The organism is Streptomyces sp. NPDC042371 (genome assembly GCF_056437465.1).
This window is the reverse complement of the sequence record NZ_JBWKAP010000003.1, coordinates 460319-691004: the sequence shown is the minus strand read 5'-3', so window position 1 is coordinate 691004 and position 230686 is coordinate 460319. Positions and strand designations below refer to the sequence as shown.

Here is a 230686-nt window from a genome sequence, read left to right as displayed (position 1 = left end):
CGGAGCTGCGTCACTGTCGCCCGACGCCGCGCTCGGCTCGGATTCACCGCCCAAACCGACCAGTTGGAGGGCGAGTGCGGTGAGCACGGCACCGACAACGGGAAGACCGACCCCGATCCAGAGGCCTCTCCCGTGCCGCTTCCACCACGGCTCCGCGGACTCCGGCCGAGCCGTCCTCGCAGTGCGCGCCGTCCGCGTACGCAGGGTGGTCCGGTTTCTCATCTCTCCCCCTGAGTGATGAACCCATTCTGCCCACCGGACCCATGGGGCACACCGCGCGCCGGACCTGCCGAGATCCCACACCTAGGGCAGACCTTCGCCCTGGCCGCCGGACACCCGGCCCCCGGCGACACGCCGACCGACACCGCCGATCTGAACGCCTTCCGCCAGGTTGTGGAACGTGCGCCGCGGTAGTCGTCCGGGTGCCGGGAGCGTGCGGCCGGTCAGTCCTCCGCGTCGCGGACCAGGAGTGCGATCTGCACCCGGTTCTCGACCGCCAGCTTGGCGAACAGGTTGCCTGTGTGTGCCTTGACGGTCGCGATGCCGATGTGGAGCCGCTCGGCGATCTCGGGGTTGCCGAGTCCGTCCGCGATGGCCCGGGCGGTGTCGAGTTCCCGTCCGGTCAGCGCGGACAGCTGTTTCCGCGCGGCCAGGCGGGACGAGCGGCGGGTCTCGGAGGACTGCGGCCCGGTGGCCGCGGCGATCACTCGTGCCGTGGCCGCCGGGGACAGCACGGGGTTCCCGTCCGCGACCGTCCGCACCGCGTCGAGGATCCGGGCCGGAGGCGTGTCCTTCAGGACGAACCCGAGGGCTCCGGCGCGCAGCGCGCCGAGGACCAGGTCGTCGGAGTCGAACGTGGTCAGCATGAGTACCCGGGGCGGCGTCGGCCGGGCGAGGAGTTCCCTGGTCGCGTCGAGACCGTCACGGCCGGGCATCCGGATGTCCATCAGCACGACGTCCGGCCGCCGCTCTTCCACCACTGAGAGCGCGGCGTCCCCGTCGGCCGCCTCCGCGACGACGGTCAGGTCCGGTTCGCCGTCGATGACGAGACGTAGCGCCAGCCGCACCAGTTGTTCGTCGTCGACGATGACGACACGCACCGGCTCCCGCTCGCTCTCCACTCAGCTTCTCTTCTCGTGATCGTGGTCGTGGTTCGGCCAGGGTAGTTGCGCGGTGAGGACGTATCCGCCGTCGGGTGTGGGGTGGTGGTTGAGTTTCCCGTCGGCGAGGGTGATGCGTTCGGCCAGGCCGAGCAGGCCGAACCCTGAGGCCGGGGGTTGGGTACTCGTCGCCTTGGCGGTCGTCGTCTTGGTGGTCGTCGTCTCGGTGGCAGCGGAGTTGTGGACCCTTGCGTGCAGTTCGTTGCCGGGTGTTCCTTCGACGGTGATGTGTACGCGGGTGCCTGGGGCGTGTTTGGCGGCGTTGGTCAGTCCCTCCTGGATGACCCGGTAGCAGGTTCGTCCCACGACATCGGATGGCTTTCCCGTCACCGTGGTGGTGAGCATGACGTCAAGGCCGGAAGCGCGGGCGTCGGCCACCAGCTCCGGGATGCGGTCCAGGGAGGGCTGCGGCGGTTCCGGGTGGTCCGGGGTCGCGCGGAGCACGCCGAGGACGTCTCGTAGTTCTTCCAGCGCCTGGTGGGAGCCGTCGGCGATGCCACGGATCAACGTGCGGTTCTCCTCGGCGGTGAGGTTCCCGCGGTGGTCAAGCACTCCGGCCTGCATGGCGACCAGGGAGATCCGGTGCGCGAGCACGTCGTGCATCTCTCTGGCGATACGGTTCCGTTCCTGGGCCCGTGCTTGTGCCGCACGTGCGGCTTGTTCCCGTTCCGTGCTCTCTGCCCGCTCCCGCAAGGACTGCAGCTCGACGCGGCGCGCGCCGATGGCCACGCCGATGGCCACCGCGATGCCCGCGCTCAGCGCCGTCAGTGCGAGTTGGAGCCAGATCGTGCCGGGCGGGATCTCGATCGGGTAGAGCACGAGGGTGAGTTGTGCCGCGGCCACGTAGCCGAGCGCGACAACTCCGATCTGTGCCGGACGGCGACGAGTGGAGAGGGAGCACAGAGCCAGCAGCGCGGCACCGATAGCGAGTACCGAAGCACCCGCGGCAACGGCGAGCGCCATGGCGACGGCGAACGGGAACCTGCGGCGCCACAGGAGCACCGTCAGACAGCCGAGTGCCACCAGCGGATCACCGGTGACGAACCAGGAACACGTGTCGGCCGCGCACCCCCGCGGCAGCGCCGTAGCGGTGGAGATCCAGAAGGCGATGCCCAGGGCCGCAGCCGCCACCAGCCGCCATGCCTGCTGCCACACCCCGAGCCGCGGTGCTACGTCCGTGTCCATCCGATCATTGTCGCGAAGCCGTGCGGCCGGTGCAGCAGCCCCAGGGACAGTCCCGGCCCCACCCAGAGTCGGATCACCACTTCGACTTTGGTCGAAGGTCACTCGACCCGTTGGGCCGATGTGCCGGTGATCCCGGATGAACAGACTCGTATCCACCACCCGGACCGTTCCGGCGCGCGACCTCGCGCGTCACCCCAGTCGCCCCAGGAGGACACCAGATGCGCAAGACCTTGTCCCTCGCTCTCGCCGCCACCGCAGTCGCCGCGGCCGCGATGTCGGGAGCCTCGGCCGCGGCAACTCCGGACGCAGTGACGGCCACGCCGGACTCCCTGAAGTGGGGCCCGTGTCCGAAGAAGGCAGGTCCGCAGAAGGGAGGGGCGCCGAGCGCCGACACGCACCGTCTCGAGTGCGCGACCCTCGACGTCCCGCTGGACTACCGCGCCCCCGAAGGCCGCCAGATCGAGATCGCCGTCTCCCGGCTGGCGAGCAAGGACCCTTCGAAGCGCCGCGGTGTGCTGCTGACCAACCCGGGCGGCCCCGGCGGCTCCGGGCTCGACTACCCGGCCGTTCTCGCAGGCGCCGGGCTGCCGAAGGACGTCCTCGACTCCTACGACGTGATCGGCTTCGACCCGCGCGGTGTCGGCCGCAGCACGCCGGTCACCTGCGACCTGACACCGCAGCAGCAGGCGCGCGGCAACTTCCCGCCGTACGCGCACACCGCGGCCGACGTCGCCAAGGAGGCGCCGCGCGCGCGGGCCATCGCCAAACGGTGCGCCACGTCCCGGACGGCGTGGATGCTGCCGCACACCACCACCGCGAACACCGCGCGCGACATGGACCGGATCCGGGCGGCGCTCGGCGAGCCGAAGGCCTCCTACCTCGGTGCCTCCTACGGCAGCTACCTCGGCGCGGTGTACACGACGCTGTTCCCCGGGCGCAGCGACCGGATCGTGCTCGACAGCAACATGGGCCCCGGCGGCTACGACCGGGCGAACTTCCGTCTGCTCGGCCGCGGCATGGCGGACCGGTTCCCGGACTTCGCGGCGCACGTGGCCGCGCACCCCGAGTACGGTCTGGGCACCACGCCGAAGCAGGTGACCGCCAAGTTCTTCGAACTCGCGAAGCGGCTGGATGCCGAACCGGTCGGCGGCATCGACGGGACGCTGTTCCGCGGGGTGACGTTCGATCGTCTCTACGTCGACGGACTCTTGCCCCAACTGGCCAAGGATTGGCAGGCGTTGGACAAGGGCAGGCCGCTGCCGCCTCCGCCGCCGCTCCAGGAGAACCTCTTGGCCAGTCATTTCTACGTGACCTGCGGTGACTCGCGTTGGTCCGGCAAGGTCCGTGACTACCAGCGCAGCGCCGCGACCGACCGGCTGAAGTACCCGATGCTGGGCGGGAGCACCGGAAGCATCAAGCCCTGCGCGTACTGGCCGGACAGCCGGGTCGAGCCGCCGGTGCGGATCGGTGACCGCGGCCCGTCGAACGTACTGATGGTGCAGAACGAACGCGACCCCGGAACCCCCCTGGTCGGCGCCGTGAAGCTGCGGCGGGCCTTCGGTGACCGGGCCACGATGGTGACCGCCGACCAGGGCGGGCACGGTGTCTACCCGTTCGGTCGCAACATGTGCGCGAACAACTCGGTGACGGCCTTCCTGGCCGACGGACAGCGCCCGGCCAGGGACCTTGCCTGCGCGGCGGAGCCGAAGAAGTGACGGGAGATGTCACTCCTTCAGGCTGTAGAAGTGGATGGGTGTGTTCGGCTTGAATCCGATACGCGGGTAAACCGGGGCCCCGGCGACCGTCGCGTGCAAGGTGGCGCGGGTCAGGCCGGTGGCCCGGGCGCCCTCGTGCAGTGCCTTGCGTGTGACCGCCTCGCCGTATCCCTTGCGCTGCCAGTCCGGGTCGGTGGCGACGAAGGCGACGAAGAGGCGGCCAGCCGCTTCGACCGTCGTGGCGCACGCCACCGGGACGTCGCCGCGCATGGCCAGGTAGGCGTACATCTCGCTCTTCCAGCGCGCGGATCCGACCAGGCCGTCGCGGCTCTCCTCCACGGGGAACCCGTAGGCGCGTGACTGGAGGTCCGCGTAGGCCTGCAGGTGCTCGTCGGTGCGTACGCGTACGAACGTCAGGTCGGGGTGGGCCGGGTCGGGGACGGGCAGCAGGTCTCCGGCCATGCCCGTGCCGGGGAAGGCGTACTCCAGACCGGCCCGCTCGGCCGCCGGGGCCAGCGCGGTGCGGGCCTCGTCGTCGAGGAGGTCCTCGAAGAGCCACAGGAAGCCCGGGTGCTTCTTCGCGCGCATGATGTCCGCCGCCTGAGTCAGGCGCTTCGCGACGAGATCGGCTCCCGCTCCCGGTTCGGTCAGAGTGATGCAGTTGTAGAACGAGAAGCTGCAGTCGGCCCAGCGGACGGCGATGCCGGGGAGGTCGCGCACGTCCGCGTCCGCATCGCGGTCGAGCACCATGGCGCGCCAGGCCACGGTGAGTTGCTGTGCCGATTCGATGGACTCCGTGGGGCCGGTCACCGTACTCCCGTGGGGCGTTGAGGTCGTGGAGGGGGCGACACGCGGTGTCGCCGACATCAGATGATGCCCTCGTACTGCTTGTCCTCGGTGGAGGAACTGGAGCGGGGCACATGGTACGAGTCGCGTCCGAAGCGGCGCCACAGGGCGGCGATGAGGAAGGCCACCACTACGGCCACGGGGGTGTAGTTGAAGGTGGTGGCGGTGACCGGGCTGCTCTGCGGCAGCAGGAACAGCACCGTCACCGCGGCCGCCCACACCACCGCGGTCCAGCCGATCGGACGGCTCCAGCGGCCCAGGTTCCAGGGCCCCGGGGTGAACCGGTCGCGGTGGATGAGTCGCAGCAGCACCGGGATGGCGTAGGCCGAGGTGAATCCCACGACGGAGATGGCGGTCACCGCCGCGAACGCCGTTGAGGAGTACAGCGACGGCAGCGCGAGCACGAAGGCCACGGCGACCGCGAGCCAGACCGCGTTGGCGGGGATGGCGGTGCGGCGGCTGAGCTTCTTCCAGCGCGTCGATCCGGGCAGGGCGCCGTCGCGGGCGAAGGCGTAGATCATCCGGCTGGCGCTGGCGGTCACGGTGTAGCCGCACAGGAACTGGGCCACGATGATCACGAGCAGCAGAGCCTTGGCCGCCGCCATGCCCAGTGCGTCCAGGAGGATCTGCGCCACGGGTACGCCGGTCGGTCCTGCCAGGGTCGCGGTGTAGTCCTGGATGGCGAACAGCAGCGTGGTCAGCAGGATGCCGCCGGCGATCCAGGACACCGCCACCGAACGGAAGACCCCGCGAGCCGCGGCGACGGAGGCGTGGTTGGTCTCCTCGCTCAGGTGGGCCGAGGTGTCGTACCCCGCCAGGGCGAAGACCGGCAGCAGCATGCCGAGGAGGATCACGTACGCCGGGGCGCCCCAGCCGGTGTTGTTGGTGAACTCGGAGAACACGAAACCGGCCGACTGGTGGTGGGAGGGCACGAGCGCCAGGGAGCCGATGATGACGACGGCTCCTGCCAGGTGCCACCACGCGCTGATGGACGTCAGGATGTTCATCAGCCGGGTGCCGAAGAGGTTCAGGACCGCGTGCAGCGCGAGGATGACCGCGTAGATGGCCAGCAGGGAGCCCGAGCTCGCCGTGTAGTCGAACTGCAGGTTCAGCCACGCTGCGGTGAACGTCGCGATGCCGAAGTCCTGCGCGGCTATTCCGCCGAGCAGGCCCAGGAGGTTGAGCCAGCCTGTGTACCAGCTCCAGCGCTCGCCTCCGAGCTGGCGGGCCATGTAGTACAGGCCGCCGCTCGTGGGGTAGCGGGAGGTGATCTCCGCCAGGGCCGCGGCTAGGCACAGCACCAGGGGCCCGACGGCGAGCCACCCCCATGTGATCACCGCGGGGCCTCCCGAGTTCAGGCCGTAGCCGAACAGGAGCAAGGTCCCCGACATGATCGAGATGACCGACAGGGAGGCCGAGAAGTTGCCGAAGGCCCCCATCCGGCGGTGCAGTTGCTGGGTGTAGCCCAGCGACTGGAGGAGGCGCGCGTCCTCACCGTCGTCGTCGACCGGGTTCGGCTGCTGGCGCGGTGCTCTTACCGAGGTCATTGGTTCTCCGCACAGGAAAGCTGAAATGGGGGGATGCAGGTGAGGTGGCTGCCGGGCCACCGGCGGGCCGTGGTGGCGCCCGCCCGTGGGACCGGGTCGGCGGTCACGGGTGTCTTCCCGTGTTCCGCGGGTGGGATCTCCGACAGGCGACGCGGTCCTCCTCGAATGCCCTCCGCCACTGACCCTCGGGGTGCCGGGAGTCGAACTGCCACGGGGCAGGAGTGGCGAAGTCGCCGATGGCATCGAACACTTCGGACGCCCACTGGGCGAAGCCGCCCCTCGCCAGGGCGTAGGCGAGGTAGTTCAGATCCAGCTGGGAGCTGGTGGCCGGATCGCACTTCTGGAACCAGCCCTCGAATGCCTGCGTGATGGCACGGGTGGTGTCCTCCCTCGTCCACAGGAGGTTCAGCATGACCTCGGCGCCGCTGTCCTGTCGCTCCCGGTGCTCCTGCACACGGGCATAGAGGGGCAGCAGGAGCAGGGGCGAGTCGGGCGGCGAGAAAGAGACCGTCCAGCGGGCGAAGTCCGTCGCGACCGCCTGGTGGCCCGCCGGGCCCGGGCGGGCCTGGAGCGCCTGGGACATGCGGTGCCAGGCCTCGCGGTTGAACGGATCCCGTCGGTGCACTTCCCCGAGCAGGCCCCACGGCCCGCCGGGCAGCAGATACTCATGGGGCGGCGGAGCCACGTGGTGCTCCGGGTAGCGTCCTGTCGTGTCCGCTTCGGCCAGGGCGAGGCGGCAGATCCAGGGCACCGAGTCGTCGGGGTTCCCCTCGCCCGCCTTGTGGCACGCGTCGCGGGCCCGGGCCACCAGTTTCTCCAGGTCACCTGCCCGCCGGTAGTCACGCGCCCAGTTCTTCCGGTGGGCCTGCAGCACGCGTTCGGTGGCGACCCTGGCGTACATCACCCGGGCAGCGAGGCTCTCCGGTTCCTCTTTCAGCCACAGCTCGACAACGTTGGCCTGAGCCGCGACGACCCCGAGGACCTGGGTGCGGGACGTCCACTGCGGCCAGGTGCCCGTCCGGGCAAGGACCTGCCGCATCTGCATCCAGTAGCCCGCCTGGATGTCCTGCACCGCCGCATAGAGGTCTGCGTCTCGGCCGACCGGGTTCGCCCGGCCCGCCGGGTTCGAACTCTCCATCAGCGTCCCTCTCGGCCCGGCCGCGCGGGGCGTGCTCTGCGGCGGGTCGCCTGCCGTCCGCTGCCGTGAGCACTGCGGCTCGCCGGGTGATGTGAGCACGACACCGAATGGTGTGCACGGGCGGCCATAGGCGGAAGGACCCTCGGGGCAGTTGGGACGGGGTGGCACGGTCGTGCGGTGGACAGGACAGCGGGGTGGGCCGACGAACGGTACGGAGGCGACCGCTGGCGCAAAACGGGGACGCCAGCTTTCGCTCTTGGCCGATAGCGAGTGCCTCAGAGGTACTTAAGTGCCTGGAGAGGCGCATGACCAGAGAATCCCAAGATTGTTGGGTAACTCAGCTGCAGTTTTCAGCCACGCGGCAAGCGGGCGTCGCCATCCGTGACCGGACCCGCCGACCGCGGCACTCGGAGGGTCCACCACCGAGGAGCGAAGGCGGACGGAAGAGGACGGAAGCGGGCGGACCGCTGGCGTGCGGGCGGATGACTGCACACGATCCGGGCCAGCTGTGCGGTCCTACGACGGAACACTCGGCCGCTCGGCGCGGGCGCGCCCGGTTCTTCGTGGACGCCGATGCCGCCCGTCGCGCCGGGCCACCGCCATCCACCGCAGGCGGGCCATCAACTTGCTTGTAGAACAGGCATGTTGAGGCGGGTTGATGGCGCACCTGTGCCCTCAGGGGCAGTGTGTGCGGGCGTACGCGGGTGTCCCGGTGGCGTTCTTCAAGGCTCTGGATCATTCGGCTAGTTCGATTCGGTGGTCACTGACTGTGATCAGATGCCTTCATGGGCGAAATGGGCGACCGTTCCCGGGTGGTGCTCCTCCGGAGCACGACGTACCGAGCGGGCCAGTCCGTCACGCCCGTCCGTCGTCCGAAGTCGGCGATCCGGTGGTCGAGCACCGTGAACCACGGCGACACCGCGTCGAGGAAGGCCTCCTCCGTGGTCCAGGACGGTCCGCGCGACTGGTCAAGGGCGTCCTCCTCGTTGAGCGCGGCCGCCCCGACATGTACCCACAGCCCGCCCGTCCGGCACAACCGGGACATCGACTCCGCGAACCTCCGACGCTCATGGTGCGTGGGGCAGGTGTGCAGCACACCGCGGTCGAGGACCACCGGGAACGGGTCCAGGGGTACGTGGCCGGTGACGTCCAGGACCTCGTACCGCACCGCCGAACCGGCCGGAGCGCGGCGCCGGGCCTCTTTGATCGCCTGGGCCGAGAAGTCGCAGCCCGTCACGGTGTACGAGCGGTCGGCGAGCCAGCGGGCGGTGGTGCCGAGGCCGCAGCCGACGTCCAGCACGTGGGCCGGGGGCGGGGCGTGCTCGGCCAGGAGTTCGCCGAGTGCCGGATGCGGTTCCTCGTCCCATCCGGCGTTCGTGGAGTCGTAAGTGTGGTCCCATTCGGCCGCGTTGAGGGAGCGCAGCGGCAGGGCAGCTTCTTCGTCAGGCATGTTCCGTCACCCCACGACCGGCCAGCGGGTGATGCGGGAGGGCAACCACCACAGGAGGGAGCCGACTTGGTGGACCAGGCCTGACTTCGTGAACGCTTCAACCTCCCGCTGGCGGAAGTCCGAGACAGGGGCGCCGTCCAGGAGCGATGCCAGCTTCGCTTTGTTGATCTTCCGCATGATGACGCGCCGTTGCTTTCCCAGGCGCAGGTCGGTGACCTCGATGAAGCCCGTGCCCCGCCGGTAGCCGCACTTGTTCATGTGGAACGTGGTGCGCCACTGGTCGAGGACGGCGTCACCGTCGGGGCCCGCCAGCGAACGCGGCGGGTACAGGTGGCTGAACAGCCGCCACCGTTCGGTCTCGGCGCCTAGGTCCAGGTCCCACTCGACGGAGAGACCGTGTCCCGTCAACTCCCTTACGTGGCTGAGCCCGCGGACCGCCTGCCGGTCCTTTTCGAGGTCGTCCTGGCCGAGGATCAGGGGCTCTGGGAGGGCGACATGCCGGGCGCCTCGCGCGACCAGGTCCGAGACGGTTTGGACGGGCGTGTTCTCGTACCGCTCCTCCCCTATGTATATGCCGTCCCTGGTGCGCGTCTCTTCGTCGCGTTCCCGCCAGGACCGGAGTGCCGTCGCCGCGGTCGCTTTCGGAGCGCGGTCCGCCGATCCGTGGCCGTCCAGCAGTGCGGGCACCAGTGCCGGACTGCCGTCGCGCGTCACCCAGCGCATCAGGTCCTGGTTGGCGGCATGCGGGACGACGTGCACGGCCTGGCCACCGTCCTCGAAGAGCAGTCCCAGCGTGCGCCAGCGGGCGAGCAAGGCCGACAGGTCGTCCGCCGACCGGTCCTCCGCGGCGACCTGACTGTCGTCCGCCCTGAGCTTCTTCAGCAGTACGTCGCTTGTGCAGGGCTGTTCCAGCAGGCGGAACGCGGCCATCTCCCAGGGGTCCTCGATGACCCGCGTCCGCCAGGTGAAGCCGGGGCGGGTGTTGGTGAGGACTATGGAGTCCGTCAGGTCGCACTGCGTCAGCCGGCCCCGGGGGAACTCATGGCGCCAGGTCTCGACGGCCTTCTCCAACCGCTCCGCGTGCGTGGTGGAAATGCCTTGGTGCGCCGCGTCGAAGACATAGGCCATGTCGCGGAGTTCGGATTCCGGGAGGTCGTAGATCACCGCGTAGTGCGCGGCGGGCCGCAGGTCGCCGAAGCCGAGTTCCGGGCGGTTGAAGTAGGGGCTGAAGCGTTCGATGGCTATGCGGGTGACCCCGTTGGGCGGGGCGAGGTGGTGGATCGCGGGGAACTGGTCGATGACCGCGTCGTAATCCTCTTCGGTCTCGTCCGGGAAGCCGAAGAGGTAGTTCCACACGACGCCGAGGCTCACCGACTCCGCGTCGCGCATCATGCGGACGTTCTGGCAGCCGGTCACGCCTTTGTCCATCAGCTTCAGCACACGGCCGTTGAGGCTTTCGATGCCGGGCTGCACGTAGTGGATTCCGGCGGCTACGAGGGAGGCGAGCTGTTCGCGGCGCATGTTGGACTTGATCTCGTAACTGATGCGCAGGTCGCAGTCGGCCTCCGCGAGCCTCGGGACCATCGACCGCAGGTAATTCATGTCGAGGATGTTGTCGGCCACGGCGACGTTGAGCACCTGGTAGCGCTCCGTCATCGCGAGCAGTTCCTCGACGAACCGGTCCGGGCTCTTGCTGCGGAACTCCATGAACGAACCGTTGAGCCCGCAGAAGGTGCAGTGGTGCTTCTGCCCCCACCAGCAGCCGCGTGAGCTCTCCACCACCAGATGAGGCTCGGCCATGGCTCCCGCGCGGGACGCCGCGTGCTGCTCGAAGTAGTCCGTGTAATCCGGTGTGACCAGTGCCGACGCAGGCAAAGGAGCCGCGCTCATGGCGTTGGCGTGCGACGTGCCGTCCGCGGCGCGCCAGCAGAGCCCGGGAATGTCCGCGGGGCTCGAATTGTCGCGAAGACTGGAGAGGAGCCGCGTGAACGACAGCTCTCCCTCGCCGCGATTGACGTAGTCGATGAACGGGAAACCGCGGTGGAGCGCGGCGCCCTGAGGCCCGTCACAATTCCCGCCGCCCAGCACCACACACACTTCGGGTGCCGTCTTCTTGATGAGTCTCGCCGCCGCGAGCACGGCGCTGTTCTGCGCGAACGTCGTCGAAAAGCCGACGACGTCGGGCCGGTCGGCGAGGATGCGGGTGACCAGGGATTCGATGTACTCGGGAGCGAGCGCGTGCAGTTCTCGCCCCTTGTTGAGCATGTCCCCCGGGACCGCTCCCGCCACGAGGTCCGCGAATTCGGTGTTGCGCCACTGCGGATCATCGTACAGAGCGGAGGAGAAGATCCACTCGCTGTAGCCGGTGAAGTAGGAGTCCCAGCAGAAGTTGTACTCCTCGCGCGTCAGCCCTGCCCGCTCGGTGATCCAGTCGAGGTAGTCCAGATTGGCGTTCACGACGTCGACGCGACTGTCCGGGAACTCGTCCGCGACGCGCTGCTTGAGAATTCCCAGGGCCAGGGAAGGAAAGTCGATCGAGGCCCAGGGCATGTTGACCAGCGTGATGTGCACCGTGTGACTCCTTCAGCGTGACGGACGCGTTGCCGTGAGCGGTTCGTCGCACAGGGCGTACAGGGCACCCACGTCCGCGGCGGCGAGTTTGCCGAGAAGGGACCGGCCCTGCGCGCTGGTCGCGATCAGGGGCCCACCGGGCGCGGCGCTTCGGGTCACATGATTCTTCGGCAATGAGTAGACCTGTTCCCGTACCGGATCGGCCAAGAGGGTGGAGCCGCCGCCCGGACCGCGCAGGTCGAACCTGGCCGGAGCGCTCCGGATCCAGGGGTGGGGGCGCAGGGCGATGCGCTTGGCTGGGGGCTGATCTGGGGTTTTGCTGACCTCCGTGGCTTTGGCGGCCCCGCCCCCAGCCGCCGAGATCCGGCGCATCCCGTACTTGAGCCGCTTGAGCATGTCGGGGCGTCCGGGGCCGCCGACGACGGTGTGCCGCCTGCCCACCCTGCCGCCCAGGTAATTGAGTTCGCGGTTGTCGGCGAAAGAGGCTGAGCTGTCGTCGAGGACCACTCCGAAGCGGTCCGGCTCGGCCACCAGGCGGGTTTCCGGCTCGGCCACCATGAGCTCGAAAGCGTCAATGGCGAACTTCTCCCGATTGCGCTCCAGGAAGCGGAGCGATTCCTCGGCCTCCTCCTCCGTCTCGTCCAGCAGGCCACCCATGACCGAGAGGTTGACCCGGATGTCCGCTGCCGCGAGGTTGTCGAGGATGGCTTGGAAGTCCGCGGCATCGACACCCTTGTCCAGCTTGTCGAGGAGTCGCTGTGTGACGCCCTCGTAGCCGACGGCCATTCCCTCGCAGCCGAGTTCGGCCAGCTCTTTACAGAAGGCCGCATCGAGCAGGATCGGTTCCAGCCGGTTGCGTGTATTGAAACGGACGTGAAGGCCGCTCTCGCGCACCAGCCGCATGGCCCTGGCGAGCAGTCGCAGATTGGTGTTCTCGTCGACGACGGTGACGAAGTCGATTCCGGTGCTCTCCACGATCCGGCGTATGGCGTCCGCGAGTTGCCTCGGGGAAGCCTGCTGGTAGGCCCCGCGTTCGAGGGACCGGTTGCCGTAGGAACAGAAGATGCAGCGTCCCCAGTAACAGCCCACGCAGGACACCATGGAGAGGACGACGGTGTCATTGAGGTAGGAGTGCACCTTCAGCCCGCCGTAGTCGGGGGCGCCCACGTCCTTGAAGTGGAGCGTGGGCATACGGGTGGGGGCCGTCGCGCCTTCTCCGGGGCTCAGCCACCTCATCCCCGGCACATCGGAGCGTGCGGTGTTTCCGGTGGTGAGATGGGCCAGCCAGCGCTCCAAGGGCTCTTCGCCCGCCGTGACGCAGAGCGCGTCCACCGCTGTACGTACCGAGGTCATCGCGGCCAACTCGTCGTGGCGCAGCATGACCTGCTGTCCACCGAGGCAGATGGGTAAGCCCGGGTGCCGGAGCCGTATCCACCGGGCGATCAACAGCGCCGGTGCCAGCTGGCTGAAGAAGGCGACGGATATGCCGACCGCCCTTGGCGCGGACTCGTCGAGCGCGTCCGTCAGCAATTTGTGCAGCTTCCGGGTCGCGAAGTCGAGAGAGCCGAGCTGCGTGTCCGAGAGGCTGAGCACCGCACGGTCGAGTGCGTCGAAGTCGTCCCACACCTGCGACAACGGCGATTCGCGCACCATCAGTTGGGCGGCCTGCCGGGCCAGTCGCACCGCGCGCACGGGGCCGAGGCCGGGCGCCGGGTCCTTCGTCAGGACGAAGTCGCGCAGCTCGCCGAGATGCTCCAGGGCGGCATCGGCCACCGCCGCCCGGTACCAGGTCGGCAGGTCCTGCGCCGTGTCCAGAGCGGCGGCCTCCCGCGTGAGCGCCGGGCCGTCCAGGAGCCGATGGACCAGTTCGATGCTCAGATCGACCTGATGTGCACTGAAACCGGACCGACGGACGTGACCGGTGAGATAGGGCAGACTCAGATACGGAAAGAGAGTTGCCTCGGTGAGCGGCGGAAAGAGCAGCAAGAGATCCATGCCATCCGTCCTGATCCGGACGGATGGAGCCGACCGGGTGCGCGAGGTGCTGGAAGTCCGAATCGGCCCGCAGAGAACCGAAGGAGCTCACAAGGCGCCCACTCCGGCAGCGCGCAGGGCGCAGGGCGCAGGGCGCCGGAGAATGCGGAAGATCTTGTGAGCTCCTCGCGAAGCCGTGCGGCCGGGCCGGTCAGCCCCCCGATATCTCCGAGGAACGGTCCGCGTTCTTGGCGATGTAGTTGTAGGCCGTGGACGAACCGCTGACTTGCAGTTCGTCCATCTCGAGTACTTCGAGTTCACCCAGGTCGCTGTCGACCTCGGTGCTCATCTGGATGTCCATGGAACCTCCATACGCGAGTGGAACACGAAACAGGAGTAGCCTTGTGGGCCTTCTGTCCTGGAACAGGCTCCCTGTGCGGTTTCATCACGGTCAAGAGCACTATTGAGCCATGGTCAGCCGGTCCGCCGCGAGCGCGTCGAAATCGGGGAACTTCAAAGCGATGTCGCTGCCGGTGAAGTTGCCGACCCACCCGTCCTCGTCGTGAAAGAAGCGAATGACGGTGTACGAGGGTGCAGCCCCCATGTCGAACCAGTGCTTGGTCCCGCGCGGCACCCCCAACAGGTCCCCCGCCTCGCACAGCACGGCATGCACTTCGCTGCCGACGTGCAGATAGAAGGCCCCGGCGCCCGCGACGAAGAACCGCACCTCATCGTCGTGGTCATGCGTGTGCTCGCTGAGGAACTTCCTCCGCTCGGCCTTGGCGGTCAGCCGCCACCCCAGGTCCTTGCGCGGGCGCAGCCCCACGACGTCGATGGTGGCAAAGCCCTCGGCGGCGGCCAGGCCGTCCACCTCGTCCCGATAGGCGCTCAACACCGTTGCGGGGTCCGGGTCTTCGGGCACGTCGGCGCGGAGTGCCCACTGCTCGTAGCGGACGCCCGCGGGGGCCAGCGCGGCGGCGATCTCACCGGGCTCGACGGTCCGGCGTACGACCGTGTCGGGGCCGGCATCCGACCACGTGATCAGCAGGGTCACGGCGCACTCCTCAAGGGCAGCGACAGGGCCAGGTAGTCGGGGTAGGTGTGCGGCAGGCCGGGGGCCATCTCCAGCACCCGCACGGGGTCCTCGACGGAGGTCTTCTTGAAGCCCGCAAGGCGGTAGACCGTGTACATCGCCTTGTTGACGTCCGTGGGCTTGAAGTCGGCTGTCAGACGCACCTGTTCGGCCTCGGCCGTCTGCGCCAGATAGCGCAGGATGGCGCCTCCGACGTTGCGGCCCATCACACGGCAGGACATCAGGAACAGACGGATCCGCCACTCCTCCGCCGTCTTGCCGACCAGGGTGAGGCCGATGGTGCCGTACGTGCCGAAGCGGTCCGAGAGCCGGGCGACCAGGAGTGTCTGGTCCGGCCGGTCCATCAGCTCGCGCAGCTCCGCCTTGGAGAAGGTCAGGCCGGTGGTGTTGAGCTGGTGGGTGCGCTCGGTGAGTTCCGCGGCGCGTTCCAGGTCCTCGGGGGTGGCGACCTCGATCGCGAGGCGCATGTCCAGCGACCTGAGGAACTCGACCTGCGGGCCCGCGAACGACTTCTCGTAGGCGGTGCGCTCCTCCGCCTGCAGATACAGGGTGCGCCGGGCACGCCCGTCCTCGGTCACCGGCCGGGTCAGCTCCGGGCGGTCGAGCAGGTCCGCGGTCTCGACGGCATCCACACACCGCACCTGCGGGTGTACGAACTCGACCTCGGCCCGCTCGAAGGCTGAGTCGTCCACGAACATCAGCGTGTCCAGGCCGATGTTGAGCCGCTCCGCGATGCTCTGGATCAGCCCCGACTTGGGCTGCCACGAGACGTGCGGGACGAGGAAGTAGTCGCGGATGCCTAGGCGTTCGAGTTCGTCGAGGGCGGCCTTCTCGTCGTTCTTGCTGGCGATCGACTGCAGGATGCCGCGCTCGTCGAGCGTCTCGATCAGCTCACGGACGCCGGGGCGCAGCTTCACTCCGGGGCCTTCGGAGAGTATGCCCTCCCACACCGTGTCATCGAGGTCCCAGACGACACACTTGACCAGCTCACTCGGCACTGTCGGCTCCTGCTTCGAAAGGATATTGCGGGTGGCGCCTGCGCACCCGGAAGCGCTGCAGGCTCTCCTCGGCGAGAAGGTCCTGCAGCAGTTGCGTGCTGCCCTCGATGATCTGCATCACCCGTGCGTCGCGCACCCAGCGGTCCACCGGGCCGCCTTCCACCATGCCTGCCGCGCCGTGCAGTTGGGCTGCCGCGGCCGAGGCCCGGTCCGCCGCACGGGACGCCGCAAGCTTGGCGGTGAGCACGTGCTGGATCAGCCAGTCGTCCTGGGTGTCCATGGCCCGCGCCGCCTGCTCGCACAGGAGCCGCGCCGCCTCGGTGTCGAGCACGGCGTCGCTGACGAGTCCACGCACGAGCTGCAGATCGATCAGCCGCCCGCCGAACTGCTTGCGGCTGCTGGTGTGGCCGATGATCGCGTCGCAGCACGCCTCGGCGATCCCGAGGGAGCCGTACGCGACACAGAGCCGCCCCAACGACAGTGCGCTGCCCGCCACTTGGGACACGCCGAAGCCGGGGCGGCCCACCATGCGGTCGGCGGGGACGCGGCAGCCGTCCAGGTGCAGGTCGGCCAGCATGGCGCTGCGGAAGCCGCTGGTGGGCCGGCTGGGGACCACCGTGACGCCCGGGTCGTCCCGCTGGACGAGGAAGGCGACGCTGCGGTCACCGTGCTTGGCGAAGACCAGGAAGCAGTCGGCGAGCTGGCCGAAGGACAGCCAGCGCTTCGTGCCGTCCAGACGCCACACGGTTTCCGCCGCACCAGTGGCTGCCACACCAGCGTCCGTCACACCGGCGCCTGCCGCACCGGCATCTGTCGCACCGGATCCTGCCGGGACCTCCTCCGGCGTAGCCGTCGTCCCCACGGCCCCCGCGTCGCTGCCCGCGCCGTCCTCGGTGAGGCCGAACGCCCCGACGAGTTCACCCGCGGCGAGACGCGGCAGCAGCCGCTGCCGAACGGCCTCCGACCCCCAGCGGCTCAGGCTCGCGCACACCATTCCGTGCACGGTCAGCAGACTCTGCAGCGACGCCGAGGTGCGGGCCACCGCCCGGCTGAGCTCGCCGTACCGCTGGTGGCTCAGCGGCCGTCCCCCGTACTCCGCGGGCACCATCGCGGCCATCGCACCGGACCGGACGACCGCCGCGAGGGCGTGCTCGGGCACCGCCTTCGCCGCCTCGATCTCGTCGGCCAGCGGCAGCAGCAGCCGTCCCAGCGCGGCCGCGTCCGGCGGCGGCTGGCTCATGCCTGTTTCCCCTGCACGAACCGCACGATGCTGTCCAGCGTGTCGAAGTTCTCGATCTCCAGGTCGTCGTCGTCGATGTCGACGCCGAACTCCTTCTCGAGGTGGCTGACGAGCGCAACGGTCGCCAGCGAACTGAGCACCCCACCGGTGATCAGCTGTATGCCTTCCAACTCGGCGGGGTCGTCCACGTAGCGCGACAGGAAGTCGAGAACACGGGATCGGACGGCTGCGTCCTCGTAGACGGCGGTCACTGCAACATCACACTCCAACTCACATGGTCGAACAGGGCGGTGGCGACGACGCTCAGGGCGTCACCGCTTCCCGCGCCACTTCTTCTCAAGTCGGCTGATCTGGCTCTGGCTGAGGTTGACGAGGGAGAGGTCCGACGGCGTCCTGCCGACCGCGTCGGGCCCGTCGGCGTGCGCGGCCAGCGCCTTGAGGTGAGTGATCCAGCCCTCGCCGAGCCGCTCCACGTCCCCGCGCGTCAGAACGTCGCGCGGCCACGACCACGTCGCGGACAGCTCCGGTCCTGCCGGGCCCTCCGTCGTCGCCGCGTTCACCATCAGCGCGTGCGTCAGACCCATCCGGGGGTCGAGGCCACCCGTGGGCGTACCGCCGCTCACCTGCTGCCAGTCGCCCTCGGGGTGGGAGCGGCCGAGGCCGACCCGCCCGAAGTAGTTGAACGCCACCTGCGCGCCGGGCAGCGCTGCGAGACCGGGCGCGGTCTTCGGGTTGAGGTAGCGCAACAGGCTGTACGCGATCCGCCGCTCCGACGCGGCACGCAACTGCTCCTTGACCCGCTGCAGGACCCGCCCGGCGGCCGGACCGCCGCGCCGGACCTCGCCCCAGGACACCCTGCCGGTATCGAGCCGCACCGGGGCGACGGCCGTGAACCAGCCCACCGTCCGCGAGGTGTCGGCGCCCGCGAACAGGTCCTCCCGCCCGTGCCCTTCGACATCGACCAGGAGGGACGTCGCACCGGCGGCACCCGGCTCACCGCGCGCGAGCCGCCACTGGTTCACCGCGAGCAGGAACGCCGTCACGAGTGCGTCCTCGACTCCGGCGTGCAGCGTGCTGGGCACCCGCGTGAGCAGCGCCTCCGACAACTCCACCGGAACCGTCACGCTCAGCGAGTCGAGTCGCGCCGCGGTGTCCTCGCCCGGAGTCGGCCTGCGACGGCCGAGGGGAGGTTCGGGGTCGGACAGGGCATCGGTCCAGTGCTGCAGGGAGTCCGTGGTCTCCGGTTCGCCCGCGAGCGTCTGGAGCTGCTCCGCCCAGCGTTTGAAGGAGGTCGGAACCGGTGCCAGCTCCGGAGTGCGGCCGCCGAGCACGGCCGCTCCCGCGGCGGCGAGGTCGGGCAGCAGGATGCGCCAGGAGACGCCGTCGACGACCAGGTGGTGGATCGTCAGGAGCAGGCGGCCCGGCTCCTGAGAGCCGTGATCGAACCAGACGGCCTGCAGCATGACTCCGTCGCGCGGCGCCAGACGGCCCTGCGCCTGCGCGGCGTGCTCGGCGAGCAACTGCTCACGCTCGGCCGCCGTCGCGTCGGCGCAGTCGACCCGGGTCAGGGCCGCGTCGGCCGTGAGGGCCTGCGGGCTCCCCGCCGGACGGACGGACAGCGCCCAGTCGTCCTGGACACCGTCCCCCGTCAGTCGGGCCCGCAGGAGGTCGTGACGGTCGATGAGGGCCGTCAGGATGTCGACAAGTCGCTCGCGCCCGACACCTGCGGGGACCTGCACGAGTCGTGCCTGGAAGAACGCCTCGTACGTGTGCTCGGGCTCGACGAGCCACCGCATGATGGGCGTCAGCGGAACCGAACCGGTTCCGTCGTCCGCCTCCGACGCGCTCTGGCTGCCGCCGACCGTCAGCATTCCCGTTCTGTGGGCGAGCTGCTTAGCGGTGTGGTGCCGGAAGACGTCCCGCGGTGTCAGGTCGAGGCCGCGTTCGCGGGCCCGGCTGACCAGGACGATGGAGCTGATGCTGTCGCCGCCGAGGGCGAAGAAGCCGTCGTCGACGCCTACGCGGTCGGGGTCGAGCCCCAGGACGTCGGCGAAGAGGTCGGTGAGGGCCTTCTCCTGCGGGGTGCTCGGGGCGCGGGTGCGGGTGGCCGGCGCGTAGTCGGGTGCGGGCAGCGCCTTGCGGTCCAGCTTGCCGCTCGGCATCAGCGGCAGCGCGTCCAGGACCATGACGGCGGACGGGACCATGTAGTCGGGCAGTCGTTCGGCGACGGCCTTCTTCACCTGGTCGACGTCCACGACGTCATCGGCCACGACATAGCCGACGAGGCGCCGGTCGCCGGGCCGGTCCTCACGGATGACGGCAGTAGCACTCACGACGCCGGGGCACGCGGTCAACGCCGCCTCGACCTCGCCGAGCTCGATCCGGAAACCGCGCAGCTTGACCTGGTCGTCGGTGCGCCCGAGGTAGCGCAGGCTGCCGTCGTTGTTCCAGGCCGCGAGGTCACCGGTGCGGTACATGCGCGACCCGGCGGGCCCGTACGGATCGGCGACGAAGCGCTCCGACGTCAGCCCTGGGCGGTTCAGATAGCCCCGTGCGACACCGGCCCCGGCCACGTACAACTCACCCGGCACCCCGGGCGGCACCGGAGACAGCCCGGCATCCAGCACATACGTCCGTACGTTGGCGATGGGCCCGCCGATCGGCGGCACCACCGCGCCCGACAACGGCTCACTGACCGTCGCGCACACCGTGGCCTCCGACGGCCCGTACGCATTGAACATCCGTCGCCCTGCCGACCAGCGCCCCACCGTGTCCGGGTCGCTGGCCTCGCCCGCCACGATCAGCGTCATCGCGGACGGAACACTCGCCGCGTCCAGCACGCTCAGCGCGGACGGCGGGAGGGTGCAGTGGGTCACGCCCGCGTCCACCAGGACGGACGTCAGTGCTTCCCCGGGCATGAGCCGGTCCGAGTCGGCCACCACGAGCGCGCCACCCGTCAGCAGGGCGGTGAAGACCTCCGACGCGGCGGCGTCGAAGCTCGGCGACGCGAACTGCAGCACGCGGCTGCCCGCACCGATCCCCCACTGGCCGCTCTGCGCGAGTGCAAGGTTCACCAGGCCCGCGTGGTGGGCCACCACACCCTTGGGCGTGCCGGTCGAACCCGACGTATAGACGAGGTACGCGGGGTGGGCGGGGTCCAGTGGTGTCAGGCGGTCGGCGTCGGTCGGGTCGGTGCCCTCCCGTGCGGCCAACCGGGTCTGGAGGGCGGGGTCGTCGAGGTGGAGGGTGGGGGTGCCCTCGGGCCAGAGGTCGCTGGTGGTGGCGTCGGTCAGGACGAGGGCGGGGCGGGCGTCCGCCAGCATGAAGCGGATGCGGTCGACCGGGTAGGCGGTGTCGATGGGCAGGTAGGCGGCGCCTGCTTTCAACACCGCGAGGAGTGCGGTGATCAGGTCGGGGGACCTGGGCAGGGCGAGGGCGACGATGTGCTCGGGGCCGACGCCCTGCTGGATCAGGTGGTGTGCCAGTTGGTTGGCGCGGGTGTTGAGTTCGGCGTACGTGAGGTGGGTGCCGTCGGCGATCAGCGCGATGGCGTCCGGCGTGGCCGCGGTCTGTGCCTGGAACAGCTCGGGCGCCGTGGCGCGGGGAACCGGCGCGGCGGTGTCGTTGTGCTCCTCCAGGATGCGGTGCCGCTCGTCGCCCGACAGCAGCTCGATCGACCCCACGCGGCGCTCCGCGTCGGTGGCGACGCTCTTGAGCACGCGGATGAGCCGCTCGGCCATGGCGGTGACCGTGGCGTGGTCGAACAGGTCGGTGCGGTACGAGATCACACCGCTGATCCCGTCGGCGGTGCCGTCGGCGTCGCGCTGTTCGATGAGGTTGACGGACAGGTCCATCCGGGCGGCTTCGACCCGGACGGTGCTCGGCGTGGCCGTGACCCCGACGAAGTCCGGTGTGGTGCGCGGGATGTTGTTGAAGGCGAGCATCACCTGGAACAGGGGATGGTGGGCCAGGGACCGCGTCGGGTTGAGCGCCTCGACCAGGGTTTCGAAGGGGATGTCCTGATGGGAGTAGGCGGTCAGGTTCGTCGCGCATACCCGGTCGAGGAGTTCGGCGAAGGTGGGGTCGCCGGAGAGGTCGGTGCGCAGCACGAGGGTGTTGACGAAGAAGCCGACCAGGTCGTCGAGTTCCTCCTCGCCCCGGCCCGCCACCGGCGTGCCCAGGGGAATGTCCGTGCCCGCGCCGAGACGGTGGAGCAGCACGGCGAGGGCGGACTGCAGCACCATGAACACGGTGGTCTGCCGTGACCGCGCGAGTGCGACCAGGGCCCGGTGCGCCTCAGCGTCCACCGCCACCGGCACCGACGCGCCCTCGTATCCGGCCTGCTCCGGATAGGGGTGGTCGGTCGGCAGCTCCAGGCGCTCCGGCAGCCCGGCCAGAGCCTGCTTCCAGTAGTCGAGCTGGGTGGTCAGCACACTGTCGGGGTCGTTCTCGTCGCCCAGCACCTTGTGCTGCCACAGGGTGTAGTCGGCGTACTGGACCGGCAGCGGCGCCCACGACGGCGCGCGGCCCGCGCGTCGCGCGGCATAGGCGGCACCCAGATCACCGGCCAGGGGGCCCATCGACCAGCCGTCACCGGCGATGTGATGGATCACCAGCGCGAGGACGTGCTCGTCGTCGGCATTCTCGACGCTGAACAGAGCGGCGCGCAGCGGCAGTTCGGTCGCGAGGTCGAAGGGGTGGCGGACGGCGCGGTCCACCGCGCCGGTCAGCTCGGCTTCGGTGACCGTCTCCACGCTCACCTCGGGCTGCGCCTCCGCAGCCGGGCGGATGTCCTGGTACGGGCGGCCGTCGACGTCCGGGAAGACCGTGCGCAGGGCTTCGTGCCGCGCCACCACGTCGTTCAGCGCGGCGCGCAGGGCATCGACGTCCAGGGCACCGGACAGCCGCAGGACCACCGGCACGTTGTACGTCGCGTTGGGCCCCTCCAACCGATACAGGAACCACAACCGGCGCTGCGCGAACGACAACGGCATGCGGTCGGGGCGCGCGGCGGGCGCCAGCGCCGGACGGTCGGCCGGGTGCGTCGTCGCTTCCAGCGTGCGCGCCAGGGCGGCGATCGTCGGGGCCGCGAACAGGTCGCGGATGACCAGGTCCACTCCCATGACCGCGCGGATGCGGCCGATGAGGCGCATGGCCAGCAGGGAGTGCCCGCCCAGTTCGAAGAAGCTGTCGTCCACACCGGCCTGGTCGACGCCGAGGACGTCCGCGAAGAGGGCGGCAAGGATCTCCTCACGCGCGTCCCGGGGAGCCCGGGACGAGGCGGACGTACTGCTGTAGTCGGGTGCGGGCAGCGCCTTGCGGTCCACCTTCCCGTTCGGCGTGAGAGGCACTACGCCGATGGGGACGACGGCCGCGGGGACCATGTGGTCGGGCAGCCGTGCGGCGACCGTCTTCTTCACCTGGTCGATGTCGACGGCGTCGCCGTCGGCCACGACGTAGCCGACGAGGCGTCGGTCGCCGGGGCGGTCCTCGCGGATGACGGCAGCGGCAGCGCGGACACCGGGGCAGGCCGTCAACGCCGCCTCGACCTCGCCGAGCTCGATGCGGAAGCCGCGCAGCTTCACCTGGTCGTCGGCGCGGCCCAGGAAGCGCAGGGTCCCGTCGTCGTTCCAGGACGCCAGGTCACCCGTGCGGTACATGCGCGACCCGGCAGGGCCGAGGGGATCGGCGACGAAGCGCTGCGCGGACAGCCCGGGGCGGTTCAGATAGCCACGCGTGACACCGGCCCCGGCGACGTACAACTCCCCCGGCACCCCGGGCGGCACCGGAGACAGCCCGGCGTTCAGCACGTACGTCCGTATGTTGGCGAGCGGGCGGCCGATCGGCGGCACCACCGCCCCCGACAGCGGATCGCTCACCGTCGAGCACACGGTGGCCTCCGACGGCCCGTACGCGTTGAACATCCGCCGGCCCGCGGACCAGATCCCCACCGTGCCCGGGTCACAGGCCTCGCCCGCCACGATCAGCGTCATCGCCGCCGGAACGGTCGCCGTGTCCATCACGCTCAGCGCCGACGGCGGGAGGGTGCAGTGGGTGACGCCCGCGTTCACCAGGACACGCGTCAGCGCCTCGCCGGGCGTCAGGTCCACCGGATCCGCCACGACAAGTGCCCCGCCCGCCAGCAGGGTTCGGAAGATCTCCGAGGCCGCTGCGTCGAAGCTCGGCGACGCGAACTGCAGCACGCGGCTCCCTGCGCCGATCCCGTAGTGCTCGCGCAGCGCGAGGGCGAGATTCACCAGGCCCGGGTGGGGGACGACCACGCCCTTGGGGGTGCCGGTCGAGCCCGACGTGTAGATGACGTACGCCGGTTGCTCCGGCGCCGCCGCGCCGAGTCGGTCCGCGTCCGTCAGATCAGCGGGCGACAAGGCCGCCAGGCGGCTTTCGACCGCCGGGTCGGTCAGCGAGACCACGGCGCATTCGTCGGAGGCTCCCGCAGGCGTGGCGGCGGATTCCGAGTCCACCAGCATCACGCGCGGCCGGGAATCCTCAATCATGAAACGAATGCGCTCCGCCGGATACTCCACGTCCAGTGGCAGGTATGCGGCACCCGCTTTGAGAACGCCCAGCACGGCCACGATGAGTTCCGGCGACCGCGGCAGCGCGAGCGCCACCAACTGCTCGGGCCCTACGCCCTGTTCGACCAGCAGCCGCGCGACACGGTTCGCCCTGGCGTTCAACTCGGCGTACGAGTACGCGACGCTGCCGTCCGCCGTCACCAGCGCCGCGGCATCCGGAACCTGCGCGGCCTGCGCCTCGAACCGGGCCGACGCCGTGCCCTCCGGCACCCGCACCGCGCGACCGCTGCCCCACTCACCAAGGACACGCTCGCGCTCATCGGCGCCGAGCAGGCTGACCGAACCGACCGGCTGGTCCGGGAGTGCTTCCGCCATGCGCTCCAGGAAAAGCAGGAACCGCTCGGCGTGGGCGTCCATTTCCGCCCGGCTGTACATACGGTCGTTCGCATCGAAGTACACCTCGATGCAGCCTTCGTGTTCGCCCTCGTAGAAGACGAAGGAGAAGTCTTCCGTGTGGCGCTGCGAGAGGCTGCTCGTCTTTGCCGGGTGACCGTCGAAGCGAATGTCGTCATCGAATGGCATGACGTTGACGACGGGTCCGTGGGGAAGGTTATCCCCCGACATCCGAATGCGTTCGCGGCGCAGATCTTCCATGCGGAAACGGCTGTGCCGCGAAGCCCGGGTCGTCTGCGCCCAGACTTGTCGGGCCAGTTTCTTCAATGGCAGTTCCGGCCGCACCGTGATGAATAGCGGGACAACATTGACCGTCATTCCCGGTGTATTCCGCTCGACCTCGTCCAGACGGCCGGACAGCGGGAGTCCGACGGATATCCTGCTCTCTCCGGTGGCACCGCTGACGTATGCGGCGGTCGCCGTCACCGCCAACACCGAGAGGCTGACACCGAGTCCGGCGGCGGCGGAACGCAATTGATCCGAAAGGCCCGCACTGAGCGTGGTCCGCCTGCGGAGAATGTTCTGCGGCGTGCGGTGAGGGCGGCCGGAGAGCGTTACCGGATCGGGGGCGTCCCGCAGACGCTTGAGCCAATAGCGGCGGTCGTCCTCGTACTCTTCCGAATCCCGATAGGACGCCTCGCGCGCCACCAGATCACGGAACGGAGAGAGCGGGGTCCCGCTGTCCGGACGGTCCGCCATCGCGTCCGAGTAGAGCTGGGCGGTGCGCCGGGTGATCAGCGCGGAGCTCCAAGCGTCCATGATCACGTGGTGGTAGCGACTGTACAGAATGTGGCGGCTCACACCGACCGTGAGCAGGGCCGGAGCGTACAACGGACCCTGTCCGAGGTCGAACGCGGACTCCACGTCCGACGCCATCCATGCCTCGGCCGCCGCGCCCGGATCTTCCTGACCGGTGAAGTCCAGTCGCCGCACGGCCACCTGCTCGGCGCGGCCGGGAATCTGGAACGGCCCTTCCGGGCCCTCCGCAACGACGAGCCGAAGCGTTTCCGCTTCCGCGAGTGCCGCCCCGTATGCCTTCTCGAGAATCTCCGGATTGATCGGTCCGTGGATTTCGACCCGCTCGCCGACATTGTAGACCGACGACCCGCGCCCGAGCGAAGCGGAATACCACACTCCTGATTGGGCAGCCGTCAGGGGCCATAGCTCATCCATCGGACCAGTCATCCAAGTCCCCCGCAGTGACATGCATCCACCCCGACACTCGCCGGGCGTCCACATAATCACACATCGCGTCAACCGACCCCGGCTGCATTGTTTGCACCGCCATCCGACACATCCGCTCTGGAAGGTTCGGGCAGGACGCCCCGCTCTGCGGCTTTACGTCCTGGCGCATTATCCAAACCAAAGCCGCGACCTGCATCGGACACCGTTGTGACGGGCGTCACATGTACAGGTCCGCAGCGACGGTTGTAGTGTCCCTTCAACTCATGGCTCCGATACGGGGGGAGCACTGTGAACGGAGGAGGGGCCGTGGAGACATTCCTCAGGGGGACACCGCGGGCACATCTGGCTCAGCGACGGGTTATTCCCTGGCGACTCGGATGAACAAGTCGAGCTGACATTCTTTCCCAACTTCTTGGGCCACACTGACGACACGCGCCCTCTTCTTCTTTGTGCGCGACTGCCCAAGACATTCATAACCGGTGTGTGCGGCACACCGACGCCCAGTTTCCCGCTCCCTCGATCCGGCGCGGGAATCAGCGGGCGGACGGCCGCAACCCGGTTCCGGTGAAGTGGTCACGCGCACTGTCAATGGGCTTCCTCGGCACGTTGCAGCGCCTGGTACGGAGAGTGGATCAACCTTGTCGCATGACCTTGAGGACATCTGGCCGCTGTCTCCGCTGCAGGAGGGGCTGGTCTACCACGCCCTTGCCGACAACGAGGGGCCGGATGCCTATGTCGTGCAGCTGATCCTCGACTTCGACGGCGCCCTGGACGCCGGGGCCATGCGCGCGGCCGGTCAGGCCCTGCTCGACCGGCACGCGAACCTGCGCGCCGCGTTCTGGGTGGACGACCTCGACGTGCCGGTCCAAGTCGTGGCGCGCGAGGTCACGTTGCCGTGGACAGAGGTCGACCTCACCCATCTGTCGCCCGGCGAGACCGAAGCCGAACTGCGGGCGTTCGCCGACACCGAGCGGGCCCGCCGCTTCGACCTCGACAGTCCGCCGCTGCTGCGCATGGCGCTCATCACGCACTCCGAAGGCGACAACTCCCCCGCGGACGACCGCAGCAGAGTGGTCATCACCCAGCACCACGTGCTCGTCGACGGCTGGTCGTCGTCCCTGATGGTGCGCGAACTGCTCGCCCTGTACGACGCCAAGGGCGACGACAGCGTCCTCCCTCCTGTCACGCCCTACCGCGAATACCTGGTCTGGCTCTCCGAGCGGGACCGCGAGGGTGCACGCGAGGCCTGGACCCGCGCACTGACCGGCGCGGAAGCCACCCAACTCTCAACGGAGGCTGCTCCCGCCGGTACTGACGTCCTGGCAGCGGCCTTCCCGGAGCGCTTCGTCGCGCATCTCCCGCAGGAGACCACGGCCTCGCTGCAGGCCCAGGCCCGCCGCCTGGGCGTCACCCTGAACACGCTCGTCCAGTGCGCGTGGGGTGTGCTCCTCGGCCGGATGACCGGTCAGGACGACATCGTCTTCGGCGCCGTGGTGTCCGGGCGGTCGCCGGAGATTCCGGGCGTCGAGAGCATGATCGGCCTGTTCATCAACACCGTGCCGGTCCGGGTGCGACTGCGTGCCGAGGACACGTGGGCCGACCTGGCCGTGCGGGTGCAGGACGAGCAGGGGGCGCTGCTGCCGCACCAGCACCTCTCCCTGACGGACATTCAGCAGGCGGCGGGACTCGGTGACGCCTTCGACACGGTCATGGCCGTGGAGAACTTCCCCGCCGACCGCGACACCTCCGCCGACCGCCGGGCATCCCGCCTCACGGCCACGGCCACGCAGGGGCGCGACGCCACCCACTATCCGCTGAGCCTTGCCGTGTCACCCGGTGAAGTCCTCAAGCTGCGGCTGGACTTCCGCACCGACCGATTCGACCACCGCACGGTCGGCACCATCGCCGGGCGCCTGATGCGACTGCTGAGCTCCGTGGCCGAGGATGCGGGTCAGCGGGTCGGGTCGGTGGAGCTGCTCTCGGCCGATGAGCGCGGGCGGGTGGCAGACACGTGGGCCGCCGGTCCGGTGGTGGAGGTGCCGCAGGAGACGGCACCCGCCATGTTCGCGGCACGAGTTGCGCAGGCGCCGGATGCCGCGGCGCTGGTGGCGGCGGATGGCAGCACCGTCTACTCGTACGCCGAGTTGGATGCGCGGGCGAGTCGGCTCGCGCGGCTGCTCGTGGAGCGGGGCGTGGGGCCGGAGCAGGTGGTGGCGCTCGCGTTGCCGCGCTCGCCGGAGCTGGTCGTGGCCGTGCTGGCGGTGTGGAAGGCCGGAGCGGCGTACCTGCCGATCGACACCGGGTATCCGGTGGACCGGATCCGCTTCATGGTCGAGGACGCCCGGCCCGCGCTCGTGGTGACGGACGCGACGACCATGCAGCTGTGGGCACAGGGCACACCGGTCGTGCGGCTCGACGATGCGGCCGTTCAGGCGGAGTTGGCCACTCTGTGCCCTGCGGATCTGGCTCCGTGTACGCCTGCGCACCCTGCCTATGTCATCTACACCTCCGGGTCGACGGGCATACCCAAGGGCGTCGTGGTCACCCACGCGGGCCTGGTGAGTCTGGTGGCGGCATCGGGGCCACGTCTGGGTGTAGGACCCGGCAGTCGGGTGCTGCAGTTCGCCTCCCCCAGCTTCGACGCGGCCACCTGGGACTGGAGCCTGGCACTGCTGTCAGGCGCGGCACTCGTCGTGGCCGACACGCAGGAGCTCGCCCCCGGCGACGCCCTCGCACGCGTACTCACCGACGCGGGCGTCACGTACTGCATGGTGCCGCCCTCCGCGCTCGGCGTACTGGACGTGACACAGGTCCCCGAGACGATGACAGTCGTCGTGGGCGGCGAAGCCTGCGGACCCGACGTAGCCGAACGCTGGTCCGCGGGCCGACGCATGGTCAACGCCTACGGCCCCACGGAAACCACCGTCTGCGCAACCCTGAGCGAACCACTCTCGGGCGCGGCGGTACCGCCCATCGGCCGCCCCATCGGCAACGTACGGACGTATGTGCTGGATGCCGGGCTGTCTCCGGTGCCGCCCGGGGTGCCGGGTGAGTTGTACGTGGCCGGGGCCGGTGTCGCACGGGGCTATCTGAACCGCCCAGGGCTGACCGCGCAGCGCTTCATCGCCGACCTCTACGGGCCCACCGGATCACGGATGTACCGGACCGGGGACTTGGTGCGGTGGAACCAGGACGGCACCCTGCAGTTCCTGGGGCGCGCCGATGACCAGGTCAAGCTGCGCGGCTTCCGCATCGAACTCGGTGAGGTCGAGGCGGCATTGGCCGCAGGCCCTGGTGTCCGGGCCGCCGCTGCCATCCTCCGCGAGGACCGCCCCGGCGACCGCCGCCTCGTCGGCTACGTCGTGGCCGACGAGGTCGTCGACATCGACCAGGTCAGGAAGACCGTCGCCGCACGGCTCCCCGACCACATGGTCCCCGCGGCCGTCGTCACCGTCGACGAACTCCCCCTCATGCCGAACGGCAAGCTCGACCGCAAGGCGCTGCCCGCACCCGACTACAGCGGGACGTCCACCTCCTCCCGGGCCCCGCGCGACGCGCGTGAAGAGATCCTGGCCGGACTCTTCACCGAGGTCCTCGGCCTCGACCGGATCGGTGTCGACGACAGCTTCTTCGATCTGGGCGGGCACTCCCTGCTGGCCATGCGTCTCATCGGCCGCGTACGCGCGGTGATGGGGGTGGACCTGGCGATACGCGACCTCTTCGCGGCGCCGACGGTCGCCGCACTCGCGCGCACGGTGGAAGCGACGACGAACCCCGCCGACCGCCCGGCGCTGGCGCCCGCCGCGCGCCCCGACCGCATGCCGTTGTCGTTCGCGCAGCGCAGGCTGTGGTTCCTGTACCGCATGGAGGGGCCCAGCGCGACGTACAACGTGCCGGTGGTGCTTCGACTCTCCGGCGCCCTCGACACGCAGGCTCTGCTTGGCGGGCTGAACGACGTGGTGGCGCGGCACGAGGCCCTGCGCACGGTCTTCCCGGACACGGACGGCGAGCCGTACCAGGACATCCGCCCCGCCACCGAAGCTCAGCTCGAAGTGAGCGTCGAGACGGTCACCGAAGCGGAGCTGACCGGTGCGGTGGACCACGCCGTCCGGCACCCCTTCGACCTAGCGTCCGAACTGCCCCTCCGCGCCGCCCTGTTCACCGTCGAGGACGCCGTCGACGAGCACGTCCTCGCTCTGGTGATCCATCACATCGCGGGCGACGGCTGGTCCATGGGCCCCCTCGCACGCGACCTGGGCACCGCCTACGCGGCCCGTTGCACGGGTGGCGCTCCGGAGTGGGAGCCGCTGCCGGTCCAGTACGCCGACTACACCCTCTGGCAGCACGAACTCCTCGGCGCCGAGAACGACCCCGACAGCCTGCTGTCCGCCCAGCTCACCCACTGGAAGGACGCTCTGGCCGGGCTCCCCGACCGCATCGACCTGCCCACCGACCTCGCCGAGCGGGCGTCCGGCGACCGACGCGGGGAAGTGGCGGAGCTGTCGTTGACCGCGGATCTGCACGCGGAGCTCGTCCGGGTCGCCAAGGGGCAGCGCAGCACCGTGTTCATGGTGCTGCAGGCCGCCCTGAGCGTGCTCCTGCACCGCCTCGGCGCCGGGACCGACATTCCGATCGGCACGCCGACGGCAGGCCGGGCCCAGCAGGAGCTGGACACCCTCATCGGCAACTTCGTCAACACGCTGGTGCTCCGCACCGACCTGTCCGGCGACCCCACCTTCACCGAACTCCTCGACCGCGTCCGCGAAAGCGACCTCAACGCCTACGCCCACCAGGACGTGCCCTTCGAAAGCCTGGTGGAGGCGCTCAACCCGACCCGCACCACGGACCACCAGCCGCTGTACCAGGTGATGCTCACGCTGCAGAACCACGAGGCGCAGCAGCTCGACATCCCCGGGCTGAGCCTCACGGCCTCCTCCTGGAACACGCAGGCCGCGCGCCGGGACCTGACGCTGACCCTGCGGGAGCGGTTCGGCCCGGACGGTGCGCCGCTGGGGATCGACGGGGCCCTGCAGTTCGACGCGGGCCGGTTCTCGCGGGAGCGCGTCGAGGCCATCGGACGCTGGTTCCGGCAGGCCCTCGCGAGCCTCCTCGACGACCCCGAGCAGCACGTGGGGTCGGTGGACCTGCTGTCGTTCGCGGAGCGGCAGGAGATGCTCCGGACGTGGAACGACACCGCTGTGCCCGCCGGGCCCGGCACGGTTCCTGAGCTGTTCCAGGCGCAGGCCGCGGCCACGCCGGACGCCGTCGCCCTCATCTCCGACGGCACGCAGCTCACGTACGGCGAACTCAACACCCGCGCCAACCAGTTGGCGCGTCACTTGGTCCAGCAGGGCATCGGCCCCGAGCACATCGTCGCCCTCGCCCTGCCCCGCTCGCCGGAGATGATCACGGCTCTGCTCGCGGTGCTGAAGACAGGTGCCGCCTACCTGCCCATCGACACCACGTACCCCGCGGAGCGCATCCGCTACATGGTCCAGGACGCCCGCCCCACCCTCGTCCTGACCGACACCACCACCGCCCACCTCTGGGCCGAGGGCACTGCCACCGTCCTCCTGGACGACCCCGCCCTCCGGACCCGCACAGCGGCACTCGACCCCACCAACCCTGCCGCCACCCCTGACCCCGCCCACCCCGCCTACGTCGTCTACACCTCCGGCTCCACCGGCACCCCCAAGGGCGTCGTCGTGCCGCACGCGGCGGTGGCCGACTATCTGCGGGACACGAGCCGTCGTTACCCGGGGGCCCGGGGCGTGGCGCTGCTGCACACGTCCCTCTCCTTCGACCTCTCGATCACCGCGCTCTTCACACCGCTCGTCTCGGGCGGCCGGGTGGTGCTCGCCGAGCTGCGGGACGGGCTCGCGGACACCGCGGAGACGCGTGCGCTCGGCTGTGACTTCCTCAAGGCCACGCCCAGCCACCTGGCGCTGCTCGAAGGCCTCCCGGAGGAGGTCTCCCCGCGCAAGGAGCTGCTGCTCGGCGGTGAGGCGCTGCTCGGCGAGACGCTGCGCAAGTGGCGCGACCGGCACCCCGACGTGACCGTCATGAACGTGTACGGGCCGACCGAGGCCTCGGTGAACTGCACCGAGTTCAGGATCGAGCCCGGCGACGAGGTGCCGGACGGGCCGGTCCCGATCGGCCGCCCGATGGCCAACACCCAGGTGTACGTCCTGGACGCGGGCCTGCGTCCGGTGCCGCCCGGCGTGCCCGGCGAGCTGTACGTGGCGGGCGTCGGCCTGGCGCGGGGCTATCTGCGACGGCCCGGCCTCACCGGGCAGCGTTTCGTCGCCGACCCGTACGGGCCCGCGGGGTCCCGGATGTACCGCACCGGCGACCTCGCCCGCTGGAACGCCGACGGCACCCTCGTCTACCTGGGCCGCGCCGACGACCAGGTGAAGCTGCGCGGCTTCCGCATCGAACTCGGCGAGATCGAGGCCGAGTTGACGCGCTGCGCCGGGGTCGCGCGGGCGGCCGTGGTGGTGCGCGAGGAGCAGGAAGGGGACCGCCGCCTGGTCGGTTACGTCGTCCCGGAGGCCGACGGCGGCGTCGACCCCGCGGAGGTGCGGGACCGTCTCGCGGCGCGGCTCCCGGAGTACATGGTGCCTGCGGCGATCGTCGTCATCGACGCCCTGCCGCTCACCGCCCACGGGAAGCTGGACCGCAAGGCCCTGCCCGACCCCGACTACCTCGCCGACTCCGGTGGCGGCACCGGAAGGCGGCCGGACGGGGCGCGGCGCGGCCCGCACGAGGAGATCCTCACCGCCCTGTTCGCCGAGGTCCTCGGCATCGATCCCGAGCGGGTCGGCGTCGACGACAGCTTCTTCGACCTGGGCGGGCACTCACTGCTGGCCGCGCGTGTGATAGGCCGCATCCGCAGGGCCATGGGCGCACAGCTCGGCATCAAGGCGTTCTTCGACTCCCCGACGGTGGCGGGCCTGACCCGGCAGCTCGGCGGCAGCCCCGAGGCGCGCCCGCCGATCGTGCCCGTGGCGCGTCCGGAGCGGATGCCGCTGTCGTTCGCGCAGCGTCGGCTGTGGTTCCTGTACCGGTTCGAGGGGCCGAGCGCGACGTACAACGGCGCCGCGGTGCTCCGCATCTCCGGCGCGCTGGACGCGGAGGCGTTGCGGGCGGCGGTGGGTGATGTGGTGGCGCGCCACGAGGCCCTGCGCACGGTCTTCCCTGAGACGGACGGCCAGCCGTACCAGGACGTACGCCCGGTCGCCGAGGCGCGGCCGGTGGTGGACGTCGAGTCGGTCACCGAGGCGGAGCTGAGCGGTGCGGTGGAGCGTGCGGTGCGGTACGCGTTCGACCTCGCGACCGAACTGCCTTTCCGCGCCGCCCTGTTCACCGTCGAGGACGCGGTGGGCTCGGTGGACGCCGTGGACGCCGTGGACGCTTCGGGCGGCGAGCACGTGCTTGTCCTGGTGATCCATCACATCGCCGGTGACGGCTGGTCGGTGGGGCCGCTCTCCCGCGACCTGAGCGCGGCCTACGCTGCCCGGCGCGGAGGCCGTGCCCCGGCATGGACGCCGTTGCCGGTGCAGTACGCGGACTACACCCTGTGGCAGCGCGAGCTCCTCGGCGACGAGAACGACCCGGAGAGCCTCCTCGCCGCGCAGGTCGGCTACTGGCGCGACGCGCTGGCCGGGCTGCCGGAGCGCATCGCCCTGCCCACCGACCACCCGTATCCGGAGCAGGCGGGGTTCGAGGGCGGTGTCGTTCCGGTGCGGATCGAGGCCGGGCTGCATCAGGCTCTGGTCGACCTCGCGCGGTCGCGCCAGACGACCGTCTTCATGGTGTTGCAGGCCGCCCTGGGGGTGCTCCTGCACCGGCTCGGCGCGGGCACGGACATCCCGATCGGGACACCGGTCGCGGGACGGGGTGAGGAGGAGCTGGACGACCTGGTCGGCTTCTTCGTGAACACGCTCGTGCTGCGCACCGACCTGTCCGGCGACCCGACGTTCGCCGAACTCCTCGACCGCGTCCGCGAGAGCGACCTCAACGCCTACGCCCACCAGGACGTGCCCTTCGAGGGCCTCGTCGAGGCGCTGAACCCGACCCGGTCCCTGGCCCACCACCCGCTCTTCCAGGTCATGCTCGGCCTCAACAGCAACCCACGAGGCGAACTGGCCTTCGCCGGGGCGAAGGCGACCCCGCAGGAGGCCCGTATCCGGGCCGCGCGGATGGACCTGACGGTGCACCTGGCCGAGCGGCAGGGCGGGGGCGACGCGCCGGGCGGTATCGACGGGTCCGTCGCGTACCGCACGGATCTGTTCGAGCAGGCCACGGTGACCGCGCTGGTGGAGCGGCTGCTGCGGGTGCTGCGCGCCGTCGCGGACGACCCCGGTCAGCGCGTCGGCTCCGTCGACGTGCTGTCCGAGGGCGAGCGGCACCGGGTGCTCGAAGAGTGGAACGACACGGCCACCGCGGTACCCGCTGCCACGGTGCCCGAGCTGTTCCAGGCGCAGTCCGCGGCCACACCGGACGCCATCGCCGTAATCGCCGACGGCACCCACCTCACGTACGGCGAACTCAACACCCGCGCCAACCAGTTGGCCCATCACTTGGTCGAGCAGGGAGTGGGCCCCGAGCACATCGTGGCCCTCGCCATCCCCCGGTCCCCCGACCTGATCACCGCACTCCTCGCCGTGCTCAAGGCGGGCGCCGCCTACCTGCCCATCGACACCGGCTACCCGGCGGACCGCATCCGCCACATGGTCCAGGACGCCCGCCCCACCCTCGTCCTGACCCACACCGCCACCAGCGACCTCTGGGCCGAAGGCACCCCCACCGTCCTCCTGGACGACCCCGCCTTCCACACCCGGACAGCGGCACTCGACCCCACCAACCCCACCAACGCACCCGACCCCGCCCACCCCGCCTACGTCATCTACACCTCCGGCTCCACCGGCACCCCCAAGGGCGTCGCCGTCCCGCACTCCGGGGTCGTGAACCGGCTGAGCTGGATGCAGTCCGAGTACGGGCTCGGGGCCGACGACCGGGTGCTGCAGAAGACACCGGCCGGGTTCGACGTGTCCGTATGGGAGTTCTTCTGGCCGCTGCTGCAGGGCGCGTCCCTGGTCCTGGCAAAGCCAGGCGGGCAGAACGACGCCCGGTACCTGGCCGGTCTCGTGGCGAGCGAGGGCGTCACCACGGCGCACTTCGTGCCGTCGATGCTCGACGCGTTCCTGAACGAACCGTCGGCCGGGCGCTGTGTCTCCCTGCGGCGGGTGTTCAGCAGTGGCGAGGCGTTGCACGCCCATCTGGTGACGCGCTGCCACACCGTGCTGCCCGCCGCGGATCTCCACAACCTGTACGGGCCGACGGAGGCGACGGTCGACGTCACGTACCACCCGTGCGCCGTGGACAGCGACCCTCGTGTCGCTCCGCCGATCGGGCGTCCGATCGCGAACACGCGGGTGTACGTCCTGGACGCCGCGCTGCGACCGGTCCCGCCGGGTGTCGCAGGCGAGCTGTACCTCGCGGGGGCAGGGCTCGCGCGCGGCTACCTGAACCGGCCCGGGCTGACCGCGGAACGGTTCCTCGCCGACCCGTACGGGCCCGCCGGATCGCGCATGTACCGCACCGGTGACCTCGCGGCCTGGAACAACGACGGCAGCCTGCGCTACCTCGGACGCACCGACGACCAGGTCAAACTGCGCGGCTTCCGCATCGAACTCGGCGAGATCGAGGCCGTGTTGAGCACTGACCCCACCGTCGTGGCCGCCGCTGTAGTGGTCCGGGAGGACCGGCCCGCCGACCACCGCCTGGTGGGATACGTCGTACCCGAGAGCGGCAAGGCCTTCGACCAGCAGGAACTGCGAGGCCTTCAGGACCGGCTCAGGCGCGCACTGCCCGAGTACATGGTGCCCACCGCCCTCGTCGCCCTGGACGCCCTGCCCCTGACGCCCAACGGAAAGCTGGACCGCAAGGCCCTGCCCGCACCCGACTACACCGGCGCCACCGCCCCCACCCGGGCTCCGCGCAACGGCCGGGAAGAGGCGCTCGTCGGGCTCTTCGCCGAGGTCCTCGGCCTGGAGTCGGTCGGTGTCGACGACAACTTCTTCGCCCTCGGCGGGCACTCCCTGCTCGCCACGCGCCTCATCGGCCGCATCCGCACCGTCGTCGGCGCGGAGGTCGACCTGCGGACGGTCTTCACCAAGCCGACGGTGGCGGAGCTGGCCGAGCACCTGGAGAGCCAGGGCGGCGCCCGGGCCAGGCCCAGACCCAAGCTGCGGCCGCGGTCGCGCGGGACGACGTGAGCACGGCCCGGCCGGTGGCCGGAGCAGCACGAGTCGAAGCAGAACCAGCCGAAGCGGTACGAGCCGGAACGGGCGCGAGCCAGGACAGCGGGACGTCCGTGGCGCCGGAGCCGGAAGTCACAGGGAACAGAGGAGAAGCGACGTGAGCAAGTCGAGCGACTGGACACCCCATGTGGTGACGCCGGACACGGCGGGGGTGGCGGCGGACCACGCGGGCCTGCTGGCGGCGATCAGCGACACGGCGAAGACCGCCGAGCTGCTCCTCGCGAACAAGGCCCTGGTCTTCCGCGGCTTCGGCACGTCCCAGGAGCAGGTCGGCTCGGCGCTCGACCTGCTCCTGCCGAACCGGCTGGCCTACGTGCACGGCAACTCGCCCCGCACCAAGGTCGGCAGCAACGTCTACACGTCGACCGAGTACCCGGCCGAGTTCACCATCTCCATGCACAACGAGCTGTCCTACGCCCGCCGTTGGCCGTCCCGGCTCGCCTTCTACTGCGAGCGCAGCCCGGAGAGCGGGGGCGCGACGCCGGTGGTCGACGGCACGTTGTGGCTGAGCTCCCTGGACGAGGAGGTCAGGGCCGCCTTCAGCAAGGGCATCCGCTACACGCAGAACCTGCAGAGCGGGGCCGGGTTCGGCAAGAGCTGGCAGGACACGTTCGAGACCTCCGACAAGGACGAGGTGGCGGCGCACCTCGCGGACGCCGACGTCTCCTGGGAGTGGAAGGCGGACGACAGCCTGCGGATCACGCAGCTGCGCCCCGCCACCGTGCGGCATCCGGTCACCGGCGACGAGGTCTGGTTCAACCAGTTCGACCAGTGGCACCTCGCTGGGCTCGACGCCGACACCGCGACGATGCTCTCCGAGCTGATGACGGAGGACGAGCTGCCGCAGTCGGTGACGTTCGCCGACGGCACCCCGATTCCCGACGAGTACGTGGCGCACGTCCGTGACAACGGTCTGGCCGCTGCCGTGGACGTGGACTGGTACGAGGGCGACCTGCTCCTCATCGACAACGTGGCCGTGGCGCACGGCCGCCGCCCCTACACCGGGCCGCGCCGCGTCCTGGTCGCCATGTCCGGGTGACCTGAACCTGCCGGAACCGGGCCCGGGTCCGGGTCCACATCGCGCGGGACAGACCGGCGCTGAAGCTGCTGCTATGACACGAGGGGAACGCAAGAACACATGGTGCCGTTGTCGTATGCGCAGCGTCGGTTGTGGTTCCTGTACCGGTACGAGGGTCCCAGCGCGACCTACAACGTGCCGGTGGTGCTGCGCCTGTCCGGTGCCCTGGACGTCGATGCGCTGCACGCCGCGCTGAACGACGTGGTGGCGCGGCACGAGGCCCTGCGCACGGTCTTCCCGGACACGGATGGTCAGCCGTTCCAGGACATCCGCCCGGTCGCCGAGGCGCGGCCGGTGGTGGACGTCGAGACGGTCGCCGAGGCGGAGCTGAGCGGTGCGGTGGACCGTGCGGTGCGGTACGCCTTCGACCTGGCGACCGAACTTCCGCTCCGGGCGACGCTGTTCACCGTCGAGGACGCGGTGGGTGCGGTGGACGCCGTGGACGCCGTGGACGCTTCGGGTGGCGAGCACGTGCTCGTTCTGGTGATCCATCACATCGCCGGTGACGGCTGGTCGATGGGGCCGCTGATCCGTGACCTGAGCACCGCCTACGCCGCCCGTTGCGCGGACGCCACTCCCGCGTGGGAGCCGCTGCCGGTGCAGTACGCCGACTACACCCTGTGGCAGCACGAGCTCCTCGGTGAAGCCGACGACCCCGACAGTCTCCTGTCCGCCCAGCTCACCTACTGGAAGGGTGCGCTGGCCGGGCTGCCGGAGCTCATCGACCTGCCCACCGACCGCCCCTACCCGGAGCAGGCGGGGTCCGAGGGCAGTGCGGTCCCGGTGCGCATCGAGGCCGGACTGCACCGGGCTCTGACCGACCTCGCGCGGTCGCGCCAGACGACCGTCTTCATGGTGTTGCAGGCCGCCCTGGGCGTACTCCTGCACCGGCTCGGCGCCGGAACCGACATCCCCATCGGCACCCCGGTCGCGGGACGAGGTGAGGAGGAACTCGACGACCTGGTCGGCTTCTTCGTCAACACGCTCGTCCTGCGCGCCGACCTGTCCGGTGACCCGACGTTCACGGAGCTCCTCGACCGCGTCCGCGAGAGCGACCTCAACGCCTACGCCCACCAGGACGTCCCCTTCGAGAGCCTGGTGGAGGCGCTGAACCCGACGCGGTCCCTGGCCCACCACCCCCTCTTCCAGGTCATGCTCGCCTTCAACAATACCCCGCGCGCGGCCGTGGAGTTCGGCGGGCTCAAGGCGTCTCCCCAGGCCGTCCGCCTCCAGTCCGCCCGGATGGACCTGTCCGTCAGCTTCGCCGAACAGCACGACGCCGACGGCGCCGCCGACGGGATCAGCGGTGTGATCTCGTACCGCACCGACCTGTTCGACCACACCACGGTCACCGCCCTGGCCGAGCGGCTCATCCGCGTGCTGGAGAGCGGTGTCGCCGCCCCGGAGCGGCGCGTGTCGTCGTTCGACGTGCTGTCGGGCGACGAGCGGCGCCGGGTCCTGGAGGAGTGGAACGACACGTCCACGCCCGAACTCGCAGGTACCGCCGCCGAGTTGTTTCAGCAGCGTGCGCTGGCCCTGCCCGAGGTGAGCGCGCTCGTCGCCGACGGCGTCCCCGTCTCGTACGCGGACCTCAACGCCCGTGCGAACCGTCTGGCCCGGCTCCTGGTCGAGCGGGGTGTCGGCCCCGAGGACATCGTGGCGCTGGCCATCCCCCGGTCCGCCGACCTGATCACCGCGCTCCTCGCCGTACTCAAGGCGGGCGCCGCCTATCTGCCGCTCGACACCACCTACCCGGTCGACCGCATCCGCTTCATGCTGCGGGACGCCCGGCCGGGCCTCGTCCTGGCCCACTCCGGCGCCCGCGAGCTCCTGTCGGAGCAGGACGACACGGCCGTCGTCGTCCTCGACGAACCCGCGGTCCGTGAGCACCTCGCGGGCCTGGACGCGTCGGACCTCACCGACGCCGACCGGGTCGGCACCCTGGACGTCGCGCATCCGGCGTACGTCATCTACACCTCGGGATCGTCCGGCACGCCCAAGGGCGTCACCGTCCCGCACCGGGGCCTCGCCAACTTCGCGCTCGCGCAGAGCGAGCAGTGGGGCATCGGTGTCGGCTCCCGAGTGCTGCAGTTCCTGTCACCCAGCTTCGACGCCGCCGCGTCCGAGTTCTTCACGGCCCTGCTGACGGGCGGCACGCTGGTGCTCGCCGACGCGGACCGCCTCACGCCAGGGCCCGATCTCCTCGAACTCCTCCGCGCCGAGGAGATCACGCACTGCACGCTGGTGCCGTCGGTCCTGCGGGTGCTCTCCGAGAAGTCGCTGCCGGGCACGTTGACGCTGATCGTCGGCGGTGAGGCCTGCGGTCCGGAGATCGTGGAGCGCTGGTCCGCGGGGCGGAAGATGTTCAACGCGTACGGGCCGACGGAGATCACGGTGTGCGCGACGTTGAGCGAGGCGCTGTCGGGGGCGGTGGTGCCGCCGATCGGACGCCCGATCGCCAACGTACGGACGTACGTCCTGGACGAGGGCCTGTCCCCGGTGCCGCCCGGGGTGCCGGGTGAGTTGTACGTGGCCGGGGCCGGTGTCGCGCGTGGCTATCTGAACCGGCCCGGGCTGACCGCGGGACGTTTTGTCGCCGACCCGTACGGGCCCGCCGGGTCACGCATGTACCGCACCGGGGACTTGGTGCGGTGGAACCCAGACGGCACGCTGCAGTTCCTGGGCCGCGCCGACGACCAGGTCAAGTTGCGCGGCTTCCGCATCGAACTCGGCGAGATCGACGCCGCGTTGACCGCCTGTCCCGGCGTCCGGGCCGCCGCTGCCGTCATCCGCGAGGACCGGCCCGGTGACCGGCGCCTGGTCGGCTACGTGGTGGCCGATGACGTCGTCGGCATCGACACCGGTATCGACGTCGACCAGGTGAAGAAGAGCGTGGCCGCGCGGCTGCCGGAGTACATGGTGCCCACGGCCGTGGTGGTCCTGGACACGCTGCCCCTGAGCGCCCACGGAAAGCTGGACCACAGGGCGCTGCCCGTGCCCGACTACACCCGCGCCACCCCGACCCGGGCCCCCGGCACCCCACAGGAGCAGGTCGTCGCCGAGCTCTTCGCCGACGTCCTCGGGCTCGACGCCGATCAGGTCGGCGTCGACGACGGCTTCTTCGCCCTCGGCGGCGACAGCATCAGCTCCATCGTCCTGGTCACCCGCGCCCGCGAACGCGGCCTCGACCTCACGCCCCGCGACGTCTTCAAGGACCAGACGCCCGGAGCGCTGGCCCGCAGGGCGCGGCCGATCGGCGACGGGGACGGGCACTGCGGAGGCGGCACCGACGTCGACGTCGACCGCTCAGGAGTGGGCGCGGCACCGCTGACGCCCGTCATGCACTGGCTCCTCGAACCCGGCCACCCCGTCGACGGCTTCAACCAGTCCGTCTTCGTACAGGTGCCGGGCGGCATCGGCCGCGGGCAGCTCGGCGACGTACTGCAGGCGCTCGTCGATCACCACGACATGCTGCGGGCCCGACTCGTGCGGGACGGCAGCGACGCCGGTACCGACGCAGGTACGGGTGCGGGTACGGGGGCTGACTGGATGCTCGACGTCCCGGCCGCCGGTGCGGTGCCGGTCGAGCCGCTCCTCACCCAGGTGGTGACCGCCGGTCTCGACGACGAGCGGCGGCATGCACTCCTCGTGCGGCACGCGGAGCAGGCCCGCGCACGGCTCGCCCCGCACGACGGCGTCATGCTGCAGGCCGTCTGGTTCGACAACGGGCCCGAGGAGCCGGGCCGACTGCTCCTGACGATCCATCACCTGGTGGTCGACGGGGTTTCCTGGCGGATCCTGCTGCCGGATCTCGCCGTCGCGGGAGCAGCCGTACTCGCCGGACGGACACCCGAGTTGGCGCCGGTCGGCACGTCGTTCCGGCAGTGGGCCCGCAGGCTCACGGAGCTGGCCCGCGAACCCCGGACCACCGCGGCGCTGCCCCAGTGGACCGACATGCTGTCCCGGCCCGAGCCCCGCCTCGGACAGGACGCGGAGGACCGCTCCGCGCACGGCACCGCCGACACACTGGCCTCGCTGCGCGTGAACGTACCGGCCCGGCTCACCGAGGCGCTCCTCACCCGCGCGCCCGCCACGCTGCACTCCACCACCAACGAGATGCTCCTGACCGGGCTCGCGGTCGCCCTCGCCGACTGGCGCGACGACTCCCGGCACACCGGCACGCTCATCGACCTGGAGGGACACGGCCGCCAGGACGACCTCGCGAAGGCCGACACCTCCCGCACCGTCGGATGGTTCACCAGCACGGCGCCGGTCCGGCTCGATCCGGGCACCGTACCGGCCGCCGAGCTGCACACCGGCGGACCCGCGGTGGGCCGCGCGCTGCAACTGGTCAAGGAGCAGCTGCGCGCCGTCCCCGACAGCGGTTTCGCGTACGGACTGCTGCGCCACCTCAACCCGGAGACGGCCCCCGCCCTCGCCGGTCTCGCCGCCCCCCAGGTCTCCTTCAACTACCTCGGCAGGTTCGCGGTGCCTGCCCCCGGCGCCGACGCCACGGCCGCGGACTGGCAGCAGGTGCCCGGCAGCCCGTCGCTCGGCGGTCTGGACCCGCGGATGCAGGCCCCGCACCCGTTGATGATCAATGCGGTCACCGTGGACTCCGCCGACGGTTCCCGGCTGAGCGCGACCTTCAAGTGGCCCGAGGCCCTCTTCACCCACGACCGCGTCCAGGAGCTCGCCGACGCCTGGCTGGCCGCGCTCGCCGCACTCGGCACGCACGCGGAGGGCTCCGCGCCCGCGGGCCGGACCCCCAGCGACCTCGACCTCGTCGACCTCACCCACCACCAGGTCGCCCGCCTCGAGGAGCAGTACCCGGAGCTGGCCGACGTCTGGCCGCTGTCCCCGCTCCAGGAAGGGATGCTCTTCCACGCCCTCGCCGACGGCGCGGAACCCGACGCCCACGACGTCTACACCGTCCAGATGGCGCTCCGCCTCGACGGCGTCGTACACGGCGATGCCCTGCGGGCTGCGGCCCAGCGCATGCTGGAGCGCCACCCCAACCTGCGAGCGGCGTTCTGCCACGAGGGTCTGGACCGGCCGGTGCAGATCGTCGAGAACGGTACGCAACTGCCGTGGCAGGACGTGGACTTGCGCGCAGGCGTCGACTCCGCAGCCGACGCCGATGCCGACTTCGGCGTCGACTCCGGCGTCGAAGCGGCCCTGGACGCGTTCCTGAGCGAGGAGCGGGCGCGACGCTTCGACCTGGCGCGGCCGCCGCTCATGCGGTTCGCCCTGGTCCGCCTGGGCGAGGACCGTCACTGCCTGGTCATCACCCAGCATCACATCCTCACCGACGGCTGGTCCTCCAGCCTCCACATCAATGAACTCCTCGCCCTGTACCGGCTGTACGCGGACGGTGGCGACGATTCCGTCCTGCCCAGGACGACCCCCTACCGCGACTACCTGACATGGCTCGTGGAGCGCGACCGGACCGCGGCGCACGACGCCTGGGCCGAGGCGTTGGCGGGGGCCGAGCCGACGTACGCGGCGGCGGTCGCACCCTCGGCGACCCCGGGTACCGCGCCCCTGCCCGAGCGGCTGGTGTCCCACCTGGACGCGGACACCACGACGGCACTCGACGCCCAGGCACGCCGCGCCGGGGTGACCCTCAACACCCTGGTGCAGTGCGCGTGGGGTGCCCTCCTCGGCCGGACGACCGGTCAGGACGACGTGGTCTTCGGCGCCGTGGTGTCGGGGCGGTCGCCGGAGATCCCGGGCATCGAGAACATGATCGGCCTGTTCATCAACACGGTTCCGGTCCGGGTGCGGCTGCGTGCCGAGGACACGTGGGCCGATCTGGCGGGGCGGGTGCAGGACGAGCAGGGTGCGCTGCTGCCGCACCAGCACGTGTCTCTTACGGAGATCCAGCGGGCGGCCGGTGCGGGTGGTATCGGCGGCTCCGGTGGTACGGGTGGTCTTTTCGACACCGTCGTCGCCTTCGAGAACTACCTGTCGCCCCGTACCGCCCAGGCGGACACCGACGGAGGTCTGCGGGTCACCGGAGCCACGGGCCACGACGGCGCCCACTACCCGCTGAGCCTCGTCGTCGTCCCGGGCCCCGAGCTGCGGCTGCGCCTCGACCACCGCACGGACAGCTACGCCTCCCCGGACGCGGAAGCACTCCTCGACCGTCTCGTGCGGATCCTGACGGCGATGTCCGAGGATGCGGGGCAGCGGGTCGGGGCGGTGGAGCTGCTCTCGGTCGATGAACGTGAGCGGGTGGCAGACACGTGGGCCGCCGGTCCGGTGGTGGAGGTGCCGGAGAAGACGGCGCCCGCCATGTTCGCGGCGCGGGTCGCACAGGCGCCGGATGCCGCGGCGCTGGTGGCGGCGGATGGCAGCACCGTCTACTCGTACGCCGAGTTGGATGCGCGGGCGAGTCGGCTCGCGCGGCTGCTGGTGGAGCGGGGCGTGGGGCCGGAGCAGGTGGTGGCGCTCGCGTTGCCGCGCTCGCCGGAGCTGGTCGTGGCCGTGCTGGCGGTGTGGAAGGCCGGAGCGGCGTACCTGCCGATCGACACCGGGTATCCGGTCGACCGGATCCGCTTCATGGTCGAGGACGCCCGGCCCGCGCTCGTGGTGACGGACGCGACGACCACCTCTCTATGGGCTCAGGAAACGCCGGTCGTGCGGCTCGACGACGCCTTTATCCAGGCGGAGTTGGCGGCCTGCGACCCAACAGATCCTGTCGCATCCGTGACCGGGCCCGCCCATCCTGCCTATGTCATCTACACCTCCGGGTCGACGGGCATACCCAAGGGTGTCGTGGTGACCCACGCGGGCCTGGTGAGCCTCGTGGCATCTTCCGCACCCCGCCTGGGTGTGGGACCCGGCAGCCGGGTCCTGCAGTTCGCCTCCCCCAGCTTCGACGCGGCCACCTGGGACTGGAGCCTGGCACTGCTGTCAGGCGCGGCCTTGGTCGTGGCCGACGCACAGGAGCTCGCCCCCGGCGACGCCCTCGCACGCGTACTCACCCACGCGGGCGTCACGTACTGCATGGTGCCGCCCTCCGCGCTCGGCGTACTGGACGTGACACAGGCCCCCGAAACCATGACAGTCGTCGTGGGCGGCGAAGCCTGCGGACCCGATGTGGCCGAACGCTGGTCCGCGGGCCGACGCATGGTCAACGCCTACGGCCCCACGGAAACCACCGTCTGCGCAACCCTGAGCGAACCACTCTCGGGCGCGGCGGCACCGCCCATCGGCCGACCCATCGGCAACACACGGACGTACGTCCTGGACGCCGGACTGTCCCCCGTACCCCCCGGCGTGCCCGGTGAGTTGTACGTCGCCGGAACCGGCGTCGCCCGCGGCTATCTCAACCGGCCCGGACTCACCGCGCAACGCTTCATCCCCGACCCGTACGGCCCCACCGGATCGCGCATGTACCGCACGGGTGACCTCGCGGCCTGGAACAACGACGGCACCCTGCGCTACCTCGGCCGCGCCGACGACCAGGTCAAACTGCGCGGCTTCCGCATCGAACTCGGCGATATCGAAGCCGCGTTGACCGCCTGTCCCGGTGTCCGGGCCGCCGCTGCCGTCATCCGCGAGGACCGCCCCGGCGACCGCCGCCTGGTCGGCTACGTCGTGAGCGACGGCGGCAGTCACGCCGAACCGGCCGCCGTGCGCGCCCAGGTGGCCGACCGCCTGCCGGACTACATGGTCCCGTCCGCCGTCCTGGTCCTGAACGAACTCCCCCTCATGCCGAACGGCAAGCTCGACCGCAAGGCCCTGCCCGCACCCGACTACAGCGGCACGTCCACCTCCTCCCGGGCCCCGCGCGACGCCCGCGAGGAGATCCTCGCCGGACTCTTCACCGAAGTCCTCGGCCTCGATCAGGTCGGCGTGGACGACAGCTTCTTCGATCTGGGCGGGCACTCGCTGCTGGCCATGCGTCTCGTCGGCCGCGTACGCGCGGTGATGGGAGTGGACCTGGCGATACGCGACCTCTTCGCGGCGCCGACGGTCGCCGCCCTCGCACGGACGGTTGCGGTACCGACGAGCCTGGCCGCGCGCCCCGCGCTGAAGCCCGCCACGCGCCCGGAACAGACACCGCTGTCCTTTGCGCAGCGCCGGTTGTGGTTCCTGTACCGGCTGGACGGGCCCAACCCGACGTACAACGTGCCGGTGGTCCTGCGCCTGTCCGGTGCCCTGGACGTCGATGCGCTGCACGCCGCGCTCAACGACGTGGTCGCGCGGCACGAGGCCCTGCGCACGGTCTTCCCGGACCACGACGGCCAGCCGTTCCAGGACATCCGGCCCGCCGCCGAAGCCCGCCCCGAAGTGAGCGTCGGGACGATCACCGAAGCGGACCTGGCCGGTGCGGTGGACCACGCCGTCCGGCACCCCTTCGACCTCGCGACCGAACTGCCCCTCCGCGCCGCCCTGTTCACCATCAAGGACGCCGTGGACGAGCACGTCCTCGCCCTGGTCATCCACCACATCGCGGGCGACGGCTGGTCCATGGGCCCGCTGACCCGCGACCTCAGCACCGCCTACGCGGCCCGGTGCGCGGGCGGTACTCCCGCGTGGGAGCCGCTCCCCGTCCAGTACGCCGACTACACCCTCTGGCAGCACGAACTCCTCGGTGAAGCCGACGACCCCGACAGCCTCCTGTCCGCCCAGCTCACCCACTGGAAGGACGCCCTGGCCGGGCTCCCCGACCGCATCGACCTGCCCACCGACCACCCCTACCCGGAGCAGGCGGGGTCCGAGGGCGGTGTGGCCCCGGTGCACATCGAGGCCGACCTGCACCAGGCCCTGACCAACCTCACGCGGTCGCGCCAGACGACCATGTTCATGGTGCTGCAGGCCGCCCTGAGCGCACTTCTGCACCGGCTCGGCGCCGGAACCGACATCGCCATCGGCACCCCGGTCGCAGGCCGTGGCGAGGAAGAACTCGACGACCTCGTCGGCTTCTTCGTCAACACCCTCGTCCTGCGCACCGACCTCTCCGGCGACCCCACCTTCACCGAACTCCTCGACCGCGTCCGCGAGAGCGACCTCAACGCCTACGCCCACCAGGACGTCCCCTTCGAGGGCCTGGTGGAGGCGCTCAACCCGACACGGTCCCTCGCCCACCACCCGCTCTTCCAGGTCATGCTCGCCTTCAACAACACCCCGCGCGCAGAGCTGAAGTTCGGCGGTCTCGATGCCTCGGCGCGGCCCGCGGGCTACCACGCGGCGCGCACGGACCTGGCCCTGAGCCTGGCCGAACGGCACGGCGAGGACGGTTCCCCCGACGGGATCCTCGGCTCCCTCACCTACCGCACCGACCTGTTCGAGCAGCACACGATGAGCGCGCTGGTGGAGCGGCTGCTGCGGGTGCTGCGTACGGTCGTGGCCGATCCCGACCAGGGCATCGCCTCCGTCGACGTCCTGTCGGACGACGAGCGGCACCGGGTGCTCGAAGAGTGGAACGACACGGCCGCCGCGGTGCCCGCTGCCACCGTGCCCGAGCTGTTCCAGGCACAGGCCGCCGCCACGCCGGACGCCATCGCGCTGATCGCCGACGGCACCCACCTCACGTACGCCGAACTCAACACCCGCGCCAACCAACTGGCACACCACCTGATCCAGCAGGGCGTCGGCCCCGAGCACATCGTCGCTCTCGCCCTGCCCCGGTCCCCCGACCTGATCACCGCACTCCTCGCGGTGTTGAAAGCAGGCGCCGCCTACCTGCCCATCGACACCGCCTACCCGCTCGACCGCATCCACTTCATGCTGGCGGACGCCCGCCCCACCCGCGTCCTGACCGACACCACCACCAGCGACCTCTGGCCCGAGGGCACCCCCACCCTCCACCTCGACGACCCCGCCCACCACACCCGCACCGCAGCGCTCGACCCCACCGACCCCACCACCACGCCCGACCCCGACCACCCCGCGTACGTCATCTACACCTCCGGCTCCACCGGCACCCCCAAGGGCGTCACCGTCCCGCACCGAGGTCTCGCCAACTTCATGGATGACATGAGGGGCCGGATCGGTGTCCGGGAGGGGGACCGGTTCCTGTCCGTGACGACGATCGCGTTCGACATCGCCGGGCTGGAGATCTACCTGCCGCTCCTGTGCGGCGCCGGGGTCGTGCTGCCCGGTGCGACGGTGGAGAACGAGCCGCTCGCCATGGTCCGGCTGATCGCCGATGCCGAGGTCACCGTGGTGCAGGCGACGCCGTCGCTGTGGCGGGAGTTGGCGGCGACGCCCGGCGCGACGAGCCTCGGGCTGCGCCGTGTGCTGGTGGGCGGCGAGGCCGTCTCCTCGGCCCTGGCTGAGACGCTCTGCGAGGTCGGCCGGGCGGTGACGAATGTGTACGGGCCCACCGAGACGACGATCTGGTCGACGGCGGCCGAGCTGACCCGTGGCGATGTCGGAGCCACTCCGTCGATCGGGCGTCCGATCGCGAACACGCGGGCGTACGTCCTGGACGCCGCGCTGCGACCGGTCCCGCCGGGTGTCGCAGGCGAGCTGTACCTCGCCGGGGCCGGGCTCGCCCGCGGCTACCTGAACCGGCCCGGGCTGACCGCAGAACGCTTCGTCGCCGATCCGCACGGGCCCGCCGGATCGCGCATGTACCGCACCGGTGACCTCGCGGCCTGGAACAACGACGGCAGCCTGCGCTACCTCGGACGCACCGACGACCAGGTCAAACTGCGCGGCTTCCGCATCGAACTCGGCGAGATCGAGGCGGCGTTGACCGCGTGCCCCGGCGTCGTGAGTGCTACTGCCGTCATCCGTGAGGACCGGCCCGGCGACCGACGCCTCGTCGGCTATGTCGTGGCCGATGACGTCGTGGACGTCGACCAGGTGAAGAAGGCCGTCGCCGAACGACTGCCCGAGTACATGGTGCCCACCGCCCTCGTCGCCCTGGACGCCCTGCCCCTGACCCCCAACGGAAAACTGGACCGCAAGGCACTCCCCGCACCCGACTACACCAGCGCCACCGCCAGCACTCCCACCCGCGCCCCCAGCACCCCGCACGAGCGGATCATCGCGGGCCTCTTCGCCGAGGTGCTCGGCGTGGATGTCGCCCGGGTCGGCAGCGACGCGAGCTTCTTCGCGCTCGGCGGGCACTCCCTGCTCGCCATGCGCCTCATCGGACGGATCCGTGCCGCCCTCGGCGCGCAGTTGCGGCCCAGGGACTTCTTCGAGGCACCCACCGTGGCCGGGCTCGCCGGGCGGCTGCGCGGGGCGGCGAAGGCACAGGGCGATGTCCTGCTGCCGCTGCATCCGGAGGGGGATCGGGCGCCGGTCTTCTGCGTCCACCCCGCGGGCGGGCACAGCTGGGGGTACTACCACCTCAAGGACCATCTGCCGCCCGGCCACCCGCTCTACGGCCTCCAGGCCCGCACCCTCCTGCAGGGCGCGGAGCCCCCGGCGACGCTCTCGGCGATGGCCGCGGACTACGTGGAGCAGCTGCGCTCCGTGCAGCCCAGCGGGCCGTACCACCTCGTCGGTTGGTCGTTCGGCGGACTCGTCGCCTTCGAGATGGCCACGCAACTCCAGGAGCAGGGCGAGGAGATCGCGCTCCTGGCGCTCCTGGACGCCTTGCCCGCCGCGGCGAAGGACGGCGTCGAGCCGGTGCCCGCGGACGAGGACAGCATGCTGCGGATGATCGCCGCGAACGCCGGTTACGATCCGTCCGCCATCACCACCGTCGGCGCCGACGAGCCCCTGACTCCGGCCGCGTTGAGCGCGTTCTTCCAGCAGGTCGGCGCGGTGATGGCCAATCTGACGCCGGACGACCTGCGTACCTTCGCGCACACGCTGCGGCACAACGCGGGCATCGGCGCGGCGTTCTCGCCCGGCGTGTTCCGCGGCAACCTGCTCGTGCTGACCGCGGGCCTGGGGCGGGACGGGTCCCGGACCGCGCCCGACAAGGGACTGGACGCCTGGACGCCACACGTCGACGGACGGGTCGACGAGCACCAAGTCCCCTGCTCCCACGACGACATGTTGCTGCCGAACGTCCTGAAGCCCGTGGGCGAGGTCCTCTCCCGCACCCTTCAGAACCTTCCCCTGCAGAACTTTCCCCTGCAGAACCTCCCCTCCATCAAGCCCTCAAGGAGCTGACATGACGAACCCCTTCGAGAACCCGGACGGCACCTACCTGGTGCTCGTCAACGACGAGAACCAGCACTCGCTCTGGCCGGTCACCGTGGACGTGCCCGCGGGCTGGACCACCGCGCACCCGAGCGACACGCGCGAGGCCTGCCTGCGCTTCATCGAGGAGAACTGGACCGACATGCGCCCGCGCAGCCTCGCGCAGCGCATGGCCGACAAGTAAGGAGAGAGGGAAGAGCGTGGGCTCCCCGACCGCCCGTCCCGCTGCCGGCTACGACCGTGCGCGGCACGGCATCCACAATTTGCGCCGTGCCGAGGTCATCGCCGACCCCGGGCTCTACTGGAAGGCGATTTCCGAGCTTCCGCCCGTCTTCTACGACGAGGTGGGAGGCGTCTGGGTCTGTTCCGGGTACGCCGAGTCGGTCGAGATCCTCGCCAACCACCGGGCGTTCTCGTCCGCGCGCCACCACTCCCCCGACGACCTGGCGGCGCGCGGCATGAGCGGCATCGTGCCGACCGCCGAAATGCTGTCCGCCCAGTTCCTCTTCAACGATCCGCCGGACCACACCCGGATCAGGAACGCCCTGCGGGGCGAGTTCTCACCGGCCGGTCTGCAACGGCACGACGACGTCCTGCGGGCGATCGCCCACCGGGTCCTGGACACACTGCCCGACGCCGGAACCATCGACCTGGTGAAGGACTTCGCCGAGCGGCTGCCCGAGCACCTGATGACCCATCTGCTGGGCATGCCGGGCCGCGGCGCGGAACTCACCGAGTGGGCCGACGCGTACGAGCGCCTGCTCAGCAGCGTCTCCACCTTTCCCAGCCGGGCCGACCTGGAGACGGTCCCGCTGCTCGACAAGGCGCTCGCCGGGCTGCGCGAACTAGCCGCCGAACGCCTCGCCGCGCCCGGCGACGACCTCGTCTCCACCCTGGCGACGGCCCTGCGGGACGACTTCGCCGCGGATCCCGCGGAGGAACCGCCCGCCGAGCTGCTCCACCTCGTCGCCGCCAACGCGATGGTCCTGGTCGCGGGCGGCTACCAGACCCTGACGCACCTCGTCTCCAGCGGACTGCTGCTGCTCGCCGACCACCCGGAGCAGCTGCGGCAATTGCGGCAGGACCACTCGCTCGCGGATTCCGCCGTGGCCGAGGTGCTGCGGATCGACGGGTCGAGCCAGTACGTGGGGCGGCATGCCGCGCGCGACATCGAGATCGGCGGGGCGCGGATGGCGACCGGGGACGGAGTCCTCGTCCTGCTCGCCGCGGCCAACCTCGACCCCCGCAAGTTCACCGACCCCGCCGCCTTCGACATCGCGCGCAGCGAGGGCCGCCACCTCGGGTTCGGCTCCGGTCCGCACTACTGCCTGGGGGCGCCGTTCGCCGAACGTCTGGCGCGCTGGGCGATCCTCGGGTTCGTCGAGCGCTACGAGCGGTTCGGTCTGTCGCCGACCGAGGCGGACCCGGTGGAGTGGGGGCCGCACTGCAACACGCGCTCCCGGCACCGGGCCATGGTGCTCGTCGGCCGTACGGTCGAGACGGTCGAGAGCGAGTCGCCGGAAGGCCGCCTTCCCTCCGCGGTCCGCACCGTGGACGCCCGAGCGGTCGACGCCCGAGCGGTCGACGCCGTGCCCGCGGCCAAGGCGGTCACCGATCTCGAACGGCACCAGATCGTCGCCGAGTGGAACGACACCAAGGCCGACGACGACGGCGCCGCCCAGGTCTGCTGGCAGCTCCTCTTCGAGGAGCGGGCCCGGCTTGCGCCGGACAGCACGGCGGTCGAGGACGAGGGCGTCGTGTACTCGTACGCGGACATCGACGCACTGGCGAACGGGGCCGCGCACCGGCTGCGTGAGCTGGGCGTGGAGCCCGAGACGGTCGTCGCGATCAGCATGGAACGCTCCGTGCGGCTGGTGGTCGCCATCCTGGCCGTGGCCAAGGCCGGGGGCGCCTTCCTGCTCGCCGCCGCCGACTGCCCCGGCGAGCGACTGCGGACCATGCTGGAGCAGACGTCCGCGCGGCTCGTCATCGCCGACGACGCCACCGGGGACCGGATCGCGGCCCTGGACGTCCCGGCGGACGTCGTACGGCTCGATCCGGCCGTGCGCGCCGCCGCCCCGCCGATCACCGGCGTCGGACCGGGCAACACCGCCTACATCGTGTTCACCAGCGGCACCACCGGCCGTCCGAAGGCCATCGCCAACAGCCACGAGGCGCTGACGAACCTGCACATCGCGCAGCGCACGGTGTTCCGGATCCGGCCGCAGGACAGGGTGCTGCAGTTCCTGTCGCTGAACTTCGACGGCTGCATCTCCGAGGCCGTCCTGGCGCTGCTGTGCGGGGCGACGCTCGTCGTCGCGCGGGCCGCGCAGCTGACCCCCGGCCCCCCGCTGCTGCGGCTGCTGCGTGAGCGGCGGGTGAGCGTCGCCATCATGACGCCGTCGGTGTGGGCGGCGCTCGGCCGCGATCCGCTGCCCAACCTGCGCATCGCGGCCTTCGCGGGCGAGCGGCTGCCCGGCGCCCTGGTCCGCCGCTGGACGGCGCAGGGCCGCAGGCTCCTCAACCTCTACGGTCCCGCCGAGGCGGCGGTCTGGACGACCTGGCACGAGTGCTCCGGCGACGAGGACCCGCCGATCGGGCGTCCGGTCGCGGGCAAGCGCGTCTACGTCCTGGACGAGGAGCAGCGGCTGCTGCCTGCCGGAAGCCCGGGCGAGCTGTACATCGCGGGGATCGGGGTCGGCCGCTATCTCGGGCGCCCCGACCTCATGGCCGATTCGTTCGTGCCGGACCCCTTCGCGGGGCGGCCGGGACGGTTGATGTACCGGAGCGGTGACCTGTGCGTCTGGCGGGAGGACGGCTCTCTGGAGTACGTCGGCCGCCGCGACCGGCAGGTGAAGATCCGGGGTCAGCGGGTCGAACTGTACGAGGTGGAGCGGGTGTTGGAGAAAGCACCCGGGGTGTCCTCCTGCCACGCCGTCGAGCGCGACAACCGACTGCACGCCTACGTGGTGCCCGAGGGGCCGGGTTCCTGGGACGAGGCCGCGGTACGTCGCCATCTCGCCGAGCGGCTGCACGGCGGCATGATCCCGGCGGTGTTCACCGTCACGGAGCAACTGCCGATCACCTCGATCGGGAAGGTGGGGCAGCGGCACGAGACGGCTGCCGTGCCGGTGGCCGAGGTGTCTGCGATACCGGTGGTGCCCGTAGTGCCTGCGGTGCCTGCCGCGACCGCGCCGGACGCCGACGCGGGGTCCACCCACGTCACCTGGGAGCTGGCTCAGCTGTTCTCGTCGTGCCTGCGTGTGCCGCAGGTCCACGTGAAGCTGGACACCGACTTCTTCTCCGCGGGCGGCGACTCATTGGCCATGGCCGAGTTCATGGCGGCCGCCGAGGACCGCTTCGGCATGGTGATCGACATCCAGCGACTGCTCGACGAACCGACCCTGGCCGGACTTGTGCAGCTTGTGAGCGAGGGGCGAACGGTTCAGTGAACGACGGAACGACGCAGGCCGGAACAGCGCGGGCGCGGCCGGTGATCAGTACGTGGGGGGACGGGACGGACACGGCTGCCCGGCCCGTGGTGATCGTGCACGGCTCGGTGGACCGCAGCGACACGTTCCGCCGCGTGGTCGATCAGCTGCCGGGCCGTCCGGTCCTCGGCTACGACCGGCGCGGCTGGGGCGCGTCCCGCCCTCTCGGTGGCGCGGACGTCGACTTCCAGGTGCACGTGCACGACCTGCGCGCGGCTCTGGCGGAGCTGGACATGGCACCGGTCGTGCTCGGCCACAGTTACGGCGCGCTGGTGGCCATGGCCGCCGCGGCCGCCGACCCGTCGCGTGTCGCCGGGATCGTCGCCGTCGAACCCCCGGTGCGCTGGCTGCCCTGGTGGCCCGCCGACGACCCGTGGGAGCGGACCGTGCGCGACGCCGCCGCCCAGGGAGGTCCGGAGCAGGCGACGCGGGCCATGCTCGCCGAACTCCTGGGCCCCGCAAGCCGGTTGCACCTGGCCCGCGCCCGTCCTTCCGACCTCGCCGCGGACGGGGCGGCCCTCATCTCCGAGATGACGGACCCCACGGTCGACGCTCCCGCGTTCGACCCGCTGACGTTTCCGCTGCGCACCGTGGTGGCGGCCGGATCGCGGTCGGCCGCGCACCACAGGGAAGTGGCACGACGGCTCGCCGAGCTGCTGCCGCACGGCCGGTTCGCCGAGATCGCCGGTGCGGGTCACGCCGCGCACGTCAGCCATCCGCAGGAACTGGCCGAACTGGTACGAGAGATCGACATGATCGAGGAGCAACACGCATGATGCCCAGCGCACTTGAGAACGCCGTCTACGGACTGCTCTCCACTCCGGTGCTTCACACCGCCGTCGAGCACGGGGTGTTCACCTCCCTCATCGAGGACGGCCCGGGCACCGTCGCTGTCCTCGCCGAGCGCCTCGACATCGACGAGGACACCCTGGACCGCATGCTGCTCGTCCTGACGTCCCTCGGCGTCGTCACCCGCGCGACGGACGGCGCATACTCCCTGACGTCCGACGCGGCGCCGTTCCTCGACCCCCGCAACAGCCGGTACCTGGGCGGCTTCATCAAGCACCTCACGCTGGAGACCCAGGGCCGCCTCGGCCGTCTCGACACCTACCTCGCCAAGGGGAAGCCGACCTCGGAGGCGTCCCCGTTCGACGACGTGTACCGCGACGCCGAGTCGCTGCAGGACTTCATGCGCGCCATGTGGGACCTGAGCTTCGGCGCCTCGCAGGAGCTGGCCGTACTCGCCGGGATGGCGGGGACCAAGCACCTCGTGGACGTCGGCGGGGCCACAGGACCGTTCGCCGTGGCGGCGCTGCTCAGCGAGCCCGCGCTGCGCGCCACCGTCTTCGACATGCCCGCGGTGGGCCCGCTGGTCGGCGAGGACGCCGAAGCACGACCGGTCGCCGACCGGCTCGACTTCGTCGGCGGCGACTTCTTCGCGGACGAACTCCCGCAGGGCGACTGCCTCGCCTTCGGCTACATCCTCTCCGACTGGGACGACGACACCTGCGTCACGTTGCTGGAGAAGGCGTACCGCGCGTGCCAGGCACCTGGCCGGGTCCTCATCATGGACCGCCTCTTCGAGGACGACCGCAGCGGTCCGCTGGCCACCGCCGCGATGAACCTCGTGATGCACATCGAGATGGCCGGGAAGCACCGGACGGCCGCCGAGTTCGTCGCCCTGCTGGAGCGGGCTGGGTTCGGCGACTGCGAGGTGCGGCGGTCCGGCGGCGAGAAGCACGTGGTCATCGGCCACAAGAGGTAGCCACGGTGGGCGGCTGAGCCGAAATCCCGGATGGGCGAACAGTTATGCAGCGGAATGGAGCTTCCTCATGAATGGCGCACCGCAACACGGGCACAATCTCCTGTTTCTCTGGAGCCCTCCGCGGAGCCTTTCCACCGCCTTCTTGAGAATGATGATCCAGAGAGGTGACCACCTCGTCGTCCACGAGCCCTTCTCCAGCCTCGTGGTGCAGGGGTACGCCATCGTGGAGGGCGAGAAGATAACCGACCAGCGTGAACTCCTGGACACGCTCCAGGAGATTTCGACGCGCCGCCGGGTGTTCGTCAAGGAGACGACGGAGTACCGCTACGACATCGTCGACGCCCCGGACTTCCCCAAGATCGGCTGTCACACCTTCCTGATCAGGAACCCGGAAGCGGTGATCTCGTCGCACTACGCGATGAAGCCGGACATCACCTGCTCCGAGATCGGTTTCGAGTACCAATTCGAGATATTCCGCACCGTGCGCGACAGCATCGGGGCCTGCCCCGTGGTCTTCGCGGCGGAGCAGCTGGCCGCCGCGTCCGACGCGGTGGTCCGTGACTACTGCGACCGGGTCGGCATCGATTTCATGGAGTCCGCTCTCTCGTGGGAGCCCGAGAACCGGGACGAGTGGAGCCGCACCAGGGAATGGCACGCGGACGCGGCGCGGAGCAAGGGGTTCAACTACGTTCCTCGCGTCTATCAGGACAGAGTCGAGAACAATGCGACGCTGGCGTCGTACTACGAGTACCAGTTCCCCTTCTACGAGCGCATGCGGTCCTTCCTGGCAGACCGGTCAGGATGACATTCCCGCGGTCAGCGTGGTGCCGTCGCTCGGGTCGATGAGGATGAACGAGCCGGTGCGGCGCGAGTCGGCGTAGGAGTCGATGGGCAGCGGCTCGGCGGTGCGGATCCGCACCCGGCCGATGTCGTTGGCGACCAGCTGCCCCGGGTTGGGGTGCGGAGACAGGTCGTCGAGCGTGAGCCGGGACGCGATGTCCTTGACGATCGCCTTGACCGTGCGGGTGCCGTGCTTGAGCAGCACCCGGTGTCCGACGGTCAGCGGCTGGTCGGCCACGTGGCACACGGTCGCCGTCACGTCCTGGGTGAGTGCGGGCGCCTCCTTGGTCGGCACGATCAGGTCGCCGCGCGATACGTCGACGTCGTCCTGGAGCAGGATTGTCACCGACTGGGTCGTCCATGCCACGTCGACCGGTTCACCCAGCAGGTCGATGCCGGAGATCTTCGTGGTCCGGCCGGACGGCAGGATCGTGACCTCCTCGCCGACACGGAAGGTCCCGGCCGCGATCCGGCCCGCGTAGCCGCGGTAGTCGGAGTGCTCGGCGGTCCGCGGCCTGATCACGTACTGCACGGGCAGCCGGGCGGAGCCAGGCGCCAGATCGTCGCCGACGGGCACGGTCTCCAGGTGTTCCAGGACGGTCGGGCCGCCGTACCAGTCCATGTGCTCGGACGGCTCCACCACGTTGTCCCCGGCGAGCGCCGAGATCGGGATGGCGGTGATCTCCGGGACGCCCAACTCTCCTGCGTACGCGGTGAATTCCTCGGCGATCTCCGCGAAGGCGGTCTCCTCGTACGCGACGAGGTCCATCTTGTTCACGGCGAGGACGACGTGCGGGACGCGGAGCAGGGCGGCGATGGCGGTGTGGCGGCGGGTCTGCTCGACGACGCCGTTGCGGGCGTCGACCAGGATCACCGTCAGCTCGGCGGTGGAGGCACCCGTCACCATGTTCCGGGTGTACTGCACGTGGCCCGGCGTATCGGCCAGGATGAAGCGGCGGCGGGGCGTGGCGAAGTAGCGGTGGGCGACGTCGATGGTGATGCCCTGCTCGCGCTCGGCGCGCAGGCCGTCGGTGAGGAGTGCGAGGTCCGGGGCGTTCTGGCCGCGGCTCGCGGAGGCGCGCTCCACGGCCTCCAGCTGGTCGGTGAGGACCGACTTGGAGTCGTGCAGCAGCCGTCCGACGAGGGTGGACTTGCCGTCGTCGACGGAGCCCGCGGTGGCGAACCGGAGCAGGGTGGTGGCCGGGAGCACCTCGGACGCGGTGCTCTGCGCTGTCGTGGTCGTCCGCGCCGTCGTGGTCGTCTGCGCTGTCGTGGTCATGGTTAGAAGTACCCCTCGCGCTTGCGGTCTTCCATCGCGGCCTCGGAGAGCTTGTCGTCGGCCCGGGTCGCGCCCCGCTCCGTGATCCGGGACGCGGCGATCTCGGCGATCACGGCGTCCAGCGTGGTCGCGTCGGAGTCGACGGCGCCGGTGCAGGACATGTCGCCGACGGTCCGGTAGCGCACCCGGCGCCTCGCGACCGTCTCGCTCTCCTTGGGGCCGCCCCACTCGCCCGCGGTCAGCCACATCCCGGAACGCCGGAACACGTCACGCTCATGCGCGAAATAGACCCCGGGCAGTTCGATGTCCTCGCGGGCGATGTACTGCCACACGTCCAGCTCGGTCCAGTTGGAGAGCGGGAAGACGCGGACGTGCTCGCCGGGCGCGTGGCGGCCGTTGTACAGGTTCCACAGCTCGGGGCGCTGGCGGCGCGGGTCCCACTGGGAGAACTCGTCGCGCAGCGAGAACACCCGCTCCTTCGCCCGCGCCTTCTCCTCGTCACGGCGTCCGCCGCCGAACACCGCGTCGAACTTCTCGCTCTGGATCTTCTCCGTCAGCGGCAGCGTCTGCAGCGGGTTGCGGGTGCCGTCCGGACGCTCCTTGAGAACACCCCGGTCGATGTACTCCTGCACCGACGCGACATGCAGCCGCAGCCCGTGCTCGGCCACCACGCGGTCCCGATAGGCCAGCACCTCGGGGAAGTTGTGCCCCGTGTCCACGTGCAGCAGCGCGAAGGGGATCGGCGCCGGTGTGAACGCCTTCAGCGCCAGATGCAGCATGACGATCGAGTCCTTGCCCCCGGAGAACAGCATCACCGGGTTCTCGAACTCGCCCGCCACCTCACGGAAGATGTGCACCGCCTCCGACTCCAGCACGTCCAGGTGCGAGAGGAGGGGTGCGCCGCCGGTCGGCAGCTCGGCGGTGGTCGACGTAACTACGGTCATATCAGCCCCCGTTCGGTGAGCATGAGGTGGATGCCGTCCGCCGAGACCGAGACCGGCTCGCGGTGCGTGTGCAGCCGCAGATCCGGCCGCTCGGGCGCCTCGTACGGGTCGTCCACCCCGGTCAGTCCGCGGATCGCACCGGCGGCCTGCTTGGCGTACAGCCCCTTCACGTCCCGCACCGAGCAGACCTCGACGGGCGCCGCGACATGAATCTCCAGATACGGGATGCGCGCGAGGTCATGGCGCAGCCGGACGCTCTCCCGGTTGGCGCGGTAGGGCGCGATGACCGGCACCAGCACGATGACGCCGTTGCGGGCGAGCACCTCGGCGACCATGCCGACGCGCCGCACGTGCGTGTCGCGGTCCTCGCGGGAGAAGCCGAGCCCCGTCGAGAGGTTCGTGCGGAGCTCGTCCCCGTCGAGGACTTCCACCCTGTGGCCCTCCGCCCGCAGCCGGAGGGCCAGCTCCTGGGCGACGCTGCTCTTTCCCGCGCTGGGCAGTCCGGTGAGCCACACCGTGAAGCCCGAGGGGCGGCGGACCCGGGCCGAGGGCGGGGAGGAGACGACGAGCGGCGTCTGTTCGGGAGCTGACGGGCTGCTCCCGGCACGCCGTCCGGCGGAGGCCGGAACCGTATCGAGGATCGCTCGTGCGAGCCCCGCGGCCTGCTGCCGGATCTCCGGAACGGCGGTGGTCTCCCACAGTTCGCCGCGCCGGTGCGCGCCGAGCGTCCACAGCGAGCGGTATCCGTCACGGGAGCGCAGCTGCCCCTCGGGCGTACCGGCCAGCCCGATGCCCAGCGGCCCCGGCACGGCCAGCCCCGACGACAGCAGACAGGCGAGCAGGGGGTCGGAGGAGTCGGCCGGGCGCAGACCCGGCCCCGAACAGTCCACCACCCAGCCGACCCGCACGGGTTCCGAGCCCGTGGGCGTGACGGTCAGCGCGTCCGGATCCAGCCGGGTCTCGGCGGCCTCGCCCACGTGCAGGCGCAGGCGCCGGGCGGTCCTGAGCCGGGTGACCGCCTCCGCCGTCTGCGGTGCCATCCGGTGCCGGAGCACGTTCCACCGGGGCCGGTCGGTGCGCAGGAACTCCGCCCGCTGCTCCTCCCCCAGCGCGTCCCACAGGCGGGCGGTCAGCGGCCGCAGGCCGTCGACGGCCGGACGCCAGTCGCCGTGTGCGCGCGTCACCTGTCGGACGTGCCGCACGACCGCCGTCCGCAGCCGGGGCAGCGGCAGCCCCTCCAGGGGCTCCGCGGGCGCCACGGGCGGCAGCGGAGCGACGGCGTGGGCGTGGGGCAGCAGGCCGTGGCGGGACAGGACATGGATCGTACGACCGGGGCGGGCGAGGGTCAGAGCGACGTCCACGGCGGTGAGGCCGCTGCCGACGAGCAGCACGTCCGCCTCGTCCGCGAGCGGCCCCGCCAAGGCGTCGGGAGCCCAGGGGTCGCCCACGAACCGCTTGGAGGCGCGGAGTTCGGGCGACGCCCAGCGGGCCCGACCGGCCAGCGGGCCGGTCGCGAGCACCACGCTGTCGGCGTCGATGCGGGTGCTGTCGGCGAGGGCCACCTGGGCGAGGTCGCCGTGCCAGGCGCAGGCCGTCGCGCGTGTGTGCAGCCGCCGGAAGGTCACCAGGCCTGCCGCCCGTTCGACGGAGGCGGCCGAGGTGGCGGCCAGATAGTCGCCGTAGTGGCCCCGGGGGACGAAGGAGCGGGGGTTCGCGGTGGGGTCGCGGTGCCGGACGAGCCAGTCGACGAAGTGGTCGGGCCGGTCCGGGAGGCAACTCATGCCCCCCGCGGGGACGTTGAGGAGATGCCGCGGGTTGTCCGTGGCGAAGGCCACGCCCGCGCCGGTCAGCGGGCTCGGGTCGACCACCGTGATCTCCACCGGCTCGCGCCGCCGGACCGCCTCGTCTGCAGCATGGATGACGACCATGGTTCCGGCGGCTCCGGCGCCCAACACCACTAGTCTGTGCGGGACTTGTGCGCGCGTGCTGGGCATCTGCACCTCCGCAGAGATTGTCCACCAATTCGATAGGTTATATGTCAGGGGGTGGACCCAGCGCTCCCAACGGTTCGTCAAATGACAGAAAGCAACGGTAGGTTGACCTAAAGCGACCTGACGTGGCCCCGACCGACCTACGGAGGCTGGTTCGCATGCGGATCACGGCCCGGACGGACTATGCGATACGGGCGATGGCCGAACTCGCACGCAGTCCGCAGTCACCGCAGAAGGCCGAGCAGCTCTCCGACTCCCAGGGCATCCCGGTGCGTTTCCTGCTGTCGATCCTGCGCGAGCTGCGACAGCACCGCCTTGTGCACAGCACCCGCGGCCCCGACGGGGGCTACCGGCTCGCCAGGGCGCCGGAGGAGATCTCCATCGCCGACGTCATCCGTGCCATAGACGGTTCGCTGGCGAACTTCCGCGATCTCAAGCTCAGCGACCTCAGCTATCCGGGCCCGGCGGCCGCGCTGCCGGACGTGTGGCGTGCGGTGCGCGTGAGCCTGCGCCAGGTCCTGGAGCGCGTGACGCTCGCCGACCTGGCGGACGGCGAGCTGCCGCCCTCGGTCCAGCAGCAGGCACAGGAGTACCGCGAGGACGTGCGGTACCCGTCCCAGCCGGGCTGACCCGGCACGGGCTCAGGCCGCCCTGTCGTCGAGGTCGCCGCGGCGCCCCTCGCGGTGCTGTCCGCTCGACCCGGACTGCCGGGAGCGTCCGCCGTGGCCGGAGACCAGGCGCAGATGACGTCGATGGCGCCCGTGGGGTGGGGAAGAGTCCGAGTCGAGCATTCCCTCGACCCGGTCCATGCAGATCAGCAAGAGACCCATGACGGGCAACAGCAATAGAGCGACAACCAGCATCTGCGGCAACCTCCCCGCGACGTCCTCTACCGGGTGCCCCTCTTCCGCGCCTTAACCGGCCCTGAGATGTGAAGGTCCCGCAACGCCGCCCAGATGCCTCTCTTTACGGACGGCACCGGAATCACGTTTCATCGACGCCGCCGCGAGCATGTGGTCACCACGCGTTACCCAGACTCATGCTGAGACCGCTCACGGCGGAGAGGAACCGTGCGATGACCGACAGACTCCCGGCCTCCGGGACCCCGAAAAGCCACATCCCCGTCGCCCGTCTCCTGGACTGCGCGGTGGAGGGCAGCGACGGCTCGATCGGCACGGTGGACCCCGTCTCAGAGGAAGTGGCGCCCGACCACCTCGTCGTCGACACCGGCGGGACACTGCTGAGCAAGAAGGTGCTGCTGCCCCTCTGGGTCGTCTCGCACGTCGACGAAGCGACCCGTACCGTGCACGTGCCTCACACGAAAGAGCACGTCAGGGCCGCCCCTCGATTCGACAGGGACCTGCGGGTCACCGACCCCGGTTACCGGGCGCACATCGACGAGCACTATGCCGACCGCCCCGGAAGCTGACTCCCCCGTGAGCCGGGTCGGCCGAAAGAAACCTATAGTTTGCGGGTGTATTCGCGAATAGACCGCAGCTTGGAGCGCGCCCCGTGGCGTCGGCCACGGGTGCTCCTGTGGGCCGGGGCGGGTGTGGTGGCCCTGGTGATGCTCGTCGCGCTGGAGGTCGCCGCCCGTCACTACGGCGGCGTGCCGGGGCCGATCACCAATCAGGCGCGCGAGGTGCTGTTCCCGCCCAAACCGGGGCCGCTCTACGGCGGTCTCGCGCTGATGATGGTGGTGCTCACCTGGCGGCAACGGTTCATCGCGGCCGGTGCCGCGATCGGCGTCGACGCCGTCTTCGTGCTGGTGCGGTGGGCGGTCGACGCCGACGTGCCCGAAGGCCAGTTCTTCGGCAACGGTGCCCTCTGGGCCATGCTGGGCTGCGCGGTCTTCGCGATCACCCGCCGTACCGGCGCGGAACGCATCCTGCTCCTGAAGGGCGTCGGGCTCGGCCTGCTGCTCGTGGCGGGCCGCAAGACCGGTGACACCTGGCTGCTGATCACGGCGAAGACCCGCCCGACGGTCCTCGACCCGTACGTGGCCGTCGCCGATCACGCGCTGGGCAACCCGTCGTGGCTGGCGGGCCGCCTGCTCAAGGCCAGCGGTTCGATCCCCACCCACGTGACCGACCTGGTCTACGCGCAGCTCGCCGTGGCCGCGGTCGCCGTCGCCCTCTACCAGCTGCGCAACGTGGCGGCCGAAGGACGCTTCCCGCGCCACCACCTGGTGCGCACCTTCCTGGTCATCGGCCTCGTCGGACCCGCCGTCTACATGATCTTCCCGGTGGTCGGGCCGATCTTCGCCTACGGCCCCGGCACCTCGGGGACCGGCGGTGTGGAGTGGGCAGTGTCCAACCTGTGGCCGCACACGCCACCGCCGATCAGCGCCCCGCACCCGGTGCCGTACGACGGGATCACCCCCCGCAACTGCATGCCCAGCCTGCACACCGCATGGGCCGTCGCGATCTTCGTCCACTCCCGCAAGGGCTCCCGCCTGCTGCGGTACGCGGGCACCTTCTGGCTGGTCGCCACGCTCACCGCCACGCTGGGCTTCGGCTATCACTACGGCGTGGATCTGATCGCGGGCGTCGTCTTCTCGCTCACGGTCGAGGCGGCCCTGCGCACGTTCGACCGCGGCTGGGACCGGGCGGGCGTCCGGCTGGTCGCCTACGGCACCGCCGTCCTCACCGCGCTCCTGGTGTCGTACCGCTATCTGCCGATGGAGATGGCCGAACACCCGTGGGTGTCCGGACCACTCGTCGTACTGGCGATGGCCTCGGTGCTCTACGGCTATCTGCGGACCACCCGGGCGTGGGACGCGGAGCCCGCACCGGTGCCGCCGCCGCGGCAGGCAGGGCCCCAGGCGGAGTCACAGCCGGAGTCACAGACGCAGCCGCCTGCGCCCGAGCTCGTCTGAGTCACTTGGTCGGCGGCCTGTCGTGCCGCAGGTCGTCGAAGAGGCGGGCCGATTTCTCGGCGTCCCACTTCAGGACGTTGCCCTTGGACGTGGGGATGCCGATGCCGGACACGGGCACGTTCAGCCGCCTGCCGTGTCCGCCCGAGACGCTCTGCACGGCGCGGAACATCCTGCTCAGCTCGGGCAGGCTCATGTCCTCGTCGACGATGAGCGTGTCGAGCCCGGCCTGCGCGGCCGGACCGATCTCCCTGGGGTCGAAGAGGATGTCGGGGCGGGCGGCCTGGTGGGCGAGGGTCGACAGCAGCTTCTGCTGGTTCTTCGACCGGCCCAGGTCGCCCTCCCGCTCCTGGTGCCGCTGGCGGACGAAGGCCAGCGCCTGCTTGCCGTTCAGGGTCTGACAGCCCTTGCGCAGGTCGGCGCCCGACTTCTCGTCCTTGATGTCCCGGTCCAGGCACATCCGTACGCCGCCGATGGCGTCGACGATGTTCACGAACCCGGCGAAGCCGATCTCCGCGTAGTGGTCGATGCGCAGGCCGGTGGTCCGCTCGATGGTGTGCGCGAGGAGCTCGGGGCCGCCGTAGGAGAAGGCGGCGTTCAGCTTGTCCCCCTCCGGGCGCTTCGTCTTGCCCGTCGTGGTGTCGAGGCGGCCGGGCAGCGTGACCCAGGAGTCGCGCGGCAGGCTGACCATCGTGGCGCCGTTGGACCCGGTGTGCAGCAGCATCATCGAGTCGGTGCGCCGCCCTCCGCCGCCACCCGCGTGCAGGTCCTTCACGTCGGTCTCGGAGAGCCCGTCGCGACTGTCCGAGCCGACGATGAGGTAGTTGGTGCCCTCACCGGGCGGCGGACGGTCCCCGTACGCGCCCAGGTCGACGTCGCGCTGCAGCCTGGTCTCGGCCCAGCCGTACGTACCGCCCACCGCCACGACCACACCGGCGAGCAGGACGAGCACCACCCGCCGCAGCCTCCTGCGCTTCTTCGGCTGGCGGGCGTGGGCGCGGCGGGGCCCGTAGCGGGAGCTGGGCCGCTCGGCGAACCGCTCCCGCGTGACGGAGCCGTCCGCCCCCTGCCCCGCCTCCCCTTCGTCTCCTTCCGTCCCCGCGGTGAACTCCGCGGTCCCTTCCGTTCCTTCCCTCATGTGCGACTCCCTTGGAGGCTCCGGCGCTCGTCCTCGGGCGGCGAGGGGGGCGGCGCTTCGACCAGATACGGGTCGGCCGTGCCCGCCCGCTTCATGCTGTGCCACTTCAGGCGGGTGCCGAGCAGTGCCGTGATCACGGAGTGGATGACCACCAGGTACATCAGCTGCCGGTAGACGAGCTGCTGGAGCGGCAGCGCCCACAGCACGCGCAGTCGTTCGCGGTCGAGCCGCAGCGCGTACGCGGCGGTGACCAGCTGGACGGAGAGGAACCCGAACCAGACGAGGGCGGCCTCCACGGGGTCGCGGAACACCGCGCCGAAGAGGGCGAACATGTCGACGACCGGCGCGCACAGCGGCAGCACGATCTGGAACAGCGTGACGTAGAGCATCACGCGACGGCCGAAACGTCCGGCGGGCCCGAGCTCCGTGACCGCCCTGCGGTGCTTCCACATCGACTGGAGGGTGCCGTAGCACCAGCGGTAGCGCTGGCGCCAGAGCTGGCGCAACGTGGTGGGCACCTCGGTCCAGGCGACCGCCGACTCCGCGTACACGACGCGCCAGCCCGCCCGCCAGAGCGCCATCGTGAGGTCGGTGTCCTCGGCCAGGGTCTCGTCGCTGACGCCGCCGACGCCCATCAGCGCGTCCCTGCGGAAGGCGCCGATCGCGCCCGGCACGGTCGGCATGCACTCCAGGACCTCGAACATCCGGCGGTCGAGGTTGAAGCCGAGGACGTACTCCAGGTGCTGCCACTTGCCGAGCAGGCGGCGCCGGTTGCCGACCTTGGTGTTGCCGCTGACCGCGCCGACCGCCGGGTGGGCGAGCGGCTGGACCAGCCGGGCCAGCGCCTCGGGCTCGAAGATGGTGTCCGCGTCGACCATCACGACGATGTCGTGCCGGGCGTGCGCAAGGCCGGTGTTGAGGGCGCTGGGCTTGCCGCCGTTGGGCTGCCGGATCACCGTGACCCGGGGGTCCTCGATGTCCTCGGCGATGTCGGCGGTGGCGTCGGACGAGCCGTCGTCGATGACGATGATCTGGAAGTGCGGGTAGGTCGAGGCGAGCAGTGAGTACACGGTGGAGGCGATGCCCGCCTCCTCGTTGTACGCGGGCACCAGGACCGTCACCGGGTCCCGCACCTCCCGCAGCCGTGGCGCCCCGGGCCGGTACCGGTGCAGCCTGCGCACGTGGAGCCGGGCGAACACCGCGAACAGGAGCATGCGCAGGACGCCGAGTACGCCGGTGAGGGTCAGTGTCCACACCATCACGGTGAGGAAGGCGTGCCCGAGCTGCTGTGTCCAGATGAGGCCCTCGCCCTTGATCTCCTGGACGACCGGCACCTCGTCGGCGAAGGAGGGCCTGCCGAGGCCACCGCTGATGGTGGTGAACCGTTTGACGCGGTGGTCGTTCAGCAGGTCCTGGGCCTCGTGGAAGCCCAGGTCGGTCTGGCTGTGCTGGGTCACCACGCCCCGCCACGGCTTGCGGTCCTTGTGGTCGGACGCGGCCACCAGGTATCCCTGGTCGGCCGCCCGCTTCGCGGCGGGCCACTGGGGGCCGCAGAGCGTGTCGGCTGCCGTGGTGTGCGGCAGCCGCAGCAGGGTGGTGTTGATGCCGACCGTGCCCGCGAGGGCGCTCTGGGTGAGGGACAGTTCGAGGCGTGCGCGCAGCGGCGACGCGACGCCGAGGTCACCGCCGCTGTACGTGTACGAGCCGATCTCGTGGCCCTCGTACAGGATCCGTCGCATCAGCTCGGGGTGCTTGGCCGCGTCCTTCCCGTACACGAAGAAGGTCGCCTGCGCGTGGTGTTTGCGCAGCAGGTCGAGCAGGCGCGGCGTCCACACCGGGTCGGGTCCGCCGTCGAAGGTGAGCGCGACGGTTCCCGGCGGCATGCCCGCGGTGGTGACGCCCTTCGGGCCGAACCGCAGCAGCGGCTTGCCGTCGTCGGCACTGCGCGGGATCGGCCGGGTGCACAGCGGTTTGGTGCGCGCGGCGTCGACCTGGTGGGTCGTCCACCCCTCGAAGAGCAGCGCGACGGCAACCACCAGAAGGACCAGCAGAAGCACGAGCCAGTGTCCGCGCGGCGGCCGCCGGACATCGGCACGCCGGCTCACTGCGCCGCGCCTCCGGCCGGCGGCTGAACGGATCTCCCGGAGGGAGGCTTGCGGTGGTGGCCGTCGTTACCGGCGGGGGCGCCGGGCGCCGGTACGTTCCTCGTGTCCGTTCCTGTCGTGCTCGGGGGGTGTGTGCCGACGGGGGTTCCGAGGTCGCTGATCAGTGTGCCTGCGAACAGCAGGTAGCCGAGGCAGCCGCAGCCGACGAGCAGGGCCATGCCTTGGAGGGTGCGCCTGCGCCAGCCGGACTCGTCGATGAAGACGGGGAGTTGCGGCGCGGCGGCGGCCTCGGGGCGCTGCGTCATCGGCGCCGCGCGTGCCGCGACCGTCCGGTGCGGCATGCGCGGCGGCGCGTCGCCCGCCGTGTGCGGCGGGCAGGGCTGTGCGGACGACCATCGCCCGTCGTGCGGTGTGCTGGCTATGTGGGGGGTGCCTTGCACTGGTGCTCCTGATCTGCGGCCGCGCAGGCGCGACTCTTTGTGTGGGGGGTACGGGCCCGGGGGCCCGCCGTACTGCTGGTGTAGCGCACACGTGAGACGTCGGAAGCCGCATTCCGGTGCCGTGCCCCTTCCCGGGTGGGGCCGGGTGGGGCCGGGGAGGCCGGTGTGCGGCCCGTCGGCCGTCACGCAGCCCCCGACCCTACTCGGGCACCCTCCTGCCACGGCAACAGGCAGCCAGAGCAGGACAGTCGGGCGAATCGCCGCAGATCAGGCCAGATGGAGCCGTTATGTCAGGCGAAAACGGAGGCGGCAGATCGCCGCGTCTGTGTTCTTGCGCACGGCGCGGGCGACGACGGCGCCGCGCCGGTTCTGCAGGGTCCGCTGCCAGAGGCGGGCCGGTTCCGTCTCGGGGATGAGGACCGTGATCCGGATGCCGGGGCGGGTTGCATGGATATGTCGGACGTACGCCGCCACCGGGCCGCCGACCGAACGGTGCTCGGAGGGGAGTTCGACCAGGTCGACGCCCGGATTCCACAGCTCCCAGTCGCGGCGCAGCGCCGCCGCGGCCTCGCGGTCCTCGCGTTCGCCGTACGTCACCGTCACCGCGCGCACCTCGTCGCCGATCGAGACCGCCGTGTTCAGCGCCTCACAGGTGAGCTTCGACAGGCTGCCGACCGGCACGATCACCAACGAGCGGGCGCGGCACGGCGGTTCGGGCACGCGGCCGATGCCGAGCCGCTCACCGATCCTCGCGTACGCGCGGTGCACGGTCTCGAAGGAGAGCACGAGCAGCGGCAGCGCGACCACGATCAGCCAGGCCCCGTCGTGGAACTTCGTGGCGGTCACGACGACCGCGCTGACGCCCGTGAGCAGCGCGCCGAAGCCGTTGAGCAGTGCCTTGCCGCGCCAGTTCGCACCGCGCTCGCGCCGCCAGTGCAGCACCATGCCGGTCTGCGCGATGGTGAAGCCGACGAAGACGCCGATCGCGAAGAGCGGCACGAGCGTGTTCGTGTTGCCGCCGGAGAACAGCAGCAGCGCGGCGGAGACGGCGGCGAGCGCGAGCACACCGTGCCGGTGCACCTGGCGGTCGGCCTTCAGCGCGAAGACGTGCGGCAGGAAGTTGTCGCGAGCGAGCAGCTCGAGCAGGACGGGCAGGCCGCCGAACGAGGTGTTGGCGGACAGCGCGAGGAGCACCATGGTCGCGAACTGGATGACGTAGAAGGCCCAGTTGTGCCCGAGGGAGGCGTCCGCGAGCTGGGCGAGGACGGTGACGCCTTCGACCGGGTGCAGGCCGAAGCGGGAGATGAGCACCGCGAGGCCGATCAGCATCGCGCCGAGCAGGGCGCCGAGGACGATCTCCGCGTGCTGGGCACGCCTGGCCCGCGGTTCGCGGAACGAGGGCACGGCGTTCGCGATGGCCTCGACGCCGGTCAGCGCCGAGCAGCCGGAGGCGAAGGCCTTGAGCAGGAGCAGGGCGCCCACTGTGGTGGCGTTGTCCGTGAGGACGGCGGCGTGGCCTTCGGCTGCCGCGGTCGAGACGGGTCCGTCCCGGAACAGGCCGACGGCGATCAGGGCGAAGATCGCGACGACGAAGACGGCGGTGGGGGCGATGAAGATCTTCGCGGACTCGACGATGCCGCGCAGGTTCACGGCCGTGATCAGGGCGAGCACCACGAGGCAGATCAGCAGCCGGTCGCCGTACAGCTCGGGGAAGGCCGAGGTCAGCGCGGCGACACCGGCGGTGACGGCGACGGCGACGTTCAGTACGTAGTCCAGGACGAGGGAGGCCGCGGCGACGAGGCTCGTGCGGCGCCCGAGGTGCCGCTTGGCCACGGCGTAGGAGCCGCCGCCGTCCGGGAACGCGGCGATCACCTGGCGGTACGAGGCGACGAGGACGGCGAGCAGGCCCGCGATGGCGAGCGTCACGGGAAGGGTGAACCCTAGGCCGTGACCACCGGCCACGGCGAGCACGAGGACGATCGCCTCCGGCCCGTACGCCACCGACGCCAGCGCGTCGAGGGAGAGCGCGGCGAGCCCGGTCAGGGCGGTGAGCCGGTGCTTCTCGCCGGAGTCCGGCGCCGCCTCCGCGGTGGCCGCGGTACCGGACCCGGCTGTCAGGACGGACATCTGCGCGCACTCCTTCACGGAGCCCAAGGCCCCCACGAACCCCGACGGCCCCTCGCGGGCACGTCGTGGGCAGGTGCCCTCAGGTTCCGTCCGCCGGTGCCCCCGGGAGCCCGTCCCTTACGGGTCCTTCATGCCGCGGGGGCCGTTCCATACGGACCCCTGACGGGGCGGGCGAGGGGGACGGGGCGCGGCCGTCAGGAGTACTGGAAGTAGCAGTGGACGGTCGTGCCCAGGGCCGGGTCCGTGTGGACCCGGACGAGGTCGGCGAGCACGTGCACCAGGAGGAGGCCCCGCCCCCCGCGCTGATCCCTGGAAGGGGGGCGGCGGCCCGCGAGCGGATCGGCGAGGACACCGGCGTCCCGGACCTCGAAGACGACGTGGCCGTCCTCGGCCCAGATCCGCAGCGCGCCCGAGCCCCCGCCGTGCACCACGCTGTTGGTCGTCAGCTCGGCCACGACCAGCGCGAAGTCCTCCAGGCGGGACTCGGGCACGCCGAGCTCGGCGGCCCGGAGGATGGTGAGATGCCGCACCTCGGACAGCGAGTGCCGCGCGTACGACACCCGCGGAACGCCGCGGGGGGCCGCCAGGGGCTGGTTGTAGCGGGAGACCACCGCTTCGGGCGCGTAGGCCGCGCTCGTGTCGTGCTTGCCGGACCGGATGACCGTGGGGTGGGTGGCGTGGGCGTCGGCCAGGACCGCGTCCGGCAGGCTCGTCTCGTCGTACGGACAGAGAATCGTCGCCTCACGCCCCTGGAACGCCAGGTTGATGAGTGCTTCGTGCTGCACGCAGGCGGGGTACTCCGTCGGGGTGCGACCGGCCCAGATGGGCTCGCCTATGATGCGCACCCGTCCGTGGGGGTGGGCGTCGGCGAAGGCCCGCAGCACGCGCGGGATGATCCGCCCGGGGTTGCGCCCTGCCTGCGCCATGTCGAGCAGCCGCACCTGCGCGGCCCGCTCCCCCAGCGCGTCCCTGATGAGTCCGAGATTGCCCTCGGGGACCGCCACCGCCACCGCTTCACCCGCGTCGAGCCCCTCGCGGACGAACGGCACGGTGCCCGCCAGGTACTCCTCCCGGTCCCCGTAGAACAGCGCCGGGTGGACGAAGGGATCGGTCCGGGGCGTGGCACTCATGGGGCGGGACACCTCGATCGCTGATGGGACGGTGGCCCATTGTCTCCCACCTGGCTTGAAAGAACGGCGAGTTGAAGTAGAACGGCTGCCCGCCACAGCCCGGAGCAAGGTCAGGGCCTGATTCAGCACCATATTGAGAAAATTAACTCCGATGCGTTGTCAGCTTAAAAAACTCAAGGTACAAATGAATCGCAGACGCGACATCGAGAGCGAGGGAGCCCAGGGTGGAGTGGCAGGAGCTGACGGACCTGACGCAGGGACGGCCTTTCGTGGTCGAGCGGGCCCGGCTCGTCGACAGCGGCATCGCGATCGAGGGGCAGTTCGAGCCTCCGCAGCTGGCCCGGCTCAGCATCGAGGACCAGGTGTTCATCGCCGCGTTCGTGCGGTCGCACGGTTCCATCAAGGAGATGGAGCGGACCTTCGGGGTGAGCTACCCGACGGTCAAGTCCCGGCTGAACCGGATCTCCGAGCAGCTCGACTTCGTCGAGACCGACCCGGCACCCACCGGCACCACGGGCGCCGCCGACGTCGTCGAACGGCTGCGGCGGGGGGACATCAGCGCCCAGGAGGCACTGGCCGAGCTGGAGGGCTCCCCGTGATACCGCAGCTGGTGACGGTCCACTGGCGCCGCTCCTCCGACGGCCGCCGACGGAGGCTGTACGTCCCCGTCGTGCCGGTCGCACTGGTGCTTTCGCCGCTGCTGCTGCTCGCCGTGCTGGGCGGAGTGGTCGCGTGCGTCGTCACCGGGGTGCGCCCCGTGGGCGCACTGATCGGCGCGGGACGGCTGCTGTGGGCACTGCCCGGCACCCGGTTCGAGATCGAGGACGGCCCCATGGCCTTCCTGGTGAGCGTCAGATGAGGCAGAGCAGATGAACCGGAGGGGAAGAACAACGATGAACGAGCAACGCCGCCAGATCCTGGAGATGCTGGCCGAGGGCAAGATCACGGCGGACGAGGCGGAGCGGCTGATCGGCGCCCTCGAACGCGACAGGACCGAGCCGCCGACGGGAGCCGCGCCCCGCCCGAAGTCGCGCGCCAAGTACCTGCGTGTGGTGGTGGACGCCGCGGACGACCTCGGCGGCGACGGGCGCAGCCGGGTCAACATCCGGGTCCCGCTCCAACTGCTGCGCGCCGGGGTCAGGCTCACCAGCCTCCTCCCTCCGGCGGCGCTCACCAAGGTCAACTCGGAGCTGGCCAGGTCGGGCTTCCCGATCGACCTCGCCGAACTCAAGCCGCAACACCTGGAGGACCTCGTCGACCAGCTCGACGAGGTCACCATCGACGTCCAGGACGCCGACTCCACGGTGCAGGTCTTCTGCGAGTGAGCACGAAGCACGGTGGTACGGATCAGCCCCCGTGATGGGATAAGATCAATATCGCCTCCTCAAGCCGGACTTCCGGTCGGGGGACAGGCGTTGGTCGTCCAAGGAAAGACGCCCCGCTTCCTGCGGGGAAATGCAGGTGCAAGGCCTGCCCAGCGCTCCAGACAAGCCCTGGACTCCGTACGTGGGAGTCCGGGGCTTCTGTCATATCGCCCCTTGGCTCACCGCGGCCCCCTCAGGGCCTCCCCCGGGCGGCCGCCCGCCCTCGTACGGCGAAGCACGAAACAGCGCAGGCAGGGAAGCAGAACAAGGGAACGCAAAAGGGAACGCGAGGCGGCATCCGCGTCGCCGACGTGCAGGCAAGACAGGCAAGAAAGAGCAGCCCTTATGGACAGTTCACCGTCCGCCGCCCACGGAACGCCCGCCCTGGCACCGCGCGGCCGCAAGTCCGGCGCCGACGCCCCGTCGACGTGGGCCCTGCGGCGCACCGCTCTGCGCCGCACCCCCGTGTCGATGTGGGACGACGACGTGTCGGACTGGGCGGCGGCACTGACGTACTACGCGATCCTCGCCCTGCTCCCCGCGCTGCTCGTCACCGTCAGCCTCATCAGCCTGGTCAGCCCCTCCACCACCCAGGAGCTCATCGCCGAGGTCACGGACTGGGCCCCCGCCGAATCGGGCCGCTCCCTGCACCAGGCGCTCAGCGACATGGCGGACGCACGCTCCGCGGCGCTCACGGTGGTGATCGCCGGAGCGGTCAGCGCGCTGTGGTCCGCGTCCAGCTACGCGGCCGTGTTCCGTCGGGCACTGCACGCGATGCACGGGGTCGAGGACCGCCGTCCCGTCTGGCGCAAGGGGCACCGCGTACTGATGACCGCGGTCATGCTGCTCGCCCTGCTGGTCGCCAGCGCGCTGCTGCTCGTGCTCAGCGGTTCCGTCGCCGAGAGCGTAGGGCACGGCATCGGCCTCGGTGACGCCGGTCAGACCGCGTGGACCGTCCTGAAGTGGCCCGCGCTGGTGTGTCTGGTGGCGCTGCTCGTTCTCGTCCTCTTCCGCAACGCCCCGCCCGAGGCCCGCGGCTGGCATCACATCCTGCCCGGCGGGCTGTTGTCCGCCCTGCTCTGGCTGGTCTCCTCGGGCCTGTTCACGCTGTACGCGACCGTGTTCGGCACCTACGGCAAGCTGTACGGCTCCCTCGCGGGCATCGTCGTCTTCCTGGTGTGGCTGTGGGTGTCCAACCTGGCGCTGCTCGCCGGGGCGCAGTTCACGGTGGAGGTGGAGCGCGCCCGGGCGGCCGCTGCTGCATAGGAATCCCATGAGGCATCAGGTGGCCCTCTCCGGGTACGGGATCAGCGGTTGATGCCACGAGAGGGACTCGCATGGACACATCCTTGGAAGCGCTGCTCGACCGGGTGCAGGAGCGTGGAAGTTTCACCAGTCGCCAGCAGGCGGCGGGCGCCGTCGAGAACGTGCTGGTCGTCCTGGGCGCGCACCTGGTGGGCGACGACCGCACCGACCTGGCCCGGCTGCTGCCCGACCGGTGCGGGGACCTGCTGGGCGAGGCCGAGCCCGCCGATCAGCCGTTGTCCGCCGCGGAGTTCGTCGACGCGGTGGCCGCGCGGACCGGGGACGATACGGCCGGGGCGCGCCGCGCCGTCACCTCCGTGCTCGGCACGCTCGCGGACGTGGCGGACGACGCGCTGCTGCGCCGCATCCTCACCCAGCTCCCGCCCGGGCACGCGGGACTGTTCGGCCGCATCGAACCGGTCTGAGGCACGGCCCTTTCCTGGAACCCCCTGGAGGCGCTGATGGCACGAACAGGACGTTCCGAAAAGACCCGGCGCGCGGCTCCCCTGCCGCCGTCGGCCCGGGTCGCGATCATCTTGGCGGCCTTCGCCTGCATGGTCGGCTTCGCCGTGGTGCTCGCCCGGCTGACGCTTGAGCCGTCCGCGAGCTCGGAGGCGCTGACCCACAGCAACTTCACCCCGGGCGACTCCATCGACGCGTACCTCGCGCAGCCCGCCTTCCGCGACACCGTCAAGCAGCTTGGCGGGAACATCCTGCTGGGTGTGCCGTTCGGCGTGCTGCTGCCCGTGGTGCTCCCCCGCACGCGCGGACTCGTGCGCGTGGGGATCGCCACGGCGGCGACGATGGTGCTGGTCGAGCTGGCGCAGGGCGCGTTCGTGACGGGGCGCACCTTCGACATCGACGACGTCATCCTCAACACGGCGGGGGCGCTGCTCGGCTACCTCGTGCTGGGGCGTCGCCTGGGCCGGGCGCTGCATCCCCGGCGGCGGCACTGGTGGCACCGGTTCACCCGGCGGAACGCGGTCGACGCCTGACCGGCGGGCTACTCCGAGAGACGGCCCATGCCGAGGCAGTGCAGGGTGGCGGCGGACCGGGGGCAGGCGCCGCGTACGGCGAGGGAGCCCCCGACCTCCCTGAGGGCCCGCAGGGTGCCGAAGAAGACGCCCGCGCCCTCCCTGGCCAGGTAGGTGACCTCGGAAAGGTCCACGATCAGGTGGCGGCAGCCGTCCTGGACCAGGTCGCGCAGTTGCGCGGCGAGGGAGTCGGCCTGGCGGGAGGTGATCTCGCCGCGCAGGCTCACGCGGACCAGGCATCCGGTGACGAGGACCCTCGCGATGCCCGCGCGGCGCAGCCTGCGCGCCGTGCCCGGGCTGGGCAGCCACGGCGTCTTGTGCGTGTGCGCCCGCTCGGCGGCCGCGGCCGCGATCGCAGGATCGCCGTCCGCCGCGGCATCGCCCTCGGGCGCGGGGGCAGGAGCGCGCTCGGGAGTGGCAGCGGGAGCGTGTTCAGGAGCGGGAGCGTGATCTGAAGCTTGCACGGGAGCAGACCTTCCGGCGGGATGCCGCCTGTCGGCCGAGGCGGGCCGAAAGGTACTTCTTTCATACGTCTATACCACGCTGGCCAGGGGCGCCGCCATAGGGGCCTCGTACGGCCTCACCTGCCACTGCGGCCCCCACCTGCGAAGATGCCGCCCGCCGCGGTTCGCCGATCGGAGCCGTTCACAACATTGGTCTACACCACTAGCCACCGGCGGTGAGTTCACCGCTGAGCCTCTCGTGGATCTCGGCGCTCGGCCGGTTCAGGCCGATGATCTCGACGGTCTTGCCGCGCTGTTCGTACTTGGTGGTGATGGCGTCGAGCGCGGCGACCGTGGAGGCGTCCCAGATGTGCGCGGACGAGAGGTCGATGACGACCCGGTCCGGGTCCCCCGCGTAGTCGAACTGCGTGACGAGGTCGTTCGACGAGGCGAAGAACAGCTCGCCGGTCACCGTGTGGACCACGCTGCCTCCGTCGGGGGCGGTGGCAGAGGTGACGTTCGTGAAGTGGGCGACGCGCCTGGCGAAGATGACCATGGCGGTGATCGTGCCGACGACCACGCCGACGGCGAGGTTGTGGGTGGCGACCACGCAGACGACGGTGATGACCATGACGGCGAGCTCACCTGCGGGCATCCGCCTGAGCGTCTTCGGGGCGATGGAGTGCCAGTCGAAGGTCGCGAAGCACACCATCACCATCACGGCGACCAGCGCCGCCATCGGGATGTCGGAGACCACCGGCCCGAAGACGACGCACAGCACCAGCAGGAACGTGCCCGCAAGGAACGTGGAGAGACGGGTGCGGGCGCCGGAGACGCGTACGTTGATCATGGTCTGGCCGATCATGGCGCAGCCGCCCATGCCGCCGAAGAACCCCGTGACGATGTTGGCGATGCCCTGGCCGACGGACTCGCGGGTCTTGGAGGAGTGGGTGTCGGTGATCTCGTCAACCAGCTTGGCCGTCATCAGGGACTCCATCAGGCCGACCAGCGCCATGGCGAGCGCGTAGGGGGCGATGGTGGTCAGGGTGTCCAGCGTGAACGGCACGTCGGGCAGGCCGGGCACCGGCAGGGACGAGGGCAGCTCGCCCTTGTCGCCGACGGTCGGCACGGCGATGCCCGCGGCGACCGTGATGGTGGTCAGGACGACGATGGAGACGAGCGGCGCCGGAACCACCTTGGTGACTCTCGGGAAGAACACCATGAGCGCGAGACCGCCGGCGATCAGCGGATAGACGGGCCACGGCACGTCGTGCATCTCCGGCACCTGCGCCATGAAGACCAGGATGGCGAGGGCGTTGACGAAGCCGACCATCACGCTGCGCGGCACGAACCGCATCAGCCTGGCGACGCCGAGCGCGCCGAGGGCGATCTGGAAGACACCGGCCAGGATGACGGCGGCCACCAGGTAGCCGAAGCCGTGCTCGCGGTTGAGCGGGGCGATCACCAGGGCCACGGCCCCGGTCGCCGCGGAGATCATCGCGCGGCGGCCGCCGACGACGGAGATGGTGACGGCCATGGTGAACGACGCGAACAGGCCGATCGCGGGGTCGACCCCGGCGATGATCGAGAACGAGATCGCCTCGGGGATCAGGGCCAGGCCGACGACGAGACCCGCGAGGATCTCGGTGCGCCAGACCTTCGGGTCGGACAGCCAGTCGGGGCGCAGACCGCGCAGCCTGGCGGCAGGGGACGGCGCGGAGGGGGTGGGCGGCGCGGAAGGCGTGGGCGTGGGCAAGAAGGGCTACCTGTCGTGCTCGGGCGTCGGTCTCCGCCCGGGGGCGTCGTCGGCCCCGACACGGCTCGGAGTCGCGGGAGGAGAACATCCCGCGAGGGGGGCGGGGACAGCGCTGGGCCGTCCCCGAAGGTCTCCCACCCTATCGCGGGGACATCACCAGCCCCTGCGGCCACCGCCCTCCCTCAACGACGGCTGCGTACCAGCAGATAGAGGAAGTACGGCGTGCCGATCACCGCGGTCATCAGCCCCGCGCCGAGCTGCGCCGGTGCGATCACGGTCCGGCCCACCAGGTCGGCGGCGCACACGAGGAGGGCGCCGAGGAGCACGGCGACGGGTACGACGCGCACGTGCTGGCGGCCGACGAGCGCCCGGGCGGCGTGCGGCGCGACGAGCCCGACGAAGCCGATCGTGCCCGCGGCGGCCACGGCGGTGGCGCTCAGCAGGACGCTGAGGAGGAGGAAGCCGAGGCGGCCGCGGCTCAGCCGCAGGCCGAGCAGCCGTGGGGTGTCCTCGTCGAGCGACACGAGGTCGAGTTCGGTGCGCCGGACGACCGCGACGGTCAGGCCCACGGCCAGCACGATCGCGAGAGGCACCACGTCGGGCAGGGTCCGCCCGTAGGTGGAGCCCGCGAGCCAGGTGAGCGCCTTCGTCGCGTTGAACGGGTCGGTGAGGATGATGAGCATGCTGATGACGGCCGTCGCCCCGGTGCCGACGCCGAATCCGACGAGGACGAGCCGGTTCTGCTGGAACCCGCCCCGCGCCGCGAGGCCGAAGACGAGGAGCGCGCTGACCGCGGCGCCCGCGAACGCGCCGCCCGCGATGGTCCACGACCCGGCCGCGGGCACCGTCGTCACGAGCAGGACGGCGCCGAGGGCGGCGCCGTTCGTCACGCCGAGTACGCCCGGCTCGGCGAGCGGGTTGCGCGTCACGGCCTGGACGAGGGTGCCTGCGACGGCGAGCGCCGCTCCGGCGAGCAGGGCGGCGAGGACGCGCGGCACCCGGGTGTCGAGCACGAAGGAGACGGTCTGGCCCGCTCTGCCCTGCGCCCAGTTGATGACGTCGCCCATCAGCAGCTTGCTGTCTCCGACGAGGACGGAGGCGATGACCAGGCCGACGAGGGCGGCCACGAGGACGGCGGTCGTGCCGATGAAGACGCCCCGGCTCCGGATGCGCAGCCGTTCGGGCGGGGCGGCACCGGCCGAGTCCCGCACCCGCGCGGCCATGACGACCAGGAAGACGGCGCCGACCAGGCTGGTGACGACGCCCGTCGGCACGGCGACCGCCACGTCGGACGGCACGACGGCGCGCAGCAGCACGTCGGAGCCGAGCACGAGGGCCGCGCCGGTGAGCCCCGCGGCCGGGAGGCTCACGCGGGAGCGGGTGAACCCCCGGAGCTTGCGGGCGAGCGGGCGCACGAGGGCGGGGGCGCACAGGCCGACGAAGCCGATGGGGCCCGCGAGGGTGACGGCGGACGCGGAGAGCAGCGCGGCGAGCACGACGGCGGTGACGCGCGTGGCGCGGACCGGTACGCCGACGCCGCGCGCGGCGTCGTCACCGAGTGCCAGGGCGTCGACCTTGCGGGCGAGCAGCAGCAGACCGGCGAGGCCGACGGCGGCGACGGGTGCCATCTGCAGCACGCCGTCGAAGCCGTTCTGCGCGACGCTGCCCTGGTTCCACTTGTAGAGGCCCTCCGTCTCCTGCGGGTACAGCAGGAGCAGGCCCTCGGTGACGGCGGTGAGGCCGAGGGTGAGCGCGCTGCCCGCGAGGACGAGGCGGACCGTGCCCGCGCCGAGGCCGGAGAGGCCGAGGACGACGGCCGCCGCCGCGAGGCCGCCGACGAACGCGATGCCGGAGGAGGCGAGGAAGGGCAGGGAGATGCCGGTGGCGGCGGCGATGCCGAGCGCCGCGTACGAACCGGCGTTGACGGCGAGGGTGTCGGGCGCGGCGAGGACGTTGCGGCTGACGGCCTGCAGCGCGGCGCCCGCCATGCCGAGTACGGCGCCGACGAGGAGCCCTGCGGTCATGCGCGGCAGCCGGGAGGCGATGACGACGGAGCTGTCGGCCGGGTCGGCCCGCCCGGTGAGGGCCTTCCAGATCTCGGGCGCTCCGACGGCGGCCGTGCCCTGGGTGATGTCGACGACCGCGAGCGCGGTGACGAGGAGGAGCAGTGCGGCCGTCACCGCGACCGCGCCGGTCCGGGACGCGGCTGCCGACGGACGGGTGGCGGGGGTGGTTGCGGTGACGGCCATGGTGCTACTTCTTCAGCGCCTCGACGACGGAGTCGACGTACTGCTTCATCGACTCGGTGCCGCCGAACATCCAGATGCCGTCGGGCAGCCGGTGCACGTTGCCCTTCTTCACGAACGGCAGCGACGTCCACACCTTGTCCTTCTTCAGAACGCCGGAGAACGGGTTGCTGCCCTTGTCGTCGTCGTTGCCGATGTAGGCGAAGTGCACGTCGTCGTCGAGCTTGGTGAGGCCCTCGACGTCGGTGGCGCCGAGGCCGTACGCTTTGTCGCCCTTGACCGTCCAGTCGTTCTTCAGGCCGAGCTTCTTGTTGACGGCGCCGATGAGCGAGCCGTCGGTGTACGGCCGGATCGAGGTCTGGTTGCCGGTGACGTAGCCGTCGGCGAAGGCGTACTTCGCGCCGCGGCGGCCCGCGTCGGCGAGCGCCTTCTTGCCCTCGGCGAGCTTCGCCTCGAAGTCCTTCTTGAGCTGCGTGGCCCGCTCGGTGGTGCCGGTGGCCTTGGCGAGGAGGTCGAGGTTGGCGGTCATCTGCCCGATCGGGTCCGCGGCGTCGGCGGGCCGCAGGTTCAGGACCGGGGCGATCTTGCGCAGCTGCTTCACGGCGGCGGCGGGCAGATCGGTGGTCGCGATGATGAGGTCGGGCTTCAGGGACGCGATGGTGTCCATGCTCGGCTCGCCGCGCGTGCCGATGTCCTTGGGGTCGTTCTTCAGCGGGGCGGCGGTGTCCCAGGCCTTGTAGCCCTTGACGTCGGCGACGCCGGTCGGGGCGACGCCCAGCGATATCAGGCTCTCGACGGCGTTCCACTCGGTGCCGACGACCTTCTTGGCGGGGCCGTTCTCCAGCTTCACCTCGGCGCCGGTGCCGTCGGTGAGGGTGAGGGACCCGGCGTTCTTCTTCGCGTCGTCGGCGGCGGGCTCGGTGGTGCCGCAGGAGGTCAGGGCGAGGGCCGCGGCGGTGGCGGCCGCCGCGGTGATCAGGAGGCGTCTCATGAGGTGGTGCTGAGCCTTTCGCTTCGCGAGTGGTGGCGGCCCATGGCGCGGGTGCGCAGGCGGCCGGTGAGGGGGTCGGAGTCGACTTCGATGCGGATGCCGTACGTGTCGGTGAGCCGCTGCGGTGTCAGTACCTCTTCGGGGCCGCCGTCCGCGACGACCCGCCCCTCGTCGAGCAGGAGGATCCGGTCGGCGACGGCCGCGGCCTGATCGAGGTCGTGCAGGACGGCGCCGACGGCGATGCCGTGGTCGTCCGCCAGGTCCCGCATGAGGTCGAGGAGTTCGACCTGGTAGCGGAGGTCGAGGTGGTTCGTGGGCTCGTCGAGCAGGAGCACGCCCGTTTCCTGGGCGAGGCATCCCGCGAGCCAGACGCGCTGGAGCTGGCCGCCGGACAGGTGCTCGGCGCCGCGCTCGGCGAGGTCGGTGACGCCCGTCATGGCGAGCGCGCGGTCCACCGCGGCCCGGCCGCCCGGGTCGGCCTTGCCCCAGCGGCCGCGGTGCGGGTAGCGGCCGAACTCGACGACGTCCCGCACGGTCAGGCCGCTGGGTGTGGGGCGTCCTTGGGTGAGCAGGGCGACGTGGCGGGAGAACGCGCGGGGGCTCAGCGCCAGGCCGTCGGTGCCGCCGTCGATGACAAGCTCCGCGGTCCGTGCGCGCTGCAGCCGCGCGAGGGTGCGCAGCAGGGTCGACTTGCCGCTGCCGTTGGGCCCGACCAGGACGGTCACTTCGCCAGGGCGCAGCGTCATCGAGGCGTCGTGGACGACGTCGACGCCGTCGTACGCCACGGTGACGCCCGTGGCCGACAGTTCATGACCCGGGGGGCGCGGGGCCGCTGCGGTCTCTTCACCTACATGCACGCAGCAGAGGTTAGCCTAACCTAATCAAGGTGTGAAACAGGCCTCCGTTTACGGGACACAAGGGGGTATCCGGCCAGTTCGACCGCCCGGTAAATGCTTGGCATGCCGTCGCGGGCGGTCGGGATACTGCACCGATGACCCGCACCGCGCTGTCCCCACCGCTCCGGCCCCGCGCCCTGGTGCCCGGCGATCTCGTCGTCATCGCGTCACTGTCCGGACCTCTCCACAGCGGGTACGAGCCCGACCTGGAGCGGTCGGTGACCGTGCTGGAGCGGATGGGATTCCGCGTGCGCCGGGCGCCACTGCTCGAAGCGGGGCGCCGCCACTGGTGGCACGCGGCCCCGCCCGCGGAGATCGCCGCGGAGTTCAACGCACTCCTGCGCGACCCCGAGGTGCGTGCCGTCATCGCGCACGACGGCGGCGGGGCGGTGCTCGGCTACCTCGACCTGATCGACGTCGACGCGATCGCCGCCGACCCCAAGCCGATCCTCGGTTACAGCGACATCTCGCTGCTGCACCTGGTCCTCCACTCGCGCACGGGCCTGGTCGGCTTCCACGCCGACCTGGCCACGCCCGGCCTCGGCGGGGCATGGCAGACCGCACCCGAGGCGCGCAGAGCGGAACTTGAGAAGCTCTACTCGACGCTGCTGACCAGCACGGAGCCGATCGGCGCACTGCCTGCGAGCCCCACCCGGGAGTGCTGGCGCGCGGGTCGCGCCGAAGGCGTGCTCATCGGTGGGCTGCTCAATCGCATCGCGCTGACGCAGGCGACGCGCTACGCCCTGCCGCTCGAACGGTTCGACGGCGCGGTGCTCTTCTGGGAGGAGATGGGCAGTCAGGCGGCGCACGTGTGGAGCTATCTGCAGGTGCTGCGGCACAGCGGCATCCTCGACCGGATCTCCGGCATGGTCGTGGGCGTGCCGCGCGAGATCCACGGCCTCGGTGGGCCCGACGCGTCCCCGACCCTGCCCGAGCTGGTCCTCGACGTCCTCGGCGACCGCGACATCCCGGTCCTCGGCAACGTCGAGTTCGGCCACGCGGGCCCGAACCTGCCGATGCCGGTCGGCATCCGCGTCGCCCTCGACGCACGGCAGCGGAGCCTGTCGCTGCTCGAACCCGCGGTACGAACCGCTCAGGGTGAGGCCTCGACCCGGCCGTGAGGGCGGCCGGTCGGAGCCTGTGCCATCACCCCGGCCGGGTGGGGTGATGACACAGGCTCTCAGGCGAGGTACGCCAGCCGGTCGCGGCTCACGGGATGCGCGAAGCCGTCGCCCGCGGCCCAGCGGCGCACCTCGTCCACGGCGCTTTCGGCCAGGCGCCGCCACTCGTTGCCCAGGGAGCCCGCGAGGTGCGGGGTGAGCAGGGCGTTGTCCGCGGACCACAACGGGTGCTCCGGCGGCAGGACTTCGGGGTCCGTGACGTCGAGCACGGCACGGATGCGGCCCGCGGTGACGGCTTCGGTGAGCGCGTCCTGGTCGACGATCGGGCCGCGTGCCGTGTTGATGAGGACGGCGTCGGGGCGCATGGCGGCGAGGAGTTCGCGGGTGACGAGGCCACGGGTGGCGGGCAGGAGCGGCGCGTGCACGCTCACCGTGTCGCTGAACGTGAAGAGGTCATCGAGCGCCACGAGCTCCGCGCCGAGTGCGGCGGCCTCCTTCTCCGACACGTACGGGTCGTGCAGCAGCACCCGCAGGTCGTGGGGTCGCAGCAGTTCGATGACGCGGCGTCCGATGAAGGAGGCGGAGAGGATGCCCACCGTACGGCGGTAGTTGCCGGTGCTGCGCGATGTACGCACCCAGTCCACCCTCGTGCGTGCGGTACGGAAGTCGCGGGCGCTCTCCAGGACGCGCTTGTTGGTGAGCAGGATCATCGCGACGGTGTACTCGGCGACGGGCAGCGCGTTGGCCGCGGCGGCCGAGGACACCTCGATGCCGCGCTCCCAGCACGCTTCGGTGACGTGGCCGCGGATGGAGCCCGCCGTGTGGACCACGGCGCGCAGGTTCGGGGCGCCCGCGAGTACCTCGGCGGTGAGCGGCGGGCAGTCCCAGCCGGTGACGAGGAGTTCCGTCCCGGCGAGGACGGCCCTCGCGCGTTCGGTGCCGAAGTCGTCCAGCGGGGGAGGCGGTTCGAGGGTGGTCACCTGCCGCAGGGCGGCGAGGGCCGACGGCTCCAGGACGGCGTCGGCCGCCCTCCGCGACATGGCGAGGGCGGCTCTGGGCCGCTGGGACGGTGACATCTTTCTCCTTCTCGGTACGGGGAGAAGCTCGAAGCCCGGTGCGGGAGGAGTCGTCGTCCCCTCAACGAGGCGCCGGGGCCTGTGCCTGTGCCTGTGCCTGGGCGTGGGTCGGCCCCGGTACTTGCGCCTTCGCGTTCGCGTTCGCCTTCGCCGTACTCTCGCGCACCACCAGCCGCGTAGGCACCAGGTCCGTCCCGGGTGTCGCAGGCGTCCGCTCGCGGATCTGGCGCAGCGCCTCCACCGCGCTCCGCCGGCCCACCTCCGTGAAGTCCTGGTGCACCGTCGTCAGGGGCGGGATGAAGTGCGCAGAGTCCGGTACGTCGTCGAAGCCGACCACGCTGATGTCCTCGGGGACGGACCTGCCCCGCTCGTGGAAGGCGCGCAGGAGACCGAGCGCCATCTGATCGTTGGCGGCGAACACCGCTGTGCAGTCCGGGAGTTCGGCGAGTGCCAGGCCCGCCGCATAGCCCGAGTCGGCCGACCAGTCGCCCCGCACCGGCTCCGGGACCCGGCGTCCGGCCTCCTCCAACGTGGCGCGCCAGGCGCGGGCGCGCCGCTCGCTCGCGTAGGACTCCTCGGGCCCCGCCACGTGCCAGACGGTGTCGTGGCCGAGGTCGAGGAGGTGGCGGACGGCGAGGCGGGCGCCGCCCACCTGGTCGGTGTCGACCACGCGGTAGCGGTCGCCGGAGTCGGTGTCCACGACGACGACGTGCACGCCGGGCGGCAGCGTCACCGTGCCCGCGTCGAGCAGGTGCACCTCGATGAAGACGATGACGGCGTCGACCGCCAGCTCGCCCATCCGGGTGAAGGCGCCCAGCACGTTGTCCTGGGTCGGCACGTCGATGGGGATCATCGTGATGGCGTACCCCTCGGCGGCAGCGTGGGTCGAGATCGCCCCGACCGTCTGGCTGCGGCCGGTGGCGGAGAGGTTGAGGAGGATGACGCCGATGGTGTTGAACTGGCCGTAACGCAGGGCGCGGGCCGCGCTGTTGGGGCGGTAGCCGAGGTCGCGCATGGCCTCAAGGACCTGCTCGCGGGTGGCCGCGACGACGCCGGGGTGACCGTTGGACACCCGGGAGACCGTCTGGGAGGAGACGCCCGCCCGCTTCGCGACATCGGCCATGGACACGCGCTGCTTGCGCCGACCGCCGGGGATTCCCGAACCGCCGCGCTGTGCGCCGCCGTGAACGGGAAGCGGACTTCCCCGTTCGCTCAGCCCCATCGCCCCTCCTCCTCCGTCCCACGGACACCGCGTGGAACTTTACGTGTGAGAAACCTTGACCGGCCGCTGTGACGGGTGCCACCGTACGCGCTACCGAAGTTTACGTAAACATCGCGGTGTTGACCCCACCGCCACCCCCACACCCAGCTCACCCCGAAGCCTCCGCCGCCGCGCGGGCCAGGCCATGTTTACGTAACCACGCTCCCCCGCACCACGTACGAAAGGGAACACCATGGCCATAACCCGGCGTCAGGCCCTGCTGATGGGCACCGCCTTGTCGGTGTCGCTGACCGCGGGCGCCTGCGGCTCCTCCGACGAGGACGGCCCGGGTGCGGAGCCCCTGTCCGACGCCGACCTGCGGGCCGCGCTGAAGGCGGGCGGCAGCATCACGGTCTGGTCCTGGGACGAGCCGATGAAGCCGGTCGTCGCGGACTTCATGGCCAAGTACCCCAAGGTCGAAGTCGACTTGGTCAACGCGGGCACGAACACCGACGCGTACACCGCGCTGCAGAACGCCATCAAGGCGGGCAAGGGCGTGCCGGACATCGCCATGATCGAGTACTACGCCCTTCCGCAGTTCGCCCTCGCCAAGTCCCTCGTGAACCTGCGGGAGTTGGGCGCCGACAAGCTGAAGAGTGCCTTCACCCCTGGCCCCTGGAACGCGGTGCGCGCCGGGACCGACGGCGTGTACGGGCTGCCGATGGACTCGGGCCCGATGGCCCTCTTCTACAACAAGGAGGTCTTCGACAAGCACGGGATCAAGGTGCCGAAGACCTGGGAGGAGTACTTCGCCGCGGCCGGGAAACTGCACGCCGCCGACCCGAAGGCGTACATCACCAACGACACGGGCGACGCGGGGTTCACCACGAGCATGATCTGGCAGGCGGGCGGCAAGCCCTACTCCGTCGACGGCACCCGGGTCGGCGTGGACTTCGCGGACACGGGCAGCAAGAAGTTCGCCGAGTCCTGGCAGCGGCTCATCGACGACAAGCTCCTCGCGCCGGTCACGTCGTGGAGCGACGAGTGGTACAAGGGCCTCGGCGACGGCAGCGTCGCCACGCTGGTGATCGGCGCGTGGATGCCCGCCAGCCTCCAGTCCGGCGTCAAGGCCGCCGCGGGCAAGTGGCGCGTGGCGCCCATGCCGCAGTGGGAGAGCGGGGCGGGCAAGTCCGCCGAGAACGGGGGCAGTTCACTCGTCCTGACGCAGGCGGGCGCCAAAAAGACCCTCGCGTACGCGTTCCTCAAGTACGCCACCGTCGGGGCGGGCGTACAGACGCGCATCGACGAGGGGACGTTCCCCGCCACCACCGAGCACCTCGACTCCCCCGGCTTCCGGGACAAGAAGGTGGCGTACTTCGGCGGCCAGCGGATCAACCAGGTCCTCGCCGAGTCCGCGCGGCAGGTCGTCCCCGGCTGGTCCTACCTGCCCTACCAGGTCTACGCGAACAGCGTCTTCAACGACACCGTCGGCAAGGCGTACGTCGGCGGCACCAGCCTGCGGCAGGGCCTCAAGTCCTGGCAGGACGCATCGGTCAAGTACGGCAAGGAACAGGGCTTCACCATCCAGTAGCCCCACGTCCAGCCCAACAACCGAGGAAACACCATGGCAACTGTGCAATCCGCGGCCGCGGGCCCCCTTCCCGTGCGCACGTCGCGCCGCTCCTGGACCGGGTGGGGGTTCATCGGACCGTTCGCCCTCGTCTTCGCCCTCGTCTTCCTCGCCCCCATCGCGTACTCGGTCTATCTGAGCCTCTTCCAGGACCGGCTGATCGGCGGCACCACGTTCGTCGGGCTCGACAACTACCAACGGGCCTTGCAGGACCGCGAGTTCTGGGAGGGGGTCGGCCGGGTCGGGATGTTCCTCGCCGTGCAGGTGCCGATCATGCTGGGCATCGCGCTGGTGGTGGCGCTCGCGCTGGACAGCGGCCGACTGTACGGAAAGAGCTTCTTCCGGATCGCGATCTTCCTGCCGTACGCCGTGCCCGCGGTGGTCGCCGCGCTGATGTGGGGCTTCCTCTACGGGACCCGGTTCGGCCTGGTTGGGGACCTCAACGAGGCCCTGAACACCGCCCTGCCCGACCCGCTCTCGCCCGGCCTCGTCCTCGCCTCCATCGGCAACATCGTCACGTGGGAGTTCGCGGGCTACAACATGCTCATCTTCTACTCCGCGCTGCGGGTGATCCCCACTTCCCTCTACGAGGCGGCGGAGATCGACGGCGCCGGGCAGCTGCGCGTCATCACCGCCATCAAACTCCCCGCGATCCGGGGCGCGTTGGCCATCGCCACGATCTTCTCGATCATCGGCAGCTTCCAGCTCTTCAACGAGCCGAGCATCCTGCAGAACCTGGCGCCGAACGCCATCACCACCTCGTACACGCCGAACCTCTACACGTACTCGCTGTCGTTCAACGGGCAGCAGCAGAACTACGCCGCGACCGTCGCCATCGTCATGGGCCTGATCACCATGGTGGTCGCCTACGTCGTCCAACTGCGCGGCATGCGAAAGGCAGCGTGACCCATGGGCAGCCCCACCACCGTCACCTCCGAGGCCGGGCCCGTCCCCCCGCGGCGCGGCGCGCCCCCGGCCCCGCGGCTGCGCACCCGGCTGCGCGCCGACCCGCGTGCCCGGCGGGGGCACAGCGTCGCCCGGCCCCGCCGCAGTGTCCTGCTGACCGCGCTCACCGGCCTCGTGGTGGTGTACTCGCTGCTGCCGCTGGCGTGGCTCGTGATCGGTGCCACCAAGTCGCAGAAGGGCCTGGCCTCGTCGTTCGGGCTGTGGTTCGGCGGCGACTTCGCGCTGTGGGACAACATCGCCGAGACGTTCACCTACGACGACGGCGTCTTCACCCGCTGGCTCCTGAACACGCTGCTGTACGTGGTCCTCGGCGCGGGCGGCGCCACGGTCCTCGCGGTGCTCGGCGGGTACGCCCTCGCCAAGTTCGCCTTCCCCGGCAAACGCGCGGTGTTCGCCGTCGTCATCGGCGCGGTCGCGGTGCCGGGCACCGCCCTCGCGATCCCCACATTCCTGATGTTCAGCGAGATGGGTCTGACCAACACCCCGTGGGCGGTCATCATCCCGTCCCTGATCTCGCCGTTCGGCCTCTATCTGATGTGGGTCTTCGCCACCGAGGCCATCCCCACCGAGCTGATGGAGGCCGCCCGCATGGACGGCGCCGGTGAGCTGCGCATCTTCTTCAAGGTCTGCCTTCCGCAGCTGGCCCCCGGCACGGTGACGGTCCTGCTCTTCACCATGGTGCACACCTGGAACAACTACTTCCTGCCGCTGATCATGATCAAGGACCCGGACTGGTATCCGCTGCCCCTCGGTCTCAACTCCTGGAACGCGCAGGCCGCGACCGCCGGTGGCCAGCCCGTCTTCCATCTGGTGATCACCGGGTCGCTGATCACCATCCTGCCGCTCATCGCCGCGTTCCTGCTCCTCCAGAGGTACTGGCAGTCGGGTCTCGCGGCGGGCAGCGTCAAGGAGTAGCTCCTCCCCCTCCCCCCTCAGGCCCCCACGAACACCCCCGTAGCCGAAGGAAAGATTTCGCATGCCCGCACTGACCACGACCTCCGACGGCTTCCTCCTCGACGGCGAGCCGTTCCGGATCGTCTCCGGCGCGATGCACTACTTCCGCGTCCACCCCGCCCAGTGGACCGACCGGCTGCGCAAGGCCCGCCTGATGGGCCTCAACACCATTGAGACGTACGTCCCTTGGAACCTCCACCAGCCCGACCCGAACGGCCCGATCGTCCTCGACGGCCTCCTCGACCTGCCCCGCTATCTGCGGCTGGCCCACACCGAGGGCCTGCGCGTCCTGCTGCGCCCCGGGCCGTTCATCTGCGCCGAGTGGGACGGCGGCGGGCTGCCCTCGTGGCTCACCGCGGACCCTGACATCGGATTGCGCAGCAGCGACCCCCGCTTCACGGACGCGTTCGACCGCTACCTCGACCAGCTGCTGCCCGCGCTCCTGCCGCACATGGCCGCGTCCGGCGGTCCCGTGATCGCCGTACAGGTGGAGAACGAGTACGGGGCCTACGGCAACGACACCGCCTATCTGAAGCACCTGGAGCTCGCCCTGCGCTCGCGCGGGGTGGCGGAGCTGCTGTTCACCTGCGACCAGACCGACCCCGCGCACCTGGCGGCGGGCACCCTGCCGGGCACGCTCGTCACCGGCACCTTCGGCAGCCGCGTCGCGCCCTCGCTGGCCCGCCTCCGGGAGCACCAGCCGGAAGGGCCCCTGATGTGCGCGGAGTTCTGGATCGGCTGGTTCGACCACTGGGGCGAGCCCCACCACGTGCGGGACGCGGCCGACGCCGCCGCCGACCTCGACCTGCTGCTCTCCGCGGGCGCCTCGGTCAACATCTACATGTTCCACGGCGGCACCAACTTCGCTTTCACCAACGGCGCCAACCACGACCACGCCTACTCGCCCATCGTCACCTCCTACGACTACGACGCCCCGCTCACCGAGTCCGGCGACCCCGGCCCGAAGTACCACGCCTTCCGCGAGGTCATCGCCCGCCACGCACCGGTGCCGGACCGGCCGGTACCGGCCCCGAGCCCCAAACTCCCCTGCACCGAGGTCGAGTTCGGGCGCCGAGCGCCGCTCCTGCCGTACGCGCACGTCCTCGCCGAAGGCGTGCGGTCGGAGCTGCCCGTGACGATGGACGAGCTCGGCCTGCGCGCCGGATACGCGCTCTACCGCACCACCGCCCCCGAGGCGGGCGACGGACTGCTGTGCTTCCCCGGCGGTGTCGGCGACCGCGCCCAGGTCTTCCTGGACGGCGCCCCCGTCGGCGTACTCGAACGCGAGCGGCACGAGGAGACCCTGCCCGTCCGGGTGCCGCGCGCGGGCGCGGTCCTCGACGTGCTCGTGGAGAACATGGGCGGGGTCAACTACGGCCCGCGGATCGGCGCCCCCAAGGGCCTGCTCGGCCCGGTCGACCTGAACGGCACGGTCCTGCACGGCTGGGACTGCCATCCCCTGCCCCTCGACGACGTGTCGGCGGTGCCCTTCACCACCGACACGTCCACCACCGACTCGGTGCCCGCCTTCCACCACGGCACGTTCGACGTGACCGTCCCGGCCGACACCTTCCTCGCCCTGCCCGGCTGGACCAAGGGCCAGGCCTGGGTCAACGGCTTCCACCTGGGCCGCTACTGGAACCGCGGCCCGCAGCGCACCCTCTACGTCCCCTCCCCCGTCCTGCGCCCGGGCTCCAACGACGTCGTCCTCCTGGAGCTGCAGGCCACCACCGGCAGGCGGGCGCTGCTCACGGACACCCCGGACCTCGGCCCCGTGGCGCCCTGAGCCGCCCCCGCCCCCGCCCCGCCCCCGCCCCGCCCCTGAGTTTCCCCCCACCCGAGAGGAAGCCCGATGTTCCGACGTGCACTCAGGCCAGCACTGGCCGCATGCGCAAGCGTGCTCCTGCTGCTGACCGCCTCGACCAGCGCGGAAGCCGCACCGGTCACCGTCACCAACGCGACGCAGTTCCCCGACACCGGCGGCAACGGCGTCCACGCCCACGGCGGCGGCGTGCTCAAGGTCGGCTCGCACTACTACTGGTTCGGTGAGAACCGCAACGCCGACAACACCTTCAAGGCGGTCTCGGTCTACCGCTCGACCGACCTGAAGACCTGGGAGTTCAGGAAGAACGTCCTGACCCAGGCCAGCGACCCGGAGCTCGACGTCTCGTACATCGAGCGGCCGAAGGTGATCTACAACAAGGCCACCCACAAGTTCGTCATGTGGATGCACAAGGAGAACGGCAAGGACTACAACGAGGCCCGCGCCGCCGTCGCGGTCTCCGACACCGTCGACGGCGACTACACCTGGAAGGGCAGCTTCCGGCCGCCGAGCGGCACCACGTCCCGCGACCAGACGCTGTTCCAGGACGACGACGGGGCGGCGTACCAGATCACGGCCACGGAGAACAACGCCGACCTGCACATCTACCGGCTCGACGACGACTTCACCGGCTACGACAAGCAGGTGGCCAACCCCTGGCCCGGCCAGTGGCGGGAGGCTCCCGCCCTGTTCAAGCGGGACGGCGTCTACTTCATGCTGACCTCGGGGACCAGCGGCTGGAACCCCAACCAGCAGAAGTACGCCACCGCGGAGAGCCTCGCGGGCCCGTGGAGCGAGATGAAGGACGTCGGCAACGACACCGCCTACGGCTCGCAGACCGCCTTCGTCCTTCCGGTGCAGGGCTCATCGGCCACCTCGTACCTCTACATGGGCGACCGCTGGGGCAACTCCATGGGCGGCACGGTCAACGACTCGCAGTACGTCTGGCTGCCGCTGACCTTCCCGACCAGGACCACCATGGACCTGCCGTGGTACCCGCAGATCTCCCTCGACACGGCCACCGGATCCATCGACGGCGTGGGCGGCGACGCCCGCCACAGCCTCGCCGCCCGGCACAGCGGCAAGTGCGTCGACGTGTCGGGCGACTCGGCCGCCGACGGCGCGGAGGTCGTCCAGCAGGGCTGTGACCAGGGGCTCAACCAGCAGTGGCGGTTCGAGGACGCGGGCGGCGGGTACGTCCGCGTCCTCGCCCAGCACAGCGGCAAGTGCCTGGACGTGGCCGACGAGTCCACCGCCGACGGCGCCACCGTGCACCAGTACCGCTGCACCTCCGGCGCCAACCAGCAGTGGCGGTTCGAGGAGCGGGGCGACGCCGCCTACCGGCTGGTGGCGCGGCACAGCGACAAGTGCCTCGCCGTCGCCGACAAGTCCACGGCGGACGGCGCCCGCCTCGTGCAGGAGACCTGCGGGGACGGCGCCAGCCAGCAGTTCGAGCGCCGCCCGACGGCCTGACCTCCGAGCCGATCGACACCCCCCGAGAAGGGAACACGATGGCACACGGAACACGCCTCACACACCGCACACGCCACACACGTCGTACGCGGCTGCTCACGGCCCTCGGCTCCACGGCCCTGGCCACCACGACCGTCCTCGCGGCGGCCCCGCCCCAGGCAGCCGCTCCCCCCACTGTCACCGTCCAGCCCGATCCCTCCCGTGCCCAGGAGGAGTTCGAGGGCTGGGGCACCAGCCTCGTCTGGTTCGCCAACGCCACCGGCGACTATCCCCCGGAGGTGCGCGAGAAGCTCGCCGACCTCGTCTTCGGCGACAGCGGGCTCGGCCTCAACATCGCCCGCTACAACATCGGCGGCGGCAACGCCCCCGACGTGCGGGACTATCTGCGCCCCGGCGGGGCCGTCCAGGGCTGGTGGCGGGCGCCCGCCGGAACCACCCGTGAGGACACCGACTGGTGGGACCCCGACGACCCCGCACACTGGAACCCCGACGCCGACAGGACACAGCGGTGGTGGGTCGACCGCATCAAAGGCGACATCGACCACTGGGAGACGTTCAGCAACTCACCGCCCTGGTTCATGACGGAGAGCGGGTACGTGTCCGGGGGCTTCGACGCCACCGAGGACCAGCTCAAGGAGGAGTCCGTCGGTGATTTCGCCGCGTACCTCACGGGCGCGACCGAACGCCTGGAGAAGGCGCACGGCATCGAGGTCGACACGATCGCCCCGTTCAACGAGCCCAACACCGACTACTGGAGTACGTGGCTGGGGTCCGACTCGCAGCCCATCGGCGGACGCCAGGAGGGCGCCCACATCGGCCCCGAGCTCCAGCAGAAGGTGCTCCGCGCACTCGCCCCGAAGCTGGCGAAGTCCCGTACGGACGCGAAGATATCGGCGATGGACGAGACCAACCCCACGCTGTTCGCCCAGAACTGGAACTCCTACCCCGCCGAGGTCCGTGGCCTCGTCGACCGGCTCAACGTCCACACGTACGGCACCGAAGGCCGCACCGCCGTGCGGGACTTGGCGAAGGAGGCGGGGAAGCCGCTGTGGATGAGCGAGGTCGAGGGTGAGTGGGATCCGGACGGGCAGGACTTCACCGACATGAAGTCCGGGCTCGGCCTGGCCCAGCACATGGTCGACGACCTGCGTGAACTGGAGCCTTCCGCCTGGGTGTTCTGGCAGCCCGTCGAGGACTACAACAACATGAAGCCCGGCGGGGAGAGCGAGAAGGGCGGCAACTGGGGCAGCATCCAGCTGCCCTTCGACTGCACCGCCAAGGACACCCTGAAGACCTGTCCGATCAGGACCAACACCAAGTTCGACACCGCCCGCAACTTCACGCACACGATCCGGCCGGGCGACCGGCTGGTCACGGTCGACGACACGTCGAGCGCCGCGGCGGTCCGCACGGACGGGGGCGGCGCCACCGTGGTCCACGTCAACTCCGGCGGGGAGGAGCGGTCGGTGACGGTGGACCTCTCGAAGTTCTCCCGCGTGTCGCCGGACGCCACGATGACGCCGGTCGTCACCAGCGCGGGCGGGGCACTGGAGGAGCGGGACCCCGTCCCGGTGACGGACGGCCGGGCCACCTTCACCGTTCCGGCCGAGTCCGTCACCAGTTTCGTCGTGGACGGCGTTTCCTGACGACCGTCAGGGCTGCTCCATGACGCTCGCCCAGGACCAAGGGGCGGCAGGGCTGCCGTCGAGCTCCACGCCGTGCGGAAGGCAGGGCTCGACGGGCAGCATTCCGGCGCCGCGCGCCCACCGGGCGTACTCGTCCGCCTGCGGGGCGCCCGCTCTGCGGAGGGCGGCCACGAGCGCTTCGTGGCAGCTCTCCGTGGCCCAGCCCCGGTCGATCTGCCCGAGCGGGTCGCGGCGCAGGACCTCGTCGACGGCGTCTACGGCCCCGGCCGCGAGGAACTCCTCGATCAGACGGGCGACGCTGTTCATGTGCGTCAGTTCGGCTCCCGCGGCGGCCCGTCGGATCAGGACCGCGCGCGCCTGCGTGAAGCCGTGGGCGGTCAAAGTCTTCAGCAGGGTACTGATGGCGTAGACGTCGGTGAGGGCGACCGCGGCGGCCGCCCGGTCCGCGATCTTCCGGGCGGCCTCCCTCCTGCCCGCCGCGCACAGGGTGTCCACGAGGCCCGCGAGCGCTTCCCGGCCTTCGTAGTCGACCGCGTCGAGCCCGTCCAGGAGGCCGCGGTCGAAGAGGACCTGCACCGCCTCCGCCTGACCGACCTCCGTGAAGGCCCAGAGCACGAACTCCATGGCGTCCACGCTCGGCCTCTCGACGTGCTCGGCGATGTGCCGGGCCAGCCGGGCGGCGGCGTCCTCCGCACCGGCCAGGGACAACTCCCGGACCAGGAAGAACGTCTCGTCCGCAGGAGTGTGGGCGAGCGCCGCCGCCATCAGCGGGGCAAGGGCCCGTTCCCCGCCGAGCTCCCACAGCAGCACGACGACCACACCGACGGAGTCCGGTTCGGTGAGGGTCACATGGGAGACCACCTCCGACGCCAGCGCCTCGAACTCGGCCTCCGCGCCGACCGCGAGCAGCACGCACAGGAGCCCGCGCAATTCCTCCGGGTCCTCGCAGAAGAGCCCGGTCACCGGCTGCCGTGCCAGCACCCGGCGTACGAGCTCGGGCCTGCCGGTGTGGTGGAACAGGTCGAGCAGCGACGCCATCGCCTCCGCGTCCTCCAGGTCGGCCCCCTCCGCCACGCGCTCGGCCAGCACGGCGAACTCGTCCTCGGCCCCCAGCTCCCGGAGCGCCACGAGGAACCCGCAGAGGAAGGACGCGACGTCGAAGAGGTCCGGGTGGCCGACGACGTCGATGTGGCGGGCGGGCGAGCGGCCGAGCAGCGTGCGCACACCGTCCTCGTCCCCGGCCTTCCTGAGCACCTGGAGGAGCCGCGAGACGGTACCGACGTCGGTGAGCCCGGTCCGGGCGGCGGGGTCGAGAGCGAGCAGGTCGCGCACGGCCCGCTCCGCCCCGGCCTGCTGCAACGCGCCGATCAAATACGGGAGTTCGTCCGGATCGAGGTCCACCGCCCCGTCCACGATGCGAGCGGCCAGGACCGCCGCCGCCCGAGACTCACCGACGATGCCGAACACGTCCAGGAGCCGGGTGGTGTGCCACGTGTTCGTCAGGTCCGCGTGAGTGGCGGCGCGGTGCGCCAGCAGTCCGACGACGCGCCGTGCGGGCCGCCCCGCGGTCGCCTTCGCGAGGTGCGGCAGCACCCAGACGATTCCCTCCGTGGCGGTCCGGTCGACGTGGGCGGCCAGGGAGTCGACGAGGGCATCGACGACTTCGGCCGTGACGCCGACCTTCGTCAGGCGTTCGGCCAGCTCGCCGACGGCCTGCACGTCCGCCGGGTCGGCGGCCTCGACGAGGCGCCGCGCGAGCGTGTCCAAGGCCTCCTGGTCGCCTGATGCGTGCAGCGCCGCAAGGAGCTCGTTCACGGCCCGGTCGCCCGACGGACCCACGTGCGCGGCGGCCCAGACGGCGGCTCGCGCGGCGTCGGGGTGTCGCCGGGTGCGCTCGACGATACGTACGCACGCGTCGTCACTGCCCGCGAGCGCGGCCCGCCGGTCGAGCCCGAGGGCGTACCGGAACAGTCCGCGCCGCCAGGCCGCCGCCTGGAGCCTGTGCAGGTCCTCGGTGTCGTCCGTGTGCCGGACGAGCGCCTCCCACAGGGCCGCGGTGCCCGGCGGGGCCGCGTGGGGCGGCGCGGTGTGCTGGAGGAGGTAGTCGGCGGGTTCGTAGCGGGGCCTGGCCCCGGCGGACTCCCGCACTGCGCGCAGCGGGGTGAGGGTGCTGCGGATGTCGGCGCGCGAGCCGTCGCCGCGCACGCCGTCGGTCAGCGCCGCCAGGTCGGTTGCGGCCCAGTCGGCGCGGGAGGCCCGGTGGTGCGGGGCGAGGGCGGCGTCGGCCGCCGCCGCGAGGAGTTCGCCGCCGAGCGGCGTCTGGTGGCCGAGCCTGCGGGCGCCGAGGGCGGCGGTGACCAGGGCGTGCTCGCGCGGGGTGAAGTGCCCCTCGGGACCGCTCACATATGCGTCGAGAAGTTCGGGCCCGCCGCTGAGGTGCTGGACGACCTGTCCGTCGGCCGCACCGGCCCGCCCCGCGGAGTGGAGCCGGGCGTCCTCGCGGTCGCGGGCGAGTTGCCGCCACTGGTCGAGCTCTTCGGGGGTGAGGGTGCGCGGGACCGTGAAGTGCCGGGCGTGCGCTCCGGTGAGCAGGACCCGGGTGTGCCTGGACGGGTCGTCGTCCCGTCCCTGGGCGGTGAACTGACGCCAGTACGGGTCCTTCCAGAGGGCGGCGACGGCGACGATGCCGGGCTGCTCCTGGAGGACGGCGGTCAGCGCGACCGCGGCGTCGTCCCCTTCCCGGTCGAGCAGGATCCGCTGCACCTCGTTCAGCCACAGCACACACCCTTCGCCCACCTCACCGCGGGCGATCAGGTCGAGCAGGGCGCGGGCGGTGGGCGGCCGGAGCAGCCTGTGGTCCGGCGCCACGGCCAGGACCGCTTCGTACAGGGCCCGCGTCTTGCCGGTCGACGATTCGCCGGTCAGCACGCCCAGGGCGGAAGGGCCGCCGGACGCGGCGGACTTGAGGTGCTCGCGAAGGGCGCGGTCGTGGGTGCGGGGGAGGTAGGGGGTGAGGGTGGGTGGGGTGAGTGGTGTGGGGGACGTGGGCGGGGTGGGTGGTGCGGCGGGGCGGCCGGGCAGGGGCGCTTCGCGGACCTCGAGCAGCCAGGGGGTGAGGTCTCTGGCCGTGCGGTGGGTAGTGGGGGCTCCGGGGGTGGGAGGGGATCCGTGTCCGGCAGACGCATCGTGGCCCGAAGCCGCACCGCGTCCGGCAGACGCATCGTGGCCCGAAGCCGCACCGCGTCCGGCAGACGCATCGTGGCCCGAAGCCGCACCGTGTCCGGCGGACGCCCGCCCACACGCTTCGTTCGTGCGCTCGCGCTTCCACTCGTCGCAGGCCTCGTCCAGCAGGTTCCGCAGGGCGCGGCCGGGCGGCGGCTCTCCCGACCACTCGGCCCAGAGGCCCGCGAGCGCGACGACCCGGTCGTGGCTGCGTGGCTGGGGGATGCTCATGGCTTCCGGCTCTTCGGGCGTCCAGTCGTTGATCCGCTGGCCGGAGAAGCCGGGTGCGCCGCCGCGGCCCGAGGCCTTGAGTTCGCGCTCCACCGTGGCCTGGGAGTCGGAGAGCCCCTGGGCGCGCCGGGCAGCCTCCGCCCTCGCGCGCAGCCCGCGCAGGTGTGCCCACAGCCGCTGTCGAGCCGAACCCATCGCCCCGTCCCTCCCCCGTGCGTGCCGACGCCCGTTCCAGCCGGATCGGGTGTTCCGGGTGCCGGTCCGTGAAGGCGCTGGCCAGCAGGATAGTTCGCCGGGCGCGCCCGGTCCGCCCGCTTCGCCCGGGAGTACGGGGCGTGGGAGCCGGGCGGCCGCAGGGTGATGCCACCGGCCGCGCACGAGGTGCGGCCAGGGGCAACGCCCCCTTGAGGAGCGGAGGTTCGCATGCCGTACGAAGGTGATGGCGACGGGAGAACGGGAGAGGGCCGCCACGACCCCGTGGAGGAACGGAACCTGCCCCTCTGGTCGGCGGCCCGTCGCCACGCCGTCCTCAGCGTGGCCGACATGTCGGGGCCTCTTCTCCTCGTCATCGCCGACTGGTGGGTCCGTATCCACTGAGCCGGTGGATTGTCCGGTTCCGGCGGCTGGAGGGCGGGCGGCCGGGCCGGACAATGAGGGGCGGGGGTGGTGACGGTGCCACGGGGAGAGCGGCCGCTGGAGGACGACGGTGGCGAGCTCACCGGATTCGCCGCCGACCTGCGGCGGTTGAGGGAGAAGGCGGGCAGCCCCCCGTACCGTCGGCTGGCCCGCGACGCCCACTACTCCTCGACGACGCTGGCGGACGCGGCGGGCGGCCGCAGGCTCCCCAGCCTGCCGGTCACCCTCGCCTATGTGCGGGCGTGCGGCGGGGACGTGGCCGTATGGGAGGCGAGGTGGCGTGCGCTCGGCGCCCGGCTCGCGGCCACGGACGACCGTACCGGCGAGCTGCCCGGCTCCGATGATCCGGAGCAGCGCGGACCGTACGTGGGACTCGCCGCGTTCCAACCGGAGGACGCCGCCTGGTTCTTCGGGCGGGAACAGCTCACCGACGACCTGGTCGGGCGGGTGCGTTCCCGGCGCTTCCTCGCCGTGTTCGGCGCGTCCGGGTCGGGGAAGTCCTCGCTGCTGAGGGCGGGACTGCTGCCCCGTGTGCGGGACGGCGCGGGGGCCGGGAGCGGGACCCGCTGGACCACCGTGCTCTTCGCACCCGGCCCCCACCCCCTCGAAGAGTGCGCCGCACGCCTCGCCGCCGTCACCAACGGCTCCCCGACCACCCTGCACACGGACCTCGTGACGGATCCACGAGCCCTGCACCTGACCGTGCTCAAGGCGCTGGCCGACCAGCCCGACGACGCCGAACTCCTCCTGGTCGTCGACCAGTTCGAGGAGATGTTCACGCTCTGCTCCGACGACCGGGAACGCACGCGGTTCATCACCGCCCTGCTCACCGCCGCCCGGACGCCCAACAGCCGGACGCGCGTCGTACTGGGCGTGCGCGCCGACTTCTACGCCCGCTGCGCACAGCACCCGGAGCTCGTGGAAGCCTTGCGCGACGCCCAGTTGCTGGTGGGCCCGATGACCACCGACGAGCTGCGCCGGGCGATCAGCAGGCCCGCCGCGCGCGCCGACTGCACGGTCGAGGGGGCGCTGCTCGCCCGCGTGATCGCCGATGCCACCGGTCGCGCCACGGTGCTGCCGCTGGTCTCCCACGCGCTGCGCGAGACCTGGCGGCGCCGCCGCGGGAACACGCTCACGCTCGCCGGGTACGAGGCCGCGGGCGGCATCCGGCACGCCCTGGGCCAGACGGCGGAGGCGGTCCACGCCGGTTTCGACGACGGTCAGCGGCGGCTGGCCCGCACACTCCTGCTGCGCCTCGTCGCGGTCGGCGAGGGCACCGACGCCACGAGGCGGCGACCGGCCCGCGCGGACCTGGACTCCCTGGGCCTGGCAGGCTCAGGACCCGCGGACGTGCGGACGGTGCTCGACGCGCTGGCCAGGGCCCGCCTGATCACCCTGGACACGGAGACGGTCGAGCTCACGCACGAGGCCCTGCTGCAGGCCTGGCCACGGCTGCGGCACTGGATCGACGAGGACCGGGCGGGGCTGCTGCTGCGCCAGCGGCTGAGCGACGCGGCGACCGCGTGGGACCGCGAGCACCGCGACCCGGGCGCGCTGTACCGCGGCACGCGCCTCGACGCGGCGGAGGACTCCTTCGCCCCCACCACCTCCGCCGATGGCGCCTCCGGCAGCGCCCCCTCCAGGGACAGTCCCTACGTCGTCGGCACGCACCCCCACCCCGAACTCACCACCCTGGAGCACGACTTCCTCGCAGCCAGCACCGCGGCCCGGGAGCGGGAGCGGCTCGCCGAGGCGCGCACCACCCGGCGGCTGCGGCGCTTCACCCTCGCCCTCTCCGTCCTCCTGCTCCTCGCGCTGCTCTCGGGCCTGCTCGCCTGGGACCAGTACCGGACCAGCGAGGGCAACCGGCGCGAGGCCGTCGCCGAGCAGCGCAGCGCCCTGTCCCGGCAGCTCGCCGCGCAGTCGGCCGCCCTCCTCTCCGCCGACTCCGACCTCGCCTCGCTCCTCGCGGTGTACGCCTACCGGATCCGCCCCACCGCCGAGGCCACCGCCGGTCTCTTCGCCGCGGCCTCGCTCCCCTTGCAACAGCGCATGGAGGGGCACCGGGGCGAGGTGAAGGCGGTGGCCTTCAGTTCCGATGCCCGGACCGTGGCCAGCGGCGGCAAGGACGGGACCGTACGCCTGTGGAACAGCGTGACCGGCAGGCAGAGCAGAGTGCTGACAGGCCATCAAGGCGCCGTGACCAGCGTCGCGTTCAGCCCTGACGGACACACCGTGGCCGGTGGCGGCGCCGACGGAACCGTACGGCTGTGGAACACGGCCACCGGATCGTCACGCGCCCTCGCGACCGGCGGCCATCGGGGCGAGGTGAGAGCGGTGGCGTTCAGTCCGGACGGGCGCACGGTCGCCAGCGGGGGTGATGACGGCACCGTACGACTGTGGGTGGCGGCCTCCGGCGAAGAGCGGCGCATGCTGAAGGGGCATCAGGGGGCCCCGCAGACCGTGGCGTTCAGTCCGGACGGGCGCACGGTCGCCAGCGGGGGCGACGACGGGACCGTACGGCTGTGGGACACGGCGACCGGCAAAGGGCACGTCCTGCGGGCCGGGCGACGCAGTCCCGTCGCGACGGTCGCGTTCAGTCCCGACGGCCGTACGGTGACCGGCGGCGCCCGCGACGGCACCGTACAGGTGTGGACCGTGGCCACCGGCAAGGAGCGCGGCACGCTCGCCGAACGCCGCAGGGACGCCGAGTCGGTGGCCTTCAGCCCCGACCGCCGTACGGTGCTCAGTGGCCAGCACGACGGCACCGTGCGGCTGTGGGACGCGGCGACCGGGTCGCTGCGCGCGGTGCTGGCCGGGCACCGGGGCTCGGTGTCCGCCGCCGCGTTCAGCCCGGACGGGAGCACGGTGGCCAGCGGCGGACGCGACGGCACGGTGCGGGTGTGGGCGGTGGCGACCGGCAGGGAGCGCGTCACGGTGACCGGTCGGCAGGGTGCCGTGCGGTCGGTGGCCTTCAGTTCGGACGGGCGCACGGTGGCGGGTGGTGGCGCCCGCGACGGCACCGTACGGGTGTGGGACGCGGCCAATGGCAGGACGCGGCGGGTGCTGACGGGACATCAGGGGATCGTACGAACCGTGGCGTTCAGCCCGGACGGGCGCACTCTCGCCAGCGGCGGCGATGACGGAACCGTACGGCTGCGGGACGCGGCGACCGGTAGGACGCGGGAGGTGCTGACTGGGCATCAAGGCGCTGTGTATTCCGTGGCGTTCAGCCGCGATGGGCGCACCGTCGCCGCCGGTGGCAAGGGTCGCGGCGGTGGAGACGTACGGCTGTGGAACGCGGAGACCGGCGAGCCGCGCGGCGCCTCGTACGGGCAGCGGGAAACCGTTTGGTCCGTGGCGTTCGGAGCCGACGGACACACCGTCGCCGTCGGAGGCGACGGCGGAACCCTTCGGCTGTGGGACGCCGCCCGGGGCAGGACCCGCGTCCTGCGCACCGGCACCAAGTCCCCGGTACGGAGCGTGGCGTTCAGCCCGGACGGGCGCACCGTCGCCGGAGGCAGCGAGGACGGCACGGTGCGGCTCTGGGACACGGCCACGGGCACGGCCCGCGCCACACTGACCGGGAACCGCCGCGGCGCCCAGTCGGTGGCGTTCAGCCCCGACGGGCGGACGGTGGCCGGTGGGGACCGGGACGGCACCGTGCGGCTGTGGGACGCCGCGACCGGGCTCCAGAACTCCGTCCTGGCCGGGCACGAAGGCGCCGTGTGGTCCGTGGCGTTCAGCCCGGACGGACGGACCGTCGCCAGCGGCGGCGAGGACGGCACGCTGCGGCTCTGGGGTGTGCTCCGGGGCACGGGCGAGGCCGTCGACCGGATCTGCCGCTCGCTGCGCCGGGATCTCAGCCGGGGGGAACGCGCCCGCTACCTCAACGCCCCGGACGGCGAGTGGCCCCGGCGGGCCTGCGCGCACTGACACCGTCGGCTGCCGGAGGACCACGCCGCTTGGAGCTTGTTGGCCGGTGCCTGTTGTCCGGAGCTTGTTGTCCGGTACCTGCTGTCCGGTGCCTGTTGTCCGGAGCTTGTTGTCCGGAGCTGCGCGTCCGACCCCGGACAACCCCGTACCGGTAGAAGCAAGGGTCATGACCTCCCTGACCACCGCACCCCCTGCGCCCCGGCCCTCGCCGGACCGGCCGCCCCGGAGCCGACTGCGGTTCTGGCGCTCGCCCGTCGGCCAGCCCCGGTGGGCCAGGCCCGCGCTCCTCGGCATCGCCGGTCTCGCCGCCCTGCTCTACACGTGGAACATCACGAGCAGCGGCTTCGCCCCGTACTACTCGGTGGCCGCGCGCAGCATGTCGGTGAGCTGGGAGGCGTTCCTGTTCACCGGCCTCGATCCGTCCGCCACGCTCACCCTGGACAAGATCGGCGGCTTCCTGTGGCCGCAGGCGCTCTCGGCACGGGTCTTCGGCTTCCGCGCCTGGGCGCTGACACTGCCCCAGTGCGTCATGGGCGTGATCTCCGTACTGGTGATGTACCGGCTGGTGCGCCGCTGGCAGGGGCCCGCCGCCGGGCTGCTCGCCGCGGGGCTGCTCACGGTGACGCCCGTGGCGGCCTCCATGTTCGGCCGCGCGATGCTCGACGGCTCGGTCACGATGTGCCTCGTGCTCGCCGCCGACCAGTACCAGAGGGCGGTGCGCTCCGCTCGGCTGCGGTCGCTGCTGCTGAGCGCGCTGTGGATCGGGCTCGGCTTCCAGGCGAAGATGATGGAGGCCTGGATCATCGTGCCCGCGCTGTGCGTCGGCTATCTCGTGGCGGCGCCGGTCCCGTTGCGGCGCAGGATCGGCCAACTGGCCCTGGCGGGCGTGGTGATGTTCTCGGTGTCGCTGTCGTGGGTGGCGTTGATGACGTTCACGCCGGAGCGCGACCGCCCGTACGTCGACGGCTCGACGGACAACAGCGCGGCCGCGATGGTCTTCGGCTACAACGGCTTCAACCGGCTGCACGCGGGATTGATCGACGGGGCGGCCCCCACCCGCAGCAACGGGCTCTGGGGCAACGGCGGGGCCACCCGCACACCCCCGGCGACCGGCAACGGCACGGGGCGGAGTGGGACAGGCAACCGCACGGGACCGGACGGGACAGGCAGCCGCACGCGACCGGACGGCACGGGCACGCGACCGGACGGCACCGGCAGCCGCACGCGACCGGACGGCACCGGCAACCGCACGCGACCGGACGGCACGGGCAACCGCACAGGGCCGGACGGAGCGAGCCGGGAGAAGGGCGGCGTGGCACCGAAGCCGTCGGGCGGCCCCTCCGGGAAGCGATCGGCCGCCGCCACCGCCACCCCCGCCGGAAACCAGATCAACCCGAAGTCCCCCTCCAGGACGGCCCTGTGGCTCAAGCTCCTGCGCAGCCCCCGTCTGACACCCCAGATCGCCTGGCTGTACCCGCTCGCGCTCATCTCCCTCGCACTGGGGCTCGCCCGGCACCGCAAGGCCTCCCGCACCCACCCGGGCCGAGCCGGTCATCTGATGTGGGGCACGTGGCTCATCACCGCGGCCGCCGTGCTCAGCGCCCTCGGCAACCTTCCCCACACCGCGTACGTGGCCGTCCTCGCGCCCCCGCTCGTCGCGCTGTCCGCCGCCGGAACCGTCACTCTGTGGCGCTCCCACCGTGCCGCGGCGGCCCGGGGGACGGCACGCGTCTGGATCCTGCCCGCGGTCGTCGTGGTCGAGGCCGCCTGGACGGTCCATCTGGCCCGGGTACACACCGGCTTCACCCCCTGGCTGGTCCCGCTGGTCGTGGTGGCCGCACTCGTCGCCGTCATCGCCCTCGGCCGCTTCCCGAAGACCACGGGCAGGACCACCGGCAGGACCGCGCACAGGATCGCGCTCGGCGGCCTGCTCGCCGCAGCCGTCGCGATGTTCGCCGCACCGACGACCTGGTCGCTGTCCGTACTGAACGAACGGTATGGAGGAAGCGCGGTCGACGCCTACGCCGGGCCGGGCGCCGACACCCGAATCTCGACGGGCACGGGCACCGTACGCGCGGCCGACGTCAAGGTCCGCACCTCCCTGACGCCCGATCAGCGCAGGATCCTCGAATACATCGAGTACGCCGAGAAGCGCGGCGGCTCCGCCAAGTACACGCTGTCCACCGAGACTTGGGAGGTCTCGGCCCCCTACATCTACGCCGCGGGAACGCCGACCCTGCCGCTCACCGGACTGCACGCCCAACCCGTCACCCTCTCCGAGTACCGGCACCTCGTCGCCACCGGCGACCTCCGCTTCGCCCTGGTCACCGACGAGGGCACGAAGACGTCGAAGATCAGCGCCTGGGTCGCGTCGGCCTGCGCCGAGGTCGAGCCACGGACGTACGGAGCGACCAACAGCGGCAAGGCACCCCCGCAGACCCTGTACCGCTGCGAGCCCTCCGACGCCACAAGCCGCTGACCCCAGCGCCACCGACCGGGGGAGGAGCGGTGGCCGTCCCGGCGACATCCGCCGGCACGGTCACCGCACCCCGCGCTCACCGAGACCTCGCCGTCACCGCACCCGAAGCCGCCGCAGGCACACCCTTCCGCGCCATTCGAACATCCGGCCGCCCCATCGTTCGCGTGGCCGGATCGTCGTGACGGAGCGGGAAATATCCGCCCCGATCGGGGCGCCCCGCAGGGGCGGCAAGGCCTCCCCCCAGGCCAGGTCCGAGGTTGGCAGAAAAGGCCTTGCATCGCCGGACACCCGACTCCGGTACTGCCCTTTTGCCTATCTGCAGCGCACATGCCCAAGGCATGCTGTCCGAAAAGCGAGGAGCCCCCCTGGAGCCCCTGAAGCCTACGGATGCGGGTGTGACGACTGTTGAGTGACGAACCATCAGATGGTCCGCGCTCCCTTTCGGACAGAACTCAGACTTTCGATTTCTCGATTAATGGACGACGCCTACGGTGGTCGCTGTGGGGGCAGGCACTGACCATGCCGGGAGATGACAGCTGCGCAGAACTCTTCGAGGGGGGAATCCGTGCGGCTTGCGCCGAACGCGCGCCGCTGGGAAAGGAAGTGCCGTCCGGTTTGATCAGCCGGACGGCAAGCCTTTGCGGTGCCGCCGAAAAAATGCCTGCCTCGCCCGGTCGGCGCACACCGGAACAACCATGTCGGGTACACGGGGGATTTCCAAGGGGGGACCCTAGTGACGGAATCTCGCTCGAGTGATCCCGGATCGGAACGGAGTGGCTTACTGTCCGATCAGAGCGCACTCCTGCTGGACGCTTTCGATCCGCAGCAGTTCCGGGAGAACTCGGAAACAGCTCTCGCGAAGCTGGAGAAACACCTGTCGGACATCTCGATCAGAGGCCTCGAGCTGATCGAGCCGGCCAGGCTCTCGCAGGCCGCGAGGGCCCTCATGACAACCGAGCACGACAAGATCGCCGCCTTCGACGAGGAGAGGCTGGCGGGCATCATCGACCTGTACATCCGGACGGGGATCCAGGTCCACTCCCCCGGGTACATGGGGCGGCAGTTCTCCGGAGTCGTACCGCTCGCGGGCGTCATCGACTTCGTCAGCTCCGTGGTCAACCAGCCGTCCTCGTTCTACGAGGCGGGCCAGTTGCCCAACGCCGTGGAGCGGATCATGGCCGACGAGCTGAACCGCTTCATCGGCTGGGACCCGAAGCGCTTCACCATGATCACCACGTCGGGCGGCTCGCTCGCCAACCTGACGGCGCTGCTCGCGGCCAGGAACGAAAAGCTGCCCGGGTACTGGTCACAGGGCGGTTCAGCAGTGCGCGGCCAGCCCCGGCCCGCCATCGCCGTGGGCGCCGACGTGCACTACAGCGTGGCGCGGGCGGCCGGTGTGCTCGGCATCGGCGACGCACAGCTCGTGCGTCTGCCGCTCAACCGGCAGCAGCAGATCTGCCCCGCCGAGGTGCGCGCCACCCTCGAAGCGGCCGAGCGGCAGAACCTCAAGGTGTTCTGCATGGTCGCCTCCGCGGGCAGTACGTCGGTGGGCGCCTTCGACCCGATCGACGAACTCGCCGAGGTGGCCCGGGAGAAGGGCATCTGGCTGCACGTCGACGGCGCGCACGGCGCGAGCCTGCTGGTGTCGGACGCGCTCCGCGACAAGCTGCGGGGGATCGAGAAGGTGGACTCCCTGACCTGGGACGCGCACAAGATGATGTTCGTGCCATCACCCTGCACGATGCTCTTCTACCGAAACAAGGAGACCGCCCTCTCGGCATTCCGGCAGAAGGCCAGCTACGTCTTCGACGAGGAGCAGGACGTCTATACCGCCTTCGACAGCGGTGGAAAGAACTTCGAGTGCACGAAGCGTCCCATGATCATGACGCTGTGGGCACTGTGGGCCATTTACGGACGGGCCCTGTTCGCGGAGAAAATCGAGTATCTCTGCCAGTTGACGCAGGAGGCCCACGACGTCGTAAGGGCCGACCCCGACTTCGAGACCCTGCACCGGCCGGAAGCCAACATCCTGTGCTTCCGCTACCATCCGGCCAACCTCGAAGAGAAACTCGGCAGACGGCTCGACAAGAAGGACGTGCACCATCTGCAGATCGCCATCAGGAACCGCATCAAATTCGAGGGGAACTTCTTCATCTCGAAGGTGAACCTCGACGGGGTGGCGGCGCTGCGCGTGGTCATGATGAACCACCAGATCACCGGCGAGCATTTCAGAATGCTGCTTTCCGAAATCAAAAGGACGGCGCAGGACCTGCTCGACGGAGAAGAGGGTACAGAAAAAGCGTAGAGGGGACGGATGTTGAGTACATCTCACGCTTCACAAGCACCTCATGTTCCACTGCCCGCGCCTGCTCCCGGCGGCGCCCGCGAACTGGCCAACTGGCTCATCCCCGACTGGGAGCTGCAGCCGGAGTCCGTCGAAGCCGTCACCGTGCTCCCCTCGTTCGCGAGCAAGATGCGCGAGTGCGAGCGGGTCTGCCAGACGCTGTACAGCGAGATCCCGCACGAGATCCAGGACGCGGTCGTGCTGCGCCGCCTCCAGCAGATGGTGAACACCGTGCTGCTCAACCCGCTGTGGCGCGAGCGGCTGCGCGGCGCCGGTATCGGGCACGCTCCCGCGACGTACGAGGAGTGGCAGCGCATCCCGCTGTCGGACAAGGACGTCCAGCGCGACTTCTTCATGGACTCGCGGCCGGGCATGGTGGTGCCCCTGACCCGCGGCGAGTTCGAGATCGTCGCGAGCGGCGGCACCAGCGGCGGCAGACCGCTCGAAGTCGTCTACTCCCTGCGGGAGTTGAAGGACACCTATGAGATCGCGGGCCGCTTCATGGGGGCCTACCAACTCGCCCGGCATCTGGCGGGCAGCGATCCCAAGTGGCTCTTCACCACCCTGGCCGACTACCAGATGTGGAGCAGCGGCACCATGGTCGGCGGTGTGCTGCAGCACGTGCCGGGTGTCAACTACGTCGGCGCGGGCCCCGTCACGGCCCCGGTGCTTGATCACATGTTCTCCTACAAGGGCCCGAAGGCCCTGATGGGGATCTCGGCGGGCATCGCGATCCTCGCCGAGCTCGGCGCGGGCATGCGCCAGGAGTACCGCGACAGCTTCCGCGTCGCCCTGTACGGCAGCGGCGTGCTGCCGCAGCGCAAGCGGGTGGAGCTGCAGGCGCTGTACCCGAACCTGTCGATCCTCAGCTACTTCGCCGCCACCCAGGCGGAGACGATCGGCCTGCAGCTCGATGCCGCGTCACCCCATCTGTCCTCGGTGCCGGGCCTGCACTTCATCGAGATCGTCGACGAGGAGGGCCGCCAGGTCCCCGAGGGCGAGGAGGGCGAGCTCGTCGTCACGCGGCTGCACGCCCACGAGACGCCGCTGCTGCGGCTGAAGCTGGGCGACCGGATGATCCACCGGCCGCGCACGGACGGTCCCGGCCTCAAGACCCGGCAGTTCGAGTTCGCGGGCCGCACCGGGGACGTACTGCACCTCAACGACAGCCAGTACTCGGGAGCGCGGGCCTATGCGGCGCTGCGCGAGGAGCTGAAGGCCGCCGAGGTGGTGGACCTGGACGCGGTGGCGCACGACATCCAGTTCGTCAACCACCGCGAGGGCAGGACGATCACCCTGTACGCGGCGGTCGACGACGTCATGGGTCTGACCTACCGCGCCGACACCGTGCTCGGCCCCTACGGGCTCCAGCAGGTGTTCGTGAACGCGCTGCCGCGCGCCCTCTCGCTGTTCAACCACGGCGAGGCGAACGCCGCGTCGATCGAGAAGACCGGATACACCCTCCAGCTCAAGTTCGTGCCCAGGCTGTCCGCGGAGATCGAGCGGACCGCCGTCGGAAAGGTCCCGCTGGTCCGGGACCGCGGCTAGGCAGGGAATGGAATGAACAGGAGCGGTATGAAAACGCAGGTGAACATCATCGCCGTCGTGGACGTCATCGGAGCGCTGTCGGTCAAGTCACTGCTCGACGGCAACCTCTGCATGGTGGACGACGGAGCCTTCGACAGCACCCATCAGGGCACGGCGGACCTCGTGACCGTCGTCAAGCCCGGCCAGGTCGTGTCCTGGACCGCGCTCGCCCTGGACCTGCAGACGCCGGTCGAGATCAAGAACATCTCGTTCGCACCGGCGAACGGGCACAACGGCGCGGCCGCGTCGGGGCCCGCCATGACCCCGCCCGGGGCCGCGGGCGCCGGATCTCAGGGCCAGTCGGCTCAGGGCCAGGCGCCTCAAGGGCAGGCGGCTCAGGGCCAGTCGGCCCACGGACAGTCGGCGAACGGCCGGGAGGAGGACGGCGACAAGCTCGACCTCGACGTGTGGACCGGGGTGGTGCCGCACTGGATGACGCCGGGCGTGCCGTACCAGTACCGGCTCGAGCTCCAGATGTACGAGGGCTCCAACAGCGTCATGTCCATCGATTCACCCGCGTTGATGTGTCAGTAGCGGCCGGCACGACGACGGCAAAGCCGGGAACGACGACGAAGGCGGAATCATGCCCCAACAGTTGGCGATCATCGTGCTCGTGGACGTCGGCAACGCGCTGGCGTCCAGCACGCTCGAAGGCAACACCTACCTCTTCGACAACATGAAGCTGCACGGCTCCGACAACCAGGGGACCAGCGAGCTGGTGACCGCGATCAACGGCTCGTACTGGCGGGACGGTTCCCAGGCCAGCGAGCAGGTGCTCAACTGGCTGCCGTACAGCCTGGGTTCCATCCCGCCGACCGTGCCGCGCGGCTACGAGGTCGAGCGGGCCCGGCAGACCGACGAGGACGCCCTCGCCGAACTGCAGGAGCTGGCGGCCAAGTCGACGGTGCCGAGCGCCGACGCCGCGACCGAGCTCAACCGCATCCGGCGGAGCGTGGGCACCCGGGTCAAGACGACGCGGCGCACCCGGGGCCGGATGTCCGGGCAGAAGATCGTCGACGTCATGGGGCAGGTCGTCACCGAGGACGCGACGGCCGCGGCGAGCTACCCGGCGCCGGTGATCACCGACATCTACGGCGAGGCCGTGGACTCGAAGATCATGTATCCGGCGGAGTACGGCTCGCCGGACATGGTGACCGACGGCTGGTACTGGTCGGCGTCGGTCGACACGTCCCGCCCGGGGACGTACTCGTACATGATGCGCATCCAGCTGCACAAGCTGGTGCAGACGAACGGCGAACTCCGGTGGGACCCGGTGAACCTGACGTGCGCGTCGGCCCTGAAGATCACCTCGGAGCCGCGGCGCAACGCCTTCACCAAGGCGGGCATCGGCCAGCTGCCCATCCCCCCTGGCGCGCGCCCCGGCCGCGACGCCTGAGCCACCACCGGAAGAGGAGGAACGCATGACCACCAAACCGAGGCGGGAAGCGGCCGTGAAGCGGCCCATCTCCATCACCGCCGTCGTCGACGCCGTCGGCGCGCTCGCGGCAGGCAACCTCAACGGCCATCTGTACATGTACGACACGAACAAGTCCGGCGGGTCCACGGGGTTCGGCACCGAGGAACTGCAGACGAAGGCGCGGCGCGGGGACCAGATCCTGTGGAACTGTCTCGCGCTGGAGTGCGAGGCGTTCGTCGCCATCGACGACATCATCATCGACAGCGAGATCTGCGAGCCGGAGCGGAAGGTGTACCCCGGCACCGACGTCGCGTACTGGACCGGGACGGTGAAGAAGGACGCCGGTCCGATCACGTACCAGATCAAGTTCAAGCTCGGCACGAGGGACGAACCGATCACCACCACCCTGTCGTCGTCCCTCGTCGGCTAGGGACCGGGCAGTCATGACGGTGTACGCGAAGGAGGCACGGTGAGCACCACTACGCGCAGCGGCGTGGAGAAGCAGAACCCCGGTCAGCTGAACTCGGTCCAGCTCAACATCGTGACGCTCATCAACATGGAGCGGGCGGCGTCGACGGGTTCGCTGAGCGACTCGATCTACATGATGGACAACAGCATCGGCGGCAAGGGGCAGGGCACGTCGTCCCTGGAGACGGTGTGCAAGCAGGGCCAGGTCATCAACTGGATCGTGCGCCCGATCGACATGGAGAAGCGCCTCGACGGCACCTGGCCGCCCATGCCGAAGATCAACAACATCGTCTTCCTCGACACCGAGCTGGGCGACGAGGAGCACGTGGCGGAGCGGCGGATCTTCAACGAGCTGAAGATCTACGGGATGCCCGACCGGATGCGGGACAAGTACACGCCCGTCTACTACTACTGGGCGGGCACGGTGATGAGCACCGCCAAGCCCGGTCTGTACCGGTACCGGCTCGTGATGGAGCTGGAGCAGGAGAACAAGAAGGAGCGGCTGTACCTGAACACAGCCATCCACCCCTCGATCCGGGTGATTCCGGTCTGAACCCGTCCTGACCTGGGCTTCCCGGTAGCGGATGGCGCTATGAATCAGGTGTATACGCCCTGTGTATAGTGGGCGCATGCCCCCCATGAACACGCCATCTTCCTGCAAGACGACGCACTCGGCCAAGCGGTTGCGTCGCACCGCCCCCGTCCTCGCGGCGGGGGCGGCTCTCGCCCTCGCGCTGACCGGGTGCACCAAGCTCGACACCACCTCGCCGAGCACCGTGCGCAAGGACGGCGCGGCGGCGAAGGCCGCGGACCAGGGAAAGTTCGGCACCGTCGACTGCCGCAAGGCCAAGTGCGTGGCGCTGACCTTCGACGCGGGCCCCAGCGAGAACACGCCCAAGCTGCTGAAGATCCTCAAGGAGAAGCAGGTCCACGCCACCTTCTTCACGCTCGGCAAGAACCACATAGAGAAGTACCCCGAGCTCGTGAAGCAGATGGACGCCGAGGGGCACGAGGTCGCCAGCCACACCTGGTCGCACAAGATCCTCACGAAGATCGACGCGAAGGAGGCGCGCAGCGAGCTGGAGCGCCCCAACGACGCGATAGAGAAGCTCATAGGCAAGAAGCCGACGCTGATGCGCCCGCCGCAGGGCCGCACCAACGACGACATCAACAAGCTCTCCAAGGAGCTCGGCCTCTCCGAGATCCTGTGGTCCGTCACCGCGAAGGACTACACGACCAATGACTCCAAGCTGATCGAGAAGCGGGTCCTCGACCAGACCGAGCGGGACGGCATCATCCTGCTGCACGACATCTACAAGGGCACCGTGCCCGCGGTCCCCGGCGTCATAGACGGCTTGAAGAAGCGCGGCTACGTCTTCGTGACCGTTCCCCAGCTCCTCGCGCCGGGCAAGGCCGAGCCGGGCAAGGTCTACCGCTAGCGTCTGGCACGCTCAGAGGCGTGGCCATCTTCCAGATCACCCGAGACACCCCCCTGCCCGCCGACGAGGCGTGGCGACGGCTGACCACCTGGGAGCGGCACGGCGACGTCGCCCCGCTCACCCGCATCACCGTCCGCACTCCCCCGCCCACCCACGTGGGCACGGTCTTCGTCGCGCGCAGCGCGCTGGGGCCCGTCGGCTTCGACGACGTGATGGAGGTCGTCGAGTGGTCTCCGCCGGACGGCGCCGCGCCGGGACGGCTCCGCCTGGAGAAGCGCGGGACGTTCGTGACGGGCTGGGCGGAGATCGAGGTGTATCCCGCCGCGGGCCGGGGCTCCGCGGTGGTGTGGCGTGAGGACCTCCGCGTGCGGTGGCTGCCCGCGGTGTGCGACGGGGTGCTGTCGTCCGTGGCCCGGCGGATGTTCGGCCGGGCCGCGGACCGGCTCATCGCAGCAGGACCGGCACCGCGCTGAAGCCGTCCGCGATGAAGGACTCGACGGGCCGCGCCGCCCGCGCCTCGTCGAGCCGCAGCGCGGGGAACCGGTCGAACAGCGCGGGGAGCGCGATCGCCGCCTCCCTGCGGGCCAGCGGGGCGCCCACGCAGTAGTGCACGCCGTGCCCGAAGGCGAGGTGCTCCTTGTCGGCGCGGGTGATGTCGAAGCGGCCCGCGCTCTCGCCGTGCCGCAGCGGGTCGCGGCCCGCGGTGGATTTCACGCCCGGCAGGGTCGATGACGGTGAGCTGCTCTTCCATGCACCGATCGTGACGCGCGGAGGCAAAGGGCAGCTAGAAGGGACGTGGACACGTGTCGCGCAACCGCACCCTCAGGCGACCGACCCGATCCGCCCGGAGAGCTCGCGCGATCCGTCGTGGTGGATGGGGGTGTGCGCGCCGGTGAGGGAGACCCCGGTGCCGCCGCGGCGGTTCGCCACGATCTCCGCGGCGATCGACAGGGCGGTCTCCTCGGGCGTACGGGCTCCCAGGTCGAGGCCGATGGGCGAGCGCAGACGCGCCAGCTCGATCTCGGTGACGCCGATGTCGCGCAGGCGTACGTTGCGGTCCTCGTGGGTGCGGCGCGATCCCATCGCTCCGACGTAGGCGACGGGCAGCCGCAGTGCCAGTTGCAGCAGCGGCACGTCGAACTTGGCGTCGTGGGTGAGGACGCAGAGCACGGTGCGGCCGTCGACCTCCGTGCTCTCCAGGTAGCGGTGCGGCCAGTCGACGACGATCTCGTCGGCGTCGGGGAAGCGGGTGGGCGTCGCGAAGACGGGCCGGGCGTCGCAGACGGTCACGTGGTAGCCGAGGAACTTGCCCATGCGGACCAGTGCCGACGCGAAGTCGATCGCACCGAACACGATCATGCGGGGCGGCGGGACGCTGGACTCGACGAGGACCACGAGCGGCTGACCGCACCGCGAGCCGTCCGCGCCGATCTCCACCGTCGTGGTGCGTCCCGCGTCGAGCAGGGCGCGGGCCTCCCCCGCCACCGTGCGGTCCAGCTCTGGGTGTCCGCCGAGGCCGCCCTCGTACGCGCCTGCCGTGTCCGTCGTACGGACGAGGAGGGCACGGCCGAGGAGTTCGGCGGGCCCGGACGTGACCCGGGCGACGGCTGCCGCCTCCCCCGCGGATGCGGCGGCCAGGGCGGCGGCGAGCACCGGTCTGGCCGCGGAGTCCGCGCGGACCGGGGTCACGAGGATGTCGATGATGCCGCCGCAGGTCAGGCCCACGGCGAAGGCGTCGTCGTCGCTGTATCCGAAGCGGTCGAGGACGGTCCCGCCGTCCTCCAGGGACTGCAGGCACAGTTCGTAGACAGCGCCCTCCACACATCCGCCGGAGACCGAGCCGATCGCCGTGCCCTCGCTGTCGACGGCGAGCGCGGCGCCGGGTTGCCGGGGCGCGCTCCCGCCGACCGCCACCACGGTGGCGACGGCGAAGTCACGTCCCTGCTCGACCCACCGGTTCAGCTCGTCGGCGATGTCCAGCATCTCGGCCTCCTCAAGGCTCTACGGGTGTGCGGAGGGCTCAGCGCCTCAGTGGACGCCCAGCCATCCTTCGATGGGGTTGAGGGCGAAGTAGACGATGAAGATCACCGTCAGGCCCCACATGAAGGCGCCGATCTCGCGCGCCTTGCCCTGGGCGATCTTGATGGCGACCCAGGAGATGACGCCCGCCGCGACACCGGTGGTGATGGTGTACGTGAAGGGCATGAGCACCACGGTCAGGAAGACCGGGATGGCGGTGGCGCGGTCGGCCCAGTCGACGTGCCGGGCGTTCATCATCATCATCGCTCCGATGACGACGAGCGCGGCGGAGGCGACCTCCTGCGGCACGATCGCGGTGAGCGGCGTGAAGAAGAGGCAGCCCGCGAAGAACAGGCCGGTGACGACGGAGGCGAGCCCCGTGCGGGCACCCTCGCCGACTCCGGTCGCGGACTCGACGAAGACGGTCTGTCCTGAGCCGCCCGCCACGCCGCCGATGGCGCCGCCTGCGCCGTCGATGAACAGCGCCTTGGACAGGCCCGGCATGCGGCCCTTCTCGTCGGCGAGGTTGGCCTCGGTGCCGACGCCGATGATGGTGGCCATCGCGTCGAAGAACCCGGCGAGGACGAGGGTGAAGACGATCATGCCGACGGTCATCGCGCCGACTTCGCCCCAGCCGCCGAACTCGACGTCGCCGATGAGCGAGAAGTCGGGTGACGAGACCGCGCTGCCGTGCAGTTCGGGGGCGCCGTTCGCCCACTGCTTGGGGTCGATCACGTCGAGGGCGTTGAGGACGACGGCCACGACGGTGCCCGTGATGATGCCGATCAGGATCGCGCCGGGGGTGTTGCGCGCCTGCAGCATGAAGATCAGGAGCAGGGTGCAGGCGAAGATCAGGACGGGCCAGCCCTGGAGTTCGCCGGTGGGGCCGAGACTGAGCACGGTGGCCTTGCCGGGGTGCACGAAGCCGCCCTTGACCAGGCCGATGATCGCGATGAAGAGACCGATGCCCATGGTGATGCCGTGCTTGAGGGCGAGCGGGATCGCGTTCATGATCATCTCACGCAGCCCGGTGACCACCAGGAGCATGATCACCACGCCGTACATCACGCACATGCCCATGGCCTGCGGCCAGGTCATCTCGGGCGCTACCTGCGAGGAGATCACACCGGACACGGAGAGTCCGGCGGCCAGGGCCAGCGGCACCTTGCCGACGAAGCCCATCAGGAGCGTGGTGACCGCCGCGGCGAGCGCCGTCGCGGTGATCAGGGCCTTCTGGCCCATGGTGTCCCCCGCCGCGTCCTTGCCGGACAGGATCAGGGGGTTGAGCAGGACGATGTACGCCATCGCCATGAAGGTGGTGATACCGCCGCGCACCTCACGCGCGACCGTCGATCCCCGCCGGGATATGTGAAAGTACCGATCGAGCCAAGACCTGCCGGCCGGGACGCGCGAGCCGGGGCCCGCGTCCTCTGCGGTGGTCTTGGGCTCCACTGACGACTGGGTCATGGTGCCTACTCCCAAGGTTCACAGGGGCACCCGCGGAGTCGCGGGATTTGGGATGGTGCATTGGCTGCACGACCCGGGGGACGGCCCGAGACGAACGACATCTCCCTCGAAGGAGACGGGAGTTGAGCTCCGAGCGGTGCGGTCGGCGGAAGTGTGACGTTCCTGGCGGGCACACACCGCTCGGAGAACCGTGCGGATCCCCGAGCGGGGGGATCGGTCCCTCAGTGAGGGATCACGTACCGGTGAGGTGTTCGGGACGCACCGGCGTCTTGTTGAGCTCGAGGCCCGTCGCGTTCCTGATCGCCGCGAGGACGGCAGGGGTGGACGACAGGGTCGGGGCCTCGCCCATGCCGCGAAGGCCGTAGGGCGCGTTGGGGTCGGCCAGTTCGAGCACGTCGACCGGGATGGTCGGCGTGTCGAGGATGGTCGGGATGAGGTAGTCCGTGAAGGAGGGGTTGCGCACCTTCGCGGTCTTCGGATCGACGATGATCTCCTCCATCACCGCGACGCCCAGGCCCTGGGTGGTACCGCCCTGGATCTGGCCGACCACGGAGAGCGGGTTGAGCGCCTTGCCGACGTCCTGGGCGGTGGCCAGCTCGATGACCTTGACCAGGCCGAGCTCGGTGTCCACCTCGACGACCGCGCGGTGCGCGGCGAACGAGTACTGGACGTGGCCGTTGCCCTGACCGGTCTTCTTGTCGAAGGCCACGGTCGGGCGGTGGCGCCACTCGGCCTCGATCTCGACGGTCTCGCCCTCGAGCAGCTCGGCCAGGTCCGCGAGGGCCTCGCCGCCGTCGGTGACGACCTTGCCGCCCTCCAGGAGGAGTTCGGCGGTGGCCCACGCGGGGTGGTACGAGCCGAACTTGCGGCGGCCGATCTCCAGGACCTTCTCGCGGACGAGCTCGCAGGAGTTCTTGACCGCGCCGCCGGTGACGTACGTCTGACGGGACGCGGACGTCGAACCGGCGCTGCCCACCTGGGTGTCGGCGGGGTGGATGGTCACCTGCTGGACGCCGAGCTCGGTGCGGGCGATCTGCGCGTGGACGGTGATGCCGCCCTGGCCGACCTCCGCCATCGCGGTGTGCACGGTCGCCACCGCCTCGCCGTTGATGACCTCCATGCGCACCTTGGCGGTGGAGTAGTCGTCGAAGCCCTCGGAGAAGCCGACGTTCTTGATGCCGACCGCGTAGCCGACGCCGCGGACGACGCCTTCGCCGTGCGTGGTGTTGGAGAGTCCGCCGGGCAGGGCGCGGACGTCCGCGCCCTCGCTGGACTCCCACTGGCGCTCGGGCGGCAGCGGGCGGGCCTTGACGCGGCGCAGGATCTCGGCGACCGGGGCGGGCGAGTCGACCGGCTGTCCGGTCGGCAGGAGCGTGCCCTGCGACATGGCGTTGAGCTGGCGGAACTCGACCCGGTCCATGCCCACCTTGTCGGCGAGCTTGTCCATCTGGGCCTCGTAGGCGAAGCAGGCCTGGACGGCACCGAAGCCGCGCATCGCGCCGCACGGGGGGTTGTTCGAGTAGAGGGCGATCGCCTCGATGTCGACGTCCTCGATCACGTAAGGACCGACGGACAGGGACGAGGCGTTGCCCACGACCGCCGGGGAGGCCGACGCGTAGGCGCCGCCGTCCAGGACGATCTTGCACTTCATGTGCGTGAGCTTGCCGTCCTTGGTGGCGCCGTGCTCGTAGTAGAGCTTCGCCGGGTGGCGGTGCACATGACCGAAGAAGGACTCGAAGCGGTTGTAGACGATCTTGACCGGCTTGCCGGTGCGCAGCGCGAGGAGGCAGGCGTGGATCTGCATCGAGATGTCTTCACGGCCGCCGAACGCGCCGCCGACGCCGGAGAGCGTCATGCGCACCTTGTCCTCGGGCAGGCCGAGGACCGGGGCGATCTGTTCGAGGTCCGAGTGCAGCCACTGGGTGGCGACGTACAGGTCGACGCCGCCGTCCTCGGCCGGTACGGCGAGGCCGGACTCGGGGCCGAGGAAGGCCTGGTCCTGCATGCCGAAGGTGTACTCGCCCTTGACGATGAAGTCGGCCTTCTTGGCGGCCTCTTCGGCGTTGCCCCGGATGATCGGCTGGTTGTGCACGATGTTCGGGTGCGGGACGTGCTCGATGTACTCGTCGGTGCGGTCCTCGTGCACGAGGACGGCGTCCGGAGCGGTCGCCGATGCCTCGTCGGTGATGACGGGCAGTTCCTTGTACTCGACCACGATCTTCGCGGCGGCACGGCGGGCGGTCTCCGGGTGGTCGGCGGCCACGAGGGCGACCGGCTCACCGTGGTGGCGGACCTTGCCGTGGGCCAGGACCGGGGTGTCCTGGATCTCCAGGCCGTAGTTCTTCATCCCGGCCGGCAGGTCGTCGTACGTCAGGACGGCGTAGACGCCGGGCGTCTTGAGGGCCTCGACGGTGTCGATCGACACGATCTCGGCGTGCGCCACGGTGCTGCGGAGCGTCTGGCCCCAGAGCATGTCCTCGTGCCACATGTCCGAGGAGTAGGCGAACTCGCCGGTGACCTTCAGGGTGCCGTCGGGGCGGAGCGTGGACTCGCCGATGCCGCCCTTGTTGTGCTTCTGGGTGACGTCGGTGGGCGCGCCCGTGGTGGTCTTGGTTCCAGCCATGATCAGACCGTCTCTTCCTGACGGGCGGCCGCCAGGCGTACCGCGTCGAGGATCTTCTCGTAACCCGTGCAGCGGCAGAGGTTGCCGGAGAGCGCCTCGCGGATGTCGGCGTCCGACGGGGACGCGTTGCGCTCCAGGAGCTCGTCGGCCGCGACGAGCAGACCCGGGGTGCAGAAGCCGCACTGGACGGCACCGGCGTCGATGAACGCCTGCTGGATCGAGGAGAGTTCGCCGCCCTCGCCGGTCTGGCCGTCGGTGACCCTGTCAGCTGGACGAGCCTGCCACTGGCGGGCCTCCTGGAGGGTGGTGCCGCCGCAGACGGAACCGCAGGCGCCGCCCGGGTGGGACTCGTCACGGTGCTTGGCGTAGTCCGCCAGGCCCTCGACGGTGACGACCTCCCGGTCCTGGACCTGACCGGCGGCGACCAGACACGAACACACCGGTACGCCGTCGAGCCGGACGGTGCAGGAACCGCACTCGCCCTGCTCGCAGGCGTTCTTGGAGCCCGGGAGCCCCATGCGCTCGCGCAGCACGTACAGAAGGGACTCGCCCTCCCACACGTCGTCCGCTTCCTGCTGACGGCCGTTGACCGTGAAGTTCACGCGCATTATGCGACTCCCTCAGTGCTGCGGCCCTCGCCGCGGTACGACTCCCAGGTCCACCCGAGCGTGCGGCGGGCCATGATCCCGACGGCGTGCCGGCGGTAGTTCGCCGTGCCGCGTACGTCGTCGATCGGGTTGGCCGCTCCGGAGGCGAGCTCCGCGAACTGCTTGGCGATCGAGGGGGTGATGATCTTCCTGCTGTCCCAGAAGCCGCCCTCTTCGAGCGCCGCGTTCAGGAACTCCTCGGCCGCCTTCGCCCGAATGGGGGTCGGCGCCGCGGATCCGATACCGGTCCGCACGGTCCGGGTCTCGGGGTGCAGCGCGATGCCGAAGGCGCACACGGCGATGACCATCGCGTTGCGGGTGCCGACCTTCGAGTACTGCTGCGGGCCGTCCGCCTTCTTGATGTGGACGGACTTGATCAGCTCGTCCGCGGCGAGGGCGTTGCGCTTCACGCCGGTGTAGAACGCGTCGATCGGGATCAGGCGCGAGCCCCGCACGGACTCCACCTCGACCTCGCAGTCGGCGGCGAGCAGCGCCGGGTGGGCGTCGCCCGCCGGGGATGCCGTGCCCAGGTTGCCGCCGACGCCGCCGCGGTTGCGGATCTGCGGGGAGGCGACCGTGTGCGAGGCGAGCGCCAGACCGGGCAGCTCCGTGCGGAGCTCCTCCATGATCCGGGTGTACGGGACGGAGGCACCGAGCCGGACCGTCTCCTCGCCCACCTCCCACTCGCTCAGCTCGCCGATGCGGTTGAGGTCAAGCAGGTACTCGGGTCGACGGTGGTCGAAGTTGATCTCGACCATCACGTCGGTGCCACCCGCAATCGGCACAGCCGTGGGGTGCTCGGCCTTGGCGGCGAGCGCCTCCTCCCAGCTGGCGGGGCGAAGGAAGTCCATGAGGCTCTCTTCTTCTTCGTATCGAGGGTCTTTCGCTTCGAGGGACGGGAGCATTCCGTTCCGGCCACTCGGGCCGTTGGTCCCTCGACTGCTCGTTCATGTGCTGTTAACGCGGAGTGGGCCAAGTACACCGCTCGCTCGTCCGATGGGGTCAGTCACCGAAACCATGAAGGAGTTGGCTGGCCAAGGCGCGCGTCTTGTAGATTCGTATGAAGAACGGGCCCCAGTAACCTCGCGGGTTCCCCCCGGAAACCCCGAGCCCGCGGCGGCACGGAGCCCCGGCGCTACAGAGCGCACATGTTTGTACACACCATTCGAGACAGATCGGCGGCGACGACACCATGCGGCTGCGCGCACTCCTGGACACCGACGCGCTGGGCCTGCGGCTGCTCGGCGGCGAGGACGAGCTGGACCGCACCGTGCGCGGTGTGATGACCACGGACCTGCGGGACCCCAGCAGGTACCTGGCGGGCGGCGAGCTGGTCCTCACCGGCCTCGCCTGGCGCCGCGACACCTCGGACACGGAGCCCTTCGTACGGATCCTCGCGAGCGCGGGCGTCGCCGCCCTGGCCGCCGGTGAGGCCGAGCTGGGCGCCATTCCCGACGACATCGTGGATGCCTGCGCCCGGCACCGCCTGCCGCTCTTCGCGGTCAACGAGTCCGTGGCCTTCGCGACGATCACCGAGCACGTCGTGCGCCAGGTGTCCGGCGAGCGCGCCGGGGACCTGGCGGCCGTCGTCGACCGGCACCGCCGCCTGATGACCTCGGGCCCGGCGGGCGGCGGCCCCGACGTCGTCCTCGACCTGCTCGGCACCGACCTGGACCTGCGGGCCTGGGTGCTCTCGCCCGCGGGGCGCGTGATCGCCGGGTCGAGCGCGGCCGGGATCGCCCTGCCCGCGCCGCTGTGCGCGCGGCTCGCCGGGGAGCATCTGGCGGCCGTCAGGACGGGGCGGCGCGGCCCGCACCGGGTGACGGTGGACTCGGTCACGTACTCGCTGTTCCCCATTCGGACCAGTGGGCGGGGAGCGGCCGGCGCCTCGCGTGACGTGCGCGAGTCGGTGCTCTCCGACTGGGTGCTCGCGGTGGAGGCCGACGCGGGCGACTGGCCCGAGGAGCGGCTCGACCTGCTCCAGGGCGTCACCCAGCTGATCGCGGTGGAGCGCGACCGGCGCGACGCGGCCCGCACGGTGCGCCGCAGGCTGGCCCAGGAGGTCCTCGAACTGGTCCAGACGGGCGCTGCGCCCGCGGAGATCGCGGCCAGGCTGCGCGTCGCCGCCCCGGTGCTGCTGCCCGGTCTCGGCACGGCTCCGCACTGGCAGGTCGTGGTGGCCCGCGTGGAGTGGGAGGGCGGGGAGATCGACGGCGGTCCCGTCGCCCAGTCGCTCTTGGAGGAGATCCTCGTCGACCCGCAGGCGTCGGGCCCCGAGCCCTCCGACCGGATCGCGGTCGCCCACACCGGCGACGAGGCGATCGCCCTCGTACCGCTGCCCGCGGTCCCCGGCGAGCACGAGGGTCCCGAGACGGGCCTGCTCGCGGACTCGCTCCTCGCGTCCGTCCGCGACCCGCTGGCGGCGGGCCTGGACGGCGACGGCCGCCTCACGCTGGGCGTCAGCGCGTCCGTGCACTCGGCGGAGGGGCTGCGCGGCGCCTTGGAGGAGGCACGGCACGCCCGCCGGGTCGCCGCGGCACGCCCCGGCCGGGTCTGCGCGGCCGGGCACCAGGAGCTGGCCTCGCACGTCCTGCTGCTGCCCTTCGTGCCGGACGACGTGCGCCGGGCGTTCACGGCGCGGCTCCTGGACCCGCTGCGCGAGTACGACCAGCGCCACCGCGCGGAGCTCATCACGACCCTGGAGGCGTTCCTCGACTGCGACGGCTCGTGGACGCGCTGCGCGGCGCGGCTGCACCTCCACGTCAACACGCTGCGCTACCGGGTGGGCCGTATCGAGCAGTTGACGGGTCGTGATCTCTCGCGCCTCGAGGACAAGCTCGATTTCTTCCTCGCGCTGCGCATGAGCTGAGGTCATCCGGTACGGGCCCGGTCTGCGGCGACGAACCGCCGACCGGGCCCGACCCGTTTCCCGGCCCACCCTTTGTGAAATCTTTCACCCAGCCTCTTGGCCCGGCGCCGCGATCCATGCTGAGATTCGCCCACGACTCAACAGCTCAATGGTGTGCTCGGGGAGGGCAACGTGGCGCATACCGCCATGTCTGGTACCGGAACGACTGCAGAGCACGATCCACTCCAGACCGCGGTATGGCGGCTGCGCTCGCGCGGCTGCTGGACCGACGCTGCGGCGCTGCTGGCCTCGCGTGCCGGGGCCGCGGCGGCACTCCAGAGGACGGCGCTCCTCGTCGAGCGGTGCCTGTTCACCGGTGACGGCTGGGGCGAGGCGGAGGACGGCCTGCGGACCGCGGAGGCGCTCGCCGAGGACGACGACGACCGGGGCGCCGCGGCCTGCGAGCGGGGCCAACTGGCGTACGCCTCCACCGTCTTGAACGTACGCGACCGGGCCGACGAAGCGCGTACGGCGCTCGGCAGGGCGGCCGCGCTGCTCGCCCCGAACGCCCCGGGGCGGCCCCTGCTCGACTTCCGCCGCGGACTGATCGCGGAGCACATCGCGGACTCGCCGCAGTCCGCGAAGGCGGCGTACCGCAGGGCGCACGCTGGCGCCACCGCGCACTCCGACCCGCTACTGCTCTCCTTCACCTGGCGTCATCTGGCCGGACTCGCCCTGCGGGACGGGGAGTTGGCGGAGGCGCGGCACGGTTTCACGGAGTCCCTGCGCATCCGCGAGGAGCTCGGCTATCTGGTCGGCACGGCTCCCGCGCTGGCCGCCCTCGCGGAGGCGGAGCCGGAGCCGGAGGCCACCCGCCTGCGCGCCGAGGCCACCCGCCTCTTCCGTCTCCTGGGCGGCGTACCGTCCTGGCTGGCCCAGCACCTGCAGCCACCGGCCCCCGCGGTCTGACACCGCCCGCAGCACCGCACGGGCGCCCGGCTCTCAGCCCGAGGCGCCCGTGAAATGTTCCTGGACCAGGGAGGCCACCACGGGCAGGTCCTGGGCGGCCAGGGCGTCGAGCAGGGCCATGTGCTCGGCCGCGTCCGCCACCAGGTCGGCCCGGCGTCCCGCGACGGGGCCGCTCGCCAGGGGCCACTGCGACCGGCGGTGCAGGTCGTCCGCGACCTGCACCAGCTGCTGGTTGCCGGAGAGGGCGAGCACGGCGCCGTGGAAGGCGCGGTCCGACTCGGCGTAGCGCGCGAGGTCGCCGCCCGCCGCCGCCGTCGCGCTCGCCTCGGCCAGCGGCCGCAGCTCGGCCCAGCGGGCCGCGGGCACCGTGCGGGCGAGCCGCAGCATCACCGGCACCTCTATCAGCGCCCGCACCTCGGCCAGCTCGGCCAGCTCCCGCGTGCCGCGCTCCACGACCCGGAAGCCGCGGTTGGGGACGACCTCTATGGCGCCCTCTGTGGCCAGCTGCTGCATCGCCTCGCGGACGGGCGTCGCGGAGACGCCGAAGCGCTCGCCGAGTGCGGGCGCCGAATACACCTCGCCGGGCGCGAGCTCGCCGCCGACGAGGGCGGCCCGCAGCGCGGCCAGTATCTGGCCGCGCACGGAGCTGCGCCGGACCGCCTGCCGCGTCCCCGCCTGTGCGGGCACCCGGACGCGCGGCGTCCCCGCGGGGACAGCCCCCTCGCGTGCTCCGGTCTGCTCCACGACGTGCGCCCGCCCCGCTTCTGATCACTGTTGATCGCTATTGATTGCTGTGAAAGGTACGAGAGGCACCATAGGCGGACACGACCGGAGTTGAAACCTCGATCACGTCGGGTAAGGTAAGGCTAACCTGCTATCGATCGCGATTCGGTGGTCCCCCGCATGTCCGTCCCCACCTTGGCCGCACCCGCCCAGGGCGCCCCCAGTGCCGTAGCGGACTCCTACGCCCGCCTGGGCGAGGTGTACTCCGGACTGCGCATCACCGAACTCGGTCACGAGGAACAGGCCCCACAGGGCGGCGGCTGGGTCACCGCCGCCCGGCTCGCGGAGGGCGGGGCCGACCTCGACGCATTCCTGGCCTGGGACAACGCACAGGTCCTCAAGGACTACGGCGTCCAGCCCCGCCCGGACGTGGTGGCCAGCTTCGGTCTGCACCGCTACGCCTGGCCCGCCACCCTGCTCATCACGGTCCCCTGGTTCCTGCACCGCCGCGTCCCCCGCTTCCCGGTCGCCGACGTCTCCTTCCAGCGCACGCTCGGCCGGATGGCCGTACGCACCGCCGGTTTCTCCTGTCTGCCGGACGACCCGGCCGCGGCCCTGCCCGGCGCGCACGTCGTGCCGGACGAGGATGCGCTGCGCGCGGAGGTGCGGGCCGCGGTCGCCGAACACCTCGGCCCGCTCCTGGACGGCTTCGGCCCGCGGATGCGGCGCCGCTCGCGCGCCCTGTGGAGCGTCGCCACCGACGAGATCGTCGAGGGCCTCTGGTACGTCGCGCACCTCCTCGGCGAGGAACAGCGGGCGATGACGGAGCTGGAGCAGCTACTGCCCGGCGCCACCAAGCCGTACGTCGGCACGGCCGGGTTCCGGGAGCTGACGGGTCCCAACGGCGAGGCGCTGCCGACCCGCGACCGGGCGAGCTGCTGCATGTTCTACACGCTGCGCCCCGACGACACCTGTGTCACCTGCCCGCGCACCTGCGACGCGGAGCGCATCGCGCGAATGAGCGCGGACGCCGCGGCGACCGCTTCCGCCTGATTCACCCTGCCGTCCGGACCCCCCATTCGTCCGAACCACCCTTTCGCGCACGTTTAATCGAACTCAACACCCGGCGCTGCTCCGCGAGTTCGAGCAAAAGTACGCCGTGCGTGCTCCCTTGCACTCCCTTGGCGGCCTCTTGCCCCGAAACCCCTTGAGGGCCATCGGGGTTGAGTCAATATGGCGCCCGATACGCCCTACCGCGATGCAAGGGACCCCCAGATGAGACTGACCGACATATCGCTGGACTGGCTGCTTCCGGGTGGTGTCCTGCTCCTCGGCCTGCTGGTGGCGGTTGCGGTGGTCACACGCGGCAAGCGAGGCCACGCGAAAGCAGCCAAGGGAAGCGAGAGCGACGACTCGTGGGAGCGCAGCGAGGAACGCCGCAGACGCAAGGAAGCCATCTACGGATCCGCCTCCTACGTGCTGCTGTTCTGCTGCGCGGCCGTCGCCGCGGCGCTCTCCTTCCACGGCCTGGTCGGCTTCGGCCGACAGAACCTCAGCCTGACCGGCGGCTGGGAGTATCTGGTCCCGTTCGGCCTCGACGGCGCGGCGATGTTCTGTTCCGTCCTCGCCGTGCGGGAAGCCAGCCACGGTGACGCGGCGCTCGGCTCGCGCCTCCTCGTGTGGACGTTCGCGGGCGCGGCCGCCTGGTTCAACTGGGTCCACGCGCCACGGGGAATGGGCCACGCGGGCGCTCCGCAGTTCTTCTCGGGAATGTCGCTCTCGGCAGCGGTCCTCTTCGACCGTGCGCTGAAGCAGACCCGCCGGGCCGCGCTGCGCGAGCAGGGCCTGGTGCCGCGACCGCTGCCGCAGATCCGCATCGTGCGGTGGCTGCGCGCGCCCCGTGAGACCTTCGGCGCCTGGTCGCTGATGCTCCTCGAAGGCGTACGCACCCTGGACGAGGCCGTCGAGGAGGTCCGGGAGGACCGGCGCGAGAAGGAGCAGACCCGGCTGCGCAGGCGCGACCAGGAGAAGCTGGAGCGCGCGCAGCTCAAGGCCCTCAGCCGGGGCCACCGGAACTGGCAGGGCCGCGGCGGCGGCCGTCAGGTGGAGATGCAGGCCGTCGCACCGGCCGCCGGGTCCGCGCAGGTCGGCGCGGACCCTGCAATAGCGACGCAGGAAGAGCTGCCGGTACGCTCCCGCCCCTCCCTCCAGGCCGTCAAGAACGGCCCTGACGGCACGACGCCCGCCACCCCCGTCACCGTCGACCTGACGGCCGAGGACGACACGCAGGCCCTGCCCCGGCTCGACTCGCTGGAGCAGAAACTGAAGGACCTGGAGCAGCAGTTCGGCTGATCGCGCCAGGACCGGGCGGCGGCGGCAGGCTCAGGCCACGCCGCCGTCGTCCAGCTCGAACCACACCGCCTTCCCCACTCCGTGCGCCCGCACGCCCCACGAGTCGGCGAGGGACTGCACCAGGATCAGGCCCCTGCCGCTCGTACCGTCGTCGGCGTTCGGTACCCGCGGCTCGGGGCGGCGCCCCACGAAGTCGCGCACCTCTACGCGCAGACCGCGCGGGCCCACGGTCGCCGTGACGACCGCGTCGTGATCCGTATGCACCAGTGCATTCGTGACCAGCTCACTGGTGAGGAGTTCGGCCACGTCGGATCTTCCCGGTTTGCCCCAGTGCCGCAGAAGCTCCCTCAGAGCCTTCCTGACCTCGGACACCGCACGCAGATCCGATCTCCCCAGCCGCCGCGTGAGCTGACCCCGGTCGGGCTCGCCCCGCGCTTCACCGGTTCTCTCATTCCGTACCTTCGGCGAAGAGGCCCCGACGCTACCGGGACCGCCCCCTTGTGACTGCCTCGTCATGACCCCCGCCCACAAAGCGATGTCTCTGCCCCCCTGCTCGAACAGCTTCTCGGGATGCATGCCCCGGGCCGGTCGAGGCACGCTTGTCGAATCATCAACCACTGGTGGGGGGTGCATCCGGGAGTTGGGGGGAAGTGAAGCGGTGGACCCCACTGTCGAGCGTCCCGAGGAGCACGAGTGCACGACGACAGACTGCTGGTGGAGGGCCGCCTGGAGCGGGCCCTGCGCCAGTTCATCCGTCCCGCCCAGTACGCGCGGCGCACGCCGCTGACCCTCTCCGTCTGGCATGCGCCAGGCGAGCCGGTGCCCGTCGGGGCCGCGCTCGAAGCGGAGTACGAGCCCTTCGAGACCGGCACGGAGTGGGGAAATCCCTGGTCGACCAGTTGGTTCCGGATTCAAGGGCAGGTGCCCGACGCATGGCGGGGGCACCGGGTCGAGGCCGTGATCGATCCCGGGTTCACCGGGGACGGACCCGGCTTCCAGGCGGAGGGGCTCGTCCATGACGCGGCGGGCGTCCCGCTCAAAGGCATTCACCCGCGCAATCGGCATATTCCCGTGGCCTCCCCCGCTCAGGGCGGCGAAACGGTGCACCTACTTCTGGAGGCGGCGGCCAATCCCGCCGTTCTGCACGACTTCGTGCCGACACCCCTCGGCGACGTACTGACCGCAGGCAATACCCCGATCTACCGATTCGCGTCTGCCGACCTCGCCGTACTGGACGAGGACGTATGGCAGTTGATCATCGATATCGAGGTCCTCTCCGAGCTGATGCAGGAACTGGACGCCGACCGTCCGCGTCGGCACGAGATCCTGCGGGCCCTGGAGGACATGCTCGACGCGCTCGATCTGCACGATGTGTCGGGCACGGCCGCCGCGGCCCGCGCGGAGCTCGTCGACGTACTGGCGAGGCCCGCCCACGCGAGCGCCCACCGCGTATCGGCAGCCGGGCACGCGCATATCGACTCGGCGTGGCTGTGGCCCCTGCGGGAGACGGTACGCAAGGCTTCGCGCACCTTTGCCAATGTGACGGCACTGGCCGGCGAGTATCCGGAGCTGGTCTTCGCCTGTTCGCAGGCCCAGCAGTACGCCTGGGTCAAGGAGCACCAGCCGCACATCTGGGAGCGCATCAAGAAGGCGGTGGCGGACGGCAACTGGGCTCCGGTCGGCTCGATGTGGGTCGAGTCCGACGCCAACATGCCGGGCGGCGAGGCGCTCGCGCGGCAGATCACGCACGGCATGCGGTTCTTCCGCGAGGAGTTCGGCGTCGAGACGGAGGAGATCTGGCTGCCGGACTCCTTCGGATACACCGCCGCGTTCCCGCAGCTGGCGAAGCTCGCGGGCATCCGCTGGTTCCTCACGCAGAAGCTGAGCTGGAACCAGTCCAACAAGATGCCGCACCACACCTTCTGGTGGGAGGGCATCGACGGCACCCGCGTCTTCACCCACTTCCCGCCCGTGGACACCTACAACTCGCAGTTCCACGGCGCCGAACTGGCCCATGCCGAGCGGAACTTCGCCGACAAGGGGCGTGCCTCGCGCTCGCTGGTGCCGTTCGGCTGGGGCGACGGCGGGGGCGGGCCCACCCGCGAGATGATGGAGCGGGCGCGGCGGCTGCGCTCCCTGGAGGGCTCGCCGCGCGTCGAGATCGAGAAGCCCTCGGCGTTCTTCGCGGCGGCCGAGGAGGAGTACGGCGCGCAGGCCCCTGTCTGGTCCGGCGAGCTGTACCTGGAGCTGCACCGCGCCACGTACACCACGCAGGCCGCCACCAAGCGCGGCAACCGGCGCAGTGAACACGCGCTGCGCGAGGCCGAGTTGTGGTGCACGGCCGCCGCGGTGCGCGATCCCGCGTACGTCTATCCGTACGACACGCTCGACCGGCTGTGGAAGACCGTGCTGCTGCACCAGTTCCACGACATCCTGCCGGGCTCGTCGATCGCCTGGGTGCACCGCGAGGCGCGCGACACCTACGAGCGCGTCCTGGCCGAGCTGGACGAGATCACGGCGTCGGCCGTGCGTTCGCTGGGCGCGGGCGGCCCCGCGGCGCTGAACGCCTCGCCGTACGCCCGCAGCGAGGTCGTCGACCCGGGGGACGGCACGCTGGTGCGCGTGGACGTGCCCGCGCTCGGCACGCAGAGCCTGGACGCGGCCCGGGACCCCGGGGCCGGTGCGGTCGCGCACACGACCGGCGACACGATCATCCTCACCAACGAGCATCTGAGCGTCACCGTCGACGCCGCCGGGCTGCTCGCCTCCGTGCGGGACCTGGACGAGGGCCGCGAGGTGCTCGCCGCCCCCGGCAACCTCCTCCAGCTGCACCCCGACCACCCCACGCACTACGACGCCTGGGACCTCGACAAGCACTACCGGCGCAGGCACACCGACCTCACGGACGCCGAGTCCGTCGAGCTCGTCGAGGACGGGCCGCTGCGGGTCGCGGTGCGGGTGGTGCGGGCCTTCGGGGAGTCTCGGATCACGCAGGAGATCCGGCTCGCGGCGGGCAGCAGGCGCCTGGACGTCGTCACGGACGTCGACTGGCGGGAGTCGGAGAAGGTCCTCAAGGCCGCGTTCCCCCTGGACGTGCACGCCGAACGGTCGGCGGCCGAGATCCAGTTCGGTCATGTGCACCGCCCCACCCACGCCAACACGGGCTGGGACGCGGCGCGTTACGAGATCTGTGCGCACCGCTGGCTGCGGGTGGCCGAGGAGGGGTACGGCGTCGCGCTGCTCAACGACGCGACGTACGGCCACGACGTGACGCGCGCGGAGCACGGCGGCGCGCTCGGCACCACCGTGCGGCTGACGCTGCTGCGGGCCCCGCACAGCCCGGACCCCGAGACGGACCAGGGCACGCACCGGTTCACCTACGCGCTGCTGCCCGGCGCGGGCACGGGCGACGCGGTGGCGGAGGGGCTCGCGCTCAATCTGCCGCTGCGGGTGGCGGACTCCCCCGTCCTGCCCTCGCTGGTGGCCGTCGACCACCCGGCGGTCACCGTCGAGTCGGTGAAGCTCGCCGACGACCGCAGCGGTGACGTCGTCGTACGGCTCTACGAGTCGCGCGGCGGACGGGCCGCGGCCACGCTCCGCACGTCCTTCCCCGTGGCCCGGGCCGAGGTGACGGACCTGCTGGAACGTCCGCTGCACGAGGCGGAGGCGGGCGAGACCGGACTGGCCCTCGCGCTGCGGCCGTTCCAGATCGTCACGTTGCGGCTGCGGCCCGCCTGAGACCGCCCGGCGTGCCGGGGCCGAGGTGGAAAGGACTCACGGCCTCGGCACGTTCCGCAGGTTCGAGCGGGCCATCTGCAGCATCCGGCCCACCCCGCCGTCCAGCACGATCTTGCTGGCGGAGAGGGCGAAGCCGGTCACCATGTCCGAGCTGATCTTGGGCGGGATGGAGAGGGCGTTCGGGTCGGTCACGATGTCGACGAGGGCGGGGCCCTTGTGCGCGAAGGCGTCCTTGAGGGCGCTCGCGAGCTGCTTGGGCTTCTCCACCCGCACGCCGTAGGCCCCCGCGGCGCGGGCGACGGCGGCGAAGTCCGGGTTGTGGTTCGCCGTGCCGTAGGACGGCAGCCCGGCCACGAGCATCTCCAGCTCCACCATGCCCAGCGAGGAGTTGTTGAACAGGACGACCTTCACCGGCAGATCGTGCTGGACGAGGGTGAGGAAGTCGCCCATCAGCATCGAGAAGCCGCCGTCGCCCGACATCGAGACGACCTGCCGCTTCCGGTCGACGAACTGGGCGCCGATCGCCTGCGGCAGGGCGTTCGCCATCGAGCCGTGGCTGAAGGAGCCGATGATGCGCCGCTTGCCGTTCGGGGTGAGATAGCGGGCCGCCCAGACGTTGCACATGCCGGTGTCGACGGTGAACACCGCGTCGTCGGCGGCGAGGTCGTCGAGGACCGATGCGACGTACTCGGGGTGGATCGGGACGTGCTTCTCGACCTTGCGCGTGTACGCCTTCACCACGCCTTCGAGCGCGTCGGCGTGCTTCTTGAGCATCTTGTCGAGGAACTTGCGGTTCGACTTCGGCGAGATGCGCGGGGTCAGACAGCGCAGGGTCTCGCGCACATCGCCCCAGACGGCGAGGTCCAGCTTCGAGCGGCGGCCGAGGTTCTCCGGGCGTACGTCGACCTGGGCGATCTTCACGTCGTCCGGCAGGAAGGCGTTGTACGGGAAGTCGGTGCCGAGCAGGATCAGCAGGTCGCACTCGTGCGTGGCCTCGTAGGCGGCGCCGTACCCCAGCAGGCCGCTCATGCCCACGTCGTACGGGTTGTCGTACTGGATCCACTCCTTGCCGCGCAGGGCGTGGCCCACCGGAGACTTGATCTTCTCGGCGAACTCCATCACCTCGGCGTGCGCGCCCGCCGTGCCGCTGCCGCAGAACAGGGTGACCCTGTCCGCCTCGTCGATCATCGCGGCGAGCTGCTCGATCTCCGCGTCGCCGGGGCGCACGGTGGGGCGGGAGGTGACCAGCGCGGTCTCCGCGGCCTTCTCCGGAGCGGGCTCGGCCGCCACGTCGCCGGGCAGCGACACGACGCTGACGCCGCTCCGGCCGACGGCGTGCTGAATGGCGGTCTGCAGCAGCCGCGGCATCTGCTGCGGCGTCGAGATCATCTCGCTGTAGTGACTGCACTCGCGGAACAGCTGGTCCGGGTGGGTCTCCTGGAAGTACCCGAGCCCGATCTCGCTCGACGGGATCTGCGCGGCGAGCGCGAGCACCGGGGCCATGGAGCGGTGCGCGTCGTACAGGCCGTTGATCAGGTGGAGGTTGCCGGGGCCGCAGGAGCCCGCGCAGGCCGCGAGGTTCCCGGTGATCTGGGCCTCGGCACCGGCCGCGAAGGCGGCGGTCTCCTCGTGCCGCACCTGGATCCAGTCGATCTCCTTGGTGCGGCGGATGGCGTCCACGACCGGGTTGAGGCTGTCTCCGACGACTCCGTACAGGCGCTTGACGCCCGCGCGGACGAGGATGTCGACGAACTGCTCGGCGACGTTCTGCTTGGCCATGCTGTACGCACCTCTCGACGCTGGTGAACCGTGGTTCACCCCGGGTGACCCGTGGACCAGGACTTCACTCGTCCTTCTGCTCGGTCGTTCCTCTGGTCCATGAATTCACAGGTGCGGCGGTCATGCCTCCCAGACGGCGGCGGCCGTCCGGTCGTCGGCGTACCCCTTGACCCGCACCTGGACGTCGGCCAGGAAGGCGGCGAGGCCGGGCGGGCCGCCCTTCTCCCATCTGCGGGTGAGGTGTTCGGCGAGCTCGGGCTCGCCGCGCAGCGGTTCGGCGAGGCCGCCGCTGCACAGGACGAGCGTGTCACCCGGGCGGGCGACCGAGGCGCGGAACCGGAAGGGGTCGCGGGGCGGCTCGGGAGCCGGTTCGTAGGGGCTCGGGGGTGTGGTGATCCCCAGGTCCATGGTGAGCCGGTCGCTCTCCGGGGGCGGTGGGGGCGGCGAGCCGAAGCCGACCACGGCCTCGCCGGTGGCGTCGGCGACGCGCGGTTCGATGTCCTGCCACTCGCCGTCGCGCAGCCGGAAGAGGCCGCCCGCGCCGACACCGAAGAAGACGCGCGTACGACATCGGGGGTCGGCGGGCAGGAGGAGGCACCGCAGGGACGCCGTGTACTCGTCCGGCTCCAGGCCCAGGTCGGCGGCGTGCGCGCGGAGCTTGCCGAGGCTGCGGTCGGTCAGGCGGTGCAGGCCCGACTTCAGGTCACCGCGCCGGGCGGCCCTGATGTCCTCGGCGAGCCGCCGGTGGCTGCGGCCCACGGCCCTGCCGATCCAGTCGCAGGCCTCGGCGGCGGCGCGGTGCGCGCCCGGCGTCGCGCGGGCGCCGGTGGCCATGGCGACGAGCACCAGGGCGTCCTCGCCGGTGCCGAAGCGGGCGGTGAGCAGGGCGTCGCGGCGCGGCTCGCCCCGGTACCTCGCGGAGTCGCCGCGCACGGACGCGGCGCGCAGGGTGCCCGCCCCGTACCGCGCGCCGTCCAGCACGGTGTCGGCGACGAGGTCCCCGAGGTCGTCCGGGTCGGCGGCGGGCAGCACGGTGGGCTCGGGCTCGTAGGTCGGCGGACCGTCCCCCACGTATCCGATGCCCTCGGCGTCGCCGCGCGGCTCCGCGCCCTCGTCGCCGCGGAAACCGGGCCTACCCGCCGACAGCGCCGACAGCGCCGACAGCGCCATGGTCGCTCCGTCGGCATCGGGCCCGCGCGACGTGGGCTCGCCGCCGCGGGGCTCTTCCGTCGACGCCGCGGAGTACCCGCCCCCGTTCCCGCCCCTGCTCCCGCCCGCTCCGGCCGGGAAGGTCACCGGGCCACCGGGAGCGGTGGGCGGTGCCCAGGGGGCGGGGGCGGTGAAGGTGGGCGGGGTGTGCGGGACGCGGGGCGGCCCCGCGGGTGCCGGGGGCTCGGGGGCGCGCGGGGCGGGGAAGGGTCCCTGCACGGCGTCCGCCGCGGAGGCGAACCTGTCGTCGAGGGTGTCCGGTGCGGGGGCCGGACCCGTGTCCGGCGCGGCGTCGTCGTACAGCTGTCCCCACCAGTCGTCGTCGCGACCGCTGGGCCTGTCCCCCTGCTGGCTCATGCCCCTAATTTTCCACCGCGGAGGCCGTACGAAAACGGTGCATCCGGAAATTCCGGCCATCTCGGCGACAACGGGGACCGCCGGGCGGGCCCACCCCCCACGGGAGGACCGCCCGGCGGGGCCGGTGTGACTAGCGCACGTCGTAGGCGCGAGCCACTGTCTGTGAGACGGAGTTGCCATGGGCGTCCGTCAGTTCGGTTCTGAGCCAGACCTGCTTGCCGGAAGCGCCCGTGTGGTTCACGGTCGCGCTCCACTTTCCGCTGTGTTCGGCGGTGGTCGCCGCCGTCCACGTCCGGCCCTCGTCGTACGAGTACGACAGCTTCGCTTTCGTGAGCGCGCCGGGCTCGTACCCCGCGTGCCCCGTCACGCCGATTTCAATCCGCTGTCCGTCCTTCGCGGGCAGGGTCTTGAGTCCGTCCTCCGCGAGGGCGTACCGCGGGAAGAGCATCGGGATGCCCTGCGAGGCGGCGTTCTCGTCGAGGTGCGAGCGGAACGACCAGGTCGTCTCCGTCGACGTCGACCGGTGCCACACCCGCGAGCCGATCTTCGCGGTGGAGAGGGTGAGTTCGTACGCGGAGTCCTCGGCCGGGACGCTGAACACCCCGGAAGGCCAGCCGGACTCCCCCACGGCCTCGCCGTTCCGCTTGAGCCGCACGGAGCCGATGTCGCCGAAACTCCCCTGGATCCCGCCGTGTTCGGTGTCGGCCCAGAAGCCCGGGGCGACCCCGATCAGGTTCCCCTGGCGCTCACCGGCGAGCGCGGGCCTGCCCGCCGCGTCGCGCGGCGTGCCGGGCGTCAGGACGCCGTCGTACCAGGTCTCCGTGCGGCGCTCGCCCTTCTTGTACGTGCGCACCGGGTCGATCATGAACTCGCCGTACGGGAAGCTGCTGGACACCTGGTGGCCCCAGCCGGTCGTGCCCGCCGAGTAGTACTCGGTGCGCTTGCCGGGCGCCGGGACCGACGCGAGGTCGCCGAAGTAGATCTCGAGCCCGGTGGGCCGGACCGCGGAGGGCAGGTCCACGTAGTCCGTGGCCTCGCCCATCGCCCGGTACGTCGCCTCGTTCGTGGCGAGGTCCTTGTCCCGCACGCGGTAGGTGCGGTCGTCGCGGATCTGTCCCGTCTCGGGGAACGCGAGGTTGTAGACGTAGGGACTGCTGGCGGTCGCCCGCCACGTCAACTCGGCCTTGCCCGCGGACAGTCGGGACAGTACGTGCGCCGCTTCGTCCGGCTGGATGCCGAGCACCGGCAGCGGGGAGCCGGTGAATCCGGCGGACGGGTACCAGCGGCCGGGTGCCGCGCGGTGGGCGAGGACGGCGACCGCGCCTGCCTTCTTCGCGTCGTTGGCCACGGCGGCCACGTCACCGCCGTCGGGGGCCTTCACCAGGGCGATCTTCCCCTTGACGCCCGCGGCTTCGAGCTCCTGCGCCGTGCCCGACTTCGCGTCGACGACGGCTGCCCTGCCCGTGCCGTCGAGGTTGGCGGAGCCGGTGGACGCGGTCAGCGGGTGCAGCTTCTTGCCGCCCACGACGGCGAGTTCGGAGATCTGGGGCGCCGCGGCGCGCCAGTAGCTGCCGGACTCGAAGGTGCCGTCCGCGGGCTTCCCCTCGACGGACTGGTAGTAGGAGCGGATGGTGCGCGGTCCCGCCGCGGTGCCCGCGTGCAGCCAGTTGTCCTTGCCCCAGGTGCGGGCGAAGGCGAGGGTGGCGCCGCGCACTTCGGATACCTTGTCGGTGCGGACGGCGAGGCGGTGCGCCTTGCGGGCGTCGAGCGTGATCGTGGTGTCCTTCTTCACCTCCACCTGGGGGCGGGCGAGGTGGGCGAGGGAGTCGGTGAGCTTCTGGTTGCCGCCTTCGGCGTCCCGGGTCTCGATGAATCCGGTCAGGAAGTAGGAACCGGGTCGGACCTGGTACGTCTGGTCGTTCGCGCCCTCGTTGAAGCGCCGCTCGCCGGAGGCGGTGTCGGTGCCGATGAGATCCACGGATGACGAGCCGTCAGCGGGCTTGCCCTCGCGGTCGATCAGCTTCACACGGAGGCTGACCGTCTCCGGCTGGACGTAGAGGGAGAAGGGCGTGGAGACGCGGGCGCCGCCGTCTGCCGTGGCCAGGACGCGTCCCGTGACGTCGCCGTACTGGGCGCGCTTCAGGTCCGCGTCGGGGGTGATCTTCAGCGGCACCTTGACGGTGGCCCCCGCGGGGACGGCCACGGAGCGCTCGCCGAGCTTCGCGACCCCGGAGCGGACCGCGGAGCCGTCGTTGCCGGTGACGCCCTGGAGCGACAGCTTCAACTTCACCGCCTTGTCGGTGGTGTTGGTGTAGGGCACGTCGACCGTGGTGCGGTCCGAGGAGTCCTGCGGCCAGCCGAAGCTGCCGCCCTGCACGGCGGGCGAGCCGAGCACCTTCTGGTCGATGGCGGCCTTGGCGTCGAGGCGTCCGCCGCCGGTCTCGCGGGCGTCACCGGGGATGCGGCTGTCGGCGGACGACACGAGCGCCGCCTTGATCTGCTGGGCGCTCCAGTCGGGGTGGCGCTGCTTGACCAGGGCGGCGGCGCCCGCGACGTGCGGGGTCGCCATCGACGTACCGCTCATGGTCTGGTACGCGTGGAGGCCTCGGCCGCCCGCCGCCGCGGCGGAGATGCCGACGCCGGGCGCGGCGATCTCCGGCTTGAGCGTGTGCGAGCCGTACGCGGGCCCGCGGCTGGAGAAGGGGGCGGTGGTGTCGTCGCGGTCGACGGCGCCGACGGTCAGGACGCCGGGCGCGCAGCCCGGCGAGGAGACGGAGTTGAGGGAGGGGCCCGTGTTGCCCGCCGCGATGACGAAGAGGGTGTTCTTCGCGGACTGTGCGAGCTCCTCGGTCGCCGTGCTCATCGGGTCGGTGCAGTCGGTCTGCGCCGGGTTGCCGAGGCTCATCGAGACGACGTCGGCCTTCTGGTCGACGGCCCACTGCATGCCCTCGATGATCCACGAAGTGGCGCCGGAGCCGCTGTCGTTGAGGACCTTGCCGTGCAGCAGCTCGGTGCCGGGCGCGACACCCTTCTTCTTGCCGCCGCTCGCCGCGCCGGAGCCGCCGACGGTGGAGGTGGTGTGGGTGCCGTGGCCCTGGCGGTCCTCGGTGTCCGGGGAGTCGGTGAAGTTCTTCGTGGCGCCGATGCGGCCCTTGAGGTCGGGGTGTTCGGCGTCGGCCCCGGTGTCGAGGACGGCGACCTTGGTGCCCTTGCCGTCGTAACCGGCGGCCCAGGCCTCGGGGGCGTGCACCTGCTTGGTCGACCTGTCGAGGGTGGCCTCGACCTTGGCGTCGAGCCAGAGCTTCTTCAGATCGCCCGCGGCACGGGACTTGGAGTTCGTGATCTCCGCCCAGAAGGCGGCGGCCTTCTTCTTGTCGGCCTTCAGGGCGACGCCGTCGACGGGTTCGAGGACGGGGCCGCGCTCGGCGCCGCGCGGGGTGGCGGGCACCGCGCGGGCGACGTCGACGGACTTGTCGTACACGGCGATGAGCGGCAGCTTCTTGGCGTGCGCGTCGTCGTAGCCCTGGCGGACGAGCCCGGTGACGTTGAAGAGCTCCTCGTCGACCAGGCCGGCGGCGATGGCGTGGACCGCGCCTTCGGGGTAGACGTACAGGTCCTTGCCGGACTGCCGCGTCTGGATCAGCGGCGCCGTGCCGTCCTCGGCGGGCAGCGCGGTGGCCCCCGCCCCGTTCCTGCCGTCGGATCTCACCAGGATGCGGTCGCCCGTGACGAGGGTGACGACGGAGCTTCCCCCGTCCCGTGCGGCACCCTGTGGCGCGGTCCCCGTCAGCGGCGGTCGTTCCGGCACGGCCGCACGTGGCTCGGCCACGGACGGGGCGGCCGCGGTGACGGCGAGGGCGACGGCTGACGCCGCCCCCAGTGCCGTACGCGAGATCGGGCGCATCGCTCTCCCCAGGGTTGGTGGGCATGCAGGTGGTGGGCATGCAGGACCGCAGGCCAATAGGGCCCAAAGGCCGCATAAGCGGCCGCGGTTGGTGCTGCGGTGGCGTCACCTTGGCAGAGAGACGGGTGGTGCGGGGATGATGGGCCGGGGCGGGTTTACGCCGTGGCTGTTTCCCGCCACGACGCCGTCCGAACGGAGCCTCGGGGAGGGACGTCGCCGCATGCTGGCAGCGATCGGGCTGGACGAGACGCACGAGTCGGCGTACCGGGCGCTGGTGTCGGTGGGCGCCGCCGACGTGGCGGATCTCGCGCGCAGGCTCACCCTCGGCGAGCCGGAGACCGAGCGGACGCTGCGCCGCCTGGAGCGGCACGGCCTGGCCGCGCAGGCGTCCGGCAGGGCGGGCCGCTGGGTGGCGGCGCCGCCCGGCGTCGCGCTCGGCGCGCTCCTCACCCAGCAGCGGCACGAACTGGAGAAGGCCGAGCTCGCGGCGACCCTGCTCGCCGAGGAGTACCGCGCGCAGGCCACCGAGCCCACCGTCCACGACCTGGTCGAGGTGGTCACCGGGGCGGCCGCCGTCTCGCAGCGCTTCCTCCAGCTGCAGCTGGGCGCGAGCGCCGAGGTGTGCGCGCTGGTGACCGGCAGCCCCGTCGCCATCACCGGCACGGAGAACAGCGCCGAGGAGCAGGCCACGGACCGCGGCGTGCGCTACCGCGTCGTGGTCGAGCGCACGGTCCTCGACCTGCCGACGGGACTGGTGGAGCTCTCGACGGCGATCGGCCGCGACGAACAGGTGCGGGTGGTGGACCGCGTCCCGACCAAGCTGGTGATCGCCGACGGCACGCTCGCGATGGTCCCGCTGACCTCGCGCACGGCGGAACCCGCCGCGCTCGTCGTGCACGCGAGCGGCCTGCTGGAATCGCTGACGGGCCTCTTCGAGGCGGTGTGGCGGGACGCGCTGCCGCTGCGCATCGGCGAGGACGGCAGCACCCTCGCCGAGGACGCCCCCGAGGGCCCCGACGGCACGGACCTGGAGATCCTCTCCCTGCTCCTCGCCGGTCTCACGGACGCGAGCGTCGCCAAACAGCTCGACCTGGGGCTGCGCACGGTGCAGCGCAGGGTGAAGCGGCTGATGGAGCTCACCGGCGTGACGACGCGGCTCCAGCTGGGCTGGCACGCGTACGAAAGGGACTGGGTCGCGCGACGGCAGCAGCCGCTGCCGCTACCGGGTCACCCGGACCAGGACTAACCTGACCTGCGGTTTCGCCGGATCTGCGGCACCCTGGGCAGATGGGAGCATGGGAACTCCTGCTGGTCGGCGTGGTGATGCTGCTCGGCCTGTGCGGAGTGCTGGTGCCCGGCGTGCCCGGGGCGTGGCTGGTGTGGGCCGCGGTCCTCTGGTGGACGCTGCAGGACCCGAACGGCCTGGCCTGGGGCATCCTCGTCGGCGCGACGGTCGTGCTGCTCGCGGCACAGGCCGTGCGCTGGCAGCTGCCGCCCCGACGGCTGCGCGAGAGCGGCGCGACGAGCCGGATGGCGGTTTTCGCCGGGGCGGGCGCGCTGCTCGGCTTCTGCGTCCTGCCGGTGATCGGGGCGATCCCGGGGTTCATCGGCGGGATCTACGCCGGGGAACGGCTGCGGCTCGGCGGCCACGGCGAGGCGGTGGCGGCGACGCGGACGGCGATGCGGATGGGCGGGGGCAGCGTACTGACGGAGCTGTTCGCGTGCCTGCTGATCGTGGGGGCTTGGCTGGGGGCGCTGGTGTGGGGCTGAGCCCGGCCTTTCTCACCGGCCGTCGGGGTGGGCCTCTTATGAACCCGCTGAACCCGCTGAATCCGCTGAACCCGCTGAACCCGCTGAATCCGCTGAATCCGCGAGGACGAGGTGGTGCAGGGCGTAGGAGCGCCATGGGCGCCATGCGTCCAGGACCGGCTCCGGTCCGCCCGGCAGGGCCACGTCCGGGTCGCCGAGTGCCCGCATCCGGATGACCGCGGCCGTCCGCGCGTCCAGGCCGGGCAGGGCGCGGAGCGTCGCCTCCGCGTCGTCGCGGTCCGCGCCCGCGTCCAGGCGCAGGGAGCCATCCGCGAGCGCCGCGGCCAGCGCGCCGGGCGCGCCCGGTTCGGCGGTCAGCGCGGCCGGGGCGGGGAAGGTGTGGGTGAGACCGCCGCACAGGGCGTCCAGCACCTTGCCGTACCGCTCCACGAGGCGTTCGGCGCCCGCCCGCCCCACCAGCGCGCGCAGCGCGAACTCGTCGGGGTCGGCGGTGCCCGGCGACCGCAGCCCGGGCCTGGCGGCGACGAGCGGGGCGAGCCGGGGGTCGGCGGCGAGCCGCTCGTCCACGGCGTACGGGTCGGCGTCCAGGTCGAAGAGGCGGCGCAGGCGCTGTACGGCAGTGGTGAGGTCGCGCAGGTCCGTCAGGTGCAGCCGGGCGTCGAGCCAGCCGCCGCGGTGCACGGCCTCGCTGCCCGAGCCGGTGCCGGGGCCGGTCGTGGCGTCGTGGTGCGCCTCCTGGACGGCCACGATGCCCGTGCCGTACGGCAGCCGGAGCGTACGGCGGTAGGTGCGGGCGCCCCGGTCGCCAGTGACCTCCTCGATCCCGGTGACCGCCTCGTGGGCGAGCAGGTCGAAGACGGCGTCGGCGCGGTAGGGGCCCCGGTGGGCGAGGCGCAGCGGGATACCGGCGGCGGGGGTGGCGCGGGCCGTGCCGCGGCGGGGGGCGGCGGCACGCAGGGCGGTCGGCGTCAGCGCGTACACCGCCTTGATCGTGTCGTTGAACTGCCGGACGCTGGCGAACCCGGCGGCGAAGGCGATCTCCGTGACCGGCAGGTCCGTGGTCTGCAGCAGGACGCGGGCGGTGTGGGCGCGCTGGGCGCGCGCCAGGGCGACGGGGCCCGCGCCCAGCTCGGCGGTGAGCTGGCGCTGCACCTGCCGGGCGCTGTAGCCAAGGCGCACGGCGAGCCCCGGGACGCCCTCGCGGTCGACGACGCCGTCCCCGATCATGCGCATGGCGCGGCCCACGACGTCGGCGCGCACGTTCCAGTCGGCGGAGCCGGGGACGGCGTCCGGCCTGCAGCGGCGGCAGGCGCGGAAACCGGAGGTCTGGGCGGCGGCCGCGGTGGTGTAGTAGCGGACGTTCTTGCGCTTGGGGGTGACGGCGGGGCAGCTGGGGCGGCAGTAGATGCCGGTCGTCTCGACGGCGAAGAAGAACTCCCCGTCGAAGCGGGCGTCCCTGCTGCGCACGGCTTCGTACCTGGTCTCTTCATCGATCACGCCTCCATTGTGAAGCCGCGACGACGCCCGGGCTGGCGGATTTCAGACACGGAGTACCCCCACCGAGCACCCGCACACCCGCACACCCGGGCACCCGGGCACCCGGGCACCCCAGCCGCAGCCCCAGGGGCGCGGGGAACTGCGCGCCCAGCCACAACGCACCCGCAGCTCCCCACGCCCCCAGCCCCCCAGACCCCCAGACCCCCACGACCCGATCCGCCCAAGCTCAGCGCACGCGCCCCCGCTTGGCCTCCATCGCAGCCCGCCCCTCCGCCCCCCGCAACCGCCACTGGCGGCGCAGCTCCGCGCGGGCCCGGGCATCCGTCTTGGCGACGATGCGCTGGTTCTCGCGGATCAGCTTGCGGTAGCTGTCGAGGCGGCGTTCGGGAAGCGTGCCGTCCTCGACGGCGGCGAGCACCGCGCAGCCGGGCTCCGCGTCGTGGGCGCAGTCGTGGAACCGGCACCGGGCCGACAGTTCCTCGATCTCGGAGAACACCTGCCCGACGCCGCTCTCGGCGTCCCACAGGCCCACTCCGCGCAGCCCCGGCGTGTCGATGAGGACGCCGCCGCCGGGCAGCAGGACGAGGTTGCGCGTCGTCGTGGTGTGGCGGCCCTTGCCGTCGACGTCACGGATCGCCTGGACCTCCATGATGTCGGCCCCGGCGAGCGCGTTGGCGAGCGTCGACTTGCCCGCGCCGGACTGGCCGAGGAGCACCGACGTACCGCCGGAGACGACGGCGGCGAGCACGTCGACGCCGTCCCCGGACGTGGAGCTGACCGGCAGTACCTGCACGCCGGGCGCGGCGGTCTCCACGTCCTCGACGAGATGGCCGAGCGTGACGGCGTCCGGCACGAGGTCGGCCTTGGTGAGGACGACCACGGGCTGGCCGCCGGACTCCCAGCCGAGCGCGAGGAACCGCTCGATCCGTGCGAGGTCGAGCTCCGCGGCGAGCGACACGGCGATGATCGAGTGGTCGACGTTGGCCGCGAGGATCTGGCCCTCGGACCGCTTGGAGGAGGTGGAGCGTACGAAGGAGGTGCGTCGCGGCAGATACACCTGTACGTAGCGGGGGTCGGTGCCGTCCGCGTCCACGGCGACCCAGTCGCCGGTGCACACGACCTTCAGCGGGTCGCGCGGGGTGACGAACTCGGTGTCGGCGCGCACGGTCCCGTCGGCGGTGATGACGTCGCACTGCCCGCGGTCCACCCGGACGACGCGCCCGGGCACCAGACCTTGCGCCGCGTACGGCGCGAACTCGGCCTCCCAGTCCGCGTCCCAGCCGTACGGGACGAGGGGGTGCGAGGAGGTACGAGAGGAAAACGGAGAAAGAGAAGAGGAAGACAAGGGGGACCCTTCACAGGGGTGGCCCCGGCATCCGCGCACGCTGTTCGACGCGGAGAGAGATCAGGTCAGCCGGTGACCACGGAGGTGGACTTGATGAACTTCCGAATGCGGGCAGTGCCCATCGCAACGACAGCCATCGGTCAACACCTCCAGATCTGCTCGGCCGAACCGGGCGGCCGGACGACCGCCTGGGAACACCCAGAGCTTAGCGACACCCCCACCGGGACCACCACCGCTTTTTCCGCCGCCCCGATTCCCGCACCGGCGCACTGACTGACTCCCCCCATGCCAACGTCGCGGCGGCCCGGCACCGCACGAGCGGCCTGCCGAGCGGGCGGGCCACATCGACGGAACACGCGGCCGCCAATGGTTCACTTCCCTTTCAGAGGGCCCTTTCTTCGCAGCATTCACTCTGGTGAGCGTGATCTGCTCCCGGAAATAACCCCAGGGCGACGCACATTCGTCCGGCAATGAACTGTTGCCGCGGAAATGCCGTCGCTACGCTGCCTCCCACGTTCCCGGACGGGGGCACAACTGGGGAACAATGGGGGGCACATGGCGATACCCGAGACACCCGTGGGGTCATTGGGTAAGCAGGACCGAGCCGCGACGCGGCGCTTGTGCGCAGGCGTCTACATGGACGCCCAATACCGCACCGCCGTCATCCAAGAGGTCTACAACGCGCGCAAACGCCGCGTCGCACCCTCCTACGGCTACGATCTCGTGCCCGTCCTCGCGCACGCCTGGCGCGCCTGGTGGCTTTCGACCGTCACGGACGCCCTGATCCTCGCGATCTTCTGCACGGCGTACGTCGTTCAGCCCATCGCCGCGTTCTTCGCCACGACGGTGCTCGTCGACCTCGCGCTCCTCGCCCCGATCGCCACACGCCTGCCCGGCCGATACGGTGCGCGCGGCGCCGCCGATGATGATGACGACCGAGCGCATCCTCCTGAGTCTCTGTCACATGCCCATGAAAAAGGCCTGGTTGTCGCGGCACTGGCCACCGTCGTGGCTGGTGGTGTGCTGGTCGCGGACGACGGGGCGCGCGGGTTCACCGCCGCCGCCCTGATCGCCGCGGCCCCCTGCGTCGTACTGGCGGCGTCGGGGATCCTGCGCCAGCTCGCCCTGAACCGGCTGCGGGCACAGCTGGCCGCTGAGCAGCCCATGCGGACGAGCCGACGGCTCTCCGTCATCGACGGCCAGCAGCGGCACCCGATGGTCGTGTACAGGGCGAACACGCCGTTCATCGGCAGCGGCAGGCACCTGGGGACCTGGTCCTTCGCCCAGCGCCTCGTCGAGACCAAGGGGATCGGCGGCGAGAAGGACGTGGAGTTCGCGAAGAAGCCGTTCCCCACCTGGGACCTCGTGGAGGAACTACGCCGGGCCATCACCGCGTTGGGCACGGAGGACGACCCCGAGACCAGGCTGCCGGGGCTCATGGTGAACGACTCCCTTTTCGTGGAGGGCCGTTACGCGCAGAGCTACGCGAGTGAGCTGAAGGCCGCGCCGGACACAGCGCTGGTGCGGCGCATGCTCGACAGCCCCACGGAGACCGCCCGTCACTATCTGACCTGTCGGGTCGAGTCGTGGGGCGGCGACCTGGTGACGACCATTTTCGTCCATGTGTCGCTGCAAGGGCGCACGCTCTACATCGAGTTCACCACCCGCGGCCTCGCGCCGACCCGGCTGGAGTACCACGCGGTCGACGTCGTGGGCAGGACGGGGCGCATGGCAGTGGTCCGCGCCGCCTTCACCGGCGTCCTGCACCTTCCGTCGGCCGTCCGGGCCCCCTTCCGGCTGCTGAGCGCCGCCGCGCTGCTGCTCGGGTCCGTCGGCGCGGCACCCGACGCGACGGCGTCGAGCCTGAAGCGCGGCAACAACATCGGTGCCGAACTCAGCGCACGGGAAATGGCCTCCATCGAGGCGGACGAAAGCTATTTCCAGACCTTCGACGTCGCCAAGCACGCCAAGGTCATCGAACGGCGCTTGCTGGCCACGGTCGGGGAATTCCTCAGGGAACACGGCGTCGACACCACCGAGTTCATGCAGCGGGCCACCGCCATTCTCAACAACGGGATCATCAACTCGGGTTCCGGGAATGTCGAGTTGGGGGACACAGCGATGGGTGAGAACACCAGCGTCTCCAAGTGACGGATCGAATGGGGGGATTCCGGATGAGCAATTACGGGATCGAGAACAGCGGCTCCGGAAACGTGACCATCAAGGGGCCGGCCGTCATGGGTGTGGGCACGAGCGTGACCCAGCACGGCGTCGCGCCCGGGCCCGCCGAGGACCGAAGCGTGCGGGAACAGGTCTGGGACGCGGGCGTGGTCACCGTGCTCAGCGTGGAGACCCGCGCCGTGATCGACGCGCTCTCGAAGTGGGGCGCCCACGCCGTGACACGCACCCGGCAGGGCGTCGTCTTCCACGAGTTCACCCACGACACCGGCGAAGGCGACGAGCGAACCGTGCGTGTGACCGTCACCCAGTCGCTGCTCCCCGGGCAGCACTCCGCAGGGAGCGCGGTCGAGGAGCTGCGCAGGGCGTACGCCCCACGCCTGATCGTCCTGGTGGGCATCGCAGGCTCCATCCATCCGGACGCTCGCCTCGGCGATGTCGTCGTCGCGCAGGAGGTCATCCACTACGAGCCGCGCAGGGTGACATCGGACGGCGTCCTGCGCCGTGGCCGCGCCCACACCGTGACGGCAGGTGTCCAGCACGCCGTCAACAGCTTCTTCACGGCCCACGGCGAACCCTGGGCGCTGCCCGAGTCCCCCGGCCACCGGGCGGTGCGCGGCCCGATCGGGTCCGGCGAGGCCGTGCTCGCCGACGTGGGGGCCGATGAGCGCCGCTATCTGCGCGCGTACAACGACAAGATCCTCGCCGTGGAGACGGAGGGCGCCGGGCTCGCGACGGCAGTGCACGCGGCCCTGGGCGGGGCGGACGCCGCGCAGGCCTGGCTCGTGGTCCGTGGGATCTCCGACGCGGCGGACTCGCAGAAGGACGACAGCCACCACGAGATCGCCAGCAGGAACGCGGCGTTCGTGTTCGGTTCGCTGCTGCCCCATCTCACGTGAGGGAGCCGCAGCGAGCGTGAGGGAGAGGGATGGCGGAACCGGAAGAAGTGACGCGGGGGCGTGTGCTCCTCGTCGAGTACGAGCAGCTGAAGGCCGAGCAGAAGAGCCGCATCACCCTCCGGGACAACCTCATCTACGCCATGCTCGCCGCCACCGCCGCGGTGATCGCCGCGACGATCCCGTCCGCCAGCAGGACGGCACTGCTCCTGCTCCTGCCACCCCTCTCCGTGCTGCTCGGCTGGACCTACCTGGTGAACGACGAGAAGATCTCCGCCATCGGGCAGTACATCCGGACCGACCTGACCCGCCATCTGACCGACGCGGTCGGGGGTGACGGCGTGCTCGGCTGGGAGGCGGCGCACCGTCGGGACCAGCGGCGCGGGAGCCGCAAGAAGCTGCAGCTCGCCGTGGACCTGCTGGCCTTCTGCGTCAGTCCCGCGGCCGCCCTGACCGTCTTCTGGATCCACGGGCATCTCACCGGGCTGCTGGTCACGGTCTCCCTCGTCGAGAGCGCGGCCCTGGTGGGGCTGGGGATCCAGATAGCTCTCTACGCCGACCTCGGCCGAAGCTGAGCGACGGCACCCCGCCCCGCCTCCGCCCCCGGGCCCGCCCCCGGCCACCGCGCCACGAACACGAACTCCCGCCCCGGCCGGTCCGGGGCGTCGCGAACCTCGTCGACCATGTATCCCTGCGTGGTCAGTTCCGCCTCGATCTCCGCGCGCTCGCGGAAGCGCAGCGTGGAGTCCGATGTCAGTACCTCTCCGGCGCCGTTCCCTTCGTCGTCCCCGGCGAAGGCGTAGGTCCAGCGGTACGACACCAAGGGGCCTTCGACCGCGGTCGTCTCGACCCAGGTCTCGATCGAGCCGGTGCCCGGGATCTTTCGCATGCCGTGCGAGGCCTCGCGGTTCCAGTTCTGCCAGGCGCGTTGGGCGGGGACCCGGGTCTCGAACACCAGGTGTCCGCCCGGCCGCAGCGCGTCGCGGGCGGCCCGCAGGGTCTCCCGCCAGGCGTCCGGGTCGGTGATCTGCTGGGCGACGTTCGCCGTCATGGTGACCAGGTCGACCCGCAGCGGCGGGAGCGCCGTCGCGTCGCCGTGGATCCAGCGCACCCGGTTGGCGCCCGGCTTGGCGCGGGCCACGTCGAGGGAGGCGGCGGCCGGGTCGACGCCGACGACGTCGATGCCGCGCCCGGCCAGCCGCAGCGCCAGGACCCCGGTGCCGCAGCCGATGTCGAGGACGCGGCGCGCGCCGAACTCCGCCGCCATGTCGACGTACGCGTCGAGGTCGGAGCGGTCGGGGTCGAGGGCGTCGTTGAGCGCGGCGAGGCGCGGGTTCGCGTACTCGGCATCCGTCGTGTCCGTCGTGTCCGTGCCGCGAGGGGAAGCGGGCTGCCGTGCCGCGCGCCACTCGGGTGCGAGCACCGACCAGAGTTCGGTGTCCTGCCGTACGCCCCGATAGGGGTCGTCCTCGCGCTTGAGTCCTTCGCGGGTCATGCCGAGCCGCTTGGCGACGTTGACGCTGGGTGTGTTCTCGGGGGCCACCAGCCACTCCACCCGGTGCATGCCGCGCACTTCGACCGCCCAGTCGACGACGACGCGCACCGCGCGGGTGACCAGGCCGCGTCCGGCGGCGTCCGGTTCCAGCCAGCAGCCGACCTCGCAGGTGTCCGTCGCCGTGTCGAAGGCCCGGAGGAGGACGCCGCCGACGAGTCGCCCTTCGAGCCGGATGCCGTACAGGCGGCCGGTGTCGGCGGCGGCCTTGTCGGCGAACACCTGGAGCCAGGCGCGTGCGGAGGCCAGGTCGGCCGTGATCCCGGGGAGTCCGACGTAGCGGCCGATGTAGTCGCGGCCGCGGTCCATGTGCGCGAGGAACTCCTCGGCCTGCCAGGGTTCGAGCGGCCGCAGTTCGGCTCCGTCGCCCAGGGGTATCGCGAACATCATCGTCCTCCACAGTGGCCGCGCGGTCGCTCCGAATCTTCGCACGGCGGTGCGCGTACTCGGCCGGAATTGTTTCCTCCGGCAGGCCTCAACGGCGGCTGTGGGGCGGTGACACGGCCACGAAGCCGCCTTGTCGCGCCCGCGGAGTCATAGACGCAGAGAGGTTGAGCGGAGGGACCTGTTCCGGACAGATCCCGCGCGTCAGCGATCTGGCCGGTCTTGTCGTGGACGAATTAGTTGCCTCAGCCATCCAATGGGGACGGATCAGGGACGAACTGCGCTTGCGAGGTACTTCCATGACGGAGACAACGAACCCCATCGAATCCATCGCCTTCCCTCAGGACCGCACCTGCCCGTACCACCCGCCGACCGCGTACACCCCCCTGCGCGACGACCCACCGTTCTCCCGCGTGAGCCTCTACGACGGCCGCTCCGCGTGGCTGGTCACGGGGCGGGCGGCGGCCCGTGAGCTGCTCATCGACCCGAGGCTCTCCGCCGACCGCGAGAACGAGGCCTTCCCCGTCTCGACCGAACGCTTCGCCCGGCTCCGCGACCGCCGCATCGCCCTGCTCGGCGTCGACGACCCGGAGCACAACGTACAGCGCCGCATGCTGATCCCCAGCTTCTCCGTCAAGCGCATCGCCGCCATGCGCCCGCAGATCCAGGCGACGGTCGACCTGCTCCTGGACGCCATGGTCGAACAAGGCCCGTCCGCCGAGCTGGTGAGCGCCTTCGCGCTGCCCGTGCCCTCGATGGTGATCTGTGCCCTGCTGGGGGTGCCCTACGGCGACCACGAGTTCTTCGAGGAGCAGTCGAGACGGCTGCTGCGCGGCCCCACCGCCGAGGACACCCAGGCGGCACGGGACCAAATGGACATCTACTTCTACGAGTTGATCGACAAGAAGCGCAAGGAACCCGGCGACGGACTGCTCGACGAACTGATCCAGGAGCAGCTCGCGTCGGGCGCCGTGAATCCGGAGGAACTGGTCAGGCTGGCCACCATCCTGCTGATCGCCGGGCACGAGACCACCGCGAACATGATCTCGCTCGGTACGTTCGCGCTGCTCCAGCACCCCGACCGGCTGGCCGAACTGAAGGCCGGGCTGCGCGCCGATCCGCCGCTGATGCCGGGCGTGGTCGAGGAGCTGCTGCGCTTCCTGTCCATCGCGGACGGGCTGCTGCGGGTGGCCAAGGAGGAGATCGAGACCCCGGCAGGCACCATCCGCGTCAACGACGGCGTCGTCTTCGCGACGTCCCTCATCAACCGCGACGGCACGGTCTTCGAGGGCCCCGAGGACCTGGACTGGCACCGCCCTGACCGGCACCACCTGGCCTTCGGCTTCGGCATCCACCAGTGCCTCGGCCAGAACCTCGCCCGCGCCGAGCTGGAGATCGCACTGGGGACCCTCTTCGAACGCCTGCCGGGGCTGCGGCTCGCGGCGCCCCCGGAAGACATCCCGTTCAAGGCGGGCGACACGATCCAGGGGATGATCGAACTCCCCGTGACCTGGTAGGGGCAGGCCATGGAGGTGACGACGATTCACGTCGAGAAGGACCGGTGCGTGGGCGCGGGCATGTGCGCGCTCACAGCGCCGGGCATCTTCACCCAGGACGACGACGGCCTCAGCGAGGTGCTGCCCGGGCGTCAGGACGGCGGTGGCGATCCGCTGGTGCGGGAGGCCGCGCGGGCGTGCCCGGTGCAGGCCATCAGTGTGGACGGGACGGCCAACTGAGTCTCCGTCACACAAGTGTGTGGTGCGGGAGCTTCACTCCTGCAGCGTCACCGTGAAGCTCCTGCCGTACGCGTGATGGGAGTCGACCTCGATGCGGGTGCCACCGGGGGCCCTGCTCACCCGGATCTCCGGGTCCCCGGTGGCCTTCCGCAGAGGGCGGCCGCGGAGCAGGACCGTCACGGTGTCCCGGTCCATCGTCGGGTCGGACACCGCGACGCGCACGGCTCCGTCGCCACCGCGCTGGACGATCACCGACGCGGGGCCGTGCACGCGCAGGTCCGCGGTCTCGTGCCGTCCTTGAGTGAAGGTGTTGGCGGCCGTCAGGCGGAGCCCGGTGTGCGTGACGGCTTGCAGGTGACCGGAGTTGGCGAGGACCTTGAGCGGCCCATGGCGGTGGGCGCGCAGCAGGGCCTCTCCCGCGTTCGGCACCAGCGCGTAGGCGAGGCGGGCCGGTCGCGCACCGGCCGCCCCGTCGACGGTGACGCCGAGGACCGAACGGGTCACGGCCGTATCGGAGTTGGCGGCGCGCACCACCCGGCGGCTGCGGGTGACCTCGTCCAGGGCGACGCGCACCTTCGGCGTGTCGAGGAAGACGTATCCGACGGCGGTGCCCTCCGTGGTGTTGGCGTAGCGCAGCCAGCGCAGGTCGGCGGTGCCGGGCCCGGTCCAGGGGCGGCCGTCGCGGAGCGCCCCGGTGAGGGAGATCCGGTCACCGGCGGCCGCGGCGCGGGCGTCGACGGTCGTGGTGACGGCCCGCCCCGCGCCGTCACCGACGTCGGCGGCGAGCACCACGATCTCGTCGTCAAGCAGGAACCACGACTTCGTCGCCGTCGCGGCCCGGTACACCACGAAGTCGTCGGGCAGCAGCGCCTGGTCGCGGTACGCCACGTCGCTGGACTGCGCCATCCCCGCCGCGCCGTACGCGCCGAGGACGGCGCCGCCCGAATAGGGATTGGTGCCGCGCGGGAAGTAGACGTACGTGTTCTGCGACTCGGAGGACGACGTGAAGTGGAGGGGATGGTCGGGGTTGTCGTAGTACTGCTTGCCGTACAACTCCGGTACGGTACGCCGCTGTTCGACGGGTGCGGTGACACCGGCGAGGCCGTACGGCGAGACCGTCGTGTAGTAGTCGACGCCGTACGCCCGGCTCTGGTCCTGCCCCGACAGATAGAGGTAGTACGCGCCGTCGCCCTGGAACCACGGCATGAGGTTCTCGCCGCTCATGTACTCGTACTTGCTGATCCGGTCGGAGCTCCGCGCGAGCGCGAAGGCGTAGCCCGGTCTGCGGTGCACCGTCCTGTCCATGGCGTTGAACGCGACGCTGCGCGCGGCGGGGTTGAGGTCGGCGGGCGGCACGGCGGTGTCGTCGAGGATGTCGGCGTACCGCACGACGCTGAGGGGCGAGACGAAGCGGGCCGGGTCGAGCGGGGCGCGCGAGGTGGCCCTGACGTGTTTGACATAGCTCTTGAGGGCGGTGGCGGTGGCGCCGGACGCGAGTGAGGAGAGGTCGACGACGGCCTCGACGACCACCGCCACGTCGGTGTATCCGGAGTCGGGGCGCGACACCGCGCGGCCCTTCACGATCTCCATCATCCAGCCCTCGAACACCAGCGGGGCGAAACCGTTCCGCACCCACCCGTACACGGTCGGCACGAGCTCCTCGCCGTGCGCGAAGCCGGTGCCGTCGAGGATCTTGAGGGTCTGCACGACGCGGGTGAGCAGGCCCTTGCCGTACGAGCCGGTGTACGCGACGGACGAGTGCTGGATGAAGGAGCCGTCCGCGTAGTGGCCGTCCGTCACCTGGTGGTTCAGGTGGTACGGGTCGATGGTGGCGAAGACCGTCAGCTGATCGGTGAGGGCCTTGCGGATGCGGGCCTCGCCCGGCTCGCCCAGGAGGGCGCCCTGCAGGATCCGGTTGGTGGTGATGTCGGCGAGGTTGGCGCCCGTGTGGAAGCGCGAGTCGAGGTCCACGTCACCGTCGATGCCGTTGCGCAGATAGGCGTCCATGGAGGCGACGTAGGTGGGCAGCAGGTCGGGGCGGTGGGCGGAGACGGCGTCGGCCAGCAGGACGAAGACCTTGCTGACGTGCTGCGATATGCCGATCTCCCAGTGGAACCAGTTGCCGTAGTAGCCCTTGGACTGGTCCCCGTAGTAGCGCTCGTACAGCCAGGCCAGACCGTCGAGCACCCGGTGCTGCACGGCCGTGCTGCCGTACAGGTCCGGGGGAAGGGCCGGGGTGCGGGTGGCGAGGGCGATCTCGTACAGCCTGCGGAAGGCGGTGTTCAGGTTGGCCTCGTCGGTGCCGAGCACCAGACCGGCGAAGAGCTCGCCCTCACCCGCGTCGTCCATCGCCTTCAGACCGGCCCGCGCGGTCCGCTCGACTGCCGCGAGCTTCGCGGCGGTCTCCGGGCGTACGTTCGATTCGACGGTCCCGGCGAAGACGGCCACGGTGTTGGCGACGAGCCGGGCGCGGCCCTCCTCCCCCGCGGCGGCGTCCGCCGGTCCTGCGGGGACCACCGCCAGCAGTCCGGCGGCCGACAGGGCGGACAGCAGGCGTCTGCGGGTGAGCTCCATGGCGGCCTCCAACGGCGAGGTGCGGGGCGGTCCGGGAGTGCGGGGCGGATTGCGGGACGTCCGGGGAGCGTTCGGGGGGCGTGCGGCGTGCGGAGTCAAGCAGACGCCCCGACCGGCGACAAGGGTCCCCGGCCCCGGCGCGTCCCGCCCAATTGATAGCGTCCGTTCCGATCATGGTGCCGTGCACGGGGGAAGGGGAGCGCCATGCCCGAGATGGGCGCGCCGCGCATCCGCAGGCGCACCTGGCTGGTGGCCGCTCTGGTGGTGACCTTGCTGGCCGCGTCGTCGGTGACCTGGTTCGCGGTGTCGCGGGCCGAGGAGCGTGAGGACACGCTTGACGCCAACCGTGAGCTGGTCGCGCGCGGCTGTGCGGGCCTGCTCCGGGAGGAGTTGTACTCCTCCGCCCCGGATGACGAGCGGGGCGTACTGGACGCGTACGGAACGTTCCTGGAGCCCGGTCAGGAGAGCCGCGCACTGCTGGACTGCACCCTGGCCCATGTGGGCGACGGCGGCGCATCGGCAGCGCGGGTGCAGGCCCGGGTGCGGGCGGAGGCGGTGCCCGACCGCACGTCCCCCGACGGCGTGACGGGCGACTTCGGCCTGCCTCTGCCGCCGAGCGCGACGGGCAGCACGGGCGCCGCGGACCGGTGGGGCACCGGCGCGGCGGCGTCGGCCTCCCTGCTCGTCGACTGCCCGAAGGGGCTGGACGGGCGCGGCCGTTCGGTGCGGGACCTGCTCGTGTCGGTGGAGCTGCCGTCCGATGCGGACGAGGCAGACGACGCAGACGACGCAGACGAGTACGACGTCCCGAAGTCCGAGCGGATCGCCGCCGCCCGGACGGCCGCGAAGATCGCCAACTGGGTGTCGCGCAAGCAGGGTTGCGGGAGCGAGCCGCTGCCCACCGAGCCCGGCGGCGCCCCGGCGAAGGCGCCGGAGCTCTGCGCATGGCTCTCCCCCAAGGGGCTGGGGTCGACACCGGGCAAGTGGTCCTACGGCGGGAACGACTCGGTGTACAACCGGCGCACCGGCGCCTGCGGCGGGCAGTGGGAGGACACGGCGGGTTCCCCCGGCCACCTCACGGTCAAGGCGGCGGGCGCGCAGAGCTGGTCGGGCGTCCTGGCGGGCGGCGCGTACGACGAGTACGCCGACGATTCGCTGGTGCCCGACCCCAGGAATCCCGGCCCCGGGACGGCCGCGCACGACAAGCCCGTGACGGTCGAGCAGTCGGGCGACGACCCGCAGCTCGCCCTGTGGGCCCGGTCCGAGTGCGTGGCGGGTCCGACCTATCACCGCGTGTCGGTGACCCCCGAGTTCGACTTCGACTACGGCCCGGAGGAAGGCAAGGTCGTGCTCGAACCCAAGGACCAGCGGCGCCTTTCGCGGAAGGTGCACACCGTGCTGGACCGCTATCTGGCGGCGCCCGACGGGTGGCCCCGGCGTTCGCAGTGCCACGACACGAAGATCATGGGAGAGGTGGCGGAGTGGCGCGGGCGCGACTGAGCTGGCAGACGACGACCGGGCGTGTCGTCCTGTCGTCCTGTGGGGCGCTCGTCGCCCTGGCCCTGATCGCGGGCGGCTACTACTGGTGGGGCGGTCCGCGCGAGCACCGCATGGCTCAGCAGGTGCTCGACGAGGCGTGCGAAGGCGTGCTGCCCTCGCGCGAGCTGCGGGACGTGCTCGGGGACGGGCCGTTCGAGAAGAAGCCCGGCCGGGTGGACGTGCTCCTTGCGGAAGAGGACGCGGACAGCGACCGGGCCAAGGAACGCACGGTCACCTGTGGCGTCACCGGCGACGGCGTGCCCGTGGCGGGCGGCAACTCGAACAGGGCCGAGGTCCAGGTCACCGTGCAGAGCGTGCCGCAGCGGCGCGGTGACGAGACCGGCGTGGACCCCGCGTCCGTACGTGCCTTCGAGAGGGGACCGACGTACCCGCAACCGGCGGTCGAACTGCCGCCCGTCGGGCTCGGCAACGGCTGGCGGGGCCTGTTCACGACCGCCGAGTCCGACGGCAGGAGCCAGACCCACAGCAGCAGCGCCACCGTGACGACGCTCCTGGACTGCGCCAGGGACCGCGGCGGGCTCCTCGTCACCGTCGAAGCGGGGGACCAAGACGTCACGCTGGACGACCCGCGCCGCCGGGCCGCTTTCGCGCGGGTCGCCACGGGGACGGCCGCGAAGGCTTCCGAGAACTGGGGGTGCGACGCCGAGCTGGGCAAGCCGCCGCGCACGGTGGCGCTTCCGGTGAACGCCGACGAGAGCGTGCCGGTCGCCGACGCGTCCGGGACCTGCCGGGGCGTCCCCGGCCGGGGCGCGCGGCTCTCCCGGGCCTGGGAGTCCGCGCGCGCCGCCAGCCCCGTCGAGGTGTGCGTCGTGGCGGGCGACCGGCCCGAACCGCCGGGCACCGGGCGGTCGGACGACACGCCCCGCTACCACCTCACGGCGTCCTACGGCCCGTACGCGGAGACCGATCGCCTCGCCTACGAGAAGCGCCACGGTCAGTACACGGAGAAGCCTGGTCCCGGCGAGGCCGAGTCGGGACGGCTGGTGGACGGCGGCCACTGGGCGAGCGCGGCCTGCCGGGACGGGAGCGGCCCCGCGCTGTTCATGGTGCGGGACAAAGGGGCGTGGCGCGAGGACCGGACCGGCTCGTACGACAAGAAGCGCAAGAAGCCGTCCGCGGCCGACCTGGCGTACGAGCGCGCCGCGCTGAAGGAGTTCGCGGAGCGCTCGGCGCGGGCCCACGGCTGCGGGACTCCGGAGCTCCCCTGAGGCCCCCACGTAAGCCACCGCGGGCGCTCACCCCTGTCGGGTACCGCTCCGCCCCGCGATGTGCCGCGGCGGTTCGATGGCCGCGGGCAGCAGCGGATCCGGCACCGGCGCGCCCCACGTGGCCGTCAGCGGCAGGTTGCCCGCCCAGATGCCGAGGGCGGCGTCCGGGCCCGTGCCGTCGTCCGGCGGGCCCGCCGCCACCTTGACCGAGGCCTCCGCCAGGGAGAGGGCGAGCAGGGTGGTCGCGGCGAGCTCCTTGCGGCTGGGGCGGCGGGCGTAGTCCCACTGGCCGGGCGTCGCGTGCTCGGTGAGCAGCCGCAGTCCGCGCAACTTCTCTTCGGGGTCGGTCACCTGGCGCGGGACGCCGTGGATCATCGCGCTGCGGTAGTTGACACCGTGCTCGAAGACCGAGCGGGCGAGGATCAGCCCGTCGATGTGCGTGACGGTGACGCAGACGGGCGCGTCGGGGTCGGCGGCGAGGCTGCGGCTGGCGACGGAGCCGTGCAGGTAGAGGTGGGTGTCGTCGCGGCCGTAGACGGTGGGCACGACCATCGGGCGGCCGTCGACCAGGACGCCGAGGTGGCAGACGAAGCCCGCGTCGAGGACGGCCTCCAGATCGGCGCGGTCCAGGCTGCCCTGCTCGCGCAGGCGGCGGTGGCGGGTGCGGTCGGTGACGGGCAGGGTCGCGGGGAGCGCGGCACCGTTTCGCTGCTCATGGTGATCGTTCACGTCGCGCCAAGCTACCGATACCGCGCACAGATGGCCATAGTTCTACGGAATTCGTCGTACGACACGCGGCACAGCACGATATGCGCAGTACACGCGTCACGCGTCCAAGCCCGCCCCGAAGAATCCAACGACTGCCACCACTGGAGGATGGCGGGCTCCCGCCCCCGCGAGGTCTCATGGAACCCATGGAGCTTCCCCACCACGAGGACGTGTCCCCCGGCACCGGCAGCCTCCCGCCCCGCGCGTGGTACGCGACGTCGGACGCCGCCACCCTCTCCCTCAACGGCCCATGGCGCTTCCGTCTCTCCCCCACCGCCGACACCGAGGACGACACCTTCGCCGCCGACGGATACGACGGCGGGGCCTGGGACGAGATCGCGGTGCCCGGCCACTGGGTGCTGCAGGGCCACGGCGCGCCCCAGTACACCAACACGCACTATCCGTTCCCGCTCGACCCGCCGCGCGTGCCCACCGAGAACCCCACCGGCGACCACCTGCGCACCTTCGACCTGCCCGCCGACTGGCCGCGCGACGGCGCCGCCGTCCTCCGCTTCGACGGCGTCGAGTCCTGCGCCCGCGTCTGGCTGAACGGCACGGAGCTCGGCGACTTCAAGGGCTCCCGCCTCCCCCACGAGTTCGCCGTCGGCGAGCTGCTGCGCCCCGGGGGCAACGTCCTCGCGGTCCGCGTCCACCAGTGGTCCGCCGGTTCGTACCTGGAGGACCAGGACCAGTGGTGGCTGCCCGGCATCTTCCGTGACGTGACGCTGCTGCACCGGCCCGAGGGCTGCGCCCGCGACTTCTTCGTCCACGCCGCCTACGACCACCGCACGGGCACGGGCACGCTGCGGGTCGAATCGGACGTCCAAGGGCGCGTCACCGTCGCCGAGTTGGGCATCGACGTGGCGACCGGCGAGGAGGTCGCCGTCACTGTGGAGCCGTGGACGGCCGAGACGCCCCGGCTGTACGACGCGACGTTGGCCACGCCCGGCGAGCGCGTCCCGCTGCGCGTCGGCTTCCGCACGGTCGCCGTCGAGGACGGCACCATCAAGGTCAACGGCCGCCCCCTGCTCTTCCGCGGGGTGAACCGCCACGAGTTCCACCCGGAGACGGGCCGCGCCCTCGACGTCGAAACGATGCGCGCGGACGTCCTGCTGATGAAGCGTCACAACGTCAACGCCGTCCGCACCAGCCACTACCCTCCCCACCCCGCCTTCCTCGACCTCTGCGACGAGCTCGGCCTGTGGGTCGTCGACGAGTGCGACCTGGAGACCCACGGCTTCGGAGCCGTCGGCTGGCGCGCCAACCCGGTCGACGACGACCGCTGGACGCCCGCCCTCCTGGACCGCGCGGCCCGCATGGTCGAGCGCGACAAGAACCACCCCTCGGTGGTCCTGTGGTCGCTCGGCAACGAGTGCGGGACGGGGCGCGGCCTGACCGCGATGGCCGACTGGATCCGCGCGCGCGACGACAGCCGCCTGCTCCACTACGAGGGCGACCGGTCCTGCGCGGACACGGACGTGTACTCACGGATGTACGCGGACCACGCCGAGGTCGAGCGCATCGGCCGCGGCGAGGACGAGGGACCGGAGAAGCGGCGGCGGCTCCCGTTCCTCCTCTGCGAGTACGCGCACGCGATGGGCAACGGACCCGGCGGGCTCAGCGAGTACCAGCAGCTGTTCGAGACGTACGACCGGCTGCAGGGCGGCTTCGTCTGGGAGTGGATCGACCACGGCATCGCGCACCCCGCGTACGAGTACGCGTACGGCGGCGACTTCGGCGAGGAGCTGCACGACGGGAACTTCGTCTGCGACGGCCTCGTCTTCCCCGACCGGACACCGTCCCCCGGGCTCGTCGAGTACAAGAAGGTGATCGAGCCGGTCCGCATCGAGGGCGACGGTCCTTCCGGCACGGTCACGATCACCAACCTCCACGACTTCGCCGACCTCTCCCACCTCCTCTTCACCTGGTCGTACGAGAAGGACGGCACGACGGTCGCCGAGGGCGCCCTCGCGGTGCCGCAGGTCGGCCCCGGCGAGCGCGCGGAGGTCCGGCTGCCGTCCCCGCCGCGCCGGGACCCGGACGCCGAGACCCAGTGGACGGTGCGGGCCTCGCTCGCCGAGGACACGGCGTGGGCGGCGAAGGGGCACGTGGTGGCGTGGGCCCAACTGCCCGTCGAGTACGGGATGATCCTGCCCGTGCCCGGTGGCGCGAGGCCCACCACGGACGCGGACGGCAGGCGGATCACGCTCGGCCCCGCGTCCTTCGACGCCCGCACCGGCGCCCTCCTCGCCCTGGACGGCCGCGAGATCACCGGCCTGCGCCTGGACGTGTGGCGGGCCCCCACCGACAACGACAACGGCATGCCCTGGCGCCCCGAACCCTCCGTGGCCGCCCGCTGGCGCGCACTCGGCCTGCACCGGATGCACCACCGCGTCGACGCCGTCGAGCCGACCGACGAGGGGCTGACCGTGCGCACCCGGGTGGCGCCCGCGGCGAGCGATCTGGCGCTGCGCACGGAGTACCACTGGGCGTCGAACGGCAGCAGGCTGCTGCTGCGGATGTCCGTGACGCCGGAGGGCGACTGGACCGTGCCGCTGCCGCGCCTCGGCATCCGCTTCGGGCTGCCGGGCGCGGCGGGACGGGTGCGGTGGTTCGGCGGCGGGCCCGGCGAGGCCTACCCCGACACGGCGGCCGCCTCGCTGATCGGCGTCTGGGAGTCGGACGTCGACGCGCTCCAGACGCCGTACGTGCGCCCGCAGGAGAACGGGGCCCGCGCGGCCGTCCGCTGGGCCGAGGTCGGCGGGCTGCGCGTGGAGAGCGACGGCGCCCCCGCGTTCACCGCCCGCCGCTGGACCACCGAACAGCTCGACGCCGCCCGCCACCGCACCGACCTCACCCCCGGCGACACGGTCTGGGTCAACCTCGACATCGACCGGCACGGCATCGGCACCCAGTCGTGCGGTCCCGGCGTCCTGCCGCAGTACGAACTCCGCGCCACCCCCCGGCCTTCGTCACTGAGCTGCATCTTCTCGGTGGTGGACGGCTGAGCGGCCCGGCCCTCACCCCGTGGGGGCCAGCCGCTCCCGCAGGAACTGGACGACCCGCTCGCGCGCGGCGTACGCGGGGTGCCCCGGCACCTCGCGCACCTCCTCCGTGAGCACGGAGTGCGCCGACTTCGCGAACCCCGTCTCGTTGCCCGGCGACGAGTCGAGCTCGATGACCTCGAACGCGTCGCCGAAGTGGCGGCGCAGGGTGGCGAAGCGGTCGCGCGGGACCATCTTGTCCTCGCTGAAGCGCAGCCCGAGCGCGCACAGGCCCTCGTTCTTGGTGCGGGCCACGATCGTGTCGAACTCGTCGCGGGACATGCCGGGGTCGACCCGGCGCGCGGCGCTCACCGGGAGCGGCAGCGAGGGCTGGCTGAGCACGGGCGCGAGGACGACCTCGTCCGTGGCGGCGGCCAGCGCGAAGCCGCCCGTGAAGCACATGCCGATGACGCCGACGCCCGGACCCGGCGTGCGGGCGGCCAGGTCGCGGGCGAGGGCGCGGAGGTAGTCGGCGAAGGGGCGCCGGGCGTTGGTGGCGAAGGCCCGGAACTCGGAGGCGACGCAGACCCGGCCGGCGACGCCCAGGGCGTACGGTACCGAGATCGGACGGCCCGGCTCGCCGAACGGGGACGGGATCGCGACGGTGAAACCCTGCTTCACCAAGTGCTCGCCCAGGCCCAGGACTCCGGGGTGCACGCCCGGGATCTCTGGAACCAGGACGACCCCCGGGCCTGTCCCTTTCTCATGGACATCATGGGTGAGACCGGCCCCGGTGAACGGGGCCCTGTTCCATCCTGTGAGATCCGCCGTCGGTTCCGAATCCCGCACGGTGCTCACTCCCTTTCGTCTCAAGTGTCATATGGGTAGGTGGAGTTCATGCCTACAGCACGCATGCGCGCAAGCACAGACCCCGCCGGGCATCCCGTGCCACCCGAACCGCCTCCCGACCCGCCGTCGGGGCGGATGGTGACGTGGCTCGGGCGGTTCGGTCCCGTCGCCGTGGGCTATGCCGTGTTCCAGGCCCTGGTGGGGCTGCTGCCCGACGCGCTGTTCGGGGACACGGCCCGCTATTCGCTCGCCGTGGTCAGCGGGCTCGGGACGGGGATCTCGGCCTGGCTGGCCGCCGCGCTGCTGCGGGCCAGGGGTGCGTCCGGCGACGGGCACACCGGCGGTCCGGACGGGGTGCCCTCGCCGCGCCGCCCGCTGCCGGGAGCGGCGCCCGGCGCGGCGGGACCGGGAGCGCCGGGGCCGCTGCCGGGGCTCTCCGCCGCCACGTACGCCGCCCTCGTCGAGCGTCTGACGGTCTTCGACGACCCGCCGCACGGCCGCCTCACCGGCTGGCCGCACGCCCTCGACGAACAGCCGGAGCCGGTACGGCCGACGCCGACCGGTACCGCGTACGGACTGCACATCGCCCTCGAACTCGGCATGCCCGACGGGCGGTTGCGCACCTCCGAGCTGGTGGAGACGCTGTGGCGGCTGCGGCTGCCCGAGGGCGGCTGGGCGGCCCGCTCGCAGGGCACGGTGGGGCGCCCCGAGGTGACCGCGCTGGTTCTCGGCGCGCTCGCGCGGGCGGGTGCGGAATCCCGGCTCCTCGCCACCGAGGCGGAGCGCTGCACGGAGCGCTTCACCCGCGAACTGGAGCCCTCGGGGGCGGAGTTGACCCACGTGGTCACCACGGTCCTTCGCGGACTGCTGCGCGCCGCGCCCGGCTCGCCCGCCCTGCCGGTCCTGCGGGACGCGCTCGTCGACGGGGCCGTCACCGATCCGGCGCGCGGCCACCGGCGCTGCTGGGGCTCCCGGCTCACCCCGCCGCGCGGCAGGACGGTGGCGCCCTCGGCCGTGCACACGGCGCAGGCCGTCGTCGCCCTCGACCGGGCGGCCCGGGTGCTCGGCGAGGACGCGAACGCCCGCGCCACGCGCGAGGAGGGCATCCGCTGGCTGCTCTCGTGCCCCGGGCCCGCGCACGACGGCTGCGAGGACCTGGAGAGCGGCCACGAGACGGTCCGCAGGCCGCACCCCGTCGACGCGTCGCGCGCCGAGGTGCTCGCCGTGCGGCACTTCTCGGCGGCCTGGGTGGTGCGGGCGCTGCTCACTCCGGACGCGTCCGCGGTCGCCGCCGACGAGGACAGGGCAGCGGTCTGGCAGGAGATGCTCGCGGGTTCGGCCGCGTCCGTGTGGCGGCAGCAGGACAACGGGATCTGGACGTGGGAAGGGGACGATCTCGCCTACCCGCTGTGGATGACCTACCAAGGCCTTTCGGCGCTGCGGGCACATGCCGTATGGATGTATCAGCCGGGTGGCTGAGCCCCTGGCGCGGGGCGGGTGCGCGGACGAGGGGGAGAGTGCATTGGGTGGTCGGCACGTCCAGGACGCCAGGCGGCTCCTGGCGGAGTCACTGGCCGGTCCCGCGGGTGACGAGCTGGTGCGGGAGGCCCGCGCCGCCGTCGCCGAACTGGGCGCCCCGCGGCGCCTGTTGCCGCTCGTGCGTGAACTGGCCACCGGCATCGGCGACCCGTCGGGGTGCGCGCTCCTCTCGTACCGCCACGTCCTCGGCTTCGACAAGCTGCTCCTGATCGACGGCGGACCGCGGCACATGCTGCGCGCGCACGTGTGGCACCCGGGCCGCGGCACCCGCGAGGACATCCACAACCACCGCTCCCCGCTCGCCTCGTACGTGGTGCGGGGCACGCTCGGCATGGAGCTGTACGAGCCCGCGGATCCCGGTGTGGACGAGGGCGTCGCCACGTCCTGGTACCGGGAGTCGTTGACGGGCGAGCAGGGCGACTGGCTCCTGGAGCCCGCGGGCGGCGCGCGGCTGCGTCTCGCGCAGAGCGCGCAGTACACGGCGGGGAGCGGCTATGCGCTGCCGCCGCACGTGCTGCACCGCGCGTGGTGCGCCTCGGCGCGGCCCGCGGTCACGCTGTTCCTGGAGACGGGGGCGGGGCGGCGGCGGTACACGGATGTGTTCGCGGGGTCCGGGGCCGCGGAGGGGGCTCACACGGACGACACGGACGACACGGCCGCCACAGACGACACGGCCGACGCGGCGGGGCGTGCGGTGGCGAAGAAGCCTCTTGAGGTGAACGACTATCTGGCGGAGCTCTCGGCGCTGGCCGGGCTGCTCGCCGACGGGCCGATGGACTAGCTGAAGGCCTGGCGGACGATCTCGCGGTTGTAGTCGTCGATCCGGACGGTGCCGAGCTCGGCGGGGTCGAGCCAGCGATGGTCCTGGTCGGGCATCGGCAGGACCACGTCGAAGGTGAGGGGCCGGACGAGGAAGTTGTCCTGCCAGTTCTTGACCTCGTGCCCGTGATAGGTACTGACGAAGGAGGATTCGCCGACCTTGCGCAGGACCCTGCCGAGGAGTCCCGTCTCTTCCTTGAGCTCTCTCAGGACGCCGTCCCGTGGACTCTCGCCGGGCTCCAGCTTCCCGCACGGCACGCCCCACACGCCGGGCAGGAACCGCTCGGTCTCGCTGCGACGCACGAGCAGCACGCGGCGGCGGAACACCACGACAGCCGCCGCGAGCCGGTTGTCACCGGGATAGTCCATGTCCTCCAACGTAGCGGGGAATCGGGGACCGTGACAGTCACGGCAGCGGCTCGTCGGCCACCGGTTCGCGTTCTCCCTGGTCGAGGCGGAACGGAGGGTAGACGTCCGTCAGCAGAGTGCCGTAGGCCACCACCCGCGCGCCCCAGCGGTGCAGTCCTACGTTGAGGTCGTACATGCCCCTCGGGTAGTGACCGCGGAAGAGCAGCACCACGCCCGCGTACACGGCGAGCAGCCCGGCGAGGCCGACGTTGAAGCGGTAGGCGCCGGTGATCAGGGAGAGGACCACGAGCTGCGGCAGGACGAGCAGCCACCACTTGACGAGCACCAGACCGCGGGAGAGCCGCTCCGGACGGTCGATCTCCAGGTGCGCGGGATAGTCCGGCACGTCGTGGAGCGAGAAGGGCGGATAGCGGTCGGTGCCGAGCACGCCGTACGAGTAGTACTCGACGCGCCAGGTCCAGCGCAGCACGCCGACGTTGAAGTCGAAGAGGGCGCGCGGATAGCGGGCCGTGATCAGGATGGCGACGAACGCGACCACGGTGACCAGGAAGAACGCGATCCAGAGGAAGGCGAGGACGAGGTAGTGCGGGATCGCGAGGAGCCACTTGACGAGCCACAGCCAACGGGACGGCGCGGGGTCGTACTCCGCGCGGAGCCGGACCGGCCCCGCCAGGCGCTTGTGCAGTGAAGGAGGCGCGGACGACACCATGGCGATCATCTCCCTGGCGGGTACGGGACCGCACCCGCTCTCTCCTTGTACGGCCGGAAGCCGCCTTCGACAAGAAGAGGCACCGTGTCCGTTTCCTTCAAGACCGGGTGCGGGACCGCTGCCTACGCTGCGGACATGAACAGCACACCGACAGCACCCACCCCCCGATTCGACCTGATCGGTCTCGTCGTCTCCGACCTGACCGCCACGCTCGCCTTCTACCGCAGGCTCGGCCTGGAGTTCCCCGACGGGGCCGAGAGCCTGCCGCACGTGGAGGCGGCGCTCCCCGGCGGCCTGCGCATCGCCTTCGACACGGAGGCGACCGTCCGCTCCTTCCACCCGGACTGGCAGCCGCCCGCTGGCGGGGGCCGGATCGGGCTCGCCTTCCACTGCGGGACGCCCGCCGGGGTCGACGCGGCGCACGAGGACATGACGGCCGCCGGGCACGCGAGCGAGCTCAAGCCGTTCGACGCGCCCTGGGGCCAGCGGTACGCGGTCGTGCTCGACCCGGACGGCAACGGCGTCGACCTCTTCGCGCCGTCGGCGCCCTAGGGACCGCAGCCGAGCAGCGTGCCGAGCGGCGCCCCCGCCAACTCCTTGACGTCTCGGGCCAGATGAGCCTGGTCGGCATAGCCCGCGACGGCCGCCGTGTCCGCGTACGGCATGCCTTCGCGGGCCAGCGCGAGCGCCCGCTGCAGGCGCAGCACCCGGCCCAGCGTCTTGGGTCCGTAGCCGAAGGCGGGCAGCGAACGGCGGTGCAGCAGGCGGGCGTTGACGCCCGCGTCCGCCGCGGTGCGCGCGACCGAGCGGCCCGCGCCCAGCGAGGCGACGATGTGGGCGAGCAGCGGGTCGGGCGGTTCGGCGTCGGCGGCGCGCTCCACGGCGACGGCCTCCAGGACGGCCATCGGGTCGCCCGCGTCGTCCACCCGCTCGGTCAGGCGGCGCGCCTCGGCCGCGGTCCACAGGTCCGCCAACTCCTGGCGCCGGTCCAGGAGTTCATGGGCGGGGACGCCGAGGAAGGCGGGCGCGGTGCCGGGGTAGAAGCGGATGCCGACATAGCGGCTGCCGGGGGCCACGGCCTCCGGAACGTACGCACGGGTGTCCGGGCCCGCGACGAACAGCCTGCCCTCGGTCCACAGCAGGTCCATGCAGCCGTCGGGCAGCACGGGGCGGGTGTCGCCGGGGGCGCCCGTGGCCACGCGGGTCCAGACGACCGCGCCGGTCAGCCGGGACGGCCGCTCCCGGTAGTCGCCGGGCGCGACGCTCTCTGTGGCCACGGGATCCAGGTTACGCCGGGCTCCCCCGGTGTTCCTGCGGGCTGACCCCGTACACCCGCTTGAAGGCGCCGGACAGGGCGAACGCGCTGCCGTACCCGACACGGCGGGCGATGGAGGCGATGGTCAGCCCGCTGTCGCGGAGCAGGTCGGCGGCGAGCGCGAGCCGCCAGTTCGTCAGGTACGTCATCGGGGGCTCCCCCACGAGGTCCGCGAACCGCCGGGCCAGCGCGGCACGCGAGACGCCCGCCTTCGCCGCGAGGTCCGCGATGGTCCAGGGGTGGGCCGGGTCGTCCTGCAGCAGCCGCAGGGCACGGCCGACGACCGGGTCGCCCATCGCCCGGTACCAGGCGGGCGCCTCGGCCTCGGGGCGGGAGAACCAGGCGCGCAGTGCGGCGATCAGGAGCAGGTCGAGGAGCCGGTCGAGGACGACGGCCTGGCCCGGCTCGTCCTTGCCGATCTCCTCGGCGACGAGCGGTGTGAGCGGGCACTGCCACACCTCGCCGGGCAGCACGAGCAGCGGCGGCAGCGCGTCGAGGAGCCGTCCGGTGATCTCGCCCTGCATCTGGTAGGTGCCGATCAGCATCTCCACGGAGCTGTCGCGTCCCTCGCCCCAGGCGCGCGGGCCGAGGTCGCGGTAGCGGGCCACGGGGGCGCCGTCGAGCGGGACGCAGCGCTCCCCAGGCTGGATCTCGGCGAAGGGCGCGGTGGCGGGGTCCCCGGCGCAGGTGTAGTGGTCGGGGCCGCGGGCGATGGCGAGGTCGCCGGGGCGGATGCGCTGGGCGGGGGTCCCGTCCGCGGGGGAGATCCAGGCGTCCCCGCGCACCATGACCATGACCGAGATGGGGGCTTCGTCCGCGATGCGGACGGACCAGGGCGGGTCGAACAGCGCGCGGATCATAAAGGCTCCCCGTGCGCGCGGTCCTTCCAGCAGTCCGGCGAGTACGTCCATGGCGGAAGCGTAGACGTACGCGTAGACGCACGCGTATGGCCGTGAGCTCCTCGGCGATGGTTCCCGGGCCTGCGCGGCAGTTGACTGGCATGCATGACGACGAACACAGCGAACACGGGGAACACGATGGACACGACGGACACGAACATGACGGTTCTGGTGACGGGCGCGACCGGGCGGGTGGGTCGCAGGGTCGTGGAGTCGGCCGAGGCGGCCGGGCTCACGGTGCGGGCGGCTTCCCGGTCCGGCGCGGTGCGGTTCGACTGGACGGACCGGTCGACCTGGGCGGGCGCACTGCACGGCGCCGACGCCGCGCACCTCGCGTATCTGCCGGACGTCGGGGCTCCCGGCGCGGCCGATGCGGTCGGCGCGTTCGCCCGCGAGGCGGTCGCGGCGGGCGTACGGCGGCTCACGCTGCTCTCGGCGCGCGGCGAGGACCAGGCGCACGCGACCGAGCAGGCGGTGCGGGACTCGGGTGCCGAGTGGACCGTCGTGCGGGCCAGTTGGTTCGCGCAGAACCTCAGTGAGGGCCCGCTCCTTGACGAGATGCGGGGCGGGCAGCTGGTGTTCCCCGCCGGTGAGGTGCTCGAACCGTTCATCGACGCCCGGGACATCGGGGACGTGGTGATCGCCGCGCTGACCGGCGGCGACCGGTTCACGGGCCGGACCCTGGACCTCACGGGACCCCGGCTGCTCTCGTTCCGGCAGGCGGTGGCGGAGGTCGCGGCGGCGGCCGGGCGGGAGATGACATACGTGCCGGTGTCCGCCCATGACTACGGGGCGGCTCTCGCACAGTTCGGGGTGCCCGCCGAGGAGGTGGAGTTCCTGATCGAGCTGTTCGAGACGAACCTGGACGGCCGCAACGCGAAGCTCTCCGAGGGGGTACGGGAGGCGCTCGGCCGGGGTCCCAGGGACTTCGCCGAGTTCGCCAAGGAGCAGGCCGAGGCGGGCACCTGGAAGGTGTGAGCGCGGGTTCCGGGGTGGGGGCCGGGGGTGGGGGTGGGCTGGGGCGGGGTCCCGGGGGGGGGACCCCAGCCCGCCCCCGGACCCCGTTCCTCAGTCGCCGGAGGGGTTGTTGCCCCCGGGCCCATTTGCGTTCCGCTTCGCGTGCTTCGGCTGTTTCGCGGGCGTGCGCAGCCGCGACTGCACGTCGTCGGGCGGCAGGAAGCGCGACCAGCGCTCGGGGAACTCGGACGGCATCTCGGGGTCGTCGGGGTCGTCCGGGTCCGTCACCGCCTCGCGCGCGGCGGCCGCGCGGGCCACCACCTCGGCGGCCTGCGCCTCCCTTATGCGGTCGTTGGCGGCGCGTGCCGCGGCCGTGGCGACGGACGGCCAGACCCGGTCGATGGCCGCGTTGACCGCGGCGCCGACCAGGACCGCGAACGCCGACACACCGATCCACAGCAGCACGGCGACGGGCGCCGCGAGCGAGCCGTAGATGGTGGGGCCCTCCACCGTGCTGGTGAGGTAGATGCGGAGCAGGAAGCTGCCGAGCACCCACATCGCGAGCGCGATCAGCGCGCCCGGCATGTCCTCGACCCACGGCGAACGCACCGGCACTGACACGTGATACAGCGTCGTCAGGAAGACCACGGAGAGGATCACGACGACCGGCCAGTAGAGGATCTGGACCACCGTCGTGGAGCCGGGCAGCAGTTTCACCACCGCGTCCGGGCCCGCCACCATCAGGGGCAGCGCGATCGAGCCGATGAGCAGCGCCACGATGAACAGGCCGAAGGCGAGCATCCGGGTCTTGACGATGCCGCGCGCGCCGTCGAGGCCGTACATCACGGTGATGGTGTCGATGAAGACGTTCACGGCGCGCGAGCCGGACCACAGGGCGAAGAGGAACCCGATGGAGATGACGTCGGGGCGGCTGACCCGCATCACGTCGTCCAGTATCGGTTCTGCGATCTGGTGGACGCCCCGGTCGGAGAGGACCGTGCGGGAGGCCTCCAGGATGTTGCTCTGCAGGCTGGTGATGGTGTCCGCGCCGGTCCACCGGTCGACGTACGCGAGCAGCCCGATGAGGCTCAGCAGCAGCGGCGGGACGGAGAGCAGCGTGAAGAACGCCGCTTCGGCCGCGAGCCCCAGGATGCGGTACTCGATGCACGAGTTGACGGTGTCCTTGAGCAGCAGCCAGGCGGTCCTGCGCATGGAGACGTTCCGGTAGAGAGCGCGGGCCCGTTTCCAGCGGCCCGACGGCCGCCCGGGTGTTTCTTTTGCCTGGTGCACCTCCTTACCGTAGCGGCATGGCAGCCAGCACCCACACAGTGACCAACCAGGCTCCGCCCCTGGTGGGATATGACGTATTCACGTCCGACCGGGCCCTCGTGGAGGGGGTGGAGCGGCATCTGGATCCGGCGCTCCTCGATTCCGCCCGTGCCGAGCTCTCGTTGCTCGGCCGGGCCGCGGGTTCCGCCCAGGCACGGAAGTGGGGAGACCAGGCGAACGAGAATCCGCCCGTTCTGCACACACATGACCGTTACGGCAACCGGATCGACGAGGTCGAGTTCCACCCCGCGTGGCACCGGCTGCTCGGCAAGGCCGTCGCCGCGGGCCTGACCACCGCCTGGTCGCGGCCCGGCGGACATCTGCGCAGGGCCGCCGGGTTCCTGGTGTGGACACAGGCCGAGGGGGGCCACGGCTGCCCGGTCTCGATGACGCACGCCGCGGTGCCCGCGCTGCGCGCCGACCCCGCGCTCGCCGCCGAGTGGGAGCCGCGCCTGACCTCGACCGTGTACGACGCGGGGCTGCGTCCCGCGTCCCAGAAGGCCGGTGCCATCTTCGGCATGGGGATGACGGAGAAGCAGGGCGGCAGCGACGTACGGGCCAACACGACGCGGGCGCAGGCCCTCGCGGAGGACGGGACCTATGCACTGACGGGGCACAAGTGGTTCTGCTCCGCGCCCATGTCGGACGGGTTCCTGGTGCTTGCGCAGGCCGAGCAGGGGCTGACCTGTTTCCTGGTGCCCCGGGTGCTCGATGACGGCTCGCGGAACGCGTTCGCCATCCAGCGGCTCAAGGACAAACTGGGCAACAAGTCCAATGCGTCGAGCGAGGTCGAGTTCGACGGGACGTGGGCGCGGCGGGTCGGGGACGAGGGGCGCGGGGTGCGCACCATCATCGAGATGGTGGCGGCGACCCGCCTCGACTGCGTGATCGGCTCCGCTGCGCTGATGCGGCAGGCCGTGGCGCAGGCGGTGCACCACGCCACGTACCGGGAGGCGTTCGGCGGCAGGCTGGTCGACAAGCCGCTCATGCGCAACGTACTGGCCGATCTGGCGCTGGAGTCCGAGGCGGCCACGACGCTGGCGCTGCGGCTCGCGGCGGCCTACGACGACGGGAGCGAGCAGGAGCAGGCGTTCCTGCGGCTCGCGGTGCCCGCCGCGAAGTACTGGGTGACCAAGCGGTGCACGCCGCTGGTCGGCGAGGCCCTCGAATGCCTGGGCGGCAACGGCTACGTGGAGGAGTCGGGCATGCCGCGGCTGCTGCGCGAGGCGCCGCTCAACTCCATCTGGGAGGGCTCGGGGAACGTACAGGCCCTGGACGTGCTGCGGGCGCTGCAGCGCGAGCCGCGGGCCCTCAACGCGTTCCTCCAGGAGGTCGGGAAGGCGCGCGGCGCCGACCACCGTCTGGACGCCGCGATCAAGGACCTGCTGACCGAACTGGCCGACCTGGAGGGCATCGAGGGGCGGGCGCGACGGCTCGTGGAGCGGATGGCGCTGGTGCTCCAGGGGTCGCTGCTCGTGCGGTACGCGCCGCCCGAGGTCGCCGACGCGTTCTGCGCCTCGCGGCTCGGCAGGGACTGGGGCGCGGCGTTCGGCACGCTGCCGCACAGCCTCGATCTGTCGGCGGTGGTGGAGCGGTCCGCTCCCGGCGTCTAGCCGAGGGGGGTACGGGGGTGGTGCTGCGCCGACACGGCACCACCCCCGTCTTTCAGGCCCCTTGAGGAGCGTGAACACCGCACGGGCGGCGTTGGTGTCCAGATTCGTGCACCGTCCGGGCATCGGCCAGGGTTGCAGGAGGTTGCAACTCGCCGTGCCGTCCTCCCGATTCCTCGCCGATGAGGCGCCCGGGGAGGCGCACAGGGGGCACGATGAATTGGCTGCCCCCACACACTGGTCTGGCCGGAAAGGACCCAGTGGTCATGAACGCCCCCTCGACGATAGATCTCGCGCACATGTCCGCCATGGATCTCGCGCACGCCGCACACCTCCTGAAGGGGGTGCGCGACGCCACGCTGTCCGGGCGGCGGCCGAGGGTCCTGCCGCGTCCGGTGATCGGCGACTCGTGGGGGCGGATGCTGCTCGGCGGGGTCGACCCCGACCACGACCACCGGTCCCGGCTGCTGACCGAGGAGGAGCTGGAGGAGCGCCGCCGCGCCTCGCCGCTCATGGAGATCCTCCCCGTCCTGCGCGACGCGCTGGTCTCCGTGGCGGACGCGGCGCAGCACATCATGGTCGTCAGCGACGCGGACGGGCGGGTGCTGTGGCGCGAGGGCAGCGCCGCGGTGCTGCGCAAGGCCGACTCGCTCGGATTTGAACCGGGCGCGGACTGGGGCGAGAACGTCGTGGGCACGAACGGCATAGGGACACCGCTCGTGGTGCGGCGCCCGGTGCAGGTCTTCTCCGCCGAGCACTTCGTGCGGACCCACCATCCGTGGACGTGCACGGGCGCCCCGGTGACCGATCCGCGCGACGGCAGGCTCCTGGGCGTGGTCGACGTCAGCGGCCCGCTGCAGAGCGTCCATCCCTCGACGCTCGCCCTGGTCGACTCGGTGGCCAAGCTCGGCGAGGCGCGGCTGCGGGACCGGCACGTGACGGCGCTCGACCGGCTGCGCGCGGTGGCGGCGCCGGTGCTCGCGCGGCTCGACGGGCGGGCGCTCGCGGTGGACGTGCACGGCTGGACCGCCGCGGTGACGGGCATGCCCCCTGCGGACAGGCTGGCGCTCCCCAAGTCCTTCGGGGCGGGTCACAGCTGGCTCCCCTCGCTGGGCTCCTGTCTGGTGGAGCCCCTGCCCGGCGGGTGGCTGCTGCGCCTGGAGAACCCCGGTGACGTGCCGCGGCCGGTCGCCGCGACCCGCCTCGTCCTGGACGTGAGCAGCCCGCGCCGCTGGACGCTCTCGGTGCTCGGCGGCGCCCACGACTGGACTCACGAGCTGAGCCCGCGCCACGCCGAGCTCCTCTACCTCCTGTGCACGTACCGCACGGGACGCACGGCCTCGGGCCTCGCCGAGGACATGTTCGGCGACCCGGCGCGCACGGTGACGGTGCGCGCCGAGCTCTCCCGTATGCGGCGCTACCTGGGCGGGCTGCTCGCCCACCGCCCCTACCGCTTCCCCGAGGACGTGGACGTCGACGTGATCATGCCGAAGAGCCCGGCGGACCTGCTGCCCCACTCGATGGCGCCCGCGGTCCGCGCGGCGCGGCGGCTCACGGAGCCTTGAGGGCGGCGTGGCCCCCCGATGCGGCACATGATTCTCTGAGCCCCATGAGCATCACTGTCACCACTTGGTCCCTGGAGCAGACGTCGCCGAGCGACCTGCTTCCGGCCGCCGCGCCTGACGGCGACGTCCGGATCGTGCGCGCCGAAGTGCCCTCGCCGGAGTTCAGCCGGTTCCTCTACGCGTCCGTCGGCGGGGACATCCGCTGGTCCGACCGGCTCTCCCTCACCTATGCGCAGTGGCAGAAGCTGCTCGACCGGCCGGGTGTGGAGACGTGGGTCGCGTACGAGAAGGGAACACCGGCCGGGTACGTGGAGCTGGCGGCGCGCGGGGAGAACGGGGACGCGGCGGAGGGTGTCGTCGAGATCGTCTACTTCGGTCTGCTCCCCGCCTTCCGGGGGCGCCGGATCGGCGGCCATCTCCTGTCGCAGGGCGTCGCGCGCGCCTGGGACCTGGCCGAGCGGTGGCCGGGGCTCGCGCCGACCGAGCGGGTCTGGCTGCACACGTGCTCCAAGGACGGCGAGCACGCCATGGACAACTACGAGCGGCGCGGCTTCAAGCTCTTCGACACCAAGGTCGAGCAGGAGGCGGACGTGCCGACGCCGGGGCCGTGGCCGGGGGCCGACCGCGGCTGACGCCCCGCAAGTCGCTGTGACCGACGACACCCTTGTCCACGATACGGGACAAGGGTGTCCGCATTTTGGATAATGCTGGACTGGGCCGAAAGTCCCGTGACACGCTTCCGGCATGGATCGCACTGGAAACGCCTTGGTGAGTCGACGTCACGTCGACCTCGGCCGCATGTCCAGCGCCATGTGTCCGGCTTGCTGATCGACTCAGCACAGCCGCTCCTCATCCACTGAACCCCCTCCCTGCGCAGCGCCGCGCGTACGTCCCCGCATGTGTCCAGCACCTGCGGACGTATGCCATATCCGCAGGTCAGAGCTGCTTTCCCGCTGCCCCGCTGTCCCGAAGGACGTACCGCCATGGCCGCCACGCCAGAAAAGCCTGCCCCAGCCACGCCCCGCCGCAAGGCGAGCCGTCACCGCGGCGAGGGCCAGTGGGCCGTCGGTCACTTCACACCGCTCAACGGGAACGAGCAGTTCAAGAAGGACGACGACGGTCTCAATGTGCGGACACGTATTGAGACGATCTATTCGAAGCGTGGATTCGACTCCATCGACCCGAACGACCTCCGCGGACGCATGCGCTGGTGGGGCCTCTACACCCAGCGCAAGCCCGGGATCGACGGCGGCAAGACCGCGATCCTGGAGCCGGAGGAGCTGGACGACGAGTACTTCATGCTCCGCGTGCGCGTCGACGGCGGACGGCTGACCACCGAGCAGCTCCGTGTGATCGGCGAGATCTCCCAGGAGTTCGCCCGCGGCACCGCCGACCTCACCGACCGCCAGAACATCCAGTACCACTGGATCCGCATCGAGGACGTCCCGGAGATCTGGCGACGCCTGGAGGCCGTGGGGCTCTCGACCACCGAGGCGTGCGGTGACACGCCCCGCGTCGTCCTCGGCTCCCCCGTGGCGGGCGTCGCCGAGAACGAGATCATCGACGGCTCCCCCGCGATCGACGAGATCCAGCGCCGCTTCATCGGCAACCCCGACTTCTCGAACCTGCCGCGCAAGTTCAAGACCGCGATCTCCGGATCGCCGCAGCTCGACGTCGCCCACGAGATCAACGACGTGGCCTTCGTCGGCGTGCGCCACCCCGAGTACGGCCCCGGCTTTGACCTCTGGGTCGGCGGCGGCCTCTCCACCAACCCCAAGCTGGGCGTGCGCCTCGGCGCGTGGGTCCCGCTCGACGACGTGCCGGACGTGTTCGGCGGCGTCATCGGCATCTTCCGCGACTACGGCTACCGCCGCCTGCGCAACCGCGCCCGTCTGAAGTTCCTCCTCGCCGACTGGGGCCCGGAGAAGTTCCGGCAGATCCTGGAGGACGAGTACCTGCAGCGGAAGCTGGCCGACGGGCCCGCCCCCGAGCAGCCCGCGGGCACCTGGCGCGACCACCTCGGCGTGCACCGCCAGAAGGACGGCCGCTTCTACGTCGGCTTCGCGCCCCGCGTCGGCCGCGTCGACGGCACCACCCTGACGAAGATCGCCGAGGTCGCCGAGGCGCACGGCTCGGGCCGTCTGCGCACCACCGCCGAGCAGAAGATGATCGTGCTCGACGTCGAGGAGGAGCAGGTCGACCCGCTCGTCTCGGCGCTCGAAGCGCTCGACCTGCGGGTCAACGCCTCGCCCTTCCGGCGCGGCACCATGGCTTGCACCGGCATCGAGTTCTGCAAGCTCGCCATCGTCGAGACCAAGGCCCGCGGCGCCTCGCTCATCGACGAACTGGAGCGCCGCATCCCGGAGTTCGACGAGCCGATCACCATCAACATCAACGGCTGCCCGAACGCCTGCGCCCGCATCCAGGTCGCCGACATCGGCCTCAAGGGCCAGCTCATGCTCGACGACGCGGGCAACCAGGTCGAGGGCTACCAGGTGCACCTGGGCGGCGCCCTCGGACTCGACGCCGGATTCGGCCGCAAGGTCCGCGGCCTGAAGGTCACCGCCACCGAGCTGCCCGACTACATCGAGCGGGTCCTGAAGCGCTTCGAGGCGGAGCGCGAGGACGGCGAGCGCTTCGCCACCTGGACCGCGCGCGCGCCCGAGGAGGCCCTCAAGTGAGCGAGCGTGCCGCCCCGTTCCACTGCCCCTACTGCGGCGACGAGGACCTGCGCCCCAACGAGGCCGGTCACGGCGCGTGGGAATGCGCGGGCTGCAATCGGGCCTTTCAGCTGAAGTTCCTCGGGCTGCTCGCCCGGGGCGTTCAGCACACCAGCAGTGGAGAGAGCCAGATATGACGACCGCTCAGGATCAGCAGCCGCGCACGGACGACGAGTTGAAGGCACTCGCCGAGCAGGCCGGGCGCGACCTGGAGGACGCCTCCGCCCTGGAGATCCTCCAATGGGCCGCCGACACCTTCGGGGCACGCTTCTGCGTGACCTCCTCGATGGAGGACGCGGTCGTCGCCCACCTCGCCGCGCGGGCCAGGCCCGGCGTCGACGTCGTGTTCCTGGACACCGGTTACCACTTCCCGGAGACCATCGGCACCCGCGACGCCGTCGAGGCCGTCATGGACGTCAACGTCATCACCTTGACGCCCCGTCAGACCGTGGCCGAACAGGACTCCACGTACGGCCCGAAGCTCCACGACCGCGACCCGGACCTGTGCTGCAAGCTGCGGAAGGTGCAGCCCCTGGAGGAAGGGCTCGCGGGATACACCGCGTGGGCCACCGGGCTGCGCCGCGAGGAGTCGCCGACCCGGGCGAACACCCCGGTCGTCGGCTGGGACGAGAAGCGGCGCAAGGTCAAGGTCTCGCCGATCGCCCGCTGGACGCAGGACGACGTCGACGCGTACGTCACCGAGCACGGCGTCCTCACCAATCCGCTCCTGATGGACGGCTACGGCTCGGTGGGCTGCGCCCCCTGCACCCGGCGCCTCCTGGAGGGCGAGGACACGCGGGCCGGCCGCTGGGCCGGAAACGCCAAGACCGAATGCGGGATCCACGGATGACCGCGCCGCAGACCGAGCTGCAACCGACCCGGGAGAACCACGTGACGACCGGAGCCACCGTCTGGCTCACCGGCCTGCCCAGCGCCGGAAAGACCACCATCGCGTACGAACTCGCGGGCCTGCTGCGCGCCGACGGCCGTCGCGTCGAGGTCCTCGACGGCGACGAGATCCGCGCGTTCCTCTCGGCGGGCCTCGGCTTCGGCCGCGAGGACCGGGACACCAACGTGCAGCGGATCGGCTTCGTCGCCGAACTCCTCGCCCGCAACGGCGTGCTGGCCCTGGTGCCGGTGATCGCGCCGTTCGCCGACAGCCGCGAGGCGGTCCGCAAGCGCCACCAGGCGAACGGCACCGCGTACCTGGAGGTGCACGTCGCGACGCCGGTCGAGGTCTGCTCCGTACGCGATGTGAAGGGCCTGTACGCCAAGCAGGCGGCGGGCGAGATCTCCGGTCTTACCGGGGTCGACGACCCGTACGAGGCACCGGACTCGCCCGACCTGCGCATCGAGTCGCAGGACCAGACCGTGCAGGAGTCCGCGGCGGCTCTCCACGCGCTGCTCACCGAAAGGGGTGTCCTGTGAGCGACGCGTGCACGGCCGCCCGGCCGCACAAGACCGCGAGGCCCGCACCTCTGCGCCGTGCAGGCGGAGAAGCGAACGAAAGGGTTGCAGCATGACGACCGTCGCCACAGTGACCGACGAGGGCACCGACAGCCCGTACGCGCTCAGCCACCTGGACGCCCTGGAGTCCGAGGCCGTCCACATCTTCCGCGAGGTGGCGGGCGAGTTCGAGAACCCGGTGATCCTGTTCTCCGGCGGCAAGGACTCCATCCTCATGCTGCACCTGGCGCTGAAGGCGTTCGCCCCCGCGGCGATCCCCTTCTCGCTGCTGCACGTGGACACGGGACACAACTTCCCCGAGGTCCTGGAGTACCGCGACCGCGTGGTCGCCGAGCACGGACTGCGGCTGCACGTCGCGTCGGTGCAGGAGTACATCGACCGCGGCGCCCTCAAGGAGCGCCCGGACGGCACCCGCAACCCGCTCCAGACCGTGCCGCTCACGGAGAAGATCCAGAGCGAGAAGTTCGACGCGGTCTTCGGCGGCGGACGCCGTGACGAGGAGAAGGCGCGGGCGAAGGAGCGGGTGTTCTCGCTGCGCGACGAGTTCTCCCAGTGGGACCCGCGCCGCCAGCGCCCCGAGCTGTGGCAGCTCTACAACGGCCGCCACGCGCCCGGCGAGCACGTCCGCGTCTTCCCGCTCTCCAACTGGACCGAGCTGGACGTGTGGCAGTACATCGCCCGCGAGGACATCGAGCTCCCCGGCATCTACTTCGCGCACGAGCGCGACGTGTTCCAGCGCTCCGGGATGTGGCTGACCGCGGGCGAGTGGGGCGGCCCCAAGGAGAGCGAGACGGTCGAGAAGCGGCTCGTCCGCTACCGCACGGTCGGCGACATGTCCTGCACCGGCGCCGTCGACTCCGACGCCACCACGCTGGACGCCGTCATCACCGAGATCGCCGCGTCCCGGCTGACCGAGCGAGGGGCCACCCGCGCCGACGACAAGATGTCCGAGGCCGCGATGGAAGACCGCAAGCGCGAGGGGTACTTCTAACCATGAGCAACAGCACCACCGAGCCGGTGAAGCCGCTCTCCACCGAGCAGTTGTCGGCCACCACCCTGCTGAGGTTCGCCACCGCGGGCTCCGTCGACGACGGCAAGTCCACCCTGGTGGGCCGCCTGCTCCACGACTCCAAGTCGGTCCTCACCGACCAGCTGGAGGCCGTGGAGCGCGCCTCGGCAAGCCGCGGCGCCGAAGCCCCCGACCTGGCGCTGCTCACCGACGGCCTGCGGGCCGAGCGCGAGCAGGGCATCACCATCGACGTGGCCTACCGCTACTTCGCGACGGCCCGGCGCCGGTTCATCCTCGCCGACACCCCGGGCCACGTGCAGTACACCCGGAACATGGTCACCGGCGCCTCCACCGCCGACCTCGCCGTCGTCCTCGTCGACGCCCGCAACGGCGTCATCGAGCAGACCCGCAGGCACGCCGCCGTGGCCGCGCTGCTCCGCGTCCCGCACGTGGTCCTCGCCGTGAACAAGATGGACCTCGTCGCGTACGACGAGACGGTCTTCGCGGAGATCGCCAAGGAGTTCACCGCGTACGCCGGTGAGCTGGGCGTTCCGGAGATCACCGCCATCCCGATCTCGGCGCTGGCTGGTGACAATGTCGTCGAGCCGTCGTCGAACATGGACTGGTACGGCGGCCCGACCGTCCTGGAACACCTGGAGACGGTCCCGGTCAGCCACGACCTCGCCTCCTGCCACGCACGCCTGCCCGTGCAGTACGTGATCCGTCCGCAGACCGCCGAGCACCCCGACTACCGCGGCTACGCGGGCCAGATCGCGGCCGGTACCTTCCGCGTCGGCGAGTCCGTGACGGTGCTGCCCTCCGGACGGACCTCGAAGGTCACCGGGATCGACCTGCTGGGACAGCCGGTGGACGTGGCGTGGACGCCGCAGTCCGTCACGCTGCTCCTGGAGGACGACATCGACATCTCGCGCGGCGATCTGCTGGTGCCGAGCCGCGACGTCCCAAAGACCTCGCAGGACGTGGAGGCGACGGTCTGCCACGTCGCGGACACCGCGCTCTCCGTCGGCCAGCGGGTGCTGCTCAAGCACACCACCCGTACGGTCAAGGCGATCGTCAAGGAGATCCCGTCGCGGCTCACCCTCGACGACCTCTCGCAGCACCCGGAGCCCGGCCGGCTCGTCGCCAACGACATCGGCCGGGTCAAGATCCGCACCGCCGAGCCGCTCGCGCTCGACTCGTACGCCGACTCGCGCCGCACCGGATCCTTCCTGCTGATCGATCCCGCGGACGGCACGACGCTGGCGGCAGGCATGGCGGGCGACGCGTTCGCCGCGCCGACCGACGCCCCCGCGGAGCCGGTCGCCCCCGCCGACGATGAGGGCTGGGACTTCTGACATGACCTACGTAGACGTATACGCGACGTTCGCGAAGGAGGGCGGCCGCATCGGCAGCGGCGCCCTCGGCAGCGGGCAGGGCGGGGTCGCGCGATGTGCGGAGTGACGCTTTCCCTGCGACGACCCCGGAAACGAAGACCTGCCGATCTCCCGGCCACGACCTGACGGCGTGCGCCCGGGCCGACGAGGGGACCACCTCCCGTGCCTGCTCCACGTACTCGACTCGCCGCACTCGCGGCGCTGCCCCTCCTCGCCCTGGCGCTCGGCGCCTGCGGCTACGGCTCCGACTCCTCCGACGAGGACGGCAAGGCCAAGATCGCCGATGGCGCCAAGAAGATCGACGGCCTGGACAGCGTGAAGATCGGGTACTTCCCGAACCTCACCCACGCCACCGCCCTGGTCGGCAACCAGGAGGGCCTGTTCCAGAAGGAGCTCGGCGGCACGGAGGCGAAGTACGCCCAGTTCAACGCGGGCCCCTCGGAGATCGAGGCGCTGAACGCGAAGTCGATCGACATCGGCTGGATCGGCCCGTCGCCCGCCATCAACGGCTACACCAAGTCGCAGGGCAAGAACCTGCGGATCATCGGTGGTTCGGCCTCCGGCGGCGTGAAGCTCGTGGTCGACCCGAAGAAGATCAAGTCCCTGAAGGACGTCAAGGGCAAGAAGATCGCGACGCCGCAGCTCGGCAACACCCAGGACGTGGCCTTCCTCAACTGGATCGCCGAGCAGGGCTGGGACGTCGACGCGCAGAGCGGCAAGGGTGACGTGTCGGTGGTCCGCACCGACAACAAGATCACCCCGGATGCCTACAAGTCCGGCTCCATCGACGGCGCCTGGGTGCCGGAGCCGACCGCGTCCAAGCTGGTCGCCGAGGGCGGCAAGGTGCTCCTCGACGAGTCCGACCTGTGGCCGGACAAGAAGTTCGTGATCACCAACATCATCGTGCGGCAGGAGTTCCTGAAGGAGCACCCGAAGGTCGTCGAGGCCGTACTGCGCGGCGCCGTGAAGACCAATGCGTGGATCGCGAAGAACCCTGAGAAGGCCAAGGCCGCCGCGAACGCACGGCTGAAGGCGGACTCCGGAAAGCCGCTGCCCGCCGAGGTGCTCGACCCGGCGTGGAAGTCGATCCAGACGACCAACGACCCGCTGGCCGCGACGCTCGACGCCGAGGCGGACCACGCGGTCAAGGCCGGTCTCCTGGAGAAGCCCGACCTCAAGGGCATCTACGACCTCCGTCCGCTGAACAAGGTCCTCAAGGCCGAGGGCGAATCCCCGGTCGACGACGCCGGACTCGGCGTCAAGTAACCCCGGAAGACGACGTTCCCAGGAGGTGACGACCATGGCAACGACCCTCGCCAAGGCCACGGAGGACACCCGCCCCACGGCTGAGCACGCCGCACGGATCGAGCACGTCTCGAAGTCCTTCGGCGGTCCCGCCGGACCTCAGCTGGTCCTGGACGACATCACGCTCGATGTCGCGCCGGGCGAGTTCGTCACTCTCCTGGGCGCGTCGGGCTGCGGCAAGTCGACGCTGCTCAACCTGGTGGCCGGACTCGACGAGCCGTCCGCGGGCGCCATCACGACGGACGGCCGCCCGGCCCTGATGTTCCAAGAGCACGCGCTCTTCCCGTGGCTGACCGCGGGCAAGAACATCGAGCTCGCCCTGAAGCTGCGCGGCGTGCCGAAGGCGGACCGCCGCCCGAAGGCCGAGGAGCTCCTCGAACTCGTCCGGCTGCGGGGCGCGTACGGCAAGCGGGTGCACGAGCTGTCCGGCGGCATGCGCCAGCGCGTGGCGCTGGCCCGCGCGCTCGCCCAGGACAGCCGTCTGCTGCTGATGGACGAGCCGTTCGCGGCGCTCGACGCGATCACGCGTGACGTCCTGCACGACGAGCTGACCCGCATCTGGCGCGAGACGAACGTCTCCGTCCTCTTCGTCACGCACAACGTCCGCGAGGCCGTGCGCCTCGCCCAGCGCGTCGTGCTCCTCTCGTCGCGCCCCGGCCGGGTGGCGCACGAGTGGCGGGTCGAGATCCCGCACCCGCGCCGCATCGAGGACACCGCCGTGGCGGAACTGTCCGTCGAGATCACCGAACAACTGCGTGGGGAGATCCGCCGCCATGGCCAGCACTGAGACGACGACCGGACCGGTCAAGGAGTCCGGCGACGGCCAGGACCTCGCCGGTCTGGAGGCGGGCCTGGACGCGCTGGACTCGCAGACGGGCCCCACCCGCACGCCCGTACGCCAGGTGCTGGTCCAGAAGGTGCTGCCGCCGCTCACCGCGGTGGTGCTGGTGCTGCTCGTGTGGCAGGCACTGGTCTCCTTCGGCATCGTCGACGACCCCAGCAAGCTGCCCTCCCCGGGCGCGGTGTGGGACGAGGTGCGCACGGCCTGGCTGCAGGGCACCCTGCTCGACTACATCTGGACGTCCGTCTCGCGCGGCCTGCTCGGCTTCCTGTTCGCCCTGGCGATCGGCACGCCGCTCGGCCTGATCGTGGCGCGGGTGCGGTTCATCAGGGCGGCGATCGGACCGATCCTGTCCGGTCTGCAGTCCCTGCCCTCGGTGGCCTGGGTGCCGCCGGCCGTGATCTGGCTGGGCCTGAACAACTCGATGATGTACGCGGTGATCCTGCTCGGCGCCGTGCCCTCCATCGCCAACGGCCTGGTCTCCGGCGTCGACCAGGTGCCGCCGCTGTTCCTGCGCGCGGGCCGCACGCTCGGCGCGACGGGCCTGCGGCACACCTGGCACATCGTGCTCCCCGCGGCGCTGCCCGGCTATCTCGCGGGCCTCAAGCAGGGCTGGGCGTTCTCCTGGCGCTCGCTGATGGCCGCCGAGATCATCGCGTCCTCGCCCGACCTCGGCGTGGGCCTCGGCCAGCTCCTGGAGAACGGCCGCAACGCCAGCTCCATGTCCATGGTCTTCCTCGCCATCTTCCTCATCCTCATCGTCGGCATCGCCATCGACCTGCTGATCTTCAGCCCGCTGGAGCGGCGCGTCCTGCGCAGCCGCGGCCTCGCCGGGAGGAGCTGAACCGCCGTGCACCGTCCCGTCCTTCTTCTCGTCGCCCACGGCAGCCGTGACCCGCGGCACGCCGCGACCGTGCGCGCAATGGTGCGCCGGGTGCGGTCGCTGCGCCCGGGACTGCGGGTGGAGACGGGGTTCCTCGACTTCAACGCCCCGACCGTGTCCGGCGTCCTGGAGCGGCTCGCCGCGGAGGGCGTACGGGACGTGGTGGCCCAGCCGCTGCTCCTGACCCGCGCGTTCCACGCGAAGTCGGACATCCCCGCGGTGCTGCGCGAGGCTCCGCCCGCGCTGCGCATCCGGCAGGCGGCGGTGCTCGGCCCGTCGCCGCTGCTCGTCTCCGCCCTGGAGCGGCGGCTCTACGAGGCGGGGCTCGACCCCGCCGACAAGTCCTCGACCGGGGTCGTGCTGGCCTCGGCGGGGTCCTCTGACCCGGAGGCGATCGCAGTGATCGCTGAAATCGCGCGGGAGTGGCGGTGTACCGGTTGGTGCGCCGTGCGGCCTGCGTTCGCCTCCGCATCTCTGCCGCGCACGGAGGACGCCGTGCGCGCGCTGCGGGCCGTGCAGGGGGTGCGGCGGGTGGCCGTCGCGCCCTACGTCCTGGCCCCCGGCTTCCTGCCGGACCGCATCGCGCGGGGCGCCGCCGACGCCGACGTGCTGGCCGAAGTCCTCGGCCCCGCACCGGAAGTGGCGAGTCTGCTGCTACGGCGCTACGACGAGGCGTATGCGCCTGGCACCTGCCCCGTTGCTCCCCTGGCGCGGATTCCCGCACTGGCCTAGCTTGTGGGTTCATGACCCCGAGCCGATCCCGCACGCTGTGGCTGCGCACCGAACCCCTGCACGCGGTGGTCTACTTCGAGGAGCGCTGCCGCGGCCTCGGCAGAGCCGTGGGACTCAAGGGCTTCTGGATGGGGTACTTCGCGGCCCGTACCGCGCCCATGGGGCGGGTCGGCCCCGGGGTGGCGGCCGCCGCGCTCGGTGTCTTCGCGCCGGGCATGGTGGCGCGGGCCCTGCCGTCGGCGTGGGAGTACGCGTCGCCGGATCGGGTCATCGAGGAGCGCGCCCGCGTCACGGCTGCCGCGCTGCGTCAACTGGTGCCGTCCATCGAGGACTTGGCGGCCAAGGTCAACGATCCGCTGATGGCCATGGTGGCGGACGCGCCATCGCTCGCGCGTCCGCTGTTCGCCGCCAACCGCGATCTGGCGCACCGCTCCGATCCGGTCGAGCGGCTCTGGCAACTGGTCACGTGCGTGCGCGAGTTCCGGGGCGACGCGCATGTCGCGGTCCTCGCCGATCACGGGCTGGACGCCCGCGAGAGTCTGGTCCTGGCCGCCGCGACGGACCGGGTGGACGCGGCCGGTATCCGGCAGGACCGGGGCTGGACGGAGGAGGAGTGGGCGGCCTCAGTGGACCGGATGCGCTACATGGGGCTGCTCGACACGTCGGACCGGGTCACCGAACACGGCGTCAGCAAGCGGGAGTTGATAGAGGAGGACACGGACCGCCTCGCGGGGCGGCTGCTCCGCCCGCTGCCCAGGGGGGAGGCGGACGCGCTCCTCACCGCGCTGGAACCGGCGGTCCGCCGCATCCTGGACTCGGACGTCCTGCCCTTCCCGAACCCCATCGGGCTGCCGCGGGTGGCGGGCTGAGCACGACCTGAGCACGCCCGAATCGGCTTGCGGCCCCGTGCCCGCCCCCTTACCGTCACGCCAATGACGCCCGAACTGAGGTCCGAACGCCTCTCCCTCTCCCCCTATGTCGCCTCCGACGAGGCGGACTTCGTCGCGCTCTTCCAGGACGAGGCCGTGGGCCGCTGGTTCGGGGACGGCATCCAGAGCGCGGCGGACGACCGCGCCCTGTTCGGCAGGATCCTCGACCTGATCTACCCGGAGGACCGCTTTCCCGTCTGGGCGGTCCGGCACGAGGGGCGCTACGTCGGCCATGCCGAGGTCAAGCCGTCCCCGGAGACCTGGCTCGACGGCACCGAGATCGTCTACGGCCTGACCAGGGACAGCTGGGGCCTCGGCCTCGGCACGGAACTGGCGCGGCTCCTCACCGCGTACGGGCACGAGACGCTGGGCCTCGCCGAGGTGCACGCGACGGTCGACTCGGAGAACGCCCCGTCCCTCTCCGTCCTCGCGCGCCTCGGCTACGTACGGATCCGTGAGATCCCCGAGGAGGACGGCAGGGTCACCCTGCACCTCACCTCGCGACTCCCCGGGGAGCCCGTCGCACCGGTCGCACCCGTCGCGCCGTGAGGCTCCCGCCCCCGGGAGCTCAGGAGAAGTCCAGGCCGCCGGTGCGGGCGCGCTTCAGCTCGAAGAGGTCCGGGTGGCCCGCGAGGACGCGGAAGCTGTCGAAGAGCCGGGCGGCCTCCTCGCCGCGCGGGATCGCGCGCAGGACAGGCCCGAACCAGACGGTGCCGTCGACGTGGATCGTCGGCGTGCCCACATAGCCGTCGGCCGCCGGGTCCTTGCCCGCGTCGTGACTGCGCCGCAGCGGCTCGTCGTACGAGGCGTCGCGCGCCGCCGCCGCGAGCTCGGCCGGAAGCCCGAGCTCGGCCAGGGCCTGCGCGGCGACCTCGTCGAAGTCCTCGTTCTTCTCCTGGTGGACCCGGGTGCCGAAGGCGGTGTAGAGGTCGCGGAGGATCTCCTCGCCGTGCCGCTCGGCGGAGGCCGCGGCGATCCGGGTGAGGGTGAGGGAGCGGTCGACCAGGTCGCGGTACCACTCAGGGAGCTCGTTGCCCTCGTTGTGGAAGTAGAGGCTCATCACGTGGAAGCGCAGGTCGAGGTCGCGGTGGCGCTCGACCTCCAGGATCCAGCGCGAGGTGATCCAGGCGAACGGGCAGGCCGGGTCGAAGTAGAAGTCGACCCGGGTCGGGGCGTGGGCGGTGGCGTCCGGTGTGGCATCGGGCGTGGCGTCGGGCTTCGTCATGTCTCGACACTATCCAGGCATTGGCTCCCGCTTGTGGGCCATTGGCACCCCGTCCGGCCGGGCCACTTCGTACGGAGCAACGGGGTCACCCGCCCTCGCCGTCGATCTCCAGGGCCAGCTCCGCCACCGTCATCGAGCCCGCGGGCCGCCGCTCACGGGCGAAGGCGTTGGCGACCCTCTGGAGCGCGTCGTTCACCGGTGTGGGCACCCCGTGCAACCGTCCGAGCAGGGCGATCTCGCCGTTGAGGTAGTCGGCCTCGATGCTGCCCGTGCCGCGGTCGAGGCTCTGCCAGGAGGAGCCGCCGCCGCGCGGGGAGCCGTCGAGGGGTTCGAGGCGGATGCGGTCGCCGCGGGTCTCCCGCTGTTCCTCGTCGCCCACCCACACGATCCCGGCGGCGGTGAACGCGGCCTCGCCCTCGGCGCGGGCCCGTGCGTACAGGTTCCGGGCCTCGTCGCCGGTGATCGGCCCGGTGACCGCCTCGATGGAGTTGGCCAGGTTGGCCAGCAGCTTCGCGTACTTCCAGCGGAGCACGTCGGCGACGACGGGCGCGAGGATCCGCGACTTCTCCAGGTCTGCGGCGATCCGGCGGGCGGTCTCGTCCGTGCCCGTCGGGTAGCGGCCGATGTGCAGCATGCCCGAGTACGGGGCGCCCGCGGCGGACACCTCGCCCGGCTCCGTGTGGGAGGCGGGCAGCCAGACGCACACGCCGTACACGTGACGGAAGCGGCGCAGGGCGATGCGTTCGCTCTCCACGCCGTTCTGCGCGCAGACCAGCGGGAGCCGCTCGGCGGCGGTGCCGCCGCCGGTCACCGGGCGTCCGCCCCAGGCGTCGAGGGCCGCGGCGCCGTCCTGGGTCTTGACGGCCAGGAAGAGCACGTCGTCGGGGTCCAACTCACCTAGCTCGGAGGGCTGTTCGACGACGGGCAGCCGGTGGGTGCGGGTTCCCTCGGACGTCCTGAGGCGCAGGCCGCCGCCGCGCAGGGCGGCGGCGTGGGCACCCCGGGCGACGAGGACCACCTCGTGTCCCGCCTCGGCGAGCCGCCCGCCCACGGTGCCGCCGACCGCTCCTGCCCCGATGATGATGTAGCGCATGCCTGACCTCACTCCTCGCTGAACGGCGTGGCCTGATGGAACCAGATCCGCCAGCCGCTCTCCGACTTCCGCCACAGTGAACTGCGGTGGGCCAGGCGTCCGTTGCTGTCCGTGTCGAACGTCAAGTGCACCAGGTCGTCGGCGAGCTGGACGCCCCGCATGCGGGAGACCGTGACGGGGTCGGTGCCGGGCTCCCCGGCCGCCATGAGGACCCGCACGATCGACGCGCGGTCCCACCGGGTGCCCGAGGCGCCGAATTCGGTGAACTCCGGATGCAGCAGGGCACCGAAGAGCTCGGGCGAGACGCGCACCTCGGGGTCGAGGAGCCGCAGTTCGGCCTCGACGGCGGCCTCGACGGCGGCCTCGACGGCAGGGGTGCGTTCAGCCACGGGTCATCTCCTCCAGCCGGGCGACGGTGTTCCAGTTGCGGGTGGTGGCGATGAGGCCCTTGGTCAGGCGGGGCTTCGCCAGCTGCTCGGCGAGCTTGGAGCGGCCGAGGCCGTCGGGGGCGTACAGGTAGAGGGCGCGGTCGCCGAGCCTGAACTCCTCGGGCAGGAAGGCCTGCTGCTCGACGGGGGCGAAGCGGTCCCGGTCGACGGGCCCGGAGAAGTAGGTGACGTGCAGCTGCTTCGCTTCGAGGTCGGCCGCGGGGAACGGGCACGCGTCCGCCACCGCCTTCAGATAGGCGTGGTCGCGCACGAGGACGTCGACGGCGAAGCCGAAGTGCTCCTCGATCGCCGCCCCCACCTCGGCGGCCAGGGATTCCTCGTCCCCGTGGTCCGCGGTGAGGACCGCGTTGCCGCTCTGCAGATACGTCTGCACGCCGCCGTGCCCGAGCCCTTCGAGGAGCGTGCGCAGCTCGGCCATCGGCACCTTCTTGTGGCCGCCCACGTTGATGCCGCGCAGCAGCACCGCGTATGTCTTGATCGCCATACGCACACGATAAAGCGGCCGCCGTGCCCCGTGGGGGTGGGCACGACGGCCGCGGCTCAGCGGGCGGCGAGGATTACTCGACGACCTTCAGGAGCTTGTTGGGCGTGCCCTCGCTCGGGTTGGAGATCTTGTCCGCGGTCGCACCGTCGGTCAGCGCCTTGGCGACGTCCGCGGGCTTGGCGTCCGGGTGACCCGCGAGGTAGACGGCGGCGGCGCCCACGACGTGCGGGGTCGCCATCGACGTACCGGAGATGGTGTTGGTGGCGTCGTCACCGGTGTTCCAGTCGGACGTGATGTCCGAGCCCGGGGCGTAGATGTCCACGACGGAGCCGTAGTTGGAGAAGTCCGACTGCTCGTCGTCCTTGGTGGAGGAGGCGACCGTGATGGCCTCCTTCACGCGGGACGGGGAGCCCTGGCCCGCGTCGGTCGACTCGTTGCCCGCGGCGACCGCGAAGGTCACGCCCGCGTCGATCGCCTTCTTGACGGCCGCGTCGAGGGCTTCGTCCGCGCCGCCGCCGAGACTCATGTTGGCGACGGAGGGGCCCTTGTGGTTCTTGGTGACCCAGTCGATGCCCGCGACGACCTGCTCGGTGGTGCCGGAGCCCTGGTCGTCCAGGACGCGGACGGCGACGATCTTCGCCTTCTTGGCGACGCCGTGCGCGTCACCGGCGATGGTGCCCGCGACGTGCGTGCCGTGGCCGTTGCCGTCGTCGGCGTTGTCGTCGTTGTCCACGGCGTCGAAGCCGGACGTGGCGCGGCCGCCGAAGTCCTTGTGGCTGACGCGGACACCGGTGTCGATGACGTACGCCGTGGCGCCCTCACCCGCGGCGTCCGGGTAGGTGTACTTCTTGTCACCGGCGGTGTCCGCCTGGTCGATGCGGTCCAGGCCCCACGACGGCGGGTTGTCCTGGGTGGCGTCGATGGAGAACTTCTTCGACTGGACGACCTTGCCGACGGCCGGGTCGGCGGCCAGGCGCTTGGCGTCGGTCTCGCTCAGGCCCTTGGCGGAGAAGCCGTTGATCGCGGAGGAGTAGTTGTGCTTGAGCTGACCGCCGTACTCCTTGGCGAGGTCCGACTTGGCACCCTTGTCGGCCTTCTCGTCCATCATCACGATGTAGCTGCCGGCCACGGCACCCTTGGCGTCCAGGCCGTACACCTTGCCCTCGGCGGGGGTGGACGCACCGGCGAACGAGGTCGCGAACACGGTGACACCGACCGCGGTGGCGGCGGTGGCTATCGCGGCGGTGAGCTTCATCGTGCGGGCACGCTTGTGAGTTGCCATGAAGAGGGGTCTCCTCAGTGCTGTGTGGGGGGATGTGGGGGGTTTTATTCAGCTGTCGCCCAAGGGCGTGCCGTGACAACAAGTTCGTTGCGACACCCCTTGAGGCCCGGAAGATCTCCGGGTGTTGGGACGAAACACTGGCGGATTGACGCGCGCAGATCAATACCTTCATACAGCTGTGACTTGTTCAACAAGGTTCCGTAATAACAAACCGGATCTGTAGCACCGGATCGGACATCCCGGGCCACAACACCCCCAACTCGCGGTAACAGTGGGCACTTTGTGCCACACGGGCAACGCCGGTCGGGCTGGGGAGTCCAGCCCGACCGGCGTCGGGAAATACACGTACTGCGCCGCGGTGAGTGTTATGCGGCAGTGGGGACTTTCTGCTCCTCGAAGGAGTCGATCGTCCGCGTGAAGTCACGCGTCGAGAGGAGCAGCTTGTAGATGATGGCGAGTTCGAAGACCAGAAGGAGCGCCCCGGAGACGATCGTCGCGGGCATCACGACATCGAAGAGCGGACCGATCATGAAGACGCCCATCTGGAATTCGATTCCGCTCACCAGGTGCGCGCGAATGCGGTGGCGCAGCAGGAAGGAACGGACCCGCAGATAAGCAGGGAACTTCCGCCGGAACTCCTGGTGCAGGTCGATCACCTGGGCCTTGCGCACCGGTGCCGCCTCCCCGTCGGCACCGGTGGTTTCCACGGCCTCTGGGGCCTCGCCCTCCTCGGGCGGCAGCGGGACGTAGTCCACCGCCTCGCCCGCGGCCCGCTGCAGGTCCTGCTCGATGTCCGCCGAGGGGTTCTCCCGCAGCAGGTCCTCCATGAAGGCGAGCTCCGCCTCGTTCTGCGCGCGCCGCGCCGCCCGCATGCGGGTCTTGATCTGCTTTCGCATGGTGTGCCGGATCTTGAAGATCTCCAGCGAGTTGATGTAGCGCAGGGTGTCGAGCGCGACCACGCCGAGGGCCAGCCAGATGTAGAAGGTGTCGCCGGTGCGGTCGTACTGCCCGGCCATCAGCGCGACGCCGCAGACCATCACGCGGATCCGGTCGAAGACGAAGTCCAGCCAGGCGCCGAAGACGGAGCCCTGCCCGGTGAGGCGGGCGAGCTTGCCGTCCATGCAGTCGAAGATGAAGCTGAGGTGGTAGATGACCGCGCCGAGGGCCAGCCACTTCCAGTCGCCGAGCGCGAAGCACGCCGCCGAGCCGAGGCCGAGGATGAACGCACCCCAGGTGATCTGGTTGGGCGTGACGCGCGTCCGCATCGCGGTGAACCGCACGAGCGGCGTGGCGACCGGGTCGACAAGCAACACGGTCCACCACGCGTCGCGCTTCTTCTCGGTGATGCGGCGCACCTCGGCGAGGGGCGGTATGTCTCGACGCATGGGGGTCAACTTCCTGGCGTTCGGCGAAAGTTCATCCCACGCTAGGAAGTAGTTCGCTCAAGGAACAAGATCTCCGGCGTGCAACCTTTGACCGGGGGTAACGGTCAACCTTGTGGGACGAGTCAATGACTCTGTCAGGACGGTGTTGCGTTACCTGAGCGTTATCGAATGACCGGGCCGTTACCCAATAGCGCCACGGAGCGTTACATCTGCCCGAAGGGGCAATCCTTTTTCTGCCCCAAGGGGCAGCTCCCGCAGTTCCCCCTCGATGAGGTCCGCCGCCCTCTTCGTGCCGCCCTCCGCGGCCATCGCGCCCTGGATCTCCCCCAGCCTGCGGGCCACTTCCGGGTCGTCGACCAGCGCGAGGACGGCCTCACGCAGCGTCGCCGCGGTCGCCTCCGCCATCGGCAGGTGCCGGGCCACGCCGAGCCCCTGGAGCATGTCGGCGTTGCCGAACTGGTCCACGGCCTGCGGCACGGCCACCATCGGCGTCGCGGTGGCGAGCCCTTCCTGGCTGCCGCCCGCCCCGGCGTGCGTGATGAAGGCGTCGGCCTTCTTGAGGACGGCGAGCTGCGGCACCCACGCGTGCACCTCCACGTTCGGGGGCAGCTCGCCGAGTTCGGCCGGTTCGACGTGCTTGCCGACCTGGAGCACCACGTGCCAGCCGGGCAGGTTCCCGAAGGCCTCGACGCACTCGCGGTAGAAGCCGGGCTGCTTGGTGAAGGACGAGCCGAGCGAGACGAGCAGCACCTTCTCCGCACCCGCGGGCCGCTCCCAGTCGCCCTGCGCCGCCCGGTCGCCCTGGCAGGCGCCGACGAACGTGTGCACGTCCTCGTCGACCCGGTCGGCGTGCGGCTGCAGCGCCTTGGGGATCAGCACGAGCGAGCGCGGCGGGCGCCCGACGAAGGGGTCGGGGTGCTGGGTGACGCCGTTCTCCGCCAGCCAGGTGTGGAAGCGCGCGTAGTACGCCTTGCCGCGCTCGGTCTCCTTCAACTCCGCGTACATCGGCTCGGCGACCTCCTCCTCGTACCCGTCCCAGGCGACGAGGTTCGGCGAGAGCGAGATCTCGGGGACGCCCCAGCGGCGGGCGAGGACGCGCGCCGGGTAGGAGGTGATGTCGTGCAGGACGAGGTCGGGCTCGTCGCCCTCGTAGGCGCGGGCCAGCTCGGGGAGTACGGCGATCGCGTCGGCGAGGAACGGCTCGATGTTGTCGATCAGCTCGGTGCCCCACGCCTCCGGGTCGTCGTCCGGTGAGGGCAGCGTCGTGGCGTAGGGCCGCGGCTCGGCGCCGGTCTCGGCGACCTTCTCCGCGAAGGCGTGCGGAATGGCGTACGTGACGCGGTGTCCGCGCGCGACCAGCTCACGGATCACTTCGAGGCTCGGATTGACGTGCCCGTGGGCGGCGATCGAGAACATGGCGATGTGGGCAGGCCGGGATGAGGTCATGCCCCGGACCTTATGCGAGACGAGACGTCTCGTGCAACCTCATTCAGGACCTCACCCAGGACCGCCTGTCACGCCGGACCCTCGACTGCGGCCTCGTTATAACGGAGCAGATAGTCGGCGAACCGCGACAGGTCCGCCCCGCTCCACCCCGCGAGCCGCTCCTGGAAGGCGACCCGACGGGCGTCCCCGACCTGCACGAGGACCTCGTTGCCCCGGTTGGTGAGGTGCAGCACGTGCACCCGGTGGTCGGCCGGATCGAGCCGCCGCTCGACGAGCCCGGCCTTCTCCAACGCCCCCACCTGCCTGCTGATCGTCGACTTGTCCAGCGTGTAGTGCGCGGCCAGATCCGTGGCCCGGCAGCCCCCCTGGAACTCGAGGTGGGCGAGCAGCGTGAAGGAGACGAGCGAGAGCTCGGGGTGCATCCGCGCGGCGGTGGCGCGCGCCCGCCGGGCGAACGCGGTCATCTCCCGCTGGATGACCTCGATGGACTCGTCCCGCACACCGGGCCGGTCACCGTCTCGATCCGTCACGATTTCTCCCTCTCCGCGAATGGTTGTAGAGTACAACACCGAAGAGAGTTGTATATGCCAACCATCTGAGTTGCATATACCAACCACCCCAGGCCAACCACCTGCCGAGTCCCCGGAGACCTTTCATGTCCGCCACCGCGGAACCCGCCCCCCGACTGCGCGACGCCCTGCGCCACGTCCTCCTCCACCTGGTCACGCCCCTGCTGATGTGCCTCGGCATGGGCCTGGCCTATATGGGCGCGTTCGTGACGCCCGAGCCGAACGACATGCCGATTGCCGTCGTCGGGTCGGGCCCGCAGACCCAGGCCCTCGCGCAGGGCATCAAGGACAAGGCGGGCGACGCACTGGACGTGCGCACCCTCGCCGACCGCGAGCAGGCGGTCGACGCGCTCAAGTCCCTCGACATCGCGGGCGCCTACGTCCCCGACGCGAAGTCGCCCGAGCTGATCGTGGCCACCGCCGGGTCCGACATGAGCGCCACGGCGGCCCAGAAGCTCTTCACGCCCATCGCCGCGCGGCAGGGCCTGCCGCTGAAGGTCACCGACGTGGCACCGCCCGTCGAGGACGACCCCACGGGCCAGGGCCTGTTCTTCCTGCTCGTCGCCGTGAGCATCGGCTCGTACGCGTCGGTCGCGGTGCTCGGCGCGGCGGGCGCGGGGCTGCGGATGCGGGCCAGGGCGGGGCTCGTCGTGGGGGTCTCCTTCGCCGTCAGCCTGATCGGCGCGGCGCTCGCGGGGCCGATCTTCCACCTGGTGCACCAGGGCCTGTGGGGCGTGTGGGCCATGTGCTGGTTGTACGCGGCGGGGATCCTCTTCATCGGCATCGGACTGCACACGTTCCTGAAGCGCTGGACGACACTGGCGATGATGGTGCTCTTCGTGATGCTCAACTTCACGACGTCCGGCGGGCTCTTCCGGCCCGAGCTGCAGAACGGCTTCTTCGGCTCCCTGCACGCGTTCTGGAACGGCGCGGGCTTCGTCGAGGGCATCCGCAGCCACCTCTACTTCGGCGGCCACGGTCTGGCCCCGCACGTGTGGACGCTGGCCGGGTGGCTGGTGCTCGGCCTGCTGCTCGTCGCCGTCGCCGGGCTCTGGGAGCGGCGGCAGCGGCCCGCGGCGGCTCCCGCCCCCGCCCGGCACGCGGCCCGGGGGCAGGAGCGAGAGGCCCAGGAGGAGGAGATGGAGGAGTCGGTCGCGGTCTGACGTGCGGGAGGGCGGCGCCACCCGGGGACGGGGTGCCGCCCTGATGTGACGGCCGCACCTGGTCACTACGCATGGGGCGCCGCCCTGATGTGACGGCCGCACCTGGTCACCACCCATGGGGCGCCGCCCTGACATGGTGGCCCCCGGTCACCCCACCCGGCGCACCCCGACCACCACCCCCGCCACTGCCACCGTGCCCGCCGCCGCGGCGAACGCGACGTGCTGACCCGTCAGGACCGAAGGACCGGCCGCCGCAGCCGCTCCGGCGAGGACCGCGGGCCCGAGCCCGCTGCCGATCTGCAGTGCCGTGGCGGTCAGCGCGGACGCCGCGCCCTGGCGGCCCCGCGGGACGCCCCGCAGACCGAGGGCCGTGAGCGCGGGGAAGGTCAGCCCCTGCCCGACCCCGGTCACGACGAGACCCACGAACACCGGCCACCAGTAAGGACTCTGAGACTCCGTCAGGCACCACACCAGCACTCCTCCCCCGGTCAGCAGCAGTCCCGTCGTGAGGACGGCCCGCGCGCCGAGCCGCTCCAGGAGGCGTCCGGCGAGCAGTGCCGTGGCGGTCACGGCCGCGCTGACCGGCAGGACCGCGAGCCCCGACCGGGCCGGTGACATTCCTCGTACGTCCTGCAGATACAGCGGTACGAAGAAGAGCGAGCCGTTCACGCAGAAGTAGAAGACCACCGCCAGGGCCGCGGAGGTCCGCACCGTCGGGATCCGCAGCAGCGCCCGGTCGAGCAGCGCGTCGCCACCGCGCCGCCACCACAGTGTCGCCGCACCGGCCGCGCCCGCCGCCGCGGCGACGGCGAGGAGGCGCCCCGCGCCCCGGTGCGAGAGCAAATCGACGCCGAGGACGACCAGGACGACCGTCGCCACCAGGGCCGCGCCGCCGACGGGGTCGACGCGGCGGTTCCTGTCCGGCGCACCGGGCGGGAGCACGCGTACCGCGGCGAGCGCGGTGAGCAGTGCCGCCGCGCCCTGCACCGCGAAGACGAGCCGCCAGCCCGCCGCTCCGGTGAGCAGTCCGCCGAGGACGAGTCCCGCGCCGTAACTGCCCGCCTGCGCCGAGGCGAAGACACCGAGGGCGCGGGAGCGTGCGGGGCCCGCCGCGTACAGGTCGGCGACCAGCGCGGTCGCCGCCGGAACGGTGATCGCGGCGCCCGCGCCCTGCACGACCCGGCCCGCCGCGACCATCCAGAAGTCGCTCGCGGCCACGGCGGGAACGGCCCCCGCGGCGAGCGCGAGCAGCCCCGCGGTCAGCACGCGGCGGCGCGGAAACCGATCGGCGAGGGCTCCCCCGGCGAGCAACAGCCCGGCAAAGGCGAGCGCATAGCCGCTGACGGCCCAGGACAACGCCTGCGGGGCCGCCCCGAACTCCGCACCGAGAGCGGGAAGCGCACTGTTCAACACGGCGACACTGCCCGCGTCGAGCCCGGCAGCAGCACTCAGGACGAGCAGCGCGAGCGTGGCGGGGCTCGGCGGGGCGGGGGCGGGCTTAGGTGTGGTGGGCTGTGGAGTGGTCGGCTGTGGGGTGGTGGGCTGTGGAGTGCGGGGTGCGGGATTGCTCATGGGTGGCAGCCTTCGCGGGGGCGTGCCGGGGCACCAGGTACCGGTGAGGGGGCTCCCCGGCGGGGGTGGCCCTGTCGGGGCCACCCCCGGGGCTGGCCCCGGCCGATCATCCGCACGGACACTGGGCCCATGACCGCACTTCGGACAACGTCCGCATGACCGCGCACCCCGCACCGGCCCCCGGCTCTCCGCAGGCCCGACCGACCGAGCTGGCACGGTTCTTGCGGACTCGGCGTGCGCGGCTCACCCCTGAGTGCGTCGGGCTGCCGAGGACCGCGGGGCGGCGGCTCGCGGGGCTGCGGCGGGCCGAGGTCGCCGCGCTCGCCGGGATCAGCCCCGAGTACTACACGCGCCTCGAACAGGGGCGCCAGCGCCGCCCCTCACCCGAAGTGCTCGACGCGCTCGCCACCGCCCTGCGCCTGGACGCGGACGGCCGCGGCCATCTGCACAGGATCACGGCGCGGCCCGTGCCTCCGGTGCCGTCCGCGCCACCCCAGGCCCCGCAGGCGGCGCTCGACCTGCTGCGGGCGCTCACTGTGTGGCCCGCCTACCTGGTCGACCCCATGCGCTCCGTGCTCGCCTGGAACGCTGCCGCCGCCTGGCTCGTGACGGACTTCGGCGCGCTCGAGCCGCACCGCCGCAACCTCGCGTGGTTCGCCCTCTGCGACCCGAGGGCCAAGGAGCTGTACACGGACTGGGAGGCGGTGGCGCGCGGCAACGTCCACCGCCTCCGCAACGCCCTCGCCGGACGCACGGGCGAGGAGCCGCTCCTCGCCGAACTCGCCGCGTCCGGCGGCGAGTTGTTCACCGATGCGTGGAACGAGCACGAGGTGCGCGGGCCGAACACCGGCCACAAGCGGCTGAACCACCCGGAGGCGGGCCCGCTGACCCTGGCGTACACCGGCTATCTGCTGCCGGGGCATGAGCGGATCGAGCTGGTGGTGATGACCGCCCCCCAGGACAGTCCCGAACACGCCCTGCTTCAGGAGTTGTTCGGCCGCTGATCGCGCGGACAGGTGTAGTCCTCCCTCGGCAGCTCGCCGGTCAGCAGATAGTCGTTGACGGCCTTGTCGGCACAGGCGTTGGAGTAGCCGACGAACACCGCATGGGTGCGGACCGGGACGGTCACCAGCTTGGAGCCGCGCATCGCCCGGTGCATGCCGAGTCCCTGCTCGTAGGTGGTGCGGGTGTCGCCGGTGGCCTGGATCTGCAGGGCGGGCAGGGCGTTGTCGATCTCGGTGCGCGGCTCGCGCGGCTTCTGCTTCCACCAGCCGCACGGCATCGGCGCGTTGTGGAAGGGTCCGAACACCGGCTGCTTCGGCCGGGCCTTCTCGATGGCCTTGCGGTACCACTCCGCGTTGCCCGGCGCGGTGGTGTCGGCGCACAGGATGGCGAGGCCGCCCCGCCGCGGCGTCGACGAGCAGCCGCAGCGTGCGGGCGTACTCGGCGTTGCCGAAGTCGTCCGTACCGAGGAAGTAGCGGTGTTCATATGCGCCCTTCGTGTTCGAAGTGCGCCGGAGCGGACGCGTACGGGTAGTGGTGCTGCTGCTCAGGCGCGGGCGGCGGGCCCTGCGGCGTGTGGTGGTGTCGGCCCGGTGTCCGGCCAGAGCGGCGGGGCCACCACAGGCCGCGGCCCAGGATCGCGGCCAGCGCGGGCACCAGGACGAGGGAGAGCACGAGCGCGGAGAGGAGGATGCCGAGGCCCGTGGCGAAGCCGATCTCCTGCGTGGCGGGGCTCGCGGCGAGGCTGGCGAAGGAGCCCGCGAGCACGATGCCCGCCGTGGCGATGGCGGGCGCGGTGTGCCGCACCGCCTCGGCCACCGCGGTACGCGCCGGGACCGGCTTCTCCATTTCCTCCCTGATCCGGTCGGTCATCAGGATGTTGTAGTCGGTGCCGAGGGCGACGACGAAGAGGAAGAGCACCAGGGGCAGGGTGAACGACACCCCGGGGCGGTCGAGTCCGTGCTGGAAGAGCAGCGTGCTCGCGCCGAGGGTGGCCACGAACCCGAGGCCCACGGCGATCATCAGCACGACCGGCGCGAGCAGTGAGCGCAGCAGCAGGAAGAGGATCACCGCGATCAGCAGGGCGGCGACCGGGAACACCAGGCGCAGGTCCTTCTCCACGGCCGTCGAGATGTCCGCGAAGATCGCGGCCGTCCCCGTGACGTAGGCGTCCGTGCCCTCGGGCGCGGTGCGCGCCGCCGTCTCCCTGACGGGGCCCGAGACCAGGTCGCGGGCCTGCTGCGTATCGGACTCGACGCTCAGGAACACGTCGACCCGCGCGGCCGTGCGGTCCTTGCTGAGCACCGGCTTCCCCACCTCGCCGACGCCCTCCGCCTTGGCCAGGGAGCGGGTCATGCCGGTGAGCGAACTCGGCTTGATGTCACCGCCGTCGGTGCTCCGTACATAGACGGTGTGCGGGTCGGAGACGCCCGGGGGGAGGCTGCGGGAGATCTGTTCGGCGGTCCTGACGGCGGCGGTCTCGTGCAGACCCTGCTGGTCGTAACTCATCTTGATGCCGACGGCGCCCGCGCCCAGCGCACCGAGCAGCACCAGGCTGCCGACGGCGTACCGCAGCGGGCGGCTGCTCACGGCGTGTCCCAGGCGTGCCGCGATCCCGCCGGTGCGTTCCTTCTTCCAGGCGCGCGCGGGCCAGAACATGCCGCGTCCGAACACGGCGAGGAGGGCGGGCATGAGGGTGAGGCTCGCCAGGAGCATCACGAGTACGGAGATCGCGATGGCCGGACCGAGGACCCGGAACTGGCCGAAGCTCGCGAGGCCCAGCGTCGCGAACGCCGCCACGATCGTCAGGGCCGCGGACGTGATCGCGCTGCCCACCCGCCCTGTCGTCTCGGCCGCCGCGGCCCGTGCGTTCTGCTCGGGATGATTCCGCAGATGTTCCCGGAACCGGAACATCAGGAAGAGGAAATAGTCGATGCCGATGCCGAGAAGCACGACGCCGATCAGTGAGGGAGTGGACGGGTCGAGGTCGATGTCGAAGAGCTTTGCCGCACCGACCACGGCGCCCGAGGCGACACCGCCGATCAGGGCCACCGCGATCAGGGGCACGAATGCGGCCGCCAGACTGCGGAAAACCAGCACGTTCAGCAGGACTATGAGGCCCATCGTCAGGCCGGATACGACGGCCGCCGTGCTTTCCTCGGCATCCGCGTTGTCCACCGTGGAGGCGATTCCGCCGGTGAATCCGACGCGCAGATCCGCGTCCGCGAACTCGTCCTTCGCGTGGTCGCGGAATTTCTTGTAGACGTCCTGCAGACCGGGGTCATTGGGATTTCCGTCGAGCGACACCGTGAGGAGCCGGAAACTCTTGTCAGGGGCCACCGCGCCCGGTGAGACCCGCGGGGTCTGGGAATGGTCCTTCATCAGGGGTTCGGGCTTGTCCGCTGCGACCCTTTCCCGGCCCAGGTCGGCCGCGGTGCCCGCGATCCGCCGCTGATCGGCGGGGGTGAGCTTCTTGCCGTCGTCCCTGGCGACGAGCACGGTCAGCGCGTTGGGGTCGGGCTTGGTCCCGAAATCGTCCTCGGCGATACGCAGCGCCACGGCCGAGTCGTACTTCTTGGGCAGGAAGTCCCCGGCCTGGGAGTCGGTGACGTCGTACATCATGGCGTTTCCCGCGAACGAGAGCGCAGCACCGAGAACGGTCCATACGACGACCGTCAGCCATCGATGCCGGGTGGAGAAAGAGGTCAACTTGCGGATCATGCCAACAGGTCATCACGCGGGGCCCCTTGAGGACGTCGGCCGCCGGAAGGGGACGCACCCGGGACCCGGGTCCGGCACTCCGCCGCAGGCAGTACTCCAGTACTGGGGACAAGAACCGACCCCGCGCCGATCAAACGCCCGGCGGGACGGGATGTAATGGTGCGGAAAGCAGAAAGCAGAGATGGCCCGGCTCGATCAGCACACTGTGGAGGCGCCCGGATGGGACGCGACTTCTTCCCTCCGGTACCACCCGCGGGAAAGGCACGGCCGACCTGGGGCAGTGCGGCGGTCGCCGTCGCCGCGGTGGCGCTCGACGTACTGGCCTACTGCGCGCCCGGCGAAGAGGGGCCGGGGGCACCCGTCACCGTGCCGGGCGTCCTGCTGATCTGCCTCTCCCTGTGCCCGCTGCTCTTCCGGCGCCGGCACCCCCTGCCGGTGCTCGGCGCGGTCCTCGTCGTGCAGCTGGCCGTCAACCTGGGCCTCGCCGTGGACCCGGGCGCGCCGATGTCGAACAGCTACGGCGGCGCCGTCGCGGTGGCGCTCTACACGGTCGCCAGGTACAGCGACCGGCGCGCCGTGGTGCTGGGCGTCGTCGCCACCGCACCCGTGCAGACCGCGCGGTATCTGCACAACGACGTGCCCTTCCTGGGCATGGGCATCACCGACGTGCTGGTCACGCCCTGCCTCATCGTCGCGGTGGGCCTGGCCGTGCGGCAGTGGAAGAGCCAGCTGGACATCAACCGCAAGCTCCTCGCCGACCGCGCGGTGACCGAGGAACGGCGCCGCATCGCACGGGAGCTCCACGACATCGTGGCCCACCACATCACCACCATGTACCTGATGTCCGGCGGCGCCAGGTCGACCATGGACCGCGATCCCGAGACGGCCCGCGAGGCGCTGGTGACCCTGGAGGACTCGGGCCGCACGGCCCTGCACGAGATGCGGCAGCTCCTCGGTGTCCTGCGCAGCGCCGAGGGCCCGGAGGAGACGCCGTCGGAACCGCAGCCCGGGGTGGACGGCATCGAGCGGCTCGTCGCCGACTCGACCGCCGCGGGGCTGCCCGCCGAGCTCCACGTCACCGGGCGGCCCCGGCCGCTGCCGATGACCGTCGGGCTCACGCTCTACCGCATCACCCAGGAAGCGCTGACCAACGCCCGCAAGCACGCGGGTCCCGCCCGCGCCACGGTGCGGCTCGCCTATCTCCCGGACCGGGTCTCCGTCGAGGTGACCGACGACGGCGCCGGTGACGGCAAGGCGCCCGGCGGAAGCGGTGGATACGGTCTGCTGGGCATGCGGGAACGCATCGCTCTGCACGACGGTTCCCTCCAGGTCGGCCGCCGTGCGGAGGGCGGGTTCACGGTGGTCGCGAGTGTGCCGCTGCCCGCCGACACGTACGAAGCCGACGCCCACGGAACCGACGCCCCCGAAGCCGACACGTACAAGAAGGGCGGGACGACCCGATGACCTCCCCCACCGAATCCGACCCCGGCCGGATCACCGTGCTCATCGCGGACGACCAGCCGCTCGTGCGCCGCGGCCTCTCCCTGATCCTGCGCTCGGACCCCGCCATCGAGGTCATCGGCGAGGTGGACGACGGCGAGCAGGCCATCGCGGCGGCCCACGAACTGGGCCCCGACGTCGTCCTGATGGACATCCGCATGCCGGTGCTCGACGGGGTCAGGGCCACCGAGCGCCTCGCCGCCGAGCTGCCCCGGTGCCGGGTCCTCGCGCTCAGCACCTTCGACATGGACGAGCACGTGGTCGGCGCCCTGCGGGCGGGGGCCTCGGGGTTCCTGCCCAAGGACGTCTCCCCCGAGGAGCTGGTGGCCGCGCTGCGCACCGTCCACCGCGGCGAGGCCGTCGTCGCCCCTCGGTTGCTGACCCGGCTGCTCGCCACGTTCGTGGCTCCGGCCCCGGTGCCGCACCCGCCGGGCGCCGACCTGTCCGGGCTCACCCCGCGCGAGGTGGAGGTGCTGCGGCTGATCGCATCGGGACTCGACAACACCGAGATCGCGGGGCAGATGGCGATCGGCGTCCAGACCGTGAAGAACCACGCCACCGGCATCTTCGCCAAGCTCGGCGTCCGCGACCGCGCGCAGGCGGTCATCGCGGCGTACGAGTCGGGGCTCGTGCAGGCGGGCCGGCCCGGCGCCGGGTCCTGAAACCCTGAAGCCCCACAGTCACAGGGTCCTAGCGCTGGTATCTGGCGAGCACCAGGTTCCCGTCCTTCACCAGCCGCTTCCGCAGCTCGTCGAGGTCGATCGCCCCGCTGTAGTACTCCTGGAGCGCCGGGGTCGCGACCTTGTCCTTCCACTCGGGATAGCCGCGCACGGACTGGGCGGGCGCCGGGCGCAGGTGCTCGGAGAGGGCGGTGCCCGCGGACCAGCCGTCCTTCTCCGTGCGCAGGGCCGGGTCCTTCAGCGCTTCCGCACCGGTCGGCAGCATCCAGTCGCCGCGCGCGAGCTTCACCATGCTCTTCGGCTGCAGGAAGAAGTCGATGAACTCGGCCGCCTCCTTCTTGTGCGCGCTGTCCTCGGCGACGGACAGGGTCTGCGGGCTGACGCCCTGCGCGAGCCCTTCCGCACCGGCCGGGGCGGGCAGCACCTGCCAGTCGAAGCCCTTGGGTGCCTGCTGGACGATCTGCTGGCGGTACGAGAAGCCGAGCGGGACCATCGCGTACTTGCCGCCGAAGAAGCCGGGCAGCGTATCGGACCCGCCCATGCCGAGGGTCGTGCCCGATGCGCTCTTGTCGACGTTGACCTGGTCGTGGACCGTACGGGGCATGATCTCGTCGGCCTCGTCGAAGCGGACGTCGACCTTGCCGTCCGCGCCGCGGTGGAACATCTTCCCGCCGGTCGACATGGAGAGGTTGAGCGTGGCGGAGACCGGCTCCTTCAGCGGCCAGGCGACGCCGTACTTGCCGTCGCTGCCGTCGCCGAGCTCCTTGGTGATCTTCCGGAACTCCGCCCAGCTCCACGGCTGCTCCGGCGTGGGGATACGCACCCCCGACTCCTTGAGCCACTTGGCGTTGGCGATCAGGACGCGCGGCTCCTGGAGGAACGGCACTCCGTAGACCTTCCCGTCGAAGGTCGCCGTCTCCCAGCTCCGCTCCGGGATGTCGGACTTGAGGCGCTCGGGCAGGAGGCCGCCGATGTCCGCGAGATACCCGCCGTACGCGAAGTCGGCGAGGTCGTCCGACGCGTCGTGGATGATGTCCGGCGCCTCGCCGCCCTCGAAGGAGGTGAGCAGCTGGTCGTGGACGCTGTCCCAACTTCCCTGGAGGTATTCGACCTTGACGTCGGGGTGGGTGGCGTTCCACTCCTTGACGAGTGCCTTGTTGGCGTCGACGGACTCCTTCTGCCAGGCCAGGGACTGGAACTGGAGGGTGATCTTCCCGTCATCGTCCCCGGAGTCGCCGCCGCATCCGGCGAGCAGCAGCGTGAGAGCGGCGACGGCACAGAACAGCCGCGGTGCCGTGCGCATCAGGCCTTCACCGCCCCCGCCAGCATGCCGCCCGTGATCCGCTTCTGGATGATCGCGAAGATGACGAGCGAGGGGATGGTCGCGAGGAACGCGGCCGCCGCGAGCGGGCCGAGGTCGGCGACGCCCTCCGTGCCGATGAAGCGGTTGAGGATGACCGGCAACGTCTGCTTCTCCGGGGTCTTGAGCAGGACGAGCGCGAAGAAGAACTCGTTCCATGCGGTGATGAAGGCGAACATCGCGGTGGCCACGATCCCGGGCGCGAGCAGCGGCGCGACGACCGAGACGAAGGTGCGGACCTTGCTCGCGCCGTCCACCGCGGCGGCCTCCTCCAGTTCGGTGGGGACCGCGCGGACGTATCCGACGAGCATCCACAGCGCGAACGGCAGCGACCACACCACGTACACCATGATCAGGCCGAGCAGCGAGTTGATCAGGTGCAGGTTCTTCAGGATCAGGAAGAGCGGGATGATGATCAGGACGAACGGGAACGCCTGGCTGATCACCACCCATCCGGTGGCCGCCTTCGCGACGCGGTTACGGTGCCTGGCCATGACGTACGCCATCGGTGTCGCGATGACGACCGCGATCAGGGCCGCGCTGAGCGCCGCGATCAGGGAGTTGCCCGCGGCCCTGAGCAGCGGCTGCTCGTCGAAGGCCTGGCGGAAGTTGTCGAGCGTCGGGTCCTTGGGGATCCAGGTGGGGTGCAGGCTGCCCAGTTCCCGTGCGGGCTTGAAGGCCGTGGAGATCAGCCAGAGGAACGGGAAGGCGAGGAAGACCAGGTAACCGGCGAGTGCCAGGTACTGCGCGGCGCGGGTCGTCTTCTTCGTACGCATCATGCCTCGTCGTCTCCCTTCAGGCGGCCGACGAGGTAGACGGCGAGGATCACGGAGATCACCGCGACCATCACACAGCCCATGGCCGCGGCGTAGCCGAACTGGCCGTAGCGGAACGCTTCTTCGTAGGCGAAGAGCATGGGCAGTCGGGTGCGGCCGCCGGGGCCGCCCTGCGTGAGGACGTAGACGAGGGCGAACGAGTTGAAGTTCCAGATGAAGTTGAGCGCCGTGATGGCGAGGGCGATCGGCTTGATCGCGGGCCAGGTGACCGTGCGGAAGCGGCGCCAGGCGCCCGCGCCGTCCATCGCGGCGGCCTCGTGCAGCTCGCGCGGGGTGTTCTGCAGTCCGGCGAGCAGCGCGACGGTGGTCTGCGGCATGCCCGCCCAGATGCCGACGACGATGACGGCGAAGAGCGCGGTGGCGGTCCCCGTCAGCCAGTCCTTCCCCTCCCCCAGGCCGAGGTTGGAGAGCGTCTCGTTGAGCACGCCCGCGTCCGGGTGGTAGACGAGCCGCCACATGATGCCGACGACCACCTCGGGCATCGCCCACGGGATGATCGCCAGCGCCCGCGCCAGCCAGCGCATCCGCAGCGGCTGGTTGAGCAGGAGGGCGAGGCCGAGCGCGAGGAAGAACTGCGGCACGGTGACGCCGAACGCCCACACCAGGCCGATCCGGAACGAGTCCCAGAACAGCGTGTCGTGCAGCAGGTCCTGGAAGTTCAGGGCGCCGACCCACTGGGTGGGCTCGGTGCGGCCCGCCTGGGAGTCGGTGAAGGCCAGCGCGATGCCGTAGAGGAGCGGGCCGACGCTGAGGACGAGGATCGGGATGAGGGCGGGCAGCACGAGGAACCACGCGCCGTGATCCGCGGCTCCGCGCCCCTGCGTGCCTCTCGCTGACCGCTTCGTTGCGGTCGCCAATGTCACGGGATCGGCTCCTTCGGGCGGCTTGTTCGGGTCCGGCCGCCCCGGCGGCCTCCGTCATCGTGCTGATGTGATCTTGATACGTCAAGCAGCTGCGCGCCCTCGCAAGCCGGTTGGCCTGTGCGAATGCGAGACTGTCGGGCGAACGGGGCAACGGGTGCGGGAGGCACGAGATGGACGAGGCACGGGCGCGGGACGTACTGGACGCGGCGGATCTGCCGGTTCCTGCGGGCGGGGCCCGGCTGCTCGCCCTCGGCGAGAACGCGGTGTTCGCCGTCGGCGAGCTGGTCGTCAAGGTCGGCCGCGCGGCCCCCGAGCTCCTCGCAAGGGCGCGGCGCGAGTCGGCCGTCGCCCGATGGCTGGAGCAGGCGGGCGTCCCCGCGGTACGGGCCGCCGAGCCCGATGCCCGTCTGGTGGACGGCCATCCGGTGACGCTCTGGCACCGGCTGCCGGATGCGGTGCGCCCCGCCGAGCCGCGCGACCTCGCGGCGCTGATCCGTCTCGTGCACGAACTGGACTCCCCCTCCTTCGACCTTCCCCGCCGGGAGCTGCTCGGTGGCGTGGAGCGGTGGCTGCGGCTTGCGGGCGACGCGGTGGATCCGGCCGACGCGGACTATCTGCGGGAGCGCAGGGACGGGTTCGCGGCGGCGGCCGCGGCGCTGAAGCCCCGCCTCGCGCCGGGGCCCATCCACGGGGACGCACTGCCCCGCAACGTCCTGGTCGGCCCGGACGGGCCCGTGCTCGTGGACCTGGAGACCTTCTCCTTCGACCTGCGGGAGCACGACCTGGTCGTCATGGCGCTCTCCCGCGATCGCTACGGACTCGCGCCGGAGGCCTACGACGGGTTCGTGTCCACGTACGGCTGGGACGTGCGGGAGTGGGAGGGGTGCGCCGTGCTGCGGGGCGCCCGGGAGACGGCCAGCTGCGCGTGGGTCGCCCAGCATGCGCCCGCCAACCCGAAGGCACTCGTGGAGTTCCGCCGTCGGGTGGCTTCCCTGCGGGACGGGGACGCCGAAGTCCGCTGGTACCCCTTCTGAGCGGTCAGCCCTCTTCTCGGAGCGGCCACACGCCGTCCACCACCGCGTCCGCCTTCCCCTTCCTGCGCAGGAAGTTCTGGAAGTCCGCGGCCCATTCCGCATACCACTCGATCTGGCTGCGGTGCAGGTCCGCGGGGCCGAGGGAGGCGACCTTCGGGTGGCGGTCGGCTATCGCGCAGGCGAGGCGGGCGGCCGCCTGGGCGTCGGCCGCGGCGTCGTGGGCGGACTCCAGGAGCACTCCGTACTCCTTGCAGACCGCTTCCAGGTTGCGCTTTCCCTTGCGATAGCGGTCGACGGAGCGGTCGATCGTGTACGGATCGATCACCGGGCCGGGGTCGATGCCGCCGAGCCGGTCACGCAGGGACCGCAGGCCGTACCTGCGGAGCTCGGCGGAGAGCAGGCTCAGGTCGAAGACCGCGTTGTACGCCACGACCGGGACGCCCGACTGCCAGTACGACGTCAGGACGTCGGCGAGCGCGTCCGCCACCTCTGCGGCGGGGCCACCCTCGGCCGCCGCCCGTTCGTTCGTGATGCCGTGCACGGCCACCGCTTCGGCCGGGATCGGGACTCCCGGATCGGCGAGCCAGGTGCGGTGCCCCAGCGTCTCGCCGTCCTTGACCTCGATCACCGCTCCGGTGACGATGCGCGCTTCGCTCGGATCCGTCCCTGTCGTCTCCAGGTCGAAACCGATCAGCAGCTCCCGGTGCCAGCCCATGGCCGCCCCCTTCTTCGTGGTGCTTTCCCCCAGTGACCACCACGATCCCATGCGCCACTGACAATCCGAGGGGCGGATTCCACTTCATCCGTCCGCGGGGTCACGACGGGGGTCACGGCAGGGGGTCACGACACCGGACGCGAGTCCGCCCAGGCCACCTCGAACTCCTCGCGGTATGTCGCGAAAAGACCGCCCTCGCCCGGATCGCCCGACTTGACCACCCGGCTCCCGCCGCGCAGCACCAGGACCGGCGCCTCCATCCCACGGGTCCTGCGCAGGTACGACTGGACGACACCGATGCCGTCCGCGCCGTCCCCGTCGACCAGGTAGGCGGTGAAGCGCGGCGTCTCGTCGAAGACCTGGATCTCGAAGGCCCCGGGGTCCTTCAGGCGCGCCCTGACCCGGCGCGAGTGGAGGATGTTCATCTCGACGGAGCGGCTCAACTCGCCCTTTTTTATGCCCAGTTCACGCTCCCGGCGCTTGACCGCGCTGCTCGCCGGATTGAGGAAGAGCAGCCGCACCCGGCAGCCGGACTCGGCGAGCCTGACCAGGCGGCGCCCGGAGAAGTTCTGCACGAGGAGGTTGAGGCCTATGCCGATCGCGTCCAGGCGACGGGCGCCGCCGAAGATGTCCTCGGCGGGGAACTGCCGCAGGAGCCGCACCCGGTCCGAGTGCACGGCCACCACGTCCGCGTACCGGTCACCGACCAGGTCCTCGACGGCGTCGACGGGCAGCCGCCGCGCGGAGGGCGTGTCGGTGCCCGAGCCGAGTATGTCCAGGAGCCGGGCCGAGGCGCGCTCGGCCTGGGCGAGGACCGTCTCGGAGAGGGCGCGGTTGCGGGAGACGACGTTCCGGGTGACCTCCAGCTCGTCGAGGGCCAGCTCGACGTCGCGCCGGTCGTCGAAGTACGGCTCGAAGCAGGGCCAGTGCTGCACCATCAGCTCACGGAGCTGCGGCAGCGTCAGGAAGCTGAGGACGTTGTCGTCGGCGGGGTCGAGCAGATAGCCCTTGCGGCGGCTCACCTCGCGCACGGCGACGGCCCGCTGCACCCACTCCTGCCCGGCCGGGCCCGCCGCGGCGACGACCCAGTCGTCGGCGTGGACGGGTTCGTAGACGGGACGCAGAACAGCGGCCACGACCGCGCGCAGCCGCTGTTCCACCAGGTTCAGCCAGATGTAGGCCCGGCCCGCACGCTGTGCGCGCGTACGGACCTCGCGCCAGGCGTCGGCATCCCAGTCCAGTTCCGGTCCGATCTGAGATCCCATCTCCATCGGCCGGGCCAGGGACACCGCTCCAGGGGGTACGTCCCCAGAGCTCCCCTCGTGACCCTCGTCACCAGGGGGCAGCTCCCGCCCGCCCGAGCTCACCCGCGCACCGCCTTCCGCTCCCGCGAACACTCCCCCGGTCAACGATCAAGGAAGGGTACTCCGGGAGCGGCGGGCGGTGCAGCCCGATGGGCAGGGTGGTTTCTCAACGACCCAGCGGAGGCTGGCCGTTCTGGTTGGCGAGGTCCTGCGGAGTGAGCGGGCTCATAGCGGTGACGTCACGCGCGGCCAGCGAGAAGCCCTGCCAGTGGACCGGCATCGGCTGCTGGTCCTCGTCGCGCGCGATGTGGTGGAAGCCGACGTGGACCCAGGTGACCGGGTGATCCATGGCCTGGCCGTTCACCCACTTGTCGACGCTGTCCGGGGTGCCGTTGGGGCAGCCCGGGTTGTTGCTCGCGTACTGCTCGCACTTCTTGTACTGGGTGAAGTACACGTCGTGCTTGGTGAACTCGCGGCCCGCGTGCTTGGTGCTGGGGCCGGGCACGATCTCGTACGACCGCGGGTGGCCGTCCTTGTTCTTGCCGGTGTTGCTGACCACGCGCCACCAGCGCATGTCCTCGCGGTCGCCCGCAAGCTCCTTGGTGACCTTGGTGCGGGTGGTCTTCGTGGTGGGGCTGCCGTCGCCGGTGGGCGGGGTGACCTTCGAGTCGTACTGCTCGACCCTGGACTTCGGGGAGCCGTCCAGGCCGAAGTTGAGCCGCCAGAAGACGTTGTGGGCGTGGCTCTCGGCCTTGGCCTGGTCACCCTTGCCGATCGGCCAGCCGCGGCTGTCGCCGCCGTCGTAGTCGTACGGCGAGAGGCTGCCGGTGGCGCCGACGTTGGAGGTGATGGTGCCGTCCGAGGAGAAGCGCCACTCGGTGATGTACTCGTACCAGGAGGCCTTGTTCACCGTGTACACCAGCAGGTCCTTGCCCTGGCCGGTGTAGACCTTGCCGGTGCCGCCGGTGCTCTGGTCGTCGTTGAGGCGGTAGGCGTGGCCCCGCGCGCGCGTGGTGGCGCACAGACCCTTCACGTTGCCGCGGTGGGGCACCTTGACGGTCTTGATGGTGCCGCCGGGACACTCGCCGGGGTTGAGGTTCTGCAGGGCCTGGCCGAAGTCGGTGCCGGTGACGTCGTCGTACTCGGCCTGGCCGTCGTCGTAGGGCACGTGCACCTGGGCGAGCCGGGCGCTGGTGAGGACGGGGATCGGCTTCGGCTCGCCCTTCGGCTGGTAGCTGATTTTGTCGAGGATCAGGCCGGAGAGCGTGTTGTAGTGCCAGCACATGCGCCAGGTCGTGCCGCCGTCGACGGTCTGCTCGATCTTGTAGGCGTCACTGCAGTCGGCCGCGGGTGCGGGTGCGGCCGGGGGCGCCTGCGGGGCCGCCGATGCGGGTGCGGCGACGCCGACGGCGCCGCCGAGGAGCGCGGAGACCGCAAGGGCCATGGTGACCCTTTTGCGGGCGCGCGAAAGTCTGTTGACGTGCATGGTGGAGTGGACTCCCTCGGACGAGGAGAAGTTGGCGTGTGGTGTCGTGCGTGGGCGGCCGGGATCAGCCGAGACGGCCCACGGTGCGGGTGCTCAGGTCGACGACGAGGGACCTGGTGTCGATCCACGGGCCGCTCTTGACCTTGGTGACGACCTGCAGGCACCGGTGCTTGCCGCACGCGTCGAGGCTGGACGGCACACGCTTCACGGTCTCCTTGCGGAAGACCATGCCGCTCAGCTGAAGCTGGTCGGGGCCCGCCAGCGCCTTGCCCGTGGCGTGCTTGAAGTCCTTCTTCAGGCCCTTGCCGAGCGGGTCGGCGATCAGCAGCCGGGCGCCCTCGGCGAGCTCTTCCTGGCTCGGCGGCGGCTGTACGTTCATCGTGGTGGCCGTGTCGTCGACCTTGCCGGTCTCCAGGTTGACCGTCTTGGTGATGACGGCGTCCTTCTTGTAGTCGTAGTAGACGACTTCGGCACTTCGCTGCGGTGCGGCACCACTGTCGCTCGGCTCCGGCTCGCTGAGGTTCGTGGACAGCAGCTGCGGTCCGCGGTCCCCCTCGACGTCCCGGGCGCTGGAGCGCATCTGCCCCGACACCGAGGCCTTCTCGGCCCGCTCGATCTCCTCGTCGGTCAGCGGGTCGCTGCCGACGCCCTTCGCGCCCTCCTCGGGCGCTGCCTCCACGACGCCGTCCTTCGCGATGGCGTCCTGCTTCGCCGCGGCCGCGTTCGCCTGGCGGTCCCCCGACCCGCCCGACTCCGACCCCGGCAGATTGACGCCCACCAGCACGGCGGTCGCGGTCGCCGCGACCGCCGCGCCCGCCACCACCTTCCCCAGGTGGCGTCTGACTATCTCTCGCACTACTCCCCCTACTCCCCTGGCGCCCCATTCATGGGCATGCCGAGTATGTGGTCAGACGGTTAGACGGGTACAACTCCTGGGTGGTTGCCCCACTTTCGGGCACACTCTGGCCGAAGTGGCCCCGAGTTGAGGGGGCGTGAGTGGAAGAGTCGTATACATGCAGGTCTGGCCTGGGCAGGCGTATCCCTTAGGTGCCACGTACGACGGAGCGGGCACGAATTTCGCGGTCTTCTCCGAGGCCGCCGAGCGAGTGGAGCTGTGTCTGCTGCACGACGACGGCTCGGAGGCGGCCGTCGAACTGCGCGAGTCCGACGCGTTCGTGCGGCACGCGTACCTGCCCGGCGTCATGCCGGGCCAGCGCTACGGCTTCCGGGCGCACGGCCCCTACGCACCGGAGCAGGGGCACCGCTGCAACTCGGCCAAGCTGCTGCTCGATCCGTACGCACGCGCGGTGAGCGGGCGCATCGACTGGGGCGAGGAGGTGTACGGCTACCACTTCGACGAGCCCGACGCGCGCAACGACATGGACTCGGCGCCGCACATGATGACGTCGGTCGTGGTCAACCCCTACTTCGACTGGGGCGACGACCGGCCCCCGCGCACCCCGTACCACGAGACGGTGCTCTACGAGGCCCATGTGAAGGGCCTGACGATGCTGCACCCGGACCTCCCAGAGGAGCTCCGCGGCTCGTACGCGGCGCTCGGGCACCCGGCGATCATCGAGCACCTCACAGGACTCGGCGTCACCGCCCTGGAGCTGATGCCGGTCCACCAGTTCGTGAACGACCACCGCCTGGTGGACATGGGCCTCAACAACTACTGGGGCTACAACACCATCGGCTTCTTCGCCCCGCACAACGCGTACGCCTCCTGGGGCGACCGCGGCGAGCAGGTCCTGGAGTTCAAGCAGGCCGTGAAGGCGCTCCACGAGGCGAACATCGAGGTGATCCTGGACGTCGTCTACAACCACACCGCCGAGGGCAACCATCTGGGCCCGACGCTCTCCTACAAGGGCCTCGACAACGCCTCGTACTACCGCCTGATGGACGACTCCCGCTACTACATGGACACCACGGGGACCGGCAACTCGCTCCTGATGCGCTCGCCGCACGTCCTACAGATGATCATGGACTCGCTGCGGCACTGGGTCACGGACATGCATGTGGACGGGTTCCGCTTCGACCTCGCGGCGACGCTGGCGCGCCAGTTCCACGAGGTGGACCGGCTGTCGTCCTTCTTCGACCTCGTGCAGCAGGACCCGGTGGTCAGCCAGGTGAAGCTGATCGCCGAGCCCTGGGACGTCGGCGAGGGCGGCTACCAGGTGGGCAACTTCCCGCCCCTGTGGACCGAGTGGAACGGCATGTACCGGGACACGGTGCGCGATCTGTGGCGCGGCGAGCAGCGCACCCTGGCGGAGTTCGCCTCCCGGCTCACCGGCTCCTCCGACCTCTACCAGGACGACGGACGGCGCCCGCTGGCATCGATCAACTTCACCACCTGCCACGACGGCTTCACGCTGCACGACCTCGTCTCGTACAACGAGAAGCACAACGACGCCAACGGCGAGCACAACCGGGACGGCGAGAGCCACAACCGCTCCTGGAACTGCGGCGCCGAGGGCGAGACGGACGATCAGGACGTCCTGGCCCTGCGCGCGCGGCAGATGCGGAACTTCACCGCCACGCTGATGCTCTCCCAGGGCGTGCCGATGCTCAGCCACGGGGACGAGTTCGCGCGCACGCAGAGCGGCAACAACAACGCGTACTGCCAGGACAACGAACTGGCGTGGGTGCGCTGGCCGGACGGCGAGAACTCGCTCCTCGCCTTCACCCGGACGATGGCGATGCTGCGGCGCGACCACCCGGTCTTCCGCAGGCGCCGGTTCTTCCACGGCAGGCCCGTGCAGGGCACCCACGACGAACTGTCCGACATCGCCTGGTTCACCCCGGATGGCGACGAGATGGAGCAGCCCGACTGGGACGCCTCGCAGGCGCGGGCGCTCAGCGTGTTCCTGAACGGCAACGCCATCTCGGAACCGGGGCAGCGCGGGGAACGGATCTCCGACGACTCGTTCCTGCTGATGTTCAACGCGTCGCCGGAGCCCATCGAGTTCGTGGTCCCGGTCAACCACGGCCGTCAGTGGCAGCTCGTGATCGACACGGCGCACGAGGACGGGGTGCCGCCGGAGCCGGGACCGAAGGTGCGGGCCGGGGACCGGCTCACGCTGGCCGACCGGAGCCTTGCGGTGCTGCAGCGTCCGGCGTGACGGCGGTGCGGGACGGCTGAGCGGGGGCTGCGGCGCGGGTCGGGCATCCGTCCGGTTCGGGGCGGTGCGGTTCGTGGCGGGCGATCAGTGCGATCACGAACGCCACCGCCGCGGCCGCGCTGCCGAGGGCGAAGGCCGCCCCCGCGCCGTGCGACTCCGCGAGGCGTCCGGCCACCGCGAGCGTCACCGCCTGGCCTCCGACGAAGGCGCTCGCCGCGAACGTCATGCCCTCGGCAAGCCGCTGCTGCGGCACGGCGCGCTCGGTCAGCGCGAAGCCGGTGATGAGGTTCGGGGCGTAGATCGCGCCGAAGAAAGTGACCACTACGTAGAGGCCCACCAGGCTGTCGGTCCACACCAGGGGCAGCGACAGGAGCGCCGCGGCCGCCGTCGCAACCCGCCAGCGCACGATCAGCCCGAAGCGTTCGGGCAGCGCGGCCATCGAGAGCCCGACCACCGCGCTCATGACGCCCATCGCCGCGTACACGAGACCGGCCTGCCCCGGTCGGCCCAGCTCGTCGGTCAGCGCGGTGATGCCCGCGCCGCAGGCGCCGAGCAGCACCCCCAGGAACAGGAGCCCCACCCGCACCACATAAACGGAGCGCGGCAGCCGCGGACGTGTGCCACGCGCGCGTGCGGGATCCGCGGGGACCGCCCTCGGGGTACGCCCCGTCGGGTGCAGCGCGAAGGCCGTGCCGCAGACGGCGACCAGGAGCGAGGCGACGCCGAAGGCGTACGCCGGGTGGCCCGCGACGGACGCGAGGCCCACCAGGGCGGGGCCGAGCACGAAGGACAGCTCGTCCATGGTGCTCTCCAGGGACAGCACGGTGCCCGCGAGCCGGTCGTCGCCTCCCTTGGCGCGGACCAGCGGGACGACGCGCGCCCGCGCCAGGGGGCCGATCCCCGGGATCGTCGCGCCCGCAAGGACGCCGAGGACGACGAGCCCCGGCGTGGGCAGGTCGGCGACGGCGCCCAGCGTGTACGCCGCGATGGCCACGGCGTTGACGAGCGAGAAGGCGAGCACGACGGAACGCTGGCCGCGCCGGTCCGCGAGGCGCCCGACGAACGGGCCCAAGGTCACCTGGCCGAGCGCGAGCGCGCAGGCGACGATCCCGCCGGTGGCCAGCGACCCGCTGGTCTCGGTCACCAGCAGCACGCTGCCGAACTGGATCATGGCCACGGGAAGTCTGCCGAAGAACGAGACGACGGGGAGGAGCGCCCCCGTCATCCGGAGCACCGTGCGGTACGCGTCCCGCGTGTTCTCAGCCATCGTCCGACGCTAACGACACGGTGGTCCCGACACGCATGAGTCGATGACACGAAAGCCTTCCGAGCGGGTACGTACGTTCGCATGACGCGCATGACGCCGGAGCGCCCCGGCCCCGTGGTACCGCCGCCGCCCACCGCCACGTACCGGCTCCAGCTGCAGCCGGACTTCCCCTTCGCGGCCGCCGAGGCGGCCGTCCCCTACCTGGCCTCGCTCGGTGTCTCCCACCTGCACCTGTCGCCGGTGCTCGAAGCGGTCCCCGGGTCCACGCACGGCTATGACGTCGTGGACCACGCGCGGGTGCGGGACGAGCTGGGCGGCGAGGACGGGCTGCGGTCCCTGTCCCGCACCGCCCGGCAGTCCGGGCTCGGTCTGGTCGTGGACATCGTGCCGAACCACATGGCGGCGGCCCCTCGGCACAACCACGCGCTGTGGGAGGTGCTGCGCGAGGGCCCCCGGTCGCCGTACGCGCGCTGGTTCGACATCGACTGGGACGCGGGCGGCGGGCGCGTCCTCATGCCGTTCCTCGGCGGCAGGCTCGGGGAGGAGCTCGGGCGGCTGCGGGTCGACGGGGACGTGCTGCGCTATCACGACCATGCGTTCCCGCTCCGGGACGGCACCGCGGAGCTGCCGCTGCCGGAGCTCCTGGACGCCCAGTGGTACCGCCTGTCCTGGTGGCGGCTGGCCCGCACCGAGCTCAACTACCGTCGCTTCTTCACCATTTCGGACCTCATCGGCGTGCGCGTCGAGGACCCGGAGGTGTTCGGGGCGACGCACGGGAAGATCCTGCAGCTGCTGCGTGAGGGCGTCGTCGAGGGCCTGCGCATCGACCATCCGGACGGCCTCGCGGACCCCGGGGCGTACCTCCAGAAGCTGCACGAGGCGACCGGCGGGCGCTGGACGGTCGTCGAGAAGATCCTCGCCGACGGCGAGCGCCTGCCCGCCGCCTGGCCCGTGGCGGGCACCACCGGCTACGACGCGCTGCGCCACATCGACGGCGTCCTCGCCGACCCGGCGGGCGCAGGTGAACTCCTCGGCCAGTACCGGCGGTTCGCCGCGGCTCCCGCGGACCGGGGCGGCGACTGGGACGCGACGGTGCGCCGGGCCGCGTACAAGGTCGTCACGAGCGAACTGGCCACGGAGGTGGACCGCCTCACGCGCGTGGCGGACACCATCTGCGCGGCCGTCCCCGCGCTGCGCGACCACGCGCCGTGGGCGCTGCGCACCGCCCTCAGGGAGCTGCTCGTGCGGCTTCCCGTCTACCGGCCGTACGTCTCCGGGGGCGACGCTCCCGAAGCGGTCCTCACCGTGCGCGCCGCGGACGAGGCCAGGGCGGCCTTCAGCGTGCCCGAGGAGGCCGGCGCGGTCGACGTCGTGCGGGACCTGGCGCTGGGGCGCGTACGCGTCGGGGAGGCCGGGGAGCCCGGGGCTCCCGCGGCGGTCTCCGGAGCCCTAGGGGAGTTCCGCGCGCGGTTCGCGCAGACCGCGTCGGCGCTGCGCGCCAAGGCCGTCGAGGACACGGCCTTCTACCGGCACGCGCCGCTGCTCTCGGCGGCGGAGGTGGGCGGCGCCCCCGAGCGTCCCGCGGTGCCCGTGGCGGAGTTCCACGCCTACTGCGCGCGCGTGCAGCGCGACTGGCCCTACTCGGGCACGGTCCTGACGACGCACGACACCAAGCGCAGCGCGGACGTACGGGCGGGCATCTCGGTCCTGACGCAGTGCCCGGGCCGGTGGGCCGACCTCCTCGCCGAGGTCACCGAGCAGACCTCGCGCGTGGGCGGCACGGGCGCGCCCGACCCCCAACTGGCCTGGGCCGCCTGGCAGACGGCCGTCGGCTTCGGCTTCCCCTACGACCAGCGGCTGCAGAACGCCCTCATGAAGCACGTGCGCGAGGCGGGCCTGCACACGAGCTGGACCGAGCCGAACGAGGCGTACGAGAAGGCGGTGGGCGCCTTCGTGGAGGCGGGGCCGTGCGGGCCTCCGCTGTACTCGGTGGCGTCCTTCGTGCGGGAGATGGACGCCCACATGCGGGCGAACGTCCTGGGGGCCGCGCTGCTGCACCTGACGATGCCCGGAGTGCCCGACCTCTACCAGGGCACGGAGGGCGAGTACCGCGCCCTGGTCGACCCGGACAACCGGCGGCCCGTCCGCTTCCAGCCGCACGTCCTGGAGCGGCTCGACTCCCAGCGGGAACGCTGGGACCTCTCGGAGGAGAAGCTGGCGCTCACCGCGACGGCGCTGCGGCTGCGCGGGCGGCGGCCCGAACTGTTCGGGGGCGCGGCGACGTACGAGCCGCTGGCCGCCGAGGGCCCCGGCGCCGCGCACTGCGTGGCGTTCGCCCGCTCCGGGGAGGTCGTGGTCGCCGTGACGCGGCTGTCCCTGCGGCTCGCGGACGCGGGCGGCTGGCGCGGGACGGAGCTCGCGCTCCCGGCGGGCCGGTGGGCCGATCTGCTCGCTCCGGGGCGGGAGTTCGAGGGGCACGCGCGCGTGGCGGAGCTGTTCGCCGCGTCACCGGTGGCGCTCCTGGTGCGCGCCGCCGGGGTTGGGGAGCCTGGGGAGAACAGGGGGTCCCACGCCCAGGCAGTACTTACTGAGGCCGGACGAGAAGAGTCCGCGGACCACGGGTCAGCAGCCCTCGGGGAGCCGGTCTGAAACCCGGCGCCCAGCGCAGCCCCGGCAGGGCGTCGAGGAGGGCGCGCAGGCCGTACTCGGCGGTGCGGGCCGCGAGTTCGGCGCCCGGGCAGGCGTGGCGGCCCGCGCCGAAGGCGAGGCGGCCCGGGTCCGCGCGGAGGACGTCGTAGCGGTCGGGGTGGGCGAACCGGTCCGGGTCCCGGCCCGCCGCGCCGACCAGGCACGCCACGACGGCCCCCGCGGGCAGCGTCGCGCCCGCCACGGTGACCGGGCGGACCGCTCGGCGCAGCACGACGGGGGCGGGCGGGTCGCGGCGCAGGGACTCCGCCCAGGCGGCGGGGATCAGCTCGGGCCGTTCGCGGACCAGGGCCAGCTGACGCGGGTCGTCGACGAGGTTGGCGAGGAACGAGGCGAACGCGAGCACGGTGGCCTCTCCGCCGCCGCCGAGCAGTGAACCGACGAGACCGGACACGGCCTCGTCGGACAGCGGCCGTCCGTCGACCTCCGCGGTGCACAGCACGGAGAGCAGGTCGCTGCCGGGGCGGGCCCTGCGGCGCGCCAGATGGGGGCGCAGACAGGCGTCCAGTTCGTGGTGGTGGCCGCCGAGGTGGGTGAGGCCGCCGCGGCACCACTGCTGGACGCGAGCGGTGTCTTCGTAGGGCAGGCCGAGGGCCGCGGTGACCGCGGCGGTCGGCAGCCACTGGCAGAACTCGGCGACGAGGTCGGTCTCCCCGCGGGCGGCGACGCGGCGGGCCAGGACGTAGGCGGTGCGCGATGCGCCCGCGGCCAGGGCGGCGACGGCGCGGCCCCGCAGCGCGGGCTCGACCAGGGCACGGTGCGCCCGGTGCGTCCCGCCCTCCATGTGCGCGAGGGTCCGCCCCGGCGGCACCGCGACGAGCCCGTCCTGTGCGAGCGCCCCGCACACGTCCCCGTACCGGCTCACCAGCCACGCCCCGAGCAGCTCGTCCCGCACCAGCGGATAGCTCTCCCGCAGCACGCGGAAGACGGGGTAGGGGTCCCTTGCGGCGCCGGGCGACACGAGGCTGGGCGGCGGCGCGCCGGACGGCGCACGCAGCACGCCCACGGAGCGCGTGGCGGGCCGCTCGGGGGCCGCGAGCAGCATGCGCAGGGCGGGAGGTGGTTCGGGTGGGGGTATCGGACCGTCCGGCGGGACGGGGAGGCAGCGCACCGCGGGGCTCCCACCTGTGCGTAGGCGCGGCGAGCGGCCGCGCGGGTGTGTTCAAGAGGACCACCGCGCGGGCCCTGTCGCAGTCCACGTACGCCCGTTCGAGTGAGGTCGGCCGTCGTTCCGCTCCGTCGTGCACGTCCTTGACACGTCTCGCGGGGCGTGGCGTACTTCGATTGCCTCAGTGGTGGACCGGACGGGGGGCCAACTGGCGGTGCAGCACTATCCGAGTGTCCCTGAACTCGTCTTTTCCGCGCGACAGTTGGCAGCTCACCGTCCCGACCTGATCTCCCTGCGCGAGGTGGGTGCCTCGCGCGCGGGACGGCCGCTGCACCTGCTCTCGGTGGGGCGCCGCACCCGCGCCGTCCTCGTCGTCGCGGGCGCCCACGCCAACGAGCCGACCGGCGGTTCGACGCTGCTGAACCTCGCCGAGTGGACCCTGCGCGACCCGCGGCTGCGCAGCGACGCCTCCTGGCACTTCCTGCTCTGCGCGGACCCGGACGGCGCGAGCCTGCACCGCACGCCCTCTCCCCGCACGCTCCTGGACTACCACCGCAGCTTCTTCCGCCCCGCGGGGCCCGAGCAGCCCGAGTGGTCGCCCTCCATCCTGCCGCCCGACCGGCTGCCGCCCGAGACCCGTGCCCTGAACGCCGTCATCGACGAACTGCGCCCCTACTTGCAGGTGTCCCTGCACGGCACCGACCTGGGCGGCAGCTGGGTACAGCTGACGAAGGACATCCCCGGCCTCGCGGAGCCGTTCGCCAAATCGGCGGCGGAACTGCACATACCCGTGGAGACCGGGGCGTCGGACGCCGCGGGCTGGCCGGTCTCCGGCCCGGGCGTCCACGTACTGCCGGGCCCCGGCGCGGAAGCGGCGTACCCGAGCCTGCCCGAGGACGCCCGGCTCACCACCTGGCACCGCACCCACCGCTACGGAGGACGCACCGCGATCGTCGAGGTCCCGATGTGGGCCAGCGATCTGGTCGACGACCCGCAGCCGCATCCGGCACCCGCGCGGGCGATGCGGGCGCTGGCGCGGCGGCTGCGAAGGGACGCACGGCTCGTCGAGGAGATCCTCGGCGAGGCGCTGCCCCGGCTGCCCGACTCCGAAGGACCGCTGCTGCGCGCCGCGCGGTGGGCGCTCGGCCTGGTGCCCGGCCTCGCCGACGACTGGCGGCGGCTGCCGCCCGCGGGCACGTCCATGGCGTACATCGGGAGCGTCGACGCCTTCGGCAGGCGCCTGCCACTGCGGGCCGCCGCGATGCTGCTGCGGGTCCTGGACGAGGCGGGCGACCGGGCGGCGCCGCGGCTCGACCTGCTCGTGACGCAGTGGAGCGAGGCGTTCGCCGAGCGGTTCAGGGCCCGCTGGGTGCCGCTGGAGGACCAGGTGGAGCACCAGTCGCGCACGACGGTCGCGGCCGCGTGGCACGCGCGCGTGCAGGCCGACAGCGACCGCGCGCGGGACTGAGTACGTCCGTCGGCGGGGTCGGTCCGTCGGCGGGGGTCAGTCCGTCGAGAGGCGGAACGCCATCCGGCCGAAGCTCACCGAGTCGCCGTCCTGGACGATCGCCGCACCGGTCACCCTGCGGCCGTTCACGGACGTGCCGTTCGTCGAGCCGAGGTCGCGCAGCACCCACACGCCGCCCTGCCGCCGCAGCTCGGCGTGGACCCGGGAGACCGTGTCGTGGCTCAGCCGCAGCCCGTTGGCGGGGTCGCGGCCGATCCGCAGCGGATGGCTGCTGTCGGGCGAGGGCAGCAGCAGCTTCGGCAGGCGCTCGGTCTGCCAGGCCCTGCGCAGCTTCATCGTGAACCCGGAGACCGCTCCCACGCCGCCGAGCACCATGCGCGACCAGCGGCTCTCGGTCCGCAGGTCGCCGGTGAGAGCGGCCAGTTCGTCGGGCTGCCGGGCGGCGAGCACGAGCTCCATGCGCCGCACGAACGTGTCGTGCGAGAGCCTGCCTGCGGCCGCACCCTCCTTGAGTACGTCCAGCGCCCGGTCGCGCTCCGCGTCCGTCACCCGCGCGGGGTACGTGGAGAACTCGAAAGAGGATGTCACCTGGGGATTGTCGGTCAAGCGCGGCCCGGGTGTCCAGAACGGGGGCTTCGGCAACTGCCCGATCGCTTGCCCGCGGATCCTCCCACGGACCGACGGTTTCTGACGCACCATGGGACACACGAGGGACGCACGGTGTGACGGACAGCGGACGAGGGAGAACCGTCGGTGAAGTTCGAAGTGTGGGCGCCGGAGGCCGAGCGGGTCGTGCTGGAGTGCGCGGGGGCCACGCGCGCGTTGGAGCGCGACGGGGACCGCGCGGGATGGTGGGCGGGGGAAGCGGCGGCCGAGGACGGCACCCGTTACGGCTTCTCGGTGGACGGGGGCCCGGTCCTGCCCGACCCGCGCTCGCGCCGCCAGCCGGAGGGGCCCGACGGGCTCAGCGCGGTCGTCGACCACGACCGGTTCGCGTGGGGCACGCCCTGGGCGGGGCGCGGCGTGCGGGAGGCGGTCCTGTACGAGCTGCACGTGGGGACGTACACGCGCGAGGGCACGCTGGACGCGGCGGCGGGCCGCCTCGGGCACCTCGCCGAACTCGGCGTCACGCACGTGGAGCTGATGCCGCTGTGCCCCTTCCCCGGGCGGCACGGCTGGGGGTACGAGGGGGTGTCGCTGTGGGCGGTGCACGAGCCGTACGGCGGACCCGAGGCGCTGAAACGATTTGTCGACGCGGCGCACGCGCACGGCCTCGGCGTCGTCCTCGACGTCGTCCACAACCACCTCGGCCCGTCCGGCAACCACCTGCCCGCGTTCGGGCCCTACTTCACCGAGACGCACCAGACGCCCTGGGGCGCGGCGGTCAACCTGGACGCGCCCGGCTCGGACGAGGTGCGCGCGTACCTGATCGGCAGCGCCCTCGCCTGGCTGCGGGACTACCGCGTCGACGGCCTCCGCCTCGACGCGGTGCACGCGCTGCGCGACACGCGCGCGTGCCACTTCCTGGAGGAACTCTCCGTGGCCGTGGACTCCTTGGCCGCCGAGCTCGGCAGGCCGCTGTCCCTGATCGCCGAGTCGGACCTCGGCGACCCGCGGATCGTCACCCTGCGCGCGCGGGGCGGGCTCGGTCTGCAGGCGCAGTGGAACGACGACTTCCACCATGCGCTGCACACCGCGCTCACCGGTGAGTCGCAGGGCTACTACGAGGACTTCGCGCGCGCCCCGCTGGCCGCGCTCGCCAAGACGCTGACGCACGGGTTCTTCCACGACGGGACGTACTCGACGTTCCGCGGCCGCGCCCACGGACGCCCCGTGGACCGCGCTCGGACTCCCGCGTACCGCTTCCTGGGCTATGCGCAGACCCACGACCAGATCGGCAACCGCGCGCAGGGGGACCGGCTCTCGGCCGCCCTCTCCCCCGGCCTGCTCGCCTGCGCGGCGGCGCTCACCCTGACGAGCCCGTTCACGCCGATGCTGTTCATGGGCGAGGAGTGGGGCGCCACGACGCCCTGGCAGTTCTTCACCGACCACACGGACCCCGATCTCGCCGAGGCCGTGCGCCGGGGCAGGCGCAGGGAGTTCGCGGCCCACGGGTGGGCCGAGGAGGACATCCCCGACCCGCAGGACCACGGGACCCGCGACCGGTCGTGCCTGGACTGGTCCGAGCCCGCGGAAGGCCACCACGCGCGGCTGCTCGCCTGGCACCGGGAACTGATCGCCCTGCGGCGCGCCCGCGGCGACCTGACCGACCCCGACCTGTCGGCAGTGCGGGTCGCGTACGACGAGGGGGCCCGCTGGTTCGCGTTCCGGCGCGGGGACCTGCGGATCGCCGTGAACCTCGGCAAGGAGCCCGTCACCGTGCCGCTGGACGGGCGCCACGCGCGCGTGCTTGCCGCTTGGGAGCCGGTCGAGGCGCCCGGCGCGGACGGGGTGGTGCGCCTGCCCGCTGAATCGTGCGTGATCCTGGCCACCGCGTAACCTCGGGGCCACCTAGGGGAGGCGATCATGAAGCAACGATTCCTGGGCCGGACCGGTCTGCGCGTCAGCGAACTCTGCTTCGGCACGATGACGTTCGGCAGCGGCGCGGACGAGGCGACGTCGCACCCGCATGCTGGACGCGTTCACGGAGGCCGGTGGCACGTTCATCGACACGGCCGACATGTACGGGCACGGCGTGTCGGAGGAGATCCTCGGCCGCTGGCTCAAGGGCCGCCGCAGGGACGAACTCGTCGTCGCCACCAAGGTGTTCGCCACGATGAGCGACGCGCCGAACGCCGGTGGCCTGAGCCGCAAGCACATCGTGTCGGCCGTCGAGGCGAGCCTGCGGCGCCTCGGCACCGACCACATCGACCTGTACCAGACGCACGTGTGGGACGCGACGACACCCGTCGAGGAGACCCTGTCCACCCTGGACACCCTCGTGAAGGCGGGCAAGGTGCGCTACCTGGGCGCGAGCAACCACTCCGGGGCGCAGCTGCAGAAGGCCCTCGACGTGGCGCGGGCGCACGACTGGGAGCCGTACTCCTGTCTGCAGCCGTTCTACAACCTGCTCGGGCGCGACATCGAGTGGGAGCTGCTGCCGCTCAGCGCGGCGGAAGGCGTCGGCGTCATTCCGTACAGCCCGCTGCACGGCGGCTGGCTCTCGGGCAAGTTCCGGCGGGGCATGGCGGCCCCGCCGCAGGGCACGCGGGGCGCGGGCAGCTGGGAGGAGCGGGCCACCGAGGACACCTGGCGGGTCGTCGACGCGGTGCTTGAGGTCGCGGAGGAGGCCGGGCGCTCCCCCGCGCAGGTGGCGCTGCGCTGGCTCCTCCAGCAGCCCGGTGTGACCGCGCCGATCGTCGGGGCGCGGTCCGTCGAGCAGCTGGCCGACAACCTCGGCTGTGTGGGCTGGGAGTTGACGCCCGAGCAGCGGGAGCGGCTGACGGAGGCGAGCGCGCGGCCCCTGCCCTATCCGTACAACGTCCTCGCCCGCTACCCGGGCCGCGAGCCGCGCAACGGGCCCCGCACCGACGTCGGTTGAGGGCCCGCCCGGCCTGACACGCCCGGCCTGACGCCGACGGCGTCAGTCGACGATCGCCATCTCGCGGGCGGTGGTGTTGAGCCGCCGCCCGCCCTCCTCGGTGACCGTCACGATGTCCTCGATGCGCACCCCGAAGCGCCCCGGCAGATAGATGCCGGGCTCCACGGAGAAGCACATGCCGGGCACCAGCGGCTGCTCCTCGCCCTCGATCATGTAGGGCGGTTCGTGGGTGGTGACGCCGATGCCGTGTCCGGTGCGGTGGATGAAGTACTCGCCGTAGCCGAACTCGGTGATCACGTCGCGGGCCGCGCGGTCGATGTCCTGGCAGGCCGCGCCGGGCCGCACCGCCGCGCACCCCGCCGCCTGCGCCTCGCGCACCACGTCGTGGACGCGCTGCTCCTCCGCGGTGGGCTCACCGACGTGGACCGTGCGGGAGGTGTCCGAGCCGTAGCCGTGCAGCAGCCCGCCGAAGTCGAGGACGACCATGTCGCCGCGCTCGATGACGCGGTCGCCCGCCTCGTGGTGCGGGTTGGCGCCGTTGGGGCCCGAACCGACGACGGTGAAGTCCACCTGGGAGTGCCCGAACCGCCGCAGCAGGTCGGCGAGGTCGGCGGCGACGTCCGTCTCCCTGCGGCCCGCGAAGGACACCTTCTGGATCTCCTCGTACGCCGCGTCGGCCGCCGCGCCCGCCGCCGCGAGGCGCTCAAGCTCGGCGTCGTCCTTGACCGCGCGGAGCATCGGCAGCGCCTGCGTGAGGGAGAGGTAGGAGGTGTCGGGCAGCGCCTGCTGGAAGCCGAGCAGGTGCATCGCCCAGGCGTTGTCGCTCACTCCGAAGCGGCCCGATGCGTCCAGGAGGGGCGCCGTGACGGCGTACGGGTCCTTGCCGTCGGTCCAGTCCCGCAGGGTGAGCGCGGACGCGCCCGCGGCCCGCGCGGCGTCCGGGGCCTCCAGGGTGGGGACCACGAGGACGGGGTCCTGCCCGGCCGCGAGCACGAGGAGCGTCAGGCGCTCGGTGATCGCGGTCGGCTGGTAGCCGGTGAGCCACACGAGGTCGGGTCCGGGGGCGACGAGCACACCCGCCAGACCCGCGTCCGCGGCCGTGGCCGCGGCGCGTTCCATGCGTGCTCGGTAGTCGTCGGCGGTGAAGGGCGCGGGCGCGCTGCTCATGTGGACCTCCTGTTGTCTACGCCTGAGATCCTGCCCCGCGCCGCTCGCGACCGCGAGCCCGGGTCAGGTCACGACGCCTGGCCTGACGGACAGGACCTGGCGTACGCCGCTCTCGTGGCGCACCGTCAGGGCCAGCGCCCTGCCGGGGCGTGCGGCACCGACCACCGCCGCAAGATCGGCCGCCGAGTCGATCCGGGTCCCGCCGACCACGAGCAGTGTGTCGCCGCGCACCAGGCCAGCGGTGTGCCCGGGACCGGGTACGTGCGCACCGACGAGCAGGGCGCCCGCGCCCCCGGGAGCGTCGACGGCCTCGATGCCCAGGGTGGCGGTGCGGGGCTGGGAGGTGCGGGGCTGGGAGGTGCGGGGCTGGGTGGCGAGCGGACGCGGCCCCGGCCCCGGCCCCGGCCCCGGCTTCAGGGGTGCGCCCGGCTTCGAGACAGGGGGCTTCTGAGCAGCGGGCCCGGCCGGACCGGGCGCCGCCTTCTGTATCTCGGCGAGCTTGCTCAAGCCGATGACGGTGGCGCTCACGGTGCCGATGCCGATGCCCGAGAGCACCAGCGCCACCGCGACCAGGAGTCCGAACAGCAGCGTCGTCAGCCGCCTGCCGCGGCGCCTGACCGCGTGCGGCCGGTGGCTCCTGCCGGGCCCGAGCAGCCTGCCGAAGCGCTTTCCGGGAGCCGGGCCCGCGCTCGTACTCGTACTCGAACTCACGCCCGCACTCGCACTCGGTTTCGGACCCGTTTTCGGACCCGTTTTCGTACTCGTTGTAGGACTCGGATCGGGGTTCTGGCCGGGGTTCTGGCCCGGCATCGGCTTGGGACGCAACGCAGTCTGATCCATGGCTCGCCTCCGGCCACAGCTCTACCCGGAGTGACCCCGCGGCGACGCTTCACGAACGGGTGACGTCCAGCTGTGCGGCCAGTGTCCGCGCGGGCCCGCGGAGCGCGCCCGCGTGCAGGAGTTCCGTGCGGTGGACGACGCGGGGCGACGTCAGGGGCACGGCGACCGTGCCCCGCGCCTCGTCGGCGGGTGCCTTCGGCAGCAGGGCGAGGCCGTGTCCCGCGGCGACCAGCGCGGCGAGGGTGCGCAGGTCCGTACCGTCGTAGCGCAGTGCGGGCCGGAAGCCCGACGTGCCGTTCGCGGCGCGGAGTTGGGCCAGCGGCAGGGCGGCACCCGGAGCGTCGATCCAGCGGGCGTCCACGAGGTCGCCGAGGCGCAGACCGGCGCGGCGAGCCAGTGGGTGGCCCTCGGCGAGGAGCACGGCGACGGGTTCCTCCGCGACGGCGTGCGCACTCAGCGGGGCGACGTCCGGCAGGTGCAGGGGGTCACTGGGGGCGGCGAGGCCGTCGACGAGGCCGAGGTCGGCGGCGCCGGTCGCGACGGCCGCCGGTACCTCGTCGCGCGACAGCACGGAGAGGGTGACGCCCGCCATGGGCAGCGCCCGGACCGTACGCGGGGTCAGCGCGGCCGGTGCGGCGGCGAGCGTCAGCCCCTGCTCGGGGGCGGCGGCCATGCGGACGACCTCGGCGCGGGCCGCGTCCAGGCGCAGCAGCAGCGGGCCCGCGTGCTCCAGGAGGCGGTCGCCCGCCGGGGTGGGGGCCACCGGTCGGCGGGTGAGCAGGGCCGCGCCGAGATCCTGTTCGAGGGCGGCGATGTGCTGGGAGACAGCGGACTGGGTGTAGCCGAGCTCGCGCGCGGCCTCGGAGAAGGAGGCGAGGCGGGCCACCGTCACGTACGTGCGCAGGAGGTGCGGGTCCATGACCGCAAGGATCCTCCAGGCCGCCCAAGAGGCCGTCACCGGTCATCAGAATCGCTTATGGCAGGTGCAGATTTCATCGTTGGACGTGAACTGGGGAGCGCGCCCAGGATGCTCGGCATGACCACAGTCCCGAACGCCCCCACCCCCCGGGCCGCCCGCATCGCCCTCGTCGGCGACCGCTCGCCGAACGTCATCTCCCACACCCGGATCCCGCTCCTCCTTGACGCCCTCGCCACCCGGGACCGCCTCGTCCTCGACGCGTACTGGATCCCGACCGAGGACGCCGGGGAGCCGGACGCCGTGCGCGGCTTCGACGCCGTGTGGGTGGTGCCGGGCAGCCCCTACCGCAGCGAGGCCGGGGCGCTCGCCGCGATCCGTACGGCGCGCGAGGACGGCGTGCCCTTCCTCGGCACCTGCGGCGGCTTCCAGCACACGCTCCTGGAGTACGCACGGAACGTGTGCGGCCTGACCGATGTCGCCCACGCCGAGAACGACCCCGACGCCGACGATCTGCTCCTCACACCGCTGGCCTGCTCGCTGGTCGGCCACGAGGGCACGGTGACCATCGCGGCGGGCTCGCTCGCCGAGTCCGTCGTGGGCGCCCGCACGTCGGTCGAGCGCTACCACTGCTCGTACGGCCCCAGCGCCCACCTCGACACGCTGCGGGCCCACGGGCTGCGCTTCTCCGGCGAGGACGAGGAGGGCCAGGTGCGGCTGGCCGAACTCCCCGGCCACCCCTTCTTCCTGGCCTCCCTCTTCCAGCCCGAGCTGGCCGGCGACGGCTCGCGGCCGCACCCGATCGTGCGGGCCCTGGCGCGAGCCGCCGTCCGCCGCGCGGGCGTGACCGGCTAGCCCTCGTGGCCGCCGTGGCCGCCGCCGTGACCCGCCCCGTGGTCGAACTTCAGGGCCTCCTTGGGCATCACTACGAAGGGCCGCATCATGCCCATGTCCTCGTGCTCCAGGAAGTGGCAGTGGTACATGAAGCGGCCGTACGCCCCGTCGAACTTGCCCATGACGCGCAGCATCTGGCCGCCGGGCACCCGGAAGACGTCCTTCCAGCCGCGCTCGTTGGGCGCGAGCGGGACGGGCCGCTGTGGGTCGGCGGCGACCGGTGTGCGGGTGCCGCCGATCGTGACGTCGAAGCCCGAGACGTCGAAGGCGTCCCTGCCGAGGAGCTGGAAGTCCGCCAGGTGGATGTGCATCGGGTGGACCACCGGCGGGTTCACGGCGAGGTTCAGGAAGCTCCACTGCTCGTGGCTGCCCTCGGCGATGGTGATGCCTAGACCGTCGTTGAACGTGCGGGCGATCCGGCGGTACGTCTTGACCTTGCCGTCGGGCCCGCGTAGCTGGATGATCCCCTCGGTCGGCACCTGGATGTCGCCGGGCTCCTCGACCTCGGCCATCTCCCAGATCTCCGGGTGGCCGCCACCGCCCTTGGTGGCGGGCGGGGTCAGCACGATCAGCCGGTGGCCGTGCGCGATGTCGTGCGAGAGCGGGCGGAAGGAGCCCGAGAGGATCTCCGGCAGTTCGAAGGTGTCCGGATCGGCGCACTCGCCCACCCGGAACTCCATGACCTGCGGATAGCGCACGTCGTTCGCCACGTCGGGCACGCCGGGCGGCTGGCCGCGGCCCTTGTTGACCAGACGCAGCCGCTGCCCGGCCAGCTCCCGGAAGTCGATGAGGAGGTCCATGCGCTCGGCCGGGGCGACGGTGAGCGTCGGCAGGGCCCCTTCGAAGTCGACCGGCACGGGGCGCGGCAGGAGCCCGCCGTCGCTGCCGATCTGGTGCAGGACGCCCCGCACGGGGTTGTTGTCCTCGTCGACCAGGACCAGGTCGTAGATGCGCGCGTTCGACGCGTTGACCAGGCGGAAGCGGTACCAGGCCGGGTCCACGTCGGCGTACGGCCAGATGCGGCCGTTGACCGTGGTGTAGGGGCCCGAGAAGGGCAGGGAGACCGGCTTGCCCGTCTCCGCGTTCTTCGGTTCGATGATGGTGGTCTTGTGCAGGAGGCGGCCGTTCAACCGGTCGTCGCCCTCGTCCGTGTCCAGGTTCCTGTCGGCGATGAGCAGCGGGATCTCCCGCTCGCCGCAGGGCAGTTGGAGCGCGTCCTCCTCGTCGTCCCGGACGAGGTACGTGCCGTACAGCCCCGCCATCACGTTCCACCGGGTGATGTTCATGGCGTGGTCGTGATACCACCACTGGACGGCCTGGTGGTCGTTCGGATACTCGGAGAGCTGGGCGTCGCCGAATCCCACGGCGTTGTCCGCCCAGCCGTCGTTGCCGCCGCCCGTCTGCGCGCCGTGCAGGTGCGTCACCGACCAGGCGGGCAGCGCCGCCACGTCCTTGTTCGGCTCGACGCCCGCGCGGCCCGGCTCGGTGCTGGGCGGCGGGTCCTTCTGCGGGTCGCCCAGCGGGACCTCGACGGCCGTGACGGGATACTCGCCCTGCGGAATGCGGTTGGTCCAGGCGATGCGGATCCGGCGGCCGCGCCGCACCTCGATGGTGGGGCCGGGCACCGAGCCCTCATACCCCCACATCAGGGTCGGCGGGAGCTGCGGGTGCAGACGCACCCACGTGGGCCGCAGCGCGATCTCGGTCTCTTCGCTTCCGTCCGCGGGATCGGGCCGCAGGACGGGCGGGACGGTCAACGGCGCCACGAAAGGCACCAGTTCACCGTCGGCGGTCGCCCCGCCCTTCGCTGCCGCCTCGTCGCCCGTCAGCTTCTCAGTGATGCGCTCAATGATGTCGGTCAAGATCGAACACCCCCGTGTCCATCCCCCGTTGCGCGGCCGCTCGTAGGCCGCCTTCACTTCAGAAGACTCCTGGCGCACCACCGAAGTTCCACGAATCCTGCATTCCGGATGAAACCATCCGAAGGGGGTCGCGCCGGGTCAGCGCGGACCGGCGATCGAGGGCACCCTCGGCACCCGGTCGGGCACGAAGCCGTGCGCGCGCCCCGCCAGATCCTCCGCGCCGTACCGCCGACATGCCTGATGCCAGTGCAACACCCCCACCATCCAGTTCCGCAGGTCCGCGACATAGCCGTCCATCGCCGCGCGTGCCTTCCGCGACAGTGCGAAGTCCTCGTACAGAGTGGGCAATTCGTGCGCGATGACGTGCTCGAACTGCCGCAGGCGCTGCGTCGTCAGGTCGTGGACGACGCGCAGCGCCGCCGGGTAGTCGCAGCCGAAGAAGTTCTGCACGACGAGGATGCCGTTGTGGATCTCGCCCTCGTACTCGATCTCCTTCTGGTACGAGAAGATGTCGTTCCAGAGCATGGCGTAGTCGACGGCGGCGTTCTCCAGGGAGCGGACGGGACCGCTGCGGTAGATCTCGGGCGGCACGGATGGGCCGCGGCCCATCCGGCACAGGCTCATGGTCAGGTCGGAGCCGAACGTGGCGCGGCGCATCTCCAGGTAGTCGACCGGGTCGGGGATGCGGTGGTGGAGCTGGTTGAAGACCTCCCACACCCAGCTCTCCGTCATGACGTCCACGGCGTCCCGCAGCGTCCTGCGCTGCTCGTCGGGCAGGTCGCGGACGGTGCGCGTCCACAGGTCGACGAGGCCTCGCTCCATGGCGTTCGCGGGCACCGGCACCGGCTCGTCCGTGAGGTTCATGCAGGCGGAGAGGCGTTCGGTGCAGAGCTTCGCGGCGGCCAGGTCACGGGTGCGGCCGAAGACGACGGGGTAGTAGTCGTCGGCGTAGGTGCCCCAGGCGAGCCACTGGGAGCTGAGGTCGAGTGCCTCCAGGGTGCCGTCCGGATCGAGGCCCGCCGAGCACAGCGCCAGGTCGTACGCGTGGAGCTTGTCCTCGTCCCAGATGCCCTCCTCCAGGATGCCGATCGCGTGCGACCACCCGGTGAGCCGCTGCCGCGCGGTGTCGAGTCCCGGGTTGAGCCGCAGCGGGTACGGCATGCACGGGTCGGGGACCAGGGAGGGCCCCACCTTCTGGAAGGGCACGTGGGTGAAGGAGCGCAGCCGCTCCGCCCCCGCGGCGGCGAGCAGCGCGGCCATGTCGGTGCCCGAGGTCCCGATGCCGGTGGGCCCGGCGAGCGGCGAGCTGTCGAGCGCGCCCTCGTTCATGTACCTGCTGGAGCGCAGATGCCATTCGTGGCCGCCGGACTGCCAGTCCTGGAGTCCCTGTGTGTACGCGGCGACCGCCGCGACCTCCGGCGGGGTGAGGCCCTTCTCCAGGGCGACGGCGGGCACTTCGGTGGCCGCCGTGTGCTCGAACTGGTGCAGGCGTGAGGTCAGGACGTCGTTGACGGTGTCGGCCGCCTCCTGGGTCGTGCAGTCGAAGAAGGTCTCCAGAACGAGCACTCCGTTGCTGAGCTCGCCCTCCTCCTGGACCTCGCGCTGGTACGAGAAGAGGTCGTTGCGCAGGTGGACGGCGTCGGAGAACGTCTCCATGAGCACGCGCAGCGGCCTCGTTCCGGCGACCGCCGCGGGCACTTCCGCCGTCGCGTACTCGATGAGGCCCGCCGACCAGGGGGCGCCGCCGACCTTGCGGCGCATCTCGATGTACTCGACGGGGTTGGCGATCCGCCCTTCGTTGATGTTGGAGAGCTCCCACATCGACTCGTTGAGCAGGTGTTCCGTCGATTCCGCGAAGCGGCGGCGCCAGTCCTTGGACATCGCGGGCACCGTGCGCGCCCACAGATCGGCGAGGCCCGCCTCGACCGGGTTCCGCGGCTCGGGCAGCTCGGCGGAGAGGTCCATCGGCATGAAGAAGGGCAGACGGTCCAGGTGGGCCTTGCCCGCCGACCTGTCCTGGGTGCGTTTGTACATGTCCAGGAAGTGGTCGTCGAAGAAGAACACCCACACGTACCAGTCGGTGATCAGCGACAGCGCGGGGCCGTCGCAGTCGGGGTGGGTGTACGCGCACAACAGGCCGTAGTCGTGCGCGTCGAGGTCGCTCCGGTCCCAGATGCCGGAACCTTCCAGCATGCCCATGTCGCGGGCCCACCGCGCGGAGTGCGCGCGGGCCTCCTCCAGGTGCGGGTTGAGCCTCGCGGCGTACGGCATGTAGAAGTGCGGGAGTTCGAACGGCTGCGTCATGTGCCCGGCTCTACCCGGGGCCCTCCACCGGCATCCGTGCGGCGGCCGATGATCGCACCATCGCGTGAACCGGGCGCACTTCGATGCGTGGCGAGGGCATGCGAAGGTAAGGGACGACGCCCCGGGCCGTCCCCACCGGCACCGGCCCCGCACACCCGGGCGGCCGGTCGCACCGAATCACGCGTTTCCCCGCCTGCGCACGGTCCACGCCTCTAGGCTTCCGTCCACGCCCTCGGAAGGAAGCACGTCCATGACCGATGCGCCGCTGCGAGCGGAGCTGCTCCTGGACCGCGAGGTCCCCGAAGAACTCCGCAGCGAGCTGGTCGCCGTGTTCGGCGGGCTCGGCGCCCCACCGGTCCGCGTCCGGCACACCGTCGACCACCGCGGCGCCGCCGACATCCCCTGGATCGTGCTGGCCTCGCTGCCGCTCCAGGCGTTCCTCACCGGCCTCGGGGCGGAGGCCGTCAAGGACGCGTACAACGCGTTCAAGGGGGTCGTACGGAAGACGGCGCACCCCGCGTCATCCGCCCCCGGCACACCGGGCGAGGCTCGCGGGGCCCGGCCGATCGTGCTGCAGGACGCGGCCACCGGCCTCGGCATCGTCCTGGAGCCCGACCTTCCCGCCGAGGCGTACGAAAGGCTCACCGCGCTGGACCTGACGGAGTTCGCGGTGGGCCCGCTGCACTACGACCGTGACCGGAGTCGCTGGCGTTCGGTCCTTGACGAGGCCGCAGGCTGACCCGGCCGCCGCGGACCGGGATCGGGGGCCGACTGTGACCGCGCAGACCACGAAGACCGAGCTTTCCCACGCCGAACAGGCCTGCGCCGAGGGCGAGTCGGCCCTGACGAGGGGCGACACCGCCGCCGCGGAGAACCACTTCACGAAGGCGCTCGATCTCGTGGGGGCGGACGCCCCGGGCGGCGCGGCCGGGGACACCGGGGGCGGGCCCGACGCGGAGGGCGTGGCGCGGGTCGCCGCGCGGGCGTGGACCGGAGCGGGGCGGGTGCGGCTCGCCCGCGGGGAGACCGAGGGCGCGGAGGCCGAGTTCGAGCGGGCGCGCGCGCTGCGCCCGGCGGCGGCGGGTCCGTTGCACTGGCTGGGCTGCGCGGCCGCGCACCGCGGGGACCTCGCGGCGGCCGAGCGCCACCTCACCGCCTCCCTCGCCTGCGCGGTCCCGCACGGCCGCAGCCTCGTCCAGCGCGCCTACGTGCACGCCCGGGCGGGCGACCCGGACGCCGCCCTCAGCGACCTGCGGGCCGCGGCCCAGATCAGCCCCCTGGACGACGAGGCCCGCTGGCTCGACGCCGCGCTCTCCGGCCGTTCCGCGCGCGAGGTGGCGCTGCGGCTGCGCAGGGCGGCCCTCGCCTCGCTTGCGGACTCCGGGCCGGGGGGCGGCGCGGACTGGGAGCGGGCGGGCGAGCTGACCGCCGCCGCGCGCGGGCTCGACCAGGAGCCCTGGCCCGCCGCCCCGCTGTACGCCGTGGCGCTGGTGCGCGGTGGGCGGCGGGCGGCCGCCGTGGCACTCCTCGGGGACGCCGTGCGGCACGACCCCGCCGACCACCGGGTCACCCACGCGCTCGCGGTGTGCCTTCTCAACTCGACGCAGGAGCCCGGTGGTTCGCCGTGGGAGCGGTGCGTCGCCGCCTGGGCCGCGGTGCTGCACGACGCCGGGTTCTGGGAGCACGTCCTGACCGGCGCCGCCCGGCGGTACGGCGTCGCCGTCGACCCCTCCCTCGTGCCCGCCCTGCGCGCCGGGCTGCGCGAGGTGCTCGAACGGCACATGCCCGACGATGACGAGGCGGGCACCCGTGTGGCCCCCGGGCCGCTGCTCCAGCGCGAGGCCGACGCCGCGCAGCTGCTCGCGGCCGTCGGCGGCTTTCCGTCCGCAGGGGGCGTCGGGGCGCCGCTGTTCTGCGGGCCACTGCGCATCGCGGAGCTCGGCAGGTCGGCGGAGTTCGGCGCCTTCGCCGTCGCGCTGGAGGAGTCCTTCACCGCCGCGCGGGCCCAGCCGTCCGCGTACGCCTCCACCACCGCCGCCCCGGGCTTGTACGCCTCCCTCACCTACGCGTTCTCCGAACTCGGCTTCGCCCAGCTCCTGTTGGGGCAGGACAAGGCGTCGGACGCGCTGGCCGCCCTCTCCGAGCTGCGCTGCCCCGGGTGCCGGGCGCGGGGCGGGCCCGGGGCGGCGGCCGTGTGCGAACCGGCGTGCGGGCGCTTCGACGAGCTGAACCCCGGGTACGCCGGGGTGCCGCACAAGCACCTCAGGCTCTCCCTCGACGCGCGCGGCCTCGCCCTGGAGGCGCGCCTGCACATGGGCCGGTCCGAAATGACCTCGGCCCGGCCCGACTTCGGCGCGGCCGCCGCGTACTGGCGCCGGGCGTTGGTACACAGCAGGGAACTCGACCGGTACCGCGAGACGCAGACCGCCATCGTCGACATGGCCCTCGGCGCGGCGCGGGCGGCGCACCACGACGGGCGGCTGAGCCTCGCCGTCGCCACGCTCGACGCGACGCGCTCGGTGATCGGTGCCAACGCACGCGCCCGCCTGGAGGGCCAGTTGGCGCGCGTCCTCGCCGACCGCGGGATCTCCGTGGCCAACGACGAGGAGGCGCTCCTCGACCAGCCCGCCGCCGACCTGCGCCGCTCCGTGGCCCTGAATCCGCATCTGCTGCGGGCGCAGGTCAGCCTCGGCATCGTGCTGCGCGGGCTCGCCCTGGCCCGCTGGAGCTCCGGCAGCCTGTCGGGCGCACGGGCGACCCTGCGCGAGGCCGTCGACCAACTCACCGCGGCACTGGTTCACTTCCCCGACGACCCCGACCTGGAAGAGCTGCGGGTAGCCGTCGTCGCCGACCTCGACCACATCATGTGGCAGCCCGACGAGAGCGAGCAGTGACGCCTGTGCTCGGCTACGAGGAACTGCGCATCCGGGTCCGCCGCGTCGGCGGGTCCCGCTATCTCGTGACCGCCAACGGACCCGCGTGCGCGGCCCGGATCATGGCGGTCGACGGGGAGCCCGCGGCGTTCCGGGAGCAGTGGGAGCGGCTGATCGCGGCGGAGCTCGGGCTCGCGCCGATGGGCGAGCAGCACACGGTGGCCCAGCTGCGGGTGCTCGGGCGCGGCGTCTTCCGGCTGCTGTTCGGCGACGCGGGACCGGCGGCGGGCGACGGCGCGGACGGGTCCGGTGAGGACGCGGTCGGCGGGCACGTCGGCGCGTGTGTCGCCACCGCGCTCGACCGCGCCCAGGAGATGCGTCCCTCGCGCGGGCTGCGGCTCCGCTTCGACCTGCCGCCCGAGCTGCGCGACCTCCCCCTGGAGTCGCTCTGCGCGCCGCCCGGCAGCCCGCAGCAGTCGCTCGCCCTCAGCCACGGCTACTCGCTGGCACGTTCGCTGGCGGGCGGGCCCCTGGGCCGGCGGATGCCGGAACCGGGGGACGAGCCGAGCGTGATCCGGCTCCTGGTGGTGTGCGCGTCGCCCCGCGGTATGCAGCCGCTGCGGACCGCCGCGGAGGTGGCCACGATCCGCCAGGACCTGTCCGACATGGCCGTCCAGACCACCGTGCTGGAGCGGGCGACCCGCGCGGACCTGGAGGCCGAGCTCGGCAGGCACTCCGAACTGCCCACGGCCGTCCTGGTGATCGCGCACGGATCGTACGACCAGGAGATCGGCAAGGGCGTGGTGGCCCTGGAGACGGAGAGCGGCGGCATCGACCGGGTGCCCGCGGATGTGCTCGGCGCGCTGCTCCTCAAGGCGCAGCGGCTCAGGTTCGTCGCCCTCAACCTGTGCTCCGGCGCGGACAGTTCGCACCTCGAACCCTTCTCCGGGCTCGCGCAGGCCCTGATCGGCGGCGGGGTGCCCGCCGTGGTGGCGATGCGGGGACGGGTGAGCGACGTGTCGGCGGGCGCGTTCGGCCCCGAACTCCTGAAGGGCATCACGGCCAACAAGACCGTCGACGAGGCGATGGCCGCGGCCCGTCTGTCCATCTCGCACCAGCCGGAGCACACGGCCGTGGAGTGGGCGACGCCCGCGCTGTTCCTGCACGAGGGGTGCAGGCAGGGCTGGCTGTTCAAGGCGCGCGAGGTGCGCGACGACGCGTTCGTGGACGGTGACAAGAACCGGGTGGCGGATCCGCTGCGCGAGGGCGAGGACGCGCTGCGGACCTTCCAGAGCCCCGTCGGCCACGTCGACTCCTCGGTCCTGATCGGCGCGGCACGCTACCAGCGCGATCTGGGGCACTGGGCGCAGGTGCAGCGGATCCTGCGGACGCCGACGCAGAGTTACGCCGACGAGCAGCGCCGGATGCGGGCCGAGGCGGCGTTCGAGCTGGCCTGGCCCGAGCTGGAGAAGCTGTGCGCGCTGCTCGCCGGTGAGCGGGACGCGGTGGGCGCCGAGGCGCAGCTCGACGTGGTGCGCGGGCTCCTTCCGGGGCCCGCGCCCGGCGCGCTGGCCGCGGAGGTCGCCGGGCTCCGGCGGCTCGTCTCGCTCGTCGAGGAGGCGCGCGCCGCGGAGGCCGCAGCGGACTGGGCGGTGGCCATCGGCCGCTACGAGGAGGTGCTCGCCGCCCGGCCCGGCGGCCTGCGGGACGTCACGGAGCGGCTCGCTGCGGCACGGGACGAGCTACATGTGGCCCGGGTCTGCGAGGACGCCGAGCAGGCCCGTCTCGCGGGCGACTGGAGCACGGCGGCCGACGGCTATGCCGCGGTCCTGGCGCTGCGCCCCGGTCACGGCACGGCCACGGCGTGGTCCTCCTTCGTGGCGGGCCGGGCCGCCGAGGCGCACGAGGACTGGCGGGGTGCCGAGGCGGCGTACGCGGCGTGCGCGGACCTCGACGACGCGGCGGGGCGGGCGGCGTACGCGCGCGGGCGTGCGGCCGCGGAGTGCGGCGAGTGGGCGGCGGCGCGGGACGCCTTCGCGCAGGCCGGGCCCGACCGCCACGCCTGGGGCGTGTACTGCGCGGGACGGGCCGCGGACGCGGCGGGCGCGTGGGGCGCGGCGGTCGAGGGGTACGCCGCGGCGGACGGCTTCCTCGACAGCGCGGTCCGCCTCCTCTACGCGCGGGGCCGCGGCGCGGCGGAAACAGGCCGCCATGCCGAGGCCCTGACGGACCTGTCGGCCGCGGCCGCGCAGGGCTGGGACACGGAACCGTGGCTGAGCGACCTGCGCCAGCGCGTGTACGAGGCGGCCCTGACCACGACGGAGTCCGGCGACTGGTCGACCGCACTCACCCACCTGGCCCCGCTCCCGGACGCCTTTCGCGCGGTAAGCCCCCTCCGGCGCTACGCGGAGGGCCAGTTGGCGGCTTCCGCGGGCGACTGGGCCCTGGCGGCGAAGGCGTTCGGGCAGTGCGCGGGAGGCGAGCGTGACGACGGGGTGCCTGGGCCTGAGGCGGATGTGCCCGCCGATGCGGGGGATCTCTGCGCGTACGCCCAGGGGCGCCTCTGTCAGGCGCAGGAGCAGTGGGACGAAGCGCTCGTGCGGTTCGGCAGGCTGCCGTCCGAGCTCTCCGACGTGCCCGAGCGGGTCCTGTACGCGCGGGGGCGGGCCGCCGACGCGCGGGGCGAGTGGAACGGCGTCATCGACGGGTTCGGCCGACTGCCCGACGGCTACGCGGACGGCGAGGTCGGTGTCCGGCGCCTCTACGCACGCGCACGCGTGGCCGCCGATCTGCGCGGCGACTGGGCGGCGGTCCTCAGCCTCCTCACCGGCGTGCCGGGCGCGGCACGCGAGGGCGCGGTGGCCGCGCTCCGCCGCAAGGCCGAGGGGCGGCGGGCGGAGGAGGGCGACGACTGGGGCGCGGCGTGCGAGATCTACGGGCGGGCGTTCCCCGAGGGCACCCCGGCGCCGTCCGACGACCCCGAAGCCCCCGGTCACGAAGCCGCCCACCTCTACCGCTACGCCCTCGCCCGCACCCACGAGCTGGGTGAGCGGTGGCAAGAGGCGTGCGATGTCTACGAGTCGATGGACGACGGCTGGGCGGACGTCGCCGCGCGGCTGCGCTACGTACGGGCGCGGCTCGCCGAGGACGCCGCCGTCGGGGCCGAGGCGTGGCGGACCGTCGTCGAGACGTACGAGGCCCTGGAGCGGGAGGACGTGCGGGGCGTGGACGCCGCCGGACGCGGGCGGTACGCGCGCGTGCGGGCCGCCGAGGCCGAGGGGGACTGGGCCGGTGTCGCCGCCGAGGCCGACGCGCTCGGAACGACCCGTGACGCGCCCGCCGTCGCCGCGTACGCACGCGGCCGCCTCGCCGACGCGCACCAAGAGTGGCAGCGGGCCGCCGACGCCTTCCGGCAGTGCACGGGCCACCGGGACGCCGACGCCCATCTCGCGTACGCGGAGGGCAGGTTGCTGGAGGCGGCGGGGCGGTGGAGCGCCGCCGTGGCCGCGTACGAGAGGGCGGGCGGCGCCCTGGACCGGGCCGACGTGCGGTGCCGCAGGCTGCGGCGGCTCATCGGGCTGCTCCCCTGGGCGGACGGACTGACCGGCGCGCCCCTGGTCGCCGACCCCTTCGCGGTGCGGGACCAGACCTTCCCCTACCTCGCCCTGCGCGACGCCGGTGTCGACCCCGGCGCCTCCATGGACGTGGTCAAGAACGCCTCGTACGCGCTCCTCGAACGCGGCACCATGTCGTGGCACGAGCGGGTCGCCCTGGAGCGGCTGCGGCTGCCGGGGCGGCGCCTGCAGCTGGACGCGCTGCTCTACCGCTGGCACTCCCCCGCCGCCCTGCGCGACGCCCTCGCCGGGCTCTCGCCGGACGAGGGGCCCGGCCTCCTCGACGCGCTGTGCGAACGCTCCCCGCAGGACGCGCCGCTGCTGCTCCTCCTCGCGCGGGACCGGGAGGCCGCCGCCGCGGAGTGGGAGCGGCGTCTCAAGGAGGCGCCCGGCGACATGGCCGTGGTGCACGGGCTCGCCGTGGCCCGGCTGTGGCAGGCTCAGGAGCTGGAGCAGAGCGGGGCGTGGGAACACGCGGTGCACGCCTGGGAGTCGGCGCTCGCGTACTGGGCGACGCTGCTCAGCGACGACGAGTACTGGGACGGCTGGCGCGCCGAGCGGGCGACCGCCTACGAACGCGATCTGACGCACGACGACATGGTGTCGCTGCGCTGGGAGCTGAGCCAGCACCTCTTCGGGCAGCTGGCCGCCTACGACCAGCGGCACACCGAGCAGGACAGGCCCCAACAGGCTGCCGCCTACCAGGCGTTGGTCGCCCTCCTGGAGTCCGAGCTGGGCGGCGCGCGCGTCCTGAAGGACGTGGGCGGCCTGCCGTCCGTGCCGGGCTCGGGCGGCACGCTGGCGTGCGGGCCGCGCTATCTGCGGCTGCTGTGCCTTCAGGAGCCGCTGGCCGAGCTCGCCGCCGGTCTCGACTCCGCCGCCCAGCAGGGCAAGGACCCCGGTGAGTACGCGGTACGGGAGCTGCGCTGGGCCTTCTCGGAGCTGGCGCGGAGCTTCGCGCTCTCCGAGGTGCGGAAGTTCGAGGCGGCGCTGCGCTCGCTGCCGGTCTTCCCCACCCTGACCACCCTGCCGGACGACTGCACCGGGCCCGCGGCGCAGGCGGCGCACACCCAGGAGTGCGCCCTCTGCCAGGACTTCCTGCGGCGCAACCCCGCGTACGTACGCCTCCCAAGGCGCCACGCCCGGCTCCTCCAGGACGGCGTCGAGCTGTCGGTGCACGTCCGGCTCGCGCTCGCCAGGACGGCCCTCACACGCGGCGACGGCGGACTCGACGAGGCCCTGGCCCAGTGGGACGAGCTGGTGAAGGTGTCCAGGAACGCCGGGATGCAGGCCCGCTCCAAGAAGGCCGTGATCCGCACCGTACTCGGCCGCGTCGAGGCGCTCACCGACGAGGAGGGCGTCCAGCTCGGCGGCTGCCTCGACGAGGCCGTCACGCTCGTCGAGTCCGTGCTCGCCGTGCTGCACCCGCTCGACCGCGAGCTGCTCAGCCAGCTCAACGCGAAGCTCTCCGCGCTGCTCTCCATGCGCGGCGTGTGGCGCGGCTACACCCGCACCAAGCACGGCATGCGCTCCGACATGTACGGCGCGGAGGCCGACCTGCGCCGGGCCCTGACCCTCAACCCAGAGTCGAGCCACGCCCGCGACAACCTCGCGCGGGCCTTCGTGTTCACCCTCGACGAGCGGACGTACGAGGTCCCCGCGCGCCTGAAACTGCTCCACGAGGCGCTCGACCTCCTCGACGTGGGCCTGGGCCAGGCGCTGACGCACCGGTACCGCGAGACGCTCGGCGAGGCCCTCGACGAGATGGAGAAGCTCCTCACCCGGCACCTCGGCGTCGCGGGCATGGGCGACCTGATCCGCAGCGACGGCCAGGAGCCCCCGCCCGACGTCGACGATCTGGCCTCCTGGGCGGCCGAGTTGACGCGCCGGGCGGAGCAGGCGCTGCGCGGCGGCGACATCCTGTGGGCGCTGCACCACCTGATCCGCGCCACCCGCGCGGAGCCCACCGACAGCCGGATCAGACAGGCCCTGCTCGGCGCGGTCAACCGCTGGCTCGCCGAACTCACCCCCGGGGCCAAGGCCCTCCAGAACGAAGAAGGAGGCAGCGTCGCATGATCAAGGACCC

General features: G+C 71.6%; 162 protein-coding genes and 5 pseudogenes (1 of these 167 only partly in view). 86 read left to right on the top strand and 81 right to left on the bottom strand.

Going from position 1 to position 230686, the window contains the following annotated elements; translation table 11 throughout:
• Window positions 1–443: 443 nt before the first annotated feature.
• Both AC068B_RS12415 and AC068B_RS12410 read right to left on the bottom strand, forming a co-directional pair.
• Window positions 444–1121: a response regulator transcription factor gene (locus AC068B_RS12415; protein WP_478671065.1), complete on the bottom strand. Its 678-nt coding sequence runs from the start codon at window positions 1119–1121 to the stop codon at window positions 444–446.
• On the bottom strand, window positions 1122–2345 hold the full coding sequence (locus AC068B_RS12410) for a sensor histidine kinase (protein WP_478671064.1): 1224 nt from the start codon (window positions 2343–2345) through the stop codon (window positions 1122–1124). It lies immediately after the preceding gene.
• Window positions 2346–2563: 218 nt separating this feature from the next.
• On the opposite strand from AC068B_RS12410, the gene AC068B_RS12405 reads away from it, so the two are divergent.
• On the top strand, window positions 2564–4060 hold the full coding sequence (locus tag AC068B_RS12405) for an alpha/beta hydrolase (protein WP_478671063.1): 1497 nt from the start codon (window positions 2564–2566) through the stop codon (window positions 4058–4060).
• A gap of 9 nt (window positions 4061–4069) precedes the next feature.
• Here AC068B_RS12405 and AC068B_RS12400 read toward each other — a convergent pair whose 3' ends face one another.
• The 12 genes from AC068B_RS12400 to AC068B_RS12345 all read right to left on the bottom strand — a co-directional run bounded on the left by AC068B_RS12400 (window position 4070) and on the right by AC068B_RS12345 (window position 25079).
• Window positions 4070–4870 carry a GNAT family N-acetyltransferase gene (locus AC068B_RS12400; protein ID WP_478671061.1) on the bottom strand — a complete coding sequence of 267 codons (801 nt, stop codon included), beginning with the start codon at window positions 4868–4870 and terminating at the stop codon, window positions 4070–4072.
• Window positions 4871–4926: 56 nt separating this feature from the next.
• On the bottom strand, window positions 4927–6453 hold the full coding sequence (locus AC068B_RS12395; RefSeq protein WP_478671059.1) for an amino acid permease: 1527 nt from the start codon (window positions 6451–6453) through the stop codon (window positions 4927–4929).
• Window positions 6454–6556: 103 nt separating this feature from the next.
• On the bottom strand, window positions 6557–7690 hold the full coding sequence (locus AC068B_RS12390) for a hypothetical protein (protein WP_478671057.1): 1134 nt from the start codon (window positions 7688–7690) through the stop codon (window positions 6557–6559).
• 661 nt (window positions 7691–8351) lie between these two features.
• Complete coding sequence (locus AC068B_RS12385; RefSeq protein WP_478671056.1) at window positions 8352–9041, bottom strand: class I SAM-dependent methyltransferase; 690 nt, start codon at window positions 9039–9041, stop codon at window positions 8352–8354.
• A gap of 6 nt (window positions 9042–9047) precedes the next feature.
• On the bottom strand, window positions 9048–11612 hold the full coding sequence (locus AC068B_RS12380; protein WP_478671055.1) for a RiPP maturation radical SAM C-methyltransferase: 2565 nt from the start codon (window positions 11610–11612) through the stop codon (window positions 9048–9050).
• A 12-nt stretch (window positions 11613–11624) separates the two neighbouring features.
• Complete coding sequence (locus AC068B_RS12375) at window positions 11625–13607, bottom strand: B12-binding domain-containing radical SAM protein (protein ID WP_478671053.1); 1983 nt, start codon at window positions 13605–13607, stop codon at window positions 11625–11627.
• Window positions 13608–13797: 190 nt separating this feature from the next.
• Window positions 13798–13947 carry a hypothetical protein gene (locus tag AC068B_RS12370; protein ID WP_157868926.1) on the bottom strand — a complete coding sequence of 50 codons (150 nt, stop codon included), beginning with the start codon at window positions 13945–13947 and terminating at the stop codon, window positions 13798–13800.
• A gap of 99 nt (window positions 13948–14046) precedes the next feature.
• Window positions 14047–14640 (bottom strand): 1,2-dihydroxy-3-keto-5-methylthiopentene dioxygenase, encoded by a 594-nt coding sequence (locus AC068B_RS12365; RefSeq protein WP_478671052.1) that lies wholly within the window; start codon window positions 14638–14640, stop codon window positions 14047–14049.
• A complete protein-coding gene (locus tag AC068B_RS12360; protein WP_478671050.1) occupies window positions 14637–15677 on the bottom strand; it encodes an HAD-IIIC family phosphatase in 1041 nt (346 codons plus the stop codon). Before AC068B_RS12360 ends, AC068B_RS12365 begins: the two co-directional genes overlap by 4 nt.
• Complete coding sequence (locus tag AC068B_RS12355; RefSeq protein ID WP_478671048.1) at window positions 15667–16917, bottom strand: acyl-CoA dehydrogenase family protein; 1251 nt, start codon at window positions 16915–16917, stop codon at window positions 15667–15669. The genes AC068B_RS12360 and AC068B_RS12355 overlap by 11 nt, the downstream gene beginning before the upstream one ends.
• Entirely contained in the window at window positions 16914–17168 is a 255-nt protein-coding gene (locus AC068B_RS12350; protein ID WP_356249132.1) for an acyl carrier protein, read from the bottom strand. Before AC068B_RS12350 ends, AC068B_RS12355 begins: the two co-directional genes overlap by 4 nt.
• A gap of 60 nt (window positions 17169–17228) precedes the next feature.
• Entirely contained in the window at window positions 17229–25079 is a 7851-nt protein-coding gene (locus tag AC068B_RS12345) for an amino acid adenylation domain-containing protein (RefSeq protein WP_478671046.1), read from the bottom strand.
• Window positions 25080–25729: 650 nt separating this feature from the next.
• On the opposite strand from AC068B_RS12345, the gene AC068B_RS12340 reads away from it, so the two are divergent.
• From AC068B_RS12340 to AC068B_RS12305, 8 genes are all read left to right on the top strand, one after another.
• Window positions 25730–35371 carry a non-ribosomal peptide synthetase gene (locus tag AC068B_RS12340; RefSeq protein ID WP_478671044.1) on the top strand — a complete coding sequence of 3214 codons (9642 nt, stop codon included), beginning with the start codon at window positions 25730–25732 and terminating at the stop codon, window positions 35369–35371.
• Window positions 35372–35513: 142 nt separating this feature from the next.
• A complete protein-coding gene (locus tag AC068B_RS12335) occupies window positions 35514–36455 on the top strand; it encodes a TauD/TfdA family dioxygenase (protein ID WP_478671042.1) in 942 nt (313 codons plus the stop codon).
• Window positions 36456–36557: 102 nt separating this feature from the next.
• Window positions 36558–48584 carry an amino acid adenylation domain-containing protein gene (locus tag AC068B_RS12330; RefSeq protein ID WP_478671289.1) on the top strand — a complete coding sequence of 4009 codons (12027 nt, stop codon included), beginning with the start codon at window positions 36558–36560 and terminating at the stop codon, window positions 48582–48584.
• Window position 48585: 1 nt separating this feature from the next.
• Complete coding sequence (locus AC068B_RS12325) at window positions 48586–48798, top strand: MbtH family protein (RefSeq protein ID WP_478671041.1); 213 nt, start codon at window positions 48586–48588, stop codon at window positions 48796–48798.
• Window positions 48799–48814: 16 nt separating this feature from the next.
• Entirely contained in the window at window positions 48815–52066 is a 3252-nt protein-coding gene (locus tag AC068B_RS12320) for an amino acid adenylation domain-containing protein (RefSeq protein ID WP_478671039.1), read from the top strand.
• Window positions 52063–52881, top strand: coding sequence for an alpha/beta fold hydrolase (locus AC068B_RS12315; protein WP_478671037.1), 819 nt, complete (start codon window positions 52063–52065; stop codon window positions 52879–52881). Before AC068B_RS12320 ends, AC068B_RS12315 begins: the two co-directional genes overlap by 4 nt.
• Window positions 52878–53870, top strand: a complete 993-nt coding sequence (locus AC068B_RS12310; protein ID WP_478671036.1) for a methyltransferase — start codon at window positions 52878–52880, stop codon at window positions 53868–53870. Before AC068B_RS12315 ends, AC068B_RS12310 begins: the two co-directional genes overlap by 4 nt.
• 67 nt (window positions 53871–53937) lie before the next feature.
• The gene (locus AC068B_RS12305; protein ID WP_478671034.1) at window positions 53938–54675 is read left to right on the top strand and encodes a sulfotransferase-like domain-containing protein; all 738 of its coding nucleotides are present in this window, start codon (window positions 53938–53940) and stop codon (window positions 54673–54675) included.
• Here AC068B_RS12305 and AC068B_RS12300 read toward each other — a convergent pair.
• From AC068B_RS12300 to AC068B_RS12285, 4 genes and pseudogenes are all read right to left on the bottom strand, one after another.
• Entirely contained in the window at window positions 54667–55989 is a 1323-nt protein-coding gene (locus AC068B_RS12300; protein WP_478671032.1) for a sulfate adenylyltransferase subunit 1, read from the bottom strand. The two genes, AC068B_RS12305 and AC068B_RS12300, sit on opposite strands and share 9 nt — an antisense overlap.
• 2 nt (window positions 55990–55991) lie before the next feature.
• Entirely contained in the window at window positions 55992–56933 is a 942-nt protein-coding gene (gene cysD / locus AC068B_RS12295) for a sulfate adenylyltransferase subunit CysD (protein ID WP_478671030.1), read from the bottom strand.
• Window positions 56930–57607, bottom strand: a complete 678-nt coding sequence (gene cysC / locus AC068B_RS12290) for an adenylyl-sulfate kinase (RefSeq protein ID WP_478671287.1) — start codon at window positions 57605–57607, stop codon at window positions 56930–56932. Before cysC (AC068B_RS12290) ends, cysD (AC068B_RS12295) begins: the two co-directional genes overlap by 4 nt.
• 642 nt (window positions 57608–58249) lie before the next feature.
• Window positions 58250–58927, bottom strand: a pseudogene (locus AC068B_RS12285) (FAD/NAD(P)-binding protein); the annotation flags it as partial.
• 155 nt (window positions 58928–59082) lie between these two features.
• Here AC068B_RS12285 and AC068B_RS12280 point away from each other — a divergent pair.
• A complete protein-coding gene (locus tag AC068B_RS12280; RefSeq protein ID WP_468558260.1) occupies window positions 59083–59553 on the top strand; it encodes an RrF2 family transcriptional regulator in 471 nt (156 codons plus the stop codon).
• 12 nt (window positions 59554–59565) lie between these two features.
• On the opposite strand, the gene AC068B_RS12275 is transcribed toward AC068B_RS12280, so the two are convergent.
• A complete protein-coding gene (locus AC068B_RS12275; protein ID WP_478671029.1) occupies window positions 59566–59754 on the bottom strand; it encodes a hypothetical protein in 189 nt (62 codons plus the stop codon).
• 245 nt (window positions 59755–59999) lie between these two features.
• On the opposite strand from AC068B_RS12275, the gene AC068B_RS12270 reads away from it, so the two are divergent.
• Window positions 60000–60353, top strand: coding sequence for a PRC-barrel domain containing protein (locus tag AC068B_RS12270; RefSeq protein WP_478671028.1), 354 nt, complete (start codon window positions 60000–60002; stop codon window positions 60351–60353).
• A gap of 138 nt (window positions 60354–60491) precedes the next feature.
• The gene (locus AC068B_RS12265; protein WP_478671285.1) at window positions 60492–61802 is read left to right on the top strand and encodes a phosphatase PAP2 family protein; all 1311 of its coding nucleotides are present in this window, start codon (window positions 60492–60494) and stop codon (window positions 61800–61802) included.
• 1 nt (window position 61803) lies between these two features.
• Here AC068B_RS12265 and AC068B_RS12260 read toward each other — a convergent pair whose 3' ends face one another.
• From AC068B_RS12260 to AC068B_RS12240, 5 genes are all read right to left on the bottom strand, one after another.
• The gene (locus AC068B_RS12260; protein ID WP_478671025.1) at window positions 61804–62937 is read right to left on the bottom strand and encodes an LCP family protein; all 1134 of its coding nucleotides are present in this window, start codon (window positions 62935–62937) and stop codon (window positions 61804–61806) included.
• Entirely contained in the window at window positions 62934–65042 is a 2109-nt protein-coding gene (locus tag AC068B_RS12255) for a bifunctional polysaccharide deacetylase/glycosyltransferase family 2 protein (RefSeq protein ID WP_478671024.1), read from the bottom strand. The genes AC068B_RS12260 and AC068B_RS12255 overlap by 4 nt, the downstream gene beginning before the upstream one ends.
• Complete coding sequence (locus AC068B_RS12250; protein ID WP_478671023.1) at window positions 65039–65482, bottom strand: hypothetical protein; 444 nt, start codon at window positions 65480–65482, stop codon at window positions 65039–65041. Before AC068B_RS12250 ends, AC068B_RS12255 begins: the two co-directional genes overlap by 4 nt.
• A 285-nt stretch (window positions 65483–65767) precedes the next feature.
• Window positions 65768–67609 (bottom strand): APC family permease, encoded by a 1842-nt coding sequence (locus tag AC068B_RS12245; protein ID WP_478671020.1) that lies wholly within the window; start codon window positions 67607–67609, stop codon window positions 65768–65770.
• Window positions 67610–67803: 194 nt separating this feature from the next.
• Window positions 67804–68739: an anti-sigma factor RsbA family regulatory protein gene (locus AC068B_RS12240; RefSeq protein WP_478671019.1), complete on the bottom strand. Its 936-nt coding sequence runs from the start codon at window positions 68737–68739 to the stop codon at window positions 67804–67806.
• 224 nt (window positions 68740–68963) lie between these two features.
• Here AC068B_RS12240 and AC068B_RS12235 point away from each other — a divergent pair, with 224 nt between their 5' ends.
• From AC068B_RS12235 to AC068B_RS12210, 6 genes are all read left to right on the top strand, one after another.
• Window positions 68964–69338: a DUF2089 domain-containing protein gene (locus tag AC068B_RS12235; protein ID WP_478671017.1), complete on the top strand. Its 375-nt coding sequence runs from the start codon at window positions 68964–68966 to the stop codon at window positions 69336–69338.
• Window positions 69335–69598: a hypothetical protein gene (locus AC068B_RS12230; protein WP_478671016.1), complete on the top strand. Its 264-nt coding sequence runs from the start codon at window positions 69335–69337 to the stop codon at window positions 69596–69598. Before AC068B_RS12235 ends, AC068B_RS12230 begins: the two co-directional genes overlap by 4 nt.
• Window positions 69599–69632: 34 nt before the next feature.
• Window positions 69633–70064, top strand: a complete 432-nt coding sequence (locus AC068B_RS12225) for an SHOCT-like domain-containing protein (RefSeq protein WP_478671014.1) — start codon at window positions 69633–69635, stop codon at window positions 70062–70064.
• Between the two features lie 384 nt (window positions 70065–70448).
• Window positions 70449–71369 carry a YihY/virulence factor BrkB family protein gene (locus AC068B_RS12220; protein ID WP_478671012.1) on the top strand — a complete coding sequence of 307 codons (921 nt, stop codon included), beginning with the start codon at window positions 70449–70451 and terminating at the stop codon, window positions 71367–71369.
• A gap of 71 nt (window positions 71370–71440) precedes the next feature.
• Window positions 71441–71833 carry a DUF2267 domain-containing protein gene (locus AC068B_RS12215; RefSeq protein WP_478671010.1) on the top strand — a complete coding sequence of 131 codons (393 nt, stop codon included), beginning with the start codon at window positions 71441–71443 and terminating at the stop codon, window positions 71831–71833.
• Window positions 71834–71869: 36 nt separating this feature from the next.
• The gene (locus AC068B_RS12210; protein ID WP_478671009.1) at window positions 71870–72403 is read left to right on the top strand and encodes a VanZ family protein; all 534 of its coding nucleotides are present in this window, start codon (window positions 71870–71872) and stop codon (window positions 72401–72403) included.
• Window positions 72404–72411: 8 nt separating this feature from the next.
• On the opposite strand, the gene AC068B_RS12205 is transcribed toward AC068B_RS12210, so the two are convergent.
• From AC068B_RS12205 to AC068B_RS12185, 5 genes and pseudogenes are all read right to left on the bottom strand, one after another.
• Window positions 72412–72906 (bottom strand): STAS domain-containing protein, encoded by a 495-nt coding sequence (locus tag AC068B_RS12205; protein ID WP_478671008.1) that lies wholly within the window; start codon window positions 72904–72906, stop codon window positions 72412–72414.
• Window positions 72907–73108: 202 nt separating this feature from the next.
• Complete coding sequence (locus tag AC068B_RS12200) at window positions 73109–74641, bottom strand: SulP family inorganic anion transporter (RefSeq protein WP_478671006.1); 1533 nt, start codon at window positions 74639–74641, stop codon at window positions 73109–73111.
• 182 nt (window positions 74642–74823) lie between these two features.
• Window positions 74824–76890 (bottom strand): iron ABC transporter permease, encoded by a 2067-nt coding sequence (locus tag AC068B_RS12195; protein ID WP_478671005.1) that lies wholly within the window; start codon window positions 76888–76890, stop codon window positions 74824–74826.
• Between the two features lie 4 nt (window positions 76891–76894).
• Window positions 76895–77878: an ABC transporter substrate-binding protein gene (locus tag AC068B_RS12190; protein ID WP_478671002.1), complete on the bottom strand. Its 984-nt coding sequence runs from the start codon at window positions 77876–77878 to the stop codon at window positions 76895–76897.
• A pseudogene (locus AC068B_RS12185) lies at window positions 77875–78627 on the bottom strand (ABC transporter ATP-binding protein); the annotation flags it as partial. The gene AC068B_RS12190 and the pseudogene AC068B_RS12185, both read right to left, overlap by 4 nt.
• Before the next feature lie 242 nt (window positions 78628–78869).
• Here AC068B_RS12185 and AC068B_RS12180 point away from each other — a divergent pair.
• Entirely contained in the window at window positions 78870–79895 is a 1026-nt protein-coding gene (locus AC068B_RS12180; RefSeq protein WP_478671001.1) for a S66 peptidase family protein, read from the top strand.
• Between the two features lie 59 nt (window positions 79896–79954).
• Here AC068B_RS12180 and AC068B_RS12175 read toward each other — a convergent pair whose 3' ends face one another.
• Both AC068B_RS12175 and AC068B_RS12170 read right to left on the bottom strand, forming a co-directional pair.
• Window positions 79955–80971, bottom strand: a complete 1017-nt coding sequence (locus tag AC068B_RS12175; RefSeq protein WP_478671000.1) for a hydroxyacid dehydrogenase — start codon at window positions 80969–80971, stop codon at window positions 79955–79957.
• 61 nt (window positions 80972–81032) lie between these two features.
• On the bottom strand, window positions 81033–82094 hold the full coding sequence (locus AC068B_RS12170; protein WP_478670998.1) for a LacI family DNA-binding transcriptional regulator: 1062 nt from the start codon (window positions 82092–82094) through the stop codon (window positions 81033–81035).
• Between the two features lie 331 nt (window positions 82095–82425).
• Between AC068B_RS12170 and AC068B_RS12165 the strand changes: the two genes are divergently transcribed.
• The 6 genes from AC068B_RS12165 (at window position 82426) to AC068B_RS12140 (ending at window position 90663) form a co-directional block, all read left to right on the top strand.
• On the top strand, window positions 82426–83763 hold the full coding sequence (locus AC068B_RS12165) for an ABC transporter substrate-binding protein (protein WP_478670997.1): 1338 nt from the start codon (window positions 82426–82428) through the stop codon (window positions 83761–83763).
• A 33-nt stretch (window positions 83764–83796) separates the two neighbouring features.
• On the top strand, window positions 83797–84708 hold the full coding sequence (locus AC068B_RS12160) for a carbohydrate ABC transporter permease (protein WP_478670995.1): 912 nt from the start codon (window positions 83797–83799) through the stop codon (window positions 84706–84708).
• Between the two features lie 3 nt (window positions 84709–84711).
• The gene (locus AC068B_RS12155) at window positions 84712–85683 is read left to right on the top strand and encodes a carbohydrate ABC transporter permease (protein WP_478670993.1); all 972 of its coding nucleotides are present in this window, start codon (window positions 84712–84714) and stop codon (window positions 85681–85683) included.
• A 61-nt stretch (window positions 85684–85744) separates the two neighbouring features.
• Window positions 85745–87508, top strand: a complete 1764-nt coding sequence (locus AC068B_RS12150; protein ID WP_478670992.1) for a glycoside hydrolase family 35 protein — start codon at window positions 85745–85747, stop codon at window positions 87506–87508.
• A 66-nt stretch (window positions 87509–87574) separates the two neighbouring features.
• Window positions 87575–89017 (top strand): RICIN domain-containing protein, encoded by a 1443-nt coding sequence (locus tag AC068B_RS12145; RefSeq protein ID WP_478670989.1) that lies wholly within the window; start codon window positions 87575–87577, stop codon window positions 89015–89017.
• Between the two features lie 38 nt (window positions 89018–89055).
• The gene (locus AC068B_RS12140) at window positions 89056–90663 is read left to right on the top strand and encodes a glycoside hydrolase (RefSeq protein WP_478670988.1); all 1608 of its coding nucleotides are present in this window, start codon (window positions 89056–89058) and stop codon (window positions 90661–90663) included.
• A gap of 6 nt (window positions 90664–90669) precedes the next feature.
• Here the strand turns inward: AC068B_RS12140 and AC068B_RS12135 are convergent, their stop codons facing one another.
• A complete protein-coding gene (locus AC068B_RS12135; protein WP_478670987.1) occupies window positions 90670–94311 on the bottom strand; it encodes a hypothetical protein in 3642 nt (1213 codons plus the stop codon).
• A gap of 228 nt (window positions 94312–94539) precedes the next feature.
• Between AC068B_RS12135 and AC068B_RS12130 the strand changes: the two genes are divergently transcribed.
• From AC068B_RS12130 to AC068B_RS12080, 11 genes are all read left to right on the top strand, one after another.
• Window positions 94540–94713, top strand: a complete 174-nt coding sequence (locus AC068B_RS12130; RefSeq protein ID WP_478670984.1) for a hypothetical protein — start codon at window positions 94540–94542, stop codon at window positions 94711–94713.
• A 69-nt stretch (window positions 94714–94782) separates the two neighbouring features.
• On the top strand, window positions 94783–98688 hold the full coding sequence (locus AC068B_RS12125; RefSeq protein WP_478670983.1) for a WD40 repeat domain-containing protein: 3906 nt from the start codon (window positions 94783–94785) through the stop codon (window positions 98686–98688).
• Window positions 98689–98854: 166 nt separating this feature from the next.
• Window positions 98855–101167, top strand: coding sequence for an ArnT family glycosyltransferase (locus tag AC068B_RS12120; RefSeq protein WP_478670981.1), 2313 nt, complete (start codon window positions 98855–98857; stop codon window positions 101165–101167).
• A 946-nt stretch (window positions 101168–102113) separates the two neighbouring features.
• Complete coding sequence (locus AC068B_RS12115; protein ID WP_478670979.1) at window positions 102114–103472, top strand: pyridoxal phosphate-dependent decarboxylase family protein; 1359 nt, start codon at window positions 102114–102116, stop codon at window positions 103470–103472.
• 9 nt (window positions 103473–103481) lie between these two features.
• Window positions 103482–105059: a phenylacetate--CoA ligase family protein gene (locus tag AC068B_RS12110; RefSeq protein ID WP_478670978.1), complete on the top strand. Its 1578-nt coding sequence runs from the start codon at window positions 103482–103484 to the stop codon at window positions 105057–105059.
• Between the two features lie 27 nt (window positions 105060–105086).
• Window positions 105087–105632 carry a hypothetical protein gene (locus AC068B_RS12105; RefSeq protein ID WP_478670977.1) on the top strand — a complete coding sequence of 182 codons (546 nt, stop codon included), beginning with the start codon at window positions 105087–105089 and terminating at the stop codon, window positions 105630–105632.
• A gap of 49 nt (window positions 105633–105681) precedes the next feature.
• On the top strand, window positions 105682–106494 hold the full coding sequence (locus AC068B_RS12100) for a hypothetical protein (protein ID WP_478670974.1): 813 nt from the start codon (window positions 105682–105684) through the stop codon (window positions 106492–106494).
• 25 nt (window positions 106495–106519) lie between these two features.
• Window positions 106520–106945, top strand: coding sequence for a hypothetical protein (locus AC068B_RS12095; RefSeq protein ID WP_356249222.1), 426 nt, complete (start codon window positions 106520–106522; stop codon window positions 106943–106945).
• Window positions 106946–106984: 39 nt separating this feature from the next.
• Complete coding sequence (locus tag AC068B_RS12090) at window positions 106985–107536, top strand: hypothetical protein (RefSeq protein ID WP_478670973.1); 552 nt, start codon at window positions 106985–106987, stop codon at window positions 107534–107536.
• Between the two features lie 85 nt (window positions 107537–107621).
• Entirely contained in the window at window positions 107622–108422 is an 801-nt protein-coding gene (locus tag AC068B_RS12085) for a polysaccharide deacetylase family protein (RefSeq protein ID WP_478671283.1), read from the top strand.
• A 20-nt stretch (window positions 108423–108442) separates the two neighbouring features.
• Entirely contained in the window at window positions 108443–108895 is a 453-nt protein-coding gene (locus tag AC068B_RS12080; RefSeq protein ID WP_478670970.1) for an SRPBCC family protein, read from the top strand.
• Here AC068B_RS12080 and AC068B_RS12075 read toward each other — a convergent pair.
• From AC068B_RS12075 to AC068B_RS12050, 6 genes are all read right to left on the bottom strand, one after another.
• Window positions 108867–109136: a cytochrome P450 gene (locus AC068B_RS12075; protein WP_478670969.1), complete on the bottom strand. Its 270-nt coding sequence runs from the start codon at window positions 109134–109136 to the stop codon at window positions 108867–108869. The genes AC068B_RS12080 and AC068B_RS12075 overlap by 29 nt on opposite strands.
• 108 nt (window positions 109137–109244) lie before the next feature.
• Window positions 109245–110405: an XdhC family protein gene (locus AC068B_RS12070; protein ID WP_478670966.1), complete on the bottom strand. Its 1161-nt coding sequence runs from the start codon at window positions 110403–110405 to the stop codon at window positions 109245–109247.
• A 45-nt stretch (window positions 110406–110450) separates the two neighbouring features.
• Entirely contained in the window at window positions 110451–111908 is a 1458-nt protein-coding gene (locus AC068B_RS12065) for an NCS2 family permease (protein WP_356249231.1), read from the bottom strand.
• Window positions 111909–112140: 232 nt separating this feature from the next.
• Window positions 112141–114531, bottom strand: coding sequence for a xanthine dehydrogenase subunit D (pucD, locus tag AC068B_RS12060; RefSeq protein ID WP_478670965.1), 2391 nt, complete (start codon window positions 114529–114531; stop codon window positions 112141–112143).
• Window positions 114532–114533: 2 nt separating this feature from the next.
• Window positions 114534–115139, bottom strand: coding sequence for a (2Fe-2S)-binding protein (locus AC068B_RS12055; protein ID WP_478670963.1), 606 nt, complete (start codon window positions 115137–115139; stop codon window positions 114534–114536).
• A complete protein-coding gene (locus AC068B_RS12050) occupies window positions 115139–116029 on the bottom strand; it encodes an FAD binding domain-containing protein (RefSeq protein ID WP_468558342.1) in 891 nt (296 codons plus the stop codon). The genes AC068B_RS12055 and AC068B_RS12050 overlap by 1 nt, the downstream gene beginning before the upstream one ends.
• Window positions 116030–116370: 341 nt before the next feature.
• Here AC068B_RS12050 and AC068B_RS12045 point away from each other — a divergent pair, with 341 nt between their 5' ends.
• Window positions 116371–118047 carry a PucR family transcriptional regulator gene (locus AC068B_RS12045; protein ID WP_478670961.1) on the top strand — a complete coding sequence of 559 codons (1677 nt, stop codon included), beginning with the start codon at window positions 116371–116373 and terminating at the stop codon, window positions 118045–118047.
• A 186-nt stretch (window positions 118048–118233) separates the two neighbouring features.
• The gene (locus tag AC068B_RS12040) at window positions 118234–118995 is read left to right on the top strand and encodes a hypothetical protein (RefSeq protein ID WP_468558346.1); all 762 of its coding nucleotides are present in this window, start codon (window positions 118234–118236) and stop codon (window positions 118993–118995) included.
• A gap of 33 nt (window positions 118996–119028) precedes the next feature.
• On the opposite strand, the gene AC068B_RS12035 is transcribed toward AC068B_RS12040, so the two are convergent.
• Entirely contained in the window at window positions 119029–119739 is a 711-nt protein-coding gene (locus AC068B_RS12035) for a GntR family transcriptional regulator (RefSeq protein WP_478670958.1), read from the bottom strand.
• 159 nt (window positions 119740–119898) lie between these two features.
• Between AC068B_RS12035 and AC068B_RS12030 the strand changes: the two genes are divergently transcribed.
• Window positions 119899–120771 carry a (2Fe-2S)-binding protein gene (locus AC068B_RS12030; RefSeq protein ID WP_478670957.1) on the top strand — a complete coding sequence of 291 codons (873 nt, stop codon included), beginning with the start codon at window positions 119899–119901 and terminating at the stop codon, window positions 120769–120771.
• Window positions 120772–120993: 222 nt separating this feature from the next.
• Window positions 120994–122070: a DUF2637 domain-containing protein gene (locus tag AC068B_RS12025; RefSeq protein ID WP_478670955.1), complete on the top strand. Its 1077-nt coding sequence runs from the start codon at window positions 120994–120996 to the stop codon at window positions 122068–122070.
• Window positions 122071–122100: 30 nt separating this feature from the next.
• On the opposite strand, the gene AC068B_RS12020 is transcribed toward AC068B_RS12025, so the two are convergent.
• A complete protein-coding gene (locus AC068B_RS12020; RefSeq protein ID WP_478670954.1) occupies window positions 122101–122586 on the bottom strand; it encodes an ATP-binding protein in 486 nt (161 codons plus the stop codon).
• A 177-nt stretch (window positions 122587–122763) separates the two neighbouring features.
• Here AC068B_RS12020 and AC068B_RS12015 point away from each other — a divergent pair, with 177 nt between their 5' ends.
• The gene (locus AC068B_RS12015) at window positions 122764–125808 is read left to right on the top strand and encodes an alpha-mannosidase (protein ID WP_478670951.1); all 3045 of its coding nucleotides are present in this window, start codon (window positions 122764–122766) and stop codon (window positions 125806–125808) included.
• Between the two features lie 36 nt (window positions 125809–125844).
• Here the strand turns inward: AC068B_RS12015 and AC068B_RS12010 are convergent, their stop codons facing one another.
• The 3 genes from AC068B_RS12010 to AC068B_RS12000 all read right to left on the bottom strand — a co-directional run bounded on the left by AC068B_RS12010 (window position 125845) and on the right by AC068B_RS12000 (window position 133057).
• Window positions 125845–127587, bottom strand: a complete 1743-nt coding sequence (locus AC068B_RS12010) for a pyruvate dehydrogenase (RefSeq protein ID WP_478670950.1) — start codon at window positions 127585–127587, stop codon at window positions 125845–125847.
• Between the two features lie 120 nt (window positions 127588–127707).
• The gene (locus tag AC068B_RS12005) at window positions 127708–129153 is read right to left on the bottom strand and encodes a protein phosphatase 2C domain-containing protein (protein ID WP_478670949.1); all 1446 of its coding nucleotides are present in this window, start codon (window positions 129151–129153) and stop codon (window positions 127708–127710) included.
• 130 nt (window positions 129154–129283) lie between these two features.
• The gene (locus tag AC068B_RS12000; RefSeq protein WP_478670946.1) at window positions 129284–133057 is read right to left on the bottom strand and encodes a S8 family peptidase; all 3774 of its coding nucleotides are present in this window, start codon (window positions 133055–133057) and stop codon (window positions 129284–129286) included.
• A 220-nt stretch (window positions 133058–133277) separates the two neighbouring features.
• Between AC068B_RS12000 and AC068B_RS11995 the strand changes: the two genes are divergently transcribed.
• Window positions 133278–134303 (top strand): helix-turn-helix domain-containing protein, encoded by a 1026-nt coding sequence (locus AC068B_RS11995; RefSeq protein WP_478670943.1) that lies wholly within the window; start codon window positions 133278–133280, stop codon window positions 134301–134303.
• 41 nt (window positions 134304–134344) lie between these two features.
• Window positions 134345–134827 (top strand): DUF456 domain-containing protein, encoded by a 483-nt coding sequence (locus AC068B_RS11990; protein WP_478670940.1) that lies wholly within the window; start codon window positions 134345–134347, stop codon window positions 134825–134827.
• Between the two features lie 36 nt (window positions 134828–134863).
• Here AC068B_RS11990 and AC068B_RS11985 read toward each other — a convergent pair whose 3' ends face one another.
• Window positions 134864–136321 carry a DNA-3-methyladenine glycosylase 2 family protein gene (locus tag AC068B_RS11985; protein WP_478671282.1) on the bottom strand — a complete coding sequence of 486 codons (1458 nt, stop codon included), beginning with the start codon at window positions 136319–136321 and terminating at the stop codon, window positions 134864–134866.
• Window positions 136322–136550: 229 nt separating this feature from the next.
• The gene (rsgA, locus tag AC068B_RS11980) at window positions 136551–137669 is read right to left on the bottom strand and encodes a ribosome small subunit-dependent GTPase A (protein WP_478670937.1); all 1119 of its coding nucleotides are present in this window, start codon (window positions 137667–137669) and stop codon (window positions 136551–136553) included.
• Between the two features lie 636 nt (window positions 137670–138305).
• Between rsgA and AC068B_RS11975 the strand changes: the two genes are divergently transcribed.
• The 3 genes from AC068B_RS11975 to AC068B_RS11965 are packed head-to-tail and all read left to right on the top strand — an operon-like array spanning window position 138306 to window position 141318.
• A complete protein-coding gene (locus AC068B_RS11975) occupies window positions 138306–139820 on the top strand; it encodes a hypothetical protein (RefSeq protein ID WP_478670934.1) in 1515 nt (504 codons plus the stop codon).
• Window positions 139821–139843: 23 nt separating this feature from the next.
• Window positions 139844–140746, top strand: coding sequence for a 5'-methylthioadenosine/S-adenosylhomocysteine nucleosidase family protein (locus AC068B_RS11970; protein WP_478670931.1), 903 nt, complete (start codon window positions 139844–139846; stop codon window positions 140744–140746).
• A 29-nt stretch (window positions 140747–140775) separates the two neighbouring features.
• A complete protein-coding gene (locus AC068B_RS11965) occupies window positions 140776–141318 on the top strand; it encodes a hypothetical protein (protein ID WP_356249266.1) in 543 nt (180 codons plus the stop codon).
• Here AC068B_RS11965 and AC068B_RS11960 read toward each other — a convergent pair.
• The gene (locus AC068B_RS11960) at window positions 141294–142238 is read right to left on the bottom strand and encodes a class I SAM-dependent methyltransferase (RefSeq protein ID WP_478671280.1); all 945 of its coding nucleotides are present in this window, start codon (window positions 142236–142238) and stop codon (window positions 141294–141296) included. The genes AC068B_RS11965 and AC068B_RS11960 overlap by 25 nt on opposite strands.
• A gap of 6 nt (window positions 142239–142244) precedes the next feature.
• Window positions 142245–142682: pseudogene (locus AC068B_RS11955) on the bottom strand (GNAT family N-acetyltransferase); the annotation flags it as partial.
• A 296-nt stretch (window positions 142683–142978) separates the two neighbouring features.
• Between AC068B_RS11955 and AC068B_RS11950 the strand changes: the two are divergent.
• Both AC068B_RS11950 and AC068B_RS11945 read left to right on the top strand, forming a co-directional pair.
• Window positions 142979–144196: a cytochrome P450 gene (locus tag AC068B_RS11950; protein ID WP_478670928.1), complete on the top strand. Its 1218-nt coding sequence runs from the start codon at window positions 142979–142981 to the stop codon at window positions 144194–144196.
• A gap of 9 nt (window positions 144197–144205) precedes the next feature.
• Window positions 144206–144415: a ferredoxin gene (locus tag AC068B_RS11945; RefSeq protein ID WP_478670926.1), complete on the top strand. Its 210-nt coding sequence runs from the start codon at window positions 144206–144208 to the stop codon at window positions 144413–144415.
• A gap of 33 nt (window positions 144416–144448) precedes the next feature.
• Here the strand turns inward: AC068B_RS11945 and AC068B_RS11940 are convergent, their stop codons facing one another.
• Window positions 144449–146989 carry a polysaccharide lyase family 8 super-sandwich domain-containing protein gene (locus AC068B_RS11940; protein ID WP_478670923.1) on the bottom strand — a complete coding sequence of 847 codons (2541 nt, stop codon included), beginning with the start codon at window positions 146987–146989 and terminating at the stop codon, window positions 144449–144451.
• A gap of 204 nt (window positions 146990–147193) precedes the next feature.
• Between AC068B_RS11940 and AC068B_RS11935 the strand changes: the two genes are divergently transcribed.
• Window positions 147194–148489: a hypothetical protein gene (locus AC068B_RS11935; protein WP_478670921.1), complete on the top strand. Its 1296-nt coding sequence runs from the start codon at window positions 147194–147196 to the stop codon at window positions 148487–148489.
• A complete protein-coding gene (locus AC068B_RS11930; protein WP_478670918.1) occupies window positions 148471–149757 on the top strand; it encodes a hypothetical protein in 1287 nt (428 codons plus the stop codon). The genes AC068B_RS11935 and AC068B_RS11930 overlap by 19 nt, the downstream gene beginning before the upstream one ends.
• A gap of 27 nt (window positions 149758–149784) precedes the next feature.
• Here AC068B_RS11930 and AC068B_RS11925 read toward each other — a convergent pair whose 3' ends face one another.
• Entirely contained in the window at window positions 149785–150486 is a 702-nt protein-coding gene (locus AC068B_RS11925; RefSeq protein ID WP_478670914.1) for a pyridoxamine 5'-phosphate oxidase family protein, read from the bottom strand.
• A gap of 185 nt (window positions 150487–150671) precedes the next feature.
• Here AC068B_RS11925 and AC068B_RS11920 point away from each other — a divergent pair, with 185 nt between their 5' ends.
• Entirely contained in the window at window positions 150672–153533 is a 2862-nt protein-coding gene (locus AC068B_RS11920; RefSeq protein WP_478670911.1) for a glycoside hydrolase family 2 TIM barrel-domain containing protein, read from the top strand.
• 12 nt (window positions 153534–153545) lie between these two features.
• Here AC068B_RS11920 and AC068B_RS11915 read toward each other — a convergent pair whose 3' ends face one another.
• Window positions 153546–154358: a dienelactone hydrolase family protein gene (locus AC068B_RS11915; protein ID WP_478670909.1), complete on the bottom strand. Its 813-nt coding sequence runs from the start codon at window positions 154356–154358 to the stop codon at window positions 153546–153548.
• A 48-nt stretch (window positions 154359–154406) separates the two neighbouring features.
• On the opposite strand from AC068B_RS11915, the gene AC068B_RS11910 reads away from it, so the two are divergent.
• Both AC068B_RS11910 and AC068B_RS11905 read left to right on the top strand, forming a co-directional pair.
• On the top strand, window positions 154407–155837 hold the full coding sequence (locus AC068B_RS11910; protein WP_478670907.1) for a hypothetical protein: 1431 nt from the start codon (window positions 154407–154409) through the stop codon (window positions 155835–155837).
• Window positions 155838–155880: 43 nt separating this feature from the next.
• Window positions 155881–156678, top strand: a complete 798-nt coding sequence (locus tag AC068B_RS11905; protein WP_478671278.1) for a cupin domain-containing protein — start codon at window positions 155881–155883, stop codon at window positions 156676–156678.
• On the opposite strand, the gene AC068B_RS11900 is transcribed toward AC068B_RS11905, so the two are convergent.
• Window positions 156675–157085 (bottom strand): NUDIX hydrolase, encoded by a 411-nt coding sequence (locus AC068B_RS11900; RefSeq protein ID WP_478670905.1) that lies wholly within the window; start codon window positions 157083–157085, stop codon window positions 156675–156677. The two genes, AC068B_RS11905 and AC068B_RS11900, sit on opposite strands and share 4 nt — an antisense overlap.
• A gap of 37 nt (window positions 157086–157122) precedes the next feature.
• Complete coding sequence (locus AC068B_RS11895) at window positions 157123–157803, bottom strand: DUF4389 domain-containing protein (RefSeq protein ID WP_478670903.1); 681 nt, start codon at window positions 157801–157803, stop codon at window positions 157123–157125.
• Between the two features lie 126 nt (window positions 157804–157929).
• On the opposite strand from AC068B_RS11895, the gene AC068B_RS11890 reads away from it, so the two are divergent.
• Entirely contained in the window at window positions 157930–158346 is a 417-nt protein-coding gene (locus AC068B_RS11890) for a VOC family protein (RefSeq protein ID WP_478670901.1), read from the top strand.
• Here AC068B_RS11890 and AC068B_RS11885 read toward each other — a convergent pair.
• Both AC068B_RS11885 and AC068B_RS11880 read right to left on the bottom strand, forming a co-directional pair.
• Complete coding sequence (locus AC068B_RS11885; protein ID WP_478670899.1) at window positions 158343–159071, bottom strand: DUF6597 domain-containing transcriptional factor; 729 nt, start codon at window positions 159069–159071, stop codon at window positions 158343–158345. The two genes, AC068B_RS11890 and AC068B_RS11885, sit on opposite strands and share 4 nt — an antisense overlap.
• 10 nt (window positions 159072–159081) lie before the next feature.
• Window positions 159082–160020, bottom strand: coding sequence for an AraC family transcriptional regulator (locus AC068B_RS11880; RefSeq protein WP_478670898.1), 939 nt, complete (start codon window positions 160018–160020; stop codon window positions 159082–159084).
• A gap of 93 nt (window positions 160021–160113) precedes the next feature.
• Between AC068B_RS11880 and AC068B_RS11875 the strand changes: the two genes are divergently transcribed.
• Window positions 160114–160986: an SDR family oxidoreductase gene (locus tag AC068B_RS11875; RefSeq protein WP_478670896.1), complete on the top strand. Its 873-nt coding sequence runs from the start codon at window positions 160114–160116 to the stop codon at window positions 160984–160986.
• Between the two features lie 90 nt (window positions 160987–161076).
• Here the strand turns inward: AC068B_RS11875 and AC068B_RS11870 are convergent, their stop codons facing one another.
• Window positions 161077–162255 carry a YihY/virulence factor BrkB family protein gene (locus tag AC068B_RS11870; RefSeq protein WP_478670895.1) on the bottom strand — a complete coding sequence of 393 codons (1179 nt, stop codon included), beginning with the start codon at window positions 162253–162255 and terminating at the stop codon, window positions 161077–161079.
• Window positions 162256–162272: 17 nt separating this feature from the next.
• Here AC068B_RS11870 and AC068B_RS11865 point away from each other — a divergent pair, with 17 nt between their 5' ends.
• The 16 genes from AC068B_RS11865 (at window position 162273) to AC068B_RS11790 (ending at window position 177298) form a co-directional block, all read left to right on the top strand.
• Complete coding sequence (locus AC068B_RS11865) at window positions 162273–163907, top strand: acyl-CoA dehydrogenase family protein (RefSeq protein WP_478670893.1); 1635 nt, start codon at window positions 162273–162275, stop codon at window positions 163905–163907.
• A 263-nt stretch (window positions 163908–164170) separates the two neighbouring features.
• Window positions 164171–165469: a GAF domain-containing protein gene (locus AC068B_RS11860; RefSeq protein ID WP_478670890.1), complete on the top strand. Its 1299-nt coding sequence runs from the start codon at window positions 164171–164173 to the stop codon at window positions 165467–165469.
• 44 nt (window positions 165470–165513) lie between these two features.
• A complete protein-coding gene (locus AC068B_RS11855) occupies window positions 165514–166101 on the top strand; it encodes a GNAT family N-acetyltransferase (RefSeq protein WP_478670888.1) in 588 nt (195 codons plus the stop codon).
• A 112-nt stretch (window positions 166102–166213) separates the two neighbouring features.
• Window positions 166214–166297: a putative leader peptide gene (locus tag AC068B_RS11850; protein ID WP_317850486.1), complete on the top strand. Its 84-nt coding sequence runs from the start codon at window positions 166214–166216 to the stop codon at window positions 166295–166297.
• A gap of 155 nt (window positions 166298–166452) precedes the next feature.
• On the top strand, window positions 166453–168150 hold the full coding sequence (locus AC068B_RS11845; RefSeq protein ID WP_478670885.1) for a nitrite/sulfite reductase: 1698 nt from the start codon (window positions 166453–166455) through the stop codon (window positions 168148–168150).
• On the top strand, window positions 168147–168326 hold the full coding sequence (locus AC068B_RS11840) for a hypothetical protein (RefSeq protein WP_468558408.1): 180 nt from the start codon (window positions 168147–168149) through the stop codon (window positions 168324–168326). Before AC068B_RS11845 ends, AC068B_RS11840 begins: the two co-directional genes overlap by 4 nt.
• Window positions 168323–169039 (top strand): phosphoadenylyl-sulfate reductase, encoded by a 717-nt coding sequence (locus AC068B_RS11835; protein ID WP_478670883.1) that lies wholly within the window; start codon window positions 168323–168325, stop codon window positions 169037–169039. The genes AC068B_RS11840 and AC068B_RS11835 overlap by 4 nt, the downstream gene beginning before the upstream one ends.
• Window positions 169036–169617 (top strand): adenylyl-sulfate kinase, encoded by a 582-nt coding sequence (gene cysC / locus AC068B_RS11830; RefSeq protein ID WP_478670881.1) that lies wholly within the window; start codon window positions 169036–169038, stop codon window positions 169615–169617. The genes AC068B_RS11835 and cysC (AC068B_RS11830) overlap by 4 nt, the downstream gene beginning before the upstream one ends.
• 91 nt (window positions 169618–169708) lie before the next feature.
• Window positions 169709–170647 carry a sulfate adenylyltransferase subunit CysD gene (gene cysD / locus AC068B_RS11825; protein ID WP_468558414.1) on the top strand — a complete coding sequence of 313 codons (939 nt, stop codon included), beginning with the start codon at window positions 169709–169711 and terminating at the stop codon, window positions 170645–170647.
• Between the two features lie 2 nt (window positions 170648–170649).
• Window positions 170650–172020 (top strand): sulfate adenylyltransferase subunit 1, encoded by a 1371-nt coding sequence (locus AC068B_RS11820; protein ID WP_478670879.1) that lies wholly within the window; start codon window positions 170650–170652, stop codon window positions 172018–172020.
• 201 nt (window positions 172021–172221) lie between these two features.
• Window positions 172222–173325: an aliphatic sulfonate ABC transporter substrate-binding protein gene (locus AC068B_RS11815; protein ID WP_478670878.1), complete on the top strand. Its 1104-nt coding sequence runs from the start codon at window positions 172222–172224 to the stop codon at window positions 173323–173325.
• Between the two features lie 34 nt (window positions 173326–173359).
• A complete protein-coding gene (locus AC068B_RS11810; protein WP_478670876.1) occupies window positions 173360–174151 on the top strand; it encodes an ABC transporter ATP-binding protein in 792 nt (263 codons plus the stop codon).
• Window positions 174138–175049 (top strand): ABC transporter permease, encoded by a 912-nt coding sequence (locus AC068B_RS11805; protein WP_478670874.1) that lies wholly within the window; start codon window positions 174138–174140, stop codon window positions 175047–175049. The genes AC068B_RS11810 and AC068B_RS11805 overlap by 14 nt, the downstream gene beginning before the upstream one ends.
• Window positions 175050–175055: 6 nt before the next feature.
• On the top strand, window positions 175056–175820 hold the full coding sequence (locus AC068B_RS11800) for a sirohydrochlorin chelatase (RefSeq protein ID WP_478670872.1): 765 nt from the start codon (window positions 175056–175058) through the stop codon (window positions 175818–175820).
• Between the two features lie 11 nt (window positions 175821–175831).
• Complete coding sequence (locus AC068B_RS11795; protein WP_478670870.1) at window positions 175832–176689, top strand: SCO6745 family protein; 858 nt, start codon at window positions 175832–175834, stop codon at window positions 176687–176689.
• A gap of 63 nt (window positions 176690–176752) precedes the next feature.
• A complete protein-coding gene (locus AC068B_RS11790) occupies window positions 176753–177298 on the top strand; it encodes a GNAT family N-acetyltransferase (RefSeq protein ID WP_478670869.1) in 546 nt (181 codons plus the stop codon).
• 19 nt (window positions 177299–177317) lie between these two features.
• Here AC068B_RS11790 and AC068B_RS11785 read toward each other — a convergent pair whose 3' ends face one another.
• The 8 genes and pseudogenes from AC068B_RS11785 to AC068B_RS11750 form a co-directional block, all read right to left on the bottom strand.
• Complete coding sequence (locus AC068B_RS11785) at window positions 177318–177974, bottom strand: mycothiol-dependent nitroreductase Rv2466c family protein (RefSeq protein WP_478670867.1); 657 nt, start codon at window positions 177972–177974, stop codon at window positions 177318–177320.
• A gap of 85 nt (window positions 177975–178059) precedes the next feature.
• The gene (locus tag AC068B_RS11780; RefSeq protein WP_478670866.1) at window positions 178060–179067 is read right to left on the bottom strand and encodes a ketopantoate reductase family protein; all 1008 of its coding nucleotides are present in this window, start codon (window positions 179065–179067) and stop codon (window positions 178060–178062) included.
• 8 nt (window positions 179068–179075) lie between these two features.
• Window positions 179076–179456, bottom strand: coding sequence for a nuclear transport factor 2 family protein (locus tag AC068B_RS11775; protein WP_478670864.1), 381 nt, complete (start codon window positions 179454–179456; stop codon window positions 179076–179078).
• The gene (locus AC068B_RS11770; protein ID WP_478670862.1) at window positions 179449–180000 is read right to left on the bottom strand and encodes a DUF1697 domain-containing protein; all 552 of its coding nucleotides are present in this window, start codon (window positions 179998–180000) and stop codon (window positions 179449–179451) included. The genes AC068B_RS11775 and AC068B_RS11770 overlap by 8 nt, the downstream gene beginning before the upstream one ends.
• 73 nt (window positions 180001–180073) lie before the next feature.
• The gene (locus tag AC068B_RS11765; RefSeq protein ID WP_478670861.1) at window positions 180074–181282 is read right to left on the bottom strand and encodes a S8 family peptidase; all 1209 of its coding nucleotides are present in this window, start codon (window positions 181280–181282) and stop codon (window positions 180074–180076) included.
• A 365-nt stretch (window positions 181283–181647) separates the two neighbouring features.
• Window positions 181648–182667: a CDP-alcohol phosphatidyltransferase family protein gene (locus AC068B_RS11760; protein WP_478670860.1), complete on the bottom strand. Its 1020-nt coding sequence runs from the start codon at window positions 182665–182667 to the stop codon at window positions 181648–181650.
• A 180-nt stretch (window positions 182668–182847) separates the two neighbouring features.
• A pseudogene (gene mgt / locus AC068B_RS11755) lies at window positions 182848–184156 on the bottom strand (macrolide-inactivating glycosyltransferase).
• Window positions 184157–184181: 25 nt separating this feature from the next.
• Window positions 184182–184577 carry a MarR family winged helix-turn-helix transcriptional regulator gene (locus AC068B_RS11750; RefSeq protein WP_478671277.1) on the bottom strand — a complete coding sequence of 132 codons (396 nt, stop codon included), beginning with the start codon at window positions 184575–184577 and terminating at the stop codon, window positions 184182–184184.
• Window positions 184578–184768: 191 nt separating this feature from the next.
• On the opposite strand from AC068B_RS11750, the gene AC068B_RS11745 reads away from it, so the two are divergent.
• The gene (locus tag AC068B_RS11745; RefSeq protein WP_478670858.1) at window positions 184769–185845 is read left to right on the top strand and encodes a hypothetical protein; all 1077 of its coding nucleotides are present in this window, start codon (window positions 184769–184771) and stop codon (window positions 185843–185845) included.
• A gap of 147 nt (window positions 185846–185992) precedes the next feature.
• Here AC068B_RS11745 and AC068B_RS11740 read toward each other — a convergent pair whose 3' ends face one another.
• On the bottom strand, window positions 185993–187417 hold the full coding sequence (locus AC068B_RS11740) for an MFS transporter (protein WP_478670857.1): 1425 nt from the start codon (window positions 187415–187417) through the stop codon (window positions 185993–185995).
• 155 nt (window positions 187418–187572) lie between these two features.
• Here AC068B_RS11740 and AC068B_RS11735 point away from each other — a divergent pair, with 155 nt between their 5' ends.
• A complete protein-coding gene (locus AC068B_RS11735; RefSeq protein ID WP_478670855.1) occupies window positions 187573–188421 on the top strand; it encodes a helix-turn-helix domain-containing protein in 849 nt (282 codons plus the stop codon).
• On the opposite strand, the gene AC068B_RS11730 is transcribed toward AC068B_RS11735, so the two are convergent.
• The gene (locus tag AC068B_RS11730) at window positions 188400–188906 is read right to left on the bottom strand and encodes an alpha/beta hydrolase (protein WP_478670853.1); all 507 of its coding nucleotides are present in this window, start codon (window positions 188904–188906) and stop codon (window positions 188400–188402) included. The genes AC068B_RS11735 and AC068B_RS11730 overlap by 22 nt on opposite strands.
• Complete coding sequence (locus tag AC068B_RS11725; RefSeq protein WP_478670852.1) at window positions 188903–191140, bottom strand: MMPL family transporter; 2238 nt, start codon at window positions 191138–191140, stop codon at window positions 188903–188905. The genes AC068B_RS11730 and AC068B_RS11725 overlap by 4 nt, the downstream gene beginning before the upstream one ends.
• A 219-nt stretch (window positions 191141–191359) precedes the next feature.
• Here AC068B_RS11725 and AC068B_RS11720 point away from each other — a divergent pair, with 219 nt between their 5' ends.
• Window positions 191360–192604, top strand: coding sequence for a sensor histidine kinase (locus AC068B_RS11720; protein ID WP_478670849.1), 1245 nt, complete (start codon window positions 191360–191362; stop codon window positions 192602–192604).
• Window positions 192601–193302 carry a response regulator gene (locus AC068B_RS11715; RefSeq protein WP_478670848.1) on the top strand — a complete coding sequence of 234 codons (702 nt, stop codon included), beginning with the start codon at window positions 192601–192603 and terminating at the stop codon, window positions 193300–193302. Before AC068B_RS11720 ends, AC068B_RS11715 begins: the two co-directional genes overlap by 4 nt.
• Window positions 193303–193330: 28 nt before the next feature.
• Here the strand turns inward: AC068B_RS11715 and AC068B_RS11710 are convergent, their stop codons facing one another.
• From AC068B_RS11710 to AC068B_RS11700, 3 genes are read right to left on the bottom strand one after another with little or no spacing between them, the layout of a single operon-like run.
• A complete protein-coding gene (locus AC068B_RS11710) occupies window positions 193331–194623 on the bottom strand; it encodes an ABC transporter substrate-binding protein (RefSeq protein ID WP_478670847.1) in 1293 nt (430 codons plus the stop codon).
• Window positions 194623–195459, bottom strand: a complete 837-nt coding sequence (locus AC068B_RS11705) for a carbohydrate ABC transporter permease (RefSeq protein ID WP_478670844.1) — start codon at window positions 195457–195459, stop codon at window positions 194623–194625. Before AC068B_RS11705 ends, AC068B_RS11710 begins: the two co-directional genes overlap by 1 nt.
• Window positions 195456–196373 (bottom strand): carbohydrate ABC transporter permease, encoded by a 918-nt coding sequence (locus AC068B_RS11700; protein ID WP_478671274.1) that lies wholly within the window; start codon window positions 196371–196373, stop codon window positions 195456–195458. Before AC068B_RS11700 ends, AC068B_RS11705 begins: the two co-directional genes overlap by 4 nt.
• Window positions 196374–196549: 176 nt before the next feature.
• On the opposite strand from AC068B_RS11700, the gene AC068B_RS11695 reads away from it, so the two are divergent.
• Window positions 196550–197413, top strand: a complete 864-nt coding sequence (locus AC068B_RS11695) for a phosphotransferase enzyme family protein (protein ID WP_468558458.1) — start codon at window positions 196550–196552, stop codon at window positions 197411–197413.
• Window positions 197414–197417: 4 nt separating this feature from the next.
• Here the strand turns inward: AC068B_RS11695 and AC068B_RS11690 are convergent, their stop codons facing one another.
• The 4 genes from AC068B_RS11690 to AC068B_RS11675 form a co-directional block, all read right to left on the bottom strand.
• Window positions 197418–198128 (bottom strand): exonuclease domain-containing protein, encoded by a 711-nt coding sequence (locus AC068B_RS11690; protein ID WP_478670843.1) that lies wholly within the window; start codon window positions 198126–198128, stop codon window positions 197418–197420.
• Window positions 198129–198253: 125 nt separating this feature from the next.
• Entirely contained in the window at window positions 198254–199495 is a 1242-nt protein-coding gene (locus AC068B_RS11685; RefSeq protein ID WP_478671273.1) for an SAV2148 family HEPN domain-containing protein, read from the bottom strand.
• A 103-nt stretch (window positions 199496–199598) separates the two neighbouring features.
• Complete coding sequence (locus AC068B_RS11680) at window positions 199599–200918, bottom strand: copper amine oxidase (protein WP_478670841.1); 1320 nt, start codon at window positions 200916–200918, stop codon at window positions 199599–199601.
• 64 nt (window positions 200919–200982) lie between these two features.
• A complete protein-coding gene (locus AC068B_RS11675; RefSeq protein WP_478670839.1) occupies window positions 200983–201774 on the bottom strand; it encodes a Tat pathway signal sequence domain protein in 792 nt (263 codons plus the stop codon).
• A 157-nt stretch (window positions 201775–201931) separates the two neighbouring features.
• On the opposite strand from AC068B_RS11675, the gene glgX reads away from it, so the two are divergent.
• Window positions 201932–204040, top strand: coding sequence for a glycogen debranching protein GlgX (glgX, locus tag AC068B_RS11670; protein ID WP_478670838.1), 2109 nt, complete (start codon window positions 201932–201934; stop codon window positions 204038–204040).
• Here the strand turns inward: glgX and AC068B_RS11665 are convergent.
• Complete coding sequence (locus AC068B_RS11665) at window positions 203994–205307, bottom strand: MFS transporter (protein ID WP_478670835.1); 1314 nt, start codon at window positions 205305–205307, stop codon at window positions 203994–203996. The genes glgX and AC068B_RS11665 overlap by 47 nt on opposite strands.
• A 90-nt stretch (window positions 205308–205397) precedes the next feature.
• On the opposite strand from AC068B_RS11665, the gene treY reads away from it, so the two are divergent.
• On the top strand, window positions 205398–207956 hold the full coding sequence (gene treY / locus AC068B_RS11660; protein WP_478671271.1) for a malto-oligosyltrehalose synthase: 2559 nt from the start codon (window positions 205398–205400) through the stop codon (window positions 207954–207956).
• On the opposite strand, the gene AC068B_RS11655 is transcribed toward treY, so the two are convergent.
• Window positions 207892–209124: a cytochrome P450 gene (locus AC068B_RS11655; RefSeq protein ID WP_478670834.1), complete on the bottom strand. Its 1233-nt coding sequence runs from the start codon at window positions 209122–209124 to the stop codon at window positions 207892–207894. The two genes, treY and AC068B_RS11655, sit on opposite strands and share 65 nt — an antisense overlap.
• 205 nt (window positions 209125–209329) lie before the next feature.
• Between AC068B_RS11655 and AC068B_RS11650 the strand changes: the two genes are divergently transcribed.
• Window positions 209330–210589: a M14 family zinc carboxypeptidase gene (locus AC068B_RS11650; RefSeq protein WP_478671269.1), complete on the top strand. Its 1260-nt coding sequence runs from the start codon at window positions 209330–209332 to the stop codon at window positions 210587–210589.
• Window positions 210590–210625: 36 nt separating this feature from the next.
• Here the strand turns inward: AC068B_RS11650 and AC068B_RS11645 are convergent, their stop codons facing one another.
• Window positions 210626–211177, bottom strand: a complete 552-nt coding sequence (locus tag AC068B_RS11645; RefSeq protein WP_478670832.1) for an FHA domain-containing protein — start codon at window positions 211175–211177, stop codon at window positions 210626–210628.
• Between the two features lie 165 nt (window positions 211178–211342).
• Here AC068B_RS11645 and treZ point away from each other — a divergent pair, with 165 nt between their 5' ends.
• Both treZ and AC068B_RS11635 read left to right on the top strand, forming a co-directional pair.
• Entirely contained in the window at window positions 211343–213088 is a 1746-nt protein-coding gene (treZ, locus tag AC068B_RS11640) for a malto-oligosyltrehalose trehalohydrolase (protein ID WP_478670829.1), read from the top strand.
• A gap of 27 nt (window positions 213089–213115) precedes the next feature.
• Window positions 213116–214130: pseudogene (locus AC068B_RS11635) on the top strand (aldo/keto reductase).
• 42 nt (window positions 214131–214172) lie between these two features.
• On the opposite strand, the gene AC068B_RS11630 reads toward AC068B_RS11635, so the two are convergent.
• From AC068B_RS11630 to AC068B_RS11620, 3 genes are all read right to left on the bottom strand, one after another.
• Window positions 214173–215297: a M24 family metallopeptidase gene (locus AC068B_RS11630; RefSeq protein ID WP_478670828.1), complete on the bottom strand. Its 1125-nt coding sequence runs from the start codon at window positions 215295–215297 to the stop codon at window positions 214173–214175.
• A gap of 63 nt (window positions 215298–215360) precedes the next feature.
• Window positions 215361–216137 (bottom strand): PDZ domain-containing protein, encoded by a 777-nt coding sequence (locus AC068B_RS11625; RefSeq protein ID WP_478670827.1) that lies wholly within the window; start codon window positions 216135–216137, stop codon window positions 215361–215363.
• Window positions 216138–216186: 49 nt separating this feature from the next.
• Window positions 216187–217056: a LysR family transcriptional regulator gene (locus tag AC068B_RS11620; protein ID WP_478670824.1), complete on the bottom strand. Its 870-nt coding sequence runs from the start codon at window positions 217054–217056 to the stop codon at window positions 216187–216189.
• A gap of 117 nt (window positions 217057–217173) precedes the next feature.
• On the opposite strand from AC068B_RS11620, the gene AC068B_RS11615 reads away from it, so the two are divergent.
• Complete coding sequence (locus tag AC068B_RS11615) at window positions 217174–217908, top strand: CTP synthase C-terminal region-related (seleno)protein (RefSeq protein WP_478670823.1); 735 nt, start codon at window positions 217174–217176, stop codon at window positions 217906–217908.
• Here AC068B_RS11615 and phsA read toward each other — a convergent pair.
• Window positions 217905–219809, bottom strand: coding sequence for an O-aminophenol oxidase PhsA (gene phsA / locus AC068B_RS11610; protein WP_478670822.1), 1905 nt, complete (start codon window positions 219807–219809; stop codon window positions 217905–217907). The two genes, AC068B_RS11615 and phsA, sit on opposite strands and share 4 nt — an antisense overlap.
• A gap of 138 nt (window positions 219810–219947) precedes the next feature.
• The gene (gene cyc2, locus AC068B_RS11605) at window positions 219948–222113 is read right to left on the bottom strand and encodes a germacradienol/geosmin synthase Cyc2 (RefSeq protein ID WP_478670820.1); all 2166 of its coding nucleotides are present in this window, start codon (window positions 222111–222113) and stop codon (window positions 219948–219950) included.
• Window positions 222114–222363: 250 nt separating this feature from the next.
• On the opposite strand from cyc2, the gene AC068B_RS11600 reads away from it, so the two are divergent.
• The 4 genes in view from AC068B_RS11600 to AC068B_RS11585 are tightly spaced (at most 34 nt apart) and all read left to right on the top strand, a layout consistent with a single transcriptional unit that may run on beyond the window.
• Window positions 222364–222852 carry a hypothetical protein gene (locus tag AC068B_RS11600; RefSeq protein ID WP_478670818.1) on the top strand — a complete coding sequence of 163 codons (489 nt, stop codon included), beginning with the start codon at window positions 222364–222366 and terminating at the stop codon, window positions 222850–222852.
• A gap of 34 nt (window positions 222853–222886) precedes the next feature.
• Window positions 222887–225007: a hypothetical protein gene (locus AC068B_RS11595; RefSeq protein ID WP_478670817.1), complete on the top strand. Its 2121-nt coding sequence runs from the start codon at window positions 222887–222889 to the stop codon at window positions 225005–225007.
• Window positions 225004–230676, top strand: a complete 5673-nt coding sequence (locus tag AC068B_RS11590; RefSeq protein ID WP_478670816.1) for a CHAT domain-containing protein — start codon at window positions 225004–225006, stop codon at window positions 230674–230676. The genes AC068B_RS11595 and AC068B_RS11590 overlap by 4 nt, the downstream gene beginning before the upstream one ends.
• A protein-coding gene (locus AC068B_RS11585) for a hypothetical protein (RefSeq protein WP_478670814.1) crosses the window boundary here: on the top strand, window positions 230673–230686 show its 5' portion. The gene runs 367 nt beyond the window's last position; only the first 14 of its 381 coding nucleotides appear in the window; its start codon is at window positions 230673–230675; its stop codon lies off the right edge, out of view. Before AC068B_RS11590 ends, AC068B_RS11585 begins: the two co-directional genes overlap by 4 nt.

Excerpts from the sequence above, each read along its gene's own strand:
- AC068B_RS11615 (WP_478670823.1), top strand. The coding sequence starts at position 217,174 with ATGACCACAGTCCCGAACGCCCCCACCCCCCGGGCCGCCCGCATCGCC.
- AC068B_RS11735 (WP_478670855.1), top strand. The coding sequence starts at position 187,573 with ATGACCGCGCACCCCGCACCGGCCCCCGGCTCTCCGCAGGCCCGACCG.
- AC068B_RS12130 (WP_478670984.1), top strand. The coding sequence starts at position 94,540 with ATGCCGTACGAAGGTGATGGCGACGGGAGAACGGGAGAGGGCCGCCAC.
- AC068B_RS11820 (WP_478670879.1), top strand. The coding sequence starts at position 170,650 with ATGAGCAACAGCACCACCGAGCCGGTGAAGCCGCTCTCCACCGAGCAG.
- AC068B_RS11910 (WP_478670907.1), top strand. The coding sequence starts at position 154,407 with ATGCCTACAGCACGCATGCGCGCAAGCACAGACCCCGCCGGGCATCCC.
- AC068B_RS11665 (WP_478670835.1), bottom strand. The coding sequence starts at position 205,307 with ATGGCTGAGAACACGCGGGACGCGTACCGCACGGTGCTCCGGATGACG.
- AC068B_RS11705 (WP_478670844.1), bottom strand. The coding sequence starts at position 195,459 with ATGATGCGTACGAAGAAGACGACCCGCGCCGCGCAGTACCTGGCACTC.
- AC068B_RS11770 (WP_478670862.1), bottom strand. The coding sequence starts at position 180,000 with ATGGCGATCAAGACATACGCGGTGCTGCTGCGCGGCATCAACGTGGGC.
- AC068B_RS12135 (WP_478670987.1), bottom strand. The coding sequence starts at position 94,311 with ATGGGTTCGGCTCGACAGCGGCTGTGGGCACACCTGCGCGGGCTGCGC.
- AC068B_RS11790 (WP_478670869.1), top strand. The coding sequence starts at position 176,753 with ATGACGCCCGAACTGAGGTCCGAACGCCTCTCCCTCTCCCCCTATGTC.
- AC068B_RS11875 (WP_478670896.1), top strand. The coding sequence starts at position 160,114 with ATGACGACGAACACAGCGAACACGGGGAACACGATGGACACGACGGAC.
- AC068B_RS11625 (WP_478670827.1), bottom strand. The coding sequence starts at position 216,137 with ATGGATCAGACTGCGTTGCGTCCCAAGCCGATGCCGGGCCAGAACCCC.
- AC068B_RS12385 (WP_478671056.1), bottom strand. The coding sequence starts at position 9,041 with ATGCCTGACGAAGAAGCTGCCCTGCCGCTGCGCTCCCTCAACGCGGCC.
- AC068B_RS12305 (WP_478671034.1), top strand. The coding sequence starts at position 53,938 with ATGAATGGCGCACCGCAACACGGGCACAATCTCCTGTTTCTCTGGAGC.
- AC068B_RS11780 (WP_478670866.1), bottom strand. The coding sequence starts at position 179,067 with ATGCGCTACATCATCATCGGGGCAGGAGCGGTCGGCGGCACCGTGGGC.
- AC068B_RS12160 (WP_478670995.1), top strand. The coding sequence starts at position 83,797 with ATGGCAACTGTGCAATCCGCGGCCGCGGGCCCCCTTCCCGTGCGCACG.
- AC068B_RS12100 (WP_478670974.1), top strand. The coding sequence starts at position 105,682 with ATGCCCCAACAGTTGGCGATCATCGTGCTCGTGGACGTCGGCAACGCG.
- AC068B_RS11805 (WP_478670874.1), top strand. The coding sequence starts at position 174,138 with ATGGCCAGCACTGAGACGACGACCGGACCGGTCAAGGAGTCCGGCGAC.
- AC068B_RS11845 (WP_478670885.1), top strand. The coding sequence starts at position 166,453 with ATGGCCGCCACGCCAGAAAAGCCTGCCCCAGCCACGCCCCGCCGCAAG.
- AC068B_RS11880 (WP_478670898.1), bottom strand. The coding sequence starts at position 160,020 with ATGGACGTACTCGCCGGACTGCTGGAAGGACCGCGCGCACGGGGAGCC.
- AC068B_RS11890 (WP_478670901.1), top strand. The coding sequence starts at position 157,930 with ATGAACAGCACACCGACAGCACCCACCCCCCGATTCGACCTGATCGGT.
- AC068B_RS11765 (WP_478670861.1), bottom strand. The coding sequence starts at position 181,282 with ATGGCAACTCACAAGCGTGCCCGCACGATGAAGCTCACCGCCGCGATA.
- AC068B_RS12140 (WP_478670988.1), top strand. The coding sequence starts at position 89,056 with ATGGCACACGGAACACGCCTCACACACCGCACACGCCACACACGTCGT.
- AC068B_RS11965 (WP_356249266.1), top strand. The coding sequence starts at position 140,776 with ATGGCGGAACCGGAAGAAGTGACGCGGGGGCGTGTGCTCCTCGTCGAG.
- AC068B_RS12395 (WP_478671059.1), bottom strand. The coding sequence starts at position 6,453 with ATGACCTCGGTAAGAGCACCGCGCCAGCAGCCGAACCCGGTCGACGAC.
- AC068B_RS11950 (WP_478670928.1), top strand. The coding sequence starts at position 142,979 with ATGACGGAGACAACGAACCCCATCGAATCCATCGCCTTCCCTCAGGAC.
- pucD (WP_478670965.1), bottom strand. The coding sequence starts at position 114,531 with ATGGCTGGAACCAAGACCACCACGGGCGCGCCCACCGACGTCACCCAG.
- AC068B_RS11960 (WP_478671280.1), bottom strand. The coding sequence starts at position 142,238 with ATGACCCGCGAAGGACTCAAGCGCGAGGACGACCCCTATCGGGGCGTA.
- AC068B_RS11680 (WP_478670841.1), bottom strand. The coding sequence starts at position 200,918 with ATGCACGTCAACAGACTTTCGCGCGCCCGCAAAAGGGTCACCATGGCC.
- cyc2 (WP_478670820.1), bottom strand. The coding sequence starts at position 222,113 with ATGACGCAGCCGTTCGAACTCCCGCACTTCTACATGCCGTACGCCGCG.
- AC068B_RS11630 (WP_478670828.1), bottom strand. The coding sequence starts at position 215,297 with ATGAGCAGCGCGCCCGCGCCCTTCACCGCCGACGACTACCGAGCACGC.
- AC068B_RS11600 (WP_478670818.1), top strand. The coding sequence starts at position 222,364 with ATGACCGATGCGCCGCTGCGAGCGGAGCTGCTCCTGGACCGCGAGGTC.
- AC068B_RS11690 (WP_478670843.1), bottom strand. The coding sequence starts at position 198,128 with ATGGGCTGGCACCGGGAGCTGCTGATCGGTTTCGACCTGGAGACGACA.
- AC068B_RS11970 (WP_478670931.1), top strand. The coding sequence starts at position 139,844 with ATGAGCAATTACGGGATCGAGAACAGCGGCTCCGGAAACGTGACCATC.
- AC068B_RS11750 (WP_478671277.1), bottom strand. The coding sequence starts at position 184,577 with ATGACCGCGTTCGCCCGGCGGGCGCGCGCCACCGCCGCGCGGATGCAC.
- AC068B_RS12195 (WP_478671005.1), bottom strand. The coding sequence starts at position 76,890 with ATGGCCGTCACCGCAACCACCCCCGCCACCCGTCCGTCGGCAGCCGCG.
- AC068B_RS12280 (WP_468558260.1), top strand. The coding sequence starts at position 59,083 with ATGCGGATCACGGCCCGGACGGACTATGCGATACGGGCGATGGCCGAA.
- AC068B_RS11975 (WP_478670934.1), top strand. The coding sequence starts at position 138,306 with ATGGACGCCCAATACCGCACCGCCGTCATCCAAGAGGTCTACAACGCG.
- AC068B_RS12300 (WP_478671032.1), bottom strand. The coding sequence starts at position 55,989 with ATGACCACGACAGCGCAGACGACCACGACGGCGCGGACGACCACGACA.
- AC068B_RS12115 (WP_478670979.1), top strand. The coding sequence starts at position 102,114 with ATGACAACCGAGCACGACAAGATCGCCGCCTTCGACGAGGAGAGGCTG.
- AC068B_RS12265 (WP_478671285.1), top strand. The coding sequence starts at position 60,492 with ATGCTCGTCGCGCTGGAGGTCGCCGCCCGTCACTACGGCGGCGTGCCG.
- AC068B_RS11795 (WP_478670870.1), top strand. The coding sequence starts at position 175,832 with ATGACCCCGAGCCGATCCCGCACGCTGTGGCTGCGCACCGAACCCCTG.
- AC068B_RS12260 (WP_478671025.1), bottom strand. The coding sequence starts at position 62,937 with ATGAGGGAAGGAACGGAAGGGACCGCGGAGTTCACCGCGGGGACGGAA.
- AC068B_RS12010 (WP_478670950.1), bottom strand. The coding sequence starts at position 127,587 with ATGGCCAAGCAGAACGTCGCCGAGCAGTTCGTCGACATCCTCGTCCGC.
- AC068B_RS12045 (WP_478670961.1), top strand. The coding sequence starts at position 116,371 with ATGCGGCTGCGCGCACTCCTGGACACCGACGCGCTGGGCCTGCGGCTG.
- AC068B_RS11935 (WP_478670921.1), top strand. The coding sequence starts at position 147,194 with ATGCCCGAGATGGGCGCGCCGCGCATCCGCAGGCGCACCTGGCTGGTG.
- cysD (WP_478671030.1), bottom strand. The coding sequence starts at position 56,933 with ATGACCGTAGTTACGTCGACCACCGCCGAGCTGCCGACCGGCGGCGCA.
- AC068B_RS12215 (WP_478671010.1), top strand. The coding sequence starts at position 71,441 with ATGGACACATCCTTGGAAGCGCTGCTCGACCGGGTGCAGGAGCGTGGA.
- AC068B_RS12070 (WP_478670966.1), bottom strand. The coding sequence starts at position 110,405 with ATGCTGGACATCGCCGACGAGCTGAACCGGTGGGTCGAGCAGGGACGT.
- AC068B_RS12005 (WP_478670949.1), bottom strand. The coding sequence starts at position 129,153 with ATGAGCCAGCAGGGGGACAGGCCCAGCGGTCGCGACGACGACTGGTGG.
- AC068B_RS11855 (WP_478670888.1), top strand. The coding sequence starts at position 165,514 with ATGAGCATCACTGTCACCACTTGGTCCCTGGAGCAGACGTCGCCGAGC.
- AC068B_RS12095 (WP_356249222.1), top strand. The coding sequence starts at position 106,520 with ATGACCACCAAACCGAGGCGGGAAGCGGCCGTGAAGCGGCCCATCTCC.
- AC068B_RS12030 (WP_478670957.1), top strand. The coding sequence starts at position 119,899 with ATGTCCGTCCCCACCTTGGCCGCACCCGCCCAGGGCGCCCCCAGTGCC.
- AC068B_RS12270 (WP_478671028.1), top strand. The coding sequence starts at position 60,000 with ATGACCGACAGACTCCCGGCCTCCGGGACCCCGAAAAGCCACATCCCC.
- cysC (WP_478670881.1), top strand. The coding sequence starts at position 169,036 with ATGACCGCGCCGCAGACCGAGCTGCAACCGACCCGGGAGAACCACGTG.
- AC068B_RS12370 (WP_157868926.1), bottom strand. The coding sequence starts at position 13,947 with ATGGACATCCAGATGAGCACCGAGGTCGACAGCGACCTGGGTGAACTC.
- AC068B_RS12275 (WP_478671029.1), bottom strand. The coding sequence starts at position 59,754 with ATGGGTCTCTTGCTGATCTGCATGGACCGGGTCGAGGGAATGCTCGAC.
- AC068B_RS11710 (WP_478670847.1), bottom strand. The coding sequence starts at position 194,623 with ATGCGCACGGCACCGCGGCTGTTCTGTGCCGTCGCCGCTCTCACGCTG.
- AC068B_RS12220 (WP_478671012.1), top strand. The coding sequence starts at position 70,449 with ATGGACAGTTCACCGTCCGCCGCCCACGGAACGCCCGCCCTGGCACCG.
- AC068B_RS12245 (WP_478671020.1), bottom strand. The coding sequence starts at position 67,609 with ATGTCCGTCCTGACAGCCGGGTCCGGTACCGCGGCCACCGCGGAGGCG.
- AC068B_RS11725 (WP_478670852.1), bottom strand. The coding sequence starts at position 191,140 with ATGATCCGCAAGTTGACCTCTTTCTCCACCCGGCATCGATGGCTGACG.
- AC068B_RS12065 (WP_356249231.1), bottom strand. The coding sequence starts at position 111,908 with ATGACCCAGTCGTCAGTGGAGCCCAAGACCACCGCAGAGGACGCGGGC.
- AC068B_RS11740 (WP_478670857.1), bottom strand. The coding sequence starts at position 187,417 with ATGAGCAATCCCGCACCCCGCACTCCACAGCCCACCACCCCACAGCCG.
- AC068B_RS12375 (WP_478671053.1), bottom strand. The coding sequence starts at position 13,607 with ATGGATCTCTTGCTGCTCTTTCCGCCGCTCACCGAGGCAACTCTCTTT.
- AC068B_RS11785 (WP_478670867.1), bottom strand. The coding sequence starts at position 177,974 with ATGACGAAGCCCGACGCCACGCCCGATGCCACACCGGACGCCACCGCC.
- AC068B_RS11900 (WP_478670905.1), bottom strand. The coding sequence starts at position 157,085 with ATGGACTATCCCGGTGACAACCGGCTCGCGGCGGCTGTCGTGGTGTTC.
- AC068B_RS11715 (WP_478670848.1), top strand. The coding sequence starts at position 192,601 with ATGACCTCCCCCACCGAATCCGACCCCGGCCGGATCACCGTGCTCATC.
- AC068B_RS11850 (WP_317850486.1), top strand. The coding sequence starts at position 166,214 with ATGGATCGCACTGGAAACGCCTTGGTGAGTCGACGTCACGTCGACCTC.
- AC068B_RS12170 (WP_478670998.1), bottom strand. The coding sequence starts at position 82,094 with ATGGCCGATGTCGCGAAGCGGGCGGGCGTCTCCTCCCAGACGGTCTCC.
- AC068B_RS12120 (WP_478670981.1), top strand. The coding sequence starts at position 98,855 with ATGACCTCCCTGACCACCGCACCCCCTGCGCCCCGGCCCTCGCCGGAC.
- AC068B_RS11895 (WP_478670903.1), bottom strand. The coding sequence starts at position 157,803 with ATGATCGCCATGGTGTCGTCCGCGCCTCCTTCACTGCACAAGCGCCTG.
- AC068B_RS11860 (WP_478670890.1), top strand. The coding sequence starts at position 164,171 with ATGAACGCCCCCTCGACGATAGATCTCGCGCACATGTCCGCCATGGAT.
- AC068B_RS11745 (WP_478670858.1), top strand. The coding sequence starts at position 184,769 with ATGTCCGCCACCGCGGAACCCGCCCCCCGACTGCGCGACGCCCTGCGC.
- AC068B_RS12210 (WP_478671009.1), top strand. The coding sequence starts at position 71,870 with ATGGCACGAACAGGACGTTCCGAAAAGACCCGGCGCGCGGCTCCCCTG.
- AC068B_RS12240 (WP_478671019.1), bottom strand. The coding sequence starts at position 68,739 with ATGAGTGCCACGCCCCGGACCGATCCCTTCGTCCACCCGGCGCTGTTC.
- AC068B_RS12155 (WP_478670993.1), top strand. The coding sequence starts at position 84,712 with ATGGGCAGCCCCACCACCGTCACCTCCGAGGCCGGGCCCGTCCCCCCG.
- AC068B_RS12020 (WP_478670954.1), bottom strand. The coding sequence starts at position 122,586 with ATGACGAGGCAGTCACAAGGGGGCGGTCCCGGTAGCGTCGGGGCCTCT.
- AC068B_RS11920 (WP_478670911.1), top strand. The coding sequence starts at position 150,672 with ATGGAGCTTCCCCACCACGAGGACGTGTCCCCCGGCACCGGCAGCCTC.
- cysD (WP_468558414.1), top strand. The coding sequence starts at position 169,709 with ATGACGACCGTCGCCACAGTGACCGACGAGGGCACCGACAGCCCGTAC.
- AC068B_RS11835 (WP_478670883.1), top strand. The coding sequence starts at position 168,323 with ATGACGACCGCTCAGGATCAGCAGCCGCGCACGGACGACGAGTTGAAG.
- AC068B_RS12055 (WP_478670963.1), bottom strand. The coding sequence starts at position 115,139 with ATGCGCGTGAACTTCACGGTCAACGGCCGTCAGCAGGAAGCGGACGAC.
- AC068B_RS12225 (WP_478671014.1), top strand. The coding sequence starts at position 69,633 with ATGAACGAGCAACGCCGCCAGATCCTGGAGATGCTGGCCGAGGGCAAG.
- AC068B_RS12040 (WP_468558346.1), top strand. The coding sequence starts at position 118,234 with ATGTCTGGTACCGGAACGACTGCAGAGCACGATCCACTCCAGACCGCG.
- treY (WP_478671271.1), top strand. The coding sequence starts at position 205,398 with ATGACGCCGGAGCGCCCCGGCCCCGTGGTACCGCCGCCGCCCACCGCC.
- AC068B_RS12025 (WP_478670955.1), top strand. The coding sequence starts at position 120,994 with ATGAGACTGACCGACATATCGCTGGACTGGCTGCTTCCGGGTGGTGTC.
- AC068B_RS12190 (WP_478671002.1), bottom strand. The coding sequence starts at position 77,878 with ATGAGACGCCTCCTGATCACCGCGGCGGCCGCCACCGCCGCGGCCCTC.
- AC068B_RS11940 (WP_478670923.1), bottom strand. The coding sequence starts at position 146,989 with ATGGAGCTCACCCGCAGACGCCTGCTGTCCGCCCTGTCGGCCGCCGGA.
- AC068B_RS12050 (WP_468558342.1), bottom strand. The coding sequence starts at position 116,029 with ATGGACTTCCTTCGCCCCGCCAGCTGGGAGGAGGCGCTCGCCGCCAAG.
- AC068B_RS11865 (WP_478670893.1), top strand. The coding sequence starts at position 162,273 with ATGGCAGCCAGCACCCACACAGTGACCAACCAGGCTCCGCCCCTGGTG.
- AC068B_RS11720 (WP_478670849.1), top strand. The coding sequence starts at position 191,360 with ATGGGACGCGACTTCTTCCCTCCGGTACCACCCGCGGGAAAGGCACGG.
- AC068B_RS11730 (WP_478670853.1), bottom strand. The coding sequence starts at position 188,906 with ATGAACACCGCTACTTCCTCGGTACGGACGACTTCGGCAACGCCGAGT.
- AC068B_RS12345 (WP_478671046.1), bottom strand. The coding sequence starts at position 25,079 with ATGGATGAGCTATGGCCCCTGACGGCTGCCCAATCAGGAGTGTGGTAT.
- AC068B_RS12165 (WP_478670997.1), top strand. The coding sequence starts at position 82,426 with ATGGCCATAACCCGGCGTCAGGCCCTGCTGATGGGCACCGCCTTGTCG.
- AC068B_RS11695 (WP_468558458.1), top strand. The coding sequence starts at position 196,550 with ATGGACGAGGCACGGGCGCGGGACGTACTGGACGCGGCGGATCTGCCG.
- AC068B_RS11995 (WP_478670943.1), top strand. The coding sequence starts at position 133,278 with ATGCTGGCAGCGATCGGGCTGGACGAGACGCACGAGTCGGCGTACCGG.
- AC068B_RS11760 (WP_478670860.1), bottom strand. The coding sequence starts at position 182,667 with ATGCGTCGAGACATACCGCCCCTCGCCGAGGTGCGCCGCATCACCGAG.
- AC068B_RS12150 (WP_478670992.1), top strand. The coding sequence starts at position 85,745 with ATGCCCGCACTGACCACGACCTCCGACGGCTTCCTCCTCGACGGCGAG.
- AC068B_RS12355 (WP_478671048.1), bottom strand. The coding sequence starts at position 16,917 with ATGAGCCAGCCGCCGCCGGACGCGGCCGCGCTGGGACGGCTGCTGCTG.
- AC068B_RS12410 (WP_478671064.1), bottom strand. The coding sequence starts at position 2,345 with ATGGACACGGACGTAGCACCGCGGCTCGGGGTGTGGCAGCAGGCATGG.
- AC068B_RS11945 (WP_478670926.1), top strand. The coding sequence starts at position 144,206 with ATGGAGGTGACGACGATTCACGTCGAGAAGGACCGGTGCGTGGGCGCG.
- AC068B_RS12180 (WP_478671001.1), top strand. The coding sequence starts at position 78,870 with ATGACCCGCACCGCGCTGTCCCCACCGCTCCGGCCCCGCGCCCTGGTG.
- AC068B_RS12310 (WP_478671036.1), top strand. The coding sequence starts at position 52,878 with ATGATGCCCAGCGCACTTGAGAACGCCGTCTACGGACTGCTCTCCACT.
- AC068B_RS12405 (WP_478671063.1), top strand. The coding sequence starts at position 2,564 with ATGCGCAAGACCTTGTCCCTCGCTCTCGCCGCCACCGCAGTCGCCGCG.
- AC068B_RS11810 (WP_478670876.1), top strand. The coding sequence starts at position 173,360 with ATGGCAACGACCCTCGCCAAGGCCACGGAGGACACCCGCCCCACGGCT.
- AC068B_RS12110 (WP_478670978.1), top strand. The coding sequence starts at position 103,482 with ATGTTGAGTACATCTCACGCTTCACAAGCACCTCATGTTCCACTGCCC.
- AC068B_RS12175 (WP_478671000.1), bottom strand. The coding sequence starts at position 80,971 with ATGTCACCGTCCCAGCGGCCCAGAGCCGCCCTCGCCATGTCGCGGAGG.
- AC068B_RS11990 (WP_478670940.1), top strand. The coding sequence starts at position 134,345 with ATGGGAGCATGGGAACTCCTGCTGGTCGGCGTGGTGATGCTGCTCGGC.
- AC068B_RS12105 (WP_478670977.1), top strand. The coding sequence starts at position 105,087 with ATGAAAACGCAGGTGAACATCATCGCCGTCGTGGACGTCATCGGAGCG.
- AC068B_RS12145 (WP_478670989.1), top strand. The coding sequence starts at position 87,575 with ATGTTCCGACGTGCACTCAGGCCAGCACTGGCCGCATGCGCAAGCGTG.
- AC068B_RS12085 (WP_478671283.1), top strand. The coding sequence starts at position 107,622 with ATGAACACGCCATCTTCCTGCAAGACGACGCACTCGGCCAAGCGGTTG.
- AC068B_RS11620 (WP_478670824.1), bottom strand. The coding sequence starts at position 217,056 with ATGGACCCGCACCTCCTGCGCACGTACGTGACGGTGGCCCGCCTCGCC.
- AC068B_RS12000 (WP_478670946.1), bottom strand. The coding sequence starts at position 133,057 with ATGCGCCCGATCTCGCGTACGGCACTGGGGGCGGCGTCAGCCGTCGCC.
- AC068B_RS12325 (WP_478671041.1), top strand. The coding sequence starts at position 48,586 with ATGACGAACCCCTTCGAGAACCCGGACGGCACCTACCTGGTGCTCGTC.
- glgX (WP_478670838.1), top strand. The coding sequence starts at position 201,932 with ATGCAGGTCTGGCCTGGGCAGGCGTATCCCTTAGGTGCCACGTACGAC.